General features: G+C 68.3%; 189 protein-coding genes, 1 tRNA gene, 31 pseudogenes and 1 riboswitch (2 of these 222 cut by a window edge). Of the genes and pseudogenes, 95 read left to right on the top strand and 126 right to left on the bottom strand.

Annotated elements, in window-relative coordinates; translation table 11 throughout:
• Together ACHMW8_RS08940 and ACHMW8_RS08935 are read left to right on the top strand one after the other, a co-directional pair.
• A protein-coding gene (locus ACHMW8_RS08940; RefSeq protein WP_395445315.1) for a hypothetical protein crosses the window boundary here: on the top strand, positions 1–328 show its 3' portion. It extends 116 nt beyond the left edge of the window; only the last 328 of its 444 coding nucleotides appear in the window; its start codon lies off the left edge, out of view; its stop codon occupies positions 326–328.
• Entirely contained in the window at positions 325–1,914 is a 1,590-nt protein-coding gene (locus ACHMW8_RS08935; RefSeq protein ID WP_395445314.1) for an alpha-L-arabinofuranosidase C-terminal domain-containing protein, read from the top strand. Before ACHMW8_RS08940 ends, ACHMW8_RS08935 begins: the two co-directional genes overlap by 4 nt.
• Before the next feature lie 31 nt (positions 1,915–1,945).
• Here the strand turns inward: ACHMW8_RS08935 and ACHMW8_RS08930 are convergent.
• The 3 genes and pseudogenes from ACHMW8_RS08930 to ACHMW8_RS08920 all read right to left on the bottom strand — a co-directional run.
• Positions 1,946–2,969, bottom strand: a pseudogene (locus ACHMW8_RS08930) (cupin-like domain-containing protein).
• Positions 2,966–3,469, bottom strand: a complete 504-nt coding sequence (locus tag ACHMW8_RS08925) for a SapC family protein (protein WP_395445313.1) — start codon at positions 3,467–3,469, stop codon at positions 2,966–2,968. Before ACHMW8_RS08925 ends, ACHMW8_RS08930 begins: the two are co-directional and overlap by 4 nt.
• Before the next feature lie 25 nt (positions 3,470–3,494).
• Positions 3,495–3,647 (bottom strand): annotated as a pseudogene (locus ACHMW8_RS08920) (multidrug transporter); the annotation flags it as partial.
• A gap of 434 nt (positions 3,648–4,081) precedes the next feature.
• Here ACHMW8_RS08920 and ACHMW8_RS08915 point away from each other — a divergent pair.
• The 9 genes and pseudogenes from ACHMW8_RS08915 (at position 4,082) to ACHMW8_RS08875 (ending at position 16,663) form a co-directional block, all read left to right on the top strand.
• Positions 4,082–4,420, top strand: a complete 339-nt coding sequence (locus tag ACHMW8_RS08915) for a TonB-dependent receptor plug domain-containing protein (protein ID WP_395445312.1) — start codon at positions 4,082–4,084, stop codon at positions 4,418–4,420.
• A gap of 84 nt (positions 4,421–4,504) precedes the next feature.
• On the top strand, positions 4,505–6,898 hold the full coding sequence (locus ACHMW8_RS08910; RefSeq protein ID WP_395445311.1) for a TonB-dependent receptor: 2,394 nt from the start codon (positions 4,505–4,507) through the stop codon (positions 6,896–6,898).
• A 65-nt stretch (positions 6,899–6,963) separates the two neighbouring features.
• Positions 6,964–8,508: a tryptophan halogenase family protein gene (locus ACHMW8_RS08905; RefSeq protein WP_395445310.1), complete on the top strand. Its 1,545-nt coding sequence runs from the start codon at positions 6,964–6,966 to the stop codon at positions 8,506–8,508.
• A gap of 492 nt (positions 8,509–9,000) precedes the next feature.
• Positions 9,001–10,620 carry a right-handed parallel beta-helix repeat-containing protein gene (locus ACHMW8_RS08900; protein WP_395445309.1) on the top strand — a complete coding sequence of 540 codons (1,620 nt, stop codon included), beginning with the start codon at positions 9,001–9,003 and terminating at the stop codon, positions 10,618–10,620.
• Between the two features lie 20 nt (positions 10,621–10,640).
• A pseudogene (locus ACHMW8_RS08895) lies at positions 10,641–12,386 on the top strand (glycoside hydrolase family 3 N-terminal domain-containing protein); the annotation flags it as partial.
• Positions 12,387–12,444: 58 nt separating this feature from the next.
• Positions 12,445–13,347 (top strand): glycoside hydrolase family 3 C-terminal domain-containing protein, encoded by a 903-nt coding sequence (locus tag ACHMW8_RS08890; protein ID WP_395445308.1) that lies wholly within the window; start codon positions 12,445–12,447, stop codon positions 13,345–13,347.
• A 27-nt stretch (positions 13,348–13,374) separates the two neighbouring features.
• The gene (locus ACHMW8_RS08885; protein ID WP_395445307.1) at positions 13,375–14,595 is read left to right on the top strand and encodes a sialate O-acetylesterase; all 1,221 of its coding nucleotides are present in this window, start codon (positions 13,375–13,377) and stop codon (positions 14,593–14,595) included.
• Positions 14,543–15,298, top strand: coding sequence for a sialate O-acetylesterase (locus tag ACHMW8_RS08880; protein ID WP_395445930.1), 756 nt, complete (start codon positions 14,543–14,545; stop codon positions 15,296–15,298). Before ACHMW8_RS08885 ends, ACHMW8_RS08880 begins: the two co-directional genes overlap by 53 nt.
• 102 nt (positions 15,299–15,400) lie before the next feature.
• Entirely contained in the window at positions 15,401–16,663 is a 1,263-nt protein-coding gene (locus ACHMW8_RS08875; RefSeq protein ID WP_395445306.1) for a DUF3422 domain-containing protein, read from the top strand.
• A 68-nt stretch (positions 16,664–16,731) separates the two neighbouring features.
• Here ACHMW8_RS08875 and ACHMW8_RS08870 read toward each other — a convergent pair whose 3' ends face one another.
• The 3 genes from ACHMW8_RS08870 to ACHMW8_RS08860 form a co-directional block, all read right to left on the bottom strand.
• Positions 16,732–17,733: a glycoside hydrolase family 43 protein gene (locus ACHMW8_RS08870; protein ID WP_395445305.1), complete on the bottom strand. Its 1,002-nt coding sequence runs from the start codon at positions 17,731–17,733 to the stop codon at positions 16,732–16,734.
• 93 nt (positions 17,734–17,826) lie between these two features.
• A complete protein-coding gene (locus ACHMW8_RS08865) occupies positions 17,827–19,725 on the bottom strand; it encodes an NPCBM/NEW2 domain-containing protein (RefSeq protein ID WP_395445304.1) in 1,899 nt (632 codons plus the stop codon).
• 434 nt (positions 19,726–20,159) lie between these two features.
• The gene (locus ACHMW8_RS08860; RefSeq protein ID WP_395445303.1) at positions 20,160–20,366 is read right to left on the bottom strand and encodes a hypothetical protein; all 207 of its coding nucleotides are present in this window, start codon (positions 20,364–20,366) and stop codon (positions 20,160–20,162) included.
• 25 nt (positions 20,367–20,391) lie between these two features.
• Between ACHMW8_RS08860 and ACHMW8_RS08855 the strand changes: the two genes are divergently transcribed.
• A complete protein-coding gene (locus ACHMW8_RS08855) occupies positions 20,392–22,617 on the top strand; it encodes a glycoside hydrolase family 9 protein (RefSeq protein WP_395445302.1) in 2,226 nt (741 codons plus the stop codon).
• A 110-nt stretch (positions 22,618–22,727) separates the two neighbouring features.
• Here ACHMW8_RS08855 and ACHMW8_RS08850 read toward each other — a convergent pair whose 3' ends face one another.
• From ACHMW8_RS08850 to ACHMW8_RS08820, 7 genes and pseudogenes are all read right to left on the bottom strand, one after another.
• On the bottom strand, positions 22,728–24,332 hold the full coding sequence (locus ACHMW8_RS08850; RefSeq protein ID WP_395445301.1) for an MBL fold metallo-hydrolase: 1,605 nt from the start codon (positions 24,330–24,332) through the stop codon (positions 22,728–22,730).
• A gap of 66 nt (positions 24,333–24,398) precedes the next feature.
• Positions 24,399–26,861, bottom strand: coding sequence for an HAD-IC family P-type ATPase (locus ACHMW8_RS08845; protein ID WP_395445300.1), 2,463 nt, complete (start codon positions 26,859–26,861; stop codon positions 24,399–24,401).
• Positions 26,862–26,895: 34 nt separating this feature from the next.
• Complete coding sequence (locus ACHMW8_RS08840) at positions 26,896–27,378, bottom strand: universal stress protein (RefSeq protein WP_395445299.1); 483 nt, start codon at positions 27,376–27,378, stop codon at positions 26,896–26,898.
• Positions 27,332–27,736 (bottom strand): hypothetical protein, encoded by a 405-nt coding sequence (locus ACHMW8_RS08835; RefSeq protein WP_395445298.1) that lies wholly within the window; start codon positions 27,734–27,736, stop codon positions 27,332–27,334. The genes ACHMW8_RS08840 and ACHMW8_RS08835 overlap by 47 nt, the downstream gene beginning before the upstream one ends.
• 148 nt (positions 27,737–27,884) lie before the next feature.
• Complete coding sequence (locus ACHMW8_RS08830; protein ID WP_395445297.1) at positions 27,885–29,096, bottom strand: MgtC/SapB family protein; 1,212 nt, start codon at positions 29,094–29,096, stop codon at positions 27,885–27,887.
• A gap of 213 nt (positions 29,097–29,309) precedes the next feature.
• On the bottom strand, positions 29,310–29,870 hold the full coding sequence (locus ACHMW8_RS08825) for a polysaccharide biosynthesis/export family protein (RefSeq protein WP_395445296.1): 561 nt from the start codon (positions 29,868–29,870) through the stop codon (positions 29,310–29,312).
• A 138-nt stretch (positions 29,871–30,008) separates the two neighbouring features.
• Positions 30,009–30,798, bottom strand: a pseudogene (locus tag ACHMW8_RS08820) (metallophosphoesterase family protein).
• Positions 30,799–31,057: 259 nt separating this feature from the next.
• On the opposite strand from ACHMW8_RS08820, the gene ACHMW8_RS08815 reads away from it, so the two are divergent.
• Complete coding sequence (locus ACHMW8_RS08815) at positions 31,058–31,894, top strand: transglutaminase-like cysteine peptidase (protein ID WP_395445295.1); 837 nt, start codon at positions 31,058–31,060, stop codon at positions 31,892–31,894.
• A gap of 141 nt (positions 31,895–32,035) precedes the next feature.
• On the opposite strand, the gene ACHMW8_RS08810 is transcribed toward ACHMW8_RS08815, so the two are convergent.
• Positions 32,036–32,188 carry a hypothetical protein gene (locus ACHMW8_RS08810; protein ID WP_199743453.1) on the bottom strand — a complete coding sequence of 51 codons (153 nt, stop codon included), beginning with the start codon at positions 32,186–32,188 and terminating at the stop codon, positions 32,036–32,038.
• A 194-nt stretch (positions 32,189–32,382) separates the two neighbouring features.
• Between ACHMW8_RS08810 and ACHMW8_RS08805 the strand changes: the two genes are divergently transcribed.
• Positions 32,383–33,036 carry a sugar transferase gene (locus ACHMW8_RS08805; RefSeq protein WP_395445929.1) on the top strand — a complete coding sequence of 218 codons (654 nt, stop codon included), beginning with the start codon at positions 32,383–32,385 and terminating at the stop codon, positions 33,034–33,036.
• On the opposite strand, the gene ACHMW8_RS08800 is transcribed toward ACHMW8_RS08805, so the two are convergent.
• The 11 genes from ACHMW8_RS08800 to hrcA all read right to left on the bottom strand — a co-directional run bounded on the left by ACHMW8_RS08800 (position 33,030) and on the right by hrcA (position 47,963).
• Positions 33,030–34,904 (bottom strand): O-antigen ligase family protein, encoded by a 1,875-nt coding sequence (locus ACHMW8_RS08800; RefSeq protein ID WP_395445294.1) that lies wholly within the window; start codon positions 34,902–34,904, stop codon positions 33,030–33,032. The two genes, ACHMW8_RS08805 and ACHMW8_RS08800, sit on opposite strands and share 7 nt — an antisense overlap.
• 52 nt (positions 34,905–34,956) lie before the next feature.
• On the bottom strand, positions 34,957–37,182 hold the full coding sequence (locus ACHMW8_RS08795) for a GumC family protein (RefSeq protein WP_395445293.1): 2,226 nt from the start codon (positions 37,180–37,182) through the stop codon (positions 34,957–34,959).
• A gap of 45 nt (positions 37,183–37,227) precedes the next feature.
• Positions 37,228–38,490, bottom strand: a complete 1,263-nt coding sequence (locus tag ACHMW8_RS08790) for an outer membrane beta-barrel protein (RefSeq protein WP_395445292.1) — start codon at positions 38,488–38,490, stop codon at positions 37,228–37,230.
• 65 nt (positions 38,491–38,555) lie between these two features.
• The gene (locus tag ACHMW8_RS08785; RefSeq protein WP_395445291.1) at positions 38,556–39,149 is read right to left on the bottom strand and encodes a hypothetical protein; all 594 of its coding nucleotides are present in this window, start codon (positions 39,147–39,149) and stop codon (positions 38,556–38,558) included.
• Between the two features lie 359 nt (positions 39,150–39,508).
• Positions 39,509–40,576 carry a methyl-accepting chemotaxis protein gene (locus ACHMW8_RS08780; RefSeq protein ID WP_395445290.1) on the bottom strand — a complete coding sequence of 356 codons (1,068 nt, stop codon included), beginning with the start codon at positions 40,574–40,576 and terminating at the stop codon, positions 39,509–39,511.
• A gap of 191 nt (positions 40,577–40,767) precedes the next feature.
• Positions 40,768–43,233 (bottom strand): DNA topoisomerase (ATP-hydrolyzing) subunit B, encoded by a 2,466-nt coding sequence (gene gyrB, locus ACHMW8_RS08775; RefSeq protein ID WP_395445289.1) that lies wholly within the window; start codon positions 43,231–43,233, stop codon positions 40,768–40,770.
• The gene (recF, locus tag ACHMW8_RS08770; RefSeq protein ID WP_395445288.1) at positions 43,230–44,393 is read right to left on the bottom strand and encodes a DNA replication/repair protein RecF; all 1,164 of its coding nucleotides are present in this window, start codon (positions 44,391–44,393) and stop codon (positions 43,230–43,232) included. Before recF ends, gyrB begins: the two co-directional genes overlap by 4 nt.
• A 44-nt stretch (positions 44,394–44,437) precedes the next feature.
• Positions 44,438–44,809 carry a VOC family protein gene (locus ACHMW8_RS08765; protein ID WP_125157203.1) on the bottom strand — a complete coding sequence of 124 codons (372 nt, stop codon included), beginning with the start codon at positions 44,807–44,809 and terminating at the stop codon, positions 44,438–44,440.
• Between the two features lie 169 nt (positions 44,810–44,978).
• On the bottom strand, positions 44,979–46,097 hold the full coding sequence (gene dnaN / locus ACHMW8_RS08760; protein ID WP_125157204.1) for a DNA polymerase III subunit beta: 1,119 nt from the start codon (positions 46,095–46,097) through the stop codon (positions 44,979–44,981).
• A 156-nt stretch (positions 46,098–46,253) separates the two neighbouring features.
• Positions 46,254–46,874 (bottom strand): nucleotide exchange factor GrpE, encoded by a 621-nt coding sequence (gene grpE, locus ACHMW8_RS08755; RefSeq protein ID WP_125157205.1) that lies wholly within the window; start codon positions 46,872–46,874, stop codon positions 46,254–46,256.
• Between the two features lie 12 nt (positions 46,875–46,886).
• Positions 46,887–47,963: a heat-inducible transcriptional repressor HrcA gene (gene hrcA / locus ACHMW8_RS08750; RefSeq protein ID WP_125157206.1), complete on the bottom strand. Its 1,077-nt coding sequence runs from the start codon at positions 47,961–47,963 to the stop codon at positions 46,887–46,889.
• A 124-nt stretch (positions 47,964–48,087) separates the two neighbouring features.
• On the opposite strand from hrcA, the gene rph reads away from it, so the two are divergent.
• The 3 genes from rph (at position 48,088) to ACHMW8_RS08735 (ending at position 50,690) form a co-directional block, all read left to right on the top strand.
• A complete protein-coding gene (gene rph / locus ACHMW8_RS08745) occupies positions 48,088–48,804 on the top strand; it encodes a ribonuclease PH (RefSeq protein ID WP_395445287.1) in 717 nt (238 codons plus the stop codon).
• A 126-nt stretch (positions 48,805–48,930) separates the two neighbouring features.
• Entirely contained in the window at positions 48,931–49,908 is a 978-nt protein-coding gene (locus tag ACHMW8_RS08740) for a S1C family serine protease (protein ID WP_395445286.1), read from the top strand.
• The gene (locus ACHMW8_RS08735) at positions 49,905–50,690 is read left to right on the top strand and encodes a TIGR02281 family clan AA aspartic protease (RefSeq protein ID WP_395445285.1); all 786 of its coding nucleotides are present in this window, start codon (positions 49,905–49,907) and stop codon (positions 50,688–50,690) included. Before ACHMW8_RS08740 ends, ACHMW8_RS08735 begins: the two co-directional genes overlap by 4 nt.
• A gap of 24 nt (positions 50,691–50,714) precedes the next feature.
• On the opposite strand, the gene ACHMW8_RS08730 is transcribed toward ACHMW8_RS08735, so the two are convergent.
• From ACHMW8_RS08730 to ACHMW8_RS08715, 4 genes are all read right to left on the bottom strand, one after another.
• Positions 50,715–51,032, bottom strand: coding sequence for a hypothetical protein (locus ACHMW8_RS08730; RefSeq protein WP_148099115.1), 318 nt, complete (start codon positions 51,030–51,032; stop codon positions 50,715–50,717).
• A gap of 92 nt (positions 51,033–51,124) precedes the next feature.
• Complete coding sequence (locus ACHMW8_RS08725) at positions 51,125–51,367, bottom strand: helix-turn-helix transcriptional regulator (protein WP_125157211.1); 243 nt, start codon at positions 51,365–51,367, stop codon at positions 51,125–51,127.
• Positions 51,368–51,384: 17 nt separating this feature from the next.
• The gene (locus ACHMW8_RS08720; protein WP_099581882.1) at positions 51,385–51,918 is read right to left on the bottom strand and encodes a DUF2975 domain-containing protein; all 534 of its coding nucleotides are present in this window, start codon (positions 51,916–51,918) and stop codon (positions 51,385–51,387) included.
• Between the two features lie 95 nt (positions 51,919–52,013).
• Positions 52,014–52,130 (bottom strand): hypothetical protein, encoded by a 117-nt coding sequence (locus tag ACHMW8_RS08715; RefSeq protein ID WP_125157212.1) that lies wholly within the window; start codon positions 52,128–52,130, stop codon positions 52,014–52,016.
• A 232-nt stretch (positions 52,131–52,362) separates the two neighbouring features.
• Here ACHMW8_RS08715 and rdgB point away from each other — a divergent pair, with 232 nt between their 5' ends.
• The 10 genes and pseudogenes from rdgB (at position 52,363) to ACHMW8_RS08665 (ending at position 62,246) form a co-directional block, all read left to right on the top strand.
• Complete coding sequence (gene rdgB, locus ACHMW8_RS08710) at positions 52,363–52,965, top strand: RdgB/HAM1 family non-canonical purine NTP pyrophosphatase (protein ID WP_395445284.1); 603 nt, start codon at positions 52,363–52,365, stop codon at positions 52,963–52,965.
• Positions 52,958–54,111: pseudogene (gene hemW / locus ACHMW8_RS08705) on the top strand (radical SAM family heme chaperone HemW). The gene rdgB and the pseudogene hemW overlap by 8 nt, the downstream one beginning before the upstream one ends.
• A 36-nt stretch (positions 54,112–54,147) precedes the next feature.
• A complete protein-coding gene (gene rsmI / locus ACHMW8_RS08700; protein WP_395445283.1) occupies positions 54,148–55,020 on the top strand; it encodes a 16S rRNA (cytidine(1402)-2'-O)-methyltransferase in 873 nt (290 codons plus the stop codon).
• On the top strand, positions 55,020–55,412 hold the full coding sequence (locus tag ACHMW8_RS08695) for a YraN family protein (protein WP_125157216.1): 393 nt from the start codon (positions 55,020–55,022) through the stop codon (positions 55,410–55,412). Before rsmI ends, ACHMW8_RS08695 begins: the two co-directional genes overlap by 1 nt.
• Positions 55,409–56,223 (top strand): annotated as a pseudogene (locus ACHMW8_RS08690) (SirB1 family protein). Before ACHMW8_RS08695 ends, ACHMW8_RS08690 begins: the two are co-directional and overlap by 4 nt.
• Before the next feature lie 84 nt (positions 56,224–56,307).
• Complete coding sequence (gshB, locus tag ACHMW8_RS08685) at positions 56,308–57,261, top strand: glutathione synthase (RefSeq protein WP_395445282.1); 954 nt, start codon at positions 56,308–56,310, stop codon at positions 57,259–57,261.
• 108 nt (positions 57,262–57,369) lie between these two features.
• Positions 57,370–58,903: pseudogene (locus ACHMW8_RS08680) on the top strand (YifB family Mg chelatase-like AAA ATPase).
• 36 nt (positions 58,904–58,939) lie between these two features.
• Positions 58,940–60,049 carry a sensor histidine kinase gene (locus ACHMW8_RS08675; RefSeq protein WP_395445281.1) on the top strand — a complete coding sequence of 370 codons (1,110 nt, stop codon included), beginning with the start codon at positions 58,940–58,942 and terminating at the stop codon, positions 60,047–60,049.
• A complete protein-coding gene (locus tag ACHMW8_RS08670) occupies positions 59,988–60,500 on the top strand; it encodes a response regulator (protein WP_395445928.1) in 513 nt (170 codons plus the stop codon). The genes ACHMW8_RS08675 and ACHMW8_RS08670 overlap by 62 nt, the downstream gene beginning before the upstream one ends.
• 33 nt (positions 60,501–60,533) lie before the next feature.
• The gene (locus ACHMW8_RS08665; protein ID WP_395445280.1) at positions 60,534–62,246 is read left to right on the top strand and encodes an AmpG family muropeptide MFS transporter; all 1,713 of its coding nucleotides are present in this window, start codon (positions 60,534–60,536) and stop codon (positions 62,244–62,246) included.
• Here ACHMW8_RS08665 and ACHMW8_RS08660 read toward each other — a convergent pair.
• From ACHMW8_RS08660 to ACHMW8_RS08650, 3 genes and pseudogenes are all read right to left on the bottom strand, one after another.
• Positions 62,243–63,075, bottom strand: a pseudogene (locus tag ACHMW8_RS08660) (serine protease). The gene ACHMW8_RS08665 and the pseudogene ACHMW8_RS08660 overlap by 4 nt on opposite strands.
• Positions 63,076–63,100: 25 nt before the next feature.
• The gene (locus tag ACHMW8_RS08655; RefSeq protein ID WP_125157223.1) at positions 63,101–63,529 is read right to left on the bottom strand and encodes a DUF350 domain-containing protein; all 429 of its coding nucleotides are present in this window, start codon (positions 63,527–63,529) and stop codon (positions 63,101–63,103) included.
• 94 nt (positions 63,530–63,623) lie between these two features.
• Positions 63,624–63,890, bottom strand: coding sequence for an SRPBCC domain-containing protein (locus tag ACHMW8_RS08650; protein ID WP_395445279.1), 267 nt, complete (start codon positions 63,888–63,890; stop codon positions 63,624–63,626).
• Positions 63,891–64,124: 234 nt separating this feature from the next.
• Between ACHMW8_RS08650 and ACHMW8_RS08645 the strand changes: the two genes are divergently transcribed.
• Positions 64,125–64,454, top strand: a complete 330-nt coding sequence (locus tag ACHMW8_RS08645) for an ArsR/SmtB family transcription factor (protein ID WP_395445278.1) — start codon at positions 64,125–64,127, stop codon at positions 64,452–64,454.
• On the opposite strand, the gene rlmN is transcribed toward ACHMW8_RS08645, so the two are convergent.
• The 3 genes from rlmN to ACHMW8_RS08630 all read right to left on the bottom strand — a co-directional run bounded on the left by rlmN (position 64,451) and on the right by ACHMW8_RS08630 (position 67,350).
• Positions 64,451–65,677 carry a 23S rRNA (adenine(2503)-C(2))-methyltransferase RlmN gene (gene rlmN, locus ACHMW8_RS08640; RefSeq protein ID WP_395445927.1) on the bottom strand — a complete coding sequence of 409 codons (1,227 nt, stop codon included), beginning with the start codon at positions 65,675–65,677 and terminating at the stop codon, positions 64,451–64,453. The genes ACHMW8_RS08645 and rlmN overlap by 4 nt on opposite strands.
• A gap of 84 nt (positions 65,678–65,761) precedes the next feature.
• Positions 65,762–66,562 carry an SDR family oxidoreductase gene (locus ACHMW8_RS08635; protein ID WP_125157226.1) on the bottom strand — a complete coding sequence of 267 codons (801 nt, stop codon included), beginning with the start codon at positions 66,560–66,562 and terminating at the stop codon, positions 65,762–65,764.
• Between the two features lie 176 nt (positions 66,563–66,738).
• The gene (locus tag ACHMW8_RS08630) at positions 66,739–67,350 is read right to left on the bottom strand and encodes a flavodoxin family protein (protein ID WP_125157227.1); all 612 of its coding nucleotides are present in this window, start codon (positions 67,348–67,350) and stop codon (positions 66,739–66,741) included.
• Positions 67,351–67,667: 317 nt separating this feature from the next.
• Between ACHMW8_RS08630 and ACHMW8_RS08625 the strand changes: the two genes are divergently transcribed.
• Positions 67,668–68,561 carry an MFS transporter gene (locus ACHMW8_RS08625; protein ID WP_395445277.1) on the top strand — a complete coding sequence of 298 codons (894 nt, stop codon included), beginning with the start codon at positions 67,668–67,670 and terminating at the stop codon, positions 68,559–68,561.
• A gap of 15 nt (positions 68,562–68,576) precedes the next feature.
• On the top strand, positions 68,577–68,858 hold the full coding sequence (locus tag ACHMW8_RS08620) for a hypothetical protein (protein WP_395445276.1): 282 nt from the start codon (positions 68,577–68,579) through the stop codon (positions 68,856–68,858).
• Between the two features lie 2 nt (positions 68,859–68,860).
• On the opposite strand, the gene ACHMW8_RS08615 is transcribed toward ACHMW8_RS08620, so the two are convergent.
• Positions 68,861–69,307 carry an Rrf2 family transcriptional regulator gene (locus ACHMW8_RS08615; RefSeq protein ID WP_395445275.1) on the bottom strand — a complete coding sequence of 149 codons (447 nt, stop codon included), beginning with the start codon at positions 69,305–69,307 and terminating at the stop codon, positions 68,861–68,863.
• A gap of 199 nt (positions 69,308–69,506) precedes the next feature.
• Here ACHMW8_RS08615 and ACHMW8_RS08610 point away from each other — a divergent pair, with 199 nt between their 5' ends.
• The 3 genes from ACHMW8_RS08610 to ACHMW8_RS08600 all read left to right on the top strand — a co-directional run bounded on the left by ACHMW8_RS08610 (position 69,507) and on the right by ACHMW8_RS08600 (position 73,170).
• Entirely contained in the window at positions 69,507–71,492 is a 1,986-nt protein-coding gene (locus ACHMW8_RS08610) for a potassium transporter Kup (RefSeq protein WP_125157230.1), read from the top strand.
• Between the two features lie 16 nt (positions 71,493–71,508).
• On the top strand, positions 71,509–71,871 hold the full coding sequence (locus ACHMW8_RS08605; RefSeq protein WP_125157231.1) for a hypothetical protein: 363 nt from the start codon (positions 71,509–71,511) through the stop codon (positions 71,869–71,871).
• A gap of 72 nt (positions 71,872–71,943) precedes the next feature.
• Complete coding sequence (locus tag ACHMW8_RS08600) at positions 71,944–73,170, top strand: argininosuccinate synthase (RefSeq protein WP_395445274.1); 1,227 nt, start codon at positions 71,944–71,946, stop codon at positions 73,168–73,170.
• Between the two features lie 58 nt (positions 73,171–73,228).
• Here the strand turns inward: ACHMW8_RS08600 and ACHMW8_RS08595 are convergent, their stop codons facing one another.
• Positions 73,229–73,429 carry a KTSC domain-containing protein gene (locus ACHMW8_RS08595; RefSeq protein WP_395445273.1) on the bottom strand — a complete coding sequence of 67 codons (201 nt, stop codon included), beginning with the start codon at positions 73,427–73,429 and terminating at the stop codon, positions 73,229–73,231.
• A 190-nt stretch (positions 73,430–73,619) separates the two neighbouring features.
• Between ACHMW8_RS08595 and ACHMW8_RS08590 the strand changes: the two genes are divergently transcribed.
• From ACHMW8_RS08590 to ACHMW8_RS08580, 3 genes and pseudogenes are all read left to right on the top strand, one after another.
• Entirely contained in the window at positions 73,620–74,027 is a 408-nt protein-coding gene (locus tag ACHMW8_RS08590) for an MAPEG family protein (RefSeq protein WP_395445272.1), read from the top strand.
• A 33-nt stretch (positions 74,028–74,060) separates the two neighbouring features.
• Positions 74,061–74,694 (top strand): annotated as a pseudogene (locus ACHMW8_RS08585) (LysE family translocator).
• A gap of 97 nt (positions 74,695–74,791) precedes the next feature.
• Positions 74,792–75,385, top strand: a complete 594-nt coding sequence (locus tag ACHMW8_RS08580; RefSeq protein WP_125157236.1) for a CC0125/CC1285 family lipoprotein — start codon at positions 74,792–74,794, stop codon at positions 75,383–75,385.
• A gap of 149 nt (positions 75,386–75,534) precedes the next feature.
• Here ACHMW8_RS08580 and ACHMW8_RS08575 read toward each other — a convergent pair whose 3' ends face one another.
• The gene (locus ACHMW8_RS08575; RefSeq protein ID WP_125157237.1) at positions 75,535–76,317 is read right to left on the bottom strand and encodes an SDR family NAD(P)-dependent oxidoreductase; all 783 of its coding nucleotides are present in this window, start codon (positions 76,315–76,317) and stop codon (positions 75,535–75,537) included.
• Positions 76,318–76,372: 55 nt separating this feature from the next.
• Between ACHMW8_RS08575 and ACHMW8_RS08570 the strand changes: the two genes are divergently transcribed.
• Both ACHMW8_RS08570 and ACHMW8_RS08565 read left to right on the top strand, forming a co-directional pair.
• Positions 76,373–76,783: a YkvA family protein gene (locus tag ACHMW8_RS08570; RefSeq protein WP_395445271.1), complete on the top strand. Its 411-nt coding sequence runs from the start codon at positions 76,373–76,375 to the stop codon at positions 76,781–76,783.
• A 14-nt stretch (positions 76,784–76,797) separates the two neighbouring features.
• Positions 76,798–77,268: a nuclear transport factor 2 family protein gene (locus ACHMW8_RS08565; RefSeq protein WP_125157239.1), complete on the top strand. Its 471-nt coding sequence runs from the start codon at positions 76,798–76,800 to the stop codon at positions 77,266–77,268.
• Here ACHMW8_RS08565 and ACHMW8_RS08560 read toward each other — a convergent pair.
• A pseudogene (locus ACHMW8_RS08560) lies at positions 77,265–77,787 on the bottom strand (GNAT family N-acetyltransferase). The gene ACHMW8_RS08565 and the pseudogene ACHMW8_RS08560 overlap by 4 nt on opposite strands.
• 129 nt (positions 77,788–77,916) lie before the next feature.
• Between ACHMW8_RS08560 and ACHMW8_RS08555 the strand changes: the two are divergent.
• A complete protein-coding gene (locus ACHMW8_RS08555) occupies positions 77,917–79,092 on the top strand; it encodes a class I SAM-dependent methyltransferase (protein ID WP_395445270.1) in 1,176 nt (391 codons plus the stop codon).
• A gap of 25 nt (positions 79,093–79,117) precedes the next feature.
• Here the strand turns inward: ACHMW8_RS08555 and glmS are convergent, their stop codons facing one another.
• Complete coding sequence (gene glmS / locus ACHMW8_RS08550) at positions 79,118–80,938, bottom strand: glutamine--fructose-6-phosphate transaminase (isomerizing) (RefSeq protein ID WP_395445269.1); 1,821 nt, start codon at positions 80,936–80,938, stop codon at positions 79,118–79,120.
• Between the two features lie 160 nt (positions 80,939–81,098).
• On the opposite strand from glmS, the gene glmM reads away from it, so the two are divergent.
• Positions 81,099–82,445, top strand: a complete 1,347-nt coding sequence (gene glmM / locus ACHMW8_RS08545) for a phosphoglucosamine mutase (RefSeq protein ID WP_125157242.1) — start codon at positions 81,099–81,101, stop codon at positions 82,443–82,445.
• A 9-nt stretch (positions 82,446–82,454) separates the two neighbouring features.
• On the opposite strand, the pseudogene ACHMW8_RS08540 reads toward glmM, so the two are convergent.
• Positions 82,455–83,200 (bottom strand): annotated as a pseudogene (locus ACHMW8_RS08540) (DUF6065 family protein).
• Between the two features lie 77 nt (positions 83,201–83,277).
• On the opposite strand from ACHMW8_RS08540, the gene ACHMW8_RS08535 reads away from it, so the two are divergent.
• The 4 genes from ACHMW8_RS08535 (at position 83,278) to ACHMW8_RS08520 (ending at position 85,712) form a co-directional block, all read left to right on the top strand.
• The gene (locus ACHMW8_RS08535) at positions 83,278–83,784 is read left to right on the top strand and encodes a prolyl-tRNA synthetase associated domain-containing protein (RefSeq protein ID WP_125157244.1); all 507 of its coding nucleotides are present in this window, start codon (positions 83,278–83,280) and stop codon (positions 83,782–83,784) included.
• Between the two features lie 85 nt (positions 83,785–83,869).
• On the top strand, positions 83,870–84,784 hold the full coding sequence (locus ACHMW8_RS08530; RefSeq protein ID WP_125157245.1) for a co-chaperone YbbN: 915 nt from the start codon (positions 83,870–83,872) through the stop codon (positions 84,782–84,784).
• Positions 84,785–84,802: 18 nt separating this feature from the next.
• Complete coding sequence (locus ACHMW8_RS08525; RefSeq protein WP_395445268.1) at positions 84,803–85,486, top strand: LON peptidase substrate-binding domain-containing protein; 684 nt, start codon at positions 84,803–84,805, stop codon at positions 85,484–85,486.
• A 25-nt stretch (positions 85,487–85,511) separates the two neighbouring features.
• The gene (locus tag ACHMW8_RS08520; protein ID WP_125157247.1) at positions 85,512–85,712 is read left to right on the top strand and encodes a Trm112 family protein; all 201 of its coding nucleotides are present in this window, start codon (positions 85,512–85,514) and stop codon (positions 85,710–85,712) included.
• Positions 85,713–85,832: 120 nt separating this feature from the next.
• Here ACHMW8_RS08520 and ACHMW8_RS08515 read toward each other — a convergent pair whose 3' ends face one another.
• Positions 85,833–87,089 carry a UbiH/UbiF/VisC/COQ6 family ubiquinone biosynthesis hydroxylase gene (locus tag ACHMW8_RS08515; protein WP_199743455.1) on the bottom strand — a complete coding sequence of 419 codons (1,257 nt, stop codon included), beginning with the start codon at positions 87,087–87,089 and terminating at the stop codon, positions 85,833–85,835.
• Between the two features lie 46 nt (positions 87,090–87,135).
• Complete coding sequence (locus tag ACHMW8_RS08510; protein ID WP_125157248.1) at positions 87,136–87,831, bottom strand: MarC family protein; 696 nt, start codon at positions 87,829–87,831, stop codon at positions 87,136–87,138.
• Positions 87,832–87,917: 86 nt separating this feature from the next.
• Here ACHMW8_RS08510 and pyrF point away from each other — a divergent pair, with 86 nt between their 5' ends.
• Together pyrF and ACHMW8_RS08500 are read left to right on the top strand one after the other, a co-directional pair.
• The gene (gene pyrF / locus ACHMW8_RS08505) at positions 87,918–88,619 is read left to right on the top strand and encodes an orotidine-5'-phosphate decarboxylase (RefSeq protein WP_395445267.1); all 702 of its coding nucleotides are present in this window, start codon (positions 87,918–87,920) and stop codon (positions 88,617–88,619) included.
• Between the two features lie 10 nt (positions 88,620–88,629).
• The gene (locus tag ACHMW8_RS08500) at positions 88,630–88,947 is read left to right on the top strand and encodes a low molecular weight protein tyrosine phosphatase family protein (protein ID WP_395445926.1); all 318 of its coding nucleotides are present in this window, start codon (positions 88,630–88,632) and stop codon (positions 88,945–88,947) included.
• Here the strand turns inward: ACHMW8_RS08500 and ggt are convergent.
• The 4 genes and pseudogenes from ggt to ACHMW8_RS08480 form a co-directional block, all read right to left on the bottom strand.
• Positions 88,948–90,646 (bottom strand): annotated as a pseudogene (gene ggt, locus ACHMW8_RS08495) (gamma-glutamyltransferase).
• Between the two features lie 64 nt (positions 90,647–90,710).
• A complete protein-coding gene (locus tag ACHMW8_RS08490; RefSeq protein ID WP_395445266.1) occupies positions 90,711–93,422 on the bottom strand; it encodes a DUF2339 domain-containing protein in 2,712 nt (903 codons plus the stop codon).
• A gap of 402 nt (positions 93,423–93,824) precedes the next feature.
• Positions 93,825–94,256, bottom strand: a complete 432-nt coding sequence (locus ACHMW8_RS08485; protein ID WP_395445265.1) for an ester cyclase — start codon at positions 94,254–94,256, stop codon at positions 93,825–93,827.
• A gap of 38 nt (positions 94,257–94,294) precedes the next feature.
• Positions 94,295–94,528 carry a DUF1674 domain-containing protein gene (locus ACHMW8_RS08480; RefSeq protein WP_395445264.1) on the bottom strand — a complete coding sequence of 78 codons (234 nt, stop codon included), beginning with the start codon at positions 94,526–94,528 and terminating at the stop codon, positions 94,295–94,297.
• A gap of 92 nt (positions 94,529–94,620) precedes the next feature.
• Between ACHMW8_RS08480 and ACHMW8_RS08475 the strand changes: the two genes are divergently transcribed.
• From ACHMW8_RS08475 to ACHMW8_RS08455, 5 genes and pseudogenes are all read left to right on the top strand, one after another.
• A complete protein-coding gene (locus ACHMW8_RS08475; RefSeq protein WP_395445263.1) occupies positions 94,621–95,901 on the top strand; it encodes an RsmB/NOP family class I SAM-dependent RNA methyltransferase in 1,281 nt (426 codons plus the stop codon).
• Positions 95,902–95,938: 37 nt separating this feature from the next.
• Positions 95,939–96,598 carry a ribulose-phosphate 3-epimerase gene (gene rpe / locus ACHMW8_RS08470; RefSeq protein ID WP_395445262.1) on the top strand — a complete coding sequence of 220 codons (660 nt, stop codon included), beginning with the start codon at positions 95,939–95,941 and terminating at the stop codon, positions 96,596–96,598.
• A 9-nt stretch (positions 96,599–96,607) separates the two neighbouring features.
• A pseudogene (locus ACHMW8_RS08465) lies at positions 96,608–98,343 on the top strand (heparinase II/III family protein).
• 5 nt (positions 98,344–98,348) lie between these two features.
• Entirely contained in the window at positions 98,349–98,654 is a 306-nt protein-coding gene (locus ACHMW8_RS08460; RefSeq protein ID WP_395445261.1) for a hypothetical protein, read from the top strand.
• A 125-nt stretch (positions 98,655–98,779) separates the two neighbouring features.
• On the top strand, positions 98,780–99,625 hold the full coding sequence (locus ACHMW8_RS08455) for a ParA family protein (protein ID WP_395445260.1): 846 nt from the start codon (positions 98,780–98,782) through the stop codon (positions 99,623–99,625).
• An 855-nt stretch (positions 99,626–100,480) separates the two neighbouring features.
• On the opposite strand, the gene ACHMW8_RS08450 is transcribed toward ACHMW8_RS08455, so the two are convergent.
• Positions 100,481–100,828, bottom strand: a complete 348-nt coding sequence (locus ACHMW8_RS08450) for a DUF559 domain-containing protein (RefSeq protein ID WP_395445259.1) — start codon at positions 100,826–100,828, stop codon at positions 100,481–100,483.
• A gap of 829 nt (positions 100,829–101,657) precedes the next feature.
• A riboswitch (ZMP/ZTP riboswitch) is annotated at positions 101,658–101,738 on the top strand.
• Between the two features lie 25 nt (positions 101,739–101,763).
• Here ACHMW8_RS08450 and purH point away from each other — a divergent pair.
• Both purH and ACHMW8_RS08440 read left to right on the top strand, forming a co-directional pair.
• Positions 101,764–103,354 (top strand): annotated as a pseudogene (purH, locus tag ACHMW8_RS08445) (bifunctional phosphoribosylaminoimidazolecarboxamide formyltransferase/IMP cyclohydrolase).
• A 17-nt stretch (positions 103,355–103,371) separates the two neighbouring features.
• On the top strand, positions 103,372–104,124 hold the full coding sequence (locus tag ACHMW8_RS08440; RefSeq protein ID WP_125157259.1) for a dienelactone hydrolase family protein: 753 nt from the start codon (positions 103,372–103,374) through the stop codon (positions 104,122–104,124).
• Here the strand turns inward: ACHMW8_RS08440 and ACHMW8_RS08435 are convergent.
• The 5 genes from ACHMW8_RS08435 to ACHMW8_RS08415 all read right to left on the bottom strand — a co-directional run bounded on the left by ACHMW8_RS08435 (position 104,091) and on the right by ACHMW8_RS08415 (position 112,985).
• Positions 104,091–104,840 carry a DUF418 domain-containing protein gene (locus ACHMW8_RS08435; protein ID WP_395445258.1) on the bottom strand — a complete coding sequence of 250 codons (750 nt, stop codon included), beginning with the start codon at positions 104,838–104,840 and terminating at the stop codon, positions 104,091–104,093. The genes ACHMW8_RS08440 and ACHMW8_RS08435 overlap by 34 nt on opposite strands.
• 53 nt (positions 104,841–104,893) lie before the next feature.
• Complete coding sequence (locus ACHMW8_RS08430) at positions 104,894–105,304, bottom strand: hypothetical protein (protein ID WP_395445257.1); 411 nt, start codon at positions 105,302–105,304, stop codon at positions 104,894–104,896.
• Between the two features lie 37 nt (positions 105,305–105,341).
• Positions 105,342–106,661, bottom strand: a complete 1,320-nt coding sequence (locus ACHMW8_RS08425; RefSeq protein WP_395445256.1) for an MFS transporter — start codon at positions 106,659–106,661, stop codon at positions 105,342–105,344.
• Between the two features lie 57 nt (positions 106,662–106,718).
• Entirely contained in the window at positions 106,719–111,521 is a 4,803-nt protein-coding gene (locus ACHMW8_RS08420) for an NAD-glutamate dehydrogenase (RefSeq protein ID WP_395445255.1), read from the bottom strand.
• Between the two features lie 312 nt (positions 111,522–111,833).
• Positions 111,834–112,985 (bottom strand): AI-2E family transporter, encoded by a 1,152-nt coding sequence (locus tag ACHMW8_RS08415; RefSeq protein WP_395445254.1) that lies wholly within the window; start codon positions 112,983–112,985, stop codon positions 111,834–111,836.
• A 97-nt stretch (positions 112,986–113,082) separates the two neighbouring features.
• Here ACHMW8_RS08415 and ACHMW8_RS08410 point away from each other — a divergent pair, with 97 nt between their 5' ends.
• A complete protein-coding gene (locus tag ACHMW8_RS08410; RefSeq protein ID WP_395445253.1) occupies positions 113,083–114,627 on the top strand; it encodes a helicase HerA-like C-terminal domain-containing protein in 1,545 nt (514 codons plus the stop codon).
• On the opposite strand, the gene ACHMW8_RS08405 is transcribed toward ACHMW8_RS08410, so the two are convergent.
• From ACHMW8_RS08405 to galE, 4 genes and pseudogenes are all read right to left on the bottom strand, one after another.
• Positions 114,608–115,003: a response regulator gene (locus ACHMW8_RS08405; protein WP_395445252.1), complete on the bottom strand. Its 396-nt coding sequence runs from the start codon at positions 115,001–115,003 to the stop codon at positions 114,608–114,610. The two genes, ACHMW8_RS08410 and ACHMW8_RS08405, sit on opposite strands and share 20 nt — an antisense overlap.
• Before the next feature lie 7 nt (positions 115,004–115,010).
• Positions 115,011–117,002 (bottom strand): ATP-binding protein, encoded by a 1,992-nt coding sequence (locus ACHMW8_RS08400; RefSeq protein ID WP_395445251.1) that lies wholly within the window; start codon positions 117,000–117,002, stop codon positions 115,011–115,013.
• Positions 117,003–117,110: 108 nt separating this feature from the next.
• Positions 117,111–119,543 carry an EAL domain-containing protein gene (locus tag ACHMW8_RS08395; RefSeq protein WP_395445250.1) on the bottom strand — a complete coding sequence of 811 codons (2,433 nt, stop codon included), beginning with the start codon at positions 119,541–119,543 and terminating at the stop codon, positions 117,111–117,113.
• A gap of 129 nt (positions 119,544–119,672) precedes the next feature.
• A pseudogene (galE, locus tag ACHMW8_RS08390) lies at positions 119,673–120,649 on the bottom strand (UDP-glucose 4-epimerase GalE).
• A 194-nt stretch (positions 120,650–120,843) separates the two neighbouring features.
• Between galE and ACHMW8_RS08385 the strand changes: the two are divergent.
• Positions 120,844–122,152, top strand: a pseudogene (locus tag ACHMW8_RS08385) (UDP-glucose dehydrogenase family protein).
• Between the two features lie 3 nt (positions 122,153–122,155).
• Positions 122,156–123,127 carry an NAD-dependent epimerase/dehydratase family protein gene (locus ACHMW8_RS08380; RefSeq protein ID WP_395445249.1) on the top strand — a complete coding sequence of 324 codons (972 nt, stop codon included), beginning with the start codon at positions 122,156–122,158 and terminating at the stop codon, positions 123,125–123,127.
• On the opposite strand, the gene ACHMW8_RS08375 is transcribed toward ACHMW8_RS08380, so the two are convergent.
• From ACHMW8_RS08375 to ACHMW8_RS08355, 5 genes are all read right to left on the bottom strand, one after another.
• Complete coding sequence (locus ACHMW8_RS08375) at positions 123,115–124,008, bottom strand: DMT family transporter (protein WP_125157269.1); 894 nt, start codon at positions 124,006–124,008, stop codon at positions 123,115–123,117. The genes ACHMW8_RS08380 and ACHMW8_RS08375 overlap by 13 nt on opposite strands.
• Entirely contained in the window at positions 124,005–124,895 is an 891-nt protein-coding gene (locus ACHMW8_RS08370) for an SDR family NAD(P)-dependent oxidoreductase (protein ID WP_395445248.1), read from the bottom strand. Before ACHMW8_RS08370 ends, ACHMW8_RS08375 begins: the two co-directional genes overlap by 4 nt.
• 109 nt (positions 124,896–125,004) lie before the next feature.
• Positions 125,005–125,196, bottom strand: coding sequence for a hypothetical protein (locus tag ACHMW8_RS08365; protein WP_125157271.1), 192 nt, complete (start codon positions 125,194–125,196; stop codon positions 125,005–125,007).
• A gap of 66 nt (positions 125,197–125,262) precedes the next feature.
• Entirely contained in the window at positions 125,263–126,180 is a 918-nt protein-coding gene (locus ACHMW8_RS08360; RefSeq protein WP_125157272.1) for a WecB/TagA/CpsF family glycosyltransferase, read from the bottom strand.
• A gap of 117 nt (positions 126,181–126,297) precedes the next feature.
• Positions 126,298–127,296 (bottom strand): NADPH:quinone oxidoreductase family protein, encoded by a 999-nt coding sequence (locus ACHMW8_RS08355; RefSeq protein ID WP_125157273.1) that lies wholly within the window; start codon positions 127,294–127,296, stop codon positions 126,298–126,300.
• Between the two features lie 70 nt (positions 127,297–127,366).
• Between ACHMW8_RS08355 and ACHMW8_RS08350 the strand changes: the two genes are divergently transcribed.
• The 5 genes from ACHMW8_RS08350 to ACHMW8_RS08330 all read left to right on the top strand — a co-directional run bounded on the left by ACHMW8_RS08350 (position 127,367) and on the right by ACHMW8_RS08330 (position 133,183).
• Positions 127,367–128,245: an isoaspartyl peptidase/L-asparaginase family protein gene (locus ACHMW8_RS08350; RefSeq protein WP_395445247.1), complete on the top strand. Its 879-nt coding sequence runs from the start codon at positions 127,367–127,369 to the stop codon at positions 128,243–128,245.
• A 92-nt stretch (positions 128,246–128,337) separates the two neighbouring features.
• Positions 128,338–129,285, top strand: coding sequence for a cation diffusion facilitator family transporter (locus tag ACHMW8_RS08345; RefSeq protein WP_395445246.1), 948 nt, complete (start codon positions 128,338–128,340; stop codon positions 129,283–129,285).
• Positions 129,286–129,355: 70 nt separating this feature from the next.
• Positions 129,356–130,993 (top strand): phosphoglucomutase (alpha-D-glucose-1,6-bisphosphate-dependent), encoded by a 1,638-nt coding sequence (gene pgm / locus ACHMW8_RS08340; RefSeq protein ID WP_395445245.1) that lies wholly within the window; start codon positions 129,356–129,358, stop codon positions 130,991–130,993.
• 139 nt (positions 130,994–131,132) lie between these two features.
• A complete protein-coding gene (locus ACHMW8_RS08335; RefSeq protein ID WP_395445244.1) occupies positions 131,133–132,791 on the top strand; it encodes a lysine--tRNA ligase in 1,659 nt (552 codons plus the stop codon).
• 182 nt (positions 132,792–132,973) lie between these two features.
• A complete protein-coding gene (locus ACHMW8_RS08330; RefSeq protein ID WP_125157278.1) occupies positions 132,974–133,183 on the top strand; it encodes a hypothetical protein in 210 nt (69 codons plus the stop codon).
• Between the two features lie 19 nt (positions 133,184–133,202).
• Here ACHMW8_RS08330 and ACHMW8_RS08325 read toward each other — a convergent pair whose 3' ends face one another.
• Positions 133,203–133,862 carry a helix-turn-helix transcriptional regulator gene (locus ACHMW8_RS08325; RefSeq protein WP_395445243.1) on the bottom strand — a complete coding sequence of 220 codons (660 nt, stop codon included), beginning with the start codon at positions 133,860–133,862 and terminating at the stop codon, positions 133,203–133,205.
• A gap of 192 nt (positions 133,863–134,054) precedes the next feature.
• On the opposite strand from ACHMW8_RS08325, the gene ACHMW8_RS08320 reads away from it, so the two are divergent.
• The 7 genes from ACHMW8_RS08320 to ACHMW8_RS08290 all read left to right on the top strand — a co-directional run bounded on the left by ACHMW8_RS08320 (position 134,055) and on the right by ACHMW8_RS08290 (position 142,237).
• On the top strand, positions 134,055–134,534 hold the full coding sequence (locus ACHMW8_RS08320; protein ID WP_125157280.1) for a MerR family DNA-binding transcriptional regulator: 480 nt from the start codon (positions 134,055–134,057) through the stop codon (positions 134,532–134,534).
• A gap of 89 nt (positions 134,535–134,623) precedes the next feature.
• Positions 134,624–136,417 (top strand): acyl-CoA dehydrogenase C-terminal domain-containing protein, encoded by a 1,794-nt coding sequence (locus ACHMW8_RS08315; protein ID WP_395445242.1) that lies wholly within the window; start codon positions 134,624–134,626, stop codon positions 136,415–136,417.
• A 2-nt stretch (positions 136,418–136,419) separates the two neighbouring features.
• Complete coding sequence (locus ACHMW8_RS08310) at positions 136,420–137,583, top strand: acyl-CoA dehydrogenase family protein (RefSeq protein WP_395445241.1); 1,164 nt, start codon at positions 136,420–136,422, stop codon at positions 137,581–137,583.
• Positions 137,580–137,966, top strand: a complete 387-nt coding sequence (locus tag ACHMW8_RS08305; protein WP_125157283.1) for a hypothetical protein — start codon at positions 137,580–137,582, stop codon at positions 137,964–137,966. Before ACHMW8_RS08310 ends, ACHMW8_RS08305 begins: the two co-directional genes overlap by 4 nt.
• A gap of 64 nt (positions 137,967–138,030) precedes the next feature.
• Entirely contained in the window at positions 138,031–139,236 is a 1,206-nt protein-coding gene (locus tag ACHMW8_RS08300; RefSeq protein ID WP_395445240.1) for an acetyl-CoA C-acetyltransferase, read from the top strand.
• A 20-nt stretch (positions 139,237–139,256) separates the two neighbouring features.
• Entirely contained in the window at positions 139,257–141,455 is a 2,199-nt protein-coding gene (locus tag ACHMW8_RS08295) for a 3-hydroxyacyl-CoA dehydrogenase NAD-binding domain-containing protein (protein WP_395445239.1), read from the top strand.
• A gap of 131 nt (positions 141,456–141,586) precedes the next feature.
• Entirely contained in the window at positions 141,587–142,237 is a 651-nt protein-coding gene (locus ACHMW8_RS08290; RefSeq protein ID WP_395445238.1) for a hypothetical protein, read from the top strand.
• Between the two features lie 7 nt (positions 142,238–142,244).
• On the opposite strand, the gene ACHMW8_RS08285 is transcribed toward ACHMW8_RS08290, so the two are convergent.
• The 6 genes from ACHMW8_RS08285 to hemC all read right to left on the bottom strand — a co-directional run bounded on the left by ACHMW8_RS08285 (position 142,245) and on the right by hemC (position 146,872).
• The gene (locus tag ACHMW8_RS08285; RefSeq protein WP_395445237.1) at positions 142,245–142,544 is read right to left on the bottom strand and encodes a hypothetical protein; all 300 of its coding nucleotides are present in this window, start codon (positions 142,542–142,544) and stop codon (positions 142,245–142,247) included.
• Positions 142,545–142,615: 71 nt separating this feature from the next.
• Positions 142,616–142,692: transfer RNA gene (locus tag ACHMW8_RS08280), tRNA-Thr, on the bottom strand.
• Between the two features lie 40 nt (positions 142,693–142,732).
• Positions 142,733–144,277, bottom strand: a complete 1,545-nt coding sequence (locus tag ACHMW8_RS08275) for a heme biosynthesis protein HemY (RefSeq protein WP_395445236.1) — start codon at positions 144,275–144,277, stop codon at positions 142,733–142,735.
• On the bottom strand, positions 144,274–145,167 hold the full coding sequence (locus ACHMW8_RS08270; RefSeq protein WP_395445235.1) for a COG4223 family protein: 894 nt from the start codon (positions 145,165–145,167) through the stop codon (positions 144,274–144,276). Before ACHMW8_RS08270 ends, ACHMW8_RS08275 begins: the two co-directional genes overlap by 4 nt.
• Before the next feature lie 45 nt (positions 145,168–145,212).
• Positions 145,213–145,899, bottom strand: a complete 687-nt coding sequence (locus ACHMW8_RS08265; RefSeq protein WP_395445234.1) for a uroporphyrinogen-III synthase — start codon at positions 145,897–145,899, stop codon at positions 145,213–145,215.
• A gap of 4 nt (positions 145,900–145,903) precedes the next feature.
• Positions 145,904–146,872, bottom strand: a complete 969-nt coding sequence (hemC, locus tag ACHMW8_RS08260; RefSeq protein WP_395445233.1) for a hydroxymethylbilane synthase — start codon at positions 146,870–146,872, stop codon at positions 145,904–145,906.
• A gap of 71 nt (positions 146,873–146,943) precedes the next feature.
• On the opposite strand from hemC, the gene tsaD reads away from it, so the two are divergent.
• The 6 genes from tsaD (at position 146,944) to ACHMW8_RS08230 (ending at position 152,449) form a co-directional block, all read left to right on the top strand.
• Positions 146,944–148,047, top strand: a complete 1,104-nt coding sequence (tsaD, locus tag ACHMW8_RS08255; RefSeq protein ID WP_395445232.1) for a tRNA (adenosine(37)-N6)-threonylcarbamoyltransferase complex transferase subunit TsaD — start codon at positions 146,944–146,946, stop codon at positions 148,045–148,047.
• Positions 148,044–149,039, top strand: coding sequence for an NAD(P)H-dependent glycerol-3-phosphate dehydrogenase (locus ACHMW8_RS08250; protein ID WP_395445231.1), 996 nt, complete (start codon positions 148,044–148,046; stop codon positions 149,037–149,039). The genes tsaD and ACHMW8_RS08250 overlap by 4 nt, the downstream gene beginning before the upstream one ends.
• Positions 149,040–149,057: 18 nt before the next feature.
• Positions 149,058–149,339 (top strand): YciI family protein, encoded by a 282-nt coding sequence (locus ACHMW8_RS08245; protein WP_395445230.1) that lies wholly within the window; start codon positions 149,058–149,060, stop codon positions 149,337–149,339.
• 4 nt (positions 149,340–149,343) lie between these two features.
• Positions 149,344–149,709, top strand: a complete 366-nt coding sequence (locus tag ACHMW8_RS08240) for a Rieske (2Fe-2S) protein (RefSeq protein WP_395445229.1) — start codon at positions 149,344–149,346, stop codon at positions 149,707–149,709.
• Between the two features lie 45 nt (positions 149,710–149,754).
• A complete protein-coding gene (locus ACHMW8_RS08235; RefSeq protein WP_395445228.1) occupies positions 149,755–150,531 on the top strand; it encodes a class I SAM-dependent methyltransferase in 777 nt (258 codons plus the stop codon).
• Between the two features lie 118 nt (positions 150,532–150,649).
• A complete protein-coding gene (locus ACHMW8_RS08230; protein ID WP_395445227.1) occupies positions 150,650–152,449 on the top strand; it encodes a methyl-accepting chemotaxis protein in 1,800 nt (599 codons plus the stop codon).
• Here ACHMW8_RS08230 and moaC read toward each other — a convergent pair.
• From moaC to moaA, 5 genes and pseudogenes are all read right to left on the bottom strand, one after another.
• On the bottom strand, positions 152,446–152,925 hold the full coding sequence (moaC, locus tag ACHMW8_RS08225) for a cyclic pyranopterin monophosphate synthase MoaC (RefSeq protein ID WP_125157297.1): 480 nt from the start codon (positions 152,923–152,925) through the stop codon (positions 152,446–152,448). The two genes, ACHMW8_RS08230 and moaC, sit on opposite strands and share 4 nt — an antisense overlap.
• A complete protein-coding gene (gene moaB, locus ACHMW8_RS08220) occupies positions 152,922–153,473 on the bottom strand; it encodes a molybdenum cofactor biosynthesis protein B (RefSeq protein WP_125157298.1) in 552 nt (183 codons plus the stop codon). The genes moaC and moaB overlap by 4 nt, the downstream gene beginning before the upstream one ends.
• 10 nt (positions 153,474–153,483) lie before the next feature.
• Positions 153,484–153,942 carry a molybdenum cofactor biosynthesis protein MoaE gene (locus tag ACHMW8_RS08215; RefSeq protein WP_125157299.1) on the bottom strand — a complete coding sequence of 153 codons (459 nt, stop codon included), beginning with the start codon at positions 153,940–153,942 and terminating at the stop codon, positions 153,484–153,486.
• On the bottom strand, positions 153,939–154,178 hold the full coding sequence (locus ACHMW8_RS08210; RefSeq protein ID WP_125157300.1) for a MoaD/ThiS family protein: 240 nt from the start codon (positions 154,176–154,178) through the stop codon (positions 153,939–153,941). Before ACHMW8_RS08210 ends, ACHMW8_RS08215 begins: the two co-directional genes overlap by 4 nt.
• Before the next feature lies 1 nt (position 154,179).
• Positions 154,180–155,204, bottom strand: a pseudogene (gene moaA / locus ACHMW8_RS08205) (GTP 3',8-cyclase MoaA).
• Positions 155,205–155,234: 30 nt separating this feature from the next.
• Between moaA and ACHMW8_RS08200 the strand changes: the two are divergent.
• Positions 155,235–155,855 (top strand): NTP transferase domain-containing protein, encoded by a 621-nt coding sequence (locus ACHMW8_RS08200; RefSeq protein WP_395445226.1) that lies wholly within the window; start codon positions 155,235–155,237, stop codon positions 155,853–155,855.
• A 51-nt stretch (positions 155,856–155,906) separates the two neighbouring features.
• On the opposite strand, the gene ACHMW8_RS08195 is transcribed toward ACHMW8_RS08200, so the two are convergent.
• From ACHMW8_RS08195 to ACHMW8_RS08175, 5 genes and pseudogenes are all read right to left on the bottom strand, one after another.
• Positions 155,907–156,131, bottom strand: a complete 225-nt coding sequence (locus ACHMW8_RS08195) for a hypothetical protein (protein WP_395445225.1) — start codon at positions 156,129–156,131, stop codon at positions 155,907–155,909.
• Positions 156,109–156,537, bottom strand: a complete 429-nt coding sequence (locus tag ACHMW8_RS08190) for a hypothetical protein (protein ID WP_125157304.1) — start codon at positions 156,535–156,537, stop codon at positions 156,109–156,111. The genes ACHMW8_RS08195 and ACHMW8_RS08190 overlap by 23 nt, the downstream gene beginning before the upstream one ends.
• A gap of 147 nt (positions 156,538–156,684) precedes the next feature.
• Complete coding sequence (locus ACHMW8_RS08185) at positions 156,685–157,392, bottom strand: LuxR C-terminal-related transcriptional regulator (RefSeq protein ID WP_395445224.1); 708 nt, start codon at positions 157,390–157,392, stop codon at positions 156,685–156,687.
• Between the two features lie 61 nt (positions 157,393–157,453).
• Positions 157,454–159,641, bottom strand: a pseudogene (locus ACHMW8_RS08180) (molybdopterin cofactor-binding domain-containing protein).
• Entirely contained in the window at positions 159,638–160,168 is a 531-nt protein-coding gene (locus tag ACHMW8_RS08175) for a (2Fe-2S)-binding protein (protein WP_125157307.1), read from the bottom strand. Before ACHMW8_RS08175 ends, ACHMW8_RS08180 begins: the two are co-directional and overlap by 4 nt.
• A gap of 214 nt (positions 160,169–160,382) precedes the next feature.
• On the opposite strand from ACHMW8_RS08175, the gene ACHMW8_RS08170 reads away from it, so the two are divergent.
• Together ACHMW8_RS08170 and ACHMW8_RS08165 are read left to right on the top strand one after the other, a co-directional pair.
• Entirely contained in the window at positions 160,383–160,697 is a 315-nt protein-coding gene (locus ACHMW8_RS08170; RefSeq protein WP_395445223.1) for an MliC family protein, read from the top strand.
• A 13-nt stretch (positions 160,698–160,710) separates the two neighbouring features.
• On the top strand, positions 160,711–161,604 hold the full coding sequence (locus ACHMW8_RS08165) for an NAD(P)-dependent oxidoreductase (RefSeq protein ID WP_395445222.1): 894 nt from the start codon (positions 160,711–160,713) through the stop codon (positions 161,602–161,604).
• 10 nt (positions 161,605–161,614) lie between these two features.
• Here ACHMW8_RS08165 and ACHMW8_RS08160 read toward each other — a convergent pair whose 3' ends face one another.
• From ACHMW8_RS08160 to ACHMW8_RS08145, 4 genes and pseudogenes are all read right to left on the bottom strand, one after another.
• On the bottom strand, positions 161,615–163,255 hold the full coding sequence (locus tag ACHMW8_RS08160; RefSeq protein WP_395445221.1) for an MFS transporter: 1,641 nt from the start codon (positions 163,253–163,255) through the stop codon (positions 161,615–161,617).
• Positions 163,256–163,426: 171 nt separating this feature from the next.
• Positions 163,427–166,136 (bottom strand): annotated as a pseudogene (locus ACHMW8_RS08155) (PAS domain S-box protein).
• Between the two features lie 99 nt (positions 166,137–166,235).
• Positions 166,236–166,919: a Fe2+-dependent dioxygenase gene (locus ACHMW8_RS08150; protein ID WP_395445220.1), complete on the bottom strand. Its 684-nt coding sequence runs from the start codon at positions 166,917–166,919 to the stop codon at positions 166,236–166,238.
• Between the two features lie 147 nt (positions 166,920–167,066).
• Entirely contained in the window at positions 167,067–169,409 is a 2,343-nt protein-coding gene (locus ACHMW8_RS08145) for a TonB-dependent receptor (protein ID WP_395445219.1), read from the bottom strand.
• A gap of 215 nt (positions 169,410–169,624) precedes the next feature.
• Here ACHMW8_RS08145 and ACHMW8_RS08140 point away from each other — a divergent pair, with 215 nt between their 5' ends.
• Both ACHMW8_RS08140 and ACHMW8_RS08135 read left to right on the top strand, forming a co-directional pair.
• On the top strand, positions 169,625–170,257 hold the full coding sequence (locus ACHMW8_RS08140) for a LysE family translocator (protein ID WP_395445218.1): 633 nt from the start codon (positions 169,625–169,627) through the stop codon (positions 170,255–170,257).
• 72 nt (positions 170,258–170,329) lie between these two features.
• On the top strand, positions 170,330–171,028 hold the full coding sequence (locus ACHMW8_RS08135) for a ribonuclease T2 (RefSeq protein WP_395445217.1): 699 nt from the start codon (positions 170,330–170,332) through the stop codon (positions 171,026–171,028).
• Positions 171,029–171,068: 40 nt separating this feature from the next.
• Here ACHMW8_RS08135 and ACHMW8_RS08130 read toward each other — a convergent pair whose 3' ends face one another.
• From ACHMW8_RS08130 to murJ, 4 genes are all read right to left on the bottom strand, one after another.
• Positions 171,069–171,572, bottom strand: a complete 504-nt coding sequence (locus ACHMW8_RS08130) for a universal stress protein (RefSeq protein WP_395445216.1) — start codon at positions 171,570–171,572, stop codon at positions 171,069–171,071.
• Positions 171,573–171,603: 31 nt separating this feature from the next.
• Positions 171,604–172,635, bottom strand: a complete 1,032-nt coding sequence (trpS, locus tag ACHMW8_RS08125; protein WP_395445215.1) for a tryptophan--tRNA ligase — start codon at positions 172,633–172,635, stop codon at positions 171,604–171,606.
• An 80-nt stretch (positions 172,636–172,715) separates the two neighbouring features.
• Positions 172,716–172,763, bottom strand: coding sequence for a hypothetical protein (locus ACHMW8_RS08120; protein WP_370450218.1), 48 nt, complete (start codon positions 172,761–172,763; stop codon positions 172,716–172,718).
• Positions 172,764–172,795: 32 nt separating this feature from the next.
• Positions 172,796–174,316, bottom strand: coding sequence for a murein biosynthesis integral membrane protein MurJ (murJ, locus tag ACHMW8_RS08115; RefSeq protein ID WP_395445214.1), 1,521 nt, complete (start codon positions 174,314–174,316; stop codon positions 172,796–172,798).
• A 1,499-nt stretch (positions 174,317–175,815) separates the two neighbouring features.
• On the opposite strand from murJ, the gene ACHMW8_RS08110 reads away from it, so the two are divergent.
• Positions 175,816–177,072: a serine hydrolase domain-containing protein gene (locus ACHMW8_RS08110; protein WP_395445213.1), complete on the top strand. Its 1,257-nt coding sequence runs from the start codon at positions 175,816–175,818 to the stop codon at positions 177,070–177,072.
• Positions 177,073–177,296: 224 nt separating this feature from the next.
• Here the strand turns inward: ACHMW8_RS08110 and thpR are convergent, their stop codons facing one another.
• Positions 177,297–177,833: an RNA 2',3'-cyclic phosphodiesterase gene (gene thpR, locus ACHMW8_RS08105; RefSeq protein ID WP_395445212.1), complete on the bottom strand. Its 537-nt coding sequence runs from the start codon at positions 177,831–177,833 to the stop codon at positions 177,297–177,299.
• Positions 177,834–177,846: 13 nt separating this feature from the next.
• Positions 177,847–178,899, bottom strand: a complete 1,053-nt coding sequence (locus tag ACHMW8_RS08100) for an aldo/keto reductase (protein ID WP_395445211.1) — start codon at positions 178,897–178,899, stop codon at positions 177,847–177,849.
• Between the two features lie 222 nt (positions 178,900–179,121).
• Here ACHMW8_RS08100 and ACHMW8_RS08095 point away from each other — a divergent pair, with 222 nt between their 5' ends.
• Together ACHMW8_RS08095 and ACHMW8_RS08090 are read left to right on the top strand one after the other, a co-directional pair.
• Positions 179,122–179,874: a Bax inhibitor-1/YccA family protein gene (locus ACHMW8_RS08095; RefSeq protein ID WP_395445210.1), complete on the top strand. Its 753-nt coding sequence runs from the start codon at positions 179,122–179,124 to the stop codon at positions 179,872–179,874.
• A 138-nt stretch (positions 179,875–180,012) separates the two neighbouring features.
• Positions 180,013–180,357 carry a hypothetical protein gene (locus tag ACHMW8_RS08090; RefSeq protein WP_125158868.1) on the top strand — a complete coding sequence of 115 codons (345 nt, stop codon included), beginning with the start codon at positions 180,013–180,015 and terminating at the stop codon, positions 180,355–180,357.
• A 3-nt stretch (positions 180,358–180,360) separates the two neighbouring features.
• On the opposite strand, the gene ACHMW8_RS08085 is transcribed toward ACHMW8_RS08090, so the two are convergent.
• The 3 genes and pseudogenes from ACHMW8_RS08085 to acnA all read right to left on the bottom strand — a co-directional run bounded on the left by ACHMW8_RS08085 (position 180,361) and on the right by acnA (position 184,899).
• Positions 180,361–180,693, bottom strand: a complete 333-nt coding sequence (locus tag ACHMW8_RS08085) for a DUF2794 domain-containing protein (protein ID WP_125158869.1) — start codon at positions 180,691–180,693, stop codon at positions 180,361–180,363.
• A 600-nt stretch (positions 180,694–181,293) separates the two neighbouring features.
• Positions 181,294–182,025 (bottom strand): DUF1223 domain-containing protein, encoded by a 732-nt coding sequence (locus ACHMW8_RS08080; RefSeq protein WP_395445209.1) that lies wholly within the window; start codon positions 182,023–182,025, stop codon positions 181,294–181,296.
• Between the two features lie 182 nt (positions 182,026–182,207).
• Positions 182,208–184,899: pseudogene (gene acnA, locus ACHMW8_RS08075) on the bottom strand (aconitate hydratase AcnA).
• Positions 184,900–185,082: 183 nt separating this feature from the next.
• Between acnA and ccmA the strand changes: the two are divergent.
• Positions 185,083–185,712, top strand: coding sequence for a heme ABC exporter ATP-binding protein CcmA (gene ccmA, locus ACHMW8_RS08070; protein ID WP_395445208.1), 630 nt, complete (start codon positions 185,083–185,085; stop codon positions 185,710–185,712).
• Positions 185,709–186,374 carry a heme exporter protein CcmB gene (gene ccmB, locus ACHMW8_RS08065; RefSeq protein ID WP_395445207.1) on the top strand — a complete coding sequence of 222 codons (666 nt, stop codon included), beginning with the start codon at positions 185,709–185,711 and terminating at the stop codon, positions 186,372–186,374. The genes ccmA and ccmB overlap by 4 nt, the downstream gene beginning before the upstream one ends.
• Before the next feature lie 10 nt (positions 186,375–186,384).
• Here the strand turns inward: ccmB and ACHMW8_RS08060 are convergent, their stop codons facing one another.
• On the bottom strand, positions 186,385–187,278 hold the full coding sequence (locus ACHMW8_RS08060) for a DMT family transporter (RefSeq protein ID WP_125158874.1): 894 nt from the start codon (positions 187,276–187,278) through the stop codon (positions 186,385–186,387).
• 376 nt (positions 187,279–187,654) lie between these two features.
• Between ACHMW8_RS08060 and ACHMW8_RS08055 the strand changes: the two genes are divergently transcribed.
• From ACHMW8_RS08055 to ACHMW8_RS08040, 4 genes and pseudogenes are all read left to right on the top strand, one after another.
• Positions 187,655–188,158 (top strand): Spy/CpxP family protein refolding chaperone, encoded by a 504-nt coding sequence (locus tag ACHMW8_RS08055; protein WP_395445206.1) that lies wholly within the window; start codon positions 187,655–187,657, stop codon positions 188,156–188,158.
• Positions 188,159–188,265: 107 nt separating this feature from the next.
• Positions 188,266–189,005: pseudogene (gene ccmC / locus ACHMW8_RS08050) on the top strand (heme ABC transporter permease CcmC); the annotation flags it as partial.
• Complete coding sequence (gene ccmD, locus ACHMW8_RS08045) at positions 189,005–189,172, top strand: heme exporter protein CcmD (RefSeq protein WP_395445925.1); 168 nt, start codon at positions 189,005–189,007, stop codon at positions 189,170–189,172. The pseudogene ccmC and the gene ccmD, both read left to right, overlap by 1 nt.
• Positions 189,169–189,681, top strand: a complete 513-nt coding sequence (locus tag ACHMW8_RS08040; RefSeq protein WP_125158878.1) for a DsbE family thiol:disulfide interchange protein — start codon at positions 189,169–189,171, stop codon at positions 189,679–189,681. Before ccmD ends, ACHMW8_RS08040 begins: the two co-directional genes overlap by 4 nt.
• Before the next feature lie 56 nt (positions 189,682–189,737).
• On the opposite strand, the pseudogene ACHMW8_RS08035 reads toward ACHMW8_RS08040, so the two are convergent.
• The 13 genes and pseudogenes from ACHMW8_RS08035 to rimP all read right to left on the bottom strand — a co-directional run bounded on the left by ACHMW8_RS08035 (position 189,738) and on the right by rimP (position 204,506).
• Positions 189,738–190,576, bottom strand: a pseudogene (locus ACHMW8_RS08035) (alpha/beta fold hydrolase).
• Between the two features lie 129 nt (positions 190,577–190,705).
• Positions 190,706–191,635 (bottom strand): DUF1206 domain-containing protein, encoded by a 930-nt coding sequence (locus ACHMW8_RS08030; protein ID WP_395445205.1) that lies wholly within the window; start codon positions 191,633–191,635, stop codon positions 190,706–190,708.
• A 126-nt stretch (positions 191,636–191,761) separates the two neighbouring features.
• Positions 191,762–193,909 (bottom strand): annotated as a pseudogene (gene pnp / locus ACHMW8_RS08025) (polyribonucleotide nucleotidyltransferase).
• A 309-nt stretch (positions 193,910–194,218) separates the two neighbouring features.
• Positions 194,219–194,488 (bottom strand): 30S ribosomal protein S15, encoded by a 270-nt coding sequence (gene rpsO, locus ACHMW8_RS08020; protein WP_125158881.1) that lies wholly within the window; start codon positions 194,486–194,488, stop codon positions 194,219–194,221.
• Between the two features lie 14 nt (positions 194,489–194,502).
• Positions 194,503–195,430: pseudogene (truB, locus tag ACHMW8_RS08015) on the bottom strand (tRNA pseudouridine(55) synthase TruB).
• Positions 195,431–195,432: 2 nt separating this feature from the next.
• A complete protein-coding gene (rbfA, locus tag ACHMW8_RS08010) occupies positions 195,433–195,912 on the bottom strand; it encodes a 30S ribosome-binding factor RbfA (RefSeq protein WP_125158883.1) in 480 nt (159 codons plus the stop codon).
• A gap of 112 nt (positions 195,913–196,024) precedes the next feature.
• Entirely contained in the window at positions 196,025–196,810 is a 786-nt protein-coding gene (locus ACHMW8_RS08005; RefSeq protein ID WP_395445204.1) for a dienelactone hydrolase family protein, read from the bottom strand.
• A gap of 127 nt (positions 196,811–196,937) precedes the next feature.
• Positions 196,938–197,432: a hypothetical protein gene (locus tag ACHMW8_RS08000; RefSeq protein WP_395445924.1), complete on the bottom strand. Its 495-nt coding sequence runs from the start codon at positions 197,430–197,432 to the stop codon at positions 196,938–196,940.
• Positions 197,433–197,524: 92 nt separating this feature from the next.
• On the bottom strand, positions 197,525–198,040 hold the full coding sequence (locus ACHMW8_RS07995) for a DUF2939 domain-containing protein (RefSeq protein WP_125158886.1): 516 nt from the start codon (positions 198,038–198,040) through the stop codon (positions 197,525–197,527).
• Positions 198,041–198,155: 115 nt separating this feature from the next.
• Positions 198,156–201,234, bottom strand: a pseudogene (gene infB / locus ACHMW8_RS07990) (translation initiation factor IF-2).
• A 295-nt stretch (positions 201,235–201,529) separates the two neighbouring features.
• Positions 201,530–202,177 carry an RNA-binding protein gene (locus ACHMW8_RS07985; RefSeq protein WP_125159056.1) on the bottom strand — a complete coding sequence of 216 codons (648 nt, stop codon included), beginning with the start codon at positions 202,175–202,177 and terminating at the stop codon, positions 201,530–201,532.
• Between the two features lie 68 nt (positions 202,178–202,245).
• Positions 202,246–203,928 carry a transcription termination factor NusA gene (gene nusA, locus ACHMW8_RS07980; RefSeq protein WP_125158888.1) on the bottom strand — a complete coding sequence of 561 codons (1,683 nt, stop codon included), beginning with the start codon at positions 203,926–203,928 and terminating at the stop codon, positions 202,246–202,248.
• Positions 203,929–203,930: 2 nt separating this feature from the next.
• Positions 203,931–204,506 (bottom strand): ribosome maturation factor RimP, encoded by a 576-nt coding sequence (rimP, locus tag ACHMW8_RS07975; protein WP_395445203.1) that lies wholly within the window; start codon positions 204,504–204,506, stop codon positions 203,931–203,933.
• 361 nt (positions 204,507–204,867) lie between these two features.
• Between rimP and ppa the strand changes: the two genes are divergently transcribed.
• Both ppa and ACHMW8_RS07965 read left to right on the top strand, forming a co-directional pair.
• Positions 204,868–205,401, top strand: coding sequence for an inorganic diphosphatase (gene ppa / locus ACHMW8_RS07970; RefSeq protein ID WP_013077233.1), 534 nt, complete (start codon positions 204,868–204,870; stop codon positions 205,399–205,401).
• A gap of 9 nt (positions 205,402–205,410) precedes the next feature.
• Positions 205,411–205,821: a DUF5990 family protein gene (locus ACHMW8_RS07965; RefSeq protein WP_395445202.1), complete on the top strand. Its 411-nt coding sequence runs from the start codon at positions 205,411–205,413 to the stop codon at positions 205,819–205,821.
• Here ACHMW8_RS07965 and trmB read toward each other — a convergent pair.
• The 14 genes and pseudogenes from trmB to ACHMW8_RS07895 all read right to left on the bottom strand — a co-directional run bounded on the left by trmB (position 205,811) and on the right by ACHMW8_RS07895 (position 217,307).
• Positions 205,811–206,491 (bottom strand): tRNA (guanosine(46)-N7)-methyltransferase TrmB, encoded by a 681-nt coding sequence (trmB, locus tag ACHMW8_RS07960; RefSeq protein ID WP_395445201.1) that lies wholly within the window; start codon positions 206,489–206,491, stop codon positions 205,811–205,813. The genes ACHMW8_RS07965 and trmB overlap by 11 nt on opposite strands.
• Positions 206,492–206,582: 91 nt before the next feature.
• Entirely contained in the window at positions 206,583–207,806 is a 1,224-nt protein-coding gene (gene metK, locus ACHMW8_RS07955) for a methionine adenosyltransferase (RefSeq protein ID WP_395445200.1), read from the bottom strand.
• A gap of 113 nt (positions 207,807–207,919) precedes the next feature.
• Positions 207,920–208,348 carry a helix-turn-helix domain-containing protein gene (locus ACHMW8_RS07950; RefSeq protein WP_395445199.1) on the bottom strand — a complete coding sequence of 143 codons (429 nt, stop codon included), beginning with the start codon at positions 208,346–208,348 and terminating at the stop codon, positions 207,920–207,922.
• 34 nt (positions 208,349–208,382) lie between these two features.
• Complete coding sequence (gene lnt, locus ACHMW8_RS07945) at positions 208,383–209,990, bottom strand: apolipoprotein N-acyltransferase (RefSeq protein WP_395445198.1); 1,608 nt, start codon at positions 209,988–209,990, stop codon at positions 208,383–208,385.
• Positions 209,987–210,911, bottom strand: a pseudogene (locus ACHMW8_RS07940) (transporter associated domain-containing protein). Before ACHMW8_RS07940 ends, lnt begins: the two are co-directional and overlap by 4 nt.
• A gap of 8 nt (positions 210,912–210,919) precedes the next feature.
• Complete coding sequence (gene ybeY, locus ACHMW8_RS07935; RefSeq protein ID WP_395445923.1) at positions 210,920–211,387, bottom strand: rRNA maturation RNase YbeY; 468 nt, start codon at positions 211,385–211,387, stop codon at positions 210,920–210,922.
• 36 nt (positions 211,388–211,423) lie between these two features.
• Positions 211,424–212,368 (bottom strand): PhoH family protein, encoded by a 945-nt coding sequence (locus ACHMW8_RS07930; RefSeq protein WP_125158897.1) that lies wholly within the window; start codon positions 212,366–212,368, stop codon positions 211,424–211,426.
• Positions 212,365–213,733 (bottom strand): annotated as a pseudogene (gene miaB, locus ACHMW8_RS07925) (tRNA (N6-isopentenyl adenosine(37)-C2)-methylthiotransferase MiaB). The gene ACHMW8_RS07930 and the pseudogene miaB overlap by 4 nt, the downstream one beginning before the upstream one ends.
• A gap of 63 nt (positions 213,734–213,796) precedes the next feature.
• A complete protein-coding gene (locus ACHMW8_RS07920) occupies positions 213,797–214,204 on the bottom strand; it encodes a Fur family transcriptional regulator (RefSeq protein WP_125158899.1) in 408 nt (135 codons plus the stop codon).
• Positions 214,205–214,249: 45 nt separating this feature from the next.
• Complete coding sequence (locus ACHMW8_RS07915) at positions 214,250–214,702, bottom strand: GNAT family N-acetyltransferase (protein WP_125158900.1); 453 nt, start codon at positions 214,700–214,702, stop codon at positions 214,250–214,252.
• Positions 214,699–215,346, bottom strand: coding sequence for a tRNA (adenosine(37)-N6)-threonylcarbamoyltransferase complex dimerization subunit type 1 TsaB (tsaB, locus tag ACHMW8_RS07910; protein WP_395445197.1), 648 nt, complete (start codon positions 215,344–215,346; stop codon positions 214,699–214,701). The genes ACHMW8_RS07915 and tsaB overlap by 4 nt, the downstream gene beginning before the upstream one ends.
• A 3-nt stretch (positions 215,347–215,349) precedes the next feature.
• A complete protein-coding gene (locus tag ACHMW8_RS07905) occupies positions 215,350–215,991 on the bottom strand; it encodes a DUF1131 family protein (RefSeq protein WP_395445196.1) in 642 nt (213 codons plus the stop codon).
• Positions 215,992–216,067: 76 nt separating this feature from the next.
• Positions 216,068–216,655: a malonic semialdehyde reductase gene (locus tag ACHMW8_RS07900; RefSeq protein WP_125158903.1), complete on the bottom strand. Its 588-nt coding sequence runs from the start codon at positions 216,653–216,655 to the stop codon at positions 216,068–216,070.
• Positions 216,656–216,734: 79 nt separating this feature from the next.
• The gene (locus ACHMW8_RS07895; RefSeq protein WP_125158904.1) at positions 216,735–217,307 is read right to left on the bottom strand and encodes a NifU family protein; all 573 of its coding nucleotides are present in this window, start codon (positions 217,305–217,307) and stop codon (positions 216,735–216,737) included.
• A 144-nt stretch (positions 217,308–217,451) separates the two neighbouring features.
• Here ACHMW8_RS07895 and ACHMW8_RS07890 point away from each other — a divergent pair.
• A pseudogene (locus ACHMW8_RS07890) lies at positions 217,452–218,721 on the top strand (cytochrome P450).
• A gap of 532 nt (positions 218,722–219,253) precedes the next feature.
• The gene (locus ACHMW8_RS07885) at positions 219,254–219,529 is read left to right on the top strand and encodes a hypothetical protein (RefSeq protein ID WP_125158907.1); all 276 of its coding nucleotides are present in this window, start codon (positions 219,254–219,256) and stop codon (positions 219,527–219,529) included.
• Between the two features lie 11 nt (positions 219,530–219,540).
• Here ACHMW8_RS07885 and ACHMW8_RS07880 read toward each other — a convergent pair.
• The 3 genes and pseudogenes from ACHMW8_RS07880 to ftsY form a co-directional block, all read right to left on the bottom strand.
• Positions 219,541–220,093 (bottom strand): annotated as a pseudogene (locus tag ACHMW8_RS07880) (MarR family winged helix-turn-helix transcriptional regulator).
• 106 nt (positions 220,094–220,199) lie between these two features.
• Positions 220,200–220,811: an inner membrane-spanning protein YciB gene (locus ACHMW8_RS07875; RefSeq protein ID WP_125158909.1), complete on the bottom strand. Its 612-nt coding sequence runs from the start codon at positions 220,809–220,811 to the stop codon at positions 220,200–220,202.
• Positions 220,812–220,814: 3 nt separating this feature from the next.
• Positions 220,815–221,756 carry a signal recognition particle-docking protein FtsY gene (gene ftsY / locus ACHMW8_RS07870; protein ID WP_125158910.1) on the bottom strand — a complete coding sequence of 314 codons (942 nt, stop codon included), beginning with the start codon at positions 221,754–221,756 and terminating at the stop codon, positions 220,815–220,817.
• 91 nt (positions 221,757–221,847) lie between these two features.
• Here ftsY and ACHMW8_RS07865 point away from each other — a divergent pair.
• Positions 221,848–222,491, top strand: a pseudogene (locus tag ACHMW8_RS07865) (trimeric intracellular cation channel family protein).
• A 36-nt stretch (positions 222,492–222,527) separates the two neighbouring features.
• Here ACHMW8_RS07865 and ACHMW8_RS07860 read toward each other — a convergent pair.
• The 3 genes from ACHMW8_RS07860 to dapF all read right to left on the bottom strand — a co-directional run bounded on the left by ACHMW8_RS07860 (position 222,528) and on the right by dapF (position 225,701).
• Positions 222,528–223,406, bottom strand: a complete 879-nt coding sequence (locus ACHMW8_RS07860; protein ID WP_395445195.1) for an endonuclease/exonuclease/phosphatase family protein — start codon at positions 223,404–223,406, stop codon at positions 222,528–222,530.
• A gap of 104 nt (positions 223,407–223,510) precedes the next feature.
• Positions 223,511–224,842, bottom strand: coding sequence for a tRNA (N(6)-L-threonylcarbamoyladenosine(37)-C(2))-methylthiotransferase MtaB (gene mtaB, locus ACHMW8_RS07855; RefSeq protein WP_395445194.1), 1,332 nt, complete (start codon positions 224,840–224,842; stop codon positions 223,511–223,513).
• A gap of 4 nt (positions 224,843–224,846) precedes the next feature.
• The gene (dapF, locus tag ACHMW8_RS07850; RefSeq protein WP_395445193.1) at positions 224,847–225,701 is read right to left on the bottom strand and encodes a diaminopimelate epimerase; all 855 of its coding nucleotides are present in this window, start codon (positions 225,699–225,701) and stop codon (positions 224,847–224,849) included.
• A 31-nt stretch (positions 225,702–225,732) separates the two neighbouring features.
• On the opposite strand from dapF, the gene ACHMW8_RS07845 reads away from it, so the two are divergent.
• Both ACHMW8_RS07845 and ACHMW8_RS07840 read left to right on the top strand, forming a co-directional pair.
• Positions 225,733–226,527 carry a potassium channel family protein gene (locus ACHMW8_RS07845; RefSeq protein WP_395445192.1) on the top strand — a complete coding sequence of 265 codons (795 nt, stop codon included), beginning with the start codon at positions 225,733–225,735 and terminating at the stop codon, positions 226,525–226,527.
• A 53-nt stretch (positions 226,528–226,580) separates the two neighbouring features.
• Positions 226,581–227,952, top strand: a pseudogene (locus ACHMW8_RS07840) (prolyl oligopeptidase family protein) (it continues 772 nt past the right edge of the window).

Raw genomic sequence — 227,952 nt, 5'->3', positions numbered from 1 at the left:
CGGACTGGTCGCCCGCACGCTGTGGGCCGAGATGCTGGACGACCGCAAGTTCTACTACCCCGTCGTCGCGCCTGCTCTCGATCAACCTCCGCCGCTGAACGCCGAGGGCCGCCCCGGGGTGACCTATCGCAAGCGGTCGCCCATCGGCGCGGACGACGCGGTGACCATGGACGCCAAGGCGCCCTATGTCGGGAAGCAGAGTCCCATGATCCGCGTGAACGCGACGACGCCCAAGGGCCTGTCGCAGGCCGGCATCGGCCTGGCGAAGGACAAGCGCTACGACGGCTACCTCCAGTTGGCCGGCGATCCGGCGCCAGGATCGAAGTGACTCTGATCTGGGGCGACGGTCCTGAAGCACGCCAGACCGTGACCCTGCCCGCGCCGGGCGCGGACTGGAAGCGCGTCGACTTCAGCTTCACCCCGACGGCCGACGCCACCGACGCCCGCCTGGAGATCACCGGCCTGGGCTCGGGATCGTTCCGCGTTGGCGCGGTGTCCCTGATGCCTTCCGACAATATCCGGGGCTGGCGCGCCGACACCACCGCCATCGCGCGATCGCTCAATTCGGGCATGTGGCGGCTGCCCGGTGGCAACTTCCTGTCGGACTGGGATTGGCACAGCGCCATCGGACCGCGCGACAAGCGGCCGCCGATGTTCGATCATGCCTGGAGCGCCATGCAGCCCGACGACATCGGCATGGACGAGTGGATGGATCTGACCAGGATCATCGGCGTCGAACCTTATGTCACCGTCAACGCCGGCCTGGGCGACGCCAATTCGGCCGCCGAGGAGGTCGAGTATCTCAATGGCCCGGCCACCAGCACCTGGGGCTCCCGTCGGGCCGCCAACGGCCACCCCGAGCCCTATGGCGTCAAGTTCTGGAACATCGGCAACGAGCCCTACGGCTGGTGGCAGATCGGCAAGACCTCGCTCGACTATTTCATGATCAAGCACAACGCCTTCGCCGAAGCGATGCGGGCGGTCGATCCGACCATCACCCTGATCGGCTCGGGCGCCATGCCCGACCAGATGCATCCCAAGGACACCAAGGAAAACGCCTCCCTGGAAAGCATCGCCCCCAAGTTCGGGACCGAGTGGGACTGGACCGGCGGCCTCCTGGACAAGGCCTGGGGCAATTTCGACGGCATTTCCGAGCACTGGTACGACCGCCCCGAGGAACGGCCGAACGCGCCCAAGGACGCCGAACTGATCGAATATGTCCGCGCGCCTTCGAACCAGGTGCGGATGAAGGCCGAAGAGTGGAAGATCTACCAGAAGCGCTTCCCGGCGATGGAGGCCAAGAAGATCTTCCTGTCGATCGACGAGTACGCCTATTTCGGCGAGGTCAATCTCAAGTCGGCCCTCGCCTACGCCATGGTGCTGCAGGAGATGCTGCGTCACACGGACTTCCTGACCATGGGCGCCTTCACGACCGGCGCCTCGACCATGGACATCACACCCACCGACGCCAAGCTCAACACGACGGGCCTGATCTTCAAGCTCTATGGCGAGCGCTTCGGGACCGGCGTCACGCCGCTGGCCGTTCAAGGCCAGGTCCCGCAACCGGCGCCGCGCTATCCCGTAGGCTTCGCTCACCCCCAGGTGCGCGCCGGCAGCTCGACCTACCCCCTCGACGTGATCGCCGGCATGACGCCGGACGGCAAGGCCCTGCGGGTCGGCGTCGTCAACGCCACCTTCGACAGCCAGACCGTGAAGCTCGATCTGAAGGCGCTGAACATTGGCGGCGCCGGCCGGAAGTGGGTGCTGAGCGGCCCGGATCTGAAGGCCCAGAACAAGGTCGGCGCACCGAATGGCGTCACCGTTACTGAGAGCTCGGCCACCAAGCCCGCCAAGGGCCTTTCGGTCTCGCCCACCTCGGTGACGATCTTCGAGTTCCCGATCGCCCGGCGCTGACGTCAGCGGGCGCCGGTCTTGGGACCGGCGCCTAGCCGCCGCGGAGGGCGCGCATGACCAGGGCCCGGACGCGGCCATGGGCGCTCTTGTCGAGCAGGCCGTGGCGCTCGACCGGCAGATGGGCCAGCGGATGACCGTCGGGTCGGAAGACGTAGTGATCGAAGAACGCCCGCCAGGCCGCGCGCTCGGCCGGCGGCCGCTCGGCGATCGCGGTCATGGCCAGCATCATCGTCAGGTAGGGCGCGTCGGGACCGACCGCAGCGGCGTCCCACCAGTAGTTGACCAGCATGTTGACGGGCTCCAGCGCCTCGACCTGGTGCCACCAGAGCTTCGGAAGAAACAGCGCGTCGCCGGGCTGAAGCTCGACCACCCAGGCGCGGGACGCGGCGGTCGCGAACCGCGGATACCCGCGGATCACCGTCCGGGGCGTTGGCCGCCATGGAGATGGGCTGGCCCGCCAGGGTGTGATCGATCGGCCCGACATAGAGATCGCCGACCGCGTCGGGCGGATAGAGGGTGAAGCGTCGTCGCCCCGCCACGACGCAGGCGATGTTGTCGTAGGTGTCGTAGTGGCAGGCCACGCGGGCCGCGTTGCCGAGCCAGACGCGCGGCCGGATCGCCGGCGCCAGCAGGTCGAGCCGGTTGTCCTCGTCAAAGCCCGGAACATAGTCGTCGACCGGGAGCGAGCCCATGTAGTGGGTGGCGAGGCGGGCGTCGGCGGCGGCCCGCCCCATGCGATCCAGCCCCTGGGCCAGGGTCATGGATACGCGATCGAAATTGAACCCTTCCGGCCCGTCGCCATAGTCGTAGCGCCCGGCGATGGCTGGCGCGCCGACGAAGGTCTCGCCCATGCGGTCCGTCGCGTAGCCGAGGAGATAGGCCGCCAAGGTCGGCCAGCCTTCGTTGGCGGCCCGCACGGCGGGCCAGGCGCGGCATAGCCCCGCGAGCACGACCGGCTCGCAGCCGGCGGCCAGTTCGGCGAAGGCCTCCGCTCCGCCTGGGGCAAGATCTCCAGGTTCGATCCGCCGGGGCCCCGAAGAGGAGGGCGGCTTCATGCGGCGAGCTTGTCGTTCCGCAGCTTGGCCAGGGCCGAAACCTGCCTGAGCGATCCGCTCATCGCGTAGATGAGTTGCAGATCCCCGCGCCGGAAAAGCCCCAGCGCGGCCGCGTCATCGAGCTCGCTCAAGGCGTCGAGGCTAACCGTATAGAGCCCGTTCAGGGAGAGGCGCCGGCCGTCATCGAAGGAGAGATCGATGTCGATCGGTTCGATCAGCTTCAGCGACAGCAGTCCCTGTATGAAGCCTTCACTCTCAGCGACGCCCGCCCGCAGTTGAGCCAGAACATGCTGCAGCCGGCGGGTGGCGGCGGTGGGCTCGCCCTGCGCGTCGAAAAGCGGCGCGCCCTGGCCGGCGGCGAACCTGGGATGATCAAGGTCGACGGCGATCGCGCCGCCGTCCGTCAGGAAGACCCCCTGGCGCTCGAGGTCCAGGGGCGTGAACGAGGCCTGGGTCGTTTCCCCGACGCCAACAAGACTCTCCGCCGGGCTCGAAGCCAAACATGGCGCCCGCGTAGAATTGGCCCGTGTCCGCGTTCTTGGTCAGGAAGATGGGGCACACGGCCGCCGCCGCGACGAATTCCGACGGCACGATCTGGACGAAGTGCGGGCCGGCCGCTGGAAGCTGGCCAAGCCGCAAGCGGCCGTGATCCTGGGCGTTCAACAACTGCAGATCCATCGTCCCTCCCCGCCGCTCATGTTGATCCGAGCGGCCTTGGCGACCCTTAACGCGTCCAGCGTCAGACGTCTAACGCGACGATAATTACACCGACAAATAGATATTGATACCGGTACCTTTTCGGACTACCGTTCGCCCATAGGCATAAAAATGCATGTGGGAGGATATGATGCGCTACCGACGCCATGCTTTGGCGAAGCTCCCTCATACCCAGTGAATTCGCGAGCTTACAACGCTCTCGGATAAGGCCGGCCACACGTGCCGGTAACAAGTCATCCCATGACACCTGGAGGGGGAAATGAAGCTATCCAACTTTTCTTATCAGAGTAAATCCGCGCGCGGATTGGGCGGCAAGCTCGCCCTGGTCGGCGCGTCGAGTTCTGCTGGTCCTCAGCCTCTGCGGCGCCGCCAACGCGGCGGAAAACGCCGACGAGGTGATCGCGACCGCCTCGCCCATGGCCGCTCCAGCGGCGGAACCGGCCGCGGCGCCGCAGGCCTCCGATCAAAGCGTGGTCGAGGAAGTCATCGTCACGGGCCTGCGCGGCTCGCTGCAACGCAACCTCGACATCAAGCGCAGTTCGGCCGGCGTCGTCGACGCCATCTCGGCCGAGGACATCGGCAAGTTCCCCGACTCGAACGTGGCCGCCTCGCTGCAGCGCCTGCCGGGCGTATCGATCCAGCGCTCCGGCGCGCGCGGCGAGCCGCAAGGCATCACCGTCCGCGGCTTCGGCGGCGACTTCAACGAGACCCTGTACGACGGCCGCCGGATCTGACGGCGACCGGCGGTCGCTCGGTCGATTTCAGCACCGTCGGCGCCGACTTCGTCGGCGGCCTGAGCGTCCTGAAGAACTCCGGACGTGTCGCTGTCGAGCAGCTCGATCGGCGCCACGGTCAACGTCTCCTTCCCCAAGCCCTTCGACAAGCCGGGCCGCCGCATGGCCCTGACCGCGTCGGGCTCGGTGCAGGACGACGCCGGCAAGTTCGTGCCCACGGTCGGCGCGCTGTTCAGCGACACCTTCGCCGACAACAAGTTCGGGGTGCTGGTCGACGCGATGTACACGCGACACGACACCCAGACCAACCGCGTCTATGTCAGCGGCTGGCCGGGCGGCTACTATGCGCCGTGCCAGCTGACGGCGGCCTGCACGCCCGCCCAGCTGTCCGCGGGCAAGACGGTCCTGGGCTGGTTCGAGCAACAGGCCGGCGCGACCCAGATCTACACCAAGGATGAACGCCTCGACGGCCGCATCGCCCTGCAATGGGCGCCGGTCGAGGGCGTGACGATCACCCTGGACGACAACTATTCGCGCCAGAGCATCCGCGCGGACAACTTCGGCTACGGTATCTGGTTCAACCAGGACGGCCTTCGGAACGTCAAGCTTGACGAAAACGGGACGACGGTCGACTTCACCCAGGCCGGCTCGCAGACCGACTTCACGGCCGGCACCGACCGTTCGGTCCTGAGGACGAACCAGACCGGCCTGAACCTGCAGTGGGAAGTCTCCGAGAACCTGAAGTTCGAGGCCGATGGCAGCTACGCCAAGAGCTGGCTGAACCCGGGCGGCGAGATCACCAGCGACAACGCCGACGTCGGCTATGGCTTCGGCATCGGCCCGGCTCTGGGCATCAGCATCGGCGGCAGCAGCGACAACACGCTGCCAGTCCTGCACGGCTACGGCCCCAACGGCGACGGCAGTCGCTGGGCGGACACCTCGGTGATCGGCTCCCACGTGGTGGTGCGCCAGGCCCAGCAGAACACCGACGTCGTCAAGCAACTGCGCTTCGCCGGATCCTGGGAACAGGACGGCTTCAAGATCAAGGCCGGCGGCACCTATCTGGAAGACCACTACCAGTTCCAGCAAAGCAACACGTTCGTGAACAACTTCTGGCAGGCCTATCCCGGCTACGGCCCCGCCTCGGGTCCGAACGGCGGGGTCATGGTCCCGGCCAGCCTGTTCACCGAAAAGGTCAGCACCAAGAACTTCATCCCCGGCTTCGACGGCGCCCTGCCGCCCTACCTGCTGAAGTTCGACGCCCGGGAGTATCAGAAGTTCCTGACCGGCCTGGGCAACCCGCAAGCCAAGAACATCCCCGGCTTCAATTACGGCGGCAGCGGCGTCGGCACCCAGTTCACCGGCGCGTTCGACATGGCGCTCGACAACGGCAGCATCCGCGACATCACCGAGAAGACGTGGTCGCTGTTCGTGAAGGCCAATTTCGACATCGAGGTGGCCGGCATGCCGTTCCACTTCAACGCCGGCGTCCGCGAGGAAAACACCCACGTCACCTCGGCCGGCTTCGGTCAGGTCCCGACCGCGATCACGCGCAGCGCCGGGGATCCCACCCTGCTGACCGTGTCGCTGAGCGCGCCTCAGAGCGTGTCGACCAAGAGCAACTACTCGTACCTGTTGCCCAGCCTCGACATGAAGCTGGAGCTGACGGACAGCATCCACCTGCGTCTGGACGCCTCGCGCACCCTGACCCGCCCGGGCCTCAACCTGCTGACCCCCGTGGCCAGCGTGGGCACCGGCCAGCGCGTCGGCGCCCTGACGGCCAGTGGCGGCAGCCCCTCGCTGAAGCCCTATCTGGCCGACAACTTCGACGCCGCGGTCGAGTGGTACTACAAGCCCAACTCGTATGCGGCGGTGAACTTCTTCATCAAGGACGTCAGCAACTTCATCGTCGGCGGCACCCAGCGGCAGACGATCAACGGCGTGATCGACCCGACGACCGGCCAGCCGGCGATCTTCAGCGTCACCCAGCAGGTGAACGGACCGGAAGCCACCGTGCGCGGGGTCGAGCTGGCCTGGCAGCACGTGTTCGGCGACAGCGGCTTCGGCTTCAACGCCAACGCCACCTTCGTCGACACCAACAAGCCCTACGATCCTAAGGACATCTCCCAGAGCGGCTTCGCGATCACGGGCCTGGCCAATTCGGCAAACCTCGTGGCCTTCTATGACAAGAACGGTCTGGAGGCGCGCGTGGCGGTCAACTACCGCAAGGAGTATCTGCGCGCTTTCGGCCAGAACCAGAACACCGGCGCATTCGGCTCCGAGCCGACCTTCGAGAACCCGAACCTGCAGATCGACTTCAGCACCAGCTATGCGATCACCAAGCAGATCACCGGGTTCTTCGAGGCTCTTAACCTGACCAACGAAGTCCAGAGCACGCACGGGCGGTTCGACAACCAGCTGCTCGACGTGTTCGCCTACGGTCGACGCTATACGGCCGGGGTCCGCTTCCGCTTCTAGTATTCCCCTCCCCTAGACTGGGAACGTCGAGCCGTCGTTCCCAGTCGCTTTTTCTTCGATAGGCCATGGTCCGTCCCGTCAAGAATATCGTCATCGTCGGCGGCGGGACCGCGGGCTGGCTCACCGCCGGGGTCATCGCCGCCAAGCATCGGGCGCGGCAGTCGACCGGCTTCACGGTCACCCTGGTGGAGTCGCCGACCACGCCGATCATCGGCGTCGGCGAGGGCACCTGGCCAACCCTGCGCACGACCCTGGCCAAGATCGGGGTGTCCGAAACCGACTTCTTCCGCGAGTGCGATGCCGCGTTCAAGCAGGGCGCCAAGTTCGCGCGCTGGACCACGGGCGAGCCCGACGACGCCTATTATCACCCGCTGGTGCTGCCCCAGAGCTTCGGGCAGATCAACCTGGCCCCCCACTGGCTGGCCGGCGACGCGTCTGGCAGCTTCTGCGACGCCGTCTGTCCGCAGGGCCGCCTCTGCGACGAGGGCCTGGGGCCCAAGACCATCACCGCCCCGCCCTATCAAGGCGCGGCCAACTACGCCTACCACCTGGACGCGGGCAAGTTCGCGCCGTTCCTGCAACGCCACTGTTGCGACAAGCTGGGCGTCCGCCATGTCCTGGCCGACGTGCGCGGCGTGGCTCTCGCCGAGAACGGCGACATCCGCGCGGTCGTCACCGAACAGGCCGGCGAGATCGAGGGCGACCTCTTCGTGGACTGCACCGGCTTCAGGTCTCTGCTGCTGGGCGAAACGCTTGGCGTGAAGTTCCGCGACTGCGGCGACATCCTGTTCTGCGACACGGCGTTGGCCGTGCAGATCCCGTACGAACGTCCCGACAGCCCCATCGCCACCCACACCATCTCGACGGCTCAGTCGGCGGGCTGGATCTGGGACATCGGCCTGCCGAGCCGGCGCGGGACCGGACACGTCTATTCCAGTCGCCATATCTCCGACGACGACGCCGAGCGCGAGCTGCGGGCCTATCTCGGTCGGGACGGCAAGGACCTGACGGTCCGCAAGATCGCCATCCGCTCGGGCCACCGCGAAACCTTCTGGAAGCGCAACTGCGTGGCCGTGGGCCTGGCGGCGGGCTTCCTGGAGCCGCTGGAAGCCTCGGCCATCGTGCTGATCGAGCTTTCGGCCAAGCTCATCGCCGAGCAGATGCCCGCCTGCCGCGAGGTGATGGACATCGTGGCCTCACGCTTCAACGCCACGACCCACTACCGCTGGGGCCGGATCATCGACTTCCTCAAGCTGCACTATGTGCTCAGCCAAAGGACCGACACCGCCTTCTGGCGCGACAACCGCGACCCGGCGACCATCCCCGAGCGCCTGTCGGACCTGCTGCTTCTGTGGCGTCACCAGCCGCCGTGGCTGCACGAGGAGTTCGACCGGGCCGACGAGGTGTTTCCCTCGGCCAGCTACCAGTATGTGCTCTACGGCATGGGCTTCCGCACCGAGGTCGAGGCCGCCGCGCTCGCCGACGAGGCGGCCCTGGTTCAACGCGCCCTGCGCGAGAACGCCCTGCAAAGCGAACGTCTTCTGTCCAGCCTGCCGAAACATCGCGACCTCATCCGCAAGATCGTCGAGCACGGCCTGCAGCCTGTATGACGCGCGATACATCGCTCTTCCATCGCGGTCGCGCGGCCGTCCTGTTGTCCGCTGTCCTGGCGAGCGGAGCGGCCCATGGCGCGCAGCTACCGCCGGCGCCCAACATCCCCGTCATGACGGCCGCCGACCGTCCCAACTCGGAAAAGGCGTTCTCCTCGGTCGAGATCCACGAACGCCCCGCGCCCGTTCCCATCGTCTTCGAGGTCGCGCCGGGCGGCTCGGATAGCGCCGACGGCGCGCCCGGCCGCCCCTTCGCGACCCTGGCCCGCGCCCAGGCCGCGGTGCGGTCGGTCAACAAGACCCACTCGGTCACGGTGCGGCTCGCGGACGGGGTCTACCGCCTGACCAAGCCGCTGCGCTTCTCGGTCGAGGACGGCGGCCAGGACGGCTATGTGGTCCGCTGGGAAGCGGCGAAGGGCGCGCGGCCCATCCTCTCGGGCGGCCAGCCGATCCAAGGCTCGGCGCCAGGCGGACGCCGCGCGCGACATCTGGGTGGCCGACATTCCTCGCGGCGCCGATCCGCGCCAGATCTGGGTCAACGACCGGCTGGCGCACCGCGCGGCGGTCGAGGCCCCTCGCAAGGCCTTCGCCTTCCACGACTGGGGCATCCAGATCGTCGATCCGGCCTGGCGCTTCCTCGCCGACCTGCCCGACCAGACACGGCTGGAGGTGGAGAACACCGGCTTCTTCACCGACCGTCGCGCCCGGGTCGAGCGCATCCAGGGCGACCGCATCGTCCTGGCCCAGCCGGGCTGGCGCAACAATCTGATCGGCTACGACACCTTCGCCCGGCCGGTCTCCGGCGATAGGGCGCGCTTCTTCATCGGCAACGCCCTGGCCTTTGTCCGGGCTGGCGGCGACTGGTGGGCCGATCCCGCCCAAGGCAAACTCTACTACAAGCCACGCGACGGCGAGGTCATGGCCTCGAGCCAGGTGGTCATGCCGCGCCTGGAAGCCCTGGTCTCGATCGCCGGCCGTCCTGGCCAGCCCGTGCGCGACCTGCAATTCGCGGGCGTCGGCTTCGCCCACACCAGCTGGCTTGGCCCCTCCAGCGCCGAGGGCTACGCCAGCCAGCAGAGCGGCGCCTTCCTGTCGGGCCAGGTCCCGAACTATCCCAGCGATCCGATCCGCGACTGCAGCTGGGGATGCTGGGCCTTCGAGAGGATGCGGAACCAATGGCGGCAGCAGCCGGCGGCGGTTCAGGTCGCCGCGGCCGCGCGCGTCCTCTTCGAGGACGCCGAGTTCGCCCACCTTGGCCAGATCGCGCTCGGCATCGGCAATGACGCCAGCGCCAATCTGAGCGGGGCGGGCCTGGAGACACGCTCGGTCGAGGTGGTCCGCAGCCGCTTCCACGACCTGGCCGGCGGCGCGATCATGGTCGGCGGCGTCTCGCCCGACGCGCACCACCCGGCGCGCCCGGAACAGGCCGTGCGCGACATCATCATTCGCGACAACACCATCCAGGGCGTCTCCCAGGTCTATCGGGAACAGGCCGCGATCCTGGTCACCTATGCGAGCGCCGCCGTGATCCTGCACAACGAGGTCTCGGACGCGCCCTATGACGGCATCGACGTGGGCTGGGGCTGGGGCGTCAACGACCCGGGCGGCAACACCGCCTACATGACCCTGGGACGCGGCTACTACGACCAGCCCGGCAACCGCGTCTACGACACGCCGACCACCCTGCGCGACACCGTGATCGTCGGCAATCGCGTCCATGGCGTGAAGCGGTGGTTTCCCGACGGCGGCGCCATCTATCACCTGTCGGCCGATCCCGGCGCCCTGATCGCGGAGAACCACGTCTACGACGTCCCCGGCGGCATCGGCGTCTATCTCGACGAAGGGTCGCGATACGTCACCGTGCGCGACAACGTCTTCGACGGGCTCGGCCTGTGGGTCAATCTGAACGCGCTGGACGGCGCCTATCCGCGCCGCACGGCGGCGGACAACGTCGCGCGCGGCAACTGGCATAGTGGCGGCAAGGCCAACGGATCCTGGTCCGACTACGCCAACAACCGCCTGATCGACAACGTCGCCGTCGAGGGACAGGCCTGGCCCGCGCCCGCCCGCGAGATCATCTCGCGCGCCGGTCCCCGCCCCGCCAAGCCCTGAACACAGCCTGGACGCCCATCATGAGGTCTTCTTCCATGTCCAAGTCATCCTGGCTTCACCGCGCGGCCAGCGCGGCGCTGTGCGCGAGCCTGTGCGTGAGCGCCCCCGCCCTCTCCGCGCCCTTCGCCCCGGCCAAGCCCGAGACCTCGGCCGCGCGCGCCAAGGCCGACCGACTGGCCGCCGAGTTGGTCGGCAAGATGACCACCGAAGAGAAGCTGGACCAGTTGCTCAACACCGCCCCGGCCATCCCCCGGCTCGGGATCCCGGCCTACAACTGGTGGACGGAGTCGCTGCACGGCGCGCTGGGGACCCTGCCGACCACCAACTTCCCCGAACCGATCGGCCTGGCCGCCAGCTTCGACACGGGCCTCGTTCAGGACGTCGCCGCCGCGATCAGCGCCGAGGTCCGCGACCTGCACATCCTGTCGCGGCAGACCGGCCGGATGGGACGCATCGGCACGGGCCTCGACACTTGGTCGCCGAACATCAACATCTTCCGCGATCCGCGCTGGGGTCGTGGCCAGGAGACCTATGGCGAGGACCCGTTCCTGACCGCCCGCATCGGCGTGGCCTTCGTGCGGGGCATCCAGGGCCCCGCCCCCGACCTGCCGCGCGTCATCGCCACGCCCAAGCACTTCGCGGTCCATAGCGGGCCGGAGTCGACCCGGCACGGCGCCAACGTCTTCGTCTCGCGCCATGACCTGGAAGACACCTATCTGCCCGCGTTCCGCGCCGCGATCACCGAAGGCCAGGCCGGATCGGTGATGTGCGCCTACAACCGCATCGACGGCCAGCCCGCCTGCGCCAGCGACCTCCTGCTCAAGGACCACCTGCGCGGCGCCTGGAAGTTCGACGGCTACGTCGTTTCCGACTGCGACGCGGTCAAGGACATCGCCGACAATCACAAATATGCGCCCGACGCGGCCACCGCCGTCGCCGCCGCGATGCGGGCCGGCGTCGACAACGAGTGCAACGGCGCGACCCTGACCGACACCGCCGGTCTCGCCCGGCCTTACGCGGACGCGCTGAAGCGCGGATTGATCACCGAAACCGATGTCGACCAGGCCCTGATCCGGCTCTACTCGGCGCGCCTGCGGGTCGGCGACCTGCCCGGCGTGCGGGCGGTCGAAACCCGCCCGGCGCCGGTGACCTCGGTCATGACGCCCCAGCACGAGGCCCTGGCGCTGGCCGCCAGCGAGAAGAGCCTGGTGCTGCTGAAGAACGACGGTCTGCTGCCGCTGAAGCCCGGCCTGCGCATCGCGGTGATCGGCCCGCTGGCCGACGCCACCCGCGTCCTGCGCGGCAACTATTCCTCGGCCCTGTCGGCGCCGCCGATCTCGGTGCTGGAAGGCCTTCGCCGCGCCATGCCGTCGGCCAGGATCGTCCACGCCCCGTTCGGCGCTTCCTTCACCGACGGCGATCGCGTGCCCAGCACGGCCCTGGTCACGCCCGACGGCAAGCCCGGCCTGCTGGCCCGCTACTACAATACGGTCGAGCCGCCGCCGGCTCGCTTCGAGCCAGGGACCTTCGGCGATGCTGTGGCCAAGATGCGCTACGTCGACAAGCCGGTGGCCACCCGCATCGAGCCGGACATCGCCTCGCGAAGCCTGGATCTGGCGGCGGTCTCCGACCATCACCGCGTGGTCTGGACGGGCTTCCTGGTTCCCCCTGAGAACGGGACCTATCGCCTGGGCCTGACGGGCTTCAACGGCGAGCTCAAGCTCGATGGCAAACCGTTCGCCGATCTGCGCAAGGCCGGCTGGGCCAGCCTGCCGACGCTCAAGACCATCCGCCTGGAGAAGGGCCATCGCTATCCGATCGAGATTGTTTCGGAGTTCCCACGCCCTGTCCGGCGTCAATCTCGTCTGGAAGCGCGTGGCCGACGACCCGGCCGCCGAGCTGAAGAAGGCGGCCGCCCAGGCCGACGTGCTGGTCGCCGTGGTCGGCCTGACCTCCGACCTGGAGGCCGAGGAGTCGCCGGTCGAGGTGCCCGGCTTCAAGGGCGGCGACAAGACGACCCTGGACTTGCCGCCGGATCAGCAAAAGCTGCTGGAGCAGGCCAAGGCCCTGGGCAAGCCGCTGGTGGTGGTGACGATGAACGGCAGCCCGGTGAACCTGGCCTGGGCCAAGGACAACGCCTCGGCCATCGTGGAGGCCTGGTATCCAGGCCAGTCCGGCGGGCTGGCGGTCGCCAACCTTCTGTCGGGCAAGACCAATCCCTCGGGCCGCCTGCCGTTGACCTTTTACCGCTCGATCGACGACCTTCCGCCCTTCGGCGACTACGCCATGGCCGGCCGCACCTATCGCTACTTCACGGGCGAGCCGGTCTATCCGTTCGGCTTTGGCCTCAGCTACACCCGCTACGACTATGCGCCGGTCACGGTCGAGCGCACCGACCAGAGCGTCCGCGTGACGACCACCGTGCGCAATGTCGGCGCGCGGGCGGGCGAGGAGGTCGCCCAGCTCTATCTGAACTTCCCCGACACCCCCGGCGCGCCGCGCGTGGCCCTGCGCGGCTTCCAGCGCGTGGCGCTCAAGCCCGGCGAGGCCCGGAAGGTGACCTTCACCCTGTCGCCCCGCGATCTCAGCTCGGTGACCCCGGAGGGCGATCGCCGCGTGGCGGCCGGAGCCTATCGCGTCAGCATCGGATCGGGCCAACCCGGCACGGGCGTTCCGAGCCAGTCGGCCCCGTTCTCGATCGACGCCCCTGTGGCGCTCGCGAAATAGACCGGCCTAGGCGATCAGGAGAAGAGCGTGAAAACCATCGCGACCATCACCGGGGCCCTCGCCCTCCTTTTCCCGTCGCTGGCCGGCGCCGCGCCCCAGGCTCGACGGCGCGATCGGCGACCACGCCGTGCTGCAGAGGGCAAGCCCATCATCGTCACGGGCCGGTCCACGCCCGGCGAAAAGGTCATGGTCAATCTGGCGGGGCGCTCGGCCACGGGCCAGGCCGATCGCGATGGTCGCTTTCGCGTCGCCCTGCCGGCGCTCGCGGCCGGCGGTCCCTACCAGATGCTGGTCGACGCGCCGAGCGGCCAGACCTTCGTCAACGACCTGCTGATCGGCGACGTCTTCCTCTGTTCGGGCCAGAGCAACATGGAGCTGTCGGCCGAGCAGTCGCAGAACAGCTTCCAGATCGGCGGCGCCGCCAATCCCCAGATGCGGCTGATGACGGTGGGCAAGCAGCTGGCGGAAACGCCCAAGGACCGCTTCGACGTCCCACCGGCCTGGGCGGCGGCCACGCCCGGAACGATCGCCAGATTCTCCGCCGTCTGCTTCTACGCGGGCCAGGACTTGCGTCGGACCATCAAGGCGCCGATCGGCCTGATCCATTCCAGCTGGGGCGGCTCGCGGATTTCCGCCTGGATGGCGCCCGAGGGCCTGCGCGCCGGCGGCCTGGACCTGGAAGCCAAGGCGCTGGCGCTCCATGCGCGCGACGCGGCGGCGGCCGAGGCCATGGTCGCGCGTCAGTGGGAGACCTGGTGGCGCGACCAATCCGGCCTTTCGGGCGCCGAGCAGCCCTGGCGCGCCGAGCATCCCGACTGGTCGCCCGTTCCCATGATCAGCTTTTTCGGGCGCTGGGGCGCGCCCGAGATGGCCAAATATCTCGGCATGGTCTGGTTCGAGAAGACCGTGGACCTTACGCCCGCCCAGGCCGCGCAAGGCGCCGTCCTGTCACTCGGCCTGATCGACGACGCCGACCGCACCTGGGTCAATGGCAAGGCGGTCGGCGGATCCAGCATCGGCGCCCCACGCCGCTACCGACTGGCGCCGGGAACGCTGGTCGCCGGGCGTAACCGGATCACGGTCAACGATGACAACGTCTATGCCGACGGCGGCCTGGCGGGTCCCGCCGAGCTCATGCGCCTTCAGCTGGACGACGGGACGTCCATCCCCCTCGAACGCCGGCTGGCGCTACGCCCTGGCGGGCCGCCCGAAGACCAACGCCCCCCGCGCGCCGTGGGACGACATTAACGGCGCGGGCGTCCTCTACAACGCGATGATCTCGCCGCTCGGTCCCGTCGGGCTGGCCGGGGCGCTCTGGTACCAGGGCGAGTCCGACACGGGACTTCCCGGCTATGAGCGCCGCCTCGCGGCGATGATGGCCGACTGGCGTCGCCAGTTCGAGGCCCCGACGCTGCCCTTCGCGATCATCCAGCTGTCGGCCTACGGCGCCGGCGCGAGCAGGCCCGTCGAGAGCGGCTGGGCCGGCGTGCGCGACGCCCAGAGACGCGCCGCGGAGACCGACGGCCACGCGGCCGTGGTCGTCACCCTGGACCTCGGCGACCCCTACGATATCCATCCTGGCGAGAAGCAGGAGGTCGGCCGTCGCGCGGCGGACGCGCTGCGGGTCCTCGCCTATGGGGAAGCCGTCGCCGCCGGCCCCCGGATCGCGACCAGCGCGCGCGCGCCCGAAGGCGGCGTCGTCCTGACATTCGTCGGCGCGGCCGGAGGCCTGGTCGCCCGCGGCGCGGACACCGCCATCGGCTTCGAGCTTTGCGGCGGGGACGGCGCCTGCCGCTACGCCCCCGGCCATGTCGCCGGCGACAAGGTCACGCTGAAGGGCGACGGCGGGACCATCGGGCGCGTGCGCTACGCCTGGGCGGACAGTCCGACGGTGAACCTGTTCGACCAGGCCGGCCGCCCCGTCGGTTCGTTCGAGATCAAGGTTCCCTAGTCCCGGCAAGGCGGGTGACGACGGCGGACAAGTTGGCTAGATTTATGTGACCGGTAACATTGAACATGGACCAACGACCCGGGAGCATGGGGTAAGGACGAGATGGATAGCCGTCGGGATCATCCGCTCAGGGTGGCGCTGAGCGAACTGATGCACCTGCGCGCCCTGCCGCTGGAGCAAGCGCCAGTCAGGCTGCGCCAGTGGGTGTTCCTGGTCGACGCCGACGAGCGGGCGTCCGAGGCGGCCTTCGTGGCCTTGTTCGCCCCAGGCCAGAGCGCCGCCGGCGGCAGGATTCTGGTGACCAGCCCGGCCGGCGGCTGGCTGTGGGAGCGGCATCAGGAATTTTCGACCTGGACCCGGTTCACCTACGGCCCGCTGGGCCCGGAGCTTGGCTTCGAGACCAACGTCGGCGAGGACTGCTTCTGGCTGGACGGCGCGCCGGGTCAGGTGTTCAGGGGCGTCGAGATCTCTGTCTCCGCACCGGGCGCCGAGCCGCCGGCAGAGGCGACCCTGAACCGGCATATCGACCTGGCCCATTGCGTTTCGTGCGAGGTCTTCGACGGCGCCGCGCGGATCTGGACGGACTTTCGCCTGCGCGAAGGCGGCACGGGGCGCATCCACGTCCACAACATCGCCCTGGCCAATGACGAGGTCTCGCGGCTGGTCCAGACGCTCCTGGAGATCGGCAACTATCGCAAGCTAGCGCTCATCGGCTTTCCACCCGCCCGGGAGCTTCTGGCCTGGCTGGACGGCGCCGAAGCCCGACTTTCGGCGATCGCCAGCGGCCTGGCGAACGGCGAAGACAGCCAGGCGGTGCTGGACAGCCTCCTCGCACTCTCGGCCGAGGTGGAGCTGCGCGCGGCTGACAGCCGTTTTCGGCGCGGCGCCACGGAGTCGTACCACCGCCTGACGCTCGACAGGCTGGAGGCGCTTCGCGAGCGCCATGTTCCCGGCTATTCGACCATGAGCGAGTTCATCGCCCGGCGCCTGCAACCGGCCATGCGCACCCGCGAGGCGGCCGACCGGCGACTGGACGACCTTTCGGTGCGCGTCGCGCGCTGTGGCGATCTCCTGCAGGCCCGGCTGGGCATCGTGCTGGACCGCCAGAACCAGGAAACCCTGCGCGGCATGGGCGCCAGCCTCGAATTGCAAGCCAAGCTGCAGGGGCTGGTCGAGGGACTGTCGATCTTCGCGGTCGGCTACTACGTGCTGGGCCTGCTCGGCTATCTCCTGAAGCCGTGGCTGCATGGCTGGCCGGGCGCGAGCGAACAGGTTCTCTCGGCTCTGGTTCCCCTGGTGCTGCTCGCCGTCGCCGCCAGCCTGCACCGGCGCAAGAAGCGGCTGATCGATCGGGGCGGCGGATGACGCGCCCGAACGGAGCGCCGCCAGAGCACTCCTGACGACGCTCGGTCTCCACGTCCTCGGAAAATGCTCTAGCGGGTCGGGACCGAAACCCCGGCTTCGGTCTGCACGACCGGCAGCATCGCGCCGTCGGGACCGTATCGAAGGCGTTCGACGGTCACGGCGCGGCGACCGATCGCCCCGCTCTGGTCGCCCACCGCGAGGGTCGCGTTGTGCAGGAAGATATACCACTCGCCCTTGAACTGGACGATGCCGGGATGGATCGTGAAGCTGTACTTGCCCGAGCCGGTCAGGAGGCCGCGCGGTGTCCAGGGACCCGTGATGGCGGGCGCGGTGGCGTAGGACACATGCTCGTCGCGCTGGGTGCTTCGGTCGAGCGAGGCATAGGTCAGGTAGTAGGTCCCGTCGCGCTTGTGCAGCCACGGGCCTTCCTCGAAATGCGGCGGCGTGATCTCGGTGATCGGACCGTCGATCTCGATCATGTTGGGTTTGAGCTTGGCGATGTAGCAGGAGCGATTGCCCCAGGCGATCCAGGTGGTTCCATCATCGTCGGTGAATACCGTCGGATCGATGTCCTCCCAGCTGTGCGGCCCCTTCGGAGTCATCTCGTTGGTGATCAGCGCCGACCCGCGCGCGTCGACGAACGGGCCGGTGGGCGAGTCCGAGACCGCCACGCCGATCGCCTTGCCCGGATGCGTGTTGTCGTGCTCGACGGCGGCGTAGAAATAGAACTTGCCGTTCTTCTCGATCGCCTGCGAGGCCCAGGCGTCCTTCTTGGCCCACTTGAAGTCCGTGGCCTTCATGATCGGTGGGTAGGCCGTCCACGTCTTCATGTCCGTGGTCGAGTAGACCAGCCACTCGCGCATATTGAACATCTCGTCGCGCTGGGCCTCGTCGTGGCCCACGTAGAGAAAGAGGCGATCTCCGACAACCAGGGGCGCCGGATCGGCGGTGAACCGGTCCCGGAAGATGGGGTTCGAGCCTGGCGCCGGCGCCTTTTCATCGCCGGCCGCGCTTGGCGTCGCCATGCCCAGGGCCGCCATCAACGCGAGCGCCGCAATTTTCGAAACCATCCGACCGTCTCCCCAACGCCTAATATTTCTCTGATAAACATGCCGCCCAGGCGCGGCGCGAACCGTCATCGCCTGGGTTTCCCGCCGGGTTAATCAGCGCTCGAGAAGCGCGGCCTCGCCCCAGGTCACCGGCAAGCGCTGATTGGCGCCGCGAGGGCCGCGCGCCACCAGTTCGATCAGCTTCACGCCGGCGACCGGGGCCGAGATCGGCTGAGCCGCCATGCCCCATTTGACCGGCTTGCTGGTCGCCAGCAGCTTGCCATCCCCGTAGACGGCGAAGGTCACGGCGCCGGCCTTGTCGCTGGCGCTGTCATCGACACCGACCATCGCGGTGAAGCGCTTGGCCCCGGCGTTACGCACCTCGAGCCGCGAGTTGGCGAGGATCCCGATCCCCGCCGCGAACGGCTTCCCGGCGACATGCAGCACCTGGCCGTAGGGCGCGCTGTCGGCCCGCGCGCCGCCCCAGCCGGCATAGGACGGCCGGTCGCCCGCGCCGCTCGTGCCGCCCCAGCCCGCCGCGGTGCGGAAGATGGAGGGATCGGGCGTGGGTTCCAGAACGCCGTCGACCGCCGGGTTCACGCTGCCCGGCTGTTCCGACAGGTAGTAGCCCCCTTGCAACGCGCGCGCGCCGTGGGCGCGGAAGATCAGGGTCTGGCGCGGCTTGACATGCAGCTTGGCGCGCTTGGTGAAGCTCGTCCGCTGCTGGCTCCACAGGTCGGTCAGCGCGATCGGCGCGTCGTCGCGGAACTTCAGGTGGGCGGCGCTCAGGTCGACGTCATAGTCGACCGAGCCCCGGTTGAAGATCGCCACGGCCTTGTCGCCCGAGGCCAGGGTCTTGACGAGGATCTGCAGGTCGCTGGAGTCGTGCGCCAGCGTCGCCTGGTTGCCGGCGGGATCCTGGTTCAGCGCGATGATGTCGGCGTTGCCGAAGATATCGAGCAGCGCCTTGGGCGTCTTGCGCAGGTCGGTCCCGATCAGCAGCGGCGCATTGAGCATCGCCCACAGCGCGAAGTGCGAGCGGGCTTCGGTCAGGTGATCGGCGTCGAAGTCACCGGCCCCGATGTGCAGCATGTCCGGGTCGTTCCAGGACCCGGGGTGCGCGTAGAGCGACCGCGTCACGGTCGTATCGTAGTTGACCAGCAACCGCCCCCAGGCCGGCGAGATGTCGTCGCTGGTGCGCGAGATGCCGCCATAGTCCTTGCCCCAGGCGCGGACGTTGGCCGCCCCCCAGACGCAGAGCGACAGCAGATAGTCGCCATCCGGGTTTTCCCGAGCCAGCGCGACATTGATCTGGCGGAACATCGCCTGGATCGTCGGGATGTCGGTTCGCGTCACCGCTCCGGAGTCCAGGAATGGTCCCAGCGCCCGGAACTTGCCCGAACGCACCCGCTCGCTTTGCGGGCCGTAGTCGCGCAGGCCGCAGCCATCGACCTTGATGAAGTCGAAGCCCCAATCCTTGAAATAAAGCGCGATGTCCTGGTCGATGCGGCCGTAGATGCCGACCTCGCGCTCCAGGACCGTGCCCTTGGGCAGGTCGTCATCGGTCGGGGAATAGGCTTCGGAGCAGGTGTTGCGGCCCAGGTCGGAATAGATGCCGGCCTTCAGCCCCATGGCGTGAAGTTTGTCGGTGAACGGCTTGAAGCTGGGGGCGTCGCCGCCGGTGCGCGCCGACGGGAATTTGTCGTCGCGGATGATCATCCGCCCGTCCGGCATCCGGCGTTTCAGCGCCCAGCCGTCGTCGATGTTGATATAGCGATAGCCCTTGGCCGCCAGGCCGCTGTCGACGATCTGCTTCGCCGAGCCGAGGATCTTGTCCTCGTCGATGTCGGTGGCGAAGGCGTTCCAGGTGCTCCACCCCATGGGCGGCGTGGCCGCGCGGCCGGCGGTATAGGCCGTCCAGCGTCCGGTCGGCGCCAACGGATCGTTCTGCGCCGCGGCGACGGACGGCCCAAGAAGCGCGGCGATCACCCCCGCGGTCAGCAGCTTCCTCATCGTTTCCCGCGCCGTTTTTATCGGTTGCTGAACGGCTCGGCTGTCGAAGCCCAAACGCTCACTGTGAGCGCGATGTTTACTCCGACAAAACTTGTCGTCAACATACGCTCCATCGCCCGTCTGGCCGGCCAAGCGTTCCCCATGCCTGGCGCTTCACCTCGCACCCAAGACGCCAGGGCTTTCTGGCGACGTGAACGCCGACCCGCGATAGACGCCAATAACGCCGACAAATATGGATTGTCGCAGAGGCGCGCCTGGGCCTAAATCCCTCCCACGGGCGGGCTTTCCGCTCGGTATGGCCCGCGCGATACGCAGCGGCCGGAAGACCCTACCCAGATCGGCGACGTCAAGATCACCGCTGGGATACATAAAAAATTGTTACCGGTAACAAGGGAGGAACTGGAATGCCAAGGATCGTCGCCGCCCCGCTGTCCCTAGCCGCGTGTTCGATATTCGCGATCGCGACCGCCCAGGCCCAAACGCCGCGGCTGAGTCCGGACCAGACGCTCGAGGCCCCGGGCCTCAGCGTGATCGTCGAGCAAAATCACTTCAGCCCGATCTTCTTCGACGAGAAGAACGCCGGCATCCAGATCGTCCTGCATGGCGAGCGGATCGCCACCGACGGCGAGGTCCGAACTCAATCCGACGCCCGAGCAATGGGACCCGGTGCCGATCTTCGGCGAACGCACGCTCGGCGAGACGCCGGGTCAGCTGGTCGTGAGATCGAGCTATCCGAAGGAAAAGCTGAGCTACCGCGTGAAGGTGACCCCCGAGGACGGCGGTTTCCGCATCGCGGTGGATCTCGACGCCCCGCTGCCGCCGGAACTCGTCGGCAAGGCCGGCTTCAATCTCGATTTCCTGCCCACCGCCTATTTCGGCAAGACCTATCTGATGGGCGACCGGCCAGGACTGTTTCCGCGCAATCCCAACGGCCCGATGGCGACCGACGGCTCGGGCGATCCCCAGCCGATGGCCTCCGGCGCCCGCAGCGTGACCCTTTCGCCGGAAGACCCCAAGACCCGGGTCACGATCACCGCCAACGCGCCGCTCGCCCTCTATGACGCGCGCAATCGGGCGCAGAACGGCTGGTTCGTCGTGCGGTCCATGATCGCCGCCGGGGCCAAGGAAGACGCCGTCGTCTGGCACGTGCGACCCAATGTCATCCCGGGCTGGACGCGGGCGCCCGTCGTCTCCTTCAACCAGGCCGGCTACACCCCGCAACGCGGCAAGGTCGCGCTGATCGAGCTGGATCCGAACTTCAAGGCGCCGGCCGAGGCCACGCTGGTCAAGCTGACCGACAGCGGCGAGAAGGCCGTGTTCAGCGCGCCGGTTCAGCCGCGCGGCAAGTTCCTGCGCTACAACTACGCCGCGTTCGACTTCTCCAGCGTGCGCGAGCCCGGCGTCTACGCGATCTCCTACGCCGGGCAGACGACCAATCCCTTTCCGATCGCCGCCGACGCCTATTCGCGGATCTGGCAGCCTTCGCTCGACACCTATCTTCCCGTCCAGATGGACCACATGACCGTGCGGGAACAGTACCGGGTGTGGCAGCGCGCCTCGCACCTCGACGACGCTGTGCAGGCCCCGCCCAATCACGTCCACTTCGACGGCTATCGCATGGGGCCGAACCTCGACTCTCCCTTCAAGCCGGGCGAGCACATCCCGGGCCTGGCGGTCGGCGGCTTCCAGGACGCCGGCGACTACGACATCCAGACTCCGCAGAACGCGCAGGTGGTGCGCGATCTCGTCTGGACGCGCGAGCTCTTCGGGCTCGACTGGGACGAAACCAGCGTCGACGAGAAGGCGCGCGAGGTGGAAATCCGCAAGCCGGACGGCGCGCCCGACGCGCTCCAGCAGGTCCGCCACGGCGTCGTGCAGCTGCTCGCGCAGTACAAGGTCTTCGGCCATTCGATCGTCGGCATCATCGACCCGAAGCTGCGCCAGTACGCGCACCTCGGCGACGCCGCCTCCCAGACCGACGGCAAGCTCTACGACGCCGCGCTGGGGCCGAACGAGGTCCGGGGCGACCACTCGGGCGTCCCCGACGATCGCTGGGCGTTCACCACCGCCTATCCGGCCAACGACCTGATGGTGGCCGGAAGCCTGGCCGCGGCCAGCCGCGCGCTCAAGGACTTCGATCCGGCGATGTCGGCCGAAGCCCTGTCCGCCGCCAAGGCGCTGTGGACCAAGCGTGAGGGCGAGGCCGCCAACGGCAGCGACGGTCGTGACGACAGCGGAAACATGTCCAGGTTCCTCGACCTGGCCAAGGTCGCCGCGACGGTGGAGCTGATCCTCACCACCAAGGGCGACGCGGTCTATACGGCGCGGCTGCGCGCCCTGACGCCGGCGATCGAGGCGAACTTCGATCGCGTCAGCGGCGTGGCCGTGCGCGCCCTTCCCTATATGGATGCGAACTACAAGGCGCGGATCAGGACCCTGGTGAGCGCCGCCAAGTCGCGGGCCGACACCGGACTGGCGGGCAACCCCTTCGGCGTCCCGGTCGGCATGGGCTCATGGGCGGGGTCCGGCGAAGTCGCCGGCTTCGGGATCAACATGTACCTTATGCACAAGGCGTTCCCGGACCTGATCGGACCGGAATACACCCTGCACGCCCTGGACTACATGCTCGGCCGCCACCCCGCGAACAACCTGTCCCTGGTCTCGACCGTCGGGACCCGTTCGAAGCTGAACGGCTACGGGCATAACCGCGCGGACTACGGCTTCATCCCTGGCGGGATGGCGCCGGGCGTGCTGGTCATCAAGCCGGACTTCCCCGAAATGATGACCGAATGGCCGTTCCTGTGGTTCGAGAGCGAATACACGGTGAGCTCAACCACCGCCTATATCCTCGCGGCCAAGGCGGCGATCGCGGCCACCGAGGACTCTCGCTAGAAGTCAGACCCAGGTCGCCACGGAGAAGGCTCCGTGGCGACCTTCGATGTCGGGCTGCTACGATTTTGGAACCGCGACTTCCTGCGGAAACCGCGTGACGCCCGCCGAGCTCAGGCTTCGGAGAAGTCTCCCGCCTCGTTCAATACGGCCTCCAAAGCCTGCAACAGCCTCGAACGGGCCTCTTCGCTGGGGGCTTCCTGGATCCTGGCGTTGAGCCGGGCGAACAGGTCCGCGCGCTGGTTGTGCCAGTCCAGGGCCGCGGCTTTTCCGGGCTGAAGTCGCGGCGGGCCGCCGGGGACCTGATGCGCCTCGGACCGGGTCAGTTCGAAGGTCTCATCGAGAACGGGGATGGCGATGCGCGCGGCCGGAAAGCCCGCCTGCTCCAGGCGTTCGGCCAGACCGGTCAGAGCGCCCGGCTCTCCGTGCGCCAGGAACACCTGCCCCTTGATCGGCTGACGCTCCAAAGCCCAGCGCACCAGGCCCTTGGCGTCGGCATGGGCCGAATAGACGTCCAGCACCCGGATCCGCGCCTTGACCTGAAAATCGTCGCCCTGGATCCGCACCAGCTTCTTGCCGTCGACCAGCAGGCGGCCAAGCGTGCCCGCCGCCTGGAAGCCCGTGATCAGCACGGTCACCTCGGATCGCCACAGCAGGCGCTTGAGATGTCGGCGGATGCGACCGGCGTCGCACATGCCGCTGCCCGCCAGGATGATGTGCCAGTCGCGCACCTTCTCCAGCTGATCGCTTTCCTCGGGCTTCATCAGATAGTGCAGGTTGGGGGCGTGGCGAAGCGGACTGAACGGATTGGCCTCGGTGTCCCGGTTCCACCCGCGCTCGAGGAAGACGTCGGTGGCCTCGATGGCCAGGGGCGAATCCAGGAAGATCTCGCCCTGCGGCGCCTCGCCCGATTCCATCACCGCCAGCAGATCCAGCAGCAGCTCCTGGGCGCGCCCAACCGCGAAGGTCGGCATCAGCAAGGGTCCGCCGGCGGCGTGGGCCTGACGCAGTTCCTCGGCCAGCAGCCGGCGCCGTTCGGCGGTGTCGGCCAGATCCCGCTCGCGGTCGCCGTAGGTCGATTCCAGCACCAGGTGATCGACGCCCGTCGGTCCGGTCGGCTCGGGGAGGTAGGCCTGACCTCCGGCGCCCAGGTCACCGGAGAACAGGATCCGTTCGGCGTCTTCGTCGGGCCCGACGATCACCTCGATCGAGGTGGCGCCCAGCATGTGCCCCGCGTTCCAGAAGCGGGCCCTCACGCCGGGGACGATCTCTACGATCTCGTCGAGCTTGACCTTCTCGAACAGCTCGATCGTCCGGGCCGCGTCCTTGGCCGTATAGACCGGCTCGACCAGCGGGCGACCGCGCCGCTGGTTGCGTCGATTGAGGTGGAAGACCTCGCTTTCCTGGATCTCCCCGGCGTCGGCCAGCATCACCTCGCACAGGGCGCGGGTCGGGGCGGTTGCGTAGATGGGACCCTTGTAGCCCGCGCGCATCAGCTTCGGCAGCATGCCCGAATGGTCGATATGGGCGTGGGTCAGCAGGACCGCGTCGATGGCGTCCACGTCGAAGGGAAACGGATCGTAGTTGAGGGCCTTCAGGGTCTTGGAGCCCTGGAACATGCCGCAGTCGATCAGGAGGGTGAAACCTTCGCCGCTGAGGCGGGCGCAGAAGCCCGTCACGCATTCGGCGGCGCCGTGAAAGGTCAGGCTCAAGCTCATGGGACTACTTTCTTCTGGTCTGCTCGAATGAACGAAGCCGCGACAGGCCCGCCGTCCAGCCGCCGCTCAGCATTGCGGTGACCAGCACGACGATCGTGAGGATCGGTCCGGCGCCGCCACCTTGAAGACCGCGGCCACCGGCGCGACGCTCAGGATCACGGCCAGCAGGGCCGCGATCGCCGACGCGATGATCCAATAGGCGCGCCGATGGGGCGACAGCAGCTTGCCCGACGCTGCCGCGTCGGCCAGGGCCAGGATCAGATTGCCCAGCACCAGGGTCGTGAAGGCCGCGCCCCGCGCCTGGGTTTCGGGATAGTTCCCCAGGGCCCAGATGTAGACGCCCAGAACCCCGCCCAGAACCGCCAGTCCCTGGAGAAGGGCCAGGCCGATTTGCTTCCAGCCGAACAGCGGCTCGTCACGACGGCGGGGCGGACGCTTCATCGCCCGCGCCTCGCTGGGCTCGGCCTCGAACACCAGGGCGCAGATCGGGTCGATGGCCAGCTCCATCAGAACGACATGCATGGGAAACAGCAGGGACGGCAGACCCAGCAGGATGGGGGCCAGCGCCAGGCCCGCGATCGGCACGTGGATGGCGGTGACATAGGTCAGGGCGCGGCGCAGATTGGTGAAGATCCGCCGCCCCAGGCGCACGCCGCCGACGATGGAGGCGAAGCTGTCGTCCAGCAGGACGAGATCGGCCGCCTCGCGCGCGACGTCCGTGCCCTTCTTGCCCATGGCGATGCCGATGTGCGCGGCCTCCAGCGCCGGAGCGTCGTTGACGCCGTCGCCGGTCATGGCCACGACCTCTCCGTTCGCCTTCAGGGCCTCGACCAGTCGCAGTTTCTGGGCGGGCGCGATGCGGGCGAAGACCCGCACGCCGCGCAGGCGCTCGCGGAGGGCGGCGAACGACAGTTCCTCGATCTCGGATCCCAGCAGGACGCCGGCCGAGGTGTCCAGGCCCGCCGCCTTGGCGATGGCCAGGGCCGTGGCGGGATGGTCGCCGGTGATCATGACGACGGCGACGCCCGCCGCGCGCGCCTCGGCCAGGGCTTGCGGCACGTCCCGGCGCAGGGGATCGATGAAGCCGATCAGCCCTCCGAACGTAAAGGCCACAGCGCGAGGATCATCCGCGAAATCGCCCTCAACCCGGGCCGAGGCCACGCCCAGGACCCGCAGCCCCTGCCGCGCATAGTCCTCGACCACGGCCTGCAGGCGCGCGATCTCGGCGGCCGGCAGCCGGCATAGATTGAAGATCGCCTCGGGCGCCCCCTTGGCCGCGGCGATCCGCGCCTCGCCGGCGCGACGCCACACCTGGACGACCGCCAGCAATTCGGGCCGCAGGGGCCACGCGCGCTCGGGCTCGCCCTGGGTCGCCGCCCCATCGACCATGGCGTCCATCGAGAGATGACGCACCGCCTTGTCCATAGGGTCGACAGGACGCACGGCCGAGGCCAGGGCGGCCAGCTCCAGCAGGTCTCCGGCCGCGCCGTCGATCGGGCGCGCCGCGTCGACGCCTACGTCGCCAGCCTCTGTCCACAAGCGGGCGACCCGCATCTGGTTTTCGGTCAGCGTCCCGGTCTTGTCGACGCACAGCACCGTGGCGCCGCCCAGGGTCTCGATGACCGCACTTCGGCGCGTGAGCACCTGGTGGGTCGCCAGCCGCCAGGCGCCCAGCGCCAGGAACACGGCCAGCACCATGGGAAACTCTTCGGGGATCAGCGAGATCGCCACCGTCACCCCCGCCAGGACGCCGCCGATCCAATCGTCACGCAACCACCCGTAGGCGACCGCGACGAGCGCGCAGAATCCCAAGGCCAGGGCGCCCAGTAGGGCGACGAGGCGTCCGGCGGTCTTCTGCAGCGGCGTCGGCTCGTGATCGATCGCCGCCAGCGATGCGCCGATCTGGCCCAGCGCCGAGCGCGGCCCGGTGCGGGTGATCCGGGCGACGCCCTGTCCGCGGACCACGAGCGTGCCGGCGAAGAGATCGGGCGAGCCATCCGCCCCCGGGGCCGGATTGGGCGCGCCGACGTCGCCGGGCGCGGCGGGCGGCTTGGTCACCGGCGCCGACTCGCCGGTCAGGGCGGATTCGTCGACGGTGAGCACCTCGCCCGCGACAAGCCGGGCGTCTGCCGGCAGCCGTTCGCCCTCGCCGATCAGCAACAGGTCGTCGGGAACGAGGTCGCGCGCGGCGACCTGGCGCTCGACGCCGCCGCGAATGATCCGGGCCAGGGGCTGGGCCAGATCGCGCAAGGCGCTCAACGCGCGTTCGCTGCGCGCCTCCTGCAGGACCACCAGCCCGACAGAAGCCAGAGCTCCAGCGGTCAGAAAGAGTCCTTCGCCCAGGTCGCCGAGCACCAGATAGAGGACCGCCGCCCCGACCAGCAGCAGGAACATCGGCTCGCGCAAGGTCTCGCCGAGGATGCCGGCCAGACCGCGCCGGCTCGCGTGCGGCAGTTCATTGGGACCGACGGCGACCAGACGCGCGGCCGCCTCCGCCTCGTCCAGGCCGCGCAACAGTTCGACGGTCATGCAACCACCCTCCTCGAAAGGCCCGGCGAGCGGCTCAGTGCGAGAGGAAGAGCGGAACCCTCGGCGCGTGCAGCATGTACTCGGTGGCCCCGCCGAGAATGAACTCCTGCAGGCGCGATCGACCATAGGCGCCCATCACCAGGATGTCGGGAAGGGTCTTGGCCAGATAGGCCTCCAGGCTTTCGCCAATCGATGCGCCCTTTCCGTCGACCTCTTCGGCGACGGCGTCGACGCCATGAGCCTTCAGATGACGGACGGCTTCGGCGGCGAGACCGGCGACGGCGGCCGGCTTCTCGTTGATCACCGTGAGCACGCGAACCTCGCCGGCGCGCGCCAGGATGGGCAGGGCGTCGGCCAGGGCGCGCGCGGCGCACCGGCTTCCATCCCAGGCCACCACGACCAGGCCGAGTTTGGCGGCCGGCAAGCCTCCGCGATAGACCAGAACCGGTCGTCCCGAGCCGAAGACGGCGCTAGTCGCGACCTCGGCCTGGCCATCCAGCGGCCCGCCCAGCGGCACCAGGCACAGGTCGCGGGTCCCGGGCGCGCCCGGCCACATGGTCGGCCACGGCGTAATATTCCACGGTCTCGAACAGGGCCTGCCCAAGCACCCCGGCGTCTCGGGCCTGAGCGGTGAAGGCCGCCAGGCTGGCTTGGCCGTTGGCCAGGCTCTTGGCCTGCTCGTCGACCGCCATGCTGCTCAGCCCGATCAGGTAGTCGGCGACCCGATTGCTCTGGACCGGAAACCTCACCCCCACCGCCAGGGCCGAAACCCGACCGCCGATCAGCCGGACAAAGCCCACCGCGCCCTCGATCGCCTCGGGCGGAGTCGCGTCAGGATAGGTGTCGACGTGGAGCAGAATGTCGTTGAGGCTCATCTGTGAACTCCATTTTGGCCGAGCCGATCGGATCGACGAGCCCCATCACCGACACAGCGTCGGGCGGGCGGGCCATCGTCACCTTGACGCAGATCAATTCGCGTCGTCGCGGCTTCGAAGCCAGGGAGGGACGGTCCGTCCCTCGTCGTCATGACGCGGGTGCGAGGAGGGCGCCGAGCCAGGCCGCGCCGGCGACCAGGAACAGGCCCGGCGCGACCCGCCAGGCGAAGCCGCGCTGGCCGCCCGAAAAGGCGAAGACCAGCTTGGTCAGGGTGTTGGTCGAAAGCCCGGCGAGAATGGGCAGCACGGCCTGTTCGGGGGCCATCCGGCCCGACCCGACCAGGGACGCGATCGAGACCGCAGCGGCATGGGTGTCGACAAGGCCCGCCAGGGCCGCCCCGGCGACGGCGCCGGCCGCCCCGAACCGCTCGCGCAGCGCGGCGGAGACGACGAGGATCGCCGCCAGGGTCACGGCGAAGGTCAGGGCCGTCGAAAGGCTGAAGGCCTGGCCGGGATCGGGGTCGTCACGGGCGGGTTGGCGCAACGCCAGGCGCGTGAACGTCGCGCCGTAGACCACCGCCGCCAGACCCGCGCACAATAGCGGCCCGGCCATGACCCGCAGGGTCGGCAGGCTGGTGACGCCGATCACGAGCGCCATCTGGATGATGGTGGCCACCGTCGACAGCACCGCGCCCGCCACCGCCGCCGACAGCGCCGTGGGCGCCGCCGCCGCTCGTCCGGCCATGGCGCCGATCGTCGCCGTGCTCGAGATGAAGCCGGAGGCCAGTCCGGCCAGGGGCAGCCCCCACCGGGCGCCGAGCGCCCTCACCGCGACGTGGCCGGCGGCGCCGATGGCCAGCACCAGGACGACGACGATCCAGATCGAACGAGGGTTGAGCGCCAGGAACGGCCCCATCGCGCGATCTGGCAACAGGGGCAGGACGACCAGGGTCGCGCCCGCCAGGATCAGGGCGTCGCGAACCTCGTCCGGGGTCAGGACCTGGCTGACGAAATGGTGCAGCGGGGTGCGAGCGGCCAGCAGGATCGCGACGACGACCCCGACACAGGCGGCGACGCCGGGTGAAAGGAACGCTAGCCCGCCCACCAGGACCGTCAGGATCAGGGCGACTTCGGTGGTCAAGCCGGCGTCAGGCTCGGCGCGGGCCCTCCAATAGCTCAGGGCCGCCAGGACGGCGACCGCGGCCGTGACGACCGCCAGCAGCGTCGGACCGCCGACCGCGAAGCTGACCGCTCCGGCCAGGGAGGTGACCGAGAAGGTGCGGATTCCGGCCGCCGAGGACGAAGCGCGCGCCTGCTTGCGGCGTTCGCGCTCGGCGCCGATCAGCAGGCCGACGCCCAAGGCAACGGCCAGGTTCAGGATGGGGACATCAGGAATGGGCCGGCTCCGATGGCGCGCTTTCGAGACGAGGATCCGCCCATTGCTAGACCCTGTCCCGTCGTTTTGCACGGCTTCCGCGTCTGGGTCGCCGCGCAAGTCGGCCTGCGCCGTTGAAATGACGAAGGCCCGACGGGGGTGTCCCGCCGGGCCTTGTCTCGTTCGGGGCGGCTCGGATCAGAAGAAGCGTTCGCCGATCCGGATCGTGTCGCCCGGCGCCACCTGGGTCGAAGGCTCGAGCGCGCTCTTGGCTTCCGACGTTTCGCCATTGTGCTTGATGTAGACGCTCTTCTTATCGGCGCGGTAGGTGAAGCCGCCCGCGGTGGCCACCGCGTTCAGCACCGTCAGGCCGGCCGTGTAGGGATAGGTGCCGGGCTTCACGACTTCGCCCAGGATATAAAAGGGGCGGAAGGTCAGGACTTCGGCGCTGACGCGCGGCTCCTTCAGATAGCCGTCGCTAAGCGATTTCTGCACGGCGTCCTGGAACTGACCGACGGTCAGACCACCCGCCTTGATCTCGCCGATCAGCGGCAGCGACATCAGCCCGCTGCCGGTGACGAAGAATTCGCCCGACAGGTCGGGCTCGCCGTAGACGGTCACCCGGACCTTGTCACCGGCGCCGAGCAGGTAATCCATCGACTGGGCCGCCGGAACCGGCGCATCGCTGATCACGGGCTGCTGGGCGCGGGCCGCGCCACTCCAGCCGCCAGCGGCGATACAGACGACCAGCGCCAGCATCGAAAGGAGGCGCGAGAGTTTCGAAACACCGATCATCGCGAAGCATCTCACCTTGGACGTTTAGAACCTGGGGACTTCTCAGGCTTGGAAATCTAAATGCCACATCGCACGTGACCGTCACATGAACAAGATCAAGCCTCAGGCCGCTCGCGCTTTACTGAACTGAATGATCTTGGGTTCGCCGCCATCAAGTCTAACGGCGGTCAGGACGCCGGTCGCATAGGCGCCTGTGTCGACATTGATCCGCTGGCGTCCGACGAAGGCCTCCTCGAACCGGCGTGTGGCCGTGGACGACGGTGGCCTTCAGCCCGTGCGGGTTGTCGAGGAATTCGTTGCGGATCCAAAGCAGATCGGCGGCGACCTGGCGCTCCAGCGGCAAGCCCGGGCGCACGCCCGCGTGGACGAAGACATAGTCGCCATAGACAGCCATCAGCTCCAGCTGGCGCAGAAAGGTCTCGTGGGCCGGGGGGAAGGCGGCGCGGAAGGCCTGACGGGCCTGCTCCCAGACCTCCGGCTCGGCGCGGCCGACCGGGCGCTGCACGCCATAGGACGTCAAGGTCTCGCCGCCGCCGTATTCGATCCAGGACGGCCCCGCCATCGGGTCGTCGAGGAAGTGCAGCAGCGTCTCCTCATGGTTTCCCATCAGGGCGCGGAACTCGAAGCGTCCCTCGGCGGCCTGCGCCTTCAGCAGGATCAACCGGTCGATCACCGCCGAGGACTGAGCGCCGCGGTCGACATAGTCGCCCAGCATGACCAGCACGGGCGGGTCCTGGCGGCCCGTGGCGCGATAGTCCTCGGTCACCGCCCCGATCAGGCCGTCCAGCAGGTCGAGCCGCCCGTGCACATCCCCCACGGCGTAAACCATTCGACCGCCCGTGGACGACGCGCCGCGCGGCTGGGACTTGGAACGAAAGAGGGACTTGAACATCACACTCGCCAGGACGGCGACAAGCGCCAGAACCAAGAACCCGGATTTTGCCCCAGGCGACGGCTTAGTTCAACGGCGCATGAAGCAGTTAACTCGCAATTCAGCATGCTCATTTCCGCTCAATTTACCAAGTATATTTCCCCTTCATTGTAGTTAATTTTAGAATTACCACAGTTAAACATCAGGATTATACCATCTAAATTCAGCTCAAATTTGCGCCGCGAATGAATACTGACCTCACGAACACAGCGAGGTCAGCATGTTCAAGGCACGTAACATTGTTCTAGGACTCGTAAGCGCCATCGCCATGATGGCCGGCGCCAGCGCTCAGGCCGGTTCGATGCCGTTCATGCCGCGCGGCGAAGGCGTCGGCGCTCCGATGGGCTTCGCCGACCTGTGCCGCCGCGACGCCGACGCCTGCGGCGCGCCAGCGGACCAGCTGGCCTTCTTGGGCGGCGCGGTCAGCCTGACGGCGACCTCTTCGGTGGGCGCGCCTTCGCAACATCATTTCGAGGCCGTCGCGCCGACCGCGTCGGCCGCCGAGGACGGGGCGAACCTGATCGCGGTGGAGGTCATTAAGGCCTGGACGCCCGCGGCGGTCGAAGACTTCGTCGCCGCCGGCCAGTTGCGCCCGTCCGCGGTCGCGGTCGCCGCGGCGCCCGCCGCCGCCGCGACAAAGTCCGACAATCTGGCCTGGACCACTCGCACCGACCGCGAACAGGTCAAGCTGCTGAATCAAGTCAACCAGCTGGTCAATCGCACGGTCAAGAAGGCCACGGACCTGGAACTCTACGGCCAGCCTGAATACTGGTCCCTGCCGCGCCAGGTGAACGGGAAGCTCTACGGCGACTGCGAGGACTATGCGCTGGAAAAACGCCGTCAGCTGATCGCGGCCGGCGTGCCGGAAACGGCCTTGTCCATGGCCGTCGCCTTCACGGCCCGCGGCGAGAGCCACGCCGTGCTGATGGTCTCGTTGGAAAGCGGCGACTGGGTGCTGGACAATCTGACCCCCTGGGCGACCCCGTGGGAAGACCTGAACTATCGCTGGGTCGAGCGCCAGATCCCTGGCACGGCCCTGTGGACCACCATCGCCTGAGCGATCGGCCGGTCAGAACGCGAAACCCCGGACCAGCAGGTCCGGGGTTTTCGTCGGGCCCTTCGCGCAAACGAAAACGCCCGCTCGGTGATGAGCGGGCGTGCGGACCTGTCTTCGGATCGGCCGGCGTGGATGGAGAGCTTAGAAGATGCGCGAGATCGTCAGCGCCAGAGCGCCCCAGAGCCCCGCCGAAATGATCGCGCCCATGCCCAGCCCCAGCAGCGGGGGGAGACGCTTGGCGCGAGTCGGCGCGACGGCGTCGACTTGGGCAAACGAGATCTTGGCTTCAATCATCGATCACACTCCTGATGCGATGACTGTAATAGGGCGCGGCTAATCGCCCGTGAATGAACAGAGTCTACGCGCGTTAAGCATATGTGCCAGCCCTGTGGATTTTCCCAGGGACGCTGTGAAGCGTTTGCGCTAGCTTGGGGTCGTCGGAACTGGAAACCAGTCGCGACGTGGTGGGGAACTCAGAGGGTTATCTGGTGGACGGGGGAGGCTATATCGAATTTCTCTCGCCAGAATTGCATGGACCGCTGCCGCGGGTCGCCGTGGATCCCTTTAAGCGCGCGCTGGACGTCGTGGCTTCGGCCCTGCTGTTGCTGCTGTTCGCGCCCCTGCTTCTGCTTGCGGCCTCGCTGATCAAGCTCGAATCTCCAGGCCCGGCCCTCTTCCGACAGACGCGGGGCGGCCTCGGCGGCGCGCGCTTCCAGATTCTCAAGCTGCGCACCATGCACTGTCGCGAGGACGGGCCCGAGCTGACCCAGGCGCGGCGCGGCGACAATCGGATCACCCGGATCGGCCGCCTCCTGCGCGCCAGCAGCATCGACGAGCTGCCTCAGCTGTTGAACGTTCTGCGCGGCGACATGTCCCTGGTCGGTCCCCGCCCCCATGCCGCGGCCCATGACGAGTACTATGGCGCGCGCATTCCGGACTATTACGCCCGCTACCAGGCGCGGCCGGGGCTCACAGGCTGGGCCCAGGTCAAGGGCCTGCGCGGCGGCACCGAGACGGTGGAGGCCATGCGTCGCCGGGTCGAGGCCGATATCGATTACATCCGGACCTGGTCGATCCTGAAGGACGCCCAGATCGTCCTTCTCACCATTCCCAGCCTGCTGATCGCCGACAACGCCTACTGAGCCTTGGCTTGGGCCTGGGACAGGCGTTCGGCGACGATCAGGAACGCCAGCGCGAGCCGGCCAGAAGGGCTGTTGATGGTGCCGACCACACTCCTGAGGCGCCCCTCGCCGCCAGGTCGGCCAAATTCGGTCCGCGCCTGATAGACGACCTGTTCGCGCACGGTCTCCGACAGCTCGGGCCAGTGCTCATAGGCCAAACGGGTTCGGCTCCTGAAGAGGCTGGTCTGCAGCGGAGCGACCGCGAACGAACGGCCCAGCGCGATATTGGCCGCGGCGATGTCGCCTCGCTGGAAATCGACGGCCGCCTTCCGGAGCCACGCGGCGCCGGATCCGGGACGCAGAGCCACTTCGCGACGGCTCAGGTCTTCGAGACGCGCCCGCGCCTTCGAGTCCGCCGGGGAAGCAAGACCGGCCTCGATGCTGCTCGCCAGCACCTCCGCCGAAGCCGTCGGCATGGCGGAGAGGTCGCCGCCGAACCGTGACGCCGCCAGGGGAACGGCGAACAGCAGGGAGACCACGAGGGCGACGGCCGCGAAAGCGCTCGTTCCCCAGTCCGCCTTTCGCTCGCCCCCCCGCGCGCGACGCGGCGCTGACGTCGCCGTCATCGCGCCGAGCCCCACGGCGAAGACCGCCTGCAGAGCCGGGACCTGAACGGCGAAATCCGAGAGGCCATGCAGCAGGACGACCACCGTGGCGGCGATCGTGGCGCGCGCCAGCGCTCCGATCGTGCCCGGCCTGACCGCGTCTCGCCCGACACGCCAGAGCGCGGCGAGCAGCCAGGCCAGCATGACGATGGAGCCGACGATACCGGCCTCCTCCAGCCATTGGAGGTAGAGGTTGTGCGTGGCGCGCACGTCGAACAGGACGTTCAGGTTCTCGGTGGTGGCGATCAGCTGATTGACGATCGGAAAGGATCCGAGACCGAACCCGAACCAAGGCGAAGCCAAGAAAGCTTGCCAGTGGGCGTCGAAGATCGCCTTTCGGGTGGCGACGTCGCCGTCGAGATGCTCCAGCCGCGCGGCGGTCAGGTCGGCGCTGCGCATGGCCACGCCGATGACGACCAGCAGGGCCGCTGCGCCGCCAACGATCGCGATGGCCCGAACCCGTCGCCCCTGGGTCAGCACCTGCCATGTCAACAGCACGGCCAGACCGACCACGGTGGCGAAGATCCCGCCCCGCGAGGCGGTCAGCGCCAGGGCGACGGCGAACACGGCCGCCGCGGCCAGGCTCAGGCTGGCGTTCAGATCCACCCGGTCGAGACGCGGGGCGCCGCCCGCGCGCTGGATCGCTTGGGAGAAGAACATCACCGCGAAGACCGCGCCGACGCCCATCAGGGTGGCGACGGAATTGGGGCTGAACAGGGTCGCCGTCAGACGTCGCCCGGCGCGCAGGCCGACATGGTCGATAATCGCGATCGCCGCGAAGGCCGCGAGCGCGAGCAGCAGCCACCAGACCAGCGTTCTGCGCCGCGTTTCCGATGCGCCGACAATGCGGGCGGCCAGGAACAGGCAGGCCAGGTTCACCAGGCTAACGAGATTGAGCATGAGGGCGGAGCGGTCGACGGTGATCGCACCGCCATGCCCGTCCAGATAGTTCCAGACGGGATGCGCACCGCCGGGCCCGAACGGCGTCAGCGACCAGGCCGTGGCGACCAGCAAGCCGATGAACAAGAGGCCGGGCCAGGGCGCGATCAGGACGCCAGGGACTTTTCGCGCCCAGCCGCAGGTGCTCAGCAAGATCAGCAGATAGGCGGCTTGCAGTACGCCGAAAATAGAGGTCATAGCCACGTCGCTGGCGCCGAAAGCGACGATCTCGGCCAGGACCAGGGCGACGAGGGCGCCGATCGCGACGCCCTCGGAAGTCTGCAATTTTCGCGGCCTGGCCGCTCCGGGCGAGGACGCTCCCCCGCCCGAGCGGGTCCTAGTCCGCATAGTACTTTCGATAGTTCGCGTAATAATAATAGGAGTCGCCATAGCCGTAGCGGGACTGGGCCTTCAGATCCATCTGGGTCAGGGCCACGCCGGCGATGAAGGCGCGCGTGCCCTGCAGCAGGGCCAGCGCCGACTGCACGGCTTTCACCGGCGTCTTCTTCCAGCGGACCAGCATCACCACCGCGTCGGCGTGCGGCGCCAGGATGCGGGTGTCGGCGATGGCCAGCAGCGGCGCGGTGTCCAGCAGTACGATCTCGTAGCGATCGCGCAGGTCCTGCAGCAGCTTGTGCATGGCCGACGAACCGAGCACGTCGCGCGGCGTGTAGGCCGATTTGGCCAACGGCAGGATGTGCGCGCCGCTCTCATCCGTGATCACGGCCTGATCCAGGGTGGCGACACCGTTGAGCACCTCCAGCAGACCGATCGAGGCCGGCTCCTTGAGGAACTGGCTGATCGCGCTCTGGCGCAGGTCGCAGTCGACCACCACCACCTTAGCTCCCGAGGTCGCCAGGGTGCGCGCCAGGGAGAAGGTCGTCGTGGTCTTGCCTTCGCCGGGCAGGGACGAGGTCACCGCGATGACCTTTACGGGCTCGCCCACCTTCGAGAACAGGATCGAGGCGCGCAGCTTGCGCAGGCTTTCGGCGAAGCTGGAGAGCGGTTTGGCCAGAAGATAATCGGCCGGCGTCATGCCCTTCAGAATCTTGGCGTCGTCGACCGTGGTGCCCAGGGTCGGGACGGCGCCGAGATAGGGCAGGCCCAGACGACGCTCGACCTCGTCCTCGGTGAACAGGCCCGCCATCAGGATCTCGGCCAGGACGATCGCGGCCACGCCCGCGCCCAAGGCCAGAACCAAGCCGAGCGCCAGGTTCAGCGAAGGTTTGGGATAGCTGGGGCCGGTCGGGATCTTGGCCGGCGACACCACCCGGGCGTCGGCCTGCTCGATGCCATCCGAGGCGGTGGTCTGCTTGAAGCGGGCCAGCAGGCTCTCATAAAGGGTCTTGACCGACTGCGCCTTACGCTCGAGTTCGGACAGGCCGATGCTGGCGCGGTTGTTGCCGGCCAGCGTCCCCTTCGAGGCGGACACGCTGGACGCCACCGAACCGGTTCGCTGACGCGCGACCTGGGCCTGGGCTTCCAAGTTGGAGATGATGCGGCGGATTTCGGCCTGGATCTGGCTATCGATGTCGGCCAGCTCGCGTTTGGCCTTCAGCAGATCCGGGTGACGATCGCCGTAGCGGCCGCTGAGATCCGCCACCTGGGCGCTCTTCTCGGCTCGCTGCTTGCGCAGCTGCTGCACGACCGGCGAGTTCAGGGACTCGCCGACGTCCTCGCCGGTGCTCCCTCGCGCCAGCTGCTGGCGAGCGATGTTCAGACGCGCGTCCGTCTCGGCCTGTGCAGCGCGGCTCAGGGCCAGTTGCTGGTTCAGGCCGGAGATTTCCTGCTCGGTGAGGGTCGCGCCTTCGGCGCTGAGCAGGTTGTTGGCGATCTTGTACTGCTGAACCGCCGCGTCGGCCTGTTGGACCTGGTCACGAAGCTCGGCGACGCGCGTGTCCAGCCACTCATTGGCCTTCTTGGTCGCGTCGAACTTGGCCTCAAGCTGTTCGGTCAGATAGAGGTTGGCGAAGGCGTTGGCCAGTTCGGCCGCCCGCCTCGGATCGGTGTGGGTATAGTCGATCGAGATGAGGTAGGTCAGGCCCGCGCGGCGAACCTTCAGCCCCCCCAGAACATTGTCGACGATACGCTCGCGTCGGCGCTGCAGCTCGATCGGATCCGTCGGCGTGGCCGTCGTCGGCGCGGCCGCCTTCTTCAACGACGAGAACCAGGCCTTCGCGCCCTTGGCCTGCGCGAGGTAGGGATTGAAGTAGGGATCTTCCTCGAGTTTCAGATCCTTGACGACGCGCCCCGCAAGGGAGCGCGACTTCAGGACCTCGACCTCGGTGTCGACAACGGACGAATCCGCCGGCAGGCCCGAGAGCACCGCGCTCATGTCGGTGACCTGTTCCTGGCGGACATCCAGCATCACCTGCGCCGTTGCGGTATAGCGCGGTGTCTGTTGCAGGGTGAACAACACCACCGCCGCGAACACCACCACTGCCACCGCCGCGAAGAGTCGGAAGCGTCGCCTGAACGTCGCGATCACGATGTTCAGATCAAAAGACAACGCTCCGGTGTCATTCACCGGAGCGTTCGAAGTTTCAAAACCGGAGCCGTCCATGGGTACTCTCAGTAATCGGCAAACCTTGCCGTTTTGTGGACGTCGCTAGAACTGCAGCGCCACGGACGCGATCAGCTTGTTGTCCTTGAACGACGAAGCCTTGGCCGCGCCGCTCGAGTCCTGCTTCAGATAGTTATAGGTCAGGAACAGGCCCACGCGGCGGTTCAGCAGGTAGGCCGCCGTCGCCGAGAAGTTGTCGCGCTTGTCGCTGCGATCCACGCCCTTGTAGTTGTCCTTGCCGTGGGTGTAGGCGCCGGACAGCAGCACATTGCGTAGCAGCTCGTGGTCGATCGTCGCGCCAACATTGTTGGAGATGAAGCCGGCCGAACCGATCGCGGTCGACTCCTCGATCGTCCGCGAGCCGGTCAGACCAACGGTCGTCAGCTGGGTCGGAAACCATTCAAGGCGCCCCGCGGCGTTGAAACCGCTGATGCTCTTGTAGAGGGCGCTATTGTCGTAGGACTGCTTCATGTAGCCGACCTGGATATCGCCGCGCACCAGATCGGAGGCTTCGAAGTTGGCGCCGACGCCGAGGACATAGCCGTCCGACGAACGGTCGGTCGCGCCGCTGAGGTCATAGTCCTTCTTGTTGCCCGTAGCCGTCGCATAGACCGCCGTGTCGGGACTGACCGCGTATTCGGCCTTCGCGCCGTAGTACAGTTCGTTGCGGTCGCGGGTGTTCTGGTTATACGCCGCGCCCTGGTCCTTGAAGTTGAAATCCTTGTCGTCGAGGCGGCCGGTCAGGCGCAGACGATTGAATTCCTTCACCGCGGTCAGGTTGGTGGTGGTGAGGTCGTACTCGACAGGCTTGGGCGTCGCGCCGGCGGGCGTACCGGCCGTGACCGCGGTGCGCGGTTCAATCAGACGCTGATACTGGGCCGAGCCGGAGATATTCGTCCCGCGCACCACATCGATACGACCATTGGCCGCAAGCGTATATTCTTCGGCGTTCTCGGTCTTCTCGTCCGCATAGCGGATCATGTTGCCGCCGGCGAAGAAATTGAGCGCATTGCGCGACCAGTTCGACCGAACGGCCAGTTCCGGCTTCACGCGCCAGATGTTGTCGTCGATCTTGCCCGCCGCCACGGCGTAGATGTTGTCGTTGTGCTCGAGGTCGACGGTCACGCGCGGATAGAGGGTGAAGCCGCCAGCCCTCTGGCCGGTCGCCTCATAGTCCGGTCGCGGGCGCTGACGAACCGAGACGTTCTTGTCGCGCTTGAAGTTCGAACCGAGATCCTGCGCCTGAACAGCTTGTGGCGCGGTCAACGCGATACAGGCCGCAATGGCCGAGCACGTTAGAAGTCGCATAGCTTAATCCCCACCAAGGGTCGGTCGCCGCGCGTCGTGGCGCGCCAATCCGCCGAATTTAAATCTTAGCCGCAGTAGGTCGCGATCACGCCCGCGCAGGGGTCGAACGTCGCGGTGGTCCCCGTCGTCGCGCTCGAACCCGGCGGGGTCGCCGTCGGCGGGTTGACGAGGCTGGGCGCGTCGCCCGTCGTGGTCGACGCGGTAATGATGGCGTTGACCTGCTGGGCGACGGCGATCCCGACCGCCGACGGCACGGCGCCCGCAGCAACCGCGTCGTTGAGGGCGGCGCTGACGATGGCCGCCGACGCTCCCGCCGTGATCGCGGCCTGCATGGCGGCGGCGACGGCTTTTTGAAGGATTAATGACTGCTTGGCCTTGGCGGCGTCAACCTTGTCCTGCGCCGCCTTTTTCTCGGTCGCGGTGGCGGTCTCCGGAAGCGCGTTTAGCTCGACCTGAGCGGCTGCTCCTTCAGCCTGGGCGGCCAAGAATTCCGGAGACTTGGTCGCGTCAGTCACGGCCTTGGCGATCTGAGCGCGCACTTCCGCCCGCGTCGGCGCGGCGGCGTTCGCGACCGACAACAGGGTCGTCGGGCCCACGGAAAGCGGGGCAATCGCCATGATGGCGCCCAGTGTCAAGGCGCGTATGCGGTTAGAAGCCATGATTGCTCCCTCCAATTGAACGGCGTCCCTTTAGGACAACGTAAAGAAATGCTCTAGCCCAGATAACGCGGTATCGCCTTTTCCTGGCGACACCGTTCCCAGAAGATCACACCCGCGATGCAATCTATGCGAGATAGGACAATCTGGTCGGCGGTTTTAACTAAGACTACGACGCGCTTACCGCCGTCCAGCAGACGCACAGATATCTGCTGAGTGCATGGTTAGGCTTAAACAACCATGCGGCGCCGAGAATGGCAATGCTGCACCGCAAGAATCTACGCCGGGCGCCGAGAATCTGATCGCTTTCCCGTCTGGAGCGATTAATTCGTCCGAATATTCCGCAATGGATCTGGTTAAGATTAGGCGGCTGCGACAGTCACGCCGGGATTTTGCCGCCGCTGCACAAGACATCCGTACCAGCCGAGACCGGCATAGGTCTCGTAGCCCGGCGTCAACGCATAGCCGACTGTGATGTCGCCATCGGCATAGCTGCCCATCGCGCCGCTGGACACATCCAGGGGAAAGACCTCGGTCAGGACGCCCTGATTGTCGGACGAGGCCAGGACGCGACCTTTCTGGTCCAGCAGCATGACGCGCGAGCGCGAGCGCTCCTCCGGGGTCAGGCGAACGCCATCCACCACGGCCTGGGCCTGAGGCCGCCAGTCGAAATGAACGCCCAGCACGCCCAGGATCTTGCCCTTGGCCTGGCCGCCCTCGCGGATGGCCGTGGCGTAGGTGGCCACCGGCGCGTCGCCGAGGGCGCGAGCCTTCTCGATGTCACAGGCCACGAAGTCGTCACCGGTCGCGGTGCGCATGCCGTCGCGGAACCACTTGGCGTCGGCGACCGACTGGCCGACGACGCCAGGATACTTTCCGGGCCGGCCATTGGCGACCACCCGCCCCTTGGCGTCGCAGATCCACAGATCGAGATAGACGGTGTAGGCGTTGAGGATGACCCCCAAGCGCTCGCTGGCGTAGCGGCTGGCGGCGGGATCGGCGTCCGCCAGGCAAGCGACCACGGCGGAGTCCGTGGCCCACCAGCGGACGTCGCAGGTGCGCTCATAGAGATTGCGGTCGACGATCTCGATGGCGTTCAAGGCGAGGTCGGCCAGGCGCTGACCGCGCATGTGACCCAGGATCGCCCCGCCGATCGCCGAGAGCTCGTCCAGGTCTGCCCTCACCTGGCTTTCCAGGGCCGCGGCCACGGCGTCGATCTCCGTGGAGATCTTCTTGAATTCCTCGGCGACGATGGCGAAGCCCTTGCCGGCCTCGCCAGCGCGCGCCGCCACGATCAGGGCGTTGATCGACAACATCTTGGCCGCGCGGTTGACCCGGGCGATCTCGCCGATCTTGGCGCCCGCCACACTGGACAGGCGTTCCGACAAATCCAGGATCCGTTCAGGACGAAGACTAGTGTCTTGTTCCATCACAGGCAGGCCCCCACGCAATACTTCCGTCTAATCAACTCACCGTACGCAAGATGACGCCCTCGTCATCGCCGCGCGATGACACCGTTCGCCACACCCAAGCCGAGAGCGGCTTCGTTAACGAAAAAACGTCGGAACGCCCCTGATTTGGGCGCCGAACGGCTAGAAAGACATCGTTTTACTACAGAGACTTAGACATCCACCTCGGCGTCCAGAGCGTTTTCCTGGATGAACTCCCGGCGAGGCTCGACCAGATCGCCCATCAGGCGACTGAACATCTCGTCGGCGTCGTCGGCGTGGTTGACGCGAACCTGCAGCAGGGTGCGGGCCTCGACATCCAGCGTCGTCTCCCAGAGCTGATCCGGGTTCATCTCGCCCAGACCCTTGTAGCGCTGGATGCTCAGCCCCTTGCGCCCGGCGTCCATCACGGCGGCGATCAGATCCATCGGCCCCCGGACGGTGGTCGACTTGTCCTTGCGGCGGAACACGGCTCGCCCAGAGAAGATCTCGGCCAGGGCCCCGGCCCGCTCAGCCAGACGACGGGCGTCGGCGGCGTGCAGCAGACCATCGTCCAGCACCACGTTCTCGGTGACGCCGCGGCGGACGCGTTTGAAGACATAGGCCGTGTCATTGCGCTCGCCGGTCCACGGGCCGTCGCCTTCCTCGGCGTAGAGATCGAGACGGGCCGCCGCCGCGGCGATGTCGGGGGTTTCGCCCAGCAGGCCGGCCAAGGCCGATTGCTCGATGGCGAATGACGGCGCGCGGGCGGCGAGGCGGTCGATATTGCCCTTGGCCTGGCGGCACAGCTGCACCAGAGCCAGAAGGTCCTGGCCGGTGCGGCGCTCGCCCGACGGCAGGTCAAGCTCGGCCCCATCGACGCCTTCGTCGATCAGGAAGGCGTCCATCTCGCTGTCGTCCTTCAGATAGCGCGAGGACTTGCCCTTGGCGGCTTTATAGAGCGGCGGCTGGGCGATGTAGATGTAGCCGCGCTCGATCAGCTCGGGCATCTGCCGGTAGAAGAAGGTCAGCAACAGGGTGCGGATGTGGGCGCCGTCGACGTCGGCGTCGGTCATCAGCACGATCTTGTGGTAGCGCACCTTGTCCGGGTTGAAGTCGTCGCGGCCGATGCCGGCGCCCAGCGCCGTGATCAGCGTGCCGATCTGGTCGGACGACAGCATCTTGTCGAAACGCGCGCGCTCGACGTTCAGGATCTTGCCGCGCAGCGGCAGGACGGCCTGGTTGTCGCGGTTGCGGGCCTGCTTGGCCGAGCCGCCGGCCGAGTCGCCCTCGACGATGAAGATCTCGGACTTGGCCGGATCGCGCTCGGAGCAGTCGGCCAGCTTGCCGGGCAGCGAGGTGATGTCGAGCGCGCTCTTGCGGCGGGTCAGTTCGCGGGCCTTGCGGGCGGCTTCGCGCGCCGCGGCGGCCTCGGCGATCTTGCTGACGATCGCCCGCGCCTCGTTCGGGTGCTCCTCGAACCAGGTCGCCAGGCCCTCCTGCACCAGGCCTTCGACGGCCGGGCGCACCTCGGACGAGACCAGCTTGTCCTTGGTCTGCGAGCTGAACTTGGGGTCGGGCACCTTGACCGACAGCACGCAGGTCAGGCCTTCGCGGGCGTCTTCGCCGCCGACGCTGACCTTTTCCTTCTTGGTGATGCCCGAGCTCTCGGCATAGCCGGTGATGATCCGGGTCAGGGCGGCGCGGAAGGCCGACAAGTGCGTGCCGCCATCCCGCTGCGGGATGTTGTTGGTGAAGCACAGCATCTGCTCGTGGTAGCTGTCGTTCCACCACAGGGCCAGGTCGACCTCGACCTTGTCCTTGATGCCGCGCACCGAGATCGGGGCCTTCAGCAGCGGGGTCTTGACCTTGTCCAGGTGGCGTACGAAGGCCTCGATGCCGCCGTCATAGTGCAGCTTTTCTTCCCACGGCTCGGCGTCGCGATGGTCTTTGAACCAGATCGTCACGCCCGAGTTCAGGAACGCCAGCTCGCGCAGGCGGTGCTCCAGGGTCTTCCGGTCGAATTCGATGAACGCGAAGGTGGACCGCGACGGGAAGAAGGTCACTTCCGTGCCCGTCAGGGTCTCGCCCGCCTTGGGTCCCTCCTCGCGCACCGGGGAGTCGCCGGTGACCGCCAGCGACGTCACCGCATCGCCGCGCTCGAAGCGCATCTGGTGGACCTTGCCATTGCGGTGGATCAGCAGCTCCAGCCAGTCCGACAGGGCGTTGACCACCGAGACGCCGACGCCGTGCAGGCCGCCCGAAACCTTGTAGCTGTTCTGGTCGAACTTACCGCCGGCGTGCAGCTGGGTCATGATGACCTCGGCCGCCGAGACGCCCTCGCCCTCGTGCATGTCGACCGGAATGCCGCGGCCATCGTCGGTGACCGTCACCGAACCATCGGCGTTGAGGATCACCTGGACCTTGGTCGCGTGGCCGGCCAGGGCCTCGTCGATGGCGTTGTCGACCACCTCATAGACCATATGGTGCAGGCCCGAACCGTCGTCGGTGTCGCCGATGTACATGCCGGGGCGCTTGCGGACGGCGTCCAGGCCCTTCAGCACCTTGATCGAGTCCGCGCCGTACTGGGCGGCGGCTTCCTCGGTGGTCATTTCGGGGGCCGGCGCTTCGGGAACTTGGTCTTCGGTGTTCTCGGTCATTCGTCTTCCAGAGTGGTCAGGCCGGCGTCGCACACGCGAACGCCTAGCGCCCGACCCTTGAGATGGTCGAACAGCGACTCGTCCGTGCCGGTGAGGAAGGCCTGGAGCTTGAGCGCCGTGAGTTCGTCGGCCAAGGCGGCCCGACGGGTAAGGTCGAGATGCGCGGCGACTTCGTCGAGCAATATTACAGGATTCGGCGCTGATTCCGCACGCGAAAGTCGCGCCGCCTGGGCCAAAACCAGGTTCAATATCAGGGCTTTTTGCTCGCCCGTGGAGCATTCCGCCGCCGGACGGTCCTTGTCGACGTGGAAGATGGCCAGGTCGCCGCGATGCGGACCGGTCAGGGCGCGTCCGGCGGCCCCGTCGCGAGGGCGCGCAGCGGCCAGGGCGGCGGCCAACCGCGCCTCGATCTCGGCGAAAGGAACCTCGTCCAGCGCCATCCTTTCCCATTCGCCGGTCAGGGTCAGACGCGCCCGCGGGAACGGCCGGTCGCCGCGTCCGTCGATCTCGTTCTGCAGAGCCAGCAGCGTGCGGGCGCGAGCCTGGGACATAAGGGCGCCAGATTCCGCCAGTCGGGCCTCCAGCGCGTTCAGCCAGGTCGCGTCCGGCGCGCTCCCGGCCTCGGCCGCGTCGGTCAGCAGGCGCATCCGCTCCCGCTGGGCCTTGTCATAGGCGTTGGCGCTGGACGCGTGGCTGGGCTCGCCGGCGAAAACCAGGCGGTCGAAGAAGCGGCGGCGCTCGGAGGCGGCCTCCAGGAACAGACGGTCCTGGGCGGGCGTCAGCCAGATCGGCCGGACGTGATCGGCCAGGCGGCCGGGCGAGACGGTCTCGCCCTCGATGCGAACGGCGCGGCGGGCGGCGCCGCCCTGCTCGACGCCAGTGCCGATGCGAACGGGGGCGTCCCGCCCGCTCTCGACTTCGGCGGCGACGGCCCAGGCCCGGCCCACCGCTTCACCGGGCAAGCGCCGGCCGACCTCGGCCATGCTGGCGCCGCGCAGGCCCTTGCCGGGGGTCAGCAGGCTGATCGCCTCGAGCAGATTGGTCTTCCCCGCCCCATTGGCCCCGAACAGGTAGACGCTGCGCCCCTCGGTCTCGAGGCGCGCGCGCGCGTAGGAGCGAAAGTCCGTCAAGGTCAGGGAAAGCAGTGCGGCCGACGCCATGGGGCGTTCTTAAGCGCTGTCGCCGGCCGGCGCTACTCAGGCCGTCAGCCCAGCTTGTAGCCGCAGAGCTTGTTGCCATCGAGATCGCGGAAATAGGCGAAATAGGCCTTCGGCATCCGCGCGCCCGGCTGGCCTTCGTCCTTGCCGCCCAGTTCCAAGGCCTTGGCGTGGAAGGCGTCGACCTCCTCGACCGTGTCGAACGCGAAGCCGCCCATCATGCCGTTGCCGACGCAGGCCGGATTGCCGTCGTATGGACCCAGCACCCCGAACATGCAGCCATCGCCGCGATAAAGACGGCCGCCCGACGGGTGGTCGAACAAAGGCTTCATGCCGATCGAGCCCAGCAGGCTGTCATAAAAGGCCTTGGCCTTTTCCAGGTCGTTCGAACCGACCGTCACGTAGTTCAGCTTGGCCATGGGCCGCCTCCCGTTTTCTTACGAAACGGACCTTAACGCGCTTATGGGCATTCGCAACATGGCCCTTGCGTCAGGGCGGCCGGGCCGCGCACAACCACGCCGCAGCGCCCTAGACAGCGGAACGGGCGCCGAAGCGCCCGCCCTATCGTCTTCAGAGCCCGTCGCGAGATCAGACCCGCAGCGGCATCAGCACGTATTTCACGCCCGGATCGACCGGATCGACCACCAGGGTCGGGCTGGCCGGGTCGGCGAAGCGGAACTCGGCCTGAGGGCCGGCGATCTGGCCGCAGACGTCCAGCAGGTAGCGGGCGTTGAAGCCGATCTCGAAGGGCTCGCCGTCATAATCGACCTCGACCTCTTCGACGGCCTGGCCGGCTTCCATGTTACGGACGGTCAGGGTGATGCGGCCCGGCTCGATGGCCAGCTTCACCGAGCGGCTCTTCTCGGCGGAGATGGTGGCCACGCGGTCGACGGCCTTGGCGAACAGGTCGTTGTCCAGGGTCAGGATCTTGGCGTTGTCGCGCGGAATGACGCGCAGATAGTCGGGGAAGGCGCCGTCGATGACCTTGGACGTCAGGGCGGCCTGACCGAACTCGAAGCGGACCTTCTGGGGCGAGACCTGCAGGTCAACCGTCTCGCCGGCCGATTCCATCAGGCGGCGCGCCTCGGCGATGGTCTTGCGCGGCACGATCACGCCCGGCAGGCCGACAGCGCCTTCCGGAGCGGGCATCTCGGCGAGAGCCAGGCGGTGACCGTCGGTGGCCACGGCGCGCAGCTTGGTCTCGCCGCCCTCGTTGACCGTGTGGACGTAAAGGCCGTTCAGATAGTAGCGGGTCTCTTCGGTCGAGATCGCGAAGCGGGTCTTGTCGATCAGTCGGATCAGCTCGTTGGTGTCGACCGCGATGCGGCTGGAGAGGCCGTCGCTGCTCATCACCGGGAAGTCGCCGGCCGGCAGCACCGGCAGGTTGAAGCGCGAGCGGCCGGCCTGGATCACCAGGCGCGGATCATCGCCGCTGAAGCTCAGCGAGACGTCGGCGCCGTCCGGCAGCTTGCGGACGATTTCATAGAGGGTGTGGGCCGGCGCGGTGATCTGACCAGGCACGTCGATCTGGGCGAAGCCCTCGTCGATGATCTCCATGTCCAGGTCGGTGGCCGAGAAGGACAGGCGATCCCCTTCGGCCGACAGCAGGATATTCGACAGGATCGGGATGGTGTTGCGGCGCTCGACGACGCTCTGCACGTGACCCAGCGCCTTCAGGAGCGCCGCCCGTTCGATTGTAAGCTTCATAGTCCGGTCCAGATCGTGCGGGCGGAATGCAAGGAATCGCCCGCTACCCCCGTTGAGAATGGACCGCCGACATTATCGCAAAGCGCGGAGGGGGGAAAGGGGGCGCGCCCGTCATTCGCGCGCCCCGGAGTCCGAAAAACGAAGCTTTCCGCCCCGTCAGGCCTTCTGATCGAACGAACCGCCCGAGTTATCGCCGTCCGTGGCGCTGGCATAGGGATTGGCGGCCGCCGCCGACTCGCCCGTCGAAGGTCCCGTCGAACCCTTGGCCGCCACGGCGACCATGGCCGGACGCACCAGGCGCCCCATCAGTTCGTAACCGGCCTGCAGCACGGTGATCACGCCGCCGGCGGCGACGTCGGTCGCCGGCTGCTCCATCACCGCCTGGTGCAGGTGCGGGTCGAACTTCTCACCCTTGGCCGGGTCGATCTTCTTCAGGCCATTGCGTTCGAAGGCGCCTTGCAGCTCCTTCTCGGTCATCTCGACGCCGATGATGAAGTTCTTCACCGCCGCGTCGGTCGAGTCCTTGGGGCTGTGGGCCGTGGCGCGCGACAGATTGTCGGCGACGCCCAGCAGGTCGCGGCCGAACTTCTGGATCGCATAGGCGCGGGCGTCGTTCATCTCGCGCTCGGCGCGGCGCTTGGTGTTCTCGGCCTCGGCGGCGTAGCGCAGGGCCTGCTCCTTCAGAGCGGCCACTTCCAGCTTCAGCGCCTCGATCTCCTGCGACGCGTCGTCAGCTTCGAAGGCGACGTCTTCAGCCGGCGTTTGCTCGTCGGTCATCTCGTACAGTCCTTATCCATCCATCATCCGCCCGAGCACCCGGGCGGTATAGTCCACCAACGGGATGACGCGAGCGTAGTTCAAGCGGGCGGGCCCGATCACGCCGATCGCGCCCAGCACCTTCTGCCGGCCCGTCATATAGGGCGCCGCGATCACCGAGGAACCCGAAAGCGAAAAGAGCCGCGTTTCGGCCCCGATATAGATGCGCACGCCCTCGGCGTCACGGACGTCGTCCAGCAGGCCGATCAGCTGGCCTTTCTGCTCCAGGTCGTCGAACAGCTGGCGCACGCGGTCGATGTCCTCGCGGGCCCGGGCGTCGGCCAGCAAGTTGGCCTGTCCGCGCACGATCAGCGAGCGGGCGTCGCCCTCGCCGCCGCTCCAGGCTGCCAGGCCGTCCTCGACGAGGCGGGCGGCGGTCTCGTCCAGCTGGCGGCGGGCGATGTCCAGCTCGCCGCCCATCTCGGTCCGCGCCTCGGACAGGGTGCGGCCGCGCAGGCGGGCGTTGAGGAAGTTGCCGGCCTCCTGCAGCGCCGAGGGGGTGACGCCTGGGGCCTGACGCATCAGCCGGTTCTCGACCTGACCGTCCTCGAACACCATGACCGCCAGCACCTGGCCGCCGCCCAGCGGCACGAACTCCACGTGCTTGACCCCGCCCTCGCGGACGGGCGTGACGACGATGCCCGCCCCGCCGGCCAGCCCCGAGAGTACCGACGAGGCTTCCGACAGGGCCTCCTCGAACGAGCGCCCCTTCACGGCGAGCCGCGCCTCGATGGCGCGTTTTTCCTCTTCGCCGATGTCGCCGACCTCCAGAAAGCCGTCGACGAACATCCTCAGGCCCGCATGGGTCGGCATACGGCCGGCGCTGGTGTGAGGGGCGTCCAGCAGGCCCAGCTGCGCCAGGTCCTGCATGGTGTTGCGGATCGAGGCGGGCGACAGGGCCAGGCCGCCCTTGGAAATGGTGCGCGACCCGACCGGCTCGCCAGTCTCCAGGTACGACTCCACGACCCGACGGAAGATGTCGCGGGCGCGGGAATCCAGCTCGCCCAGACCCGGGGCGCGGACGATCGGTCCTGGAAACAGGTGGGTCATGCCAGCGTGTCGTTTGTGACCCGGTCAGCGGACAAAAGCGGTCGGCCTCTTTCAACTACGGCTATCAATAGGATAAGCGGCCCCTCACACACATTCAAATATCCCTGAGATCAGGAGTTTCCTCATGCGTCCGTCCGAACGCGCCCCCGACCAGCTGCGCGCCGTCACGCTGGAAACCGGCGTCAACCGCTACGCCGAGGGCTCCTGCCTGATCAGCTTCGGCCACACCAAGGTGCTGGTCACCGCGACGGTCGAGGAGAACGTTCCCGGCTGGATGCGCAACAAGGGCGCCGGCTGGGTCACGGCCGAGTACGGCATGCTGCCGCGCGCGACCCACACCCGCGGCCGCCGCGAGGCCGCCGTCGGCAAGCAGACCGGCCGCACCCAGGAAATCCAGCGCCTGATCGGCCGTTCCCTGCGCGCCGTCGTCGACCTCAAGGCCTTGGGCGAGCGCCAGATCAGCCTGGACTGCGACGTCATCCAGGCCGACGGCGGCACCCGCACCGCGGCGATCACCGGCGCCTGGGTCGCCCTGCGCCTGGCCGTCAACTACCTGCTGGAAGAAGGCGTGGTGAAGGCCGACCCTATCCTGGGACAGGTGGCGGCCGTCTCGTGCGGCGTCTTCAAGGACACGCCCGTCCTCGACCTCGACTACGAAGAAGACAGCAGCGCCGAGGCCGACAGCAACTTCGTCCTGACCGACGTGGGCGACATCGTCGAGATCCAGGCCACCGGCGAAAAGCGCGGCTTCACCAAGTCCGAGTTCCAGAGCCTGTTCGATCTGGCCGAGAAGGGCGTCAACGAGCTGTTCGCCATGCAACGGGCGGCGATCGGGGCATAAGGACGTCCCCATTTCGGATAGGCTTCCGAAATGGAAGGGGCGGCTTGTCTTGCTTCCAGTCGCCGTCGCCCTTGCCCGGACGGGGCGTCGGTCCCAGATTCCAATCCCAAGGATCAGGAGTTTCGCGTGACCACCCCGTTCGAAGGCCATGAAGTCGAAGCCCGCCTGCGCCCGTCGGCGGAGGCCTATCGCTTCGACCTGGACCAGGCGCTGTCCTCCATGGTGGCGCTGGAAGCCACCGTGCCGCCCGACGCCTATACGGCCGGGATCCTGGGGACCGAGCGCGTCGGCAACGGCGTGGTCATCGGCCCCGGCGGCCTCGTGCTGACCATGGCCTATCTGATCACCGAGGCCGAAGAAGTCGTGCTCACGCGCAACGACGGCCGCCGCGTGCCGGCCCACGTACTGGGCCTGGATGTCCGCTCGGGCCTGGGCCTGGTCCAGGCGCTGGAGCCGCTGGACCTGCCGGTCATGACCATCGGCAGCGCCAAGGACCTGAACGTCGGCGCGCCGATCATCGCCGCCGGCGCGGGCGGCCGCGCCCACGCCGTGGCCGGCAAGGTCCTGGCCCGCATGCCGTTCGCCGGCTACTGGGAATATCTGCTGGACGACGCCATCATCACCGGCCCGGCCCATCCGCACTGGAGCGGCGCGGCCCTGATCGGCCCCAAGGGCGACCTCGTCGGCCTCGGCTCCCTGACCCTGGAAGGTCGCGACAACGAAGGACAGGCCCGGCCGATCAACATGTTCGTGCCCGCCGAGCTGTTGCCGCCGATCCTGGACGAGCTGGCGCGCGGCCGCAGCCCGCACCCGCCGCGACCGTGGCTTGGCGTTTTCGCCCAGGAAATGGAGAACCACGTCGTCATCGTCGGCATCTCGCCCAAGGGCCCGGCCGCCCGCGCCGAGCTGAAGCCGGGCGACCTGATCCTGGCCGTCGACGGCATGCCGGTCTCGGATCTCGCCGAGTTCTACGACAGGCTCTGGAACCTGGGCGACGCGGGCGTCAGCGTGCCCTTGAAAATCCTGCGCGAGGGCGACGCCTTCGAGGTCGAGATCCGCTCGATGGACCGCGCCAGCCTGCTGAAGAAGCGACGCCTGAATTGACCAAGGGCCCCTGGGACCAGCCCGAGACGCCGCCGCCGGCGCGATCCGCGCGGCCGGCGGTTCCGCGCCATCGGCTCTGGCTGTGGCTGGGCCTGCTGGCCGCCATCGGCGTCCTGGCCTTGGCGCTGTGGCGCGCTTTTCCGGAGGCGATGCGGACCGGCGACGACAAGGCCGACCTTGTCTACCAGATCGGCGTGATCGTTCTGGTCTCGACGGCGCTGCTGCGCGGCCTGCAAGGCTCGATCGGCCAACACCTCAAATATGTCGCCCTGTGGAGCGGGATCATCGCGGTGCTGGCGCTGGGCTACGCCTATCGCGCGGAGCTGGCCGAGGTCCCGCAGCGATTGAAACTGGCCTTCAATGTCGGCACGCCCGTGGCGGTCGGCGAGCGCACCCTGGTGGTGCCGCAGGGCGATGACGGCCACTATGTCGTCGACGGCCTGGTCAACGGCCAGCGCGTGCGGTTCATGGTCGACACCGGCGCGACCGAGACGGTGCTGAGTCCCGACGACGCCCGCCGCCTCGGCGTGCCCGTCGACACGCTGAACTACGGCTACGAGACCGAAACGGCCAACGGCAAGGGCTATAGCGCCGCCTACGACGCGACGAGCCTGGAGATCGGCTCGATCAAGCTCGAGGGCTTCCGGGTGATGGTCAACAAGGCCCCGATGAACGGCTCGCTGCTGGGGATGAGCTTCCTCAAGCGCCTGGACGCGTTCGAATTTCGCGACCGCCAGATGATCCTGAAGTGGCGCGAGGACGAGAAAGGACGCGCCTACTAGGCGCGCCCTTTCCGGTGAAGCCGCTTAACGCGGCTGTGGCGGCGCGACCCAGCCGTCGGCGTTGTCGATATAGGCTTTCCGGCTGGCCTTGTCGTACAGGCAGAGCTTGGCGTTGTTGGAGCCGCGCGAGCGGTCGGAGACCAGAACGGCGACCTTACCGACACGATCGTCGAAGCCGATAATCGGCGACGGCCGGGCGTTGCGGTAGCCCGAGGCGGCGACGCAGCTGCGGGTGACCCGCTGATTGAACTCGGCCCAGGCGCCCGGACTGGAGGCTTGGGCGGAGACGGCGGACGCCAGGGCGCCGACGGCGAAGACAGAAGCGAAGATTACGCGAGTCACGGTCAATTTCGATTTTCCCAGGGTGGCGAGAACGCGCCCGCCTCCCCCTTGAAACGCCTTGCCCGGTCTGCGGTTTCGTCGCGCGGCCCGACCTAGCCATCGTCTTCGTCGTCGTCATGCCCGCCGGCCGGGCCATATTCGAAGGTCAGCAGGTCGCCGGGCTGGCATTGCAGCTCGCGGCACAGGGCGTCGAGGGTCGAGAACCGGACGGCGCGGGCCTTGCCGGTCTTCAGGATCGACAGGTTGGCGATCGTCACCCCTACCCGGTCGGAGAGCTCCGTCAGCGACATTCGTCGGTCGAGCAGCACGCGGTCGAGGTTCACGCGGACGGGCATGCGGGGATCGCTCCGGTTCAGATCGTGAGTTCGGCTTCGCGACGAAGGCGGGCGCCCTCGCGGAAGACCTCGGCCAGGACGAAGACGACCAGCACCGAGAACCAGGCGGTCAGGGTGAAGCTGTCGTCGATGACCTTGGCCTTGGGAGCCAGCCAGCGGGCCATGCCCGAGAAGACGTACCGCCCGACCTCCAGCCCGGCCAGGACGAGGCCGATCAGGCGCAGGCGCACCACGTTGTCGGGATGGAAGGGGTCGCCGGCGGTGAGGGTGGCGAAGATCTTGCGCAGGCGCTCGACGATGACCATCCAGCCGCCCAGCAGCAGCGCCCAAGCGGCCAGGGCGCCGGCGAACAGCGGTCCGTCGCGGCTGATGGCCTCGACGGCGTCGCTAATCGGCAACATCGAGGCCAGAAGTTCGGGATTGAAGCTGAACAGCAGGGCGACCAGCGTGAACAGCGACAGAAGGCTCACAAAGATCCACAGCCCGACATAGATCACGTCGAGAATGATCTTCAGAAAACTCGATACAGAGCCTGGGCCTAAGGCGCGCATGGCTACTTCCCCCCGACGGCGACGCCAAGCAAATTGCCCCGCGTCGCGGCGGGCGTCAAAAAACCAAGTCTCGGCTCCGGAAACCCTTACGCCGCCTAGAGCGTCCGCACCACGAAGGCCACGGCCGACACCGGCACGGCCACGATGAGCGCGGCGGTGATGACGGTCATGAGAACCTTGTCGGCGATGCGGAACAGGCGGGCGGCGGACATCGTGTTTTCCAGTTTGAGAGACGTGGACGGGGTCGAGCCATTCGGCCTCTATCCACAGGTCAACAGATAGAGCGCGATTCCGGTTCCGCCAATGTTGTTTATCGAGAAACGATATTAAACTCTGGTAATGATGCACGCTCGCGCGGAACAGTTGCCGTTGGGTCACAGTGGTGTCGACGGCGGTCCGCAAGGCGGGGTAAGGAAGCGCCGGAGTGCGTTAGGGAGACATCGGATGGCGCTGAAGCTTGAACCGGGCGCGAGGCTCGTGCTGGCCACCCACAATCCCGGCAAGGCGCCCGAGATCGCCGCCCTGCTGGACGGCCGCTTCGAGATCGTCACGGCCGGCGCGCTTGGACTGCCCGAACCGGACGAGACCGAGAGCACCTTTGTCGGCAACGCCTTGCTGAAGGCCCGTCACGCCGCCGACCGCTCGGGTCTGCCGGCCCTGGCCGACGACAGCGGCCTGTCGGTCAAGGCGCTGGACGGCGCGCCGGGCATCTTCTCCGCCCGCTGGGCCGGCCCCTCCAAGGATTTCGTGGCGGCCATGAAGAAGGTCGAGGCCCGGCTGGAGGAGACGGGTTCCGACGACCGCTCGGCCTGGTTCACCTCCGCCCTGGCGGTGGCCTGGCCGAACGGACCGGCCGTGGTGGTCGAGGGCCGCGTCGACGGGATCCTGGTGTTCCCGGGCCGTGGGACGCGCGGCTTCGGCTACGATCCGATCTTCCAGCCCGAGGGCCAGACCCAGACCTTCGGCGAGATGGAGCCGGCCGCCAAGGACGCCATGAGCCACCGCGCCCGCGCCTTCGCCAAGCTGAAGGCGGCGCTGATTGACTGATCCCTCCAGGGCCTCGCTGGGCGTCTATGTCCACTGGCCGTACTGCGCGCGCATCTGCCCCTATTGCGACTTCAACGTCGTGCGCGACCGGGGCAAGACGGACGAGCAGGCGGCGCTGGCCGACGCCATCGTGGCAGACCTGGAGGCCCAGCGGGCCCTGACCGGCGAGCGGGATCTGTTGTCGATCTTCTTCGGCGGCGGCACGCCCTCGCTGATGGATCCCGCCCAGGTGGCCCGGGTGATCGACGCCGCCAGGCGCCTGTGGTCGCCGGTCGCCGACCTGGAGATCAGCCTCGAAGCCAATCCGACCGACGCCGAGGCCGACCGCTTCGCCGCCCTGGCCGACGCCGGCGTCCAGCGCCTGTCCCTGGGCGTCCAGGCGCTGGACGACGCCTCGTTGAAGGCGCTCGGCCGCAACCACGACGCGGGCGCGGCGCGGCGGGCGATCGCGGCGGCGACCAGAGCCTTCCCGCGCCTCTCGATCGACCTGATCTACGCCCGCCCCGGCCAGACCGACGCGGCCTGGCGCGCCGAGCTCAGCGAAGCCATCGCCCTCGGCCCCGAGCACGTCTCGCCCTACCAGCTGACCATCGAGGCGGGCACCGCCTTCGACCGGGCGGTCGGACGCGGAACCCTGGTCGTCCCCGACGAGGACCTGGCCGCCACCCTGTTCGAGACGACGCAGGAGATCCTGGAGGCCGCCGGCTTCGACGCCTACGAGGTGTCCAACCACGCCAGGGCGCCGCCGCCCGCTCGCGGCACAATCTCGTCTACTGGCGGGGCGTCGACTATGTCGGGGTCGGACCCGGCGCGCATGGACGCCTGGCCTTGCCCGAAGGCCGCGCCGCGACGATCGCCCACCGCGCCATCAAGGACTACATCGCCGCCGTGGCCGAGACCGGCCTCGGCTTCGCGCGCGAGACGCTCACCCCCGAGGAAGCGGCCGAGGAACGCCTGGTCCTGGGCCTGCGAATCGATGATGGCGTCCTTTTCGACGAAATGGCCCCTCTGGGCCTGACCCCCGACCTGCCCAAGGTCCGCGATCTGGTCGAGGCCGGCCTGCTGGTCGACGATCGCAACCGATTGCGCGCCACCCGCGCCGGCCGCCTGGTGCTGGATCGGCTGACAGGCGCGCTCGCGACCTGATATGGGTTCTCTCCGCGACCGAAGGACACCCGCACGTTGAGCCGTCAGCTTCCCCCGCCAGCCCTGTCCGACGCGCCCCTGGCGCCCGGCCTCTATCTGGTGGCGACGCCGATCGGCAACCTGCGGGATATCACCCTGCGGGCGCTGGACGTGCTCGCCGCCTGCGACATCCTGCTGGCCGAGGACACCCGCGTCACCGGCAAGCTGCTGGCGGCCTATGGGATCAAGTCCAGGCTGGAGCGCCACGACGAGCATGTGGCCGAGCGCGCCATCCCGCGCATCCTGGAACGGCTGGAGGCCGGCGAGCGCGTGGCCCTGGTCTCGGACGCCGGCACGCCGATGGTCTCCGACCCCGGCTACCGTCTGGCCCGCGAGGCGATCGCCGCCGGCCATCCGGTGATCCCGATCCCCGGCGCCTCGGCCGCCCTGGCCGCGCTGACCCTGGCCGGCCTGCCCACCGACCGCTTCCTGTTCGCCGGCTTCCCGCCGCCCAAGAGCGCCGCGCGGCGGACCTTCTTCGAGGAATTCGCCAACACCCGCGCCACCCTGATCTTCTACGAGGGCGCCTCGCGGGTCGACGACTGCCTGGCCGACATGGCCGCCGTGTTCGGCGGGACCCGGCAGGCCGCCGTGTGCCGCGAGCTGACCAAGCTCTACGAGACGTGCGTGCGCGGCCCGCTCGCCGAACTCGCCGCGGATCCGCGCTTCGAGGCGCCCAAGGGCGAGATCGTCATCCTGGTCGGTCCCGGGACCGAGGAACTGGCCACCGCCGACGACGCCGAGGCCGCCCTGCGTGAGGCCATGGCCCGCCTGCCCCTGGGCGAAGCGGCCGCCGAGGTGGCCAAGGCGCTGGGCCTGTCGCGCAAGGATCTCTATCGCCAGGCGCTGGCCATGAAGGAACAGGCCTGATGATCGCCGGCGGCCGCCAGACGCGTGTTCGGCAAGAGCGGGGCGCGGCGGCGCGCAAGCTCGGACGGCGGGCCGAGGTGGTCGCGGCGCTCTGGCTGATGATGAAGGGCTATCGGATCCTGGGCTTCCGCCTGGCCACGCCGCTCGGCGAAATCGACCTGCTGGCGCAACGCGGCAAGGTGCTGGCCGTTGTGGAGGTCAAGCAACGCGCCACGATCGAGGACGCCCTGGACGCCGTGACGCCCACTCAGCGCGACCGCCTGCGGCGCGCCGCCGCCCATGTCAGCGCGCACCGCATGGCCCTGCGCGATCTCTTCGTACGCCTGGACCTCATCGCCCTGGCCCCCGGTCGCGCGCCGCGCCACCTTCCCAACGCCTGGGGGGCCGCATGACGCGCGAAGAGGCCGAAGCCATCCTGACCAGGGCCGGCGAAGGCCCCGACGAAGGCTTCCCGCTGTTCGAGGCGGCTCTGGCCTGCGCCGTCCACGACGATCCCAGCCGCGACACCCAACCGGCGATGGACATGGCGCGCGACGCCGTCGAACGCCTGCGCCGCCGGGCCGAGGCCGAGTCGCCCGAGGAGGCCGTGGCCGAGACCCTGGCCGGGGATCTCCGCCTGACCGGCGACGTGCTGACCTACGACCATCCCGACAACGCCGACGTCATCGCCATCGCCGAGCGCCGCAAGGGCCTTCCGGTGGCGCTGGGCGTCTTCTACCTGCACGCCGCCCGGCAGGTCGGGCTGGAGCTCTACGGCGTCGACTTCCCGGCCACTTCCTGCTGCGCATCGAGACCGAGGAAGGCCCGCTGGCCCTGGACCCGTTCAGCGAAGGCCGGGTCGTGCTGCCGTCGGAGCTGTCGCGCCGGGCGCTGCGAACGGGCCTGATGCCCGACGTCGCCTCGCGGCTGGAGCTTCTGATGGCGCCGATCTCCGACCGCGCCGTGCTGATCCGCCTGCAGAACAATATCTTCGCCCGGGCCCAGCAGGCCAAGGACTGGGTCCGCGCCGAGCGCTCGGCCCTCCGCCGCGCCCTGCTCAACCCCGCCGACCACCGCCCGTGGCTCGACGTCGCCGCCGCGCGCGAAGGCCAGGGCGCCCTGGCCGGCGCCCTGCAGGCCCTCTCGCGCGCCCAGATCCTGGACGGCGGCGCCGCCATCGCGGCCCGCGCGGCCCGCGAACGGATGCGGCTAAGGCTGAACTAGAACGCGTCCGCCGTTGGACCTGGGCGCGAGAACGCCTAACTAAGCCGTCGCGCCCAAACGCCAGGAAGAACCCCAGGAGCCCCCATGTCGCTGCGAGTCGCCGTCCAGATGGATCCCGTCCTGGGGATCAACATCGAAACCGACACGACCTTCCTGATGATGATGGAAGCCCAGGCCCGCGGCCACAAGCTGTGGTTCTACACGCCCGACAAGCTGTCGCAGGAAGACGGCCGGGTGTTCGCCCGCGCCCAGTCCCTGGAGCTTTCGGCCGTCCACGGCGCGCACGCCAAGCTGGGCGAGCTGACGGTCCTCAACATGAAGGACGACATCGACGTGGTGCTGATGCGCCAGGATCCGCCGTTCGACATGGCCTACATCACGGCCACCCACTTCCTGGAGAAGGTCCACCCCCACACCCTGGTGGTGAACAACCCCGCCGAGGTGCGCAACGCGCCGGAGAAGCTGTTCGTCACCGACTTCCCGGGCGTGCAGCCGCCGACCCTGATCACCTCGGACCACGAGGCGATCTACGACTTCCGCGCCCGTCACGGCGACATCGTGCTGAAGCCCCTCTATGGCGGCGGCGGCTCGGGCGTGGCCCGTCTGCTGGCGGACGATCCGAACCTCGACGCCCTGCTGGAACTGCACGCCATGATCGGTCGCGAGCAGGTCATCGCCCAGAAGTTCGTGCCGGCCGTCAGCAAGGGCGACAAGCGCGTTCTGCTGGTCGACGGCGAACCCGTCGGGGCCATCAACCGGGTGCCGGCCGACGGCCAGGTGCGCTCCAACCTTCGGGTCGGCGGCCGCGCCGAGGCCGTCGAACTGACCCCGCGCGACCTCGAGCTCTGTCGGATCATCGGTCCCGAGCTGAAGCGCCGTGGACTGATCTTTGTCGGCATCGACGTCATTGGCGAGTACCTCACCGAAATCAACGTCACGTCACCGACCGGCGCCCAACAGCTGAAGCGTTTTACCGGGATCGACGCGGCGTCTGTACTTTGGGACCGCATCGAGGACATTCGCCGAAACGGTGGGTAACTCTGCGGAAACGTGGCGATTTCGCGAAACGTTCGTTTTTCGTTCTTGCTCCATTTCACGAGCTATGCTGTGACTTGTGGATAAAGTTGTTATCCATGAGGGACTTGGATGGCCGCCAAGGTGGTCACCGTCGCGTTCGAGGGCGTCGAGGCCCGACGCGTCGATGTCGAGGTGCAGCTGACGACGGGACTGCCATCCTTCGTGGTGGTGGGATTGGCCGACAAGGCGGTGGCCGAAAGCCGGGAACGGGTGCGCGGCGCGTTCGCCGGCCTGGGGCTTTCCATGCCGGGCAAGCGCATCGTCGCCGATCTGGCGCCGGCCGACATGCCCAAGGAAGGCACGCACTTCGACTTGCCGATCGCCCTGGCGGTGATGTCGGCCATCGGCGTGATCCCGATGGACGCGCTGGACGGCTGGGCAGCCATGGGCGAGCTGTCGCTGGACGGCCGCATCGTACCGGCGGCGGGCGCCCTGCCGGCGGCGATGGCGGCCGGGGCCATGGGGCTTGGCCTGATCTGTCCGGAGGCCTCCGGCCCCGAGGCGGCCTGGGCCGGCGAGACCCGGATCCTGGCGCCGCGCTCGCTGGTCGCCCTGATCAATCACTTTCGGGGCAGCCAGATCCTGTCGGCCCCGGCGCCCGGCCCGATCGTCGAGGGCGAGCGGCCCAAGGACCTGCGCGACGTCAAGGGCCAGGAGCACGCCAAGCGAGCCCTGGAGATCGCCGCGGCCGGCGGCCACAACCTGCTGTTCGTCGGCCCGCCCGGATCGGGCAAGTCGATGCTGGCCCAGCGCCTGCCGGGCCTGCTGCCGCCGCTGAGCTCCAGCGAACTGCTGGAGACCTCGATGGTCCACTCGGTGGCCGGGCTGATCGCGCGCGGCGCCCTGACCCGCGACCGCCCCTTTCGCGCGCCGCATCACAGCGCCAGCATGGCCGCCCTGACCGGCGGCGGGCTGAAGGCCAAGCCAGGCGAGGTGTCGCTGGCGCATAACGGCGTGTTGTTCCTCGAACGAGTTGCCCGAGTTCGGCGTCCAGGCGCTGGACAGCCTGCGCGCGCCGCTCGAGACCGGCGAGGTGATGGTGGCTCGCGCCAATGCTCACATCCGCTATCCGGCCCGGGTGCAGCTGGTGGCGGCCATGAACCCCTGCCGCTGCGGCCACGGCGGCGCCGGGCGCGGCGCGTGCGGCAAGGCGCCCCGGTGCCAGCGCGACTACCAGGGCCGGGTCTCGGGCCCGCTGATGGACCGCATCGACCTGGCCGTCGACATGCCCGCCGTCACCGCCGCCGACCTTTCCCTGCCGCCGCCCGCCGAAGGCTCGGCCGAGGCGGCCGCGCGGGTGGCGCGGGCCCGGACGCTGCAGCGGGACCGCGCCGACGCCCTGGAGGTCGCCGACGGCCTCAACGGCCGCGCGGAAGGCGCCTTCCTGGAGAAGATCACCGCCCTAGACGCCCCCGGCCGCGCCTTGCTGGCCCAGGCCGCCGAGGCCGGCCGGATCAGCGCCCGGGGCTGGACCCGGACCCTGCGCCTGGCCCGCACCATCGCCGATCTGGAAGGCGCCGACGCCGTCCGCCGGGTCCACGTGGCCGAGGCCCTGGCCTATCGGCGGACAACGACGCCAGGTGAAGAAGCGGTTCGCGTTTGACCGCCCGTTAAGCCGCGGCGGGTAAGCTTGATCCCCATGAGCGATCCGAAACCCGGCGTCACGCCCGAGCAGCTGGCCACCCTGAGCCACGAGTTCCGCACCCCGCTGAACGGCGTGCTGGGCATGGCGCGCCTGTTGGAAAACACCAAGCTGACGGCCGAGCAGCGGTCCTACGTCACCGCCCTGCGCGAAAGCGGCGACCACCTGCTGTCGCTGGTCAATGACGTGCTGCACTTCGCCCGCCTGGGCGCGGCCTCGATCGAGCTGTCGCTGGCCCCGGTCGATATCGAGGGCCTGCTGCGCCAGGTCGCCGAGCTGATGAGCCCGCGCGCCCACGAGAAAGGCGTCGAAATCGCCTGGGCCGTGCCCACGCCGCTGCCGACCATCCAGGCCGACGAAGGGCGCCTTCGCCAGATCCTGCTGAACTTCGCCGGCAACGCCGTGAAATTCACCGAGGCCGGCGGCGTGCTGCTGACGGCGACGGCCACTGCGCCCCCCCAAGGAGAAGAGGGCGGCCGCATCCGCTTCTCGGTCGCCGACACCGGCCCCGGCGTCGCGCCGGACGCCCGCCGGCGGATCTTCGACGCCTTCGTCCAGACCGACATCACCCACGCCACCCAGCTGGGCGGCGCGGGCCTGGGCCTGGCCATCGTCTCCACGCTCGCCAAGGCCATGAACGGCGAGGTCGGGGTTGGCGGCGAGCTGGGCCAGGGCGCCGAGTTCTGGTTCGAGGCGCCCTTTGAGGTGGCCGCTCCCGCGCTCCGCGCCAGCCCGCTCGAGGGCCGCGCCGTCGCCATCGCCTCGCCCAACGCCATCGTCCGCGCCGCCACGGCGCGTCAGATCGAGGCCGCCGGGGGGCCGCGCCTTCGCCGCCGTCGACATCGCCTCGGCCCTGTCGGGCGCGCCGGCCGACGCCGTGCTGCTGATCGACGCGGCGCTGTCAGGGCCACGTGGGGCGTTGAAGCCCCCAACCGGTCGCAAGGCCGTGGTGCTGCTAACGCCCGAGCAGCGCGACCGCATCGAACCGCTGAAGACCGCCGGCTTCTCGGGCTATCTGATCAAGCCGCTGCGCGCCGCCTCGCTGGTGGTCCAGGTGCTGCAGGCCGGCGAACCCGAAGCGACGCCCGCCGCCGAGACGCCCCATGACGACCGCGTCGCCGGCGCGGTGGCCCATGGCGTCCGCGTGCTGCTGGCCGAGGACAATCCGATCAACGCCCTGCTGGCCCGCACCCTGCTGGAGCGCGAGGGTTGCAAGGTCGACCGCGTCGCCGACGGCGAGCAGGCGGTGGCCGCCGCCTCGGCCGGAGCCTACGACCTGATCCTGATGGACCTGCGGATGCCCGGCCTGTCCGGCGTCGAGGCCGCCAAGGCCCTGCGCGCCAAGGGCGTGGCCTCGCCGATCGCCGCCCTGACCGCCGACGCCTTCGACGAGGACAAGCGCACCTGCCTTGCCGCCGGCATGGACGACTTCCTGGTCAAGCCCCTCACCCAGGAAGCCCTGCGCGACGCCCTCAAGCGCTGGACGACCTCGGGCGTCGCGAATGGACTTGGCGGCGGCTGGACGAAAACCGCGACGCGAGCCAAGGTCGCCGGCTAGATCCGGGCGCGCCCCGGACAGGGGATCGCCGCGATGACTGACGAAACGAAGGCGCAGGCCGCGCCCGAGAAGAAGAAGACTTTTCTCCAGACCCTCGCCTTCTTCGGCGAGCGGCGCAGTCTGGTGATGCTGGGCCTCGGCTTCGCCTCGGGCCTGCCCTACATGCTGATCTTCGACACCCTGTCGCTGTGGCTTCGGGACGCGGGTCTGTCCCTGGCGGTGATCGGCTTCTTCAGCCTGGCCACCCTGTCGTTCTCGTTCAAGTTCCTGTGGGCCCCGCTGATCGACCGGGCCAAGGTGCCGGTGCTGCACGGCCTGCTCGGCCACAGGCGGGCATGGATCCTGGTGTTCCAGACCTCCATGATCCTGGGGCTGTGGACGATCTCGACACTCAATCCGGCCACGCAGCTGCCGCTCCTGGCGGCGGCCGCCGTCGCGGTAGGCTTCGCCACGGCCTCGCACGACATCGTCCTGGACGCCTGGCGGATCGAGGTCGCCGACAAGGAAGAACAGGGGCCGATGGCGGTCGCCTATCAATGGGGCTTTCGGGGCGCGATGATCGCCGCCGGCGCCGGGCCGCTGCTGCTGGCCGAACGGTTCGGTTGGAACTTCTCCTACGCCGTCATGGGCTTCGTGGTCGGGATCGGCGTCCTCGCCACCCTGTGGGCGCCGCGCGAGATGGAGCACACCATCCGGCCGATCCCGACCGGCGACGTCCATCAGCCCCGCTCGCTGGAAGCCCTGGAATGGCTCGCGCGCCTCGCCATCCTGCTCGTCGGCGCCCTGGTCCTGGGCTCGGGCCTGTCGGGCGACGCGTCCCTGTTGTCCAAGCTGGTCGGCGGCGAGGCCCTGGCCGAGGCTTGGAAGGCCAAGCCCAATGGCGTTTGGCTGCAATTGCTCGGCGTGCTGACCGGCCTGGCCATCGTGGTGGTGGCGGCCTGGCCGATCCCCAAGGTCCGCACCAAGCCCGGCGTCTATATGTCCGCGGCGTTCGGCGAGCCTCTGATCGACTTCGCCAAGCGCTTCAAGGGCGTGGCCGGCCTGATCCTGGCGGCGATCTGCGTCTATCGGGTTTCGGACTTCGTGCTCAACATCATGAATCCGTTCTACCGCGACATGGGTTTCTCGCTGACCGAGATCGCCGAGATCCGGAAGGTGTTCGGCATCGTCGCCTCGATGATTGGCGTCTTCATGGGCGGGGTGATCGTGGCGCGACTGGGCCTGATGAAGGCCTTGGTGATCGGCGCCTTCGCCCAGCCGATCAGTAACCTGTTCTTCGCCTGGCTCGCCATGAGCGGCCACAGCGTGCCGGTGCTGTTCTGGGCGATCTGCATCGACAACCTGGCGGGCGGAATCGCGGGCACGGCCCTGATCGCCTACATGTCCAGCCTGACCACGGCCGGGTTCACGGCCACGCAGTACGCGCTGTTCTCGTCGCTCTACGCCCTGCCCGGCAAGCTGATCGCCTCGCAGTCGGGGCGCATCGTCGAAGGCTCGGCGCTGGCGGCCGAGCACGGCGGGGTCACCGCGCCGCTGAAGACCCTCTTCACCCGCCTGCCGCCCGAGAGCTTCACCGCCGCCGGCGCCAAGCTGGGCGTCAGCGGCCCGGCCATGGCGGCGGGCTATACGGCCTTCTTCATCTACACGGCCCTGATCGGCGTCGTGGCGATCGTGCTGTCCTTCCTGGTGGCGGCGCGGCAGAAGCCGGCCGAGGCCGAGCCGGAAACAGAGGCGGCGGTCGCCTAGACCTTCAGGCACACCACCTGGGCCACGCGCAGATCGCGGCGCAGGCCGTCGGCGACGCGGCCGTAGTTCTCGGTGGTGATCGGCTCGCTGGGCGCGAACTCGGAAGGGCTGGGTCGGCGGTGCGGGCCCAGCAGGGTCTTCAGGGTCTCGGGCGCGGTCGTGTAGATCCGGCCGCGACGCGGGGCCTCGGCCACCGTCACTCCGATCACCCGCCCCGCGCTGTCGAGGGCCGGCGAGCCCGAGAGACCGGCCAGGGTGCCCTTCAGCGTGTCGGTGCGACCGACCTCGGCCGACCAGCACGGGCTCGGTGCGGGCGCCGCGACCGTGGACGACCAGGTTCTCACGGCCCAGTAGGCGCGAGGCGGCCTCGCCCGGATGGCCCTGCGGAAAGCCCGGATGATAGGCGCGCGCCCCTCGGCGCAGCGGAGCGTCCAGGCCCAGGGGCACAGACGGCGCCCCGCCCTCGGTGGTCAGGATGGCCGCGTCGGCCTTGGGATCGACATGGACCTTGGCCGCCACGCCGCGACCGTCCGCGACGACGATGGCCGCCTGCTTGCAGCCGTCGACCACGTGGCGGGCGGTCGAGCCAGGTGCCGTCGTCGCCGACCGAGAAGGCCGTGCCCGAGCCCGGCTCGGGCCTGTCGGGCACCTGGACCACGATCGACGGGTCGAACGGCGAGGACGGCCCTAGGGGCAGCCCCTCCTCGCCCGGCACCGGCGGCGGCGGCGGCGGCGCGTCCGAACGCTCCTGCCGGCCGACGGCGACGATCAGCAGGGCGCTGACCGCCACGGCATAGACCAGCCAATCGGGAAGCTTGGGGAAATGCACTGGGAGGTCCCCCGACCGCGTCGGCTCAGCCGGCCACGGCGGCGGCGAGGATCAGGGCGGTGGCCAGCTTGGCGCCGACCAGCAGGGCGGCGGCGGCGACCTCGCCCTCGTGGATCCGCTCGGGCAGGCCCTGCAGCACCATGTCGGTGACGCGGAACACCAGGAGCTGCACGGCGATGGTGGCCGCGCCCCAGATCAGGATCTCGATCACCGAGGTCGAGGCGGTCAGCGAGATGGCCAGCGGAATGGCCAGGCCGACCATCACCCCGCCCAGCGACAGGGCCGCGGCCGAGTTGCCCTCGCGGATCAAGGTGATTTCCTTGTGCGGGGTCAGCAGGGCGTAGAGCGCCGTGCCCAGGATCAGCATGACCAGGGTCACGCTGGCGTGCAGCAGGGTGACCGGGAAGCCGGTGGCGAAGGCCTGGACCTCGGGCGACTGGAGCTGGGATGGCATGGACGCGAACTACCCCGATGAACTTGCGGTCCACTGACTAACACGGGTCGACAAGTTTTGCGTAGGGGGCGCCCGCGTCGGGGGAAGTCGTCGCCTATTTGTAGAACCCCTGCCGCAGGTTCAGGCCGTGCTCGACGAAGGCCTTCATGGCGCACAGCATCCCGGTCCAGCCCTCGCAATTGCCGAAAGCCGCCTTCTCCCCCGCCGGGGTGTCGCTCCAGCCGGCCTCGTGGATCTTGACGTGCGTGCGGCCGTCGCCGGTGTCGGCGAAGGTCATGGTCACGGTGGTCTGGTGGGTGGCGCCCGGCTCGGCCGAACCCCATCGCAGCACGATCTTCTCGTTCTGGACGACCTCGACCACCTCGAACCGGGAACGCGCCCGGGAAGTCGTGGAAGTCCCAGGTCACGGTCGCGCCGGTCTCGAGCCGACCCTGCGCCCCGCCGGTGGTGAAGTAGCCGGACAGTTTCTTCGGATCGACGACGGCCTCGAAGACCTCGGCCACGGGCTTGGCGATGCGGCCGCCGACGGTGAACTCATGGGACATGGATCATCTCCATCCTTGATGGGCGCGACAATGTGTTATAATTTTATAACATGTCAAGCGAGGACGAATCGGACCTGATCTTCAAGGCCCTGGGTCACCGGGTGCGGCGACGCATTCTGGATCTGCTGAAGGAAGAACCCCGCACCACGGGGATGCTGTGCGCCCTGTTTCCGGAGCTGGATCGCTGCACGGTGATGCAGCACCTGGGCGTGCTGGAAGAGGCCGGCCTGCTGGTGGCCGAACGGCGCGGGCGCGAGCGTTGGAACCACCTGGACGCCCTGCCTGTGCATGCCATCCACGAACGCTGGATCGGGCCGTATGCGGCCTATGCGGCAGGGATGCTCAGCCGGCTGAAGAAGGGAGTTGAGGAAGAGGCCTAAGCCGCCTCGTCCTCGTCGTCGCCGAGCATTCCGGCCATGGCCGCCATCGACAGCTTGCGCATCGCCGAGGCGCGGACCTTCTCGCTCTCGCTCTTCAGCTGGCCGCAGGCCGCCAGGATGTCGCGGCCGCGCGGGGTGCGGATCGGCGAGGAATAGCCGGCCTTGTTGAGGATCGCGGCGAAGGCCTCGATCGTCGACCAGTCCGAGCACAGATAGTCGCTGCCCGGCCACGGGTTGAACGGGATCAGGTTGATCTTGGCGGGGATACCCTTGATCAGCTTGACCAGGGCGCGGGCCTCGTCGGGGCTGTCGTTGACGCCCTTCAGCATCACGTACTCGAACGTCACGCGGCGGGCGTTGCTCAGGCCAGGATAGGCGCGGATTCCCGCCATCAGCTCGGCGATCGGGTATTTCTTGTTCAGCGGCACCAGCACGTCGCGCAGGGCGTCGTTGGTGGCGTGCAGGCTGATCGCCAGCATCGCCTGGGTCGTCTCGCCCAGCTTCTCCAGCATCGGCACGACGCCCGAGGTCGAGACCGTGATCCGGCGGCGCGAGATGCCGATGCCCTCGTTGTCGCTGATGATCTCGATGGCGTCGGCCACCTGGCCCAGATTGTACAGCGGCTCGCCCATGCCCATGAACACGATGTTCGAGAGCACGCGGTCTTCCTTGTCCGACGGCCATTCGGCCAGGTCGTCCTTGGCCACCTGCACCTGGGCGACGATCTCGGCGGCGGTCAGGTTGCGGACCAGCGGCTGGGTGCCGGTGTGGCAGAAGCTGCAGTTGAGGGTGCAGCCGACCTGGCTGGAGACGCACAGGGCGCCGGCGCGGCCGACGCCGGGGATGTAGACGCTCTCGACCTCGATGCCCGGGGCCATGCGGATCAGCCACTTGCGGGTGCCGTCCTTGCTGACCTGGCGCTCGACGATCTCCGGGCGGTTCAGCGTGAAGGCCTCGGCCAGGCGGGCGCGGGTCTCCTTGGCGACGTCGCTCATCAGCGCGAAGTCGGTGACGCCGCGACGGTGCATCCAGCGGAAGATCTGGGTGGCGCGCATCTTGGCCTTGCCGTGCTCGACCACGCCGCTCTCGACCAGGGCCGCGACCAGCTGCGGGCGCGTCAGGCCCGAGAGGTTGACCAGGGGTTTGGCGACGGGGGCGCCAGAAGCACTATGGGAAGGCGCGGCGTCGGTGGAGACGCGCGACAGGTCGAGGGTGACGCTCAAGGGGGTGTCCGGATGCTCGGGGGTCGAGGCGGACATATAGCAGGTCCGGAGCGGTTTTCCAAAAACCGTCCGATCGGCGCGTTGTCACACCTTCCGGAAGCGGCTTCCCTGGCTGGCCATCAGGGCCAGGGCCCAGTCGTCCGGCACGATCTTGGCGATGGCCGCGATCGCCTTGTTCGGCGCGCCGGGGACGCAGATCGAGCGGTTGGCCTCGGCGGCCTCGTAGCCGGCGGCGGCCACCTCGTCGGCGCCCAGCCACATCCATTCGGGCACGCCCTGACTGACCTGGCCGCGGGTGCCATTGACGTCGTGGAATTCCGAATAGGTGAAGCCGGGGCACAGCGCCGAAACATGCACGCCGGTCGCCAGGTTCTCCAGGTGCAGGCTCTGGGAGAACTTCACGAGAAAGCCCTTGGTCGCCGCGTAGAGCGTATGGCCGGCCGCGCCGGGAACCAGGCCCGCCAGCGAGGCGACATTGACGATGCGGCCGAACTTCCGCTCGACCATGCCCGGCAGCACCTTGTGGGTCATCTCGCAGACGCCGGTCAGCATCAGCTGCAGGAAGGCGGCCTGGTCGGCCCAGGTGGTGCTGTCATAGGTCCCGGGCAAGCCGTATCCGGCGTTATTGACCAGGGCGTCGACCACCCGGCCCTGCTCGGCGACGGCGGCCAGGACGGTGTCGACGCCGGTCGGCTCGGCCAGGTCGGCGGGGATGGCGTAGGCCTCGACGCCCGAGCGCAGCTTGATCTCGGCGGCCAGACCCTCCAGGCGATCGGCCCGGCGCGCGGTCAGGGCCACGTCATAGCCATGGCTGGCGTAGATGCGGGCGGAGGCGGCCCCGATCCCGGCGGAGGCGCCGGTGATCAGGGCGAGGCGGCGGGCCATGGCGCGGATGTTCCAGTCAAAGCGAAACTTCGCCGGAGACGAGCACGGCCTGTGATTTGGTTCAAGCAGCCCTGGAACCTGAGGGGCGGAAGAGGCGCGCCAGCTCGGCTGGGGGCGCGCCTCTTCCGGGCCGCGGTTGGGGAGGGGGACCACCGCGGCCTTGGGGACCGTAAAGGTTAGGCCGCCTTGCCGAGGCTGGCCGAAGCCTCCGCGCCGGCGGTCCAGCGCACGGCGGCCTTGGCCACGCGTTCACCCAGCAGGCGGGCCGTCTCGCGATCACCGGCCGGCGGCGTGATCTCGGTCGAGGCGTTGTCCGACTGGGCGGCGACGCCGAGGAACGAGCCGACGCGGTTGATCGTGTCGGGGCCGCGTTCGGCGGCGGTCACGTTCGGCGGGGCCAGACCCAGGTTCACCCAGTTCATGCCATGCTGGGCGGCCAGGATGGTCAGGCTCTCCAGGGCGTGGCCCTTGTCGCCGGCGAAGCTGTGCGAGTTGGTGAAGCCGGCGGCCAGCTTGTCCTTCCAGGCGCCGGTGAAGAACACCGAGGCGGTGGCGTCGGCGAACACTTTGAACACGCCGGAGACGTCGCCCATGTAGGTCGGCGCGCCGAACACCACGGCGTCGGCCTGAGTGATCTTCTCGATCAGCGGGGCGAAGTCCTGAGCAGCGCTTTCGATCTGCAGCAGCACCGGGGTCTGGCCGGCGTCGCGGACGCCCTGGGCGACCTTGTCGGCGAGGACGGCCGTGTGGCCGTAACCGGAATGATAGACGATGGCGACAGTGGTCATTGGAAATCCCCGGATCTGAAATCTGGCTTGAATGGCGGCCATTTCGAAACTGAAACGGTAGCGATTACGTAATGTCGTCAGGCGGGCTCGCCAGCCCGATCAGCAACAAGGTTGGGTGCAATTTTTCTACAGGTCGGATTCAGCGGCGCTAATGGCGCGCGACATCCCGGAAATGTTCCGATCCCGATTGCGACAACGCTGTCGTTTGCTTATTTGCAAGGGACTTCTTTCCAGCAGCACGATCCCGGGACACCGCGCCCTCCCCAGGCGTCAGCGCGTCGCGTCCGTGTTGCGCCGCGTGTGTGCAAGGCGCCGACATGAGCACCGAACATCCCAAGGTCCATCCCGGCCTCGTCCTGGCGGCGCTCGCTCTGGGCGGCTTCGCGATCGGCACGACCGAGTTCGCCTCGATGAGCCTGCTGCCCTATTTCGCCAAGGACCTGGGGGTGGACGCGCCGACGGCCGGTCACGCGATCAGCGCCTACGCGCTCGGCGTGGTGGTCGGGGCGCCGGTGATCGCGGTGGCGGCGGCCCGGCTGCCGCGCCGGGTGATCCTGACGGCGCTGATGGCGGTGTTCGCGGTCGGCAACCTGCTCAGCGCCTTCTCGCCCAGCTTCGGCTGGATGATCGCCTTCCGGTTCTTCTCGGGCCTGCCGCACGGGGCCTATTTCGGCGTCGCCGCCCTGGTCGCCGCCAGCGTCGCGCCGGCGGAGAAGCGGGCCCAGGCCGTGGCCATGGTCCTGATCGGCCTGACCGTGGCGACCATCGTCGGCGTGCCGCTGGCCAATCTGGTCGGTCAGGTGATCGGCTGGCGCTGGGGCTTCGTGATCGTCTCGGTGCTGGCCAGCCTGACGGCGACCAGCGTCTGGCTCTACGCCCCGCGCGTCCCGGCCGACGCGGACGCCAGTCCGCTGCGCGAACTGGGCGCCCTGGGGCGCGGCCGGGTGTGGCTGACCCTGGCGATCGGCGCCATCGGCTTTGGCGGCATGTTCTGCGTCTACACCTATCTGGCCGACACCATGCTGGCCGTGACCCACGCCTCGCCCGCCGCCCTGCCGGTGGTGCTGATGGTGTTCGGGGCCGGCATGACCGTCGGCACGCTGGCGTGCGCCTGGGCGGCCGACCGCGCCCTGATGCCGGCCATCGGCGGCGTCCTGCTGTGGAGCGCCGCGGCGCTGGCGCTCTATCCGCTGGCGGTCGGCAGCCTGTGAACTCTGATCCCGGTCGTGTTCCTGATCGGCTGCGGCGGCGGCCTGGGCGCGGTGCTGCAGACCCGGCTGATGGATGTGGCCGGCGACGCCCAGACCCTGGCGGCGGCGCTGAACCACTCGGCGTTCAACACGGCCAACGCCCTGGGCCCCTGGCTGGGCGGCATGGCCATCGCGGCGGGATGGGGATGGGCCTCGACCGGCTGGGTCGGCGTGGCCCTGGCTCTGGGCGGCTTCGCGATCTGGATCGTGGCGGCGATCGACGCGCGCCAGCAGCAGCGGCTAGCGCTGGCCGAATAAAGTCAGCAGGGCTCGGGCTCGACGGCCGCGTGGGCGCCGTGCAGCAGGTCGGCGACGGTGATCTGGCCAAGCCGGTCGTGCGCGGCGCGATCGGCGGCGGTGATGGCGGCGCGGACGGCGTCGGGGATCCTTTCGCCGACCGGGCAACCCTTGACGCCCTTGGGCGCGACGCCGAGGTGGGCGCAGCCGTTGACCGCCTTCAGCACGATGTCGAGGGTGATGGTGTCGGCGGGCTTCAGCAGCCAGGCCCCGCCATTGGCCCCGGCCCGCGCGCCGATCAGCCCGGCCTTGCCCAGCATGGCCGTGACGCGGCGGACCACGACCGGATTGGTTGGGACCGAGGCGGCCAGTTCGGCGCTGGCCACGGCGCGGTCAGCCGAAAACGCCTCCTTGTGGGCCAAGTAGGCGAGGGCGTGCGCCGCGACGGGAAATTTCTGGCTGTCAGACATCTCTACAGGGGAACGTAAGGTGGCCGCCCGCGCGTTCAACTGAAAACTGTTTCAGCTCCGAAGCAAAATCTCCTTAGGGGAGTCCTCAGGACGACGTCGGGTGATGATTGTATCGGCCGCGGTTTGGGTGTATCGCGCCGCGCTTGATCGCGATATGGGTCGGCTCCTGGCGTTTTGCGAGGGCGCCCGGAGGGATTGAATGGCTTCCGAAGCCCCCGGCGCTTCCAACTCCGATTGCGCGCCAACGTCTACCGACATCCCTCACCAGGACGGCGGTCCGCCCAACGGCGCGGGTCACGGCCACGACGCGAAGGGCCATGGCTTCCTGGCCATGGCGCTGGGCTCGATCGGCGTCGTCTTCGGCGATATCGGCACCAGCCCGCTTTACGCCCTGCGCGAGGCCCTGGCCCATTCGCGCAGCACGACGGCGACCGAGCACGCGGTGCTGGGCGTGGTGTCGCTGGTCCTGTGGACCATGACGCTGTTCGTGACGATCAAGTACGTCATCTTCTTCATGCGCGCCGACAACAAGGGCGAGGGCGGCACCCTGGCCCTGATGGCCCTGGCCCAGAAGGCGCTCGGCAAGACCGGCGGCAAGCGCTCGATGGTGGTCTTCTTCCTCGGCGTGGTCGGCGCGGCGCTGTTCTATGGCGACGGCATCATCACCCCGGCCATCTCGGTGCTGTCGGCGGTGGAGGGCCTGAAGGACGCGCCCGGCGTGGGCCACGCCCTGACGCCCTACATCCTGCCGATCTCGGCCGGGATCCTCATCCTGCTGTTCGCCGTCCAGGCCAAGGGCACCCACCGGATGGCCTCGCTGTTCGGGCCGTTCACCGCCGTGTGGTTCCTGATCCTGGGCGCCCTGGGGGCCTACCACCTGGCCGACGATCTTTCGATCCTGCGCGCCTTCAATCCCTGGTACGGCCTGCGCTTCCTGCTGGAGAACGGCTTCCTGGGCTTCGTGATCCTGGGCAGCGTGTTCCTGGTCGTGACCGGCGCCGAAGCGCTCTATGCCGACATGGGCCACTTCGGGAAGAAGCCGATCCAGGCCGCCTGGCTGTGCCTGGTGTTCCCGTGCCTGGCCCTGAACTATCTGGGCCAGGGCTCGCTGGTCCTCGACCACCCCGCCGCCCGCCACAATCCGTTCTGGGAGATGGTGCCAAGCTTCGCCTACTGGCCCGTGCTGCTGATGGCCACCGTCGCCACCGTCATCGCCAGCCAGGCGGTGATCACCGGGGCCTTCTCCATGACCCAGCAGGCCGTGCAGCTGGGCCTGCTGCCGCGCATCGAGATCAAGCGGACGTCCGAGACCCAGGCAGGCCAGATCTTCGTGCCGGCGGTCAATCAGTTCCTGCTGATCGGCGTCCTGGTGCTGCTGTTCGCCTTCCGCAGCTCGCACAAGCTGGCCTCGGCCTACGGCATCGCCGTGACCGGCGCGATGTTCGTCGACACCCTGCTGGCCTATGTCGTCATCCGCCGGGTGTGGAAGTGGTCGCTGTGGCAGACCGGCCTTCTGCTGATCCCGCTGGTGGCGCTGGACTGCGTGTTCATCGCCTCGAACATGCTGAAGATTCCCGACGGCGCCTGGCTGCCGCTGGTGTTCGGCGCGGCCCTCGTCCTGATCATGGCCACCTGGACGCGGGGGGCCAACATCCTCACCGCCAAGACCCGCCGCGACAGCGTCCCGCTGATCGACCTGATGGAGATCCTGCGCGCCCGCGCCCCGCACCGCGCGCCCGGCACCGCGATCTTCCTGACCTCCGATCCGGACATGACCCCGGTCGCGCTGATGCATAACCTCAAGCACAACAAGGTGCTGCACGAGCGCAACGTCATCCTGACCGTCCGCACCACCGAGACGCCCCGCGTCCGCGAGGAGGACCGGGTGACGATCGAGAAGGTCAACGACGACTTCAAGAAGGTCATCGTCAACTACGGCTTCATGGAAAGCCCGAACATCCCCAAGGCCCTGGCGGTGTGTCGCAAGCAGGGACTGAAGTTCGACATCATGGCCACCAGCTTCTTCCTGGGCCGCCGCTCGATCGTGCCGTCAGCCAATTCGGGCATGCCGCTGTGGCAGGACCGCCTGTTCATCTATCTGATGAAGAACGCCGCCAACCCGACGGACTTCTTCAAGATCCCGCCGGGTCGCGTGGTCGAGCTGGGCGCCCAGGTCACCGTTTAAGAGATACAGTCCCGGCATGGAAACGACCCTGCGCGTGCTGGGCGACGGTCTGTCGATCGCCGCCCTGGCCATCATCGCCGCCACCGCCCAGGGCGCGTGGAAGCGGATCCCCAAGGACGTCCTCGTCCCCATGCTGTGGGGGCGCGACGGCAAGCCCTCCGTCCGCGCGCCCAAGGGCGTGGGCCTGCTGAGCATCCCGCTGTTGTCGACCGTCGTCCTGCTGTCGTTCACCGCGACCCAGGCGACGTTCACCGACGATCCGATCCAGGCGATCCTCATCTTCCTGGTCCGCGCCACGCTCGCAGCCAGCCTGGGGCTGAGCCAGCTGTTCCACCTGCGCTTCGTCATCAGGACGTTGCAGGATGAAGGTCAGCTTTAAACTCTTGACCAGCGCGTCCTTTCGCCGTTGAAGGCGCGCGACTTTGTGTTTCTCTCCGAAAGGACCCCGCCCATGGCCGACAAGTCCGTGAAGAAGGTCGTGCTCGCCTATTCGGGCGGTCTCGACACCTCGATCATCCTGAAGTGGCTGCAGACCGAATACGGCGCGGAGGTCATCACCTTCACGGCCGACCTGGGCCAGGGCGAGGAAATCGAACCGGCGCGCGCCAAGGCGCTGGCCGCCGGCGTCAAGCCCGAGAACATCTTCATCGAGGACGTGCGCGAGGAGTTCGTCCGCGACTTCGTGTTCCCGATGTTCCGCGCCAACACGGTCTATGAAGGCCAGTATCTGCTGGGCACCTCGATCGCGCGTCCGCTGATCGCCAAGAAGCAGATCGAGATCGCCCGCAAGATGGGCGCCGACGCCGTCAGCCACGGCGCGACCGGCAAGGGCAACGACCAGGTCCGCTTCGAGCTCGGCTACTACGGCCTGGAGCCCGACATCACCGTGATCGCCCCCTGGCGCGAATGGGACTTCAAGTCCCGCGAGGCCCTGCTGGACTTCGCCGAGAAGCACCAGATCCAGATCACCAAGGACAAGCGCGGCGAAGCCCCGTTCAGCGTCGACGCCAACCTGCTGCACTCCTCCTCGGAAGGTAAGGTCCTGGAAGACCCGGCGGTCGAGGCCCCCGAGTTCGTCCACATGCGCACGATCTCGCCGGAAGACGCGCCGGACAAGCCGACCGTCATCACCATCGACTTCGAGAAGGGCGACCCGGTCGCCATCGACGGCGTGAAGATGAGCCCGGCCACTCTGCTGACCAGGCTGAACGAGCTGGGCCGCGACAACGGCATCGGCCGCCTGGACCTGGTCGAGAACCGCTTCGTCGGCATGAAGTCGCGCGGCGTCTACGAGACCCCGGGCGGCACTATCCTGCTGGCCGCCCACCGCGGCATCGAGAGCATCACGCTGGACCGCGGCGCGATGCACCTCAAGGACGAGCTGATGCCGAAGTACGCCGAGCTGGTCTACAACGGCTTCTGGTTCTCGCCCGAGCGCGAGATGCTGCAGGCCGCCATCGACTACAGCCAGGACAAGGTCGCCGGCCAGGTCCGCGTGAAGCTCTACAAGGGCAATGTCACCGTCATCGGCCGCACCAGCCCCTACTCGCTGTACGACCAGGACCTGGTCACCTTCGAGGAAGGCAAGGTCGCCTACGACCACCGCGACGCCGGCGGCTTCATCAAGCTGAACGCCCTGCGCCTGCGCGTGCTGGCCAAGCGCGACCGGCGCGGCTAGGGACTTCCGACTTCGGAAAAACGAGAACGCCCCGGCCGTCGGTCGGGGCGTTTTCGTTTCACACCCGGTTGTACGGATACCGGTCCCGGATGATCCGCTGGAAGAACCGGCCTTTCGACGGGGCCCGCAGGAAGGCCTGGCTGACCCGCTCGGGCACGCCGACATAGACATACTCGTCGCCGTCCTGGAACGTGACGAACAGCTTGCCGTGCTCGGGGGTGTAGTCGATTTCGGCGATCGCCGTGGAGTCCACACGCATGGCTTCAAGCCTCCGCGAATGAGGATCGTCAGCCTTAGGAGCGAATGAGCGCCGGGAGGGTTCCCCCAGCGCCGCGCGCGGCGAAGGCGACGCCCGTGCTCTAAGGGGTGGCGGGACGCGTGCAAAGTCAGGACGAATACGGCTAGGGTTTCCCCCGAGGCGGCATGAGTCCGCGGGAGGAACCCAAGAAATGCATCAGTCGCACGCGCTCGTGGCCATCGTCACCCTGGTCTCGCTGCTGGTCTATGTCTGGATGATCCTGCGCATCCCCGGCGCGCGCCGCCGGACCGGGATCGACGCCCCCGCCATGACGGGTCACCCCGAACTGGAGCGCCACCTGCGCATCCAGGCCAACACCGTCGAATGGCTGGTCATCTACCTGCCCTCGCTGTGGCTGTTCGCCATCTACTGGAACGACCTGTTCGCGGCGGCCATGGGCGTGGTCTGGATCATCGGCCGGATCCTCTACGCCCTGGGCTACGCCGCCGATCCCAAGAAGCGCGAACTCGGCTTCACCATCCAGGCGCTGGCGACCGCCGTCCTGCTGTTCGGCGCCCTGGGCCGGGCGATCTACATTTTCGCCGTCATCGGCGCCTAGCTCGGCCGTGGCGCGGAACGCTATACCCGCGCCATGGACCACCTGCCCGTCGATCCCGCCCGCTACGGCGCCTTCCTGGTCGCCATGTTCGTCATGGCCATCACGCCGGGACCGGCCAACCTGTTCGCCATCGCCACCGGCATGGAGCGCGGCAAGGGCGCGGCGCTCGTATCGGTCGTCGGCATGAACACCGCCACCCTGGTCTGGTTCAGCGGCTCGGCCCTCGGTCTGGGCGCGCTGATCCTGGCCTTCCCCAAGGCCTTCCACGTCCTGGCCTGGGCCGGGGCGGCCTATCTGGTCTGGCTGGGCCTGAAATCGCTGTGGGCCGGGATCAGGAACCTCGAGAGCCACGCCAGCGCCACCGTGCGGGCGGGACGCTCGGCCTTCCTCGAACGGCTTCATGGTCCAGATCGCCAATCCGAAGATCCTGCTGTTCTTCTCGGGCGTGCTGCCGCCCTTCCTGGACATCAAGCGGCCGCTGGCCCCGCAATTGGTCATGTTCGCCTGCGCCACCATCGGCATGGACCTGATCAGCATGTCGTCCTACGGCCTGGGCGGCGCGGCCCTGTCGACGCGCATGAACGAGCCGGGATTTCGGCGGGGATTCGCGATCCTGGTCGGCGTCCTTCTGATCACGGCGGCCGTACTTATCGTGTCGAGAGGCTGAAAGATTTCCGTGGCGACGCAAACTTCGCCTTGGCGAAACCACAAAGCCTCGCCAGAGTTGTCTTAAGTACCGAGGACTCCGCTTGAAGGAGCAGATCATGTCCATGAAAAAGGTCGCCATCGCCGCGGCGCTGGTCATCGCGGCCGGCTTGTCGGCCTGCGCCACGCCGACGCCGTACCAGCCCAAGATGTCCGCCAGCTCGTCCGCCGGCGGCTTCTCCGAGCAGAAGCTGGAAGGCGACCGCTACCGCGTGTCGTTCGCCGGCAACAGCCTGACCTCGCGCGAAACGGTCGAGCGCTATCTGCTGTATCGGTCGGCCGAGCTGACCGTGCAGCAGGGCTATGACTGGTTCGAGACCGCCGACCACCGCACCGACCGCACCTCGCGCTCCTATGTCGAGCCCGATCCGTTCATGCGGCCGGGCTTCGGCTACGGCTATCCGTACGGCTACTGGCGCCCGGCCTGGCGCTACTACGGCGGCGCCTATGGCTGGCGCAGCTGGGACCCCTTCTGGGGCGACCCCTTCTTCGCCGACCGCGCCCAGATCCGCACCGTCGAGCGGTTCGAGGCCGGCGCCGAGATCGTGATGCACAAGGGAAAGAAGCCGGAAGGCGACCCGCGCGCCTACGACGCCCGCGAGATCATGGCCAACCTGGCCAGCAGCATCCAGCGGCCGGCTCCGGGCAAGTAGCCAACCCGCCTATCTCCTCCCCTACGGGGGAGGGGACCGCCGAACGGCGATGGAGGGGGTCAGCGCCGCGCCAACTGTGCCGCACCAGCCCCCTCCGTCTCGTCGCGCTTCGCGACGATCCACGTCCCTCAGACGGGGGAGGAGAGTTCCTACCGCGGCGCCATGCGGATGCCGCCGTCCAGGCGCACGTCCTCGCCGTTAAAGTAGCCGCAGGTGATCATGGTCACCGCCAACTGGGCGTACTCCTCCGGATTGCCCAGGCGCTTGGGGAACGGAACCGAGGCGGCCAGGCCCGCCTTCACCGCTTCCGGCGCGCCGTTCATCAGCGGGGTGTTGAAGATGCCCGGCAGGATGGTGTTGACGCGGATGCCTTCGCCCATCAGGTCGCGGGCGATCGGCAGGGTCATGCCGACCACGCCGCCCTTCGAGGCCGAATAGGCCGCCTGGCCCATCTGGCCGTCCTCGGCCGCCACCGAAGCGGTGTTGACGATCGCGCCGCGCTCGCCGTCTTCCAGCGGCGTGAGGTCCAGCATGCCCTTGGCCGACTTGGCGATGCAGCGGAACGTGCCGACGAGGTTGATCTGGATGATGCGGTCGAAGGCGTCGAGCGGGAAGTGCTTGGTCTCGCCGGTGGCCTTGTCGCGGCTGGCGGTCTTGGCCGCGTTGCCGGTGCCGGCGCAGTTGACCAGGATCCGCTCCTGGCCGTGGGCGGCGCGGGCCTTTTCGAACCCGGCGTCGACATCGGCGTCGCTGGTCACGTTGACCTTGCAGAACACGCCGCCGATCTCCTTGGCGACTTCTTCGCCGCGGGCTTCGTTCATGTCGAAGATGGCGACCTTCACGCCTTGCGCCGCCAGGGCGCGGGCGGTGGCCTCGCCGAGGCCCGAAGCGCCTCCGGTGACGACGGCGGCGACGGTGTTGTCGAGTTTCATGGACGTTTCCTGAAGGTTTGCGTTTAGGATCGACTTTGAGTGAGGGTTTAAACCGATGAGCCGCGACGCCAAACCGTCCCCCGACGTAAACGTCAACGACGTGCTGGATCCGAAGAAGGCTCTGGCGCCCGTCACCGTGCAGTTGAACGAGGAACGGGTCGAGAAGGGCTTCCTGCCCAAGATCCGCAAGATGGCGACCAAGGTGCCCTTCGCCGCCGACGCCCTGTCGGTCTGGTGGGCCGCCCGCGATCCGGAAACCCCGACGGCGGCCAAGGGCATGATGCTGGCGGCCCTGGCCTACTTCGTCCTGCCGACCGACGCCATTCCCGACATCCTGCCGGTGATCGGCTTCACCGACGACGCCGCCGTGATCGCGGCCCTGGTCGCCATCCTCGGCAAGACCGTCAAGCCGCGCCACAAGGAGGCGGCCCAAGCCTTCCTGCAGCGCCTGTCCCACGACGCCTGAGCCAAGGTTCCGCCATGCCCCTGCTGCCCGCCCTGATGCTCGCCGCCGCCTTGGCCCAGAACCCCGCCCCGCCGCCTTCGGCCGACGCCGAGGATCGGGCGGTGCTGGCCACGGCCCAGGCCTTCTTCGACGGGCTGGAGGCTGGCGACGCGGCGGCCATGCGCGCCACCTTGCTGCCCGAGGCCCGCCTGATGTCGCTGACCAGCAAGCCCGATGGCGGCGTCGTGATGCGGCGCTTCAGCTTCGAGGACAGCTTCGGCAAGCGGACCCCGACCGGGTTCAAGGAATGGATGTGGTCGCCGGTGATCATCCGCCGCGGCGCCCTGGCCACCGTCACCGCTCCCTACGAGGCCAGCAAGGACGGCAAGACCGTCCACTGCGGCGTCGACATCTTCACGCTCGCCAAGGCCGACGGCGCCTGGAAGATCGACAGCATCAGCTGGACCGCCGAACCCGACGCCTGCCCGGAGCTGAGGAAGCTCTAGCCCACCCGGAACCGCAGGATCGCGCCGTTCCACAGCGCGTCGTCGTGATCCTCCTCGACCACGTCGCGCACGCCGGGGTAGCTCTGGGCGGCGCGGCGCGCAGAAGGCCAGCGCCCCGACATTGCGGCGGACCACCGCCGCCTCCCAGACGCCCCAGGCCGTGCCGAACAGGGCGTGGGCGGCCGCCAGCCCCACCCCGCGCCGGCGGTGCTTGCGGACGATGAAGAACTCGGCCACCGCGCGGTCGACGGGCGTGCGCGAATGGGCGACGTCGTTGACCAGGGCGAAACCGACCGGCCGGCCCTTGATCCGGAACAGCCAGGCCTCGCGCGTCGGGTCGCTCCAGTAGGCGTCGAGCCCCGGATAGTCCGAGAAGCGACCGTCCGGCTCCAGCTCGCCCTCGATGGCGCGGTCGAACCACAGCTCCGAAAAGTCGTGGATGTAGAACTGCATCAGGTTGGCGACGATCGGCGCCTCCTCGGGCGCCGCGCGGCTGACAGCGAGGTCGGCGCCGCTCACCGGTTCCTCTCCTGGATCTCTGTCGCCCCATCGCCCTGGACCTGCCTGATCGGCGTCATCACGATCGACATGGCGCTTCCTCCGTGTGCGACAGGTTGTCGCGGCCGAACTTGAGCTTAAGTTGGTCCCATGATCGAAGCCCTGCTCTCCAAAATGATCAAGACCGGCGATTTCACGGCGCACCTGCCGGGAGGTCGCGTCATCAAGGCGGGGGATGGGACCGGGCCGCCCGTGGCCATCCGGATCAACAGCCGGGGTCTGCGCCGGCTGGCCAATCCCAGCCTGGGCCTCGGCGAAGGCTATATGGAAGGCGACATCGTCTTCGAACAGGGCTCGATCTCGGACCTCCTGACCATCGTCGGCGAGAGCGGCGGCCGCAAACCCAAGCGCGGCTCGGCCTTCACCCGCTTCCGCAAGGCCTTGAAGCGGCGCATCCAGCAGGTCAACGACCGCGTGGCCTCGCGCCGCAACGTCTCGCACCACTACGACCTGTCGAACGATCTCTATCGCCGGTTCCTCGACACCGACATGCAGTACAGCTGCGCCTATTTCGAGCGTCCGGACATGACGCTGGAAGAGGCCCAGGCCGCCAAGAAGGCGCTGATCGGCCGCAAGCTGCTGATCAAGCCGGGCATGAAGACGCTGGACATCGGCTCGGGCTGGGGCGGCCTGTCCATGACCCTGGCCAAGGACTTCGGGGCCCAGATGACGGGCGTGACCCTGTCGACTGAACAGCTGGCCCTGGCCAAGGAGCGGGCCGAGAAGGCGGGCCTGGCCGACAGGACCGACTTCCGCCTGACCGACTATCGCGACCTGAACGAGAAATTCGACCGCATCGTCTCGGTCGGCATGCTCGAGCACGTCGGGGCGCCGAACTTCCGGACCTATTTCGAGACCATCGCCAAGCTGCTGGACGACGACGGCGTGGCCTTAGTCCACTCGATCGGCAAGATGCACGGACCGGGCGCGACCAACGCCTTCACCCAGAAGTACATCTTCCCCGGCGGCTACATCCCCGGCCTGTCGGAGATCGTCGCGGCCATCGAGCACGCGGGCCTGTGGATCACCGACATCGAGATCCTGCGCCTGCACTACGCCGAGACCTGCCGCATCTGGCGCGAGCGGTTCATGGCCGATCCGGACATCCCGACGATGTTCGACGCCCGCTTCCGGCGGATGTGGGAGTTCTACCTGGCCGGGGCCGAGCTGGGCTTCCGGCACGGCGGCCACATGGTCTTCCAGATCCAGCTGGCCAAGAAGCGCGACGCCACGCCCCTGACGCGGGACTACCTGCTGAAAGCCTGATCCTCCCCCGCGGGGAGGATCAGCCTCACTCCACCGTCACCGACTTGGCGAGGTTGCGCGGCTGGTCGACATCCGCGCCCTTCACCACCGCCACGTGGTAGGCCAGCAGCTGGATCGGGGCCGACATCACCAGGGTCGAGACCAGCGGGTCCGACGCCGGGGCCGTCACCACCACCTTGGCGCCCGCCGGCGCGTGCTTCACGCCCTCGGTGTCGGTGATGAAGATCACCTGGCCGCCGCGCGCCATCACCTCGCTCATGTTGGAGGCCGACTTCTCGAAATAGCTGTCGTGGGGCGCCAGGATGACGATCGGCGTCTGGTCGTCGACCAGGGCGATCGGGCCGTGCTTCAGCTCGCCAGCGGCGTAGCCCTCGGCGTGGATATAGCTGATCTCCTTCAGCTTCAGCGCGCCTTCCAGGGCCAGGGCCGACATCGGCCCACGGCCCAGATAGAGCACGTCCCGCGCCTTGGCGACGTCGGCGGCGATCTCCTTGATGGCGTCTTCGAGGCCGATGGCTTCGGCGATCAGGCGCGGCGCTTCCAGCAGCACCTTGACCAGGCGCTGCTCCTCGGCGTCGTCGATGGTCCCCCGCGCCTTGGCCGCGCCGATCGCCAGGGCGATCATCACGCTGACCTGGGCGGTAAAGGCCTTGGTCGAGGCCACGCCGATCTCGGGACCGCAATGGATCGGCCAGACCACGTCGACCTCGCGGGCCATGGTCGATTCCTGGGCGTTGACCACCACAGCGCTCTTCATGCCCTTGGCCTTGCAGTAGCGCAGGGCCGCCAGGGTGTCGGCGGTCTCGCCCGACTGCGACATGGCCACGACCAGCGAGCCTGGCCGCAGGGCCGGGGTGCGATAGCGGAACTCCGAGGCGATCTCGACATCGACCGGCAGGTCGGCCAGCTGCTCGATCAGGTACTTGCCCACCACGCCGGCGATATAGGAGGTGCCGCAGGCGACGATCTGAATGCGCTCGAGCCTGGCGAAGTCGATGTCCCCGGGGACCGCCGCCTTCGAGGTCAGGGTGTCGACATAGGCCGCGATCGTGCGCTGGCAGCCCTCCGGCTGATCATGGATCTCCTTCTCCATGAAGTGCCGGTAGTTGCCCTTCTCCAGCATGACCGACGAGGTCGGCACCACGCGGACGGGCCGCGTCACGGCCGCGCCCGACGCGTCGAAGATGCGATGGCTGGCGTGGTCCAGGGCCACGTAGTCGCCCTCGTCCAGATAGATCACACGGTTGGTGAAGGGGCCGACGGCCAGGGCGTCCGAGCCCAGGAACATCTCACCCTGGCCCTCGCCCACCACGAGCGGGCTGCCGCGACGGGCGCCCAGGACCAGGCTGTCCTCGCCCTCGATCAGCACGGCCAGGGCGTAGGCGCCGGTCAGGCGATCCAGGGTCGCCTTGAAGGCTTCGAGCGGCGGCAGGCCGGTGGCCAGCTCGGCGTCGATCAGGTGGGCGATGACCTCGGTGTCGGTGTCGCTGGAGAAGGTTCGGCCGGCGGCGGCCAGCTCGGCCTTCAGCTCGGCGAAGTTCTCGATGATGCCGTTGTGGACCAGGGTGACGCGGCCAGCCGTGTGCGGGTGGGCGTTCTGGACGTTCGGCGCGCCATGGGTCGCCCAGCGGGTGTGGCCGATGCCGGTCTCGGCGATCAGCGGCTCCTCGGCGACCACGGCTTCCAGCGCCTTGATCTTGCCCTTGGCCCGCCGGCGCTCGACCTTGCCGCCGACGACCCCCGCGATGCCAGCGGAGTCATAGCCTCGATATTCGAGGCGTTTGAGGCTCTCGATCAGACGGTCGGCGACGGGTTGTTTTCCGACGATGCCGATAATGCCGCACATGGGCCATGATCCCTTGTAGAACGCGCCGACAGGATTATCCCTAGCCGCACGAGGATTACGAAAGCGGCCTTTAGCACCCGCTAAACGCCGTCTCCCGTAAATCTGCATTTCGGATCGTTTCGGGTCCGAAGCACGGCCCTAAAGAGACGATACGAAGACCATGAGCAAGCGCGCCTATTTCGGCACCGACGGCATCCGGGGCCAAGCCAACAAGCATCCGATGACGGCCGAGGTGGCCCTGCGCGTCGGCCTCGCCGCTGGCAAGCTGTTCCGCTCGCAGGATGAGCGTCGGCACCTGGTGGTGATCGGCAAGGACACCCGCCTGTCGGGCTACATGATCGAGCCGGCCCTGGTCGCCGGCCTGACCAGCGTGGGCCTGGACGTGCGGCTCTTCGGTCCCCTGCCGACGCCGGCCGTGGCGATGATGACCCGCTCGATGCGCGCCGATCTCGGGATCATGATCTCGGCCAGCCACAACGACTTCGCCGACAACGGCATCAAGCTGTTTGGTCCCGACGGCTACAAGCTCTCCGACGAGCAGGAGCTGAAGATCGAGGCCCTGATGGACGAGGGCCTGCAGGAAGGCCTGGCCGCCCCGCGCGACCTGGGTCGCGTCAAGCGCATCGACGACGCCCAAGCCCGCTATATCGAGATCGTCAAGGCGACCTTCCCGCGCCACATGAACCTGTCGGGCCTGCGCGTCGTCATCGATTGCGCCCACGGCGCGGCCTACAAGGTGGCGCCCGAGGCCCTGTACGAACTGGGCGCCGAGGTGTTCCCGGTCGGGGTGGCCCCGAACGGCACCAATATCAACGCCGAGTGCGGCTCGACCCATCCCGAGGCCATGGCCCGGATGGTCCGCGAATATCGCGCCGACATCGGCATCGCCCTGGACGGCGACGCCGATCGCCTGGTGATCTGCGACGAGAAGGGGGTCGTCGTCGACGGCGACCAGATCATGGCGATCATCGCCTCGGCCCTGGCCAGCGCCGGAACCCTGAAGGGCGGCGGCGTCGTGGCCACCGTCATGTCCAACCTCGGCCTCGAGCGCCAGCTGAACGCCCTGGGCCTGAGCCTGGAGCGCACCGCCGTCGGCGACCGCTACGTCATGCAGCGCATGCGCGAGGGCGGGTTCAACCTCGGCGGCGAGCAGTCGGGCCACGTGATCCTGTCCGACCTGTCGACCACGGGCGACGGCCTGATCGCCGCCCTGCAGGTGCTGGCGGTGATGGTCCAGACCGGCCGGCCGATGAGCGCGCTCGGCCGCCAGTTCGAGCCCGTGCCGCAACTCCTGGAAAACGTCCGCTTCGCCGGCGGCAAGCCGCTGGAAGCCAAGGCGGTGAAGGAGGCCATCGCCGACGGCGAGAGCCAGCTGAACGGCGCCGGCCGCATCGTCGTGCGCGCCTCCGGCACCGAACCGCTGATCCGCATCATGGCCGAAGGGGATGACCCGGCCCTGGTCAAGAAGGTCGTGAAGTCGATCGTGACGGCCGTGAAGGCGGCTTAGCGCCGCCTTCTACACCCCCACCTTCGGGGCCTTCATGCGCCGCTTGTTGACGTGGTGGCTGGGGGCCTCGGCGGCGATCTCCTCGGGATATTCGCCCTTGAAGTAGAAGCGCTGCCAGGCCTCCTTGGTGGCCTCGGGGTCGCGCTTGAAGATCAGCTTGTTGAACTCGCTGCGCTTTCGGCCCAGACGTCGTACTGGCGGCGCAGCTCGGGATTGGCGTTCATCGACTTGATCACCGGCTGGAAGGCCTCCATCGGCTTGTCCTGGATCAGCATGATGAAGCAGAAGGTCTCGCCCTTCTCGAACCGCACCGTGCCGGGGCGGGTGAACATCCAGTTCATCGTGAACGGAAAGGGCAGCCAGTCGGTCTCGATCACGCCGGCCAGGGGCTGGATGCCGTCCTTGATGTGGTTGGGCGGCCCCATGGTCATCAACGACCAGCCCGGCGGCGTGCGGAACAGATAGCCGGTGTGGAAGGTCACGACCCCGCGCGTGAAGTGCGACTTCACGAAATCGGTGAAGCCCGGATACGGATGGTCGGGCTGGAACTTGATGCAATCCTGGTGCGCCCCGCCGTCCCAGGTCATCGAGAAGCCCACCGGGCAGAGGATGTCCCAGCCGGTGGTGTTGGCCATGGTCAGCGGCAGGCAGCGATAGGGATGGCGATCGGCGAACCGGTCCATCCAGGCGCGCTGCGGCCGCCCCGGCACGATCTCCGGCGGACGGTTCTCGGTGGGATAGCACTCCAGTTCCATGCCGGCCTTCGTCCTTGTTTTCCTACCCTGATCGTCTGGTCTAGCGCTCGCGCCCTCTGGCCGTCTAGTAGAGCCGCATGAAGACCCGTTCCGACCTGTTCGCCTTCTTCGACGCGCATGGCGTCGCGCACGCCACCCTCGACCATCCGCCGGTGTTCCGCGTCGAGGAGGGGCTGGAGATCAAGCAGGCGCTCCCCGGCGGCCACACCAAGAACCTGTTCCTCAAGGACGCCAAGGGCCAGCTGTGGCTGATCTCGGCCCTGGGCGAGACGACGATCGACCTGAAGAAGCTGCACCACGTGATCGGCTCGGCCCGGCTGTCGTTCGGACCCGAGGCGATGATGCTCGAGACCCTGGGCGTGCGGCCCGGCTCGGTCACCGCCTTCGGCCTGATCAACGACACCGACCGGCGGGTGCGGTTCGTGCTCGACAAGGCCCTGGCGGCCAGCGACCCGGTCAACTTCCATCCCTTAAGCAACGACGCCACCACGGCGGTGTCCCAGGCCGACTTCCGCAAGTTCCTGACCGCGCTGGGCGTCGAGCCGATGATCGTCGACTTCGAAGCCATGGAAGTGGTCGCCTGATACGCGAACGGGACATTGCGCCACGGCGCTTGAAGGACCATCTTGCGGCTTCGAGCGTTCCCACCTTGAGTACACGAGAGACCCGATGTCCCTGATCGGCGAAAAGCCCGCTGCCCCCTCCTCGGGGAATTTGGCCAAGAGCGCGCACATCAAGGACGGCACGGACGCCAGCTTCATGGCGGACGTCATCGAGGCCTCCAAGACCCAGCCCGTCATCGTCGACTTCTGGGCGACCTGGTGCGGCCCCTGCCGCCAGCTGACTCCGGCGCTTGAAAAGGTCGTCGGCGCCGCCAACGGCGCGGTGAAGCTGGTCAAGATCGACGTCGACGCCAATCCGGGCTTCGCCGGCCAGCTGCGCGTGCAGTCGATCCCGACCGTCTACGCCTTCGTCGACGGCCGCCCGGTGGACGCCTTCCAGGGCGCCCTGCCCGAGAGCCAGGTCAAGGCCTTCGTCGAGAAGCTGGCCGGTCCGGCCGGCCCCAGCGCCATCGACGACCTGATCGCGCTGGGCAAGGAATCGCTGGAGATCGGCGACATCGGCGGCGCGGCCCAGGCCTTCGCCCAGGCCCTGCAGACCGATCCGGAGAACATCAAGGCCCTGGGCGGCATGGCGCGCGCCTATCTGCTGGGCGGCGACCTGGAGGGCGCGGCCGAGGTGGTGGCCATGGCCCCGGCCGACGCCAAGGATCCCGACCTGGACGCCGCCCGCGCGGCGCTGGCGCTCGCCGAGGACGCCCCGTCGGAGACGTCCGAGTTCGAGAAGCGCCTGGCCGCCGATCCCGACGACCACGAAGCTCGCCTGGAGCTGGCCAAGGCCCTGGCCGGGACCGGACGCCTGCAGGACGCGGCCGACCACCTTCTGGCCATCATCGCGCGCGACCGTACGTGGAACGACGATGCGGCCCGCAAGCAGCTCCTGACGGTGTTCGAAGCCGCGGGACCGACCTCCGAGGTCGCCAAGCAGGGTCGACGCAAGCTGTCGTCGATCCTGTTCAGCTAGAGAAGAAGGGAGCGCTGAATGGCGGTGACCTACCGAAAGCTCAGCGACCTGCCCCTGGTGGTCCCGGTGTTTCCGCTGGATGGCGTTCTGCTGCTGCCCGGCGGTCAGCTGCCGCTGAACATCTTCGAACCGCGCTATCTGAACATGCTGGACGACGCCATGTCGGGCGAGCGGATCATCGGCATGATCCAGACCCGCCCGCGGACGCCCGGCCAGGACGCCGACCCTCAACGCCCGCCCCTGGCGCCCGTCGGCTGCGCCGGCCGGGTGACCAGCTTCGCCGAGACTAGCGATGGCCGCTACCTGATCACCCTGACGGGGGTCTGCCGCTTCCGGGCCGGCGACGAGCTGCCGGTGCGAACGCCCTATCGTCAGGTTCGCGCCGACTTCGCGCCCTATGAACCTGACCTGCGCGAGGACACCCCCGGCGGCACGCGCACCGCCGCCGATATCGACCGCCTGCTGTCGGCCCTGCGCCGCTATCTCGACCACCGCGGCCTGGCCATCGACTGGGGCGACGCCGAGAGCGCGCCCTCCGACGCCCTGATCAACAGCCTGGCCATGGCCCTGCCGTTCGACCCGATGGAGAAGCAGGCCCTGCTGGAGGCCGAGACCATCTTCGAGCGCAAGGCGACCCTGACGGCGCTGCTGGAGATCGACGCCGCCGCCGGGGACGATGACGAACCGCACTCTATCCAATAGACGCCACGGCCAGTAGACACGCCTCATGACCCAAGACGCTCCCACTCCGACCATCGATGTCGATCCGCGCCTGCTGGAAGTGCTGGTGTGCCCCGTGACCCGCGGCCCGCTGGAATATGACCGCGCCAAGGGCGAACTGATCAGCCGCTCGGCCAAGCTGGCCTATCCGATCCGCGACGGCGTGCCGATCATGCTGCCGGAAGAGGCGCGCGAGCTGAGCGAATAGGGGTTACTTGCCCCCACCTGACCTCGCTTCGCAAGGTCGTCCGCCCCCAGAGGGGGCGGAAGGTTCGCGATATCCTTCTTCCCCCTATGGGGGAGGAGCGCCGCAGGCGCGGAGGGGGCCTTACAGGCTCTGCCCCCGCAGCAGCTTCGGCAGGTCGCCCACCCCGCCGCCGGCTTCGTGCATGAAGAACCGCCTGGCCGGCGCGATGCGGTTGACCACCGCCAGGCCCGCCCCGCGCGCCACGCGCAGCAGCGGATTGTCGTTCGAGAAGATCCGCACGAAGGCGTCGAAGGCCAGGGCGTTGGTCACGGTGTCGAACCGCCGCCAGCGGGCGTAGCGCTCCAGCACCGCCTCGGCGCCGATGTCCTCGCCGTTGCGCACGGCCTCGACCAGCACCTCGGCCAGCGCCGCGGCGTCCTTCAGACCCAGGTTCAGTCCCTGCCCCGCGATCGGGTGCACGCCGTGGGCCGCGTCGCCGATCAGGGCCAGGCGCGGGGCGGTCATCCGCTCGGCCAGCAGCAGCGACAGCGGATAGACGAAGGTCGGCCCCTCGACGGTCACCGCGCCCAGGAAGTCGCCGAACCGCCGCATCAGGTGGGCGTGGAAAATCTCGGGCGAGGCGTTGCGCAGGGCCTCGCCGCGCGCGGTGCTCTCGGTCCAGACCAGGCTGGCGCGGTTGCCCGTCAGCGGCAGGATGGCGAACGGGCCGCTGGGCAGGAAATATTCGTGGGCCACCCCCTCGTGAGGCCTTTCCATCCGCACGGTGGCGACGACGCCGCTCTGGCCGTAGCCCCAGGCGATCTCGCCGATGCCGGCCGACCGGCGCAGGACCGAACCACGGCCCTCGGCGCTGACCGCCAGCGGGGCCGACAGCACCCGGCCGTCCGACAGGGTCAGCTTCGCGGCGCCGGCGTCGACCGCCAGGGCCTTGGCCGCCATCGGGGCGATGACGGGGATGGCCTTGTCGATCACCGCCTGGGACAGCGCCGCGCGGATCTGGCGATTCTCGATCAGATAGCCCAGCGGCTCGCCGTCGATGCGGCCGGAGATCTCGCTGCTGTCGAACCGCAGGAAGGCCGGCGAGGCCTTGCGGGCCGCGGCGCCCGGCGTGCGGCCGTCGGTGACCAGGATCTGCTCTATGCGCTGGGCGTGGGGCGCGAGCGCCTCGCCCGCCCCGATCGCGCGCCACTGGCGGAACGAGGAATAGGCGATGGCCGAGCTGCGCCCGTCGAAGGCGGGGGCCAGCTGGGCCTCGAACGGCTGGGGGTCGACCAGGAGCGGCCGGAGGCCGCCCGACGCCAGGGCCAGAGCCAGGGTGGAGCCGGCCATGCCGGCGCCGGCGATGATCACGTCGGCATCGTGAGCGGAAGCGCGCATGGCGGGGATATGGGCGCGTGCGGCCGAGGCTGTCCAGACCGCGCGGCTACTTAGCGGTCGCGTAGGGCGTCTGGGCGTCCGGACGCACCAGGCCGCGCGTGGCGTCGCCCACGCCGATCAGCACGAACTGCACCGCCAGGGCGCAGAGGATCAGGCCCAGGACCCGCACCACGATGCTCATGCCGATGCGGCCCAGGATCCGGCTGATCAGCGGCGCGGCCCAGAACACCGCCACCATCACCAGCGACACCGCCGAGATCACCGCCACGCCCAGGCCCAGGCCCGCCCAGCCGAACGGCTTGGCCTCGGCGGCGTAGATGATGACGGTCGAGATCGCGCCCGGACCGATCAGCAAGGGCATGGCGAACGGCACGATCAGGCGCTCGAAGCGCTTGCGGGCGTAGACCCGCGCCGACTGGCCCTCGACGCCCTCGGCCGCGTCGGCGAACATGGTGGTGAAGTCGTCGCGCAGCATGTCCAGCCCGAGAATGAACAGGATGACGCCGCCGGCGATCCGGAACGCCGGCATCGAGATGCCGAAGAACGCCAGCAGACCCACGCCCGTGAAGAAGAAGAAGATCAGGAACGCCGCGACGAACAGGCCGATATAGACGGCCACCATCCGCCGGCCCGCGGCGGCCGCGCCCAGGGTGGCGGCGGCGAACAAGGGCACGTTGCCGATCGGGTCGATCAGGGCGAACAACGCGACGAAGAAGTTGACGGCGAGTTTGGCCTCGGTCATTCGACGTCCTTACCTTTATCAAAGCGCCCGGTTCTCGTCCTGTCCTAGGGCGAACGCTCCCGCGCGCCAACCCCTGGGGGCAAGACATGACCGCCGATCCGCGCCTGATCGTTCCGCTGGACCTGCCCACCGTCGACGACGCCCGCGACATGGTCCAGCGCCTGGGCGACGCGGTGTCGTTCTACAAGATCGGCCTGGAGCTGCTGGCCAGCGACGGCATGACCCTGGCCCATGAGCTGAAGGCCTCGGGCAAGTCGATCTTCCTCGATTGGAAGCTGCACGACATCGGCGCGACCGTGGAGCGCTCGGCGCGGGTCTTGGCGACCAGCGGCTGCGACCTGCTGACCGTCCACGCCGAGCCGCAGGTGATGAATGCGGCCGTCAAGGCGCGGGGCGACTCCTCGCTGAAGATCCTGGCGGTGACGGTGCTGACCAGCCTGACCGACGCCGACCTGATCGAGATGGGCTACGCCTTCGGGGCCCGCGACCTGGTCGAGCGCCGCGTGCGCCAGGCCATTGAGTGCGGCGTCGACGGCATCGTCTCTTCGCCTCACGAAGCCGCCCTGGCCCGCGAGATCGCCAAGGAATCGGGCCGTCCGGACTTCCTGATCGTCACCCCCGGCGTGCGCCCCTTCTGGTCGGCCAAGAACGACCAGGCCCGCGCCGCCACCCCCGAGGCCGCCATCCGCGCCGGCGCCAGCCACCTGGTCTGCGGCCGTCCGATCACCGCGGCCAACGACCCGCGCGAAGCGGCGCTGAAGGTGGTCGCGGAGATTCAAGGGATCTGATCGCTTGAACGTGCTCTTCGTCTGCAGTCAGAACAAGCTGCGCAGCCCCACGGCCGAGCAGGTGTTCGCCAATTGGCCAGGGATCGAGGTCAGTTCCGCCGGTCTCGACGACAGCTGCGGCAACCCGGTGACGCCTGAGGACCTGGAATGGGCCAACCTCGTGCTGGTCATGGAGCATGCGCACCGCAACAAGCTGTCGCGCCGCTTCAAGCCGCACCTGAAGAACGCCCGCGTGATCGTGCTGGGCATCCCCGACGACTACGAATTCATGGATCCTGAACTTGTGCGGATCCTGGAGGCGAAGGTCCCGCCGTTCCTGCGTCGCTAGCTATTTCACCACCAGCGCCACGCCGCGGGCCCGGGGATCCGCCTCCGGAACCGGCGTCCTGCCCACCACCTGGATCGCCTCCATGTCGCCGCTGAAGTCCTCGAGCCACTTGTAGCCACGCGCCTCCAGCGCCGTCTTCAGGGCGGCGGAGGGCGGAGCGGACGGCTCGTAGAAGATCACATTCTCGGGCAGCAGCTGGTGGTGGAAGCGCGGCGCCTTCTGGGCGGCCTTCAGGGTCAGGCCGTGGTCATAGACATTGGCCAGCACCTGGAACACCCAGGTGAAGATCCGCGAGCCGCCGGGCGTGCCGATGACCATGGCCGGCTTGCCGTCCTTGACCAGGATCGTCGGGGTCATCGACGACAGGGGCCGCTTGTGGGGCGCGATCGCGTTGGCGGTCCCGCCGACCACGCCGAACATGTTGGGCGCGCCGGGCTTGGCCGAGAAGTCGTCCATCTCGTCGTTGAGGATGAAGCCCGCCCCCTCGACCACCACGCCCGACCCGAACCAGCCGTTCAGCGTGTAGGTGTTGGAGACAGCGTTGCCCCACTTGTCGACGATCGAATAGTGGGTGGTCTGCGGCTTCTCCAGGCCCGGGACCACCGCCTTGGTCGGCGAGGGCCTGTCCGGATCGACCTCGCGGGCGCGCCGGGCGACATAGGCGGGGTCGATCAGGTTGGACACCGGGACCTTCACGAAGTCGGGGTCGCCCAGATATTCCGCGCGGTCGGCGTAGACGCGCTTTTCGATCTCCGCCAGCAGGTGGACGTACTGGGGATCATTGAGGCCCACGCCCTTGAAGCTTGGGGCCAGGTCCTGCTTCATCAACAGCATTTGCATCAGCGCGATCCCGCCCGAGCTGGGCGGCGGGGCGGTGATGACGTCATAGCCGCGCCACTTGGCGGTGACCGGCGCGCGCCAGACGGCCTTGTAGCCGGCGAGGTCGGCCTTGGTGATCAGGCCCTTGACCGGACCGCGCCCCATCTGGGCGACGATCAGGTCGGCGGTCTCGCCCTCGTAGAACGCCTTGTCGCCGCCTCGGGCGATCCGCTCCAGGGTGGCGGCCAGGTCCGGCTGCTTGAACAGCGTCCCGGCCTTGTGCGAGCCGAAATAGGTCCGGAAGTTCGTGCCCTTGAACTGCGGCGGGACCTCGCCGGCCAGCATGCCGGAGAACTGGGCGTTCACCGTGAAGCCGTCGCGGGCGTAGCGGATGGCCGGCGCCAGGACCCGCGCCCAGGACAGCTTGCCGAACCGCTTGTGGGCCATGGCCAGACCCCGCACCGTGCCGGGCGTGCCGGACGCGAGATTGCCGTACAGGGACAGGCCTTCGACCGGCTCGCCATCCTTGCCCAGGTACATGTCGGCCGAAGCCGCCGCCGGCGCCGTCTCCCGGTAGTTCGAGGAAGTAGGGCTTGCCGCCCACATACAGCGTCATGAACCCGCCGCCGCCCAGGTTGCCGGCCTCGGGATAGGTGACGGCCAGGGCGAAGCCGGTCGCCACAGCCGCGTCGACCGCGTTGCCGCCCGCCTTGAGGATCTCCTCCGCCGCCAGCGCCCCGTAGCGGTCCGGCGCGGCCACGGCCCCGGCGGCGAGCACGGCGACGGGCTTGGCGGGCTTGGCGGGCTTGGCGGGCTTGGCGAGCGCGGGCGGGGCCAGCAGCAGCAGGGCGATCGCGACGATCTTGGCGAGCAGGCGCAAGGGATGTCTCCGGCGATGATCAGGCCACGCTAGCCGATACCGTTCGGGGAACAATGGCCCTTGACTAGGTCTCCAGGTCCTCCGCCGGACGACGCCCGGCGTTCAGGCGCCGCGCCAGCAGGGCGCCGCCCACGAACAGCGCCCCGACGGCCAGGAACGAGGCCGCCCGCGTGACGCCTTCCAGCCGCGCCAGGTCGAACAGCACGACCTTGGCCGCCGTGAACAGCAGGGCCGCCAGGCCCGCCCACCGCAGGACGATGTCCTTGCGCGCCGCGCCCAGGCTGAGGACGGCCAGACCGAACACCGCCCAGAGCGCCGAGAAGGTCCAGGTCTCCAGGCCCTCGCCGCCCGTGGGCGCGCGCATGTCGGCGCCGTGGAAGGCGTAGCGGATCAGCAGGGTCAGCAGCACGAACAGGGTTCCGACCGCGCCGGCCAGGGCGGTCCGGTCGAACGGTCCGTCTCCGCGCCGCAGGCGGAGCATCGCCGCCGCGCCCAGGCCATAGAGGCAGAACAGCAGCAGCGCGGCGCCGGCCGGCGCCAACGGTTCGGCCATCGGCCCCCACCAGGGACTGGCGCGGACGCCGAACACCAGGCCGGCGACGATCAGCGCCAGCCAGCCGAACACCGGCGCGATCCCCGCCAGCCAGGCCGTGCTGGAGCGTCCGGCCATGCTGGGTGAGCGCAATTGATAGGCGGCGATCAGGGCGAGGACCGCATAGGCCGCGCCCTCGGCCCGGCCGATCGCCGCGTAGCCCATGGCGGCGCCGTGGAAGAGGTGGCGCAGCGCCAGCAGGGCCCACAGGAGGGCGAAGAACGGGACGGCCAGCACCCAGGTCTTCGTCCAGCGATCGTCCGCCGGCCTCCGCCGCCAGACGATGGCCGCCAGCAGACCCGCCGGCGCCAGATAGGACAGGATCAGGGTGTTCAGCATCGGCGGTCCGGCGACCGGCTCGCCCGCGCCCCACCACGGGTTCCAGGCCAGGCCTTGCAGCAGGACGCCGTGCGCGACGCCCAGGCTGACCACGATCAGCGCGCGCCAGCGCGCGATCGGGCCCTCGTCGGGGCGCTGGCGCAGCACCAGCAGCAGGCCCGTGCTCAGCAGCATCAGGGTTCGCAGCGAGGCTTCCAGCAGGCTGTCGACACCCCGGTCTCGTGGTCCCGACAGCACGACATGCAGGGCCGTGAACAGCGCCAGAAGCACGATCAGCAGGCTGGTCGCGCCTTGGGCCTCGACCTCGTTGCGGACGCTCCCGCCGCCGCCCTTCCAGATCAGAGTGGAGGAGACCGCCAGCAGCCCGGCCGCCACGGCGCTGACGGCCAGCAGGGTCGCCAGCGGCAGGCGGCCGTCCAGGGCCGCGCCGATGACCTCCGGCCGCAGCATGGCGATGAAGGCGATCAGGCCGCCCACCACGCTGGCGGGGGCCAGGCCTCGCCAGGGCAGACGCCAGGCGGCGACGGCCAGGGCGAGCGCCGCCAGGCCGAAGGCGGCGGGCTCGAAGCGTGGCGCGACGGCGGCGTGCGCGGCCAGGAAGGCCATCTCGGCCGCCGCCGCCAGCCACAGCGCCAAGCCTCGATCCGTCGAGGCCTGTTCCACCCGGCGCGCGATCAGGGCCGCCGCGCCGAACAGGGCCGCCGCCAGGATCGCGGCGGGCGCCCAGCCGAAGCCGATCTTCGCCGCATGCAGGATCGGCCAGGTCAGGCTGGCCAGGACGGCCACGCCGATGCCGCCGATGGCCAGGACGCGGGTGCGCTCCACGGCGGGCCGGTCCAGCGCCAGCCAGAGCGTGACCGCCGGGATCAGGGCGGTCAGAGCGTGCTGCCACGGCAGCTGCGCGGCGAAGGCGGGGGCGCGAACGGCGATGGCCATGGCCACGAGCTGGCAGAAGATCGCCATGCCGACGGGCAAGGCGAACAGGCCAGGCCGGATCATGTCGCGGCTCGCCATGACCGCCGCCAGGACGATCAGAAACCCCGACAGCAGGATGGCGGTCGGCAGGTGTCCCGACCCGACCGGGGCCGAGAACCAGGGGCCGAACGACGCCAGGCTGACCAGCACCAGCGCCAGGGCGGGCAGGCCTCCGAAATCGTCGCCGGCCGCATCTCCCGCGTCGTCGCGACGGAAGCGGCGTCGCCACAGCGTCGCGGCGAACGGCCCGGCGGCGGCCAGGATCTGGATGATCACCGCCGGAAGGGTCTGGTGTTGGCCCACCGGGACCCCGCTGAGCAGCAGCAGGCCGATGATCGTGGCGGCGCCCGCCTTGCCCCAGCGGCGCAGCGCAGAGATCGAAAAGCCCGTCGCGCCGATCAGCGCCGCGTAAAGCGTCAAGGCCAGCGGCGACCAGCCGGGCAGGCCGGTGAAGGCCGGCGTCAGCACGGCGCCGACGATCGCCACAAGGGCCAGGGGCTCGCCGTGTCGCGGGGACAGGGCCAGCAGGCCCAGGGAGACGCCCGCGGCCAGGACGGCGGCCGCGCCGAGCGGCATCAGGTGATACAGCCCGTGGGCCGCGCAGACGGCGCCGTAAAGGGTGACCGCCCCGGCCCCGGCCGAGACGGCGGCGGCCAGCAGGTGGCGACCGCCGGCGATCGACGGTCTCTGGCGCAGGATCCACTCGCTGGCCCCCAGCATCGCCGCGCCCAGGATGACGGCCAGGGCGATGCGGAGCTCGGGAACGAACAGTCCGCGCTGCGCGGCATAGGCCACCAGCAGCAGACCGCCCAGCGCCAGCCCGCCGCCGCCGATCCAGGCCAGGCCGTTCTCCGACAGCCAGGTCGACACCGACTCGCGGTTGATCGCCGGTGGCGGCGGAACGCGAGGGGGCGGCGGCGAGGGCGAAGCGAAAGCCGGTTCCGGCGCGCGCGCGGACCGCCGCGGGCTCGGGGACGTAGACGGGCGCGGGGTCCGGCGCGAGCTCGGGCGGGCGCGCCGCGATCGGCTCGGCGATCCCCGCGCTTTCGGGGAACGGCGGGGCGAGCTCGGGGGCCATGCGTCGCGACGCGTCGGCCGCGTCCAGCCGTCGCTCGAGCTTCCGGATCTTCTGGCCCTGTCGATAGACCCAGACTCCCAGAGCCAGGATCACCAGCCATTCCATGTCGTGCGTCCCGTCCGGCGAATTTCAGCGGCCCCGCCTTGGTATGCGAGGATGGCGCGCAATGAAACCTTAAGTCGCAGGCCGCGCCGTCATCCCAGCTCCAGCGCCCGCAGCACCGCGAACTGGTCGTAATAGGGCCGCTCGCAGACGATCTTGTCGCTGCCCGGCGCGAATTCGAAGCTGGCGGCCATGCGGATGCGGAAGGCCTTGCCGGTCGGTTCGACCGTGCGCCCGGGGATCTTCAGCGGCCCCAGATGGGTGCCGGTCAGCCAGAACTCGACCAGCACCGTGTCGCCGGCGTGGGCGATGGCGATGATCTCGTTGCCCTGGTCGGGGAACGGCGTGCGCGAGGCGGCGAAATAGCCGCGTACGGCGGCCTCGCCGTCGAACACCGCGCCGCCGCCGTGCATCTCGTAGCGCGGATGCTCGAAGGTGGCGATCACCCCGTCCCAGTCATGGACGCACTCCAGCGCCATGTGGTCGCGCACCGCCTGGATGCGGCGTTCGGCAAGGTCTTCCAAGACTTTCGCTCCCTTTGTTTCGGAGGAGCCTGCCAGCCTCAGAAGTCGACCGCCACGCCCTTCTTCTCCCAGTCGCCGAAGCGCGTGGGCTCGGGGCCTTCGCGACCGCCCTTTTCCGGCGGCAGGGCGGCGGCGTGCTCGGCGGCGCGGCGCTCGGCGGCCTCCTCCAGCGCGCGGCGGGCGGCGGGGCTCAGAGGCTTGCCCGGCGCGGCGCCGGGGACGTCCGAGGGGGCGATTTCAGGCGATGGGGACGCGTCAACGGGCTCTGACATGGGCGGATTCTCAGCATTTTTCGTCCGCATCGCCGCGCGATTTTTCCGCAAGACGCTTGCGCTCGCCCTCGCCTTTGGGGCACGGCGAGACGGTGACTCAAGAACTGAACGACGGCCTCCCCGCCCGGGAAGCCGCCCTGAACCTTATCGACGCGGCCCTCTCGCGCCGCGGCGGCATCGACGAAGCCGCCTCCGCCAACGGTTTCCGCTTCCTGGAGCCGCGTGAGCGGGCCTTCGCGCGCGCCCTGGCCATGGCCGTGCTGCGCCACCTCGGCCCCATCGACCGCGCCCTGGCCGCCAAGCTGCAGAAGGCGCCGCCGGACCGGGTTATGCATCTGCTGCGCCTCGGCGCGGCCCAGGCCTTCTATCTGGAGGTCCCGGCCTTCGCCGCCGTGGCCACCTCGGTCGAGCTGGCCGGGGCCAACAAGACCAGCCGCCCGTTCAAGGGCCTGGTCAACGCCGTGCTGCGCGGCCTGCTGCGCGACGGCGAGCCGGCCAAGGACCCGACCCTGCTGGCCCCGCCCTGGCTCTATTCGCGCTGGGTGGCCGCGTTCGGCGAGGCCACGGCCCGCGAGATCGCCGCCCAGATCGCCATCGAGCCGGCCACCGACCTGTCCCTGAAGCCCTCCGCCGACGCGGCCGCCTTGGCCGAGGCGCTGGAGGCCGAGCGCCTGGACGGCGGAACCCTGCGCGTGCGCCGCAAGGGCGATGTCGCCGCCTGGCCGGGTTTCGACGACGGGACCTGGTGGGTGCAGGACGCCGCCGCCGCCGTTCCCGCTCGCCTGCTGGACGTCAAGGCCGGCGACCGCGTGCTCGACCTCTGCGCCGCGCCCGGCGGCAAGACCCTGCAGCTGGCCGCGGCCGGCGCAAGCGTCGTGGCCCTGGACCGCTCGGCCGCGAGGCTCAAGCGCGTGGCCGAGAACCTGGATCGGATGGGCCTGACCGCCGAGATCGTCGCCGCCGACGCGGCCGTCTGGGCGGACGACCGGACCTTCGACGCCATCCTGCTGGACGCCCCGTGCAGCGCCACCGGCACGTTCCGCCGGCATCCGGACGTGCTGTGGGCCGCCCGCCCCGGCGACGTCGCCAGCCTGGCCGGCGTGCAGGCGAAGATTCTCGACAGCGCCGCCGACCGCCTCGAGCCCGGCGGGCGCCTCGTCTACACCGTCTGCTCGCTGGAGCCGGAGGAGGGCGAGGCCCAGGTCGAGGCCTTCCTGGCGCGCCGCCAGGACATGGTTCTGGAGCCGATCCAGCCCGGCGAAGGTGGCTCCCCGGAGGCCAGCCTGACCGCGCGCGGGACCCTGCGCCTGCTGCCGCATCACCGCGACGGCGGCCAGGACGGCTTCTTCGCCGCAAGGTTCAGGAAGCTCTAGGGCTGACAGGACGGCGCGACGCGGTTATCCCAGGACCATGACCGCGCCGCTGATCGCCCCCTCCATCCTCGCCTCCGACTTCGCCAAGCTGGGCGAGGAAGTCGCCGCCATCGAGGCGGCCGGCGCCGACTGGGTGCATGTCGACGTGATGGACGGCCACTTCGTGCCCAACATCACGCTGGGCCCCGACATCGTCAAAGCCATCCGGCCGCACGCGACGATCCCCTTCGACGTCCACCTGATGATCAGCCCGGCCGACCCGTACCTGGAAGCCTTCCGCGCCGCTGGCGCGGACCTGATCAGCATCCACCCGGAAGCCGGCCCGCACCTGCACCGCAGCCTCAAGCGCATCCGCGAGCTGGGGGCCAAGGCCGGCGTGGTGTTCAACCCGTCGACGGGCCTCGACCATGTCGAGTGGATCCTGGAGGACGTCGACCTGCTGCTGGTCATGTCGGTCAATCCCGGCTTCGGCGGCCAGAGCTTCATCCCCGGCCAGCTGCGCAAGGTCGAGGCCCTGCGCAAGCTGGTGGACAAGGCCGGCCTGGACATCATCATCGAGGTCGACGGCGGCGTCACCCCGGTCACCGCCCCGCAATGCGTCGCGGCGGGGGCCACCGCCCTGGTCGCCGGCTCGGCGGTGTTCAAGGGCGGCCCCGGCGCCTATGCCGACAACATCCGCGCGCTGAAGGGCGGCTGACCCCAGACCATGGCCGTCAAGCGTTCCGCCAGCGGCTCGAAGGTCCCCGCCTCTTCACGCGGCGGCGGCGTCCTGTGGAAAGCCGTCGGCGCGGAGCTGGCCAGCCATGTCGCCCGCGAGTGGTACGGCTCGGGCCCGCATCGGCTGCTGATCGCCTTCCCGCGCCCCGAGGGCCTGGCCGCCCGGCCGCACGACCCGCGCCCCGGTCGATCCCCGAGCATGGCCGCAAGATCCTGACCGGCGCCCTGGCCCTGGACGGGGCCGCCCTGCGCCTGGCCCTCGACGGCGACCCGTTCGACACCGCCAGCCCCTCGCGCCGCTTCGCCGTCAGCCTGCACCGCTTCGACTGGCTGCCGGACCTGGCCGCCGCCGGCTCGGACGGCGCCCGCCGGTCCCTGCGCCTGATCGACGACTGGCGCCGCGTGTTCGGCAAGTGGAACGCCTTCTCGTGGTCGCCCGAGTGCCTGGAGCGCCGGGTCTTCCACCTGGCCTGCGCCGCCAAGACCCTGGCCGCCGAGGGCAGCGACGCCGAGATCGCCGACCTGACCCGCGACCTGGCCCGTCAGGCCCGCCACCTGGTCGAGTTGAACAGCGCCCCCGAACGGGCCCTGGAGCGCGCCGCCGTCGCCACCGTCGCCGGCTGCGTCCTGGCCGGCAAGTCCGGCGAGCGGCTGATCGACAAGGGCCTGAAGGCCCTGTCCCGCCACCTCGACCGCATGGTGCTGGCCGACGGCGGCCACGCCACGCGCTCGCCCGAGGCCGGGGTCGAGCTGCTGTTCGACCTGCTGACCCTGGACGACGCCCTGGGCCAGCGCGGCCGGCCCAGCCCCGAGGCCCTGTCCCGCGCCATCGACCGCCTGTCGACCGCCACGCGGTTCTTCACCCTGGGCGACGGCCATCTGGCGGCCTTCCACGGCGGCGAGGCGATCGCGCCCGCCGCATCGCCGCCGCCCTGGCCCATGACGACGCCGGCCCGCGCCCGCTGAACGCCGCGCCACACAGCGGCTATCACCGGATGGTGGGGGGCAGCATCGAGCTGATCGCCGACTGCGGCCCGCCCCCGGCCGGACCCTTGAGCGTCGCGGCCTGCGCCCAGCCAGCCGCCGTCGAGATCGTCTGCGCCAAGGACCGCCTGATCACCAGCTGCGGCTGGAGCCCCGAGGCCGCCGGCGCCAGACGCCTTCCGCCTCTCGGACGCGGCCTCCACGGTCTCGGTCGGCGACGGCTCGGCCGGCCGGCCGCTGTCGGGCTTCAAGGCCCGCGCCCTAGGCCCCTGGCTGGTCGACGGCGCCCAGGCGGTCGAGGCCAAGCGCCACGACGACGTCGGCGGGGTGTGGCTGGACATCGTCCACGACGGCTGGCGCCATGCGGGCCTGCAGCACGCCCGCCGCCTGTTCCTCGACGCGGTCAATGACGAGCTGCGCGGCGAGGACAGCCTGACCCCCTTCGCCGCCGCGCCCGGCGCGGCGGACGGCCCCCGCCGCTACCTGCCCTTCGCGGTGCGCTTCCACCTGCACCCCGAGGCCCGCGCCTCGATCGCCCGCGACGGCAAGAGCGTGCTGATCCGGGGCCCCAGCAACATCGGCTGGTGGCTGCGCAACGACGCCGTCGACGTCGAGATCGCCCCCACCGCCCACTTCGACCACGGCCTGGCCCGCAAGGCCGGCCAGATCGTGCTGAAGAGCCAGGTGCGCCCGGAGGTCGGGGCAAAAATCCGCTGGAAACTGACCCGGGCGGAGGGCTAGGGCCGATGGGCTTCGAGCGCAGGCCGCCGATCGACCCGGGCCGGGCGCGACAGGCGCCCGAGTACACGGCCGACGAGGTGTCCGAGGTTGTCGCCGCCCTGACGGCGGACGCGCCGGAGATCCTGGCGGTGCTGGAACGCGAGGCGCTTGTGCCCGGGAGCGTGGCGTCGGGGGACTATGACGACGCCTACGACCGGATGCTGACGTACCTGTTCGAGCGGGGGTACGTGCAGACGCATATCGAGATGGCGATGGTGTTTCGGGCGGTGGTGGCGCGGGTGGGGGGGTCAGGGCGCTGGGGGCGCTCCTAAGGTCGGTCGACCGGTAATGCGAAACCGCCGACATCACTTTGCACGCAAAAGAGGCGTTGTTATCCTTGATAGCGCCTCGAGAGAGTCCCATCATTGAAACTTGACCATTCAAGGGAGGGGACATTTTGGCCATCAAAGTCGCAGTCATCAACATGAAGGGTGGCGTGGGCAAGAGCACGCTATGCACCAATCTCGCCTGGCATTTCTCGGCTATGCTGAGATGGAGAAAGCGAGTCCTATTAGTTGATCTCGATCCCCAGTTTAATTCTAGCCAGTACATGCTAGGAGTTTCACGTTATCAGAGAGAAATTATAACGAATAATTCGCCAACAATATGGGATATATTTGAGCAACAATCCAGAGCGCCAGGCCTCAGAGCATCTGGTAGGACTCTATCAAACGCTATAATCAATGTTGCAAATTTCATCGGAAGCGAAGGAAAGGTAGACCTTCTTCCATCTCAACTTGAGCTCAGCTTTACTCTAAAAAATCCCAGCCAAAAAGAACACTTGTTATCTAATTTTATTGCTGATGTAGAAGACAACTACGACCTTATACTTGTAGATTGCGCGCCAACAGAATCTGTTTTGACGGCAGCTGCCTATCTAACCGCAGATAAAATTCTGGTCCCCGTAAAGCCTGAATTCCTTTCCACAATCGGCCTTCCACTAATTCGACAATCTTTGGGCGATTTTGAGAATTCCTATAGGAAACAACTTGAGGTTTGCGGCATTGGATTCAACATGTGCTCAGACTACTCGCCTGAGGAATCCCGATCGAAAGATGAAGTACGCAGCCTAGCTGCGACCTTCGGGTGGCATGTTTTCGATGAAGAAATCCCCTATTCGAGATCCTTTCCTAAGGGGGCTAGAGAGGGTAGCCCTATATTCAGAACGTCCTATGCTCGTTCCTCGGTTTCATCACTCGTCGCCAGCTTCAGCGATGCTTTCGCCCGTCGGATAAGTCTATGACTACAAAAGCGAAAAAATTGGCCATGGAGCTTCTGGGCATCTTCCAGTCGCATAGCGAAAGGGACATTCAAGAAGCTTTCAGGCTTATTGAATCAGGAGAGCTACTTCAGAAGCCAATCGCTCTAGCTCGAGCGGCGGCCGCAGCATCTCGCTCCGGAAAGCCCTCTAGGGGGGCAACGCAAGTTCATTCAGACACCCTGCAATCCGATAATTTCGAATATCCGGACCCCGACATCGCTAGCTTTGCGAGATCCGCCATGAGGGGTGAAATACTCTCTTCTTCGCGAGAATTGCGAGCTTACGGCGAAATCCTCGGCGTGAAGCTACCTCAAAAGCCTCCGAGTCGAGCTTCCATGGTGCGGCGGATCGCTAGCAAGCTGGAGCAAATACCAAGTATAGACCGCCAAAATTTGCTTCGTATCAGCAGATCCGAGAACAGGTCGGAATCGGCCCTTAAGGCCTGGAGTGATCTGATCGTTAAGTCCTGATTGCTCGGCCAGAGCCCGCCTTAAATCTCTTGGAGGCTGCAGCGTGCAGGGCTGTCCAGGTCAGTCAAGGACGGCTTCGCCGCCGTGCGCGGCCGCTCGGAGAGCGGTCCTTGAGTGACCTGGACAGCCCTGCGATCGTCTCGCCGTGAGATGTAAGGGGGCGCTCTTCCGGGGCGGAAGGCGTCCTGACCAAGGGCGCGGGTCGCCCCCAAAACCCCTCTCTCCCTGAGAGAGGGAGGGGCCCGCCGCGCAGCGGTGGGAGGGTGAGAGCCCTCTCCCCCATCGCCGCGATGATCCCGTAGGCCCCAACCTCTCACCCTCCCACGCCGTCGGCGTGGGCCCCTCCCTCTCTCGAGGAGAGAGGGGGTTAGGTGCCCGATCCCGTCGCCCCGAGCGCGGCCAGGATCTCGTCGGCGACGCCGCCCGGGTCGGTCAGGACCCGGGTATTGGGAAATCTCAGCACCCTGTAGCCGAACCGCCTCAGTGTCTCGGTGCGCTGGGCGTCATACGCCTCGCGGCCCTCGTGGGCGACGCCGTCCAGCTCGACGATCAGCCTGCCGCGCTGGCAGACGAAGTCGGCGAAGTAGCGGTCGATCGGATGCTGACGCAGGAAGCGGAACCCGCCCAGGCGGCGGTTGCGAACCATCGCCCAGAACGTCCTTTCGGCCAGGGTCTGGTCGCGGCGGAGTCGGCGGGCGGTGGCGATCCGGTCCATACGCGAAGGATGGTCCCCGACGCCGGCGGCGTTCAACGGAAGGAATCCGGATTTTCCGGTCGGTGCGGCCTCTCACCCTCCCATCGCGGCGCGATGGGCCCCTCCCTCTCTCTAAGAGAGAGGGGATTGAGGGGGCTGTATCCCCGGCGTTCGCGGCTCCGAATCCCACGAAATCAATAGTTTGTCGATTTTTCGCGCCCCTGAATGATCCGCGTTGAATCCGCCGCGATACTCAAAGCCATCCCCGTCGCGGGGAGGGCGTTTGGATCCGGCCCAAAACGGCGGCGGGGATAGGTTGAGCGGGGCCGCTGGCGGTTCCCGGCGGTGTCGTCAGATCGTGCGGCTTACTCTTTAGGAGCGCGTACGGGTGACGGAGCCGTCCGGGGCCAAAACCATCAGCGGAGCGACAGGGCGGTGATCGTACAAGCCGCCTATCGTGGATCGTCGGGGTCGAGACGGATGTAGCCGATCGACTTGGTCCGCGCCCGTCCGGGGGCTAGTGGGGTCCCGAGCTGAAAGACGCTCACGCCCCCCATCCTCACGGGCAAGAACAACCTGGCGGAGCGGTCAAGCGAGCCGAAACACAAACAAACCTCACGGTCTCCGGGTTCGCCCGGCCGCTCCGTCGCCTCCCCACATGCCTTCAGCGGCCGCGCCGCGTGAAGCCGATCCCCCTTGCCCCCCACCTGACCGCCGCGCGGTCGTCCGCCCCCGGAGGGGGCGGAAGGTGATCCGCGATCCTTCTTCCCCTCCGGGGGAGGAGCGCGTCAGCGCGGAGGGGGCAAGTACGCCGCCGCATTGACTCCCCCGCCGTCCCCCGTATTTTCCGGCCCGTTCGCGTGACTGGCGTTGAAGGTGGGAAACCACCGGGGAGCGCGAACCTCATAAGCCGCGCGCCTGGGCTCCAGATCTGCAACACACCAGAGGAGTCCGCCGTGCCCGCCGCCCCCGATTATCCGTCCGCCCCCGATCTCGTCGCCCCCAAGCGCGCCCTGCTTTCGGTCTCCGACAAGACCGGCCTGGTCGAGGCCGCCCAGGTGCTGCACGCCGCCGGCGTCGAGCTGGTCTCGACCGGCGGCACCAAGGCCGCGATCGCCGCGGCCGGGATCCCCGTCAAGGACGTCTCGGACCTGACGGGCTTCCCCGAGATGATGGACGGCCGGGTCAAGACCCTGCACCCGGTGGTGCACGGCGGTCTGCTGGGCGTTCGGGATGCGCCCGAGCACGCCAAGGCCATGGCCGACCACGGCATCGGCGGCATCGATATCCTCTATGTGAACCTCTATCCGTTCGAGGCGACCGTCGCGAAGGGCGGCAGCTACGCCGAGTGCGTCGAGAACATCGACATCGGCGGCCCGGCCATGATCCGCTCGGCGGCCAAGAACCACGGCTATGTCGCCGTCTGCACCGACCCGGCCGATCTGGCCGAGGTGCTGGAGGCCCTGAAGGCCGGCGGGACGACGCTGGAGCTGCGCCAGCGGCTGGCGGCCCGGGCCTATGCCCGCACGGCGGCCTATGACGCGGCGATCTCGGCCTGGTTCGCGGCCGCGCTGGGTCAGGACTTCCCAGCCCGCAAGTCGATCGCCGGCGAGTTGCGCCAGACCATGCGCTATGGCGAGAATCCGCACCAGAAGGCGGCCTTCTACACCTTCCCGAACCCGCGTCCGGGCGTGGCCACGGCCCGCCAGCTGGCAGGGCAAGGAACTCAGCTACAACAACATCAACGACACCGACGCGGCCTTCGAGCTGATCGCCGAGTTCGACCCGGCCCAGGGCCCGGCCGTGGCGATCATCAAGCACGCCAATCCGTGCGGCGTGGCGGTCGGCGGCAGCCAGCGCGAGGCCTATGAGCGGGCCCTGGCCTGCGACCCGACCTCGGCCTTCGGCGGCATCGTGGCCGTGAACTCGCGCCTGACCCGCGAGGCGGCCGAGGCCATGGTCGAGATCTTCACCGAGGTGGTCATCGCGCCGGAAGCCGACGACGACGCCGTCGCCGTCTTCGCGGCCAAGAAGAACCTGCGCCTGCTGGTCACCGGCGGCCTGCCCGACCCGCTGTCGACCGGCGACACGTTCAAGAGCGTGGCCGGCGGCTTCCTGGTGCAGTCCCGCGACGACGCACGGATCACGGCCTCGGACCTGAAGATCGTGACCCAGCGCCAGCCGACCGAGGACGAGATCCGCGACATGCTGTTCGCCTTCACGGTGGGCAAGCACGTCAAGTCCAACGCCATCGTCTACGCCCGCGCCGGCCAGACCCTGGGCGTCGGGGCCGGCCAGATGAACCGCAAGGACTCGGCCCGGATCGCGGCCCTTCGGGCCGCTGATTTCGGCCTGGACCTCCGTGGGTGCGCCTGCGCCTCGGAAGCCTTCTTCCCGTTCGCCGACGGCCTGATCCAGGCGGCGGAAGCCGGGGCGACGGCGATCATCCAGCCGGGCGGCTCGATGCGCGATGGCGAAGTGATCGAGGCGGCCGACAAGCTTGGCCTCACTATGGCCTTCACCGGCGTGCGAGTGTTCCGGCACTAACGACTGATGAGGCTTTGATGGACAGCGCCGCCTGGGGCGAGAAGGTCGCCAAGCACTCGCGGGTGTTCAAGCCCGCCGGTCCGGGACCGTTTCCGGTGGCGCTGATCCTGCACGGCTGCGGCGGCAAGACGCCGTTCCTCGAGACCTACGCCCGGGCCGCCGTGGCGGCGGGCTGGGCGGCGGTCGTGGTCGACAGCCTGAAGCCGCGCGGCATGTCCTCGCTGGACGCCAAGCTGTTCGTCTGCACCGGCGTGGCGCTGCGCGGCATCACCCGCGCGGCCGACATCTTCGCCATGCTGGCCTGGCTGGAGACGCAGAGCTGGGCCGATCCGGCGCACGTCTTCCTGGCCGGCTGGAGCCATGGCGGCTGGACGATCATGGACAGCTACGCGATCGGCGACAATGCGGCGCGGGCGACGAAACTGGCGGACGCCGATCCGGCCCGGCTGCGCCAGCGGGTGCGCGGGGCGCTGCTGGTCTATCCTTACGCCGGCTATCCCTCCCTGACCTCGCGGCACGGCTGGGGCGAGGGCGCGCCGCCGGTCTGGTCGGTGCTGGCCGGCAAGGACGCCGTGGTCGGCTGGAAGCTGCCGGCCCGGGCGCTGGACCGCCTGGCCCAGGACGGTCTCAGCGTGGATCGCGTGATGTTCGACGACGCCACCCACGCCTTCGACGACGACAAGGCCAACGATCCCCGGGCCCGCTACCGGCCCGACCTCTTTCAGGAGATGCAGACCTATTTCGCCAGAGCGCTGACGGCCTGCGGCTGAGCCCGGCGCAGGCGGGTCGGACCGCGATAGAGGCGCCGCCAGACCCACTCCAGCGGCCCCATCTCGAACCGGTCCATCCACCAGCGCGACCACAGGATCTGGACGGTCCAGGTCGCCACGGTCAGGGCCGCCAGCAGGGGCCGGTCGACCTTGCCGTGCAAGGCCAGGCCCCGGCCGCCGTAGAAGATGGAGGTCATGATCAACGACTGGGTCAGATAGTTGGTGAACGCCATCTGCCCGACCGGCGCCAGCGCCTTGGGGATGGCGCTCCACGCGCCCTTCGAGCGGGCGGCGAACACCATCAGGCCGACATAGGCCAGGGTCGTCAGCGGCGCGGTCATCCACTGCACGGCCTGGAAGATCATCGACAGCGGCCGCGGCAGGCCCAGCAGGACCTGGGCGACCACCATGCCGCCGACCGCCGCCGAGGCGGTCAGGCCGACGGCGACCAGGGTCGCATAGGTCCGCTTGCTCGCCTCCCCGGTCAGCACGCCCAGCTTGAAGCAGCCCAGGCCGATCATCATCAGGGCCGAGGTCATGACGAAGATGAACGGCTCGCCCGACAGGTAGCCCAGCCGGTCCTTGGCGTTCTGGATCAGCGACTGCAGGAAGGTCCCGCCGTACTGGACCTCGGCGGCCTTCGACTTGGCGACAGCCTTGGCGGTCTCCAGCGTGGCCTGGGCGGGATCGTGCTGCATGACGATGGCGGCGGTCATGCCGGCCACCATCAGCAGCGAGAAGACGACCCAGATGGTGACCCCGGTGCGGATCAGCTTCCGGGCGCCCAGGACCGGGTCAGCATCACCGCGAAGCCGGCCAGGGCGTAGCTCAGCAGCACGTCGCCGAACCAGATGGCGAAGCCGTGCAGAAGGCCGAAGACGACCATCCAGGCCAGGCGCTTCCGCAGGATCGCGCCACGCTCCAGGTCCGACCGCTCGCCGCCGACGAGGAAGATCGACACGCCGAACAGCATGGCGAACAGGGTGACGAACTTGCGCTGGAACAGCCACTGGGTGAGCGCCCAGACGCCCAGCGTCGCCGGCCCCGTCCCGTGCGGCCAGTTGACCACCGACTCCGACAGCGGCGGAGCCACCGCGAAGTCCGGCATGTTGCACAGCAGGATGCCCAGAACGCCGAGGCCTCTCAGCGAGTCGAGCAGAACGATGCGATCCTTGGTCATGAGCTCCCCCTCGGGCGGGAGCGTGCCGTGTTCCGCGTCAGCCGACAACCGGGGCGCGTCTGGGGGCGCTGGCGAGAACGACGGCGCCCAGCGCCATGAACCCCGCCGAGACCACGACGGCGATCCGCTGGTCGCCGGCCAAGCGGGTGCCGACGGCGATGACCAGCGGGGCCAGGAACGCCGTGGCCTTGCCCGACAGCGCATAGAGCCCGAACCACCGCCCGGTCTCGCCCGCCGGGGCCAGCTCGGCCATCCAGGCGCGGAGGCTGGACTGCGCGGGGCCGAAGGTGAGGCCGACGAACAGGCTGAAGAACAGGAACATCCGCTCTGGCGCGCTGGAGAACAGAGCCTCATCGGCCTGGGCCGGCGTGACCGGAAAGAGGAAGAAGATCGTCTCCCGGCCGACCATCCCCACGCCCGTGGCGCCGAACAGGATCACGCCGGTGGCGATCAGCACGGTGGCCTTGGATCCGATCTTCTGGTCGACCCGCCCGCCGATGAAGGTGCCGACGCCGGCCGCGACCGACAGCATGATCGCGTAGAGCCCCAGCTGCGTCGTCGTCCACCCGAACAGGCCCGCCGCCAGCACTCCGCCGAAGGCGATGAAGCTGGAGATGCCGTCGCCCAGCAGCATGCGGCCGATCAGGAACTTCAGCATGTGCGGTCGGCGGGGCAGGCCGCGGATCGTCGCCCACAGCTCGGCCAGAGGCTTCTCGCCAGCGCCTTCCGACGGCTTGGGCGCGGTCAGCATCAGGGGCCAGGCGAAGGCCAGGAACCATACGGCCACCAGCGGTCCGACGATGCGATCCGGCTCATGCAGGGCCTTCGACAAGCCCAGCATCGGGACCTTGGGCAGGGAGAAGCAGAGGAGCACGATGAACAGGGTGATCAGCGCCCCGACATAGGCCATGGCCCAGGCGGTGCCGGACAGCCGTCCGATCTGGCCTGGCTTGGCCACCACCGGCAGCAGGGCGTTCATCACCGTCACGCCCAGTTCGGCCGCGACGCCGGCGATGACCAGGCAGGCCAGGATCAGCGGGACGCGGGCCGTCTCGCCGGGCGCGGCCCACCACAGGGCGGCGCTGGCGATCACGAACGGAAAGGCCAGCCCCACCAGCCAGGCGCGCGGATTGCGGCGGGCGTCCAGCGTCGCCCCGAGCAGAGGGCTCAGGATGGCGATGGCCAGGCCCGACACCACCCCGGCATAGCCCAGCAGGCTCTGCCCCCGGACGGCGTCGCCGACGAAGCCGGACGCGAAATAGGGTGTGAAGATGAAGGTCGCGATCAGCGCCCAATACGGCTGCTGGGCCCACTCATAGAGGGTCCAGGCCAAACGCCGACGATCGCCCTGGTCCATTCGGGGTCCCCTCTCCACCCCTCCCTCGCCGGGGAGAGGTGGGCGATGGACCGGCGCCTAGGCGCCGGTTGACAGCTCGCGCAGGGCGGCGTTGGCGATGGTCAGCTTGGCGAAGGTCCAGCCGCCGCCGGCCTGCTCGATGTCCTCGATCGTCCGCTTGACCGCGCGGGGACGATCGCCGCGCAGGGCGGCCCAGGACGCGATGGCGGCCTTGGCAGCGCCCTCGTCCTCGCCGGCCTGGGCGTTGGCGGCGAACTTGAGCACCGACTGGGTGATCGCGGTCTGCTCGGTCAGCATGTCCTCGATCAGACGGCGGACCGCCAGGCGCTCGAAGGCGTCTCCGCCCACGAAGGCGCCGGCCGCGCCGCGCAGGCGGTCGAAACCGAAGGCCGCGCCGACCTGATGGTACAGGCGGGCGACGTTCTCGACGCTCCAGCTGGAGGCGTTGGCCAGGTCGACGAGATCGGCGGCCGTGGTCAAGGGCTGCAGGGCCGCGACGGACTGGGCCAGGGCTTCGGGCGCGCCGTCGGCGATATAGGCCTTCACCCGCTTGGCGACGGTCTTCTGCTCGAACGGCGACAGGATCGCCGGCGCCATGCCGGTCAGTGTCTTCACCGCTGGGCCGTAGGCCTCGACCAGTTGCTGCACGGTCGCCTTGTCGCGGACCGCGCGGCGAGCCAGCCAGAAGCTGAGGCTGCGCAGGGCGTAGGCCAGGGCCTTGTAGAGCGCCGTCTGGCCGTTGGCCGAGGCCTTGTTGTCCAGCGCGTTGACCTGGTCCCACAGGCCGTCGATCCCGAGGATCTCGCGCGCGGCCGTGAAGCCCACGACCACCGCGCCGACATCGGCGACGGCGGCGGCCTTCAGGCGGCTGGCGAAGGTCGGGCCGCACATGTTGACCATCTGGTTGCCGACCACCGTGGCGATGATCTCCCGCTTCAGGCGGTGCTTCTGCATGGCGTCGGCGTACCGATCGAGCGCCTTGGGGAAGTAGCTTCGCAGGGTGGCCTCGAACCACGGATCGTCCGGAGCCGGGCTGGCGACGATGTCGTCGAACAGGTCCAGCTTGCCATAAGCCAGCAGCACCGCCAGCTCCGGCCGGGTCAGGCCCTTGCCGGCGGCCTTGCGTTCCAGCAGCGCCGTATTGGTCGGCAGACCCTCGACCTTGCGATCCAGGCGTCCGCGCTGTTCGAGGTCGACCATGTAGCGGATCTGGGCGTCGACTTCGGAGACCGCGTCGCTTTCGAGCAGCGTCAGCGCCAGGGTCTGGTCGTAATTGTGCTCCAGCACATGGTGGCCGACATCGTCGGTCATCGAGGCCAGCAGCGTGTTGCGGCTTTCGCGGGTCAGTTCGCCGCCGCGCTCCAGGATCCCGGTCAGGATCTTGATATTGACCTCGTGGTCGGAGCTGTCGACACCCGCCGAGTTGTCGATGGCGTCGGTGTTGATGTGGCCGCCGCTCTGCGCGAACTCGATCCGACCGGCCTGGGTGAGGCCGAGGTTGGCGCCCTCGCCGACCACTTTCACGCGCAGATCCGAACCGTTGATGCGGATGGCGTCGTTGGCCTTGTCGCCGGCGTCGGCGTTGCTCTCGCCCTTGGCCTTCACATAGGTGCCGATGCCGCCGAGATAGAGCAGCTCGGCCTTCGACTTCAGGATCGCGGTCATCAGCTCGGCCGGCGAGACGGCCTCGGCCTTGATCTCGAACAGCTCGCGCACCTCCTTCGACAGCGGGATGCTCTTCAGGCCGCGGGCGAACACGCCGCCGCCGGCCGAGATCTTCGACTTGTCGTAGTCATCCCACGACGAGCGCGGCAGCTTGAACATCCGCTCGCGCTCGGCCCAGGAGACGGCGGGATCCGGGTTCGGGTCGAGGAAGATGTGGCGGTGGTCGAAGGCGGCCAGCAGCTTGGTCTGCTTGGACAGCAGCATGCCGTTGCCGAACACGTCGCCCGACATGTCGCCCACGCCGACCACGGTGAAGGGCTCGGTCTGGATGTCCTTGCCCAGCTCGCGGAAGTGGCGCTTGACCGCTTCCCAGGCGCCGCGGGCGGTGATGCCCATGACCTTGTGGTCATAGCCGACCGAACCGCCGGACGCGAAGGCGTCGCCCAGCCAGAAGCCGTAGCTCTCGGCCACGCCGTTGGCGATGTCGGAGAAAGTGGCCGTGCCCTTGTCGGCGGCGACGACCAAGTAAGGGTCGTGGCCGTCATGCACGACCACCGAGGGCGGCGGCACGACCTGGTTGTCGGCGTCGATGTTGTCGGTCAGGTCCAGCAAGCCCGACAGGAAGGTCTTGTAGGCGCGGATCGCCTCGGCCTGGATCGCGTCGCGATCGCCGCCGCGCGGCAGGTGCTTCGGATAGAAGCCGCCCTTCGAACCGACCGGCACGATGACCGCGTTCTTGACCTGCTGAGCCTTCACCAAGCCGAGCACCTCGGTGCGGAAGTCGTCGCGGCGATCCGACCAGCGCAGACCGCCGCGGGCGACGGGACCAAAGCGCAGGTGAACGCCCTCGACATGCGGGGCCGAAACGTAGATCTCGCGATAGGGCTTGGGGGCCGGCAGGTCTTCCAGCTCGCGCGAGGCGATCTTGAAGCTGATATAGGGCTTGGGGCTTCCGTCGGCGGCCGGCTGATAGAAGTTGGTGCGCTGGATGGCGCCGACCAGGGCGGCCAGACGGCGCAGCACACGGTCGGCGTCGAGGCTTTCGACGGCCTGCAGGGCCTCGGTGATCTTGCCCTCGACCGCCTTGGCCTGCTCTTCGCGGGTCTTGAGATCAGCGCGAACGGCCGGATCAAACTTGGTCTGGAAGAGATCCAGGATCAGGCGCGCGACGCCCGGATGATCCGCCAGGGCCCGCTCCTGCACGCCCTGGCTGGGATCCAGGCCCGACTGCTGGCGATAGCGGGCGAGCGCGCGGATCAGGGCCGCCTCGCGCCAGCCGATGCCGAGTTCCAGCACCAGACGGTTGAAGCCGTCGCTCTCGGCGCGACCCGTCCAGATGGCGACGAAGGCGGCCTCGAAGGCCTGCTTGATGTCGCCGAAGACCAGATGCTCGCCGGCCTCGTCTCGCAGGACAAATTCATGGACCCAGACCGGCTTGCCGTCCGGCGAGACCTTGAAGCCGTCCTCGATCAAGGCCTTGAGGCCCATGTGCTCCAGGATCGGCAGCACGTCGGCCAGCGGGGCGGCGGCGCCCGGGCGATAGAGCTTGAAGCGGAACGTCACCGCGCTGTCGCCGTCGCGACGGAAGGCGCGGACCCGGACGGCCTCGTCCTCGGCCAGATCGTCGATCACCTGGATGTCCGCCAAGGCCTCGCCGGCGTCATACTGGTCGCGATAGCCGGGCGGGAAGGCGCCGGCATAGCGGGCCAGCAGGTGGGCGACGCGTCCCGTGGAGCCCTCGCGAACGGCGGCCTCGAAGCGGTCGTCCCAGGTGCGGGCGGTCTCGGCGATGGCGGCCTCCACGGCGGCCATGTCCGGCTCGGCGTGATCGCCTGGCGTCACGCCCAGAATGTAGTGAACGCGAGCCAGCGGAGCGTCGGAGAAGCTCGGATAATAGGCCGACACCCGGCCCCGGAACGCCTCGGCCAGGATTTGGCCGGCCCGGGCGCGGACGCCGGAGTCGTAACGATCGCGCGGCACGAACATCAGGACGGAGATGAAGCGGTCGAAGGGATCGCGGCGGGCGAACAGCTTGACGCGGGGACGGTCATAAAGGTGCAGCACGCCCATGGCCGTGGCCAGCAACTGGGCCTCGTCGGTCTGGAACAGCTCATCGCGCGGCCAGGTCTCGAGGATGTTGCGCAGGCGCTTTCCGTTGTGGCTCTCGGGATCCTTTCCGGCGCGCTCCAGGATGTGGCCGACCTTGCGACGGATCAGCGGCACCTCGTGGGCGGGCGTCTCATAGGCCTCGGCGGTGAACAGGCCCACGAAGCGGACCTCGCCCGAGGCCTTGCCATCGGCGCCGTAGCGGCGGACGCCGACATAGTCGGTGTAGCCGCGGCGGTGGACGCGCGAGCGAAGGTTCGACTTGGCCACCACGATCGGGTCGCCGATGTCGATATGGCTGCGGATCTGGGCCGACAGAATGGCCGGCTCGCTGCTCCGGCGCAGGACCGTGCGAGCCTGATCGCGCAGGACGCCCAGGCTGCCTTCCGGCTGATAGAGGGGCTCCTCGGCCGCGTAACCGCCATCGGCGGTGCGGGGATATTCATAGAGACGGGCGCCGAGGAACACGAAGTGATCGCGCTCCAGCCAATCGAGGAAGGCCAGGTCCTCGGCCTTTTCGTCCGCAGAGACCGGCGCCTTGGCGGCCTTGAGCTCGTCGATCGTGCGGCGCATCAGCCCGCGCATGGCTTCGAAATCCTGCACGGCCAGCTGGACGTCGGAGAGCGCTTCGCGAACGCTTTGCAGCAGGGCCGCTTCTCGGTCCTCGCCGACCGGGGCTAGCCAGATCTGAATCATCGAGCGGCGGACGCCGCCGCAGTCGGCGACGGGGTGGAACATGGCGCGGACCGAGAAGCCGGCCTCGGTCACCTCGCCCATGATGCTGTCGACCAGGAACGGTCGGTCGGCCTGCACGATCTCGAGCAGATCGGACGGGGGCTCTCCACCCTCGGTGCGGCGCAGGCGGATGACGGGTTCGGAGACGTCCTTGGCGCTTTCGCCGAAACGCCAGAAATCGGCAAGGGCGCGGGCCACATCGGCGACGTCCAGACCGGGCAGCTCCTCGGCCGACCAGTCATCCTGAGCCTGGGTGACGAAGCCGCGCGCGGCGGGTGACAAGGCCTGGGTCGACTGGCCCAGGGCCTGAGCGAAGGCGCTTACCAGCGGACCGATCGGAGCCTCAGCGGACATGAGGTCATTTCTTTCACCGATCATAGGATTCCCTCGCGAATTTTTGGTCGGAACCTAGCCCTTCCGGGCGTTACTTCAACCGCTACGTCTGAAATTGAAAATAATTCCTGTGTTTTCAGCCGAGCGCGGCTGAAAACGGAAGCGCCGCCGGCTGGGGGGAAGCCGGCGGCGCGGGCCCGCTCCGGGGGGAGAGACGGGCGTTTTCCGCTTCGGTCGCGGCGGCCTTGCCAGCCGGAACCTGCGGGGCGTCCGGGTGGGGGGAGCCGGACAAGGCATAGATAGGAACCAGCCCATTCATTTTAAGGGGCGCATTCATTTCTTTCGTGCTGACCACGACCCCGTGTCGGGCGCCGGCCCGTGACCCTGCCCCGACAGCGTTCGCTCGCCCTGCGGGTCGCCGTCCTCGGATAGCAGGATGGCGATCCATCGCGAGCCCTCGAACTGGGCCAGAATCACCATGGCCGCCACGGTCAGGGGCGTGGAGAGGAACATGCCCGGCACGCCCCACAGCGCGCCCCAGACCGCCAGCGAGAGCAGGATCACTGTCGGATCCATGTTCAGGCTGTCGCCCTGCATGCGTGGATAGATGACGTTGCCGACCACGAAGAAGATTCCCTGCAGAGCCGCGAACAGGATGATCGCCGGCCACAGGGTGTCGGGGAACTGGACCAGCGCGAACAAGGGCGGCAAGAAGCAGCCGATCGCCCCGCCCAGGATCGGGATGTAGGCGGCCAGGAAGATCAGGAACGCCCAGAAGAAGGCGTTGTCCAAGCGGACCAGCATCATCACCACCCAGGCGGCGGCGGCGATCATCAGGCCCGTGACGGTCTGGATCCAGAGATACTGCTCCACCCCGTCGCGAATGCGCTGGAACATGGTCATGTTCGACTCGCGCTCGGCATGGTGCGGGAACAGGGCGACGATCTTTCGGCTGAAGCCCCGGCGCGAGGCGAGGATGAAGCCGAGATAGATCAGCACCAGCACGGCGCTGGTGCCGAAATTCTTGAACGATTGGGCCACATCGCCGATGTAGCTCTGCAGGTTCAAAAGCTTGGCCAGGTCGGTGATGGTGGGAACGCCATGCAACTGCAGGCCTGGAAACAGCCTGCCGACCAGCGGCGTGAACTTGGCGATGATCGCGTTCAGGCTGGCGACATACTCCGACGAGTGGTCGAAGAACGTCTTGCTGTTCACCACGACGATCCAGATAGAGACCCCGAACAACGCCAGGGACAGCACCACCGCGGTCGGCAGAGCCAGCTTGCGCGGGAAGCCCGGCGTGCGCAGGGTCAGCACGCGAGCGAAGCTGTCGATCATCACCGCCAGGAACACGGCCAGGGCCAGGGGAGTCAGGATGTCCTGCATCCACTTCAGCGTCGCGCCGCCGGCGATGACAGCCAGGAAGACCACCGCATTGCGCGTCGTGACCGGCGGCGGAGCGCGGGGCGGGTCAGTGGCCGTCATTTGTAAAATATCTCCAGAGGCGAGCCCGACATTGACCGCGCCGATTGGCGCGGCGCAAGGCCCCGGTTAGGGTCAACGCGTTCGAAGGAGTTTGGTTATGCCGCTGTCGATTGGCGAAAATGAGATCCTGGTCGGTTTGGGCGAAGGTCCGGTGACGCAGCGACTCGATCGCTCCAACCGCCACGGCGTGGTGGCCGGGGCGACAGGCACCGGCAAGACCGTGACCCTGCAGGTTCTGGCGCAGGCCTTTTCCGACGCCGGCGTGCCCGTCTTCGCCGCCGACGTGAAGGGCGACCTCTCCGGCGTGGCCATGCCCGGAACGCCGAACGAGAAGATGCAGGCCCGCGCCGACCAGATGGGCCTGGTGCTCTCGCCGGCCGCGCCGCCGGTCATGTTCTGGGACCTTTTCGGCCAGAAGGGCCACCCGATTCGCACGACCATCTCGGAGATGGGGCCGCTGTTGCTTTCGCGTCTCCTGGAACTGAACGACGTGCAGGAAGGCGTGCTGACCATCGTCTTCCACGTCGCCGACCAGGACGGCCTGCTGCTGCTGGACCTCAAGGACCTGCAGGCCGCGCTGAAATATGTCGCCGACCATGCTGACGAGATCGGCACGCAGTACGGCAATGTTTCAGACGCCACGGTGGGCGCGATTCAGCGCAAACTGCTGACCTTGCAGACGCAAGGCGCCGAGCACTTCTTCGGCGAACCGGCCCTCGATCTCTCCGACATCATGCGCACCGACGCGGCTGGCCGCGGTTACGTCAACCTGCTGGCCGCCGACCGCCTGATCCAGTCGCCCAAGCTCTATTCGACCTTCCTGCTGTGGCTGCTGTCCGAACTGTTCGAGGTGCTGCCCGAGGTCGGCGATCCGGAAAAGCCCAAGCTGGTGTTCTTCTTCGACGAAGCCCATCTCCTCTTCAACGATGCGCCCAAGCCGCTGCTTGAGAAGATCGAGCAGGTCGTGCGCCTGATTCGTTCCAAGGGCGTTGGGATCTACTTCGTCACCCAGAACCCGGCCGACATTCCCGACGCGGTGTTGGGCCAGTTGGGCGCCCGCGTGCAGCACGCCCTGCGCGCCTATACCCCCGCCGACCAGAAGGGCCTGAAAGCCGCCGCCCAGTCGTTCCGGGTCAATCCGAACTTCGACACCGCCGAGACCATCCAGGCCTTGGGCGTCGGCGAGGCCCTGGTCTCGACCCTCGACGAGAAGGGCGCCCCGCGCGTCGTGCAGAAGACCCTGATCCGCCCGCCGGCCTCGCGCCTGGGGCCGCTCACGCCGCCGGAGCGCGCGGCCCTTCAGGCCCAAAGCCCCGTGGCCGGAGTCTACGACACCACCGAAGATCGAGACTCCGCCTACGAGATCCTGCAGGGCCGCGCCAAAAAAGCCCAACAGGACGCCGACGCCGCCCGCGAGCAGGCCGAAGAGGACAAGCGCGAGGCCGCCGAGACCAAGGTCCGCGAGCGCGAGGAAGCGCGGCGCGAACGCGAGAGCCGCCCTCGCGCGTCGGGCCGCCAGACCATGACCGAGGCCTTCGCCGTCACCCTGGTCCGGACGGTGGCGTCCACCGCCGGACGTGAGCTGATCCGGGGCCTGCTGGGCGGCCTGGTCGGCGGATCGACTACTCGCCGGCGGCGCTAAGGCCTGTCCCGCGCCTACGAGGCGCTCGCGTCTTTTCCGGCGCGGGCGCGCGGGCGCCGAGCAGGGCCGAGGCGATATCGGCCAGCTGGTCGATCTGGAACGGCTTGCGCAGCACCGGCCATGGCAGGTCGGCGGGAGCCGCGCCCATGCGGTCCCCGGCATAGCCGGTGGTCAGCAGCACGGCCATGTCCGGCCGACCGACCGAGACCGATCGCGCCAGATCCACGCCGCTGACGCCGCCAGGCATGATCACGTCGGACATCAGAAGGTCGAACGCCACGCCCTCCGCCAGCGCCTCCAACGCGGAGGCCCCGTTCTCGGCGGTGGCGACCTCGCAACCCAGATCGCGCAGCAGACCGCTGGCGATCTCGCGCACGGCCGCGTCATCCTCGAACCAGCAACACCCGCACGCCCTTCAGGCGGTCGCGCGCCGGCGGCTGGACCGGAATCACGGCCGGCGTCGCGGCCTCGTCCGCCGCCGGCAAGTAGAGCGTAACGGTCGTGCCGCGGCCCTCGACGCTGTCGATGGCCACCCCGCCGCCACACTGCCGCAGGAAGCCGTAGACCTGGGCCAGGCCCAGACCCGTGCCCTTGCCGACCTCCTTGGTCGTGAAGAACGGCTCGAACACCCGGGCTAGAACCTCGGGCGGCATACCCGAGCCAGTGTCGCCGACCGCCACCCGGACGTAGTCGCCGGGGGCGGTGTCGGCGACCTCGTCCTCGGCCAGGGTCACGGGCGCGACGGCGATGCTGATCTCACCGCCGAACGCCGTGGCGTCGGCGGCGTTGACCACCAGGTTCAGCAGCGCCGCCTCGAACTGGGCCGCGTCGACCCGCGCGCCGGACGCGGCCGGATCACGGCGCAGCGTCAGAGTCACGCCTTCCCCCACCGCCCGACGGAGCAGCGGTTCGGCCTGATCGAGCAAGGCCCCGATCTCGACAACCTCGAGCTTCAGCTCCTGGTTCCGCGAGAAGGCGAGCAACTGTCGGGTCAAACGTTCGCCGCGTTGACCGGCCGCCAGGGCCGCCTCGGCCAGGCGGGTGACGCGCGGCGTGTCGTCGGGTCTGCGCAGGATCATGTCCAGGCCGCCGACGATCACGGTCAGCAGGTTGTTGAAGTCATGCGCCACCCCGCCGGTCAACCGGCCGACGGTTTCCAGCCGCTGGGCCTGGGCCAGAGCCGCCTGGGCGTGAGCGGTCTCGGCCATGCTGGCCTGCAAGGCCGCGGTGCGCTCGGCGACCCGATCCTCCAGGTCCTTGCGCGCCTCGACCGTCTCGGTGAAGTCGAAGCAACTGCCTATATAGCCGCGATAGACCCCGGCCTCATCGAAGCGTGGCGCGCCGACGCTGTTGATCCAGCGCCAGGCGCCGTCCGCGCGGCGCAGCCGGAAGACGACATTGAAAGGTTCCCGTCGACTGGCCGCGGCGTTGGCGATTTCGAACCCGGCTTGGCGATCGTCGGGATGCAGGCCCTCCAGCCAACCGGCGCCCAGTTCGGCCTCAAGGGAGCGTCCGCGAAAATCGAGCCAGGCCTGGTTGAACCAGTCCGCTCGACCGTTCTGAGCCGTCGCCCAGATCAGCACCGGCGCCGTATTGGCGACGCCTCGGAACAGCTCCTCGCTGCCGCGCAGGGCCGCCGCCGCGCGGCGCTCCTGGGTCACGTCGCGAAAGGTCACGGCCAGGTCGTCGCCCAGCCTCACGCCGCTGGAGCGGATCCAGCGCTCCTCGCCGTCGATGACCCGCCGCACGTCGATGTCGTCGGGGCCGCCGCTCTCCAGCAGGCGCGCCAGGCGATCGACCATGTCGCGGCCCGTCTCGTCGGAAAAGACATCCAAGGCCCGCCTGCCCAGCAAGGTCGAAGTCCCCTTCGGCCTCATGGTCTCGGCCATCGGATTGGCGTAGGTCCAGCGGAAGTCGATCACCCGTCCGGCCTCGCGGACCGGCTCAAGGATCACGAAGGCGTCCAGCGACACCTCCTGCGCCGAACGGAAGCGCGCCTCGGCCGCCAGGCCCGACCGCACGGCCAGGCGCAGAGCCTCGACGAGCACCACGATCAGCCCGCCGCACAGCAGGAACATGATCAATTGCGCCGTTTCGCGGGACGGCAGGGCCCACGCGCCGTCGGGGGTCATCCAGAACCGCCAAGCGGTAAGGGCGCAGACGATCAGGGCCAGAAACCCCGGCCCCAGCCCGCCGACCATCGCCGCGGCCATGACGGCGACGAAGAAGGTGGGGAAATAGATCGGAACGCCGAAGGCGGCGACGGCGACGAAGCGGGCGACGATGGCGACGCCCACCGCCAGCAGCGCGAAGCCATAGCGTAGTTCGCGCCGATCGGCCGCAGTTACGAACTTGATGGCGGTCCGTCCCAGCACGCGCTCGCCCCGATGTCGGCTCTACGGCCCCGCTTGGGACCGTCTAACGGCTCAAGGCATAGGAGGTTCCAGGCGCCGTGCAAAGCGCTCGACACCTGGCTGATCGCATCAGGCCGAGCGCTTGACCTCGCCCGGCGCCTGGCCCAGGTCGACGGGACCTTCAAGGCGGGCCGGCGCCGCGCCGGCCAGGGTCCAGGCCGAAAGGGTGTCGATCGGGGCCGGGCGACCGATGGCGTAGCCCTGGAGCTCCGTGCAGTTCTCGCCCCGCAGGAAGACGATCTGCTCTTCGGTCTCGACACCCTCGGCGACGACCGGGATCTCCAGGCTGCGGCCCAGGCCCAGCACGGCGCGCACGATGACGGTGGCGCGGTCGTGACGATGGATATTCTCGACGAAGCTCTTGTCGATCTTGATCTTGTCGAACGGGAACGACTGCAGGGTCGACAGCGACGAGAAGCCGGTGCCGAAGTCGTCCATGGCGATCCGCACGCCCAGGGCCTTCAGCCGGCGCAGATTGTCCAGCGCGCGCTGATAATCCTTGAAGAGCGCGCTCTCGGTGATCTCGAGTTCAAGGCGCGAGGGTGAAAGGCCCGTGGAGATAAGGACCTCGTGCACCAGGCTCGGCAGGGCCGGGTTGTGCAGTTGGATCGGCGAGAGATTGACCGCGATGCGCAGCGGCTTCTCCCACGACGCGGCGTCGGCGCAGGCGCGACGCAAGACCCAGTCGCCCAGGGCGCCGATCAGGCCGTTCTCTTCGGCGACCGGAATGAATTCCAGCGGCGGGATCATGCCGCGCGTCGGGTGCTGCCAACGGACCAGGGCCTCGAAGCCGCAGACCTCGCCATCGCTGGCGCGGGCCAGGGGCTGGTAGTGGACCACCAGTTCGTCCTCGGCGATGCCCTGGCGCAGGTCGCGGGCCAGGTTGCGGCGCTCGCGGATCGTGTCGTCCATCTCGCGCTTAAAGAAGCGGTAGACGCCGCGGCCGCTTTCCTTGGCGCGGTACAGGGCCATGTCGGCGTTGGCCATCAAGGCTTCGGTCGTGCGGCCGTCGTCGGGATAGAGACTGACGCCCAGGCTGGAACCGAGCGCCAGCTCCTGGCCCTCATAGACCACGGGGGCCGACAGGAGTTCGAGCAGACTGCCCGAAAGTTCGGCGGCCGCGGTCGGCTGATCGCCGCCGGCCACCTGGACGATGATGAACTCGTCGCCGCCCAGACGCGCGGCGAAAGAAGGAGCCTGGACCGCCGACTGCAGGCGGCGGGCGGTCTCCACCAGGATGGCGTCGCCGGCCAGGTGACCGTGCTGGTCGTTGGCTTCCTTGAAGTGGTCCAGGTCAATGCAGATCACCGACAAGGTCTCGCCCGAGGCCTCGACGCGATCCAGCGCCGCGCCCAGCCGGGCTTGCAGCGAATTGCGGTTCGGCAGGCCGGTCAGGCCGTCATGCTCGGCCAGATAGCGGATCTTCTCCTCGGCGGCGCGACGCTCGCGCAAGTCGCGAACGGCCAGAACGGTCAGGCCCGAGGTCTCGATGCGGGCGCCATCGTCCATCAGGCGCGAGAACACCTCGACCGGGATTTCGCGACCGCCGGAGATCGGCTGGATCTTGCCTTCGCGGCGAACGCCCTCGCGGGTCGGACCGGCTTCGTCGAAGGTCAGGATCGATCCGACCAGCGAGCGGCCGACCAGTTCCGGGAGGTCGGCGCCGACCAGTTCGCAAAAGGCGGCGTTGGCGTCGTTGATCTTGCCCGACTGAACCACGACCAGACCTTCATAGGCGGCGTTGGCCAGCCGGCGGATGCGCTCTAGGGCCGAACGCGAGGTCTGGGATTCGATGGCGACCGCGCCGAGGCCGCCCAGGATGATCATGGCCGTGATCGAGCCGACGGCCAGGGTCAGGATGCCGCCCGACAGCAGCTGGTCCGGCACCTGGATCGAGGCGTCGGGAATGATGGTGATCGCGGACATGCCGGTAAAATGCAGGGCGACGATGCCCAGGCACAGCAGGCCGCCGCCGATGGCCTGCTTCCTGACGGAGCGGGCCTGGCCGGCCAGCACCAAGGCGGCGGTCGCGCCGAAGACGCCGAGGATCGCCGACATGCCGACGGTGGCGTGTTCCCAGACCAGGTGGCCCTGGGTCACGAAGGCCGACATGCCGGTATAGTGCATGGCCGCCACGCCGAGGCCGATCAGGACGCCGCCGGCGAAGTCATTGGTGGTCGAGCGCTGGGCGGAGGCCACGGCGAAGCCGCTCGCCATGAACAGGGCGGCGATCATCAGCGATAGCAGGGTGCCCGTCGGGCTGTAGCCGGTCTTCAGGCCTGGCGTGAAGGCGACCATGGCGATGAAGTGGGTGGCCCAGACGCTGGAGCCGGCGACCAGGCCGGTCAGCAGCAGCCACGCGGCGCGCACGACGCCCCGGGCGCCGCGCATCCGCGAATAGAGGCGGAACGTGGTGAAGCAGCCGGCGATGCAGACGAGGCCGGCGACGAGCACCAGGCGCAGGTCGTGTTGCGTCGTCAGACAGGTCAGGAACTTGAGCACGCACGCCCCCCGCGGGTCACATCCCTCTAGAGCTACAGCGAGAGTTGCAAATAAAGCGTTTCATGCGCGTTCGCCGCGACATCCGGTCCGAAGGTCGCGGCGATGAGGGTGAGATTTGCCCCGGCCCGATCAGGCCTTGGCGCGCGCCCGATGCCAGCGCCAGGCGCTGGACAGGATGGCGTCGAGATCGCGCGATGGGTTCCAGCCCAGTTGCGCACGGGCCTTGGCGTTGTCGCCGACCAGGATCGGGGCGTCGCCTGGCCGGCGCGGGGCCATCTGGGTCGCCAGAGGCTTGCCGACCGCGCGCCCGACGCCGTCGACCAGCTCGCGCACCGTCGTCCCCGCGCCCGTGCCCAGGTTGTAGGCTTCCGACGATCCGCCGGCCAGGAGACGCTTGAGCGCCGAGACGTGGGCGTCGGCCAGGTCCAGGACGTGGACATAGTCGCGCACCGCCGTGCCGTCGCGGGTGTCGTAGTCGTCGCCGAAGATCGTGAAATGCGAGCGCTTGCCCAGCGCCACGTCGATGGCCAGCGGGATGGCGTGGGTCTCCGGCTCGTGCCACTCGCCGATGCGGCCTTGCGGATCGGCCCCAGCGGCGTTGAAGTAGCGCATCACGGCGCTCTTGAAGCCAACATAGCGGTCGTAGTCGGCCAGGGCCTGCTCGACCATCAGCTTGCTGCGGCCATAGGGATTGAGCGGCGCCTGCGGGTGATTTTCCGGCATCGGCAGGGTCACCGGATCGCCGAAGGTGGCGCAGGTTGAGGAGAACACCAGGGCGTTCACCCCAGCCCGTCGCGCGGCTTCGACCAGGGTGATGGTCCCACCGACATTGTTATCAAAGAAAGCGCCGGGGTTCTTGACCGACTCCCCGACCTCGATGCGGGCGGCGAAGTGCAGGACGGCGACGGGCTTATGCTGGGCGAAGACCGTGTCCAGCCGGGCGGCGTCGCGTATATCGCCGACTTCCAGCGGCCCCCACTGGACGTGCTCGCGATGCCCGTTCGACAGATCGTCGAACACCACCGGCCGGAAACCGCCGCGGCCAGCGCCAGGCAGCAGTGCGAGCCGACATATCCGGCGCCGCCGGCCACAAGTACGGTTTGCATCCAGATCTCCCGAGGCCGCTCCTCGCTATCGACTTTGCGCGACACAGGGAAGACGCCACCCCGTCAAGGGTCATCAAGATGTCACGGGACTGAGCGTTTTGACGTTCGGCGCCGGGGCGGCTTGCCTCGGCGTCGCGATTGCTGGATTAGGCGGAAGCGCCACGCGAGGCGCTCGTTCGGATCGGGAAGAGTCCATGCGCGTAGCGATGATTGGCACGGGTTATGTGGGCCTGGTGTCTGGGGCGTGTTTCGCCGACTTCGGCCACGTGGTGACGTGCATCGACAAGGATCCGTCGAAGATCGAGCGGCTGGAGAAGGGCGAGATCCCGATCTTCGAGCCGGGGCTGGACGACCTGGTGGCCCGCAACGTCCGTGAGGGCCGGCTGTTCTTCACGCTGGACGGCGCCCAGGCGATCAAGGACGCCGACGCGGTGTTCATCGCCGTCGGCACGCCCACCCGCCGCGGCGACGGCCATGCGGATCTCTCCTATGTCTACGCCGCGGCCGAGGAGATCGCCGGCCTGATCGAGGACTTCACGGTGGTGGTCACCAAGTCGACCGTGCCGGTCGGCACTGGCGACGAGGTCGAGGCGATCATCAAGAAGGCGCGGCCCGACGCCCAGTTCGCGGTCGTGTCGAACCCGGAGTTCCTGCGCGAGGGCGCGGCGATCGAGGACTTCAAGCGTCCCGACCGCGTGGTGGTCGGCACCGACGACGAACGCGCCCAGGCGGTGATGCGCGAGCTCTATCGCCCGCTGAGCCTCAACGAGACGCCGATCGTCTTCACCGGCCGGCGGACCAGCGAGTTGATCAAGTACGCGGCCAACGCGTTCCTGGCCATGAAGATCACCTTCATCAACGAGATGGCCGACCTCTGCGAAGTGGTCGGGGCCGACGTGCAGCAGGTGGCCAAGGGCATCGGCCTGGACAAGCGGATCGGCGGCAAGTTCCTCAACGCGGGTCCCGGCTACGGCGGCAGCTGCTTCCCGAAGGACACCATCGCCCTGGTGCGCACGGCCCAGCAGTACGGCGCGCCCGTGCGGCTGATCGAGACCACCGTTCGAGGTCAATGACGCCCGCAAGAAGGCCATGGCCGACAAGGTGGCCAAGGCCATCGGGGCCGAGGACCTGACCGGCAAGACGATCGGCGTGCTGGGCCTGACCTTCAAGCCCAACACCGACGACATGCGCGACGCTCCCAGCCTGGACATCGTCCCGGCCCTGCAGGCCCTGGGCGCCAAGGTCCAGGCCTTCGACCCGGAAGGGGCCAAGGAAGCGGCCCACATGCTCAAGGACGTCGACTTCAAGGCCGGCGCCTACGAGGTCGCCGAGGGCGCCGACGCCCTGGTGATCATCACCGAGTGGGACCAGTTCCGGGCCCTGGATCTCGACCGCCTGAAGCTTCTGATGACCGCCCCGGTCGTGGTCGACCTGCGCAATGTCTACAAGCCCGGCGAGATGGTCCGGCATGGCTTCACCTATGCCTCGATCGGGCGAGGCTGAGCCATGACGACGCCAATCATCGTCACGGGCGCGGCGGGCTTTATTGGAATGCATGTCGCCGAGCGCCTGCTGGATCGCGGCGAGACGGTGATCGGCGTCGACGTGTTCAACGCCTATTACGACCCCGCGCTGAAAGAGGCCCGGGCCGCGCGGCTGGACGGCCGGGACGGCTTCTCGATGGTCCGCATGGACATCGCCGAGCACGAGGCCTTCGCCGCTCTGGTGAAGACCTCGGGCGCCAAGCAGATCGTCCACCTGGCCGCCCAGGCCGGGGTGCGCTACTCGATCGAGAACCCGTTCGCCTACGAGCGCAGCAACCTGGCCGGCCACCTATCGGTGCTGGAGGCCTGCCGCCATGCCGGGGCCGAGCACCTGGTCTACGCCTCCTCGTCCAGCGTCTATGGCGACCGGCCGCTGAACGGCGATGGCTTCCGCGAGACCGATCCGGCCGAGACCCCGGTGTCGCTCTACGCCGCCACCAAGCGTTCGTGCGAGCTGCTCAGCCAGAGCTATGCCCGGCTCTACGGCTTCCCGCAGTCGGGCCTGCGGTTCTTCACCGTCTATGGTCCCTGGGGCCGACCGGACATGGCCTATTACGGCTTCACCGAGAAGATGCTGAAGGGCCAGGCGATCGAGGTCTATGGCCAGGGCAAGATGGCCCGCGACTTCACCTATATCGACGACATCGTCGACGGCATAATCGGCGTGCTCGACCATCCGCCGGCCCAAGGCGGGCACGAGGTCTACAACATCGGCGACAACGATCCGGTCGGGCTGATGGACATGATCTCGACCCTCGAGGCCGCGTTGGGGATCGACGCCCAGAAGGTCTTCCTGCCGATGCAGCCCGGCGATGTGCCGGCGACCTTCGCCAATATCGACAAGCTCCAGGCGCTCTGCGGTTACAAGCCCAGGGTCAAGCTGGCCGAGGGCCTGGCCAGGTTCGTCGAATGGCGGAGAAGCTACGCCGGCTGAGCCATCGCCCGCTTCGACAGCTGGTGCTCGCGCCACGAGATGAACAGGGTCGAGGCGACCACGATCGCGGCGCCGAGCAGGACAGCCGGCTTTGGAACCTCGTGGAACAGCAGGAAGCCCGCGCCAACCGCGAAGACCAGCCGCGTATAGTCGATCGGGGCCATGACCGCCGCCTCGCCGGCCTCCATGCCCTTGATATAGGCCCCCTGGGTGAAGGTGCCGATCACGCCCATGGCGGCCAGAAGGCCCAGGTCCGGCAAGGTCGGCCATCTCCAGACGAACAGGGCCGGCGGGATGGCGAACACCAGCCCCAGCACGGCGGCGTAGACCAGCAGCACGAACGGGCTGTGGTCTCGGGTCATGACCTTCATGCCAGTGATGGTCAGGGCGAACAGGAAGGCCGAGATCAGGGCGCAGGCCTGGGGCCAGCCGATCCAGGCCACCGCGCCACCAGCGCCTGGCCGCAGCATGATCAGCACGCCCAGGAAGCCGACCAGCGCGGCGCCGATCCGCAAGGGTCCGATCGGCTCACGCAGCACGAAGGCGGCCAGCGGGACCAGCCACAGGGTCCGGGTGAACGACAGGGCGTTGGCGTCGGCCAGGGGCAGCTTCTGGTAGGCATAGAAACCCATGATCAGCGCCAGCACCCCGGCGCTGGATCGGAAGATCAGGATGCCTGGCCGGGTCGTCCGGAACGCCGCGCGCCAGTCGCGGGCCATCAACGGAAGGAGCACCAGCACCCCCGCCAACTGCCGGTAGAAGGTCTGCAGCGCGGCCGGATAGCCGGGCCCCAGGAACTTGATCAGGGTGGTCATCGCCGTGAAGCCGACCGCCGAGGCCAGCATCCACAGCGCGCCGCGCAGGTTGGGCGTGAGGGTCACCCCGCCGCGCCAGAGGCGACCAGCTGGGCTCGCATGGCCTCGGCCTGTTCGGGCGTGATGCCCATGGCGGCCAGGATGGGCGAGGGCGTGTTCTTGTCCCAAGCGCTGCGCGGCCCGACCGTGATGCCCCCGTCGACGACGATGTGGGTTCCGGTGACGAACTGGGAATCGTCGCTGGCCAGGTAGAGAGCGGCCGCGGCGATGTCCTCGGGCAGGCCTGACTTGGGGATCGGCTGGATCTTGGGACCGATCGACGCGACCTGGGCCGCCATCTGGTCGGCGACCTCGCGCGGCAGGCCCATCGAAGCGCCGAAGATCGAGGTGGCGATCAGGCCTGGGCAGATGGCGTTGACCCGAATCTTCAGCGGCGACAACTCCGCCGCCGCGCACCGGCTCATGTGGATCACCGCGGCCTTGGCCGCCGAATAGGCCAGCGGCCCGAAACCCGCCTGCAGGCCGGCGATCGAGGCGGTGTTGATGATCGAGCCGCCACCCCTTTTCAGCATCAACGGCAAGGCGTGCTTCATGCCGATGGCCGGACCGCGGACCAAGAGGGCGAAGGTCTTGTCCCAGCCCTCGACGGTCAGCTCCGGCACCCCGGCGGGTGTGCCGCCGTGTCCGGCGTTGTTGAACAGGATGTTGAGGCCGCCGAAGCTCTCCTCGGCCACGGCCATGGTCCTGGCCAGGTCATCTTCCGAGGTGACGTCGCAAAGCGAGAAGCGAACGCGGTCGGGGAAACGCTTCTCCAGCATCTCGCCCTTCTCGGCCTGAAGATCGGCGGCGATCACGCTCGCCCCCTCGGCCACGAACAGCTCGACCGCGCCGAGCCCGATGCCCGAGCAGCCCCCGGTGACGACGGCGACCTTGCCGTCCAGACGTCCGACCATGGAAATTTCCTCCGCGTCCCCGACCTCTTCGCGGGTCAGTGATCAATGATCATATTCGCGGAGCAAACAGTCGTTGACTAGGGGTCTTGGACCCGGACGGGAGACGAAATCAGGCCGGGCGACGGACCAGCGGCTGAAGGCGACGCCCCAGATGGCTGGCGGCCAGCCAGATCATGCACGGGACCAGCAGAACGGCCCAAGCCAGGCCCAGCCCGGCCAGACCCACGCCGGCGACGGCGCGGTGAGCGAAGCCGGAGCGCTCCTTGGCCTCCAGCGTCATGACGCGAATATCCAGGCCCATTATCCCCCAAGCCCCTCTTTCGAGATCACCGTCACGATGATCCCGGCCCCCACAGACCGTTTCATCCTAGCGCGCACCCTCGTTGCGCGCACGCATTTGCTCCCAGCGGGCGTTTTCCGCCGCGCGGGGATCGCTCGCCGCGCGCCTGCCCAGCGCCCGGACCACGTCGTGACAGGCCAGGCCGACCAGCGACCAGGGTTCGACGCAGTAGCGCGAGAACAGGCGCTGCGGATCGACCATAAGCCGGAACAGCCATTCCATGCCCATCGGACCCATCCACCGCGGCGCGGCCTTCTGGACGCCGGCTTCGTAGTCGAAGGCGCCGCCCACGGTGAAGGTCGCGGCCGGGCCGTAGGCCTTGTGGTTCTCCAGCGTCCAGATTTCCTGACGCGGCATGCCCATGCCCACCAGCACGATGTCCGGCGCGTAATCGCGGATGGCCTCGACCACCGCGTCGTTGTCGGCCGAGCCGGGCTTGACGTCGAAATAGCCGTGATGGCTGGCGATCTGGGCGGTCGGATAGTCCCGGTGGATGCGTTCGATGGCCTTCTCGGCGACGCCTGGGGCGCCGCCGACGAAGAAGACCTTCCAGTTCTTCCGCGTGGCCAGGGACCAGAAGTCGTCGCGCCAGTCCAGATAGGTGCAGCGGTGAAAGCGCCGGCTGGCGCGCCCCACCAGCCGCGCCCAGAAGATCAGCGGCACGCTGTCGACCTCGATCAGGTCGGCTTCCTTGTAGAACGCGCCGACCTGGTGATCCTTGCCGATCAGATAGAGGCTGTGAAGGTTGTGGTTGGCGACGATGACGCTCTGGCGCGCTTCCAGCTTGCCGGTGACGAAATGGAACACCTCTTCGGGGCGCACCAGGTCCATGACTCCGCCAAGCACGCGCACGCGCTCCTCGGGGCGCCGCGTCAGGCGATAGGGGCGGCGCGGCGCGGCGGGCGCCGCGTCGTTCATTCCGCTCTGTTCCTGGGGGACGAACATCGCCACAGAGTCTCCTAGTCTTGAGGAGCACTCTGCGGGAATGTCGTGTTTCCTTTGCTAAAAAGGATACTTAGCGAGATTTAACCACGATGATGTTCACCATTCCAGGCAACCATCCTATTCAACCGTGATCACCACCTTGCCCATGGCCTTGCGGCTGGAGAGATGGGCGATCGCCTCACCGGCCCGGGCCAGCGGGAAGCGCTCGGAGACGTAGGGCTTGATCTTGCCCTCGGCGTAGAGGCCCATCAGATCCTTGAGGTTCTGGGCGTGCCCCTTGGGGTCGCGCGCCACTGCCGCGCCCCAGAACACCCCGACGATGTCGCAAGACTTCAACAGCGTGAGATTCAACGGGATTTTCGGAATCCCCGACGGGAAACCGATGACCAGGAAGCGGCCATTCCAGCCGGCGGCGCGGATTGTCGCTTCCGAATAGTCGCCGCCGACGGCGTCATAGGCGACATCCCAGCCATTGGGCCCACAAGCGTCCTTGATCAGGTTGGCCAGCGCCTTCTGGCCGTCCTTGTCGAACGGACCGCGCGGATAGACGACGCCGCTGTCGGCGCCGTGCTTGATGGCCAGATCGACCTTCTCCTGGCTGGAGGCTGCGGCAATAACACGCGCCCCCGCCGCCTTACCCAATTCGACGGCGGCCAGGCCCACGCCCCCGGCGGCGCCCAGAACCAGCAGGGTCTCGCCGGCCTTCAGCGCGCCGCGATCCTTCAGGGCGTAGTAGGAGGTGCCATAGGTGAGGACGAAGGCGGCGGCCTCGTCGAACGGCATGTTGTCGGGAATGGGGGTGCAGCGCTGCTCTTCCAGAGCCAGTTTCTCGGCGAAACCGCCCCAGCCGGTCGAGGCCAGAACCCGATCTCCGACCTTGAAGCGGGTGACGCCGTCACCGACGGCGGCGATCACGCCCGACACTTCGCCGCCTGGCGCGAACGGCCGCGTCGGCTTGAACTGGTATTTGTCCTCGATGATCAGGACGTCGGGATAGTTGACCCCGCAGGCCTTGACGTCGATCAGCACCTGGCCGGGGCCGGCGACGGGATCTGGCAGCTCCTCCAGCACCAAGGTCTCGGGACCGCCGACTTCCTTGCTGAGCACCGCCTTCATATCGCCTCTCCCAGGTTTCTTGATTAAGAGGGCCGGACGCTAGCGCGGGACGCCGGGCCAAGGAAGCAGAATGTCAAACAAACGTTTTAGCCTCGCCCTGCACGGCGGCGCGGGGGCCAGGCGCGGCCACGACTACACCGTCGAGATCGCCCACATGCGCGGGCTGGTCGAGACGGCCCGCGACCGGCTGGCCGCCGGAGCCAGCGCCCTGGACGTCGCGGTCGAGACCGTCGTCGCCCTGGAGGCCAGCGGCCTCTATATCGCCGGCAAGGGCGCCTCGCCCAACGCCGACGGCGAATACGAACTGGACGCCAGCCTGATGGACGGCCCCACCCTGCGGGCCGGTTCGGTGGCCGCCCTGCAGGGCTTCAGGAGCCCGATCCTGGCCGCCCGAGCGGTGATGGAAGAAACGCCCAATGTGATGCTGGCCGGCCAGGGGGCGATCGACTTCGCCCGAGACCAGGGGCTGGAGACGGTCGAGGATCCGGAAGCCTGGTTCACCCGCGCCGGAGCGTTCGAGGACAATCATCCGCCGGACGCCTTGCCGACCGGCACCGTCGGCTGCGTGGTTCGCGACGCCGAGGGCCGGCTGGCGGCCGCGACCTCGACGGCCGGGGTGTTCGGCAAGCGGCCGGGCCGGGTCGGGGATTCGCCGATCATCGGGGCCGGTGCCTGGGCCGATGGCTATGCAGCGGTCTCCTGCACTGGCCAGGGCGAGTATTTCATCCGCACGGCCGTCGCCGCCCAGATCGCCCACCGGATCCGGTTCGGCGGCGAGAGCCTGGAGAGCGCGGCGCGGGCGGCGATCCAGGGCGTGGCGGACTTGGGCGGCCATGGCGGACTGGTCTCCGTGGACCGGGACGGCGACGTCGCCATGCCGTTCGCGTCGAGCGGGCTGAAACGGGCGGCGCTGCTGCCGGACGGGACCATCGTGAGCGCGGCGTTCTAAGGACCGCGAAGGATCGCCCTCACGCCGCCCGGAGGTGTGGGTAGTAATCCCGCCGGGACGGAACGGCGACGCTCGTCCGGCGTTTCCGCCCCATGGCGTCGGCTCCCAAGACCAGCGGTTCGCACAGGGTGGTGCTCGCGGCCTTGGCCGGGAACCTGGCGATCGCCGCGACCAAGTTCGTGGCCGCCTTCCTGACCGGCTCTTCGGCCATGCTGACCGAGGCCATCCATTCCAGCGTCGACACCGGCAACCAGGGCCTTCTGCTGCTGGGCCTCGCCCGCGCCAGTCGCCCGCCCAGCCAGACCCATCCGTTCGGCTACGGCATGGAGCTCTATTTCTGGTCCTTCGTTGTCGCCCTGCTGATCTTCGCTCTAGGTGGGGCGGTGTCCGTCTATCAAGGCGTCCACAAGATCCTGGCGCCCGAGCCGATCGACCAGGCCTGGATCAATTTCCTGGTCATCGGCCTGGCCGCGGTCTTCGAGGGCGGCTCGTTTCTGGTCGCCTGGCGCGAGTTCAAGACCGTGCGCGGCGACACGCCATTCTTCCGCGCCTTGAAGGGCAGCAAGGACCCGTCGATCTTCGCGGTGCTGCTGGAGGACGGCGCGGCCCTGCTGGGCCTGGTCCTGGCCGCGCTCGGCGTGGCGGGTTCGGCGGCGGGCCTGGCCTGGGCAGACGGCGCGGCCTCGGCGGCGATCGGGGTGCTGCTGATCCTGGTGGCGATCTTCCTGGCTAACGAGACCCGTAGCCTGCTGACCGGCGAGGCCGCCTCGCCGCGCATCGTCGAGAATGTCCGCAAGGTCCTTGCCGCCGATCCGCGCGTCGAGACCGTGATCGAGGTGCTCTCCATGCATCTGGGACCCAGCGAGATCCTGCTGGGCGTGACCCTGGACTTCCAAGACCACTTGACCGCCGTCGAGATCGAGGACGCTGCCGACGACTTCCACGCCCTGATCCAGGGCGTCGACAGACGCATCACCCGGGTCTTCGTGCGTTCGGGGCGGGCAAGAGCGGCCTATGCGCGGTCCGGGCCAAATACTTAGTGAAACCGTCTCCAAGCGCCTCTAGGGAAATGACCCGTCGCGTTTCGACGACAAGACCTCAGGAGTCTCGATGCACAGCCGCGCCGGCCTTCGCGCTCTTCCCGAAGATCTGATCGACCTCGACGCGCTGATCGGCGCCTATTTCGAGATCAAGCCCGACGTCGCCAACCCCGCCCAGAAGGTGGTGTTCGGCACCTCGGGTCATCGGGGCTCCAGCCTGGACGGCGGATTCAACGAGCACCACATCCTGGCCGTCACCCAGGCCGTGGTCGAGCATCGCGCCGCCCAGGGGATCACCGGTCCGATCTTCGTCGGCCGCGACACCCACGGGCTTTCGGAGCCGGCCTTCCGCTCGGTGCTGGAAGTCCTGGCCGGCAACGGCGTCACCACGCTGATCGACAGCCGCGACGGCTTCACCCCGACTCCGGCGGTCTCGCACGCCATCCTGACTCACAACCGCGATAACGCAGCGCAGGCCGACGGCCTGCTGCTGACGCCGTCGCACAACCCGCCCCGCGACGGCGGCATCAAGTACAATCCGCCGAGCGGCGGCCCGGCCGACAGCGACGCGACCTCGGCCATCGCCGCTCGCGCCAACGACCTGCTGGCCCAGGGCCTGGCGGGCTTGAAGCGCGTCAGCTTCGACGAGGCTCACAAGGCCGCGGGCCGCTACGACTTCCTCGGCCTCTATGTCGACGACCTGCCCAGCGTCATCGACATGGAAATCATTCGCGCGGCCGGCGTGCGAATCGGCGCCGATCCGCTGGGCGGCGCGGCGGTCGCCTACTGGGGCGCGATCGCCGAGCGCCACGGGCTGAACCTCACGGTCGTCAACGACGCCATCGACCCGCGCTGGGCGTTCATGCCGCTCGACACCGATGGCAAGATCCGCATGGACTGCTCTTCACCCTCGGCCATGGCCAACCTGATCGAGATCATGAAGGGCGGCGCGGCCTATGACGTCGCCACCGGCAACGACGCCGACGCCGACCGCCATGGCATCGTCACCCCCGACGGCGGACTGATGAACCCCAACCATTACCTGGCCGCGGCGATCTCGTACCTGTTCACCCATCGTCCGGCCTGGGGCGCAGACGTGGCGGTCGGCAAGACCCTGGTCTCGTCCTCGATGATCGATCGCGTGGTGGCCGGGCTCGGCCGCCGCCTGCTCGAGGTGCCGGTCGGCTTCAAATATTTCGTGCCCGGCCTGCTGGACGGCTCGGTCGGCTTCGGCGGCGAGGAGTCGGCCGGCGCGGCCTTCCTGCGCCACGACGGCGGGGTGTGGACCACCGACAAGGACGGCATCCAGCTGGCACTGCTGGCCGCCGAGATCCAGGCCAGTACGGGCAAGAGCGCCAGCCAGCTCTATGCCGACCTGACGAAGAAGTACGACGCTCCATCCTACGCCCGCGTAGACGCCCCGGCGACTCGCGAGGAGAAGGCGCGCCTGTCCAAGCTCAGCCCCAGTGACGTCAGCGCCAAGACCCTGGCCGGCGAACCGATCACCGACATCCTCACCAACGCCCCCGGCAACGGCGAGGCGATCGGCGGCCTGAAGGTCTGTACCCAGAACGCCTGGTTCGCGGCTCGGCCGTCCGGCACCGAGGATGTCTACAAGATCTACGCGGAGTCGTTCCTGGGTCCCGATCACCTGAAGCAGGTCCAGGCCGAGGCGCGCGAGGTCGTGGCCGGGGCGTTGAAGGGCTGAAGGACCACCCTCGTCCTTCGACAAGCTCAGGATGAGGGCTACTTCGAGCGTCGCAGAGAAACCTCACCCTGAGCTTGTCGAAGGGCGAGGTTTCGCACCGCCCTAGCCCTTCGCGCATACACCGCTTATACCGCCCCGCATGTTTGAAGGCCTCTCCCCCCTCGCCCGCGAAGCCCGCTCCTGGCCGTTCGAGCAGGCGCGCGCCACCATCGCCCGCGTCCTGCGCGTGCGCCTTCCCGATCGCGCCGACCAGGACGCCGCCAAGGCCCTGATCGACGCCGGCAAGACCGACGAGGCAGTGAAAGCCTATCCGGCCCTGGCCAAGGCCGTGATCTTCGAGACCGGCTACGGCCCGTCGGGCCTGCCGCACCTGGGCACCTTCGGCGAGGTGGCGCGCACGACCATGGTGCGCCACGCCTTCCGCGCGCTGGTCGACGACCACATCCCGACCCGCCTGATCGCCTTCAGCGACGACATGGACGGCCTGCGCAAGGTTCCCGACAACATCGAGAACAAGCAGCCGCTGATCGAGGACCTGGGCAAGCCGCTGACCGTTGTCCGCGACCCGTTCGGCACCCATGACAGCTTCGGCGCCCACAACAACGCCCGCCTGCGCGCGTTCCTGGACGGCTTCGGCTTCGAGTACGAGTTCGTCTCCTCGACCGAGTGCTACAAGAGCGGCCTGTTCGACGCGACCCTGCTGACCGCCCTGGAACGCTTCGACGCCATCCAGAAGGTCATGCTGCCGACCCTGGGCGAGGAGCGCCGGGCCACCTATTCGCCGTTCCTCCCGGTCAGCCCGACCACCGGCAAGGTGCTGCAGGTCCCGACCCTGGAGCGCAACGTCGAGAAGGGCACGATCGTCTTCGAGGACGAGGACGGCTCCAAGGTCGAGGTCCCGGTCACGGGCGGCCACGTGAAGATGCAGTGGAAGCCCGACTGGGCCATGCGCTGGACCGCTCTGGGCGTCGACTACGAGATGTCGGGCAAGGACCTGATCGACTCGGTAAAGGCCTCGGGCGCGATCTGCCGGGCGCTGGGCGGGGTTCCGCCGGAAGGCTTCAACTACGAGCTCTTCCTGGACGAGAACAACCAGAAGATCTCCAAGTCCAAGGGCAACGGTCTGTCGATGGAGGACTGGCTGCGCTACGGCGCGCCGGAGAGCCTGTCGTACTACATGTTCCAGAGCCCCAAGTCGGCCAAGAAGCTCTATTTCGACGTCATCCCCAAGGCGACCGACGAATACCTGCAACAGCTGGACGCCTTCCAGCGCCAGGAGCCGGCCAAGCAGCTGGACAATCCGGTCTGGCACATCCACTCGGGTCGCCCGCCGCAACACGGCTCGCCGGTGTCGTTCAGCCTGATGCTGAACCTGGTGTCGGCCGCCGACGCCTCGACCAAGGAGATCCTCTGGGGCTTCCTGTCGCGCTACATCCCGGGCGCCTCGCCGGAAACCCAGCCGCTGCTGGACCGCCTGGCCGGCTACGCGATCAACTACTACGAGGACTTCGTCAAACCGACGAAGACCTTCCGCGCCCCGACCGACCAGGAGCGCGCCGCGATGCTGGATCTGCTAGCCAAGCTGAAGGCCATGCCGGCCGACGCGCCGGACGCCGAGCTGATCCAGAACGAGGTGTTCGAGGTCGGCAAGACCCACGGCTTCGACCCTCTGCGCGCCTGGTTCCAGGCCCTGTACGAAGTGCTGCTGGGCCAGAGCCAGGGACCTCGCTTCGGCTCGTTCGCGGCGATCTTCGGCATCGACCGGACAATCGCGCTGATCGAAGAGAAGCTGGGCTAACCCCATTTTCCTAACGCGCGGCGTTGGCGGCGCCGCTTGCGCGCGACCGTGAATCCGCGCGCCCTGCGACACCATGTCCTTGAAAATGAACGAAGTCTGAAAACGCGGTTAAGGGTCCGCCCACCTTTCGGAGTCTAGGTTCGGACCATCAGAACCAAGATCAGTCATCAAGGTTTAGGACCATGGCTTCGTTCACCCTCCGCCCCGCCGACCGTCAGGAATTCGATTCCCTTCTGGGCGGGATCATCCAGCAGTTCCCCGACGCCCATGTCGAGGCCGCGCACAACGACACCTGGGCGTCGTACCGCCTGGACGTGTCGTGCGAGGATCCCTCGGCTGGTCCGCTGATCGCCTGGCTGCTCGACAGCCACGCCGGCTGCCCGCGCACCTAGGAGCCCGTTCGGTTCGGCCCTACTGGCTGACCCAGACGATTCGCGCGACCCAGGCGACCTCATCCCGCGGCAGCAGGCGTGGCTCGCCGATGTGGTCCAGGGCGACAAGTTCGAGGGTTCGGGCTGTCACCCGTCCCAACTCCCGCACCAGCACCTCGCCGGCGGTCGTTCGCGCCACCACGCGGTCGCCTTTCCGGGGCTCCTGGCTGGGCGAGACCAAAAGTCGGTCGCCGTCGCGATAGACCGGCGCCAGGTCGCCGCCCGTGACTTCCAGCGCGAACAGGCCCTCTCCCAGATCCGGGGCGGCGACCTCGTCCCAGCCGGCCCCGATCGGCATCCCCGCCTCGTCGAAGAATCCGTCCTGCCCAGCCTGGGCGAGGCCGATCAATGGCGCGCCGCGCCCGCCCCCGATCATTCCATTGGGCGTCCGCGCCGGCGCGCGCTCGGTGAGGGCCGCGAATTCCGAGAAATTGACCCCCGTCGCTTCCAGAAGTTTGGCCAGGCTCTCGGTCGAGGGCCAGCGCGCGCGGCCGTCCGCCTTGGCCGAGCCGCGCTTGGAGCGATTGAAGCTGGTGGGATCCAGGCCCGCCATCCGGGCCATGGCCGAAGGCGTCATGTCGAAGCGCTCGGCCAGGGCGTCGATCGCCCGCCAGATTTCGCCGTGAGAGAGGGTCGCCAATGACGCCTCCTTGAGCGCTGCCGCGCGAGGAAAATACGCCTCGCGAGCTAGGAAAGTAAACCTATCGCCGACCCGTAGATTGACGTTTACGTAAGCGTTGACGTACGCCCGGGATCGGGTTTAGGGTGATCAACGATAACAAAGCGGCCCGGCCGCGGTAGCCAGGCCCTCTTCATTGGGAGGTTTCCATCCATGGCCGACCTGCGACGTCCCGAGCGGACCTTCACGATCCGTCAGCTCTGCAACGAATTCAAAGCCACGCCGCGCGCCCTGCGCTTCTACGAGGACAAGGGCCTGCTGAATCCGGCCCGCGAAGGGTTGAACCGAGTCTATTCCCACAAGGATCGCGTCCGCCTGCAGCTGATCCTGCGCGGCAAGCGCGTGGGCCTGTCGCTCACCGAGATCCGCGAACTGCTCGATCTCTATGACGAGAACGACGAGGGCGCGGCGCAGATGGCCCGCTCTCTGAAGAAGTTCCGTGAACGCGCCAACGCACTGGAGCAACAGCGCGAAGACATCGACAACGCCCTGATCGAGCTGCGCGAAGCCTGCAACCGCCTGGAACGTCGCCTCGCCGAGATCCGACCCGACCTGCTGCCCCGCGCGGCCGACTACGAACAGGTGCTGCGCGCCCGCCTCGACGGTCATGCCGAAGCCATGCTGGGCAAGTAAGACCTCCCGCGACGCCGGCTCCGTGCAGACGCGCGCGAGACGGCGACCGCACATCCGTTTTTCCTCCCGATCCTAGCCAGGACCGTTTCATGACCTACCAGCCGCCCGTTCGCGACCACGCCTTCATCCTGCGTGACGTGCTCAACATCGATCAGCACGGCGACCTGCCCGGCTTCTCCGACGCGCCGTTCGAGACCGTCGAGCAGATCCTCGAGGCCGCCGCCCAATTCACCGGCGAGGTCCTGGCCCCGTTGAACACGGTCGGCGACAAGACCGGCTGCAAGCTGGATCCGGCCACCAACGTCGTCACGACGCCGCCGGGCTTCAAGGACGCCTACAAGCAGCTGTGCGAAGGCGGCTGGACCGGCCTGGGCTCGGATCCCGCCTATGGCGGCCAGGGCCTGCCGCACGTCGTCAACCTGGCCTTCAGCGAGATGTCGAGCTCGGCCAACATGGCTTTCTCGATGTATCCGGGCCTGGCCCACGGCGCCTATTCGGCCATCCACACGGGCGGCACCGACGAACAGAAGCAGACCTACCTGCCCAAGATGGTCACCGGCGAATGGACCGGCACCATGAACCTGACCGAGCCGCACTGCGGCACGGATCTGGGCCTTCTGCGCACCAAAGCGGTTCCGCAGGCCGACGGCAGCTACAGGATCACCGGCCAGAAGATCTGGATCTCGGCCGGCGAGCACGACATGTCGGACAACATCGTCCACCTGGTCCTGGCCCGCATCGAGGGCGCCCCGGCGGGCGTTAAGGGCATCAGCCTGTTCATCGTGCCGAAGTTCTTCCCCAAGGCCGACGGCTCGGTGGGCGAGCGTAACCAGGGCGTCAAGTGCGTCGGCCTGGAAGAGAAGATGGGCATCCACGGCAACGCCACCTGCGTGATGCAGTACGACGACGCCGAGGGCTATCTGATCGGCGAGGAAAACGCCGGCCTGAAGATCATGTTCGTGATGATGAACGAGGCCCGCCTGGGCGTCGGCATGCAGGGCGTGGCCCAGGGCGAGGCCGCCTATCAGGCCGCCGTCGCCTTCGCCAAGGATCGTCTGCAGGGCCGCTCGCTGACGGGTCCGAAGAACGCCGACGGCCCGGCCGACCCGATCATCGTCCACCCGGACGTCCGCCGCATGCTGCTGGAGAGCAAGGCCCTGATCGAAGGCGGCCGCGCCTTCCTGTTCTGGACCGCCCTGCACGGCGACCTGTCGCACGTCCATCCGGACGCGGCGGTGCGTGAAAAGTCGTCGGACTATATGGGCCTGATGACGCCGGTGCTGAAAGGCTATCTGACCGACAAGGGTTTCGAGGTCTGCTCGAACGCGGTGCAGGTGCACGGCGGCAGCGGCTTCACCGAGCACTTCCCGGTCAGCCAGTTCATGCGCGATTGCCGCATCGCCCTGATCTACGAAGGGACCAACGGCGTGCAGGCGCTGGATCTGGTCGGCCGCAAGCTGGCCGCCAAGGGCGGCCGCGCGGTCATGACCTTCTTCCAGGAGATCGACCAGTTCATCGGTGAGAACGACAGCGACGAAAGCCTGAAGCCGTTCATCGAGGCCCTGGCCGGCGTGAAGGCCCAACTGCAGGACGGCACCATGTGGCTGATGCAGAACGGCCTGCAGAATCCCGACAACGCCGGCGCGGCCTCGACCGACTACATGCACCTCTTCGGCCTGACCGGCTTGGCGTACATGTGGGCGCTGATGGCCAAGGCCGCCAACGCCAAGATCGCGGCCGGCTCGTCCGACCCGTTCTTCACGACCAAGCTGACCACGGGCCGCTATTTCATCGAACGCATCTTGCCTGACGCTGGGGCGCATCTGGCCAAGCTGAAGACCGGTTCGGCGACCCTGATGGCGCTGCCCGCGGAGGCCTTCTGATCATGAGCGTGCTCAACGTCGAAAAACCCGCCTTCATGGCCGAAGAGGACATCGCGATCTTCGAGGACGCGGTGGGCAAGTTCTTCGACGAGCACGCGCCAGAAGCCACGGTCGCGAAATGGCGCAGGAACCATTGCGTCGACCGCGACATGTGGACCAAGGCGGGGGAGGCCGGCTTGCTCGGCCTCTCCACGCCCGAACAGTACGGCGGGGCCGGCGGCGACTATCGCCACGAGGTCGTGCTGATGGACATGCTGGGTCGCAAGGGCGTCGACGGCTTCGGCATCAGCCTGCACAACGCCATCGTCATGCCGTACATCTTCCACTACGGCACCGAAGAGCAGAAGCAGCGCTGGCTCCCGCGCCTGGCCACCGGCGAACTGGTCGGCGCCATCGCCATGACCGAGCCGGGCGCCGGTTCGGACCTGCAGGGCGTCAAGACCACCGCCAAACAGGTGGGCAACCAGTACGTCATTAACGGCTCCAAGACCTTCATCACCAATGGCCAGACGGCCAATCTGATCATCGTGGTGGCCAAGACCGATCCAGCCGGCGGCGCGCGCGGGACCAGCCTGGTGATCGTCGAAACCGATGGGGCCGAGGGCTTCGAGCGCGGTCGCAACTTGGACAAGCTGGGTCACGAGGCCCAGGACACCTCCGAGCTTTTCTTCAACGACGTGAAGGTCCCGACCGAGAATCTGCTGGGGGCCGACGAGGGCCAGGGCTTCTTCCAGCTGATGGGCCAGCTGCCGCAGGAACGCCTGAACATCGCCGTGCAGGGCATGGCGACGATCGAACGCGCGCTGGAGCTGACCATCGCCTACGTCAAGGACCGCAAGGCGTTCGGCAAGGCGATCATCGACTTCCAGAACACCCAGTTCGTCCTCGCCGAGTGCAAGACCGAGGCGACCGTGGCGCGGGTCTTCACCAACCACTGCATCGAGCAGCACCTGGCGGGCAAGCTGGACGCGGCCACCGCCTCGATGGCCAAGTACTGGGTGTCGGACCTGGAAAACAAGATCGTCGACCGCTGCCTTCAGCTGTTCGGCGGCTACGGCTTCATGAACGAGTATCCGATCGCGCGCATGTACAAGGACAGCCGCATCCAGCGCATCTACGGCGGCACCAACGAGATCATGAAACTCCTGATCGCGAGGACGCTGTGATCGTACTGCCCCTCATCGCGTTGCTGGCCGGCCCCGCCGCCGCGCCGGCTCCCGCTCAAGCCGACGCCCGCTCGGCCGTGGTCTGCGTGCGCGCCGCCCCCGGTCCGCGCCCCCTGACCTTCTCCGGCGAACTGGTCGGCAAGCGCCCGCAACCGGGCGCCTTCAAGCTGCCGTTGACGCCGCCCGGCAAGGACGTCTGCAACACGCTGCTGCGCTCGAAGATCGCCGAGTGGAAGCTGGAGGTCACGACCTCGGGCTTCACCGCCTGCTCGCTGCCCCCGCCAGAGTTCGGTTCGCGCCTCTACTACCGGGCCAAGGCCGGCGCCAGCGGCCTCAAGTGCGAGCCCATCGGCAAGTACCCGATCGGCAACTGGAAACCCTAAGGCCGGTCCCCGACGACCGCGCTTTCAACGACACGAACACCACTTCGCAGGAAGGAGCCATTCCATGGCTGACGCTTACATTTTCGACGCCGTGCGCACCCCGCGCGGCAAGGGCAAGAAGGACGGGTCTCTGCACGAGATCACGTCCCTGTCGCTGGCCACCCAGGTGCTGGAAGCCCTGCGTGACCGCAACAGCCTGGACACCAGCAAGGTCGACGACGTCATCCTGGGCTGCGTCGCGCCCGTCGGCGAACAGGGCAGCGACATCGCCCGCACCGCCGTCCTGACCGCCGACTACGCCGAAAGCGTCGCCGGCGTGCAGATCAACCGCTTCTGCGCCTCGGGCCTGGAAGCCGTGAACATGGCCGCGGCCAAGGTCGCCTCGGGCGAAGCCCAGATGGCCATCGGCGGCGGCGTCGAGAGCATGAGCCGCGTGCCCATGGGCAGCGACGGCGGCGCCTGGCCGACCGACCCGTCCTCGGCCTTCAAGACCTATTTCGCCCCGCAGGGCGTCTCGGCCGACCTGATCGCCTCGCTGTATGGCTTCTCGCGCGATGACGTCGACGCCTACGCCGTGGAAAGCCAGAAGCGCGCCGCCGCCTCGTGGGCCGACGGCCGCTTCAAGAAGTCGGTGATCGGCGTGAAGGACCAGTTGGGCCTGACCATCCTCGACCACGACGAGACCGTGCGCGGCTCGACCACCATGCAGACCCTGGCCTCGCTGAACCCGTCGTTCACGGGCATGGGCGAGATGGCCTTCGACGCCGTGGTCACCCAGCGCTATCCGCAGGTCGAAAAGATCAACCACGTCCACCACGCCGGCAACAGCTCGGGCATCGTCGACGGCGCCGCCGGCGTGCTGATCGGCACCAAGGAAATGGGCGAGGCCCTGGGCCTGAAGGCCCGCGGCCGCATCAAGGGCGCGGCCTCGATCGGCTCGGAGCCCTCGATCATGCTGACCGGCCCCTCGCTGGTCACTGAGAAGCTGCTCAAGAAGCTGAAGATGGAGGTCAAGGACATCGACCTCTACGAGCTGAACGAGGCCTTCGCCGCCGTCGTCCTGCGCATGATGCAGGCGCTGGACATCCCGCACGACAAGATGAACGTGAACGGCGGCGCCATCGCCATGGGCCACCCGCTGGGCGCCACCGGCGCGATGATCCTGGGGACCATGCTCGACGAGCTGGAACGCTCGGACAAGGAAACCGCCCTGATCACCCTGTGCGTCGGCGCCGGCATGGGCACCGCCACCGTCATCGAACGCGTCTAAGACTTAAGGACCTGACACCTATGGAAAACTTCAAGATCGAGGTCGATTCCGACGGCGTGGCCCTGGTCACCTTCGACGTGCCCGGCCGCTCGATGAACACCCTGACCGCTTCGGTCATCAAGGAAATCGGCGACGTCGTCGAGCGCATCAAGAGCGACGAGGCCATCAAGGGCGCCGTCATCACCTCGGGCAAGACGACCGGCTTCTGCGCCGGCGCCGATCTGGGTGAGCTTGGCGGCTCGGGCGGCCTGGGCGGCGGCAAGCCGGGCGAAGAGGGCCTGAAGGCCGCCTTCGAGGCGGGCTTTGCGCTGAACAAGGCGTTCCGCGCCCTGGAAACCTGCGGCAAGCCGGTGGCGGCGGCCATCAACGGCCTGGCCATGGGCGGCGGCCTGGAGATCACCCTGGCCTGCCACTACCGCGTGGTCGCCGACAATCCGAAGATCCAGCTCGCCCTGCCGGAAGCCAAGGTCGGCCTGCTGCCGGGCGCCGGCGGCACCCAGCGCCTGCCGCGCCTGATGGGCGTGATGGCCGCCGCGCCGTACCTGCTGGAAGGCAAGTCGATGAAGCCGGCCGAGGCCCTGGCCAACAAGGTCGTGCACGAGGTCGTTCCGGCCGACCAGGTGGTGGAAGCCGCCAAGACCTGGGTCAAGACCAAGGGCGATCCCGTCGCCCCGTGGGACAAGAAGGACTTCAAGCTTCCGGGCGGCGGTCCCTACACCCCGACCGGCAGCCAGGTCTTCGTGATGGGCAACGCCATGCTGCGCAAGCAGACCTATGGCAACTACCCGGCCCAGCTGAACATCATGAAGGCGGTCTATGAAGGCACGCAGGTGCCGTTCGACGCCGCCCTGCGGATCGAGACCCGCTACTTCCTGAAGACCATGATGACACCCCAGGCCAAGGGCATGATCCGCACCCTATTCCTGTCGCTGCAGGAGCTGGGCAAGGGTTCGGGCCGTCCGGCCAATGTCCCGCACTATGACGTCAAGAAGGTCGCCGTCCTGGGCGCCGGCATGATGGGCGCGGGCATCGCCTATGTCCAAGCCATGGCCGGTATCGAGACCGTCCTGATCGACCAGTCGCAGGAAGCCGCCGAGAAGGGCAAGGGCTACGCCGAGGGCCTGGTCAAGAAGGCCGTCTCGCGCGGCAAGATGACGGCCGAGAAGGGCGAGGCCATCCTGGCCCTGATCCACCCGACCGCCGACTACGCGCAGGTCAAGGGCAGTGACCTCGTCGTCGAGGCCGTGTTCGAGAACCGCGACGTCAAGGCCGAGGTCACCAAGAAGGCCGAGGCCCAGCTGGCCGAAACCGCAATCTTCGGCTCCAACACTTCGACCCTGCCGATCACCGGTCTGGCCAAGGCCAGCGTCCGCCCGGCCTCGTTCATCGGCATCCACTTCTTCTCGCCGGTCGACAAGATGGGTCTGGTCGAGATCATCATGGGCGAGCAGACCAGCCAGGAAGCCCTGGCCAAGTCGATCGACTACGTCCTGAAGATCAAGAAGACCCCGATCGTCGTCAATGACAGCCGCGGCTTCTACACCAGCCGCTGCTTCGGCACCTTCGTGCAGGAAGGCCTGGAAATGATGGCCGAGGGCATCGCCCCCGCCATCATCGACAATGTCGGCCGCGCCACCGGCATGCCCCGCGGCCCGCTGGAGATGAACGACGACGTCGCGCTCGACCTCTCCTACAAGATCGGCGAACAGACCAAGAAGGACCTCGGCGACAAGTACGAGGAGCGTCCGTTCGCCCCGGTTCTGGAAAAGATGGTCGTCGAACTGGGCCGCCTCGGCCGCAAGAACGGCAAGGGCTTCTACGACTATCCGGAAGGCGGTCAGAAGAAGCTGTGGCCGGGTCTGGCCGAACTGGCGCCGGTGACCACCAAGGACGCCGACGCCAAGCTGATCGAAGAGATCCGCACCCGCCTGCTGTATCGCCAAGCCGTCGAAGCGGCCCGCTGCTTCGAGGAAGGCGTCATCGTCGACCCGCGCGAGGCCGATGTCGGCGCCATCCTGGGCTGGGGTTTTGCGCCCTGGACCGGCGGCCCGATCAGCCTGATCGACGGCGTCGGCGCCAAGGCCTTCGTCGAGACCTGCGACCGCCTGGCCCAGCAGTACGGGAAGCGCTTCGCGCCGCCGGCCCTGCTGCGCGAGATGGCCGAAAAGGGCGAGACCTTCTACGGGCGCTTCGGCGTCAAGGCGAAGGTGGCGGCGTAACCCTCCAGTCCCATCGCTGAAACAGGCAAAGGCCCGGTGGAAACATCGGGCCTTTTTCTTGTCCCGTACGGCCACGCTCGCGCCGTATCGCGCGCATACCCATATCCAGCGCCGCAGCGCCTGGAGACATCATGAGTACGGCGATCGCCATCGGAACCTGGCGGCGCCCCTCACGACGGGATCTGCGGCGCAACCTCACGGCCCTGGGCGCGGTTCTGACCGCTCACGTCCTGGTGCTGCTGGCCCTGGTTTCCGGGGCGCGCTGGCTGCCCCAACTGGTCGAACCGCCGGTCATCGAGGCGCAACTGCTGGACGCGCCGTCTCGCTCCGTCGATACGCCCGCGCCAGCCCCATTTACGCCGGACCAAACCCGGCGAAGCGCCGTCTCGCCCCCGCTGCCCTCGCCGACAGTCATTCCGGTCCCGCCCACGACCGCCAAGCCCCCGGGTCCGCAAGCGATCGTCGCCCCGCCTGGCTTCACCGCCCGCAAGCTGGTCGAGCAGAGCGACCAGACCCACGACAGCCTGCGCGAAAGCCTGGGTTGCCGCCATGAGAAGGCCGTCGCCCTGAACCGCGACCAGAAGGCCGCCTGCGCCGAGGCCGATGGCCAGCGCTCGCGCACCGCGCCGATGTACGCCGCCATCGACCCGGACAAGAAGGCCGCGTTCGACGGCGACTGCGCCAAGGACGACGAATGGTGCCTCTATCGCGTCGGCAAGGGGCCATATCCGGGGATCTTCGCCCTGGGCAAGAAGAAGAAGCGCAAGGGCTGGGACGACTGAGCGCCGCCTAGGACTTGCTCACGTCCATGCCCAGTGTCGGACCTATGCCGTCCGGATGGTCGCCAAAATAGTGGTTACCGCCCCGCTTCTTCGCCAGGGCCTCCAGCCGACCGCGCAGATCGTCGTCCAGCTGCAGGGTCGGACCATCCGCCGGATCTTCGCTCTCATCCAACCGAATCGCCGCCGCGATCACCTGCCGCAGCCGCGCTCCGAACCGCTCGTCGTCGGCGGAGCCTTCCTCCGGCGGCGAGTTCGAGAAACGCATGACTTCCTCGAGGGCGGTATCGTCGTCAACGCGATCGGACATGGGGAACTCCTTCGAGACACGAACGGAGCCGTCGCCACGAGAGTTCCGGATTTCAGAAGGGAAAGAAGGAGTGGTGCCGCCTAGGTGACTTCGAACACCTGACCTACGCATTACGAATGCGCCGCTCTACCGGCTGAGCTAAGGCGGCCCACGCACCCCGAAGCAGAGCTCCAGGGCGAAGGGAGCGCCTATTTAGCGGCGCGCGAGCCACTTGCCAAGCGCCGTCTTGCACCAGAATTGCGGCGGGGCGCCGGACTGCCTTCCGGCGGGTCGGAAATCGGCGGGGCGTCGAACACGCCGGGGTCGTCCGGGACGGGCATCAGGGCGCCGCCGGTCTCGGCCGCGCGGATGAACGGCGTCGACGCCGCGTAGTCAGCATAGGCCGAGGGCAGCTCGGGCAGGTCGCTCATCGTCCGCTCGCGGCGTTCGTGGCGCGGATGGATCAACCGACCGGTCTCGCCATAGCTGCCGACCAGCCTAGCCCAGTCCTCCGGGCGATAGGCGAAGGCGCGGCCCTCGGGGTCGAGGTCGGACCAGTCCGGCTCCTGCGGCGCCTCGACGCCGCGGGCGATCCAGGCGCGGGCCTCGTCGGCCTCGCCATTGGCGGCGGCGACGCGGGCCATCAGGCCGGCGAAACGGGCGGTTGGAGCCTCGGCGTCCAGCAGGCGGGCGGCGGCGCGGGCGGCGACGGGGTCACCGCCGATCAGGGCGCTCTCGACGCGCAGGATACGGCTCTCGCGCGGCTCGGGCTTCATCGCGGCCAGGGCGGCCAGGCGCTGGCCGCGGGCCTTGGGAGTCTCGTTGGTCTTCAGGTCGCGATAGGCCAGCCACAGCGCCGGATGCGGCTCCGCCTTCCAGGCCGTCTCGATCAGTTGGCCGGCCTTGGCGACCTTGCCGTCGTCGGCCAGCAGGCGGGCGGCCATCACCACGCCGGGGGCGAAGTCGGGCTTCAGCTTCACCGACTGGGTGGCGAAGTCCAGCGCCTGGGCGCGGGCCTTGGGCTCGGGGCTATCTTCCAGACTGGCGGCCGAAGCGGCCAGAAGCGCGGCGCGGCTGCGGTCGGCGACGACCGGCGAGACGATCTTGCGCTCCAGGGCGCCCTGGACGAGATCCAGCGCCGCGGCCCAGTCGCCGACCTCCAGCCGAGCCTCCAGCAGGGCGCGCCAGGCCCAGCGGGCGGTGCGCGTGAGGCCGTAGGCCGTCTCGGCGTGACGAATGGCCGTGGGGCGGTCGCCCTCGGCCTCGGCCGCCAGCATCAGGCCGCGCAGACCGGCCAGGCGCATCTCGGGGAAGCCGAGCATGGCGTTGTAGGCGTTCTTGGCCGCGGTGAGGTCGCCAGCCGCCTCTGCCGCCTGGGCCGCCAGCACGCGGACCAGGGCCGGGGCGTCCTCGGCCAGTTCGGCCGACTTCTGGGCCAGGCGGCGGGCCTCTGAGCCGTCGCCGGCGGCGACCGCCAGGAAACCGCGCGACAGGGCCTCGATCGCCGACTTGCGCTTGGCCTCCGCGCGAGCGCGGGCGGCGCGGCGGGGGGCCTCGACAATCCAGATCACGCCGCGCCACAGCAGGGTGAAGGCCAAAGCCGAGAATAGGGTCAGCAGGGCCGCGGCGGCGGCGGTCATCTCGATCCGCCAGCCCATCCAGTCCAGCGCGGCGCGGCCCGGCTCGCCGGTCAGGGCCAGAACGGTGACCGCGACGGCGGCGACCAGGAAGAGAGCGAAGGCGACGCGGGTCATGGCTGCCCCTGGGGGCCCATCCCCGTGACACGAGACAGGTCGGTCAGGGCGTCGGCGCGAATGGCGGCGACGTGTCGGTCGATCTCGATGCGGCGGTTGGCGGCGTTGATCCACGGGGCCAGCACGACGCGGGCGGCGTCGGGCAGCGGGTCCAGCGCCTGGACCGCGCCCTCGACATCGCCGTCGTCCAGCAGGGCCTGGGCGCGGGCCAGCATGGCGTCGGGCGTCGAGCCGGTCGTCGAGCCGACATGACGGATCGAGACGATGCTGGAGAGGGCGTAGCGGATGCGCGAGAACAGATCGGCGTCCGGTCCGGGATCGCGCGAGGCGCTGGCGGCGCGGCCGGCCAGGGCCCCGAACTGCACGGCCAGTCCGGCGCGGGTCGGGGCGCCCTTGTCAGCCAGCTCGCTAAGCGCCCGCAGGTCGGGCGAGGGCGGCAACACCCGCTGCAAGCCGGCCAGCTCCTGGCCGAATGGTCGCGAGGTCTCGGTGGCCTCCGCGAGCGCGGAAACCGCCAAGGCGGCGGTCGCCGCCTCGGTCACGCCCCTTTGGCTGGATTCTAGGGCGGCGATTCTGCCGTCGAGGCGCTCGAGATCGGCGGCCGGCGGGGCCGCGGCGCTGGTCCCGCCGTCGACCGGCAGGGCCGAGCCTATGGCGACGCGATCGACGACCGCCCGCGGACTGGGCGCGGCCGAGACTTCGCCGCCGATCGGCGCGGCCTTGGACTTGAACAGGGTGGGACCGTAGTGCGCGACACCGGCGCCGAGGGCGATGCAGAGCACGCAGAGGATCAACCAGATCCAGACGCCGGGTCCCATCACGCGGCGGCGGGCATATAGCGCCGGGTCGCTGGGGGCGACGATTTCAGCGGGATCGGGAGCGGCGTTCATGAGGTCCATTCGTGCCCCAGGCCGCGATGCTTCGCAACGTCGTGCTTAGCTATTGAGCAGGTCCAGGAGGGCGGATTCGTCCGGACGCGGCGCGAAGGTCACAGACCCGGGTTCGGCGATGTCGCTCAGAGGGGCGGCGACGGCCTCTGAGAGACACAGGAATCGCGCGGTCAGCGCGGGTCGCTGGCGCAGGATCGCCGCCAGGACGCGGGCCGCGCGGGGCGAGTGCAACAGGACCGCCGCTGGCGCGTCCAGCCGCGCCAGGGTGTCCTCGGACGGAGCCCGCTCGAGCGTCTCGTAGACGGCAACGCCCGTGGCCATCAGCCCGCGGCCGCGCAGCATGCCGACGAGATCGCCGGCCGGCTCCCTGGCCCCAGCCCACAGCACCGATCCGTGAGCCCCGGCGGCGATCAGCGCGCAGAGATCCTCGACGTCCCCGTCGGCGCTGGAGACCGACGCGAAGCCCTCGCCCCGCGCCGCCTTGGCCGTGGCCCGGCCGACGGCGAACACCGGCAGGCCGCGTTCGTCCGACAGCCGCGCGAAGGCCTCGACCCCGTTCGCGCTGGTGAAGGCGAGGGCGGCGATGTGCGAGAGATCGAGCTGGACGTCCAGGCTCTCGACCGCCAGCAGGGGATCGACGATGGCCGTGAAGCCCAGGCCCCGAACACGCTCGGCGGTGGCCAGGGCGCCGGGACGGGCGCGGGTGATCCAGACCGGCGCGCCCACGGTCATTCCGCTATTCCGGCTGCAGGATGGCGTCGCCGCCCTCGACGCGAACCTGTGCGCCTAGCTCCAGGCCCAGGGCGCGGGCCTCGACGATGTCGTCCGCCCCCGAGAGGGTGGTTTCGCCCCGCCGGCGGAACCGCTGGGCGCCGTCCGGGGTCAAGGCTTCGACGATCAGGGTCAGGCGCGAACCATCAAGCGCCGCGCGGGCGCCGATGGCCGTCCGGCATGAGCCTTCCAGGGCGTAGAGCGCCCCGCGCTCGGCGGCGACGGCGACGGTCGTCTCCCAGCAGCTGACGGCCTGAAGCCAGGGCGCATGGGCGTCTTCGAGGCGGGTCTCTATGACGAGCGCGCCTTGGCCCGGGGCCGGCGGCGCGGCGTCCGGGTCGAGCCAGCTGCGGGTCAGGTGACCCAGGCCCAGACGGTTCAGGCCCGATTGAGCCAGCAGGATGGCGTCGGCCTCGCCGCGCTCCAGCTTGGCCAGGCGGGTGTCGACATTGCCGCGCAGCATGACGATCTCGAGATCGGGCCGCACATGCAGAGCCTGAGCCTGGCGACGCAGGGACGCGGTGCCCAGGCGCGCGCCCTTCGGCAGGTCTTCCAGCCGCTCGGCGACATGGCTGATGAAGGCGTCGCGCGGATCCTCGCGCTCGGGCGTCGCGGCGAGGATCAGGCCCGGCGGCAGCTCGGCCGGCATGTCCTTCAGCGAATGCACCGCACAGTCGATCCGACCGTCCAGCAGGGCCTCCTCGATCTCCTTGGTGAAGAGCCCCTTGCCGCCGATCTCCATCAGGCGGCGGTCCTGGATGCGGTCGCCGCTGGTGACGATCGGGATCAGCGGGGCGGCGGCCTCTATCTCTTCCTGAGAAGCGCCGACGGGGACGCCCAGCGCATGCGCGATCCGCGCCTGCATCAGCCCCGACTGGGCCAGGGAGAGCTTGGAGCCACGCGCGCCGATACGGATGGGAGGTTGCCGGGACACGGTCGGAACGTTACCTGCGGAGACAAGATTTCATCTTCGCTGCTACAGGAGCGGCGGGAAGCCCGCAACGAATGACTGTCCTTACGGATTCGACCCTCACCATCCTCGGCCTGGAAACCAGCTGCGACGAGACCGCGGCCTCGGTCGTGCGCCGCGCGCCGGACGGGGCGGTGACGGTGCTGTCCTCGGTCATCGGCACCCAGTTCGAGCAACACGCTCCGTTCGGCGGCGTGGTGCCCGAGATCGCCGCCCGCGCCCATGTGGAGTCGATCGACGCCATCGCCGCCGAGGCCATGCGCGCCTCGGGCCTTACCTTCGACGATCTCGATGGCGTGGCCGCCACGGCCGGGCCGGGCCTGGTCGGCGGGGTCATGGTCGGTCTGGCGTTCGGCAAGGCCGTATCGCTGGCGCGCGGCGTGCCGCTCGTGGCCGTCAACCATCTGGAAGGTCACGCGGTCTCGGCCCGCCTGGGCGCCGACATCGCCTATCCGTTCCTGCTGCTGCTGGTCTCGGGCGGGCACTGCCAGTTGCTGGAGGTCTCCGGCGTCGGAGCCTGCAAGCGCCTGGGCACCACGATCGACGACGCTGCCGGCGAGGCCTTCGACAAGATCGCCAAGAGCCTGGGCCTGCCCTATCCGGGCGGTCCGGCGCTGGAGAAGCTGGCGGTCGGCGGCGACGCCACGCGCTACGCCCTGCCCCGCGCGCTGCTGGGCCGCAAGGACTGCGACTTCTCGTTCTCTGGCCTGAAGACCGCCGCCGCGCGAATCGCCGAGACCCTGACGACCGACGACGAGCGCCGCGATCTGGCCGCCGCCGTCCAGGCCGCCATCGCCCGCCAACTGTCCGAGCGAGTCGACCGAGCCATGAAGCTCTACAGGGACAGTCACGGTGCGGACGACCTGCGTTTCGTCGTCGCCGGCGGAGTGGCCGCCAATGGCGCGGTGCGCGCGGCTTTGCTGGCCGACTGCGAGAAGAACGGCTTTTCCTTCGCCGCCCCCCCGCTTGCCTATTGCACCGACAACGCCGCCATGATCGCCCTGGCGGGGGCCGAGCGGCTGGCGCTGGGGATCTTCGACGACCTCGACGCGGTCGCCCGACCGCGCTGGCCGCTGGACGAGGCTGCGGCGCTGGCCAACCCCGCCAACGCCTACGGACGCAAGGGAGCCAAGGCATGACCTTCAAGCACGTGGGCGTCATCGGCGCCGGCGCCTGGGGCACCGCCCTGGCCCAGGTCTGCGCCCGCGCCGGTCTCCAGGTCACCCTGCAGGCCCGCGAGCCGGAGGTCGTGACGGCCGTCAATGAGCGCCACGAGAACGTGGTGTTCCTGCCCGGTGTCGGGCTCGAACCCGGGATCACGGCCGTGACGGAGCTGGCGGCCCTCGCCGCCTGCGACCTGATCCTGGCCGTGGCCCCGGCCCAGCACCTGCGCGCCGCGCTGGCGGCCTTCGCCCCGCATCGCCAGGCCGGCGCGCCGATCGTGCTGTGCGCCAAGGGCGTTGAGCAGGGCACGCTGAAACTGATGACGGAGGTCGCCGCCGAGGCCCTGCCGGACGCGCCGATCGCCGTGCTGTCGGGACCCAGCTTCGCCGGCGAAGTGGCCCGAAACCTTCCGGCCGCCGTCACCCTGGCCTGTGCGGACGAGGCTCTGGGCCGAGCCATCGCCGAGGCCATCGCCACCCCGACCTTCCGTCCCTATACGGCCAGCGACCTGATCGGCGCCGAGGCCGGAGGGGCGGTCAAGAACGTCCTGGCGATCGCCTGCGGCGTGGTCGAGGGCAAGGGCCTGGGCCGTAACGCCCACGCCTCGGTGATCACCCGCGGCTTCGCCGAGCTGACCCGCCTGGCCGTGGCCCTGGGGGCCAAGCCTGAGACCCTCTCGGGTCTGTGCGGTCTGGGCGACCTCGTCTTGACCTGCTCCAGCCCGCAATCGCGCAACATGAGCGTCGGCCTGGCGCTCGGCCAGGGTCTGACCCTGGAGCAAGCCCTGGCGGGCAAGGTGTCCGTAGCCGAAGGCGTCGCCTCGGCCCCGGCCGTCCGCGCCCTGGCCCGCAAGGTCGGGGTCGAGGTTCCGATCTGCGAGGCCGTGGCCGCCATCCTGGCTGGCGAGATTGGGGTCGACGCCGCCATAGCGCGCCTGCTGTCGCGCCCTCTCAAATCCGAAGCCTAGTCAGTAAGGAACGACCGCATGGCCCTCTTCGCCATCATCTGCAAGGACAAGCCCGGCGCGCTGGAAACCCGCCTGGCGACGCGCCCGACACACCTGGACTATCTGAACCAGTCCCAGGGCCTGAAGCTGGCGGGCGCCCTGCTGGGCGACGACGGCGATCCGATCGGCTCGCTGCTGATCGTTGAGGCCGAGGACCTGGCCGCCGCCCAGGCCCAGGCGGACAATGACCCGTTCACCGCCGCCGGCGTGTTCGAAAGCGTCGAGGTTCGTCCCTGGCGCGTGGCGATCGGCTCGCTCTGATCCCTTGCGAACGGACCCGGACAATGCCGCCCGCCCCGCGCCCGGGACTGTGCTCTGCGCGCTGGACGAGATCCCCTCGCCGGGCGCGAAGGGCTTCCGCTGGCGCGAGGGCGACGCGATGTTCGCCGGGTTCGTGGTCCGCAAGGACGAACAGGTGGTCGGCTATCTGGACAGCTGCCCCCACGCCGGCTGGCCGCTGGCCGGCTTCGCGGGCCGCTACCTGACCCGCGAGAACGACCTGATCCTGTGCGCGGGCCACGCGGCCCTGTTCAACATCGAGGACGGAGTCTGCGTGGCGGGCCCCTGCGCGGGCGACAAGCTGTTCCCCTGGCCGGTCGAGGTCCGCGAAGGCCAGATCATCGTCGCTTAAGACCTTTCCCGTACGGTCCCGCCAAAGATCGCGAGGAACCGGACCATGACCGCCGCCGACATGCACTTCGACGCCGAGACGGTCACCCACCGCGCCGGGCTCGCCAAGCTGCGCTCGCTGACCAAGATCAATCCGCGCCTGGCCTCGAACCTGGCCAGGACCATGCTGGGCGGCCAGCGCGACCCGGCGGTGGTCGACGCGTTCAACGCCTACGCAGAACAGGCGGGCTTCGAGTTCACCTCGACCTGGGCCAGCAACAACATCCCGTTCGTGACCCCGCTGCTGCGCGATTTCGCGGCCAAGCGCCCCGAGGGCGAGACGATCCGCTATATGGAGATCGGCGCCTATGAGGGCCGCAACCTCGCCTTCATGGACTGGCTGCTGCCGCAACGCCTGGCGGTCACCGTCATCGACCCCTGGTTCGACGAGGCCCTGAACCCGGAAGAGAAGTACCACGCCGTCGAGCCGCGCTTCGCCCGCAACATGGCCAAATGCGGCTTCAAGAGCCTCGACACCCACAAGGGCTTTTCCACCTACATCCTGCCCCAGATGCTGGAGCGGAACGAACAGTTCGACCTGATCTATGTCGACGGCAGCCACACGGCCCTGGCCGTGCTGATCGATCTCTGCTTCTGCGCCAGCCTGCTGAGCGTCGGCGGGATGATGGTGCTGGACGACTACTGGCACGACATCAGCGAGATCGGCGGACCGGGCGTGAAGCAGGCCGTCGATCAGTTCCACGCCGCCTTTGGCCGCTATTTCGAGGTCGCCGCCGTCTATCGCCAGGTCGCCCTGATCAAGACCGCCGAGATCCCGCGCTAGATATCATTGATACGCGACATTATGTCGCCGGCCCGACCTCGCCAAGGTTAAGGACCGCTAGATATCTGTCCCCGCATTCTGCCTCGCGAAATCGCGATCGTCGTGGGGAGATACCGATATGGCGTCCTTGGGTCAGAAGGTCATGGGAGCGGCCGCCGGCGCGGCGCTGCTGTGCGCGGCCACGGCCGGCACGGGCTTCTGGGTGGCGATGAGCCTCGACTCGGCCCTCACCCGCTCCGAGACCTCCGCCAAGATCCTGCGGCTGCACATGCATGCCGACATGATGCACGACGCCCTGCGCGCGGACGTCATGGGCGGGATCATGTCCTCCGACCCGGCCCTGGGCGTCGACCTCAAGGCCGTCCGCGCGGATCTCACCGAGCACATCCAGGCGTTCAAGACCGACATCGCCATGAGCGCCCAGCTAGCCCGCGATCCGGCGGTCAAGGCCGCCCTCGCGGATGTCGAGACCCCCTTGACGACCTACATCGCCTCGGCCGACGCGATCGTCGGCCAGGCCGGCGCCGACGCGGCCGGCGCGCGCGCCGGACTACCCGGCTTCTCCAGGCAGTTCTCCGCCCTCGAGACCAAGATGGAAGAGGCCTCGACGAAGATCGAGGCCGCCGCCACCCGCGACGCCAAGGCCGCCAAGACGATGAGCCTGCTGGGCCAGCTGGTGATGGGCGCGCTGCTGCTGATCGCCGCCGCCTTCGCCGCCATCCTGATGATCGCCGCCAAGAAAGGTCTGGTCGCGCCTCTGGTCGAGATTACCCGTGCCCTGCGCCGTCTGGCGGCCGGCGACCTTTCGGTGAAGCTGCCCGAAATGCGCGGCCGGGACGAGATCGGCCAGATGGCCGAGGCCCTTCAGACCTTCCACGAAACCGTCGAGGCCCGCCGCAAGGAGCTGGAAGCCGCCGACGTCCGCGACGCTCTGGAGATCGAGCGCGCCGAAGCCGAAGCACGCCGCGACGAGGCCGAAGCCACTCAGAAGGCCGTGGTCGAGAGCCTGGCCAGCGCATTGAGGTCGATGTCGGAGGGCGACCTGACGCAACGGCTGGAGCGTCCGTTTCCGGCCGGCTACGAGCGGCTGCGGGTCGATTTCAACATCGCCGTCGAGAAGCTGTCGGGCGTGATCGCGGCGGCCCTGGAAGCCACCGGCATGATCCACGGCGGCGCGCGGGAGATCACCGACGCGGCCGACGACCTGTCCCGCCGGACAGAGCAGCAGGCCGCCAGCCTGGAAGAAACGGCCGCCGCCCTCGACGAGATCACCTCCACCGTGCGCCAGACCGCCGAGGGCGCCGACCGCGCCCGCGCCGTAGTCCAGCGCGCCCGGGAGGCGGCCGGGGCCAGCGGCGACATCGTCGACCAGGCCGTCGGAGCCATGGGCGCGATCGAGAAGTCCTCCAGCCAGATCGGCCAGATCATCGGGGTGATCGACGAGATCGCCTTCCAGACCAATCTGCTGGCGCTGAACGCCGGCGTCGAGGCCGCGCGCGCGGGCGAAGCCGGTCGCGGCTTCGCGGTCGTCGCCCAAGAAGTGCGGGCCCTGGCTCAACGCTCGGCCGACGCCGCCAAGGAGATCAAGAGCCTGATCGCCGCCAGCGCCGCCGAGGTCGATCAGGGCGTCGACTTCGTCGGTAAGGCAGGCGAGGCCCTGCGCGCCATCGCCGCCGAGGTCGAGCAGATCGACGGCCTGGTTCGCGCCATCGCCGCCTCGGCTCAGGAACAGGCCCGGGGCCTGGCGGAGGTCAACGGGGCCGTGAACCAGATGGATCAGGTGACCCAGCAGAACGCGGCCATGGTGGAAGAGACGACGGCGGCTAGCCACGCGCTGTCGCAGGAAGCCACGCGCCTGACGCAGCGGATGGGCGAACTGCGGATCGCGGATGAGACGGCGCGGCGTCGGGCGGCTTAGGCCGGCGAGTCCGCCGCCCAGTCTCCCGACTTGCCGCCGGTCTTTTCGAGCAGTCGCACGGCCTCGATGACCATGCCCTTCTCGGCGGCCTTCAGCATGTCGTAGATCGTCAGGCAGGCCACCGACGCCGCCGTCAGGGCTTCCATCTCGACGCCCGTCGGTCCCGTGGTCTTGACCCGCGCCGTCACCGACAGCCCGCCTTCGGCCGGTTCGACCTCGACCACCACCTTCGACAGCGCCAGCGGATGGCACAGCGGTATCAAGTCCGAAGTCTTCTTCGCGGCCATCACGCCGGCCAGCTCGGCCACCGCGCGGACGTCGCCCTTGCGGCCCGAGCCCGACACCGCCAGGGCCAGGGTCTCGGCGCGCATCCGCACGAAACCGCTCGCCACCGCCTCGCGCGCCGTCGCCGGCTTGTCGGAGACGTCGACCATGCGGGCTCGGCCCTGCTCGTCGATGTGGGTGAGCTTGCTCACTGCTCGAGAAGCCTCGGCATCAGCTCGACCATGTTGCAGGGCTTGTGACGGCTGTCCAATTGCGCGGAGATGACCTTGTCCCAGCCATCGCGCACCGCGCCGTTGCTGCCCGGCAGACAGAAGACGAAGACGCCGTCGATCAACCCGGCCGTGGCCCGCGACTGCAAGGTCGACAGACCCACCGATGCGTAGCTGACCAGGTGGAAGATCACCGAGAAGCCGTCGATCTTCTTGTCGAACAACGGCTCCAGGGCCTGGGGGGTGACGTCCCGGCCGGTCAGGCCGGTGCCGCCGGTGGTGACGATGGCGTCGACGGCCTTGGCGTCTATCCAGTCGCGGACCTGGCGACGGATCTGCTCGACGTCGTCGCGGACCACCGCCCGACCGCCCAGTTCGTGGCCAGCGGCCTTGACCCGGTCCACCAGGATCTGGCCCGAGGTGTCGCTCTCCTCGTCGCGGGTGTCGGAGATGGTCAGCACGGCCACGCGAACCGGCTTGAACGGAAGGTCCGGCTTGATCCCGCCGCCCGGCTTCAGCGCTTCGGTCATTCCGTCTCTCCTATCGGTCCCAACGTTCGGCGTCGGTCCTATCGCGGTCCGTCGGCTCGATCCAGCGCACGCCGTCCGGGCCATGTTCCTTCTTCCAGAAGGGCGCGCGGCTCTTCAGATAGTCCATCAGGAAGTCGCAGGCCTCGAAGGCCGCGCGGCGATGGCCGGCGGCGGTGGCGACGAAGACGATGGCCTCGCCCGGCGCGATACGGCCAGTGCGGTGGACGATGTGGACGTCGTGCAGATTGAACCGGTCAATCGCCGCCTGGGCGATCTCACCGATCGCCGCGTCGGTGAAGCCGGGATAGGCCTCCAGCTCCAGCGCGGCCGCCGCGCCCCGCTCGGCGCGGGCCAGGCCGACGAAGGTGGCGATCGCGCCGGTCTCCTGGCGATCGGTGCAGAAGGCGGTGACGAGCAAGCCGGGCTCGAACGGCTGGTCGGTCAAAGTGATCGTGGGCGTGGCGATCATCCGCCGCTCATGGGGGGCAGGAAGGCCACCTCGGTCGCGGCGGTCAGCACGCGCTCACCGCGCACGATGGCCTTGTCGACAGCGACCTGCACGCCGGGACCGGAGAGAGCCTCGCCCAGCTCCGGGTCAGCGGCCGAAAGCGTCGCGCGCAAGCTAGCCAGATCGCCGGCCTCGACCACGCGATCGCGCCAGCCGGCCTGGTCGGCCAGGCGTCCGAACAGCAGCACCCGCGCCATCTCAGCCGCCCGTCGTGGACATGTGACGCGCCACCGCGGGACGTGCGATCTGGAAATCGTGGCCCTTCGGCTTGGACCCGATCGCCGCGAAAACCGCCGCGCGCAGGTCCGCATCCGTCGCGCGCCCCGGATCACGGCCCGCAGGTCGCTGGCGTCGTCGCGGCCCAGGCATGTATGCAGGGTGCCGGTGCAGGTCAGGCGCACCCGGTTGCAGGTGTCGCAGAAATGGTTGCTGAGCGGGGTGATCAGGCCCAGCCGTCCGCCGGTCTCGGCGACCCGCACATAGCGCGCGGGGCCGCCAGTGGCGTGGTGACTGTCCTCCAGCGTCCAGAACGACGACAGGTCGCGGCGGACGTCCTGCAGCGACAGATACTGGTCGGTGCGGTCCTGATCGACCTCGCCCATCGGCATGGTCTCGATAAGGGTGATGTCGCAGCCGCGCGCATGGGCCCACTGGATCAGGCTGGGCAGCTCGGCGGCGTTGTCGGCCTTCAGAGCCACGGCGTTGATCTTCACCGCGATCCCGGCCGCCAGGGCCGCGTCGACACCGGCGATGACGCGCTCCAGATCGCCGCCACGCGTCAGCTTCCGGAAGAGATCAGGCTTGAGCGTGTCGAGTGAAACGTTGATCCGCCGCACGCCATGGCGAGCCAGGTCGTCGGCGTAGCGCTCCAGCTGGGTGCCGTTGGTGGTCAAGGTCAGCTCGTCCAGCGCTCCAGAGCGCAGGTGGCGCGAAAGGCCGGCGACCAGATCCATGAAGCCCCTGCGCACCAGCGGCTCGCCGCCGGTCAGGCGCAGCTTGCGCACGCCCAAGGCCACGAAGGTCGAGGCCAGGCGGTCCAGCTCCTCCAGGGTCAGCACCTGCGCCTTCGGCAGGAAGGTCATGTGCTCGGACATGCAGTAGAGGCAGCGCAGATCGCAGCGATCGGTGACCGAGACGCGCAGATAGGTGACGGCGCGGCCAAACCCATCGATCAGGGGAGCCGTGTGAACCGCTTGCGCGGGACTGTCATCATAGGGCGTCATGTCTATCGGTGAGAATAGGCGCTGGAGTTCATGACGCAAAGCGATACGAACGGATTGGAGGCCGTCGTGCTGGCTGCCGGCCGCGGCGTACGCTTTGGCGGCGGCAAATTGCTGGCCCTGCTGGACGACGCGCCCCTGGTGGCCCACGCTCTGCGCACCGCCTTGCTGTCGCCCGTGCGGCGGGTGTTCGTCGCCGTCGCCGATCCGGCCGTGCGCGCGGCGGTCGAGACGACGGCCCGGCGGCTCAAGGCTTCGGAGCGGCTGGTGGTGGTCCCGGTGGAGAACGCGGACGAGGGCATGGGCGCCTCGCTGCGGACGGCGGCGGCGGCCCTCCCCGATGACACGACGGCAGTCTTCGTGTTCCTGGGCGACATGCCGGCCATCGATCCGGCCACGCCGGCGCTGCTGGCCCGGGCCCTGAAGAGTCCGCACGACATTGTCGCGCCGCTGCATCTGGGCCGTCGCGGCCATCCGGTGCTGTTCGGCGCGACCTGGCTGCCGGCCCTGCGGACGCTATCCGGAGACGAAGGCGCCCGCGCCCTCCTGGAGAACGCGGGCGCCCGGTTGGCGCGGATTCCCGTGCATGATCCGGGGATCCATCTCGACGTGGATCGACCCGAGGATCTTGCCCGCGCCATCGAAGGTCGTTGAGGCCGGGCTCTCCCCCCGAGGCCCGGGGCGGCGACCTTCGCCCGTCCGGTTTCAATGCGGCGACCGTTCCTCGCTGACGACGATGTGTTTGATCTCGGCGATCAGCCGCAGAGCAGCGGCGGAGTCGCCGCGCTCCTGGAGGGCCGCCAGCCTGGGCAGCAGCACCTGCAGCACCCTTCGATGATCGGCGCTGACGCCCACCAGCGCGCGCTTGAACTCGGCGGCGTCCTCGGCGTCGGCGACCGAGTCGAGGTCAGGATCGAACTGCTCCCTCATCGACCCGTCCCCGCGCGCGCACCGTCAGAACGGTGGCGACGACCATGACAGCGAGGAGCAGGTAGCCCAGCACATTGTAAGCGCTCTGCCAGTAGAACCGGTGGAAATGCGCCGGGTAGGCGACAAACGGCGTCAACACCTGCAGGAAGCTCAGAGCGACCATCACGGTGCTCCACAATCGCCGCCACCGTAGCGAGATCCAGGCTAGGGCAAGCGTAGCGTTCAGGTCGACGACGATCACGGGCATGTTCCAGCCCTGCCACCAGTGGCTGACCAGCGGCGTGATGCTCCAGAAGAAGATGCTGACCACGGCCGTCGCCTTGAGCGGCCGGTCGCCCAGCCAGAAAGCCATGCCGCAGATCGCCCACATGAAGACGTAGGTGACTGACGCGAGATATTCGAACAAACGCTGATCCCGAAGAGCACCACGCCCCGTGGTCGCGGAGGGCCGATGATCTGGCGCTAGACCGTTTCATGCAAAGGAAATCCTGTCGCGCGGCGCCGGCCGGGCGTTGGGGACGCTGGGATTTCGGAGAGACGAGCGGGGCTGGGCCTAGCTGTAGTGCGGCGCCATGATCCGTTCGACCGCCTTGATGAACTGGTGCAGCCCGATGGTGGTCACCGCCAGCAGCACCGCGGTCACGGCCGTCACCAGGAGGATCAGGCCGAGCCACTGGACGTTGGTCAACTCATGGCGCCAATCCCGCCCATTGCCCCCCCGAGCGGCCGGTCGTCCGTCAGGAACGCCGTCGCCGCCAGGACCCTCAACAAGGTCCGCGAAGATGGCTCGCCAGTCGCCTGGGCCTTGCGCAGCGCCGACACCGTCTCCGGCACCAGGGCGCCTCGCTCCGGCGTGACCGCCAGCAAGGTCAGGCAGTCCTCCAGCGAGGCCCAACTGGCCGCGAAGCCGGTCGAGTTCGCCGAGCGCCGTGGGGTTTGAAAGTCCTGCTCGTGCATCGTCGCTTCCAATCTCCCGCTCAGGAGGGGGCAAGTTCGGAAGCGCCGCCACGGCGCCCGGCTGCTTACGGTAGCCATTACCGGGGTCGCCGCCCTCCCACGCCACGAAGGCCAGGGCGGCGTCGCGACGGCTCAGGCCCGACAGGCGCCGACGGGCGCTGAGCACGTGCATCTCGACGGTCTTGGGCGACAAACCCGGGGCGCGGGCGATCTCCTTGGACTGGAGATGCGCCGCGATCAGTCGCAGGATCTCCCGCTCGCGCGGGGTAAGCTTTTCGAACGCGTTACTGACGCCCTGAACCATGCGCCCAGGATGATCGGTGAAATTGTTCCCGTCTAGCGAGCGAAACGGGAACTTTCAGGCGTCAGGCTTCCGAGCGCACGAAAGGCAACCGCGTGGTCGCCGTCTTGTTCAGGGCGAACAGGGCGTTGGCCACCGCCGGACCAATCACCGGCGTGCCGGGCTCGCCAACCCCGCTGGGAGGATTGCCGGACGGCACGATGTTGGTCTCGACCATCGGCGCCTCGTTGATACGCAGCACGCGGTAGCGGTCGAAATTGCTCTGGTCGACCTGGCCGTCGGTCAGGGTCACCTCGCCGAACAGCGCCGCCGAGAGGCCGTAGCAGGTCCCGCCCTCCATCTGAGCCGCGATCTGGTCGGGCGAGACGGCGACGCCGCAGTCGATGGCGGTGACCACCCGGCCGACGCGCGGAACCCCGTCCTCCAGCTTGACCTCCGCGACCTGAGCGACGACCGAGCCAAAGCTCTCGTGCACCGCCACACCGCGCGTCCAGCCGACCGTGGGCGCCGAAGCCTTCTCGACGGCCAGGTTCAGCGCGGCCAGATGCCGATCGGCGCCGGCCTTGGTGTAGAGCGCCCGGCGATATTCGATCGGGTCCTTGCCGGCCTTGGCGGCCAACTGATCGATGGTGTGCTCCATGGCGAAGGCGGTGTGGGTCGCGCCGACCGAACGCCACCACAGCACCGGCACGCCGACATCGGGCAGGGCCACCTGGGCGTCGACGATCGGCGTGGCCTTCAGATAGGGCGAGCCGGCCGTGCCCTCGATCGCGGTCTGGTCAGGACCTTTGCCGCCCATGGGCGAGCCCTTCATGATCGACTGGCTGACGATCCGATGACGCCAGGCCGCCGGATAGCCGTCCTTGTCCAGCTGGACCTTGACGGCGTGGATGGTCAGCGGCCGGAAATAGCCGGCCCGCATATCGTCCTCGCGGGTCCAGACCAGCTTCACCGGCCGACCCTTGCCGATCTTCTTGGCGATGTGGACGCACTCGGCCACGTAGTCGGACTGGAAGTTGGCGCGGCGGCCGAACGAACCGCCGGCGAACAGGGTCTCGATCTCGACCGAGCCCGGCAGGCAGCCGACGATCTTGGCGGCGGCCAGCTGGTCCAGGGTCTGGCCCTGCGAGCCGAAGGTCAGCTTGACCTTGCTTCCGTCCACGGCCGCGACGCAGTTCATCGGCTCCATGGCGGCATGGGCCAGGTAGGGGAACTCGTATGTGGTCTCGAACACCCTGTCGCCCTTGGCGGACGCGAGCGCCGTGGCGTCGCCGCGCTGGTCGAAGGCCTCCCATTTGGTCTCGGTGTTCTTGCCGGCCGCGACGTCCTTAAAGAGCTGGGCGATGGCGGCCGAGCCGCGCTTCTCGGCCTTGTCCTCGTCCCACTCGAGCTTCAGCGCCTCGCGGCCCATGCGGGCGGCGTAGGTGGTCTGGGCCACCACCGCCACGCCGGTCGGGATCTCGAAGACGTCGACCACGCCAGGGACCTTCTTGGCCTCCGTAGCGTTCGAGGCTCTTCACCTTGGCGCCGAAGCGCGGGCCGTGGGCGACCACCGCCGTCAACATGTCGGGCAGGCGGACGTCCTGGGTATATCGGGCCGTGCCGTCGCTCTTGATCTGGGCGTCCTTGCGGCGCACCCGGTCCGTGCCGATCAGGGTGAAGGTCTTGGGATCCTTCAGCCTGACGTCGGCCGGGGGCGGAACCTTGGCGGCGTCGGCCAGCAGCTCGCCGAAGCCGGCGGTCTTGCCGGAGGTGTGGGTGAGGACGCTGTCCTTGACCGTGATCTCGCCGACCGCGACGTTCCATTTGTTGGCGGCGGCCTGGACGAACATGGCGCGCGCGCCCGCGCCGGCCTTGCGCAGCTGGTCCCAGGAGTTGGAGATCGCCGACGAGCCGCCGGTCAGCTGCGCGCCCAGGGCGCCGTTGGCGTAGAGCTTGGCGTTGGCCGGGGCCTGCTCGACCTGGACCTTGGTCCAGTCGGCGTCCAGCTCCTCGGCGACGATGGCCGCGAGGCCGGCGTGATTGCCCTGGCCGAACTCGATGTGCTTGGAGATCACCGTCACCGCGCCGTCCGGCGCGATCTTGATGAACGGCCCGAAGGCCCCGACCTCGACTTTGGAGCCCGCGCTCATGATGTCGGCCGGCGAACAGCCGACCAGCAGCGTTCCCCCGACGAGGGCCGAAGCCACGACCACGTCGCGGCGGCTGGGCTGAGCCTGGGCGAGGTCCTTGGGATTGACGGGCGCGTTCATCGGCCGGCTCCGCGATTGGTCGCGCCCGAGGCGGCCACGATGGCCTCGTCGATGTCGGCGTGCTTGTCGCCCTGCGGCGGGCCGAAGTCGGCCGCGTCCTTGATCGCCGCGCGGATGCGTTGATAGGCGCCGCAGCGGCAGATGTTCCCGGCCATGGCGTTGTCGATGTCCTCGTCGGAGGGCTTCGGCTTCTGGGCCAGCAGGGCGCAGGCCGACATGATCTGGCCGGACTGGCAGTAGCCGCACTGCGGCACGTCATGGCGCACCCAGGCCTGTTGCACCGGATGCTGCCCCCCGAGACCTTCGATGGTGGTGATCTTGGCCGATCCGACCGCCTCGATCGGCGTCACGCACGAGCGGATCGGCTGTCCGTCCAGATGCACCGTGCAAGCCCCGCACTGGGCCATGCCGCAGCCGAACTTGGTGCCGGTCATGCCCAGTTCATCGCGCAGGACCCACAGCAGCGGGGTCTCCGGCGCCGCCTGGACCGCGGTCGGCTTGCCATTGATATCGAGCGTCACGGCCATGCGTCTTCGTCTCCAACGATAAGGTCTCGCCGATATCGAAACCTAACACCGTTCACTCCGGGCTTGGCCAGAGGATTTCGCCACGAGGTTTCGGACGGCGGTTCGGGCGGAGAACGCACGACATTGTAAAAACGCTTCCGCAGGTGCGAAGGCGGGCGGGCGCCGTCTTCGAAACCCGCTATGCTTTGATCCGCACCGTGTGGAGATCTTCGTCTTGCGCCGCGTCCTCGTTTTCTTCGCCGTCCTGGCCGTCACCCTGGCCGGCTGCGCCACCGTGGCTCCGATGGACTCCACGGACGCGCCGATCCGCTACAGCTGCAAGGCCGGCAAGCGGTTCACCAGCGCCTACGCTCTGCACGGCAAGACGGTAGTGGTCACCGCCGGCGGCGCGACCAAGACCCTGAAGCTGGCCCGCTCCGGATCCGGCGCGCGCTACGCGGCCGGCGACGCCGAGCTGTGGAGCAAGGGCCCGGACGCCATGCTCAAGGGCTTCCCGGGCGGTCCCTACGCCGATTGCCGCTCGCAATAGTTCCGAGGTCCCGTTGGATTCCTTCCCCGCCTATTTCCCTCTGGCCGGCCGCAAGGTGGTGATCGCCGGTTCGGGCGACGCCGCCGACGCCAAGGCCCGCCTGTTCGACGGCTCGCCCGCCACGGTGATCCGGCTGGACGGCCACGAGGCCTATCTGCCCGGCGCCTATACCGGCGCGATCCTGGCCTTCGTCGCCAGCCAGGACGAGGTGTTCGTCCAGGCCGCCGCCGGCGCGGCGCGAGCGGCGCGGGTTCTGGTCAATGTCGTCGACCGGCCCGAACTCTGCGACTTCAACACCCCCGCCGTGATCGACCGCGGCGAGGTGGTGGCCGCGGTCGGCACCGGCGGTTCGGCCCCGGTGCTGGCGACCATGCTGCGCAATGACATCGAGGCCCAGGTCCCCGAGGGCATGGGCCGGGTCGCCGCCCTGCTGCGGAAGTTCCAGAGCGAGGTGCGCGGGGCGCTGCCGGCCCTGCACGAGCGCCGGGCCTTCCTGCGCGACGCGGTGCTGGGCGAGGCGGCCCAGGCCGCCCGCGACGGCGACATGGAAAAGGCCGGCCAGCTGTTCCGCGAGGCCCTGGCCAAGGGCTCGGCCCGCAAGGGCGTTGTGCGCTTCATCGCCGGCAAGGGCCCGGCCGACCTGCTGACCTTGCGCGCCAGCCGGGCCCTGGGCGCGGCCGACGTGCTCGTGCTGGACGGCGACGCCGAACCGGAGGTCGTCAGGATGGCCCGCCGCGACGTCGAGCGGCTGGACCCGTCGCAGGCCGGCGCCGATCACCTGGTGCAGCTGGCGCGCGAAGGCCGTCAGATCGTCCGGCTGATCACTCACGCCATCGACCCGGCCCTGGTCCACGCCCTGACCCAGGCCGGCGTCGCGGTCGAGGTGCTGCCGTCCGCTTCGGAGTAAGCGCCTCCGCCTAGTCGAGCGACCGCCCTTTGGTCTCCGGCAGCAGGAAGGCCGTGGTCAGCACGCTGATCAGGGTAAAGGCGATCGGGTACCAGAGGCCCGCATAGATATTGCCCACCGCCGTGACGATGGCGAAGGCGAAGAACGGCACGAAGCCGCCGACCCAGCCCGTGCCGATGTGATAGGGCAGCGACAGGGCCGTGTAGCGCACCCGCGTTGGAAACAACTCGACCAGGCAGGCCGCCAGCGGGCCGAACAGGGCCGTGGCCCCGATCACGAACACGAACAGCACGCCTAGCATCAGCGGCCTGTTCATCCGCGCGGGGTCGGCCTTGGCCGGATAGCCGGCCGCGGCCAGGGCGGCCTTGATCCGGGTTTCGACGCCGGTCTTCACCGTCTTTACCTCGGCCTTGGGCAGGCCCTTGGCGCTTTGGGAGACGATCTCGGCGCCGCCGATCTTCATCACCGCCACGGAGCCGGCCGGGGCCTTCTGGTTGGCGTAGGAGACGCCGGCGTTGGCCAGAGCGCTCTTGATGATGTCGCATGAGGTCACGAAGGCGGTCTTGCCCACCGGATCGAACTGCAACGAGCAGTCCTTGGGATCGGCCACGACCACGACGGGCGACTTCGCCGACGCCTCGGCCAGGGCCGGGTTGGCGGCCTTTTCCAGCAGGTGGAAGCCGGGGAAATAGAACAGCAGCGCCAGGGTCATGCCGCCAAGCATCACCGGCTTGCGGCCGATCCGGTCCGACAGCCAGCCGAAGACGACGTAGAACACCGCGCTGATCGCCGTGGCGGTCATCATCACGCCGTTGATCGTCGCGGCGTCGACCTTCAGGAACTTCTCCATGAACGTCTGGACGTAGAAGAAGCTGGTGTACCAGACCGCTCCCTGCGCGCACATCATCGACAGGAAGGCCAGGATGACAAGTTTAAGGTTCTTCCACTGGCCGAACGCCTCGGCATAGGGCGCCTTGGAAGCCTGGCCCTCTTCCTTCATGGCGACGAAGGCGGGGCTCTCGGTCAGCTTCATCCGCATCCACACAGACACGGCCAAGAGGCCGATCGAGACGGCGAAGGGGATGCGCCAGCCCCAGGCGTCGAAGGCTTCCACGCCGACGGCGGCGCGCGCGCCCATGATCACCAGCAGGGCCCCGAACAGGCCGAAGGCGGCGGAGGTCTGCACCCACGATGTCGACCAGCCGCGCTTGTTCACCGGCGAATGCTCGGCGACGTAGATCGCCGCCCCGCCATACTCGCCGCCCAAGGCGAAGCCCTGCACGCAGCGCATCAGGATCAGCAGGATCGGCGAGATGATCCCGGCTTGCTGGTAGGTCGGCAGGAAGGCGATGGCGAAGGTCGCGCCGCCCATCAGCAGCACCGTGGCCAGGAATGCGCCTTTGCGGCCCGCCTGGTCGCCGATCTTGCCGAACACCAGAGCGCCGAGCGGCCGGAAGGCGAAGCCGACCCCGAACAGGGCGAGCGCCGCGATATAGCCGGCGGTGTCGTTGAGCCCCGCGAAGAAGGTCTTGGAAATGACCTGGGTCAGGCTGCCGAAGATGAAGAAGTCGTACCATTCGAAGGCCGTGCCAGCCGACGAGGCCGCCACCACAGTGCGCATCGAGGCGCGTTCCCGATCGGCTTCGGCCATCTGTATTCCCCCGTATTTTTACCCTGCTTAGCGTGGTTCAGGGCCCAGGGAAAAGGGGGCGGGGAAAGAGCTTCGGAAACGGAGGCTGGAGCTTGTTCGTTCAACAGGCTCTATCTCAAACACTTAGAGCGTGGCAGGCGCCGAAACCGCTCACACTTCGGCTGCCACGCTCTAGGCGACAGCGCCCCGGCTGTCGTCGCCCGCCTGGGACAGGCGGAGGATCTCGGCGACCAGGGCCGCCGGAGCGATGGGCTTGGCGGGCGACCCCGTCCATGCCGGCCGCGCGGTAGGCGGCGCGTTGGTGGGCCATGACATTGGCGGTCAGGGCGATGATCGGCGCGCGCGCCGCGGCCCCTGGCAGGGCCCTGATGCGTCGGGCGGCTTCCAGACCGTCCATGCCCGGCATCTGGACGTCCATCAGGATCAGATCGAACGCGCCGATCCGCGCGGCCTCGACGCCCGCCGCGCCATCGTCGGCGACGCTGACGCGGGCGCCCAACTGCTCGAGGATCCGGCAAGCGACCAACTGGTTGGTCGGGTTGTCCTCAACCACCAGGACCTTGAGGCCCGCCAGGAGGTCGTCGGCCGCCGCCTCGAGGGCGGCGGGCGCGACGGCCGGCGGAGCGGCGATGGTCAGGGTGAAGGTCGAGCCCTCGCCCGGCGTAGAGCGGAACGACACCTCGCCCCCCAGCATCTGGGCCAGCTTTCGGGTGATGGCCAGGCCGAGGCCCGAGCCGCCGAAACGGCGGGTGGTGCTGGCGTCGGCCTGCTGGAAACGTTCGAACAGGCTGGCCTGAGCCTCCAACGGCACGCCGATGCCGGTGTCGATGACGTCGAAGACGAGGCGCTGGCCCTCCGGGGTCATGACCTTGCGGGCCCGAACGGTCACCGAGCCCTTCAGGGTGAACTTCACGGCGTTGCCGATCAGGTTGAACAGGGCCTGGCGGACGCGGGTCGGGTCGGTCTCGACCCAGCCCAGATCGTCTGCGAGATCGAGCTCCAGTCGCAAGCCCTTATGCGAGGCCTGGCCGGCCAGCAGCCGGGCCACGCCTCGCGCGAGCTCGCGCGGATCGACCGGCTCCCGGTTCAGATCCAGGCGCCCGGCCTCGATGCGCGAGATGTCGATCACGTCGTCCAGCAGGGTCGACAGCATTTGGCCCGCCGCCAAGGCCTCTCGCAGGAGATCGGCGCTGTCGCCGGCCGGCAGTTCGCGGCGGAGCACGTGCATGACCCCCAGCACCCCGTTCATCGGCGTGCGGATCTCGTGGCTCATATTGGCCAGGAACTGGGCCTTGGCCTCGTTGGCGGCCTGGGCGGCGCGCTCGGCGGCCACCAGGGCCAGTTCGGCCTTCTTCTTCTCGTCGATGTCGAGGACGAGACCCACCGCCTTGCGGGCGATGCCGCGAGCGTCGCGGCGCACGTCGTGGAAGATCCGCACCCAGCGCGTCTCGCCATCCGGTGACAGTACGCGGACGTCGTATTCCTGGGTTCCGCCAAGACCGTCGCGCCACCATTCCGCCGCGGCCTTGTAGACGTGGGCGCGGTCCTCGGGATGGACCATCGGCAAGATGGCCTCGCGAACATCGTCATAGACGACCCGACGCCCCATGATGCGGTGGAACTCCGGCGAGCCCCAGAAGCTCTCGGCCTCGTGGTCGATCTCGTAGACGCCGGCCCGCGCCGCGCCCAGGGCGAGCTTCAGGCGGCGAGCGTTGATCCGCGCTTCCCGCCGCGCCGCCGTCAGGGCGGTGATGTCGTCCATATAGGTGATGACGCCGACGATCTCGCCAGCCGCGTCAAGCCAGGGCCGGGCCTCCCACCGGAAGGCGCGCTCCACGCCCTCGGCGTCGAACAGGCGGTCCTCGCGGCGGGCGACAACCTCGCCGGACAGGGCCCGGGCGACCCCGGCCACGAAGCGGCGGCGCCCGCCATTGGTCAATTCGGACAGGGTCTTGCCGATGACCCGGGCCTCGGTGGACCGGAAGATCTCCAGGAAGCGCGGGCTGACCAGGCGCAGGCGCATGTCCAGGTCGTAGACGGCGACCGCGAACGGAGCGTCCTCGACCAGCCGGCGGGCCTGGCGCTCGTTCCAGATGGCCTTGTCGCGGCTGCTGGCCACGTCGGTGATGTTCTGGGTGATACCCTTCAGAGCGAACTGCGCGCCGCGCCGCTCGGCGGCGCGATAGGTGCTGCGGAAGGTCTGCCAGCGGCCGTCATCGCCGCGCAGGCGAAACTCGATCACGCCGCCTTCGCCCGTTCGCGTGGCGTGACCGAAGGCCCCGCGCACGGTCTCGCGCTGGTCGTCGGGCAGGCGGGCCAGGAACAGATCCGCCGTGGCCACGTCGGCCGGCGACAAGCCCAGCAAGGCCAGCACGTCGGGCGACCAGTCGATGCGATCGCCCACGGGCTCATAGCTCCAGATGCCGACGCCGGCCTCCTCGGCGAGGATCTGGCGCGTGCGGCGCGCCGACTCCAGCTCGGCCCGGGCCGCCACCTCGGCCGAGATGTCGTGCATCAGCCCGATCATTTCGCCGTTCGGGCCCAGGCGCGAACGGCCCTGAAGCCAGATCGCGCGGCCGTTCTTGCAGAGGATCTTCAGTTCGTTGATCGCCTCGCCCGTCGCGCGCATGCGATCGCCGCTGCTGATTAGCTCGGCCTGACTGTCAGGGTGGGCGAACTTCAAGGTGGGCTGGCCGATCAGCTCCTCGGCGCTCCAGCCCGTCAGGGTGGTCCAGGCGCGGTTGACGCTGACGAAGCGGCCCTCCGGCGAGACCACGGCGAAGAGATCGCTGGCGTTCTCGAACAGCCAGCGCGCGGCCTCGGCCTCGCCGAATGGCGACGGCGCGTCCACGACCCCTTCGTTATCTCGCCCCTGGGACATCAGGTCTCCGCCAAGTTGGGCGGATCGTGGGACGCAACCGTAAACTTATGGTTCTCAAAAAGGACCCGCGTTCCGCGAACATGCTATTTCGTCCGGTTTTCACACCTCGGCCCATTGGCGCAGCAGGTTGTGATAGACGCCGGTCAGCGACAGGACGCCCTCGTCGTCCGCCTCGACCTTGCGGGCCAGACGCTGGATAGCGACGTCCATCTCCAACAGCATCGTGCGCTTGGCGTCGTCGCGGACCAGGCTCTGGATCCAGAAGAAGCTGGCCGTCCGCCGGCCGCGTGTCACCGGGGTGACGTGGTGCAGGCTGGAGCTGGGATAGAGGATCATGTCCCCGGCCGAGAGCTTGACGACGTGATCGCCATAGAGGTCGTTCACCACCAACTCGCCGCCGTCGTAGTTCTCCGGCTCCTCCAGGAAGAGGGTGGCCGACAGGTCGGTGCGCAGGCGCCGGCCGCTGACCGGGTCACGACGGATGGCGTTGTCGACATGGTCCTTGAAGCCCATGCCCTCGCCATAGCGGTTGAACATCGGCGGCAGGATGACCTGCGGCAGGGCGGCCGAGACGAACAGCGGATTGGCCTCCAGCGCCTGGAGGATCGCCTCGCCGACCCGGAGGGCGGCATCGCAGTCCTGTGGCAGCTGCTCGTTGGTCTTGGCCCGCGCGGCCTGGAAGCCCGAGGTCAGATTGCCGTCCACCCACGGGCCCGCGTCCAGGATCGCCCGGCATTCGGCGACCTGGGCCTTGGTCAGCACCTTGGGAATCTGCAGCATCATGGGGATGTCCTTGTTGCGACTCGTTCCTATCACGCTGCGCCGCGTCTTGTTTGATCCGGATCAGGCCGAAACAAAATCGCCCCGCCCGGCCAGGGGAGGCCGGACGGGGCTTTGCGCGAGCGCGCGTCGGCAGCTCTTTGGAAAGGCCTAGTACTTCATGTTGACGGTCAGGATCGCCTGACGGCCCGGCGCCGGATCGGCGTGGTGCACGCCGTTGGTGCGCGCGATGTAGCGTTCATCCGTCAGGTTCTGGACGTTCAGCTGCAGGTCGACCTTCGGGTTGATGCTCCACGAAGCGAAGGCGTCGTAGCGCCAGTACGACGGGGCGTAGATGCGATTGGCGCCGCCGCCCGCGCCGCCCTGGTTGCCGCCAAAGCTCCGCGACACGTAGTAGGCGCCGCCGCCCAGAGCGAGCTGGCGGGTGATCTTGTACGTGGTGAAGGTCGAGAAGCTGTGCTTGGGCGTGTTGGCCAGCGGATCGCCCTGGTTGACGTTGGTATAGGCGCCGCGGACCAGCTCGCTGTCCATGTAGGTGTAGCCGCCGAACACCTGCCACTTCGGCGTGACATTGCCCGAGACGCCGAGCTCGAAGCCCTTGACCTCGACTTCGCCGACCTGGGCGTAGGTGTTGGCGTCGATCTGGATCTGGGCGTTCTTGCGAGTGGTCTTGAAGGCCGCCGCCGACAGGGCCAGCGTGTCGTGGAACACATTGGCCTTGGCGCCCAGTTCGAAGCTTTCGCTGTCTTCCGGTTCCAGCTGCACCGTGGCCAGGTTGCCCGAACCGGTCGAGGTGTTGCTGTTCTGGTCGCCGCCCGAAATGCCCGGAGGCGTCGAGGAGGTGCCGTACGAGACGTAGAGGCTGGAACTGGCGGTCGGCTTGTAGACCAGGCCGACCTGGTAGTTGGTGAAGTCCCACGAGCCGCCGCGCGGGGTGTAGGTCACCGAGGTGACGACGCCGTTGGCGCTGGTCGAGGACGCGTCGACGCCGCGGCTCTCGTAGCTGTCGTGGCGCAGGCCCAGGTTCAGCAGGATCTTCTCGCCGAACTTGATGGTGTCGAAGCCGTAGATGGCCGCCGTCTTGGTCAGGTTGCGCGTGAACGGCCCCTTGTTCAGCGTCCCGACCCAGACGTCGTCGGCGTTGGGCTTGTAGACGAGCGTGCAGTCGCCGCCGCCGACGCTGTTCAAGGTCGTCGCGGAGATCACGAAGCCGGTCGGACAGGCCGAGGTCGTCGTGCCGTAGGGCAGATAACTGGCGTTGCGGTTTTCCTCGCGGCTCAGCTCCACGCCGATGTCGAAGCTGTGCTCCAGGCCGGCGAAAATCCTCTTGCCGTGCAGGTCGGTGACCGCGGCGACCGTCTCGGTCGGGTTCCAGCGGCTCTTCGTGCCGCGCTTCATCCACCACTGGCCCTGGACGAACTGGGCCGCGCCGCCGTCGCCGGGGTTGGTGACCAGATAGTCGTTCACGCTCTTGGAATAGCGGACCACCTGGCGGACGTTCAGGTCGTCATTGATCTTGTGGTCGATGGCGAAGGTGGCGATATCCGATTGGGTCTTCTGGAAGTCGCGGCTCTTGATGCCGTAGAAGCTGCGGCGATCGACGGCCAGGATGCCCGAGGCCGTGCGCGGCTCGGTGGTCTTGGTGATCAGCGGGATGCCGTAGTCGGGCGTCTGGTTGGTGTCGAGGTGGTAGTAGGCGATGGTGATCTGGGTGTCGCCATTGAGGCCGATGGCCAGCGAGGGCGCCACGCCCCAACGGTCGAAATCGACGGCCTTGCGGCCCGGCGTATTGCCCTGCGTGCCCAGCACGTTAAGGCGCACCGCGACGCTGTCGTTGATCGCGTAGTTCAAATCGGCCGTGGCGCGAACATAGGCGTCCGTGCCCATGCCGACCGAGCCGCGCGCGAAGTTGTCGGCCTTCGGGGTCTTGGACGACAGGTTGATGCTGCCGCCGCCCGAGCCGCGACCGCTGTAGGCGCTGTCGGGACCCTTCACGACCTCGACCTGTTCGAGATTGAAGATTTCGCGCGTCTGGCCGCCGCTGTCGCGGACGCCGTCGACGAAGATGTTGTTGGCCGAGCTGGAGCCGCGAATGAACGGACGGTCGGCCAGCGGCTGGCCGCCTTCGCCAGCGCCGAAGGTGATGCCCGGCGAGGTGCGCAGGATGTCGGTCAGCGAGGTGGCGGCGGTCTGCTCGATGATCTTCGAGGTGATGACCGTCACCGATTTCGGCGTGTCGACCAGCGGGGCGGTGAACTTGCTCGACGAAGGGTCGGCGACGCGGCGGGCGTCGATCTTGACGGTCGAGACCTCGGTGTTGTCGTCCTTCGTCGGAGCCGCGGCGGCCGGGGCGGTCGCGATCGGGGCGGCGGCGTCCGCTTCGCCGGCGGCGGCGGCATGAGCCAGTCCCAGGCCCGCCAAGCCGGCGACGGCGGCGGCGCCCAAGGCGCGACGAGGCCGGCTGACAACGCCGACGGAATTCATATTACGCATGATCGTCCCTATTCCCCGAGGGCTCGTCACCAGAGCCCCTCCTGAAATTGCGAGGCGTTCTTAGCGATCCTGCGTTGCAGTCGCAATGATAATCGTTCTCAATTGCGGCGAATGTGCGAAATGGCGCCGCTTTGGCCGGTGCGTGTCCGGGACGGCCAGCGCGCGCGGGCTTATCATGCTAGGGCTCGGCCCCTCGATAGCCGGAGCCCGCGCCCATGCCCGACGCCAAGACCTGGATCGCCTTCACGCTGGTCTGCCTGGGAATGGCGCTGACCCCCGGCCCGAACATGCTCTATCTGGTCAGCCGTTCGATCTGCCAGGGGCGCTGGGCCGGGATCGTTTCGCTGATCGGCACGGCGGCGGGCTTCGTGGTCTATCTGGTCTGCGCGGCGCTGGGCATCACGGCCCTCCTGATGGCCGCCCCGATCGCCTACGACGTCCTGCGGTTCGGCGGGGCCCTTTATCTGGCTTGGCTGGCCTGGCAGGCGATCCGGCCGGGCGGGGCCTCGCCGTTCCAGGTCCGCCAACTGCCCAAAGACAGCCCGGCCAAGCTGATCACGATGGGCTTCGTCACCAACATCCTGAACCCTAAGGCGGCGATGCTGTACCTGTCGCTGCTGCCGCAGTTCATCAAGCCCGAACACAGCGGGGTCTTCACCCAGTCTCTGATGCTGGGCCTGACCCAGATCGGCGTCAGCCTGACCGTGAACGGAACCATCTGCCTGGCCGCCGGGACCATCGCCGCCTTCCTGGCCACACGCCCTAGCTTCGCCCTCATCCAGCGCTGGCTTATGGCCACGGTGCTGGGCGGCCTGGCCGTGCGGATGGCCACCGAGGCGCGGCGCTAGCGGTCGCCAAAGGGTTTCTTGACGTCGGCGCCGGCGCGAGTCCCTATCCGCGCCGCTGTTCCGGAGTTCACGATGAAGACCGCCCTCGCCACCGCTTTCGCCGCCCTCACGCTTGCGACCGGCGCCCAGGCTTCCAGCCTGAAGGCCTGCGCGGTCCCGCCCGTCGTGACCCCCGCCCCGGCCGAGGTTCCGCCGGCCGACGAGATCCACGCCAACGTGCCGATCGCCGCCTATCTGCTGGCGCTGTTCTGGTCGCCCGAGGCCTGCCGCGCCGGCATTCCGGAGTCGGACAAGGTCATCCAGTGCCAGAACAACCACTTCGGCTTCACCGTGCACGGCTTGTGGCCAAACGGGCCGGACAAGGTCCACCCGCGCTACTGCAGGCCCAGCCCGCCGATGAGCCCGGCGACGGTGAAGGCCAATCTGTGCATGACCCCTTCGCCCTGGCTGCTGCAGCACGAGTGGCAGGCGCATGGCACGTGCAACTGGGACAGCCCCGAGGCCTATTTCAAAAAGGCCCAGAAGGTCCGCAAGGGCCTGAACGTCCCCGACCTGGCGCTCGTCGGCGAGACCATGACCGCCGGCGAGATCCGCGACGCCTTCCTCAGGCGCAACCGGGGCATGACCCGCGAGGGCCTGAATGTCCGCGTCAAGGAAGGCCGCCTGACCGAGGTCTGGGTCTGCCTGGACCTGAAGTTCAAGCCCGCCGCCTGCCGCGGCGGCAATGGCGCGCCGGACGCCTTGCCGGTGCGGGTGACGCCGCGGGGCTAGAGCCTGCCCCGTCTCGAGGGAGCCGTCCAAGCCAAGGACGCTAGGCCAGCGCCTCGATCTCCGCGTCGGTCAGGTCGCCCGGCACCACGGTGACCGGCAGCTTCCGCCCCGCGAAGCCGACGCCTTCCTTGGCGATGGCCGAGATCAGCGGGCCGGGGCCCCGCCCCGCGGTGGACGTCGCCAGGATCAGGATCTTGATGGCCGGGTCGGCGGCGATGACCTGTTTCAACGCCGCGCGAACGCTGTCGGCGTGCTTGATGATGAACTCGGGCGGCAGGCCCGTGGCGGCGACCACCTGGCCGGCGAGGCTCTGCAGCAGGGCCTCGGCCTCCTCGCGCTCCTGGCGTTCGATCTCTTCGCGCACGCCGCTCCAGTGCTCGAACTCGGCGGGCGAGATCACCTTCAGCAGCGCCACGTGACCGCCGGTCGAGCGGGCGCGGCGGCAGGCGTATTTCAGCGCCGCCGCGAACTCCGGAGAGTCGTCGGCGACGACCAGGAACTTGCGGCGGCTGCCCAAGGCGTTGGATGAAGCGGCGTCGGTCATTGCGCGAGATGACGCCGCTTCAATCCGAACCTCAAGCCCCCCAGAAGCCGACCAGCTTCTTGGTCTCGGCGATCACCGGATCGGCGACGGCTCGGGCCCGCTCGGCGCCGTCCCGGAGGATGGCGTCGATCTGGCCTGGGTCGCCGGTCAGCTCGCGCATGCGCGCGCCGATCGGGCCCATCACCTCGACCGCCAGTTCGGCCAGGGCCGGCTTGAACGTGCCGAAACCCTTGCCGCCATATTCGCCGATCACCTGCTCGCGGGTCTTGCTCGAGAGGGCCGCGAAAATGTCGACCAGGTTCTTGGCTTCCGGACGCTCCTTCAGGCCCTCGACGGTTTCCGGCAGCGGCTCCGGATCGGTCTTGGCCTTGCGGATCTTGGCGGCGATGGTGTCGGCGTCGTCCATGAGATTGATGCGCGAGGCGTCGGACGGGTCGGACTTGCTCATCTTGGCCGAGCCGTCGCGCAGGCTCATCACCCGCGTCGCCGGCCCCTCGATCACCGGCTCGGTGATCGGGAAGAAGCCCGGCGCGCCGAAGTCGTTGTTGAACTTCTGGGCGATGTCGCGGGTCAGCTCCAGATGCTGCTTCTGGTCCTCGCCGACCGGCACGTGCGTGGCCTTGTAGAGCAGGATGTCGGCCGCCTGCAGCACCGGATAGGTGTAGAGGCCCACCGAGCTGCGTTCCTTGTGCTTGCCGCTCTTTTCCTTGAACTGGGTCATGCGGTCGAGCCAGCCGAGCCGGGCGACGCAGTTGAAGATCCAGGCCAGCTCGGCATGGGCCGGCACGGCCGACTGGGGGAAGATCGTCGCCTTTCGCGGATCCAGGCCGGCGGCGATGTAGGCGCAGGCGATCTCGCGGGTCTGGGCGGCCAGAACGGCCGGATCCTGCCAGACGGTGATGGCGTGCATGTCGGCGACGAAGATGAAGGGCTTCTCGTCCTGGATATCGACGAAGCGCTTCAGGGCGCCGAGATAGTTGCCCAGATGCAGGGCCCCGGAGGCCTGGATCCCGGACAGGATGCGTTTGGGGCCCGCATAGACGACGGGGGCTTGATCGGTCATGGCTTCAGCCTTGGCTGCGGAATTCGAAGGATGTGGCTAGGGCGCGGTCGCGCGCTCGCGCCGAAGCGCGAGGATCGAGATCAGAAAGAGCCGCGCCATCGCGGCGCGAGGGGACCGATCGGAGCCATGCCCCGCTGGTTAGCCTCCTCGCGGGCATGGATCAAGCCTTGCCGCGCCGCAGCACCGCCTTCAGCTCGGCCGGCTTCACCCCGCCGAACAGGAACAGCAGCGGCGGATAGACCGCCACGCCGGCCAGGCAGGTCAGGGCCAGGGCGAACTCCTTGGCGCCGATCGCATGGCCGGTCAGGCCCAGGCCCCGCAGCGGCGCCTCGATCAGGTCGCGATAGTGCGAGGCGGCGGCCAGCAACAGGCCCATGCCCAGGCTGGCGGCCAGGATCCGCGCCAGGCGCGACCAGGTCCGCGACGAGGGGCCATAGTGCTTCTTGGCCGAGAGCGCCCAGGCCATCTGGCCGACATTGATCCAGGAAGCGATCGCGGTGGCCGCCGCGATGCCCTTGACCCCGACCAGTTGGAACAGGACCACGCCGAAGGCGATGTTCACCGCCACCGAGATCAGGGCGAACCGCATCGGGCTCTTGGTGTCGCCGCGCGCGAAGAAGGCCCGCGAATAGAGCTGCTGCAGCACGAAGGCCGGCGTGCCCAGGCCGTAGAAGAACAGCGCCGCCGCCGTCTGGCTGGCGTCGAAGGCGGTGAACTGGCCACGCGTATAGAGGCCGTCCGACAGGAAGCCGGGCATGGCGATCAGGGCCGCCGCGGCCGGCAGGGTCAGGGCCATGGCCAGGGTGATCCCCTGGTCCATGGCGCTCTGGGCGTCCTCGCGGTCGCCCGAATGCACGGCGCGCGACAGACGCGGCAACAGGGCCACGCCGATGGCCACGCCCACCAGGCCCAGGGGCAGCTGGTAGAGTCGGTCGGCCGTCGCCAGCCAGGTGCGGCCGCCCGGCACGTGGCTGGCCAGGTTGCCGGAAATGAAGATGTTGACCTGGGTGGCGCTGGCCGCCAGGGCGCCGGGGATGGCCTTGCCGATCAGCTCGCGCACTTCCGGCGTCAGGCGCGGCAGCCGCCAGTGGACCTTGGCGCCGGACTTGTTGACGCCCCAGGTCAGCAGGGCGGCTTGCGCGACGCCGGCGACCACGACGCCGATCGAGCCCCAGCGGGCCGCGTCGATCGCGGTGTTCTGCGGCAGGATGAAGGCCAGGGTGCAGAGGTTCAGCAGGATCGGCGCGCCGGCCGACAGGATGAAGCGGTCGCGGGCGTTCAGCACCCCCGACAGGTGCGCGACGATCGCCATGCAGGGCAGGTAGGGCATGGTGATCTGGGTCAGCAGCACCGCCAGCTTGTACTTCTCGGTGCCCCAGCCGAAGCCTGGGCTGATCAGCATCATCAGCCATGGCATGGCCAACTGGCAGACGACGGTGATGAGGATGGTCGAGGCGGCCAGGGTGGCCATGGCGTCGGCGGCCAGGATGTCGGCCTTCTCCTCGCCGTCGCGTTGCAGCGACTTGGCGTAGGCCGGCACGAAGGCGGCCGCGAAGGCGCCCTCGGCGAAGAACCGGCGGAACAGGTTCGGGAACGCCAGGGCCGCGTTATAGGCGTCGGCCGCCGGGGTGGCGCTGGCCCCCATGCGGTACGAGACGGCCAGATCGCGCGCGAAGCCCATGAACCGGCTGACCAGGGTCAGGCCGGAATAGATCGCCGAAGACTTGAGCAGGCCAGCCTTCTTGGGCGCCGGGGGGGCGCGGGCGGGATGTCTTCGGCGGGAGCGGCGGGGATGGTGTCGGTCACCTGCGGCTTCTGGGGTCTCGGGCGAAGGGCGTCAAGGGTGGCGCTGCCCCCTCCACCGGCTTCGCCGGTCCCCTCCCCCAACAGGGGGAGGAGAGAAGGGGTCCCGGCTCTCTTCTCCGCCCCGCTTGGGGCGGACAGACCTGCGTGAGCAGGTCAGGTGGGGGCCTGTGCTGAGCCCGCGCGGCTTCGCCGCTTCACGCGGCGCGGCCGCTGAAGGCAGGTGGGGAGGCGACGGAGCGGCCGGGCGAACCCGGAGACCGTGAGGTTTGTTTTGTTTCGGCTCGCTTACCGCTCCGCCAGGCTGTTCTTGCCCGTGAGGTCGGGAGGCGTGAGCGTTGTCTGCTCGGGTCCCCGTTTACCCCCGGACGGGCGCGGACCCCACCGCCTTGGCAAAGCCAAGGCGGCGACCCTTGCATGGCGCATGACGGCCGCCTTCGGCTGTCATGCGACGGATCGGCTACATCCGTCTCGACCCCGACGATCCACGATAGGCGGCTTGTACGATCACCGCCCTGTCGATCCGCTGAGGGTTTGACCCCGGAGACCGCCCGTTCGCCAGCCGATCCGCCTAAAGAGTACGGACGGGGCGACTTTCGAGCCTCCGGGAACCGCCAGCGGCCCCGCTCAACCTACCCCCGCCGCCGTTTTGGGCCGGATCCAAACGCCCTCCCCCGCGACGGGGACGCATTGAGTATCGCGGCGGATTGAACGCGGATCATTCAAGGACGCGAAAAATCGACAAGTGGTTGATTACGTGTGGTTCGATGTCGCCAACACCGGGGATAGAGCCCCCTCAATCCCCGCGAGGGCGCATTTTGAAACCCTCTCTCTTTGAGAGAGGAGGGGCCCACGCCCCTGGCGTGGGAGGGTGAGAGGTTACACCCTCTCCGGACAAGGCAGTGACGAAACGCGCGGCGGAACGGTCCAGGCTTCACCGGCCGACGGTGAAACCTCTCACCCTCCCACCGCGACGCGGCGGGCCCCTCCCTCTCTCCATGAGAGAGGGTTTCCGGTGCGAGCGCCCCCTTACATCTCACGGCGAGACGATCGCAGGGCTGCAGCCTCCAAAAGATAAGGTTCGCACCGACCTGGGAGGTCGATTTTCGACCCCGAACAGACGATTGGAACCTCTGGTTACGGGGCCGGCGTCCGGCTTTGCCCGCTACGGTCTATCCTCGTCATTTCAGGGCGGGTGTTAACCGAGACCGGCAATGGCTCGCCGTCGCGATCTGAAGGTCTTCGTCGTCGACTGTTTCTCGACCGCGCGCGACGCCTTCGCGGCTTTTCGCGTCGCCGACAAAGATATCCCGCCATCCCACGCGCGGTCAGCCCTTGAAATGCGGACGCCAGACCGCAAGACTTTCGCGCCTGCATATGGAAACCGAGATGAGCCCTTCTGGAACGATGTTCGCCCGGCGGGCTTTGCTGATTGGATCCGCGGCGCTTACCGTCAGCGGCGGGTCAACGTCCGCCCGCGCCCGTTCGCGAGCCCAAGGCCTGGAGGGCGATGCGGCCTGGATTCCGTCGGAAGATCTGGTTCAGGAGCTTCCGCGCTTCATGCGCATTGCCGGGGTGCCCGGAGTCGCCATTGCGGTCATAGACCGCGGAAAGCTCGCCTGGAGCCGCGGCTTCGGCGTGAAAAACGTTCTCACCCGCGACCCGGTGCGGGAGGACACGTTGTTTGAAGCGGCGTCGATGACCAAGCCGGTCTTCGCCTATGTCGTGATGCGGCTGGTCGATGAAAAGCGCCTGGACCTCGACACCCCGCTCGTCGCGTACCGCCGGCCTGCGAACCTGGGTGATGACCCGAATCTGGAACGGATCACGGCCCGGCATGTGCTGGCGCATTCGACCGGCTTGCCCAACTGGGCTTCCGCGCCGCTCGTCACAAGTCAAGCGCCCGGATCAACCTACACCTATTCGGGTGAAGCCTTCATCTGGCTCCAGTTGGTCGTCGAGACGATCATGGAAATGGGCCTTGGCAGTGTGATGCAGGCCAAGCTGTTCGGTCCAGCGGGACTGTCTCACAGCAGCTTCGGCTGGGACGAACAGATCGCCAGGTCAGCGGTCTTTGGCCATTCCGAGCCTCCAGAAGGCGAGCAGGCGCTTCCCCCCCAGCCCACGCGCGAGCTGGGCGACCGGCTGCTTCGGGTCGCCTCGCGGTGGCGCAAGCCGATCGCCTCATGGACCTACGAAGATTCGATCGCGGCGATGCGCGAGACGGCTCCAGAGACGGCGCCGTCGACGCACGACCTGCTTGTCAACTCGGCGGGCGGGCTCCTGACGACGGCGTCAGACTATGCGAAGTTCATGCTGCTGATGACCGACCGGCCGGGGCGGGCGGGCTGGGAGATCAGCGATGCGGCCCGGCGGGCGATGCTCACCCCTCAGCTCGACGTGCGCGGACGCGACATTTCGCGCGGACTGGGTTGGGAACTCGAACAATCCTCGGCGGGCCCGCTGTTCCAGCACAGTGGCAGCAACTACGGGATCTTCAAAACCCTGGGCGTCGGTGACGCCCGCCGCGGGCGTGCGATCGTCGTCTTCACCAACGCCGCGAACGGAAATGCGCTTGCGGCCCTGATCGTTCGGCAGGCCACCGGGATCGACCGGCTGAAGTCCTTGGTCTAATCGGCCCCGATGGCGCTAGATGGGGCGGCCTCACTCGGCGGAACGCAACGGAGCTACGGCTGATCGGAGAGAACGGTTCGCCTATCTCAAACGGAGACGGACGCCTGGGCCGCCGCGTTCGCAGTCTTTCAATCCGCCTAGCCAACATCTGAAATCCGCCCCGTAGACGATCAGCATGTCCGCTCTCGGCGTTGAGATAGCCCCAGGCGATCACCGACCAACCGTCACCCCAGCGGATATTCCCGTTCCAGCCGGTAGGCCGAGCCCTCGCTGGTTTGCCAGCTGGAATAGAGGCCGAAGCGATCCACCGTGAAAGCCGGCGAGCGCAGCAGGTTGTTGGCCTGGATCCAGGCCCCGACCTCGGCGACCGAGGCGCGCTTCAGATAGGCCAGGGTGACGTGGGGGGTGTAGAGGCGGCTCTCGGGCTTGAGTCCCACCGATCGGGCGGCGCTCTCGTTGGCCTTCTGCAGGCGACGCAGCGGCGCGCTGTCCTCGACGCCGGCCCAGACGGCGTGGATGTCGGCGCCCTCGCCGAAATGGCCGGCGCGGGTCAGTTCCAGGTCAAAGGCCGGCGCGGCGATCTCGGCCAAGGCCTCGTCCAGCTCGGCCGCCACCGGCTCCTGCACGTCGCCGATGAACTTCAGCGTGATGTGAAAGGCCTCGAGCGGCCGCCAGCGCGCGCCCTCGATCCCGTGCTGGCGGGAGAGCAGCCCCTGGCCGATCTCCGGCGGGATGGCGACGGCGGTGAACAGGCGGATCATCCGGGAAGAACGCCTACGGGCAGGGATTGGGCTGGCGGGCGTGGATGTCGTTGACGGCCTTTTCCAGCTCGTCGGTCCAGGCCAGGTCGAAGGCGTCGATGTCGGTTTTCAGCTGGGCCATCGAGGTGGCGCCGATGATCGTGGCGGTCACGAACGGGCGCGTGTCGCAGAACTTCAGCGCCAGCTGGGCCGGGTCCAGGCCGTTGGCCTTGGCCAAGGCGACATAGGCGCGGAACGCCTCCACCGCGCCCGGCCCCTCGTAGCGCTGCATGCGGTTGTAGAGCGCCTTGCGCGAACCCTCGGGCAGGCCGCCGTCCAGATATTTGCCGGTCAGCTGGCCCTGGGCCAGGGGCGAATAGGCCAGGAGGCCGACCTGCTCGCGCATGGCGATCTCGGCCAGGCCGAACTCGAAGGTGCGGTTGGCCAGGTGATAGGCGTTCTGGATCGAGGCGATGCGCGGCAGGCCCTTGGTCTCGCTCTCGGCCAGGAACTTCATCACGCCCCAGGGGAACTCGTTCGAGACGCCGACGTGGCGGATCGAGCCCTTCTTCACATGGGCGTCCAGCGCCTCGAGGATGTCGCCGAACGCCTCGAAATCCTGGTCGTAGTCGCGGTAGGACTGGCCGCCGAACACCCGTACTTTCCGGTCGGGCCAGTGCAGCTGGTAGAGATCGAGATAGTCGGTCTTCAGGCGGCGCAGCGAGCCCTCGACGGCCTCGTCGATCTGGGCGCGGGTGTGGCGCGTGGTCGAGCCGTCCTTACGCATCCACGTCAGGCCGCCGAAGGCCGCGCCCTGGCCAGCGACCTTGGAGGCCAGCACGATCTCGTGGCGCTTGCCGGTCTTTTCCAGCCACGTGCCGATATACTGCTCGGTGCGGCCCTGGGTCTCCGGATTGGGAGGGCTGGAATACATTTCGGCCGTGTCCCAGAAGTTGACGCCGCGCGACAGCGCGTAGTCCATCTGCTCGTGGGCCTCGGTCTCGGTGTTCTGCGAGCCCCAGGTCATGGTGCCCAGGCAGCAGCGCGACACCGACACGTCCGTGCGGCCGAGCTTGACGTACTCCATGGGCCAGCCCCTCTTTCGCCCCAATGGGCAAGCTTCGTTAGGCAAGCGTTCTAAGGGCTGTCGTTGCGTCACCGCAAGGCGGGTCGGCGGGCGCGTTCCGGAGCCGGCTGCTTCACGAACGCATACCATGAACACTTTCGTGAGGGGATTGCGCGGCCGGCCGGGACACCCGATATTCGTCTAGCGTCCACCGTGGACGCTCTAGCTCAAGGGCTTACTTCGATGAACGACTTCAACCGCGGCTACGCGCGCTCGATCCCGGCGGATCGCGCCGACATGTCGGTTGACGCCGGCCTGCGTACTTTCATGCTCGGCGTCTACAACAAGGTGGCGCTGGGCCTCCTGCTGTCGGCCGGCCTGGCCTTCCTGACCAGCGCCTATACGCCGGTCGCCAGCCAGCTGTACGTGCTGACCCCGGACGGCCGCCTGGCCGGCTTCACCATGCTGGGCACCATCATCCGCTTCGCGCCGCTGGCCATGATGCTGGTGGCCATGTTCGCCATGAAGAATCCGACGGCGCGTTCGTCGGGCATCCTGTACTGGGCTCTGGTCGCCTCGATCGGCGCCGGCGCGGGCGTGTGGCTGCTGGCCTATACGGGCGCCTCGGTGGCCTCGACCTTCCTGATCACCGCCATCGCCTTCGGCGGCCTGAGCCTGGTGGGCTACACCACCAAGAAGGACCTCACGGGCCTGGGCAGCTTCCTGATCATGGGCCTGATCGGCCTGGTGCTGGCTTCGCTGGTCCAGATGTTCCTGCAGCTGCCGGGCCTCAGCTTCATCATCAGCATCCTGGGCGTGCTGATCTTCGCGGGCCTGATCGCCTATGACACCCAGCGTCTGAAGATGACCTACTACCAGCTGGGCGGCGAGCAGCAGTCGATGGCCGTGGCCACCAACTATGGCGCGCTGAACCTCTATCTGAACTTCATCAACCTCTTCCAATTCCTGCTCAGCATCCTGGGCAGCCGTCGCTAAGGCGGCCACCGGTCCGACCGAAGAGGCGGACCGGAGACTGGAAACAACCGAGGTCGAAACGACGAAGCCCCGGCGGGAAACCGCCGGGGCTTTTTCTTTGACCGCATCGCGCCCACATTGTCGGGGATGGAGACGACGATGATCCGAGCCCTCGCCCTGACCGCTGGCCTGCTGTTCGCCGTCGGCGCCCACGCCGAGACGACGCTCCCAGCCTATCCGCCGGTCGCCAAGACCCCGAACCTCTCCACGCCCCTGAACCTCAAGCCCGTCGGCCCAGTGGAGCTGCGCTACGCCCAGGCGCGGCCGCCCCTCCCGCGCGGCGTGGCCCGGACGGCGATCGAGCGCCGCGAAGGCGGCGTCTCGGGCGGGATCGGGGTGCTGTGTGGCATCCAGCCCAGCGCCGACACCAGCGGGGTGGGCGCCGCGCGCGGCTACGACAACGAAGGCCGCTTCGTCGGCGCCAAGCTGGGCTTCTCGTTCTAGCGGTCAGTCTACGACCGAGAACTTGCCCTTCTCGAACACCCGCAGCACTTGGGCCAGTTCGTGGCCGCGCTTGAGGATCTGGCCGCCCTGGCCGTGCACCGCCCAGGCGCCCTGCTTGCGGGCCAGGGCCGGACGCTTCTCGACACGATAGAGCGGCGCCTCGGCGGTATGGCGGAAGATCGAGAACACGGCGTGGTCGGAGAGACCGGCGATGCCGTAGTCCCGCCACTCGCCGGCCGCCACCATGCGGCCGTAGAGGCGCATCAGCTGGTCCAGCTCACGCCGTTCGAAGAAGACAACGCCGCCGACGGGCGCGGATTGGGATTCCAGGGCCATCAGCGGAATCTAATCCCAAATCGGACGATTGGAACAGGCGGTCGCCCCGAAACCCTTTGTGTCACGCCGGACACGCCGGGCCAGAAAGACATGCTACGGCCACGCCGCGCCCCGATATGACCTTATTTCGGTCCTTCGCCCGCCTGTTTGCGGGTCGATAAGATGATTGTCGGCTGATCGGACACCCTGTGGTCCAGGATCCTGAACAGCCCCCCCAGCCCCCCAGATCGCGGGCCGGTCAGCCGACAAACTCTATATCCCCTCCCCCAAATGAGCCCGCGCGGATCCCCCCTCCCGCGCGGGCTTTTTTGCGCATGCGTCGTCCACGCCTCGTCGTGACGTGTCTCATCGATGACACAGCCCGCCCAGAAACGACCTTTGTTTGGTCCATCCCTCGCCTGTTTGGGCCGCGATAAGGGATGCGTCGACGAAGAGCGGACCGGGCTCCTGTCCAGCCCCCCCAGCCCGCCCGGTCACGAGACGCTTCTCGTCGACCTGCAAAGGAACCCGCGTGGCCCGTCCCCTCCGGCCACGCGGGTTTTCTTTCGTCCGAAGTCCTTGCTTGGCGCGTGACGCGCGCCGCTGATGTCCTGGGAGACTTCAGCGCTCGGGGGTGGTGGTTTCCAGCACGCCCAGGATGCGGCCGCCCTTGGCGCCCTGCACCAGGATCACGCTCTCCAGCCCGTCGTCGGCCGAGGCCGGCAGGCGATACAGCTTGGGCCGACCCGCCCAGGGCCCCAGCTTGACCAGTTCACGCACCACGTTGCGGTGAACCAGGGTCTGGCCCTTGTTGTCACCGCGCTTGACGGCGATGTCCTGCTCGCGCGGATCGTAGCGCACCAGCCAGACCTCGGCCCCGCCGCGCGGCGCGGGGCCAGAGCCCACCGCGACGCGCGTCTTGCCGACGAACTGCATGTCCGGCGGATCGATGGGCGAGCGCCTGGCGGTCTTGACCAGGTCCTCGACCGCCTCGGCCTTGGCGCCCGACACCTGGACGCGGCCGCCGACCACCATCTGGGGCGTGGGCACGTCGCGCAGGGCGAACTTCTTGGCGTAGGCGCGCTGGCGCTCAGCGAAGCTCGGCTTGGCGAAGGTGTCCTTCCAGCCGAGATAGTCCCAGTAGTCGACCGAATAGGTCAGGGCCAGGACGCCGTCCTGCTTGGACAGATCCGCCGCCAGCTGGTTGGCCTTGCCGCAGGACGAGCAGCCCTGGGCCGTGAACAGCTCTACCACCACCGGCGGCTTGGCGGCCCACGCGGCGGGCCCCCAAGACAGGGAGATGGCGACGCCGGACAGGGCCAGGGCGAGCAGGGAGAGGGCGGCCTTACGCATTGCGGGTCACTTAAGCCAAGAACGCCCCGGATAGCCGTTCACGAGGCCGTGAATAGCGCCGGTCGATGGGGAGAAAAGGTGGAGACACCGTTGTCACGGCCGTCTCCCCCGAAAACGGGCAACGAAAAACGGCCGGCCCCGAAGGGAGCCGGCCGCCTTTTCTGTGCGCCTGAGCGCTTCGCTTAGCTAGCCGACTTGGCCAGGTTGCGCAGCACGTAGTTCAGCACGCCGCCGTTCTTGAAGTACTCAAGCTCGGTTGGCGTATCGATGCGGCAGCGGACCGGGAAGCGGGCGATGCGGCCGTCGGTCGGGCGATAGAGCTCGACGATCAGCTGCTTGCGCGGCGCCAGGTCCGTGAGGCCGCGGATCGAGACGATCTCCTCGCCGGTCAGCTCCAGCTTCTGCCAGCCGTCCTGGACGAACTGCAGCGGCAGAACGCCCATGCCGACCAGGTTCGAGCGGTGGATGCGCTCGAAGCTTTCGCAGATCACCGCGCGGACGCCCAGGAGCTTGGTGCCCTTGGCGGCCCAGTCGCGCGACGAGCCGGTGCCGTATTCCTTGCCGCCGAACACGACCGCCGGACGACCTTCGGCCTGATACTTCATCGCCGCGTCGTAGATCGGCATCACTTCACCGGTCGGGAAGTGCTTGGTCACGCCGCCTTCGATCTCCGGAGTGATCTTGTTGCGGATGCGGATGTTGGCGAACGTGCCGCGCATCATGACCTGGTGGTTGCCGCGGCGGGCGCCGTAGCCGTTGAAGTCCACCGGCTGGACGCCGTGGTCGATCAGGTACTGACCGGCCGGGCTGGAGGTCTTGATCGAACCGGCCGGGCTGATGTGGTCGGTGGTGATCGAGTCGCCGAACACGGCCAGGATGCGAGCTTCCACGATGTCGGTGACCGGGGTCGGGGTCATCGACATGTTCGGGAAGTACGGCGGGTTCTGGACGTAGGTCGAGTCGCCTTCCCAGGCGTAGGTCTGGCCGCCGGTCACCTTGATGCCCTGCCAGTTCTTGTCGCCCTTGAAGACGTCGCCGTAACGGGTGGCGAACATCTTCTCGTTGATGGCCTTGCGCTGCAGGGTCGCGATGTCCTCGTTCGAAGGCCAGATGTCCTTCAGGAAGACGTCGTTGCCCTTCTTGTCCTGGCCGATCGGCTGGGTGGCCAGGTCGATCTTCATCGTGCCGGCCAGGGCGTAGGCCACCACCAGCGGCGGCGAGGCCAGGTAGTTGGCGCGCACGTCCGGGTTCACGCGGCCTTCGAAGTTGCGGTTGCCCGACAGCACCGAGCAGGCGACCAGGTCGTTGTCGTTGATCGTCTTGCTGATGGCTTCCGGCAGCGGGCCCGAGTTGCCGATGCAGGTGGTGCAGCCATAACCCACGAGGTTGAAGCCGAGAGCATCGAGGTGCTTGGTCAGGCCGGCCTTGGCCAGATAGTCGGTGACGACTTGCGAGCCGGGGGCCAGCGAGGTCTTCACCCACGGCTTGACCTTCAGGCCCTTGGCCACCGCGTTCTTGGCCACCAGGCCGGCGGCGATCAGGACCGAGGGGTTGGACGTGTTGGTGCACGAGGTGATGGCGGCGATGACCACGTCGCCGTGGCCGACGTCGAAGTTCTCGCCTTCCACCGGGGCGCGCAGGTCAGGCTGATCGGCCTTGCCGAACTCGCCGACCAGCGACTCCTGGAACTTGTACGAGGCCTCGGCCAGCAGGACGCGGTCCTGCGGACGCTTCGGGCCGGCCAGCGACGGCTGGACGCTCGAGAGGTCGAGTTCCAGGGTGTCGGTGAAGGTCGGCTCGGGCGTGCCCGGCTCCCCACCACAGGCCTTGTTCCTTGGCGTAGGCTTCGACCAGGGCGACGCGCTCGGGCGTGCGGCCGGTGCCCTTCAGATAGGCCACGGTCGAGGCCGAGATCGGGAAGAAGCCGCAGGTGGCGCCGTATTCCGGAGCCATGTTGGCGATCGTCGCCTGGTCTTCCAGGGTCAGGTTGGCCAGGGCGTCGCCGTAGAATTCGACGAACTTGCCGACCACGCCCTTCTTGCGCAGCATCTGGGTGACGGTCAGCACCAGGTCGGTCGCGGTCGCGCCTTCCGGCATGGCGCCGGTCAGCTTGAAGCCGATGACTTCCGGGATCAGCATCGGGATCGGCTGGCCCAGCATCGCGGCCTCGGCCTCGATGCCGCCCACGCCCCAGCCCAGCACGGCCAGGCCGTTGACCATGGTCGTGTGGCTGTCGGTGCCGACGACGGTGTCGGGATAGGCGACTTCGGCGCCGTCGACTTCGTTGGTCCACACGGTCTGGGCCAGGTATTCGAGGTTCACCTGGTGGCAGATGCCGGTGCCGGGCGGCACGACGCGGAAGTTGTTGAACGCCGACGAACCCCAGCGCAGGAAGCGATAGCGCTCGATGTTGCGCTCGTACTCGCGCTTGACGTTGTCGTCATAGGCCTTCGGGTTGCCGAAGTTGTCGACCATCACCGAGTGGTCGATCACCAGATCGACGGGGTTCAGCGGGTTGATCTTGGCCGGGTTGGCGCCCAGGGCGACCATGGCGTCGCGCATGGCGGCCAGGTCGACCACGGCGGGAACGCCGGTGAAGTCCTGCATCAGCACGCGAGCCGGACGGAAGCTGATCTCGTGCTCGACCGAGCCCTTGTTCTGCAGCCAGGCGGCGACGGCCTTCAGGTCGTCTTCCGACACCGAAACGCTGTCTTCGTTGCGAAGCAGGTTCTCCAGAAGCACCTTCATCGACACCGGCAGCGACGAAGTTCCGGTCAGACCGGCTTCCTCGGCGGCGCGAAGGCTGTAATAGACGTAAGACTTGTTGCCGACCTTCAGTTCGCGGCGGGCTTTCAGGCTGTCAACAGACGCCATTCTCGAGGATCCTTCTCTGTCCACGGCCGCCCGAAAACCGCTCCCGGGATCACGCGCTGATCGGAAGGGACACACAGGTTCCGCCTCCGCGCCGCGTACCACCCAAAACGACTGGAGGGGGACGACCGCGCGCTTCTTAGCGCCGCCGTCGCCGAACGTCCATGTCGCGCGCGGGGTCTTGACGTGTTGAGAGTTGTTCTCATTAAGGAACTGGCGATCACGAGGGGCGAACGCACGCTGTTTTCGCGCATGGATCTGACCCTGAGGGCCGGCGAGGCGGCGGTGCTGGTGGGCCGCAACGGGGCCGGCAAGACCAGCCTGCTGCGGGCCGTGGCGGGCCTGCTGCGCCCCGCCGAAGGGACGATCGCCTTCGAGGGCGACGCGGGGCCGATCGAGGCCGATACCGCCCGGGCCGAGCACCTGCACCTGCTGGGCCACCAGGACGGACTGAAGTCCAGCCGGACGGCGTGGGAGGAGCTGCGTTTCCAGACGCTGTGGACCGGCGGGACCGAAGACAACGCCCGGGCGGCGGCCAAGCGCTTTGACCTCAATCGCCTGCTGGACCTTGAAGTCCGCCGCCTGTCGGCCGGCCAGCGCCGCCGCCTGGCCTTGGCGCGGCTGGCGGCCAGTCCGCGGGCGCTTTGGCTGCTGGACGAGCCGATGGCGCCGCTGGACGCGGGCCAGCGCGCGGCGTTCGGCCAGGTCATGGCCGAGCATCTGGCCGGCGGCGGCATGATCCTGGCCTCGGTGCACGACCCGCTGCCGATCCCGACCCGGTCGGTGCCGATTGGCGTGGAAGGCGCCGGGCGATGAAGGGCTTCGGCGTCCTCCTGCGGCGGGAGCTGGCCCTGGCCTGGGGCAAGGGCGGCGGTCCGCTGCTGGCCCTGACCTTCTACGCCTGCGTCGTGGTGCTGCTGCCGATGGCCTCGGGTCGAGCGCCCGAGCGTCTGGCCGCCATCGCCCCCGGGATCGCCTGGCTGGCCCTGGCCCTGGCGGCGCTGCTGTCGCTGGAGCGCCTGTTCGAGCGCGACTACGAGGACGGGACCCTGGACCTGCTGGCCCTCGGCCCCGCGCCGCTGGAGGCCGTCGCGGTCGCCAAGTGCCTGGCCCAATGGCTGGCCACCGGCGCGCCGCTCGCCCTGGCCGCGCCCGTCGCGGCGCTGATGCTGGGCGCGGATCTCAGGGTCATGCCGCTGCTGGTGCTGTGCGCCCTGGCCGGCGGCCTGGCCTTCGCCTTCCTCGGCGGTCTCGGCGCGGCCTTGGCGCTGGGCAGCAAGCGCGGCGGCCTGTTGGTGGCGGTGATCGTCCTGCCGCTGTTCGCCCCGCCGGTGATCTTCGGAGCCGGGGCGCTGGACGGCTATTCGGCCGGCCTGCCCTGGACGGGCGGACTGCTGCTGCTGCTGGCCTACTGCGTCGGCGCGATCGCCCTGTCGCCCCTGGCCATGGGGGCGGCCTGCCGCAACGCGCTGGACTAGGCCGCCCGTATCAGGGGGTGGGCGCCACCGTCGCCTGGATGTCGCCCAGCGCGGCCTTCTTCTCACCCAGCACCACCGCCAGCGAGCCGCCGATGATCAGCAGGCCGCCGGCGAACAGCGCCGCGGTGAGATGGTCGCCGAACAGCAGCACGCCGCAGCAGGCGCCGATCAGCGGCTCGATATTGATGAACACCCCGGCGCTGGCCGCGCCGACCCGCGCCGCGCCATATTGCCACGCGGCCGTGGCCAGCAGGGTCGCCAGCACGCCCTGGGCCAGGATCGCGATCCAGACGGGCGCGCTCAGCGTCAGCTTCGGCGCGCCGTGCATGACGAAGGCGATCGGCAGCACCGTCGCGGCCGCGATGATGATCGACACCGCCGGGATCGCCATGGCGTTCGAGGCCTTTGGCGCGCGCCGCAGGGTCAGGAGCCAGGCCAGGAACAGCAGGAGGGCGCCGAGCGACAGGGCCACGCCCAGCGGCGAGCTGGCCCCGTCAGGCTTGCCGGCGATCAGGGCGGCGCCCAGGGTCGCCGCCGCCACCCCGGCCCACGACATCCGCGAAACCGTCTCGCCCAGGATCTTGGCGCTGACCGCGATCAGGGCCGGCATGGCGCCGACCAGCAGGGCCGCGACCGTGACGCTGACATGGGCCAGACCCTCGAACTGGACCATGAAGGCCACGCCGTAGAGCACGCCCGCCAGCAGCACGACCGGCGACTTGAACAGGGCCCGGACCTCGGGCGAGCGCAGGGCGAACGGCGCGGCGGCCAGGGCGGCGACCACGAAGCGCAGCAGCACCATGTGGGCCGCCTCCATCTCCGTCAGGATCAGCTTGCCGGTCGGAAACCCCAGGCCCCAACAAACCCCCGCGAGCGCCAGGGCGACGAATGCGATCGACTTCATGCGGGGACTCCGGACCGGAAACACGGGCAGACCGGCGCGGACGCGCGGCGGGGCCGGCGTCCTCTAGATCATGGCGATCCCGGAACTGGCAGCTGACATAGCGCGCGCCCGCTTGAGCGCAAGCACGGAACCTTTTGCGGACTTCGTCAAACATGGAACATTGTTCATGTTTTCGGACATTTTCGCGCCATATCGCGATGGCCAAGCTCTCGTCCTCATACGACAGGGAGCTCACAACCATGCGTAAAACCCTTACCCGCCTGGCGCTCGCGGGGACCGCCACGACCCTTCTCGCCGGCGCGGCACTGGCCCAGGTTCCGGCGCCCCGGCCCCGCCCGCCCCGCCGCCGCCGCCGCCGGAAGCGCCCCTGCCGCCCATGCCCCCGATGAACATGATGATGGCGATGGGTCCGGACATGATGTTCATGCATCAGGACCGCCACGCCGACCCGGAAAAGCGCGCCCAGCGCCTGCGCGACATCCTGCAGCTTCGCGGCGACCAGGACGGCGCCCTGAAAGCCTATGTCGAGGCCACCACACCCAGGATCGTCATCGAGAAGCGCGAAGTCTCCAAGGACGACAAGAAGGACGGCGACGCGAAGCGCGACGGAGGCGAATGGGCCGAGCGCAAGCCGCTGACCACGCTGGAGCGCCTCGACCGCCTGACCAAGGCCGCCGACGCCATGAAGACGCGGGCCGAAGCCACCCGCGCCTTCTACACCGCCCTGACTCCGGCCCAGCAGAAGACCTTCGACATCCTGGGCATGGGCGAGGGCGACGGCGATCAGCGCGTCTTCGTGCGTCGCTTCGAGACCCGCGGCGCGCCCGCTGTCTTCAAAGACGGCCAACGCAAGGTCGTTATCCAGCGCAAGGTCGGCTGACCCCGACCGAGCACGAAGGCGCGGCGGGCCTGCAACCGCCGCGCCTTCTCCTCTTCCGTAGACATACGACCATTGCCCGCGCTCTCGCCGCGCTCTAAGCAGCCCTCATGGACGCGCGTCACACGTTCGACTTCCTGACCAATCCCGAGCGGTTCATGGCCTTCTCGCGGTGGGCCGCGCCGTGGCTTGGCGCGCTGTCGGCGCTCGCCGGGATCGCCGGCCTGATCATGACCTTCCTGGTCCCCGAGGACTATCAGCAGGGCGACACGGTGCGGATGATGTTCATCCACATTCCGGCCGCCTCCCTGGCCATCTTCATCTATGTCTGCCTGGGCGCGGCCAGCTTCCTGGCCCTGGTTTTCCGCCAGGCCCTGGCCGACCTCGCCGCCCAGGCCTGCGCCCCGATCGGCGCGGCCTATACGGCGCTGGCCCTGATCACCGGCTCGCTGTGGGCAAGCCGATGTGGGGCGCCTGGTGGGTGTGGGACGCGCGCCTGACCTCGGTGCTGGTGCTGCTGTTGTTCTATCTGGGCTACATGGCCCTGCGCGGCGCCCTGGAAGACGAACAGAAGGCCGCCCGCGCCGCCGCGATCCTGGCCCTGGTCGGCCTGATCAACCTGCCGATCGTCAAGTTCTCGGTCGAGTGGTGGAACACCCTGCACCAGGGCTCCTCGACCTTCATGGCCAAGGACGGCGACGGCCTGCCGGCCATCTACGCCTGGCCGGCCGTCCTGATGGGCCTGGCCTATCTCGGCGGCTTCGGCGCGCTGTGGCTGGTCCGCATCCGCGGCCTGGTGTGGCGGCGCAAGGCCCGGAGCCTGGCCATGAAGCTGGCGGAGGGCGCGCGATCAGCTTCGACTTCGACGCCGGCAAGTACGCCATCTATCTGTGGCCCGCCTTCGCCATCTCGGCGGCGGCCTTCGCCTGGATGATCGCCGACAGCCTGCTGACCACCCGCCGGTGGAAGCGCGAGGCCGAGCGCCTGCAGGCCGAGCTCGACGAGGCCGGCGAATGAAGCGCTGGCTGGCCTTCACGCCGCTGGTCATCCTGATCGCCCTGGCGGTCCTGTTCGCGGGCTTCGCCCTGAAGCGTGATCCGCGCGTCCAGCCGCACGCCCTGGTCGGCAAGCCGATGCCGGCCCTGTCCCTGCCCGAGCTCGACAGCGGCCGCGCCGCCCCGATCCGGGCCGCGACGGACGGCCCGATCCTGGTCAACTTCTTCGCCTCCTGGTGCGCCCCTTGCGAAGTGGAGCATCCGCAGCTGATGGCGCTGAAGGCTCAGGGCGTGAAGGTGGTCGGCATCGCCTACAAGGACGCCCCGGCCAACACCCAGGCCTTCCTGACCCGCCTGGGCGACCCCTTCGCCGAACGGCTGATCGACCGCGACGGCCGCGCGGGCCTGGAGTTTGGCGTCACCGGCGTGCCGGAAACCTATCTGGTCGGCTCGGACGGCATGATCCTGGCCAAGCACACCGGTCCTCTGACGCCCGACGCGGCCGAGGACCTGCTGAAGAAAGCCCGCTAGGGCATTTAAAGACCGCGCCCCTCCCGAAGGAAGGACGCGGCCCCAGGGCGTCGACCTCAGCCCTGGATGAAGGCCAGCAGGTCCTTGTTGATCGTCTCGGCCTGCGTGGTCGCCATGCCGTGCGGGAAGCCCGGATAGGTGATCATCTGGCCATTCTTCAGCAGCTTGATCGCCTGGCGCGCCGAGGCGTCGATCGGCACGACCTGATCGTCCTCGCCGTGCAGCACCAGCACCGGCACGTCGATGGCCTTCAGGTCCTCGGTGAAGTCGGTTTCCCGAGAAGGCCGCCACACAGTCGTACAGCGCCTTGACGCCGGCCATCATGCCCTGGCGCCACCAGTTGTCGATCACGCCTTCCGAGACCTTCGCGCCCTCGCGGTTGAAGCCGTAGAACGGGCCGGCGGCGACGTCGCGGAAGAACTGGGCGCGGTTATAGGCGGTACCGTTCCGGAAACCATCGAACACCTCCAGCGGCAGGCCGCCCGGATTGGCGTCGGTCTTCAGCATCAGCGGCGTCACGGCGCCGACCAGCACGGCCTTGGCGACGCGGCCGGGCTCGGCCCGGGCCACGTAGTGGGCGACCTCGCCGCCGCCGGTCGAGTGACCGATGTGGATGGCGTTCTTCAGGTCCAGATGCCTGGCCAGGGCGATGACGTCGGCGGCGTAGGTGTCCATCTCGTTGCCGGTGTCGGTCTGGCTGCGACCGACCGTGGCCGCGACGGTCATGGGCGATGACGCGATAGCCCTTGCTCAGGAAGAACATCATCTGGGCGTCCCAGTCGTCCGACGACAGCGGCCAGCCATGGTGGAAGACGATCGGCTGGGCGGTCTTCGAACCCCAGTCCTTGAAGAAGATCTGGGCGCCGTCGTCGGTGGTGAAATAGCCGCTGCTCATGTCCATGGTCCCTCTGGTTGGGAGGCCGTCTGGCCCGTCCGTTGTTCCGATGAGGAGAGAATGGCGCAGGCTCATCATGGACGATATGGAAACTATTGAAATCTATGGTTTCCATTATCGCGACAATTGTCACAGGATTTCGGGCGGTCGGATCCGGCGATAGCGCGCCTCCACAAACCCGAACAGGCCGAAAGCGATCAGGCCGGTTGCAAGGATCGCCATCGCCAGATCGCCGAATGGGCGCTGCTCGACCGATTGCAGGGCCTGTCCCCAGCTTCGCGCTTCGGCGGCCCGCGCATGCCAACCGGCCATGACCAGAAAGACCCCCAGCGGCAGGGTCGCCAGACCGCGAGCCGCGTAGCCAAGCTTGGCCAAGGGCGCGACCCTTCGGCACAAGCGCGTATCGCACGCCAGACGCTTGGCGAAGTCCTGCACAAGCCCCTGGACGACATTGCCGACGCCGAAGCCGACGACGACCAGCCCCATGGCCAGCAGAAGAAGATCACCATGGGGTGTCCCAAGCACCGTGGCCGACGTCTCGCGCAGGGAGCCGGCTTCATCGGCCTCGCCCAAGTCCTCGAACACGTCCAGCAGCTCGAAGGCCGATAGCGCCAGGCCGCCGTAGACGAAGCCGCTGATCGCCTGACCCGCGCGCACGGCGCACGCCTTGGCCGAGCGTCCGTGGTGGTCGGCGTCGAACACCGCCTGCACGGCTCGCCAGACCGCGAACCCGGCCAGACCAAAGCCGACGCCCGTGATCAAGACTCCGCCCAGCGGCCAGGTCGACCAAGCTTGAAGCACCTCGCGGGCCCCCTTTGCGCGCGGCGTCAGGTCCATCGCGGCGAGCAGCGCGATGAAGCCCAGGCCCAGATAGACGACGCCGCGCGCCGCGTAGCCGATGCGCGCGCTCAACTCCAGAGCCGCGCCCGGCTCGATCCGGGCCAGGCGCGTCCGTAGGGACTGAATCCGGCTGCGCGCGGCGCCCGAGACCAGCCGCCCCGGTCGCACGCCCGGCAAGGGGGCGGCGAGCGCGCGCCGGATGTTCGGGCGGATGTCCATGGCGGGTTCCTGCGCTGTCTGTCACGACAACGCTCGGGGCCCAGACCGCGCTCCCTAACGCAAAGCGGGCGGTCCCTTCCGGAACCGCCCGCTCGCTAAGTCATCTCTTCAGAAGAGCGCCCGACCTCAGGTCGTGACGGCGTCTTCCGGAGCGACTTCGGTCTTCTTGGACAGGTCTTCGCCGGTTTCCTGATCGACGACCTTCATCGACAGCTTGGTCTTGCCGCGATCGTCGAAGCCCAGGAGCTTCACCTTGACGATCTGGCCTTCCTTCAGCACGTCCGACGGCTTGGCGACGCGTTCGTTGCTGATCTGGCTGACGTGGACGAGACCGTCCTTGCGCCGAAGAAGTTCACGAAGGCGCCGAAATCGACGACCTTCACGACCTTGCCGTCGTAGATCTTGCCCACTTCGGCTTCGTCGGTGATCGACTTGATCCAGTCGATCGCGGCCTTGATCTTGGCGCCGTCCGAGGCCGAGACCTTCACGGTGCCTTCGTCGTTGATGTCGACCTTGGCGCCGGTGGTGGCGACGATCTCGCGGATCACCTTGCCGCCCGAACCGATCACTTCGCGGATCTTGTCGGTCGGAATGGTGATGGTCTCGATCTTCGGCGCGAAGTCGCCCACGTCGGCGCGCGGCGCGTCCATGGCCTTGTTCATTTCACCGAGGATGTGAGCGCGGCCTTCGTGGGCCTGGGCCAGGGCCTGCTTCATGATCTCCGGGGTGATGCCGGCGATCTTGATGTCCATCTGCAGCGAGGTCAGGCCTTCGCTGGTGCCGGCGACCTTGAAGTCCATGTCGCCCAGGTGATCTTCGTCACCCAGGATGTCCGACAGAACCGCGAAGCCGTCCTTTTCCAGGATCAGGCCCATGGCGATGCCCGAGACCGGACGGATCAGCGGCACGCCGGCGTCCATCATGGCCAGCGACGAACCGCAGACCGTGGCCATCGAGGACGAACCGTTCGACTCGGTGATCTCCGAGACCAGGCGGATCGTGTAGGGAAGTCTTCCTTGCTCGGCAGCATCGGGCGCAGGGCGCGCCAGGCCAGCTTGCCGTGGCCGATTTCGCGGCGGCCCGGGCTGCCCATACGGCCGGTTTCGCCGACGCTGTAGGGAGGGAAGTTGTAGTGCAGGAGGAAGGATTCCTTGTAGGTGCCTTCCAGGGCGTCGATGAACTGCTCGTCGTCGCCGGTGCCCAGGGTGGCGACCACGATCGCCTGGGTCTCGCCGCGGGTGAACAGGGCCGAGCCGTGGGTGCGCGGCAGGATGCCGACTTCGCCCAGGATCGGACGGACGGTGCGGACGTCGCGACCGTCGATGCGCAGGCCGGTGTCCAGGATGCCGCGACGCACGACGTCGGCTTCCAGTTCCTTGAAGATCGCGGCCAGCTTTTGCGGGTCGTAGCCGGCCGGATTGGTGTCCGACTTGCCCAGCGCCTCGATGGCCTTCTTCTTGGCGTTACCGATCGCCTCGTAGCGGTCCTGCTTCTTGGTGATCTTGTAGCCGGCGGCGATGTCCGCGCCGACGATGACCTTCATCTCGGCCTTGATCGCGTCGGTCTCTTCCGGCTCGAACGCGAAGGGCTCCTTGGCGGCGTGCTCGGCCAGGTCGATGATCGCGTCGATCACGGCCTGCATTCCCTTGTGGCGAAGTTGACGCCGCCCAGCACGATCTCTTCCGAGAGCTCCTGGATTTCCAACTCGACCATCATCACGGCGTCGGCGGTGCCGGCCACGACCAGGTCCATCTTGCTGTCCTTCAGCTCGTCGAGCGTCGGGTTCAGCACGTATTGGTCATTGATCCAGCCGACGCCGGCGGCGCCGATCGGGCCCATGAACGGGCGCCCGACAGGGTCAGGGCGGCCGAGGCGGCGACCATGCCCAGGATGTCGGGATCGTTCTCGAGGTCGGTGCTGCAGCACGGTGACGACGACCTGGACTTCGTTCTTGAAGCCCTTGACGAACAGCGGGCGGATCGGACGGTCGATCAGGCGGGAGACCAGGGTCTCCTTTTCCGACGGACGGCCTTCGCGCTTGAAGAAGCCGCCCGGGATCTTGCCGGCCGCGAAGGTCTTTTCCTGATAGTTGACCGTCAGCGGAAGAAGTCCTGACCGGGCTTCTGGCTCTTGGCGAACACGGCGGTGGCCAGGACGACGGTTTCGCCCATGGTGGCCAGAACGGCGCCGTCGGCTTGACGGGCGATGCGGACCGGTTTCGAGGACCAGCGTCTTGCCGCCCCACTCGATCGTCTTGCGCTTGATATCGAACATTTTTGCTTCTTTCGGTTCCGAAGGACCCATTTCCTTCAGGACGGACAGGGGCGGGCGGCCGAAGGGCGGTCCGATTTCCTCATCCAGTTCGACAGGCGTCCGGAGACGGTGGTCTCCGGCTTACATGTTCGGATCGCGCATGGCGGACCCGCGGCAACCTCTCGTTTCGGCCTGTCTCGAAACGAAGGCTTGGACTTTCTCGCGTGACAGGCGCCGAAGCCGGAAGCCATTTTCGGCAAACCGTTTTCGACCGGCACGCATCAGAAAACGTTCGGCCGCTCTACGAAAGCAGAGCGGCCGAATTGTGCCTTAGCGACGCAGACCCAGCTTTTCGATCAGGGCCTGATAGCGACCGGCGTCGGACTTCTTCAGGTGGTCGAGAAGCCGGCGACGCTGGGAAACCAGCTTCAGCAGGCCACGACGGCTGTGGTTGTCCTTCTTGTGCGTCTTGAAGTGCTCGGTCAGGTTCGAGATGCGTTCCGAGAGGATCGCGACCTGGACTTCAGCGCTGCCGGTGTCGCCAGTGGAGCGGGCGTGTTCGGCGATGAGAGCGGCTTTGCGCTCGATGGTGATCGACATCGGGTTGTCTCCGCTCAGGTGAGTTGGAAGACCCGCACCGGATTGAGCTTCCCGGCGCGCATCTCGCACAGGGCCACCAACCTGTCGCCGGACATGGCGGAAACGGTGCGATCGCCGGGCGTGAGCTCGGCTTTCAGCGTTTCAACCTGCCTCGGAAGCAGGACGATGGCGCGTCCCTGTGCAAGCCGGAAGGCGTCTTCGTCGGTCACGGCCAACGCCGGATGTCGTCCAGCGCGGTCTCGACCGGAAGCAATGCCTCCGACAGCCGGGCCTATAGCTCAAATTCTCAAGAGTTTCCAGCGATATCGCGGTCGCCTCGGCGAAGTCGCCCACCCGCGTCCGGCGCAGCTCCGCGACGTGACCGCAGGTTCCCAGCGCCTTGGCTAGGTCGCGGACCACGGCCCGGACATAGGTGCCCTTGCCGCATTCCATCTCCAGCGTGACGTGGTCGGCGTCGGCCTGCTCGACAATCTTCAGGTCGAAGATGCTGACCTTGCGGGTCGGCAGCTCGAACGCGACCCGTCGCGCGCCAGGTCATAGGCGCGCTCGCCGTCGACCTTGATGGCCGAGAAGTTCGGCGGGATCTGGTCGACCTCGCCGATGAAGGCGGGAAGCGCGGCCTCGATCTGTTCGCGGGTCGGCCGCACGTCGGAGGTTCCGGTCGTCTCGCCCTCGCGGTCCAGGGTGGTGGTGTCGCGGCCCCAGGCGATGGTGAAGCGATAGGCCTTGTCGGCGTCCATCAGGAACGGGACGGTCTTGGTCGCCTCGCCCAGCGCGATCGGCAGATGCCGGTGGCCAGCGGGTCCAGCGTCCCGGCATGGCCGCCCTTCTGGCGTTGAACGCACGGCGCACCCGGCTGACGGCCGTGGTCGAGGTCAGGTCATAGGGCTTGTCCAGGCAGATCCAGCCCGAGACGGCGTCGCCCTTCTTGCGGCGGGCCATGCCTAGGCCTCGTCCCCTTGGTCATCGTCGTCGCCAAGGACGTCCGCCAGGGTGCGCGTGTCCTGCTTTACGCGCGGGTCGTCGAACAGGCGGTCCATGTGGGCCGCCGCGCCGAAGCTCTCGTCGTGGATGAACTTCAGGTCCGGCGTGAACTTCATGTCGATCAGCTTGCCCAGACGCCCGCGCAGGAAGCTCGCCCCCCGGTTCAGGGCCTTGATGACCTCGGCGATGTCCTTGTCCTCGCGGCCGGCCTCGCCCTTCAGGCCAGCGCCGAGCGGTTCGACGAAGCAGACGGCGTGCCGCAGGTCGGGGCTCATCCGCACCTCCGACACCGTGATCGAGACGCCGACCAGCACCGGATCGGCCAGGCCTTCCTCGCGGAAGACGTCGACCAGGGCGTGACGGATCAGTTCGCCGGCGCGGAGCTGGCGTTGCGAGGGACCGACAGGGGCGGCCTTCTTGGTATCGGCATGGCGCTTCATGGCGCGGAATCCTTGCGGCCCGGCCGGCGGATCGAACGCCGGTCGCGGGGAAAATCGGAAGGCGGGGTGTCTAGGCGCGTAAACGGCGGGAAGTCCAGCCCCGCCCCTTTATCTACGCGCCAACCCGATCCTTGAAGAAGGCGATCACCTTGTCCCGGGCCCGCATGCTTCCGCTGTCGGGGACCGAGCGGTGCAGGTGCAGGGTCAGGACCGAGTGCGGGGCCATGGGCACGCCCGGCGCGGCGTCCTCGTCGGCCAGTTCCACCACCTCGACCTTGTCGCCGAACGCCGCCTTCAGACGTTCGATGCGGGCGTTGGGCACCAGCTTGTCGGAGGAAAAGCGCAGGGCCAGCAGCGACAGGTCCTCGTCCTTGAACCGACGCTTGGCGCAGGCCAGCTCCGAGGCCGAACAGTCCAGACCCTTGCCGTTCAGCGGCAGGGACGGTTGGGACAGCACCGGCGCGACGACGGCCGGCTCGGTCATCATCGCCAGGGCGAAGCCTCCGGTGAAGCACATCCCCACCGCCCCCACGCCCCTGCCGCCGCAGTCCTCGTGCGCCTTGCGGGCCAGGGCCCGCAGCCAGTCGACGATCGGGCTGGAGCGGCCGTCCTTCCAGACGCTGAACTCGCGCCGCACGCAGATGTTCTTGAGGATTTCCCCGATCGCATAGCCACGCGTGACCGGCTTGGCGGGCGTGCCGAACAGGCTGGGGCAGTAGGCGGTCAGGCCGGAGGCGGCCAGGTCGCGGGCGAAGGCCAGCACGCCCGGATGCAGGCCCGGAACCTCGTGGATGACGATCACGGCCGGCCCGGCGCCGATCTTGTAGACCTCGCGCGTCCAGCGCCCGTCGTCGAAGTCGAAGCGCTCGAACCCCGCCAGCGCATCCCCGTCAGCCATGCCCGCCCCCTCTTCGCCCGGAGACGCTAAACCGCTCGGGATCAGAAGGCCATCGCCCGCTTCCACACGGGTCGGGGACCCGCCCTGCTCCGGAGGTTCGGAGAGATGGCCAGGCGGGACGGAAGGCCTAGTTGGTTGTGTCGGGATGCTGCGGATTGTCGGTCCAGTCCGACATCGGGTCGGGACCGTTGCGGCCCCTGGGCAGGCGCCATTCGCCACGATACGAGAAATCCAGCGTACCGCAGAGCCGCGCCTTCCCCTCCGCTTTCGGATCATTTCCGAACGCCTGGATCCGCAGGTCGCGGCGCAGGGCGATGGTGCTGAACGACAGCCAAAGCCGGGTCGAGCCGGGGCAGAAGGCGCGGACATAGATCTTGCCCTGAGCCGCCGTGGCGTCGACCTCGTAGAGCGCGGCGTCGGCGTCCACGCCCTCCATGGCGGAGAGGCCGCCCGGACCGAGGTCCTTCTGGCGACCGTTCTTCAGCCGCGCCTCGGCCGGCACGCCGGTGGCCAGCACCTTGATCGGCCGGCTGGCGCCCATGAAGCCCTGGTTGAACAGGATGGTCACCCCGGCGCCGGTCAGCCGCCTGGCGTCGGTCGAGATCGGGTCGTAGGAGAACATCCGCGTTTCGGCCGAGGCGGCGGAGGCCGCCAAGAGGTTTAAGGCCGTCGCCGCCACCAAGGCCAGGGCCGCGCCCCCCCATACGGCTGGCTTCATCGTTTCAGATGCAGGTTCGCGGCCTCGGCGTCGAAGCTGGTCAGGCGCCAGGTCGACCCTTCCTGGGTGAAGGTCAGCAGGCAAGGTCCGTCCTTCTTGGCCGCGCAGACCCGGCCGTCGCCGACAGGGCGCAGCGCCCCGGCGATCGCCACCCGGCCCGGGATCGGCCGGTCGGGCGTGTAGCCATAGTAGTTGGCGGCGGCGTGGAAGGTCTCCGGCCGGATCAGCGCCTCGCCGGCCGCGTCGGCCAGCGGTCCCGCCGCCAGGGCGGCAAGGGCCATGACCCCGGTGCTCGATCCGCCCCGCTGGCGGGCCTCGTCCACCAGACGCGCCTCGATCTGGGCCTTCAGCGCCCGGCGATCGACGTGGGCCTCGAAGGTCGCCCGGTCGTTGTCGCGGATGGCGACCAGCAGATCGTGGACGTCGCCGCCGGCGTCGAGCCGGTTCACGGTCGCGCAGGCGCTCAAGCCAGCGGCGACGGCGGTCAGGGCGAGAAGGATCTTGATGCGCATGTGGAAAGGGTTAGCGCCGGATTGGGGCGATTTCCAGTCTGGCTGTGCGCTCAAGACAAAGGGCGCGGACCTTTCGATCCGCGCCCTTTTAAATTTTCGACCTCGCGGTCAGCTCTTAGTCGAGCTGGCGCTTGATCTCCTCGACGGTGAAGCACTCGATGGTGTCGCCGACCTTGATGTCCTGGAAGCCCGCGAACATCATGCCGCACTCCTGACCGACGGGGACTTCGTTGACCTCGTCCTTGAAGCGCTTGAGCGTTTGCAGGGTGCCCAGTTCCAGAACCACGATGTCCTGACGGATGATCCGGACCTTGGCGCCCTTGCGGACCACGCCTTCGGTGACCTTACAGCCGGCGACCTTGCCGATCTTCGAGATGTCGAAGGCCTGCAGGACCTCGGCGTTGCCGAGGAAGGTTTCGCGCTGGATCGGGGCCAGCATGCCCGAGAGCACGCCTTTGATGTCGTCCAGCAGGTCGTAGATGATCGCGTAGTAACGGATCTCGACCCCTTCGCGTTCGGCCAGGGCCCGCGCCTGGGCGGAAGCCCGGACGTTGAAGCCGATGACCGGCGCGCCGGCGCCCTTGGCCAGCATGACGTCGCTTTCGCTGATCGCGCCGGCGCCCGACAGGATGATCCGCGCGCGGACCTCGTCGGTGGCCATCTTGTCCAGCGAGCCGATGATCGCTTCGGCCGAACCCTGCACGTCGGCCTTGATGACCAGCGGCAGTTCTTTCAGCTTCTTGTCCTGCAGCTTGGCCATCATGTCGGCCATCGAGGCGCCGGCGCCCACCGGGGCCATCGACTTCTCGCGCTTCTGGCGGATGCGGTACTCGGTCAGCTCGCGGGCGCGGGCTTCGTTCTCGACCACGGCGAAGGCTTCGCCGGGCGAGGGAACGCCGTCCAGACCCAGGATCTCGACCGGAGTGGCTGGCCCTGCTTCGGTCAGCTGCTCGTTGCGCTCGTTCAGCAGGGCGCGAACCCGGCCGAACTGGGCGCCGGCGACGACGATGTCGCCGCGCTTCAGCGTCCCGCGATTGACCAGCACGGTCGAAACCGCGCCGCGGCCCTTGTCCAGCTTGGCCTCGATCACCACGCCGTCGGCGGTGCGGTCGGGGTTGGCCTTCAGGTCCAGAACTTCGGCCTGCAGCAGGATGGCTTCCAGCAGGTTGTCCAGGCCCGTGCGGGCCTTGGCCGAGACCTCGATCAGCTGGGTGTCGCCACCCAGGCTTTCGACGACGATCTCGTGCTGCAGCAGCTCGTTGACCACGCGGGTCGGATCCGAGCCGGGCTTGTCCATCTTGTTGACGGCGACGATGATGGGCACGTTGGCGGCCTTGGCGTGTTTGATCGCCTCGATCGTCTGGGGCATCACGCCGTCGTCGCCCGCCACCACCAGCACGACGATGTCGGTGATGTTGGCGCCGCGGGCGCGCATCGCCGAGAAGGCGGCGTGGCCGGGGGTGTCGAGGAACGTCACGCGCTGGCCGTCCTTCAGGCGAACCTGATAGGCGCCGATGTGCTGGGTGATGCCGCCGTGTTCGCCGGCCGCCACGTCGGTGGAGCGCAGGGCGTCGAGCAGGCTGGTCTTGCCGTGGTCGACGTGACCCATGATCGTCACGACCGGGGGACGCGGCTCCAGGTGATCGTCGATGTCCTCGGCGCCGATGAAGCCCTCTTCGACGTCGGCTTCCGACACGCGGCGCACGGTGTGACCGAATTCGGTCGCCACCAGCTCGGCGGTGTCGTTGTCGATGACGTCGTTGATCTTCAGCATCACGCCCTGACGCATCAGGAACTTGATGATCTCGACGCCGCGCACGGCCATCCGGTTGGACAGCTCCTGCACGGTGATGACGTCGGGAATGACGACTTCACGCGCGACGCGGGTCTGTTCGGCGACGCCGCCGCGACGCTTTTCCTTTTCACGTTCACGGGCCCGGCGAACCGAGGCCAGCGAACGCATGCGGTCGGCGGAATCCCCATCACCGGCCACGGCCTGGATGGTCAGACGGCCTTCACGGCGCTGCGGAGCGCCCTTGACGCGCGACACGGCCTTGTTGGGCGCGTTGGCGGCCTTGCGGCGATCGTCGTCCTCGTCCGGACGGCGGCTGACTTCGCCGCCGGGGCGCGGGGCCGAACGCATGGCGCGTTGGATTTCCGGCGTGGCCGGAGCCTGAGCCGGCACGCCCGGACGCGGGCCGCGCGGCGGGCCGCCGGGACCCGTGCGGGCGCCCGGCGCCGGACGCGGCGCGAGGGCCGAGTAGCGGACGGTCTGCTGCGGACGGTCGCCTTGCGGACGATCACCCTGCGGGCGGTCGCCACGATAGCCGCCGCGATCGCCTTGCGGACGATCGCCGTCGGGGCGAGGACCGCGCGGGCGGTCGCCCTCGGGACGCGGGGCGCGTTCGACCGAAGTTGGCGCCAGCGTCGGGACGCGGGGCGCGCTGGTTGAACGGACGGTCGCCTTGCGGGGCCGGACGATAGGTCGTCGTGCTCGGACGGTCGTCGCGGCGGTCGCGGCTCGGCTCGTAGGTGCGGGTCTGACCCGCCGGGGCCGCCGGGCGGGGACCTTCATGGCGGGGGGCGTCCTGGCGCGGAGCCTCGGCGCGCGGCGCGGCCGGAGCCTGGGCCACGGGACGCTGAACCGGCGCGGCCGGAGGCGGCGTCACCGGCGCGGCGGGCGCGACCGGAGCAGGAGCCGGAGCCGGAGCCGGGGTTTGAGCGACGGGCGCTTGAGCCGGCGGGGCGGCGGCGGCGCGTTCGGCCGCGGCCTTGGCGGCGGCTTCGCGCTGAGCGGCTTCCTGGGCGGCCCGGGCGCGCGCCTCGGCGGCGGCCTGGTCGGCCGCCTGGCGCGCTTGGTTTTCGCGCGCGGCGTCGACGACGCGCTGGCGAGCGCGCAATTCTTCCTGCGAGAGACCACCGGCCGAACCGCCGCCTGACGGACCATGGCCGCCTTGCGATGACTGCTGGCGCGGCGGCGGCGCATCATGGCGACGCTCAGCCGAAGACGGCGCGGCGAGATTGCCCGTCGCGGGCGCATGCGGACGCGTGCGCTTGGTTTCGACCACCACCGTCTTGGTCCGGCCGTGGCTGAAGCTCTGCTTCACGACCCCGGCGCTCACCGAGCCCTGGCGGGGCTTGAGGGTGATGGGGGCTCGTCCGCCGGGTCGGCCGTTTTCGTTCTCGTCGCTCATGCGCTCGCTTGTACTTCCGCCAGGCGGTACCTGGCTAAAAAACCGCATTTTCCATGTGAGAAAGGGGCCTGGACGTACCCGCCGAGGCAAGCGCGTTTCCCGACCCTTCACTCACGAACGCGACCCGAATAGCCGCGCCCAACGTCTAAGATTCTAGGGCTTTTCCATCGCACTGAAGCGGATCCAGTGGGATGCAAAAGCCCTAGAGCCTGTTCCGGCCGGCTGACCGACCAGGGCGAACAGGCCCGCCCTCTTAGTCTAGTGACCTTCTCATCCGCCAAGGGCGGGAAGGCCGCTAGCCGTCCTCACGTCCGTTCGCCGACCATTCGGGAGGCAAAAGCGGGCGGAAACCTGACAAACGCTCGACATCCAATGTCCAACGTTCGGCGCCGCGCCCGGCGAGGAGTGCGGTGTGTATCACATTCTCCCCGCCCAAGGCCAAACTCAATTCGTCCGAATTGAATGCGCCCAGCAAACGGGGCGGCGTTGGGGCCTTTCGGGCGGCGGAAAGTATCTTGCGGCGACCGTCGGCGGCCGCGTCGGACGCCTCGATCAGCCAGGCCACCTTGCCCGTTCCCAGGGCGGCGACCACCTTTTCGTATCCGGAGATAATGCTTCCAGCCTTGCGCGCAAGACCCAGGCCCTCCAGCAGCCGGCGGACCAGCAGGGCCTCGACCTGGTCGGCGAGGTCGGCCGGAACCGTCAGCTTGGTCTTGGCCGCGCGCGAGAACAGGCCCTTCTTGGCCGCGGTGGCGATCGACTCCCGGTCGGCGCCGACCCAGATGCCACGCCCCGGCAACTTTCTCGCCACGTCCGGCGTGACCGTCCCATCCGGCCCCGCCACGAAGCGGACCAGGCGCGCCTCGTCCGTCGCCTCGCCCAGGACGATGTCCTTGCGCAGACGGTTGGCCTCGGCGTGGGTCTTGGGGTCGGTCTCGGTCATCTTGTCCTGGAATGGCGAACGGCCTCGCGGATCGCTCCGCGAGGCCGTCATTTCAAGCTCCGAAGGGCTTAGGCCTCTTCTTCGGCGGCGACGTCTTCGGTCGCGGCGGCTTCGGCGACGGTTTCGCCTTCGCCCTCGGCCTCATACTCGGCTTGCGCTTCGTATTCCGGCTCATATTCCGGCTCCGGCGGAGCTTCGACCCAGCCCATGGCGACGCGGGCGCGCATGATCAGGGCTTCGGCGTCTTCCGGCGACAGGTTGAAGCTTTCCAGGATGCCCGGCTCGCGCACGCGCTCGCCGTTCTTGGTCTCGAACCAGCCGCGCATGTCGTCCGGCACCAGACCCGCGAGGTCTTCCACCGTCTTCACGTCGCCTTCGCCCAGGGCCACGGCCATGGCCAGGGTCACGCCCTCGATGGCCAGGAGCTCGTCCTGGACGCCCAGCTCCAGACGCTTGGCGTCCAGGGCGGCGGCTTCCTTGTCGAGGAATTCGCGGGCGCGGGCCTGCAGCTCCTCGGCGGTCTCCTCGTCGAAGCCCTCGATCGAGGCGATTTCATGCGGCTCGACGAACGCCACGTCTTCCACCGCGGCGAAGCCTTCGGTGACCAGCAGCTGGGCGATGACCTCGTCGACGTCCAGGGCTTCCTGGAACAGGGTGGTGCGCTCGGCGAACTCGCGCTGACGGCGCTCGCTCTCCTGGCTCTCGGTCATGATGTCGATCTGCCAGCCGGTCAGCTGCGAGGCCAGACGGACGTTCTGGCCGCGGCGGCCGATGGCCAGCGACAGCTGCTCGTCCGGCACCACGACTTCGACGCGCTCGTCCTCCTCGTCCATGACGACCTTGGAGACCTCGGCCGGGGCCAGGGCGTTGACGATGAAGGTCGCCTCGTCTTCCGACCACTGGATGATGTCGATCTTCTCGCCCTGCAGCTCGGCCACGACCGCCTGCACGCGCGAGCCGCGCATGCCGACGCAGGCGCCGACGGGGTCGATCGAGCTGTCATTGGAGATGACGGCCATCTTGGCGCGCGAACCCGGGTCGCGGGCCACGGCGCGGATCTCGATGACGCCGTCATAGACTTCCGGCACTTCCTGGGCGAACAGCTTGGCCATGAAGCCGCCGTGCGCGCGACTCAGCATGATCTGCGGACCCTTGGTCTCGCGGCGGACGTCGTAGATGTAGGCGCGGATGCGGTCGCCGACGTTGAAGTTCTCGCGCGGGATCGACTGGTCGCGGCGCATGATGCCTTCGCCGCGGCCCAGGTCGACGATGACGTTGCCGTATTCGACGCGCTTGACGCTGCCGTTGACGATCTCGCCGACGCGATCCTTGTACTCTTCGTGCTGACGCTCGCGCTCGGCTTCGCGGACCTTATGCATGACGACCTGGCGGGCCATCTGGGTCTGGACGCGGCCGATCTCGAACGGCGGCAGGGTTTCTTCGTAGATCTTGCCGATCTCGGCGTCGCGCCAGGTGCGCTTGGCGATCGACAGCTGGACCTTGCCGATCTCGCCTTCGAGTTCGGCGTCGTCGGCGACGACCTCGATCACGCGCTTCTGCGTCGTCTCGCCGGTGCGCGGATCGATCTTGACGCGGATGTCGTGCTCGGCGCCGTAGCGGGCGCGCGCGGCCTTCTGGAGCGCGTCCTCGATGGCCTCGATGACGACTTCCTTCTCGATGCCTTTTTCACGCGCGACCGCGTCGGCGATCTGCAGAAGTTCAAGCCGGTTGGCGGCGATGCCGATGGCCATGATTAGTCCTCTTCACTTTCGGACAGGTCGTCGTTGTCGGATTGGATGCGGGCGGCGCGCTGTTCGGCGCCCCGTTTCATCAGGGTGTCGGTCATGACGAGCTTGGCGTCGATGATCCAGGCGAAGGGGAAGTAGACGGTCACGTCGTCCTCGCCCTCGATATTCAGGCCGACCTGGTCGTCCTCGATCCCGGCCAACTCGCCCTTGAAGCGCTTGCGGCCCTCGGCCACGCGGTCCAGCTCGATGCGGGCCTCGAGGCCGGCATAGTCGGCGAAATCCTTCAGGCGGGTCAGCGGCCGATCGATGCCGGGGCTGGAGACCTCCAGCGTATATTCGCCGGCGATCGGGTCGGCGGCGTCGAGGATTTCGGAAATGCCGCGCGACAGGCGCGCGCAGTCCTCGACGTTCATGTCGCCGCCGCTGCCGTCTTCCTGCAGCGGATGTTCGGCCATGATCTGCAGGCGACGCTGCTCGGCGCCGCCCATCAGGCGCAGCCGGACGATCTCGTAGCCAAGCGTCTCGGCGACGGGATCGAGCATGTCGATCAGATCACGGTCTTCCTGCGTCTTGCCGCGCACGTTCTTCTCAACTCGATACGGCCGGGGGAGGCCAAGCTCCCGTTCGGCCAAACAAAAAGCGGCAGCCTTTCGGGCCGCCGCTCGAAAGCGCCATCTAGCGCTAACGGACGATGTAGGACGCTTTATAGGCGAATTGAAAAACCTTGTCGACTCCATCGGCGCACGCCCCTTCCGCGCCGCAGCAATTTTAGGAAGAGCCTGTCCATTTGGGATGCCTGCATCCAAAATGGATAAACAGCCTCGTTTTGAAAAAAGTAGAGCGTGATGGCCGCCAAAACCGCTCACACTTTTGGCTATCACGCTCTATAAGCCAGCCCGCGCAGGCCGCCTCCCCGCGGACCTCATAAGACGAAGAGTCACAATGGACCTCTCCAAGATCCCCACCGGGGCCAACCCGCCTTACGACCTCAACGCCATCATCGAGATCCCGCAGGGCGGCGAGCCGGTGAAGTACGAGATCGACAAGGAAAGCGGCGCCCTCATGGTCGACCGCTTCCTGCACACGGCGATGTTCTATCCGGCCAACTACGGCTTCATCCCGCACACCCTGGCCGACGACGGCGACCCGGCCGACATCATGGTCGTGGGCCCGACCCCGGTGGTGCCGGGCGCGATCATCCGCTGCCGCCCGATCGGCACCCTGATGATGGTCGACGAGGCCGGTTCGGACGAGAAGATCCTGGCCGTGCCGGTCGACAAGCTGCACCCGTTCTACACCGGCGTGTCCAGCTGGCGCGACCTGCCGACCATCCTGACCGAGCAGATCGCCCACTTCTTCCAGCACTACAAGGACCTGGAAAAGGGCAAGTCGACCAAGATCAGCGGCTGGGCCGATATCGAAGAGACCGCCGACATCATCCGCACGGCGATCAAGCGCTACAACGAGACGTACTAGGTTTCGACAATGGCCAGGATCGATCTCACCTTGCGGATCATCCTGGCCGACCCGCCGCCGGGCGTGGTCTTTTCCAAACAGGACGCCAAGAACCACCCGGTCGATCCGGTGAGGTCAGAGGGCGACCTCTCCTTCGACATCCCGATCACCTTGACCCCGACGCCAAGCGGCCTTCGCCCCGGCGGCGGCTTCGTGCGCAACGACAGCCGCGGACGGTTCGTCTATGTGGCCTCGGGCCAAGCGGCGGGCGACTGCCAGACGGAGTGGCGGCGGCGGGCCAAGATCTACCTGCATGACCTGCCGGCCGACCTCGTCGCGGGCGAGGTTCTGGAGGCGACCATCGCCGGCCGCGCCAAGGACGGCGGGCCGGCCTGCGCCACCGTGCCGCTGCTCAGGGCGTGGGCGCGCGTCAGATCCTGACGAAATCCAGGAACACCGGCGCGCAGTCGCCCAGCTTCTTTTCCTCGTAGCGCGTGGTGACGTGGTCGGCCGGGATCGCATTGCGGTCGGCGTTGACGTCGGTAAAGCGGAAGTTCGCATCGGCCAGCACCCGCTCGGTGGTCCACTCGCCGTAATCCGCCCAGTCGGTGGCGAAGCGCAGGGCCGCGCCCGGCTTCATGACCCGCGCCAGCCTGGCGACGAACTCCGGCTGGATCAGGCGGCGCTTGTTGTGTCGCGCCTTGTGCCAGGGGTCAGGGAACATGATGAAGACCCGGTCGAGACTGGCGTCCGGCAGCCAGTCGATCACGTCGCGGGCGTCGCCCTCGTGGATGCGGACGTTCTTCAGCGCCTGCTCCTCGACGTGCCGCACGGCGCTGGCCACGCCGTTGACGAACGGCTCGGCCCCGATGACCAGGGTCTCGGGAACCCGGCCGGCCTGGGCGGCCATGTGCTCGCCGCCGCCGAAGCCGATCTCCAGCCATACGGCCTTGGCGTCCGGCATCAGGTCCAGCGGCTGGAACGGGCCCTGCGGCACGGCGATCTCGGGCAGCAGGGTGTCGAGCAACGCCTGCTGGCGCGGCTTCACCGGGCGCGCCTTGATGCGGCCGAACGAGCGCAGCGGCCCGTGGGGAATGGGAGCGGAGGTCATGGGCGGCGTCTTAGAGCTTTGAAAGCGAAATGAAAACGGGCTCCGACCCGGATGGATCGGAGCCCGTTTCGCGAGGGGTCGAAGGTGAGGCTTACGCCAGGCCCTTCAGTTCGCCCACGAGGTCGGTCTTCTCCCACGAGAAGCCGCCCTCATTGTCCGGCGTGCGGCCGAAGTGGCCGTAGGCCGCGGTGCGGGCGTAGATCGGGCGGTTCAGCTGCAGGTGCTCGCGGATGGCGCGCGGGGTGGCGCCGCCGATCAGCTGCGGCAGCACCTTTTCCAGGGCCGCCGGATCCACCTTGCCGGTGCCGTGAAGGTCGACGTGGAACGAGACGGGCTGGGCCACGCCGATCGCGTAGGCGATCTGGATGGTGCAGCGGTCGGCCAGGCCCGAGGCCACGACGTTCTTGGCCAGATAGCGGCAGGCATAGGCGGCCGAGCGGTCCACCTTGGTCGGATCCTTGCCCGAGAAGGCGCCGCCGCCGTGCGGGGCCGCGCCGCCGTAGGTGTCGACGATGATCTTGCGGCCGGTGACGCCGGCGTCGCCGTCGGGGCCGCCGATCTCGAAGCGACCGGTCGGATTGACCAGCCACTGGGTCTTCTTGGTGATCAGGCCGTCCGGGAAGATCGGCAGGATGTGCGGCTTGATCAGGTCCAGCACGCGCTTGGAGGTCGCGGCCTTGCCGTCGATCTTCTTCTTGTGCTGATGGCTCACGACGATCGAGACGACGCGCACGGGGCGGCCGTTGCCGTCATATTCCAGGGTCACCTGGCTCTTGGCGTCCGGCTCCAGCTCCGACAGCTCGCCGCTGTGACGCAGCTCGGCCAGGCGCTTCAGCACATTGTGGCTGTATTGCAGGGTGGCCGGCATCAGCTCCGGGGTCTCGGTGCTGGCGTAGCCGAACATGATGCCCTGGTCGCCGGCGCCCTCGTCCTTCTTGTCGGTGGCGTCCACGCCCTGGGCGATGTGCGCCGACTGGCCGTGCAGGAAGTTCGAGTACTTCGCCTTCTGCCAGTGGAAGCCCTTCTGCTCGTAGCCGATATCCTTGATCGCCGCGCGAACCTTGGGTTCGAGCGAGCCGAGGATGTCCTTGGTCAGCTGCTTGTTGGCCTTCTTGTCGCCATCCGGCTTGCCGGCGCGGACTTCGCCGGCCAGGACGATGCGGTTGGTCGTCACCAGGGTCTCGCAGGCGACGCGCGCCTCGGGATCGACAGTGAGAAAGGCGTCGACGACGGTGTCGCTGATACGGTCGGCGACCTTGTCGGGGTGACCTTCGGAGACGCTCTCGCTGGTGAAGATGTAGGACGAACGGCTCAAGAGACAGCTCCGGTCATGAAATTCCGCGCAGGCGGACAGGCGCCCGGTACGGCGTCAGTTAGACGGGAACCATATAAAGATATGTTTATGCGATCAAGCGGCGCTTGAGAGACTTACGCCTCGTCGTCACCGACGTCCTCGTCGTCGGCCATCGAGCGGACCAGCTCCAGGATCCGCCGGCGCACCTTCGGCTTGGTGATCCGGGGGAACAGGCTGGCCAGTTCCAGCCCCTCGGGCGTCATCAGGAAATCGTGGACGAACCCCTCGCCGCCCTCGGCCATGCCCTCGCTGGCGGTGTCAGCCAGGCCCTCGAAGAAATAGGCCACCGACGACCGCAGGCTCTTGGCGATCTCATACAGCTTGCTGGCGCTGACCCGGTTGGCCCCGCGCTCGTACTTCTGGATCTGCTGGAAGGTCAGCCCCAGGTCCTCGGCCAGCCGCTCCTGGCTGACGCCCAGGATCTTCCGGCGCATGCGGATACGCGCTCCCACGTGCAGGTCGACGGGGTTGGGGTGACGTACGGTGTCCGGCAGGTCGTTCATACCTACGCTTGATAGCTGAAATTGCGGTTTTAATTCAGCCTAAGTCTTGCAAGCGCGCAATAGAGGAAAAGGATTTACCTGCCCGCGGGCGAACTGACGCAACCGCAGATGTCAGTAGAAGCGCGAGAAACGCGAGATTCCCGAAGTTGTCGAAGGGTGTAACCTCACCTTTTCCCGGTATTGGCGCATCGATGACGCCGCTTTTGCCTAAATCGAGTCGCGCTCCCGGGACGATTCGACCACGCGCATCGATGACAGCGCTTACTCCGGTGGGCGTGGCGCGCAGGATCGGCTTGGCGCTTTCGATGGCGCGATAGCTGGCCAGATTGAGGTGCTGCAAGGGGCCGGACGTCACGCCGAACCAGGCGTCATTCGAAACATTGATCAGGACCCGGACGTTCTGATCGCTCTTGGCCAGTCCCGGGAACAGGCTCTCATAGCAGATCAGCGGCTGGACCAGCAGGTCGGGCGCGATCCGCAGCGGGGCCGGGCGCGGCCCCGTGGCGAAGCCGTCGCCCAGATGCGCCAGGCTCTTGAATCCGATCAGGGTGAGGAACGTCTCGGCCGGCAGATATTCGCCGAACGGCACCAGCCGATGTTTGTCATAGACCCCGACGACCTCGAGATCGTCGGCCGTGCGACGCAGGGCGATCAAGCTGTTGTAATAGACCGGCGCCTGGATCGCCCCCTCATAGCGATAGCCGCCGATCAGCAGCAGTTGTCCGGGGTGCAGACTGTCGATGATCGCCTGGCGGACCCAGGTCCCCGGCGCCAGATAGTCGTTGGTCGCCGGCGGGCAAGGCGCCCTCGGCCAGATGACGATGTCGGCGGGCTTGCCCTTGTAGGGCGCCGCGGTCAGCGAGACGTAGGACTGGACGATCTGAGAGAACCGGACCGCGTCCCACTTGGCGTCCTGCTGGATGTCGGCCTGGACGATACGCACGGTGATCGGGGGGCCGTCGCCCAGCGGCCGCGACTGGACCACCGCGCCATAGGCGTAAAGCGCGACAAGGGCGGCGGCGGCCGAGCCCAGCACGATCTTCCCGGCCCGACCCTCGCGCCAGGACGCTATGGACACGGCGGGGGCGGCGGCGAGGGCCAGGGTGATCCAGGTCAGGCCGTAGGCGCCGACCAGGGCGGCGGCCTGGGACGGCCAGGATCCGGCCCGCCAGGTCTCGCCCGGCAGGTTCCAGGGAAAGCCGGTCAGCACGTGGCCGCGCGTCCATTCCAGCGCCGCAAAGGCTCCAGCGAAGGTCAGGATCCGCCATGCGCCCGCCGGCCGGATCCAGCGATAGACGAGCGCCGCCAGGCCCCAGAACAGCGCCAGGCCCGAGGCCATGGCCGCCACGGCGAAGGGGGCCATCCAGCCCTGGTTGGCGGCGTCGACCATGAAGGCTTCCGCGATCCACCAGGTGCCGAGACCGAAATAGCCTAAGCCCGCCAGCCAGCCGCGCCAGAAGGCCGAGCGCAAAGGCCTGGCCGCGTTGGCGTCGTCCAGCAGATGGAGAAGACCGGCATAGCCCAGCAGGCCCGGCAGAAGGCCGAACGGCGGATGGGCCAGGGCGGCGGCGAGACCCGCGACCAGCGCCAGGACCGGCCCGCTCCAGGGCCGTTCTCGAAAGCGGGTCCAGACGTTCGTCACGAAGCCCCAAGGCCCTCGGAGACGCCCCCGCCCGCCGGCGCAACGGCGGCGTCCGGCGAGCGGCCGACACGCACCCGCACGCGGCGTACGCGACGCGGATCGGCCTCGACCACCTCGAACTCGTAGCCGTCCGGATGGGCGATGACCTCGCCGCGACGCGGCACGCGCCCGGCCAGGGCCACGACCAGGCCGGCGACCGTGTCGATGTCCTCCTCCATGTCGGAGGGGGGCCAGTTCGCGACCGAGGGCGGCTTCCAGTTCTTCCAGCGGCGCGCGGGCGTCCGCGTCGAACATCCCGCCGGGACGCGCCACGATCGCCGCCGCGGCCGCGTCGTCGTGCTCGTCGTCGATCTCGCCGACCACCGCCTCGATCAGGTCCTCCATCGAGACCAGACCGTCGGTGCCGCCGAACTCGTCGATGACCAGGGCCATGTGGATTCGACTGGTGCGCATGCGGAGCAGGAGGTCGGCGGCCTTCATCGAAGCGGGCACGTACAACGCGTCACGGCGCAGCTTGTTCAGCACGAGGTCGCCCGCGCCCGGCCGCTTGGCCTCGTCGGACAGCAGGCGGAAGATATCCTTGACGTGGACGACGCCGACGGGATCGTCGAGGGTCTCGCGATAGATCGGCATCCGCGAGTGTTCGGCCTCGGCGAACTGGGCGACGACCGTCTCGAACGGGGTCGAGAGCTCGACCGAGACGATGTCGGCGCGCGGCGTCATGACGTCGGCCACCCGCAGGGTCTGGAAAGCCTCGGCCTGGTCGACGATGTCGACGGCTCCGGTCGCGGGCGGCGGTTCGGGCGGCCGCGAAGGCTCGCCGCCGGTCAGCTGTCGGCGCATACGCCGGAAAAACGCCCGCACGCCCCGGCTCCTGCGAGCCAGACCGGCGGGCTGTTGACTAGGCTCGTCGCTGGGCATGGCCCCTGTCAGCGCCCCTCTTCATCACCGGCATAGGGATCTGGAACATCCAGACCCGCCAGAATTTCGCGCTCGAACGACTCCATGGCCTCGGCCTCTTCGTCGTCCTCGTGGTCATATCCTAGGAGATGAAGCACGCCGTGCGCCACCAGATGTTGCAGGTGATGGGCGAGAGGCTTGCCCTGTTCGGCCGCTTCGCGCGCGCAAACGCCGTAGGCCAGGGCGATGTCGCCGATCTGACCCTCGGGGTTGGCTTCCGGATTCCGGGGCGAGGGGAAGGACAAGACGTTGGTCGCGTAGTCCTTCTGGCGGAAGTCGCGGTTCAGGGCCTGGACGCTGTCGTCGTCGGTCAGCAGGATCACGATCCCCTGGCCTTCGATCTCCTCATGCGCGTCCAGCACGGCCTGGGCCGCGCGCCAGACCAGAGCCTCGGTATCCGCCTCGGCCCGGGTCCAGGCCTCGTCTTCGATCTCGATGTCGACGGTGATGGTCATCTAAAGGGGCGTACTCACTTACCGGGGCGTGCTTTGGGCCGCGTCGGCGTCATAGGCCTTGACGATCCGCTCGACGAGCGGATGGCGCACGACATCGGCCGAGGTGAAGCGCGACACCGACACGCCCTCGACGCCTTCCAGGATCGAGACGGCGTGGGCCAGGCCCGAGTCCCGCGGGTTCAGAAGATCGACCTGGGTCGGATCGCCGGTCACCACCATGCGGGCGCCTTCGCCCAGGCGGGTCAGAACCATCTTCATCTGCAGGCGCGAGCAGTTCTGGGCTTCGTCGACGATGACGAAGGCATGGGCGAGCGTGCGGCCGCGCATGAAGGCGATCGGAGCGACCTCGATCTCGAGCTTCTCCCGGCGCCGGCGCAGCTGATCGGCCCCCATGATGTCGGTCAGGGCTTCCCAGACCGGCGCCATGTAGGGGTCGACCTTCTCGTTCAGGTCGCCCGGCAGGAAGCCCAGCTTCTCGCCGGCCTCGACCGCGGGACGGGTGACGATCAGGCGATCGACCTCGCCGCGCATCAACATGCCCGCCCCATGGGCCACGGCCAGGAAGGTCTTGCCGGTGCCGGCGGGACCAAGGCCAAAGCTCAGCGGATGGCTGGCCATGGCCTCCATGTAGCGGGCCTGACCCTTGGTCTTGGGCGAGACATTGCCCTTGCGCACCGCGCGGGGCGAGGCCTGACCACCGGTCTCGTGGGCCGAGCCGATGGCGATGCGCACATCGGCCTCGACCACCTCTTCGTCGGCGTCGGCGCGGGCGGCCAGGGTCTGCAGCACCCGCTTGGCGCCGGTGCGTCCCCGCGCGTCGCCGGTGAGGGTGACGCCGCCGCCCGGGGTCTCGATCAACACCTTGAAGGCGTCTTCGATCAGGGCGGCGTGACGGCCGGACGGGCCGGTAACGGCGACGACGGCGTCGTCGGACAGCGGCAGGAACTCAGGGGTGCGGCTCAAGCGGTCTCCCAAATGGGCTGGATAGTGTCGGGATTGGCTTCCAGGACGCCGCCCAAGCTCATCTTGGCGGCGCTCTCGATGCGGACGGGCGCGATCGTCCCGATCAGGCTTTCAGGGCCCTCGGCGTGGACGGCCTGCAGATATGGGCTGCGCCCCACGATCTGGCCAGGGTGGCGGCCCGACTTCTCGAACAGCACCGGCATCACCTTGCCGACCTGCGCCGCGTTGAAGGCGCGCTGCTGCTCGTCCAGCAGCTGATTCAAACGCTCCAGGCGCTCGGCCTTGACCGCCTCGTCGACCTGGCCGGGCATGGCCGAGGCCGGCGTGCCCGGGCGACGCGAATATTTGAATGAGAAGGCCGAGGCGAAGCCGACCTCGCGGACGAGCTCGAGCGTCTTGTCGAAGTCGCCGTCGCGCTCGCCGGGGAAACCGACGATGAAGTCGCCGCTCATGGCGATGTCCGGACGGGCGGCGCGGGATCTTCTCGATCAGCTTCACATAGCTCTCGGCCGTGTGGTCGCGGTTCATGGCCTTGAGGATCTTGTCGGACCCGGCCTGCACCGGCAGGTGCAGATAGGGCATCAGCTCCGGCAGCTCGCCATGGGCCTCGATCAGGTCGTCGCCCATGTCGCGCGGGTGGCTGGTCGTGTAGCGGATGCGGTCCAGGCCATCGATCTTGGCCAGCTGGCGGACCAGCTTGGCCAGGGTCGAGCCGTCGCCGTCATAGGCGTTGACGTTCTGGCCCAGCAGGGTGACCTCGCGAACGCCCTGATCGGCCAGGCGCTTGGCCTCCTCGACGATGTCGTTCACCGGCCGCGACCATTCGCCGCCGCGCGTATAGGGCACCACGCAGAAGGTGCAGAACTTGTCGCAGCCTTCCTGCACGGTCAGGAACGCCGTCACGCCTGTCACGTGGCGCTCGGCCGGCAGGGCGTCGAACTTCTCGTCGGCGGCGAAGTCGGCGGCCAGGCGCTCGCCGGTCGCCCGGTGGGCGCGGGCGATCAGTTCGGGCAGCTGGTGATAGGCCTGGGGACCGACCACCAGATCGACCGCCTTCTGGCGATGCATGATCTCCTTGCCCTCGGCCTGGGCCACGCAGCCGGCCACGGCGATGGTCATGCGACCGCCGCTCTCGGCCTTCCGGTCCTTCATCTGCTTGATGTAGCCGAGCTCGGAATAGACCTTCTCGGTCGCCTTCTCACGGATGTGGCAGGTGTTCAGCACCACCAGGTCCGCGCCTTCCGGGTCGTCGACCACGCCATAGCCCAGCGGGCGCAGGACATCGGCCATGCGCTCGCTGTCATAGACGTTCATCTGACAGCCGTAGGTCTTGATATAGAGGCGCTTTTGCGGGGTCTCGCTCATGGGCGAGGTTATGGGGTCACGCGGCCCCTGGCGCAAGTTCGCCAGGGCCACACCCTCGCCGGATCAATCCTCCAGCGGAACGCCGTAAAGCTCCAGCCGGTGGTCGATCAGCTTGTAGCCCAGCTTGCGCGCGATGGCGTTCTGCAGGGCTTCGATCTCCTCGTCCACGAATTCGACGACCTTGCCGGTCTTCATGTCGATCAGGTGGTCGTGGTGGTGATCGGGCGTCTCTTCGTAGCGCGAGCGGCCGTCGCGGAAGTCATGGCGCTCGATGATGCCGCTTTCCTCGAACAGACGGACCGTGCGGTACACCGTGGCGATCGAGATGTGCGGATCGATGGCGTGAGCCCGACGGTGCAGCTCCTCGACGTCCGGGTGGTCGTCGGCCGACGACAGCACGCGCGCGATCACGCGGCGCTGGTCCGTCATGCGCATGCCCTTTTCGATACAGGCCTTTTCGAGTCGATCCACGGCGGAACCTCCGTCTGAGTCGCGGTCAAGATAGGCGGTCGGCCCTTAAGTGTTAAGCGCTCGCCGCATGACAAGCGCGTCCTTGGCCCCATCCGGGTGGGGATAATAGCCCTTGCGCAGGCCGACCTTGGCGAAACCCGTCGATTGGTAGAGGGCGAGGGCCCCCAGATTGTCGGCGGCGACCTCCAGGAACATCGCCTCGGACCCGGTTTCGGCGGCGATCCCGGCGGCGATTTCCACCAGCGCCGCGCCCCAGCCCCGGCGGCGGGCGGTCGGATCGACGGCGATGGTCAGGATCTCGGCCTCTCCCGCGATCGAGCGGCAGAGGATGAAGCCCTTGCTTTCGGCCGGCTCGCCGGCTTCGCCCAAGACGGCGAAAGCGCCCGGAGATTTCAAAAGGTCGTCGAACTCCAGCGCCGTCCAGGGCCGGTCGAAGGCCTTGTCGTGGAGATCGGCGAGATCGAAAGCGGCTTCGGAGCCGACGGGACGCAGGTTCATGGTTCGGATGGGGCGGCGGGCAAGGTCGCGTAGGGCGCGCGCAGATAGAGCGGCCGGGGCGAATGGCCGGGCGCGGACTTGGCGGCGGCCAGGCGCGCGACGGCGACGGGATCCGGCGCGGCCGGGGTCAGCACGGTGACGCCGCTCAGCGTGTCGGCCAGCAGCGGCGCGCCGGAGCCGACCAGGGTCGCCGGGCCGCCGGAATAGAGCTCGGCCAGACGCGCGGCGGCCTCGCCGAGGCTCAGGGCGTCCGGCGCCATCAGCGACACGTCGTCGGCGAAGACCTGGATGTAGACCTGGCTCATCCGCGCATCGATCACGGCCGCGACAAAGCCCTTGGTCCCATAGGCCAGGCTCTCCAGCGTGTTGACGCCAACACACGGGATCGACAGCGCCGTGGCCAGGCCCTTGGCGAAGGCCAGGCCCACGCGCAGGCCGGTGAATGAGCCGGGGCCGACCGTGACGCCGATGCGGGTGAGGTCCGCGAAGGCCACGCCGGCCTCGGCGGCGGCTTCCCGCGCCAGCACGCCGATCCGCTCCTGGTGGCCGCGGGTCATGGGCTCGCTGCGGGCGGCCAGCACGCGCTCGCCGTCCAGCACGGCGACCGAGCTGGCGCCGAGGCAGGTGTCGATCGACAGGATCATGGATCAGCCGGCGCCGACGACCGCGCCTTCGGCCGGACGCCAGATGAACGCGTTCAGCTGGCCCTTGGCCTTCAGGGTCGCCTCGGGCGGTACGGCCTTGCCAGTGTAGCCGGGGACGCCAAACACATAGGAGACGTTCGGGGCCTCGGGACGGACGCAGATCGTCTGGTTGATCTCGCGGCCCTCGCCCGCCCGGCACTGGTCGACGGTGAAGCCGAGGTCGGCCCACCTGGCCAGGAGTTGCTCGTCCTTGGGGCCGCGCGCGTCGCCTGCGTCGACCCGGACATAGGCGATCTCGGCTTCGTCGTTCTTGCCGATCTCGGCCAGCGGAACAGTGTTCTGCTCGACAGTGATGATCGGCTGCGCCGGGCCTTCGCCGAAGTGCAGGAAGGCCTGTTCGACCTTGGCCTTGGGGAACAACACCTTCAACGTGGCCAGATCGAAGGCGACCGAGCCGTTGATCGGCCCGACGCCGTCGTTGCTGATTTTCAGCGGGCCGCCGGCATAGGGCGCGATGGCCACATGGACCGGGGCTTTCGCGCCCGTCTCGGCGGCGGGCGCGTTGGCGGTCTCGTCCTTCTTGGCCGGCCCGCAGGCGGCGAGCATCACGAGCGGCAGGGCGAGGAGGGTGTGGCGGAGGGTCATGCGGCCGTTTTAGCCCGACGCCCCTCCGCCGTCACCCAACCTGTCGGCAAAGCCGACAGGACGCTGTTACTTAGAGTCAGAGAATCTTCGCCGCCTCGTCGAAGGCGAGCCGCGGATTGCGCGGGAACAGGCCCTCGTCCGTGCCGTGGCCGATCGAGACGATGAAATTGCTCTTGATGTTCGTGCCCGCGAAGAACTCGGCGTCGACGCCGGCGTTGTCGAAGCCCGACATGGGTCCCGCGTCCAGGCCCAGGGCCCGCGCGGCCAGGATGAAATAGCCGCCCTGCAGCGAGCTGTTGCGCAGCGCGCCCCACTCGCGGGCCGTCATGTCGCTGAACCAGTCCTTTGCGCCCGGCGCGTGTGGGAACAGCTTCGGCAGGGTTTCCGGGAAGTCGAGGTCGTAGCCGACGATCACCGTCACCGGCGCCTGCAGGATCTTGGGCGCATTCGAGCCCGACGCGAGCTTGGCCAGGCGCGCCTTGGCCTCCGGCGAGGTCAGGAAATAGAAGCGGGCCGGGCTGGCGTTGGCCGCCGTCGGGCCGAACTTCACCAACTCGTACAGCGCGTGCAGCGTTTCTTCCGGCAGGGGGGTCGGGTCCCAGCCGTTGCGGGTGCGGGCTTCGGTGAACAGCTGGGCGAGCGCGCCGTCTTCGAGCTTGGCCATGATCGATCCTTCGGGAGGCTATCTGTAACTCTATGGGTTACGATATAGCCGCCCGCGCGACGGGATCAACCCTTCGCGCTCAGAGCGTCTGCTCGACCCGGGTCACTTCCGGCACATAGTGCTTCAGCATGTTCTCGACGCCGGCCTTCAGGGTCGCCGACGAGGACGGGCAACCCGAGCAGGCGCCGCGCATGTGCAGCCAGACCACGCCGGTCTGCGGCTCGAAGCGCGAGAAGACGATGTCGCCGCCGTCCTGGGCCACGGCGGGACGGATGCGGGTGTCGAGCAGTTCCTTGATCTCGGCGACGATCTGCGAGGTTTCCTCGTCATAGACGCCGCCCTCGTCGTGGCCGCCACCCTCGCTCTGGTCGAGCAGGACAGGCCGACCGCTGGTGAAGTGGTCCATGATGGCCGCCAGGATCGGCGCCTTGAGGTGCGGCCACTGGGCGTCCTCGCCCTTGGTCACGGTCAGGAAGTCGGGACCGAAGAACACCCGCGTCACGTCGCCCAGGTCGAACAAGGCCTTGGCCAGCGGCGAGACATCGCCCTCCTCCGGCGTACGGAATTCCCGCGCGCCTTCGCCCAGCACTTCGCGGCCGGGCAGGAACTTCAGAACCTCGGGGTTCGGCGTGGTTTCGGTCTGAATGAACATGACCCTGAAATGGACCTCGCGAGGTCGCGACGCAAGACCAGGCGCCTGCCTTCACAAGTTGGTGGATTGGCGAATTTTAAAAGTGACACAGGCGTCATTTTCTGACGGTATATCTGGAAAACAACGATCCGCGGGAGGATCCCCATGAGTGATGGTTCGGTTGACCTGAAGGACGCCGCGCGAGCGGAGGCCTACGCCATGGCCCTGGAAGACATCCATGTGGCCAGCCCCGCCCTGTTCCAGGCCGACGCCATGTGGCCGTATTTCGAGCGGCTGCGGAAAGAGGATCCGGTCCACTGGTCCAAGGGCGACGAAGAGACCGGGCCCTACTGGTCGATCACCCGCTACAACGACATCATGACCGTCGACACGACCCACCAGGTCTTCTCGTCGGACGCGCACCTGGGCGGCATCACCATCCGCGACTTCGACGAGGACTTCGTCCTGCCGATGTTCATCGCCATGGACCAGCCCAAGCACGACATCCAGCGCAAGACGGTCAGCCCGATCGTCTCGCCGCAAAACCTGGGCCGACTGGAAGGCGTCATCCGCGAACGCGTCTGCCAGATCCTCGAACACCCTGCCGATCGACGAGCCGTTCGACTGGGTCGACAAGGTCTCGATCGAGCTGACCACCCAGATGCTGGCCACCCTGTTCGACTTCCCCTGGGAAGAGCGCCGCAAGCTGACCCGCTGGTCGGATGTGGCCACCGCCTCGCCCGAGAGCGGCCTCGTGGAGAGCGAAGAGGCCCGCCGCGCCGAACTGCTGGAGTGCCTGGGCTATTTCACCAATCTCTGGAACGAGCGGGTCAACCAGACCGAGCCGGGCAACGACCTGATCTCGATGCTGGCTCACGGCGAGGCCACCCGCGACATGCCGCCGATGGAATATCTGGGCAATGTCATCCTGCTGATCGTCGGCGGCAACGACACCACCCGCAACTCGCTGACCGGCGGCCTCTACGCTCTTTCCAAGAACCCGCGGGAAGAGGCCAAGCTGCGCGCCGATCCCAGCCTGATCCCGAACATGGTCTCGGAGATCATCCGCTGGCAGACCCCGCTGGCCCACATGCGCCGCACGGCGCTGGAGGACTTCGAGCTCAACGGCAAGACCATCAAGAAGGGCGACAAGGTCGTCATGTGGTACGTCTCGGGCAACCGTGACGACACGGTGATCGAGAACGCCGACGCCTTCATCATCGACCGCCCGCAGGCCCGTCGCCACCTGTCGTTCGGGTTCGGCATCCACCGCTGCGTCGGCAACCGCCTGGCCGAGATGCAGCTGCGGATCGTCTGGGAAGAGGTGCTCAAGCGCTTCCCCAAGATCGAGGTGCTGGAAGAGCCCAAGCGCGTCTACTCGACCTTCGTGAAGGGCTACGAGCGGATGATGGTGCGGATCCCCGAGCGGCTCTAGACGCCTACGCGCCTGGAGCCTTCTAGCCGTTATTTCACGCAGGTCTTGGGCGACACGGTCTGACGTTCCAGGTCCCCAAGCATGGCCAGCGCCTCGGCCTTGGCGACCGGGTGCAAGGCGCCGCGCCCCCTCCGCGACCTGGTAGTCGCAATCGAGAAGCTTGAACGGCGGCTTCTCGTCGGTCGTATGCCGCTCCACCAGCATCCGGTCGGCGGAGGTCCAGACCGAGGTCACGTCGGTCACCAGGGTCTGGCGGTCGGGCGACCGGATCCAGGTCTCGCCCTTGCCGCCGACCGAAACCTGGTAGCCGTTCGGCAGGACCTCCTTGCTGGGCATCATCGAGCCGACCATCGAGGCGATGAACAGCCCGACCGCGACCAGGACGATCAGGAAGATTATCTTCTGCCGGCTCACGGGGCCTCCACACGTCAAGTCTTGCGCGCGGGTGCGCTCTCAGGTCGCGGAGCTATCGCGTTAACGCGGCGTTGACCATACTCGCCGAACTTCTGTTAACCATGTTACAGTTCGCGCCATGAGCAACGTCCGTCCCGCCGGTTGGCCGTCCGTCCCGTCGAAGCCCGCTTCCGCCCCCGCTACGGGTCCGGCGGCGCAGACACGCGCGGCCTTCTTCCAGCAGGCCCTGGGCGACGCGGCCCCGACCCGTCCGGCCGTCGCGCCGTCGACCGTGCAGATGCAGACCATGGCCCAGCCGCAACAGCGCCAGGCGCCGCAGAAGCCGTTCGTGCAGCCGGACGCCCAGCCCACGAGGATCCTGCGCCCCGGCTCGCTGCTGAATATCGTGGTCTAGCCCAGAGAGGCTCAGGCCGCCTTCTTGGCGGCCTTGTCCTTCTTGGGCTTCTTGTCCTTCTTCGGGTTTTTCGGCCTTGGGCTTCTTGGCCTTGGGCTCCGGCTCGGCCGGGTGCAGCTCGGCGCCGGCCATGTCGGACAGCAGGTCGAGGAAGCCCTCGCGCTTGCCGGGCTTCAGCAGGGCCAGGATGCGGGCGTCGGCCATGCCGACCATCGGACGGATGGCCTCCAGGGCCTCGCGGCCGGCGTCGGTCAGGCGGACGCTGTTGGCGCGGGCGTCCTCGCTGGAGCGCTGGCGCTCCAGGTGGCCCTTGGTGATCATGCGGGCGACCATGTCGGCCAGGGTCGAGCGGTCGATGCCGGTGGCGCGGACCAGGGCCGTCTGGGTGACGCCCTCGTTCTCGGCCACGGCGGCCAGCACGGCGAACTGGCGCTGGGTGACCCCCGCCTCGCCGCACTCCTCGGCGTAGATGTCGAGCGCCAGTTGCAGGACCCGGTGAAGCAGGTGGCTGGGCGAGCGCTCCAAGAGACCCCCGACCGTCTTTTCGCCCTTGCTCTTGGCCATGCTCGCGCCCCCGTTTCCGCAGGCCGTGCTCGGCCGACGGACGAAAGGTAGCACCTTTACACGTCGATTTGACGACAACGGTCCGTGGACGGTGGAAACGGCGCCTCTAGAAACCGGCGTCCGGCGGCTCGACCGCGGCCGGCTCGTCGCCCTTGGCCATGTGCTTCATCATGAAGGGCACCTGGGTGGCGACGAACACCAGGGCGAGCGGCAGCAGGCCGAGGCGGAACTTCACCCAGGTGTCGGTGTCCTGGGTGTTGCGGACGATCTCGTTCAACAGAGCCACGACGCCGAAATAGCCGCCGTAGCGCAGGGTCAAGGTGCGCCAGGCCGCGTCGGACAGGTGCAGGGCCTCGCCCATGATCAGCTTCAGCGGCTGGCGGCCCGTGAAGACCCCGCCGAACAGGAAGGCGGCCAGGGCCAGATTGATCACCGTGACCTTGATCTTCACGAAGACGTCCGAGTGGAAGATCAGGCCCAGCGCGCCGAAGATCAGCGCCATGCCGCCGAAGAACAACGGCAGCAGGGCCAGGCGGCGCTCGACCGCGAAGCCGATGGCCAGCGCCGCGGCCGAGGCGGCGACCAGCACCCAGGTCGCCTTCTGGAAATCCTTGGTGACGAAATAGGCGACGCCGAAGGCGATGGCCGCGCCATAGTCGACGACCGTCCGGACCCAGCCGTTGCTCTTCTTCTCGGTCTCAGCGGGCGCTTCGCTCACGGATCAGTCCTTCAGGCCGACGAGGGAGCGCGAGAAGGCGCGGGCGTCGAACGGTTGCAGGTCTTCCACGCCCTCGCCGACGCCGATCAGCTTGATCGGGCTGTCGGAGGCGCGCGCCACCGGCACCAGCACCCCGCCGCGCGCGGTGCCGTCCAGCTTGGTCATGACAATCCCGGACACGCCGACCTGGTTGCCGAAGATCTTCTCCTGGGCCAGGGCGTTGCGGCCGACCGTGGCGTCCAGCACCAGCAGGGTCTCGTGCGGATAGTCGGGATCGACCTTCTTCACGACACGGATCACCTTGAGCAGCTCGTCCATCAGGCCCTGCTTGTTCTGCAGGCGGCCGGCGGTGTCGATCAACACGACGTCGTAGTGTTCGGCCTTGGCGCGCTCGACGGCCTCATAGGCCAGGGCCGCGGCGTCGGAGCCCGTGGGCTTGGACATGAAGTCGGCCCCCGCCCGGTCGGCCCAGACCTTCAGCTGCTCGACGGCGGCGGCGCGGAAGGTGTCGCCGGCGGCGATCAGGACGCGGGCGCCCTTCTCGGTCAGGTCGGCGGCGATCTTGCCCAGGGTGGTGGTCTTGCCCGAACCGTTGACGCCGATGAACAGCACCACATAGGGGCGCGGACCGCTCAGCGGGTCGAAGTCGCCCTGGCGATCGGCCAGCTCGGCGGCGATCAACTCGGCCAGCGCTTCCTTGACCTCGTTGTCGGTCGACGATTTTCCGAAACGCGCCTTGCCGAAGGCTTCGGTGATGCGCGCGGCGATCTGCGGGCCAAGATCGGCCTCGATCAGCATCTCTTCCAGCGCGTCCAGCTGTTCCTGGTCCAAGGGCTTCTTGGTGAAGACCCCGGTGACCTGATCGGTCATCGCTTGAGACGACCGGGTGAGGCCGGACGTCAGGCGCTGGAACCAGCCTTTTTTCTGCTCGGGCTTATCGCTCATCCGCGCTCCTTTAGGGGAACGGGCGAAAGTGTAAATCGGATATTACCGGGGCAGGGTTAGCGCGGTGGCGTAACGCATGCGATGTACGGGCATGGACGTGCACCTTGACCCGCTTGGAACCGCCCTTTTCTGGCTCGACTATGCCGCCGTGGCCGTTTTCGGGGCAACGGCGCCCTCGCGGCCGCTCGGCGCAAACATGACATCATCACCTTCGGATTCTTCGCCGCGATCACCGGCGTCGGCGGCGGCACCCTGCGGGATCTGTTGATCGGAGCCCCGGTCTTCTGGGTGCAGCGGCCGGGCTACATCATCGCCTGCCTGGCCGCCGCCACGGTGGTCTGGCTGCTGGGCAAGCGAGGATGGCGGTTCCGCGCCCTCCTGTGGCTCGACGCCCTGGGCATGGCCGCCTACGCCGTGGTCGGCACCGCCAAGGCGCTCAGCCTGGGCGTCCACCCGTTCAGCGCCGTGGTCATGGGCGTGCTGACCACCGCCTTCGGCGGCGTGATCCGCGACGTCCTGGCCGAGGAGCCGAACCTGCTGCTGCGCCGGGAGATCTACATCACCGCCGCCTTGCTGGGCGCGAGTGTGTTCGCGGTGCTGAAACTGCTGGGCGCGCCGTTCTGGCCAGCCGGCCTCGCGGGGTTCGTCGCGGCGTTCGGGCTGCGGGCGTGCGCGATCAAGTTCGGCTGGAGCCTGCCGGGTTTCGCGGGAGAAGAAGAAGCCCGCGACGCCTGACCGTCGCCAGGCCCCGACGCCGGGACCAAGATCGCCCTACCCCTTGGGGGTCAAGCTGAAGGTGACCTTGTAACCATTGTGGTCGGACAACACCGGCTCGTCCGCGCCGTCGAAGGTGGCCTCGACCGCCTTGGGGATGACCTCGACGGCATCGCCATTGAGGAAGCCGATCAGGTCCTGGGTGTTCAGCCACGGCGCCTCGCCGGTGTACGAGATCTGTGTGTCGCACGCGCCCGGGCGCTCATGACACCAGCGGCTGACCACCACGAACGGGTAGTCGCTCATCATCTTGTCGAAGCGGTCGGGCGATCGGCGGACATTGAAGTCGCCGCCGACGATCAGCGGCGCGCCGGGCGTGCGGCTGGCCTGCAGGAAGCGGCCCAGCTCCTGGGTCTGCAGGGCGTGGGCCTCGTTGTAACGCTTGCGCGGCACCTTCGAAGCCCCGTGCGAATTCATGTGGGTGTCGGCGATCTCGACCGAGGTCGGCAGGCCGGCGACCTGGATCGAGACCAGCATCACGCCCTTGTTGGCCAGGCAATCCAGGCCCGCGCAATAGCGATAGGCGTGCGACTTGACCCAGTCGATCGGATGATTGGACAGCACCCAAAGACCGCTGGAGCCCCACTTGCCCCAGCCCTCGCCCTGGCGCCGGTATTTCACGCGTCGGAAGTCGGGCTTTTCGCTCTTCAGGTAGTTCTCGTCGCGCTGGCCCTTGCGCGGCCCCCGCGCGACATACGGATAGCCGCTCTCGTCGATCAGGTCCCAGATCTCGTCGCGGAAGCCCTCCTGGATCAGGACGACGTCGGGTTCCTTGCCCTTGGCCCGCATGGCGGCCAGTTCGTACCCGATCCGCTTCAGCGCCGCCCCGCGACCCTTGCGGACCAGAGAAGGCAGGCCCTCCACATTGTACGTCATGACGCTGAGCGTAACGGGCTTGACCGCGACGGGCTTGGGCGCGTCGGCGCGCGCCGGTGTGGCCGCCAGCAGGCAAAGCGCCAGAAGGGCCCAGGCTGACCGGATCAGTTTGCGCGCTCCGCGATGACGTGAGCCCCGTCATGGCCGGTGATCGTGAAGGTTACAATCTCGCCCAGCGGCGCTCCGCCCTCGAAGCGGATCTCGGTGAAGTCGTCGGCGCGGGCGACGCCGTCACGCTCGACCAAGCCCGGCAGGGTGCGGCCGATCTGGCGTTGCAGGTGGCGCTCCAGGCCCGCCTGGCCCGCTTCGCGCAGGCGGCGGGCGCGGTCCTTGATCACCGACCCCTTCACTGGCGGCATGCGGGCCGCGGGCGTCCCGGGCCGAGCGCTGTAGGGAAAGACGTGCAGGAAGGCCAGGCCCGCCTCCTCGACCAACTTCAGCGTATTCTCGAACGCCTCTTCCGTCTCGGTGGGGAAGCCGGCGATCAGGTCGGCGCCGAAGGCGGTGTCGGGGCGTACGCGGCGCACCTCGGCCACCAGCTTCAGCGCGTCCTCGCGGCTGTGGCGGCGCTTCATGCGCTTGAGGATCAGGTTGTCGCCGGCCTGCAGGGACAGGTGCAGGTACGGCATCAGGCGCGGCTCGGTCTCGAGCAGCTTGAACAGGTCCGGATCGATCTCGGCCGCGTCGATCGACGAGAGTCGAAGCCTGGGCAGGTCCGGGACCATGCGCAGGATGCGACCGACCAGCTGGCCCAGGGTCGGCTGGCCCGGCAAGTCCGCGCCCCACGAGGTGACGTCGACGCCGGTCAGCACCACCTCGCGATAGCCCTCGGCGGCCAGCTTGCGGACCTGCTCGACCACCTCGCCGGCCGGCGCCGAGCGCGAGTTTCCCCGGCCGTAGGGAATGATGCAGAAGGTGCAGCGGTGGTCGCAGCCGTTCTGGACCTCGACATAGGCCCGTGCGCGATCCTTGAGTCCGTCGATCAGGTGACCGGCGGTCTCCTTGACCGACATGATGTCGTTGACCCGCACGCGGGCGGTCGTGTCCGTCATCGCGCCCGGCGCGGCCTTTTCGGCGTTGCCCAGCACGAGGTCGACCTCGGGCATGGCGGCGAAGGCGGCCGGATCGACCTGGGCGGCGCAGCCGGTGACGATGATCCGCGCGTCCGGCCGCTCGCGACGGGCCTTGCGGATCGCCTGGCGGGCCTGACGCACGGCCTCGTTGGTTACGGCGCAGGTGTTGAACACCACCGCGTCGGAAAGGCCGTCGGCGGCGGCGCGCGCCCGCATGGCCTCGCTCTCATAGGCGTTCAGGCGGCAACCGAAGGTGACGACGTCGACGCCGTCCGGGCCCGACATCGTCGTGGCCGGACCGCCCTCCTCGCCCGCCTCTGGCCTGGGCTTCGGCGTCGCCTTGATGACGGTGTAGGTGGTCATGACCTCAAGCCGCGACCCGCTCCGGCAGCTTGCCGGCGAAATCCATGCTGACCGGGCCGGTCATGATCACGTGGCCGTCGCTCTCACGCCATTCGATGACCAGCGAGCCGGTCTCGAACTGGACGCGCGCCTTGCGGTCGGTCAGGCCGCGACGCACGGCGGCGACCTGGGCCGCGCAGGCGCCCGTGCCGCAGGCGGCGGTCAGGCCCGCGCCCCGTTCCCAGACCTTCAGCTGGATGTGATCGCGAGCGGCGATGTGAGCGAATCCGACATTGACGCCTTCCGGGAACAGCGGGTGGTGCTCGACCAACGAGCCGGTCCCCGTGGCGAAGGCGTCGCTGACCGGGGCGTCGACGAAGAACACCACGTGCGGATTGCCCATCGAGACGCAGACCGGCGTATGCACCAGCGGCGCGTCGATCGGACCGACCTGCAGTTCGACCCGCTCGGTGTTCATCTCTTCGGACAGCGGGATCTGGGTCCAGTCCAGGCCCGGGACCCCCATGTCGACCGTCACCAGCTTCTCGCCCGCCGCGACGCCCGACAGGCGGCCCGCCACGGTGTCGAACGCCACGGCGTCCTTGCCGGACGACTGCATCAGGAGCCACGCCACGCAGCGCGTGCCGTTGCCGCAGGCGCCGGTCTCCTCGCCATCCGAATTCCAGAAGCGCACATAGGCCGACGCGCCTTCCGCCTTCGGCGGATCGATGGCGATGACCTGATCGCAGCCCACGCCGCCGTCCCCGCGTTTGGCGATCGCGCGGATCTCCTCGGGGGTCGGATCAAAGGACTGGGTCTGGGTCTCGATGACGACGAAGTCGTTGCCCAGCCCGTTCATCTTCAGGAAGGTGCGGCTCATAGCCGGGCTATATAGTGGAAAGCAGAGCGAAATGCACCGCGACGAACAGGACCACGCCGGCCTTCGCCTGCGCGCGCGATTGCGGGCCCTCTATCACGGCGCCTCGCCGGTGGCGGTGCGGTTCCGCTACGGGATCATCCTGATCGACCTGGCGATCATCGCCTTCTTCATCGCCGCCCCGCTGATGGAGCGGCACGGCCTGACCTTCTATCTGATCGACTACGGGGTGGCCGCGTTCCTGGCCCTGGACCTGAGCGCCCGCGCCGTGGCGCACGGGGACATCAAGTCCTGGCTCAGGAAGCCGATCGTCTGGCTGGACCTGTTCGTGCTGGGCACCCTGCTGTTTCCCGCCTGGCTGTTCAACTTCGGCTTCCTGCGGGTGCTGCGCCTGTGGACCCTGATCCACAGCGAGTTCTTCTGGCGCACGGTGGGACGGCGCTATGACGACACGCGGATCGAGGACATCACCCGGGCGGCCAGCTCGCTGGCGACCTTCGTCTTCGTGGTCACGGGCTTCGTCTATACGAGCTTCGCCGGCCGCCACGAGGGGATCTCCGGTTATGTCGACGCCCTCTATTTCACCGTCACCAGCCTGACGACCACCGGCTATGGCGACGTCACCCTGCCTGGCGTGTGGGGCAAGCTCTTGTCCATGGCGGTGATGCTGGGCGGGGTGTCGCTGTTCATCGGCCTGATCCAGTCGATCCTGCGGCCCCACAAGGTCATCTATCAGTGCCACGCCTGCGGCCTGCGCCGGCACGATCCGGACGCCGTCCACTGCAAGGCCTGCGGCGTTCTGCTGAACATTCCCGACGACGGGACGTGATCGGCTCGGCCTAGCTCTGGCGCGGGGGAAATTTTCCGATACCGTCCCGCGCCATGACCCTGCTCCGCACCTGTTCCGCCGCGGCCCTGGCCGCCATGCTCTCCACCGCGGCGTACGCCCAGGAGGCCGATCCCCACCTGGCGCTGGAGGCGGTCGAAAGCCCCGACTCCCTGGCCTGGGTGAAGGCCCAGAACGACAAGACCCTGCCCATCCTGTCGGGCGACAAGCGCTTCGCTGGCCTGCAGGACCAGGCCCTGAAGATCCTGTCGACCAAGGACCGGATCGCCATGCCGACCTTCATCGGCAAGACGGTGTTCAACTTCTGGCAGGACGAGACCCACGTGCGCGGCGTCTGGCGGCGCACCAGCCTGGAGTCCTACAAGACCGCGGCCCCGCAGTGGGAAACGGTCATCGACCTGGACGCCCTGGCCAAGGCCGAGGGCGAGAACTGGATCTGGAAGGGCGCCGACTGCCGACCCAAGACCCACGACCGATGCCTGGTGAACCTGTCGAACGGCGGCAAGGACGCCGTCACGGTCCGCGAATTCGACCTGACGACCAAGAGCTTCGTCGACCCCGGCGCGGGCGGTTTCGTGCTCCCCGAGAGCAAGCAGTCGATCGAGTGGCTGGACCCCGACACCCTTATCTTGACCCGAAATTGGGGCGAGGGCACGACCACCGACAGCGGCTACGGCTTCGTCATCAAGACGATGAAGCGGGGCCAGACCCTCGATCAGGCCGTTCGAGGTCTTCCGCGGCCAGAAGTCCGACGTCTCGGCCGGGCCGAACGTGCTGCGAGACGCCGCCGGCAATCGGATCGTCCTGCTGACCCGCGCCACCGACTTCTTTCACGACGAGACCTATATCTGGGACGGCAAGGACGCCAGGCGCCTGCCGATCCCGCAAAAGGTCGGCGTGCGCGGCCTTATCGACGGCAAGCTCGTCCTGAAGATCGAGGAGCCGTGGACCGTCACCATCGGCGCGCACCCCTACACCTATCCAGCCGGTTCGATCGTCGCGGCCTCGACCAAGTTCCTGACCAAGGCAAAGGACCCCGAGATCGTCATCAGCAACGACTGCGATCCCTGCCAGCTGCTGGCGCCGGGTCCGCGCCAGTCGATCGATCAGGTGACGGTGACCGATCACCGCGTGGTGGCCGTGGTCTACGACAACGTCCGGGGCAGCCTGGTCAGCCTGCGGCTGCGCGGCGAATTCGGCGTCACCTCCCAGGCCCTGCCGGTGATCGACAACGCCTCGGTGGCCCTGGTCTCGCACTCGGACGAGGGCGACGAGGTTTTCTACACCAACGAGGGTTTCCTGACGCCGACCGAACTGAAGCTGGCCGACGCGACCGGGACCACCGCCCAGACGGTCAAGGCCCTGCCCGCCCAGTTCGAGACCAAGGATCTGGTGGTCGAGCAGAAG

This window comes from Caulobacter sp. UC70_42, from assembly GCF_044056025.1.
In the GTDB taxonomy this organism is placed as follows: domain Bacteria; phylum Pseudomonadota; class Alphaproteobacteria; order Caulobacterales; family Caulobacteraceae; genus Caulobacter.
Note: the sequence above shows the minus strand (reverse complement) of the source record. Positions and strands in the feature narration are given on the sequence as shown.

Bases quoted from the DNA above. Each gene is read 5' to 3' on its own strand.
- ACHMW8_RS08145 (WP_395445219.1), bottom strand. From the start codon at position 169,409: ATGCGTAATATGAATTCCGTCGGCGTTGTCAGCCGGCCTCGTCGCGCC.
- rbfA (WP_125158883.1), bottom strand. From the start codon at position 195,912: ATGAAGCGCCATGCCGATACCAAGAAGGCCGCCCCTGTCGGTCCCTCG.
- ACHMW8_RS08695 (WP_125157216.1), top strand. From the start codon at position 55,020: ATGATCGCCGGCGGCCGCCAGACGCGTGTTCGGCAAGAGCGGGGCGCG.
- ACHMW8_RS08440 (WP_125157259.1), top strand. From the start codon at position 103,372: ATGGACAGCGCCGCCTGGGGCGAGAAGGTCGCCAAGCACTCGCGGGTG.
- ACHMW8_RS08530 (WP_125157245.1), top strand. From the start codon at position 83,870: ATGTCCCTGATCGGCGAAAAGCCCGCTGCCCCCTCCTCGGGGAATTTG.
- ACHMW8_RS08160 (WP_395445221.1), bottom strand. From the start codon at position 163,255: ATGGCCGAAGCCGATCGGGAACGCGCCTCGATGCGCACTGTGGTGGCG.
- ACHMW8_RS08610 (WP_125157230.1), top strand. From the start codon at position 69,507: ATGGCTTCCGAAGCCCCCGGCGCTTCCAACTCCGATTGCGCGCCAACG.
- ACHMW8_RS08410 (WP_395445253.1), top strand. From the start codon at position 113,083: ATGCCGCTGTCGATTGGCGAAAATGAGATCCTGGTCGGTTTGGGCGAA.
- ACHMW8_RS08645 (WP_395445278.1), top strand. From the start codon at position 64,125: ATGTCAAGCGAGGACGAATCGGACCTGATCTTCAAGGCCCTGGGTCAC.
- ACHMW8_RS08315 (WP_395445242.1), top strand. From the start codon at position 134,624: ATGACCTACCAGCCGCCCGTTCGCGACCACGCCTTCATCCTGCGTGAC.
- ACHMW8_RS08140 (WP_395445218.1), top strand. From the start codon at position 169,625: ATGCCCGACGCCAAGACCTGGATCGCCTTCACGCTGGTCTGCCTGGGA.
- ACHMW8_RS08320 (WP_125157280.1), top strand. From the start codon at position 134,055: ATGGCCGACCTGCGACGTCCCGAGCGGACCTTCACGATCCGTCAGCTC.
- ACHMW8_RS08515 (WP_199743455.1), bottom strand. From the start codon at position 87,089: ATGCGCGCTTCCGCTCACGATGCCGACGTGATCATCGCCGGCGCCGGC.
- ACHMW8_RS08040 (WP_125158878.1), top strand. From the start codon at position 189,169: ATGAAGCGCTGGCTGGCCTTCACGCCGCTGGTCATCCTGATCGCCCTG.
- ACHMW8_RS08525 (WP_395445268.1), top strand. From the start codon at position 84,803: ATGGCGGTGACCTACCGAAAGCTCAGCGACCTGCCCCTGGTGGTCCCG.
- ACHMW8_RS08135 (WP_395445217.1), top strand. From the start codon at position 170,330: ATGAAGACCGCCCTCGCCACCGCTTTCGCCGCCCTCACGCTTGCGACC.
- ACHMW8_RS08675 (WP_395445281.1), top strand. From the start codon at position 58,940: ATGAGCGATCCGAAACCCGGCGTCACGCCCGAGCAGCTGGCCACCCTG.
- recF (WP_395445288.1), bottom strand. From the start codon at position 44,393: ATGGCGTCGGCCGCACTGCTTTCCCTGACCTTGACGGACTTTCGCTCC.
- ACHMW8_RS08865 (WP_395445304.1), bottom strand. From the start codon at position 19,725: ATGAGGAAGCTGCTGACCGCGGGGGTGATCGCCGCGCTTCTTGGGCCG.
- ACHMW8_RS08330 (WP_125157278.1), top strand. From the start codon at position 132,974: ATGGCTTCGTTCACCCTCCGCCCCGCCGACCGTCAGGAATTCGATTCC.
- ACHMW8_RS08725 (WP_125157211.1), bottom strand. From the start codon at position 51,367: ATGCCCGTCCGCGTGAACCTCGACCGCGTGCTGCTCGACCGACGAATG.
- ACHMW8_RS08655 (WP_125157223.1), bottom strand. From the start codon at position 63,529: ATGCCATCCCAGCTCCAGTCGCCCGAGGTCCAGGCCTTCGCCACCGGC.
- ACHMW8_RS08265 (WP_395445234.1), bottom strand. From the start codon at position 145,899: ATGACCGTGGGCGCGCCGGTCTGGATCACCCGCGCCCGTCCCGGCGCC.
- ACHMW8_RS08370 (WP_395445248.1), bottom strand. From the start codon at position 124,895: ATGGTCGGACGTCTGGACGGCAAGGTCGCCGTCGTCACCGGGGGCTGC.
- ACHMW8_RS07965 (WP_395445202.1), top strand. From the start codon at position 205,411: ATGGCCAGGATCGATCTCACCTTGCGGATCATCCTGGCCGACCCGCCG.
- ppa (WP_013077233.1), top strand. From the start codon at position 204,868: ATGGACCTCTCCAAGATCCCCACCGGGGCCAACCCGCCTTACGACCTC.
- ACHMW8_RS08200 (WP_395445226.1), top strand. From the start codon at position 155,235: ATGACGCAAAGCGATACGAACGGATTGGAGGCCGTCGTGCTGGCTGCC.
- ACHMW8_RS07885 (WP_125158907.1), top strand. From the start codon at position 219,254: ATGAGCAACGTCCGTCCCGCCGGTTGGCCGTCCGTCCCGTCGAAGCCC.
- nusA (WP_125158888.1), bottom strand. From the start codon at position 203,928: ATGGCCATCGGCATCGCCGCCAACCGGCTTGAACTTCTGCAGATCGCC.
- ACHMW8_RS08100 (WP_395445211.1), bottom strand. From the start codon at position 178,899: ATGGAGTACGTCAAGCTCGGCCGCACGGACGTGTCGGTGTCGCGCTGC.
- ACHMW8_RS08780 (WP_395445290.1), bottom strand. From the start codon at position 40,576: ATGGAACAAGACACTAGTCTTCGTCCTGAACGGATCCTGGATTTGTCG.
- ACHMW8_RS08350 (WP_395445247.1), top strand. From the start codon at position 127,367: ATGTCAAACAAACGTTTTAGCCTCGCCCTGCACGGCGGCGCGGGGGCC.
- mtaB (WP_395445194.1), bottom strand. From the start codon at position 224,842: ATGACCACCTACACCGTCATCAAGGCGACGCCGAAGCCCAGGCCAGAG.
- ACHMW8_RS08185 (WP_395445224.1), bottom strand. From the start codon at position 157,392: ATGGTTCAGGGCGTCAGTAACGCGTTCGAAAAGCTTACCCCGCGCGAG.
- ACHMW8_RS08215 (WP_125157299.1), bottom strand. From the start codon at position 153,942: ATGATCGCCACGCCCACGATCACTTTGACCGACCAGCCGTTCGAGCCC.
- ACHMW8_RS08245 (WP_395445230.1), top strand. From the start codon at position 149,058: ATGGCCCTCTTCGCCATCATCTGCAAGGACAAGCCCGGCGCGCTGGAA.
- ACHMW8_RS08080 (WP_395445209.1), bottom strand. From the start codon at position 182,025: ATGCGTAAGGCCGCCCTCTCCCTGCTCGCCCTGGCCCTGTCCGGCGTC.
- ACHMW8_RS07860 (WP_395445195.1), bottom strand. From the start codon at position 223,406: ATGACGTACAATGTGGAGGGCCTGCCTTCTCTGGTCCGCAAGGGTCGC.
- ACHMW8_RS07985 (WP_125159056.1), bottom strand. From the start codon at position 202,177: ATGACCGAGACCGACCCCAAGACCCACGCCGAGGCCAACCGTCTGCGC.
- ACHMW8_RS08635 (WP_125157226.1), bottom strand. From the start codon at position 66,562: ATGGCCCGCCGCCTCGCCCTGATCACCGGCGCCTCCGCCGGGATCGGG.
- ACHMW8_RS08565 (WP_125157239.1), top strand. From the start codon at position 76,798: ATGCCCCTGCTGCCCGCCCTGATGCTCGCCGCCGCCTTGGCCCAGAAC.
- ACHMW8_RS07845 (WP_395445192.1), top strand. From the start codon at position 225,733: ATGCACCGCGACGAACAGGACCACGCCGGCCTTCGCCTGCGCGCGCGA.
- glmM (WP_125157242.1), top strand. From the start codon at position 81,099: ATGAGCAAGCGCGCCTATTTCGGCACCGACGGCATCCGGGGCCAAGCC.
- ACHMW8_RS08630 (WP_125157227.1), bottom strand. From the start codon at position 67,350: ATGACCACTGTCGCCATCGTCTATCATTCCGGTTACGGCCACACGGCC.
- trpS (WP_395445215.1), bottom strand. From the start codon at position 172,635: ATGACCGATCAAGCCCCCGTCGTCTATGCGGGCCCCAAACGCATCCTG.
- ACHMW8_RS08210 (WP_125157300.1), bottom strand. From the start codon at position 154,178: ATGGCGCGGGTGCTGCTGTTCGGACGCCTGGCCGACCAGGCCGGCTGG.
- ACHMW8_RS08590 (WP_395445272.1), top strand. From the start codon at position 73,620: ATGCATCAGTCGCACGCGCTCGTGGCCATCGTCACCCTGGTCTCGCTG.
- ACHMW8_RS08085 (WP_125158869.1), bottom strand. From the start codon at position 180,693: ATGGCCCTGGAATCCCAATCCGCGCCCGTCGGCGGCGTTGTCTTCTTC.
- ACHMW8_RS08335 (WP_395445244.1), top strand. From the start codon at position 131,133: ATGTTTGAAGGCCTCTCCCCCCTCGCCCGCGAAGCCCGCTCCTGGCCG.
- ACHMW8_RS08290 (WP_395445238.1), top strand. From the start codon at position 141,587: ATGAGTACGGCGATCGCCATCGGAACCTGGCGGCGCCCCTCACGACGG.
- ACHMW8_RS08150 (WP_395445220.1), bottom strand. From the start codon at position 166,919: ATGATGCTGCAGATTCCCAAGGTGCTGACCAAGGCCCAGGTCGCCGAA.
- ACHMW8_RS07900 (WP_125158903.1), bottom strand. From the start codon at position 216,655: ATGGCCAAGCTCGAAGACGGCGCGCTCGCCCAGCTGTTCACCGAAGCC.
- ACHMW8_RS08765 (WP_125157203.1), bottom strand. From the start codon at position 44,809: ATGGCCAAGCTGAACTACGTGACGGTCGGTTCGAACGACCTGGAAAAG.
- ACHMW8_RS08870 (WP_395445305.1), bottom strand. From the start codon at position 17,733: ATGGTTTCGAAAATTGCGGCGCTCGCGTTGATGGCGGCCCTGGGCATG.
- ACHMW8_RS08835 (WP_395445298.1), bottom strand. From the start codon at position 27,736: ATGAGCCTCAACGACATTCTGCTCCACGTCGACACCTATCCTGACGCG.
- ACHMW8_RS08450 (WP_395445259.1), bottom strand. From the start codon at position 100,828: ATGGACCGGATCGCCACCGCCCGCCGACTCCGCCGCGACCAGACCCTG.
- ACHMW8_RS08095 (WP_395445210.1), top strand. From the start codon at position 179,122: ATGAACGACTTCAACCGCGGCTACGCGCGCTCGATCCCGGCGGATCGC.
- ACHMW8_RS08625 (WP_395445277.1), top strand. From the start codon at position 67,668: ATGAGCACCGAACATCCCAAGGTCCATCCCGGCCTCGTCCTGGCGGCG.
- ACHMW8_RS08130 (WP_395445216.1), bottom strand. From the start codon at position 171,572: ATGACCGACGCCGCTTCATCCAACGCCTTGGGCAGCCGCCGCAAGTTC.
- ACHMW8_RS08300 (WP_395445240.1), top strand. From the start codon at position 138,031: ATGGCTGACGCTTACATTTTCGACGCCGTGCGCACCCCGCGCGGCAAG.
- gyrB (WP_395445289.1), bottom strand. From the start codon at position 43,233: ATGACCGAGAACACCGAAGACCAAGTTCCCGAAGCGCCGGCCCCCGAA.
- tsaB (WP_395445197.1), bottom strand. From the start codon at position 215,346: ATGATCCTGTCGATCGACACCTGCCTCGGCGCCAGCTCGGTCGCCGTG.
- hrcA (WP_125157206.1), bottom strand. From the start codon at position 47,963: ATGACCCACCTGTTTCCAGGACCGATCGTCCGCGCCCCGGGTCTGGGC.
- ACHMW8_RS08460 (WP_395445261.1), top strand. From the start codon at position 98,349: ATGGGCTTCGAGCGCAGGCCGCCGATCGACCCGGGCCGGGCGCGACAG.
- ACHMW8_RS08005 (WP_395445204.1), bottom strand. From the start codon at position 196,810: ATGGCTGACGGGGATGCGCTGGCGGGGTTCGAGCGCTTCGACTTCGAC.
- ACHMW8_RS08360 (WP_125157272.1), bottom strand. From the start codon at position 126,180: ATGTTCGTCCCCCAGGAACAGAGCGGAATGAACGACGCGGCGCCCGCC.
- ACHMW8_RS08235 (WP_395445228.1), top strand. From the start codon at position 149,755: ATGACCGCCGCCGACATGCACTTCGACGCCGAGACGGTCACCCACCGC.
- ACHMW8_RS08605 (WP_125157231.1), top strand. From the start codon at position 71,509: ATGGAAACGACCCTGCGCGTGCTGGGCGACGGTCTGTCGATCGCCGCC.
- murJ (WP_395445214.1), bottom strand. From the start codon at position 174,316: ATGGGCTTCGCGCGCGATCTGGCCGTCTCGTACCGCATGGGGGCCAGC.
- ACHMW8_RS08175 (WP_125157307.1), bottom strand. From the start codon at position 160,168: ATGGCCGTGACGCTCGATATCAATGGCAAGCCGACCGCGGTCCAGGCG.
- ACHMW8_RS08535 (WP_125157244.1), top strand. From the start codon at position 83,278: ATGAAGACCCGTTCCGACCTGTTCGCCTTCTTCGACGCGCATGGCGTC.
- ACHMW8_RS08720 (WP_099581882.1), bottom strand. From the start codon at position 51,918: ATGCGCGCCTTAGGCCCAGGCTCTGTATCGAGTTTTCTGAAGATCATT.
- pyrF (WP_395445267.1), top strand. From the start codon at position 87,918: ATGACCGCCGATCCGCGCCTGATCGTTCCGCTGGACCTGCCCACCGTC.
- ACHMW8_RS08905 (WP_395445310.1), top strand. From the start codon at position 6,964: ATGGTCCGTCCCGTCAAGAATATCGTCATCGTCGGCGGCGGGACCGCG.
- glmS (WP_395445269.1), bottom strand. From the start codon at position 80,938: ATGTGCGGCATTATCGGCATCGTCGGAAAACAACCCGTCGCCGACCGT.
- grpE (WP_125157205.1), bottom strand. From the start codon at position 46,874: ATGACCGACGAGCAAACGCCGGCTGAAGACGTCGCCTTCGAAGCTGAC.
- ACHMW8_RS08345 (WP_395445246.1), top strand. From the start codon at position 128,338: ATGGCGTCGGCTCCCAAGACCAGCGGTTCGCACAGGGTGGTGCTCGCG.
- ACHMW8_RS08875 (WP_395445306.1), top strand. From the start codon at position 15,401: ATGGATAGCCGTCGGGATCATCCGCTCAGGGTGGCGCTGAGCGAACTG.
- ACHMW8_RS08420 (WP_395445255.1), bottom strand. From the start codon at position 111,521: ATGTCCGCTGAGGCTCCGATCGGTCCGCTGGTAAGCGCCTTCGCTCAG.
- ACHMW8_RS08110 (WP_395445213.1), top strand. From the start codon at position 175,816: ATGGAAACCGAGATGAGCCCTTCTGGAACGATGTTCGCCCGGCGGGCT.
- ACHMW8_RS08060 (WP_125158874.1), bottom strand. From the start codon at position 187,278: ATGAAGTCGATCGCATTCGTCGCCCTGGCGCTCGCGGGGGTTTGTTGG.
- ACHMW8_RS08310 (WP_395445241.1), top strand. From the start codon at position 136,420: ATGAGCGTGCTCAACGTCGAAAAACCCGCCTTCATGGCCGAAGAGGAC.
- trmB (WP_395445201.1), bottom strand. From the start codon at position 206,491: ATGACCTCCGCTCCCATTCCCCACGGGCCGCTGCGCTCGTTCGGCCGC.
- ACHMW8_RS08785 (WP_395445291.1), bottom strand. From the start codon at position 39,149: ATGGCTTCTAACCGCATACGCGCCTTGACACTGGGCGCCATCATGGCG.
- rdgB (WP_395445284.1), top strand. From the start codon at position 52,363: ATGGCGCTGAAGCTTGAACCGGGCGCGAGGCTCGTGCTGGCCACCCAC.
- ACHMW8_RS08825 (WP_395445296.1), bottom strand. From the start codon at position 29,870: ATGCTGGCGCTGGTCGTCTGTATCGCCGCTGGCGGCTGGAGTGGCGCG.
- ftsY (WP_125158910.1), bottom strand. From the start codon at position 221,756: ATGAGCGATAAGCCCGAGCAGAAAAAAGGCTGGTTCCAGCGCCTGACG.
- pgm (WP_395445245.1), top strand. From the start codon at position 129,356: ATGCACAGCCGCGCCGGCCTTCGCGCTCTTCCCGAAGATCTGATCGAC.
- moaB (WP_125157298.1), bottom strand. From the start codon at position 153,473: ATGACCGAAGCGCTGAAGCCGGGCGGCGGGATCAAGCCGGACCTTCCG.
- ACHMW8_RS08815 (WP_395445295.1), top strand. From the start codon at position 31,058: ATGTTCAAGGCACGTAACATTGTTCTAGGACTCGTAAGCGCCATCGCC.
- ACHMW8_RS08520 (WP_125157247.1), top strand. From the start codon at position 85,512: ATGACCCAAGACGCTCCCACTCCGACCATCGATGTCGATCCGCGCCTG.
- rpsO (WP_125158881.1), bottom strand. From the start codon at position 194,488: ATGTCGATCACCATCGAGCGCAAAGCCGCTCTCATCGCCGAACACGCC.
- rph (WP_395445287.1), top strand. From the start codon at position 48,088: ATGCGTCCGTCCGAACGCGCCCCCGACCAGCTGCGCGCCGTCACGCTG.
- ACHMW8_RS08790 (WP_395445292.1), bottom strand. From the start codon at position 38,490: ATGCGACTTCTAACGTGCTCGGCCATTGCGGCCTGTATCGCGTTGACC.
- ACHMW8_RS08030 (WP_395445205.1), bottom strand. From the start codon at position 191,635: ATGGACATCCGCCCGAACATCCGGCGCGCGCTCGCCGCCCCCTTGCCG.
- ACHMW8_RS08055 (WP_395445206.1), top strand. From the start codon at position 187,655: ATGCCCCCGATGAACATGATGATGGCGATGGGTCCGGACATGATGTTC.
- ACHMW8_RS08580 (WP_125157236.1), top strand. From the start codon at position 74,792: ATGTCCATGAAAAAGGTCGCCATCGCCGCGGCGCTGGTCATCGCGGCC.
- ACHMW8_RS08480 (WP_395445264.1), bottom strand. From the start codon at position 94,528: ATGTCAGAGCCCGTTGACGCGTCCCCATCGCCTGAAATCGCCCCCTCG.
- tsaD (WP_395445232.1), top strand. From the start codon at position 146,944: ATGACTGTCCTTACGGATTCGACCCTCACCATCCTCGGCCTGGAAACC.
- ACHMW8_RS08845 (WP_395445300.1), bottom strand. From the start codon at position 26,861: ATGACCGTCGAACTGTTGCGCGGCCTGGACGAGGCGGAGGCGGCCGCG.
- dnaN (WP_125157204.1), bottom strand. From the start codon at position 46,097: ATGAAGCTTACAATCGAACGGGCGGCGCTCCTGAAGGCGCTGGGTCAC.
- ACHMW8_RS08275 (WP_395445236.1), bottom strand. From the start codon at position 144,277: ATGACCCGCGTCGCCTTCGCTCTCTTCCTGGTCGCCGCCGTCGCGGTC.
- ACHMW8_RS08430 (WP_395445257.1), bottom strand. From the start codon at position 105,304: ATGACCAAGGATCGCATCGTTCTGCTCGACTCGCTGAGAGGCCTCGGC.
- ACHMW8_RS07905 (WP_395445196.1), bottom strand. From the start codon at position 215,991: ATGACCCTCCGCCACACCCTCCTCGCCCTGCCGCTCGTGATGCTCGCC.
- ACHMW8_RS08285 (WP_395445237.1), bottom strand. From the start codon at position 142,544: ATGTCCGATCGCGTTGACGACGATACCGCCCTCGAGGAAGTCATGCGT.
- ACHMW8_RS08810 (WP_199743453.1), bottom strand. From the start codon at position 32,188: ATGATTGAAGCCAAGATCTCGTTTGCCCAAGTCGACGCCGTCGCGCCG.
- ACHMW8_RS08270 (WP_395445235.1), bottom strand. From the start codon at position 145,167: ATGAACGCCGCTCCCGATCCCGCTGAAATCGTCGCCCCCAGCGACCCG.
- ACHMW8_RS08850 (WP_395445301.1), bottom strand. From the start codon at position 24,332: ATGAGCTTGAGCCTGACCTTTCACGGCGCCGCCGAATGCGTGACGGGC.
- ccmB (WP_395445207.1), top strand. From the start codon at position 185,709: ATGAAGGGCTTCGGCGTCCTCCTGCGGCGGGAGCTGGCCCTGGCCTGG.
- ACHMW8_RS08295 (WP_395445239.1), top strand. From the start codon at position 139,257: ATGGAAAACTTCAAGATCGAGGTCGATTCCGACGGCGTGGCCCTGGTC.
- ACHMW8_RS08615 (WP_395445275.1), bottom strand. From the start codon at position 69,307: ATGTCTGACAGCCAGAAATTTCCCGTCGCGGCGCACGCCCTCGCCTAC.
- ACHMW8_RS08355 (WP_125157273.1), bottom strand. From the start codon at position 127,296: ATGAAGGCGGTGCTCAGCAAGGAAGTCGGCGGTCCCGAGACCTTGGTG.
- ACHMW8_RS08195 (WP_395445225.1), bottom strand. From the start codon at position 156,131: ATGAGGGAGCAGTTCGATCCTGACCTCGACTCGGTCGCCGACGCCGAG.
- thpR (WP_395445212.1), bottom strand. From the start codon at position 177,833: ATGATCCGCCTGTTCACCGCCGTCGCCATCCCGCCGGAGATCGGCCAG.
- ACHMW8_RS08380 (WP_395445249.1), top strand. From the start codon at position 122,156: ATGACGACGCCAATCATCGTCACGGGCGCGGCGGGCTTTATTGGAATG.
- rpe (WP_395445262.1), top strand. From the start codon at position 95,939: ATGACCGCGCCGCTGATCGCCCCCTCCATCCTCGCCTCCGACTTCGCC.
- ACHMW8_RS08595 (WP_395445273.1), bottom strand. From the start codon at position 73,429: ATGCGTGTGGACTCCACGGCGATCGCCGAAATCGACTACACCCCCGAG.
- ACHMW8_RS08435 (WP_395445258.1), bottom strand. From the start codon at position 104,840: ATGACCGCCGCCATCGTCATGCAGCACGATCCCGCCCAGGCCACGCTG.
- ACHMW8_RS07915 (WP_125158900.1), bottom strand. From the start codon at position 214,702: ATGAACCTGCGTCCCGTCGGCTCCGAAGCCGCTTTCGATCTCGCCGAT.
- ACHMW8_RS08425 (WP_395445256.1), bottom strand. From the start codon at position 106,661: ATGGACCAGGGCGATCGTCGGCGTTTGGCCTGGACCCTCTATGAGTGG.
- ACHMW8_RS08000 (WP_395445924.1), bottom strand. From the start codon at position 197,432: ATGTTCTCCTACGACCCGATCTCGACCGACGCCAGGCGGCTGACCGGC.
- ACHMW8_RS08230 (WP_395445227.1), top strand. From the start codon at position 150,650: ATGGCGTCCTTGGGTCAGAAGGTCATGGGAGCGGCCGCCGGCGCGGCG.
- ACHMW8_RS08510 (WP_125157248.1), bottom strand. From the start codon at position 87,831: ATGACCGAGGCCAAACTCGCCGTCAACTTCTTCGTCGCGTTGTTCGCC.
- ACHMW8_RS08570 (WP_395445271.1), top strand. From the start codon at position 76,373: ATGAGCCGCGACGCCAAACCGTCCCCCGACGTAAACGTCAACGACGTG.
- gshB (WP_395445282.1), top strand. From the start codon at position 56,308: ATGTCGCTGCGAGTCGCCGTCCAGATGGATCCCGTCCTGGGGATCAAC.
- ACHMW8_RS07995 (WP_125158886.1), bottom strand. From the start codon at position 198,040: ATGCGCATCAAGATCCTTCTCGCCCTGACCGCCGTCGCCGCTGGCTTG.
- ACHMW8_RS08415 (WP_395445254.1), bottom strand. From the start codon at position 112,985: ATGACGGCCACTGACCCGCCCCGCGCTCCGCCGCCGGTCACGACGCGC.
- ACHMW8_RS08365 (WP_125157271.1), bottom strand. From the start codon at position 125,196: ATGGGCCTGGATATTCGCGTCATGACGCTGGAGGCCAAGGAGCGCTCC.
- ACHMW8_RS08250 (WP_395445231.1), top strand. From the start codon at position 148,044: ATGACCTTCAAGCACGTGGGCGTCATCGGCGCCGGCGCCTGGGGCACC.
- ACHMW8_RS08090 (WP_125158868.1), top strand. From the start codon at position 180,013: ATGATCCGAGCCCTCGCCCTGACCGCTGGCCTGCTGTTCGCCGTCGGC.
- ACHMW8_RS08665 (WP_395445280.1), top strand. From the start codon at position 60,534: ATGACTGACGAAACGAAGGCGCAGGCCGCGCCCGAGAAGAAGAAGACT.
- ACHMW8_RS08600 (WP_395445274.1), top strand. From the start codon at position 71,944: ATGGCCGACAAGTCCGTGAAGAAGGTCGTGCTCGCCTATTCGGGCGGT.
- ACHMW8_RS08715 (WP_125157212.1), bottom strand. From the start codon at position 52,130: ATGTCCGCCGCCCGCCTGTTCCGCATCGCCGACAAGGTTCTCATGACC.
- ACHMW8_RS07950 (WP_395445199.1), bottom strand. From the start codon at position 208,348: ATGAACGACCTGCCGGACACCGTACGTCACCCCAACCCCGTCGACCTG.
- ACHMW8_RS08575 (WP_125157237.1), bottom strand. From the start codon at position 76,317: ATGAAACTCGACAACACCGTCGCCGCCGTCGTCACCGGAGGCGCTTCG.
- ACHMW8_RS07895 (WP_125158904.1), bottom strand. From the start codon at position 217,307: ATGTTCATTCAGACCGAAACCACGCCGAACCCCGAGGTTCTGAAGTTC.
- ACHMW8_RS08795 (WP_395445293.1), bottom strand. From the start codon at position 37,182: ATGGACGGCTCCGGTTTTGAAACTTCGAACGCTCCGGTGAATGACACC.
- dapF (WP_395445193.1), bottom strand. From the start codon at position 225,701: ATGAGCCGCACCTTCCTGAAGATGAACGGGCTGGGCAACGACTTCGTC.
- ACHMW8_RS08555 (WP_395445270.1), top strand. From the start codon at position 77,917: ATGATCGAAGCCCTGCTCTCCAAAATGATCAAGACCGGCGATTTCACG.